The sequence below is a fragment of the Cellulomonas pakistanensis genome (assembly GCF_016862755.1).
GTDB lineage: Bacteria > Actinomycetota > Actinomycetes > Actinomycetales > Cellulomonadaceae > Cellulomonas > Cellulomonas pakistanensis.
The window spans coordinates 1-195,206 of record NZ_BONO01000004.1 but is presented as its reverse complement, the minus strand read 5'-3'; the positions used below and the strand labels follow the sequence as shown (position 1 = coordinate 195,206).

Annotated in this window: 181 protein-coding genes and 5 tRNA genes; 59 read left to right on the top strand and 127 right to left on the bottom strand. The window is 76.0% G+C overall.

From position 1 onward, the window contains the following. The 19 genes from Cpa01nite_RS04535 to Cpa01nite_RS04445 all read right to left on the bottom strand — a co-directional run. Positions 1–1,104, bottom strand: a 1,104-nt coding sequence (locus tag Cpa01nite_RS04535; RefSeq protein WP_203667547.1) for a methyl-accepting chemotaxis protein, incomplete at its 3' end; no start/stop codon positions are given. A gap of 203 nt (positions 1,105–1,307) precedes the next feature. Next, positions 1,308–3,032 (bottom strand): methyl-accepting chemotaxis protein, encoded by a 1,725-nt coding sequence (locus Cpa01nite_RS04530; RefSeq protein ID WP_203667546.1) that lies wholly within the window; start codon positions 3,030–3,032, stop codon positions 1,308–1,310. Positions 3,033–3,199: 167 nt separating this feature from the next. After that, the gene (locus tag Cpa01nite_RS04525) at positions 3,200–4,804 is read right to left on the bottom strand and encodes a methyl-accepting chemotaxis protein (protein ID WP_203667545.1); all 1,605 of its coding nucleotides are present in this window, start codon (positions 4,802–4,804) and stop codon (positions 3,200–3,202) included. 201 nt (positions 4,805–5,005) lie between these two features. Beyond that, entirely contained in the window at positions 5,006–5,422 is a 417-nt protein-coding gene (locus Cpa01nite_RS04520; protein WP_203667544.1) for a chemotaxis protein CheW, read from the bottom strand. Continuing rightward, a complete protein-coding gene (locus tag Cpa01nite_RS04515) occupies positions 5,419–7,779 on the bottom strand; it encodes a chemotaxis protein CheA (protein WP_275406200.1) in 2,361 nt (786 codons plus the stop codon). Before Cpa01nite_RS04515 ends, Cpa01nite_RS04520 begins: the two co-directional genes overlap by 4 nt. Before the next feature lie 407 nt (positions 7,780–8,186). Further along, a complete protein-coding gene (csrA, locus tag Cpa01nite_RS04510) occupies positions 8,187–8,486 on the bottom strand; it encodes a carbon storage regulator CsrA (protein ID WP_203667542.1) in 300 nt (99 codons plus the stop codon). A 211-nt stretch (positions 8,487–8,697) separates the two neighbouring features. Beyond that, the gene (locus Cpa01nite_RS04505; RefSeq protein WP_203667541.1) at positions 8,698–10,017 is read right to left on the bottom strand and encodes a hypothetical protein; all 1,320 of its coding nucleotides are present in this window, start codon (positions 10,015–10,017) and stop codon (positions 8,698–8,700) included. After that, entirely contained in the window at positions 9,995–12,058 is a 2,064-nt protein-coding gene (gene flhA / locus Cpa01nite_RS04500) for a flagellar biosynthesis protein FlhA (protein ID WP_203667540.1), read from the bottom strand. Before flhA ends, Cpa01nite_RS04505 begins: the two co-directional genes overlap by 23 nt. 73 nt (positions 12,059–12,131) lie before the next feature. Then, positions 12,132–13,289, bottom strand: a complete 1,158-nt coding sequence (locus Cpa01nite_RS04495) for an EscU/YscU/HrcU family type III secretion system export apparatus switch protein (protein ID WP_203667539.1) — start codon at positions 13,287–13,289, stop codon at positions 12,132–12,134. Then, a complete protein-coding gene (locus Cpa01nite_RS04490; RefSeq protein WP_239068520.1) occupies positions 13,289–14,044 on the bottom strand; it encodes a flagellar biosynthetic protein FliR in 756 nt (251 codons plus the stop codon). Before Cpa01nite_RS04490 ends, Cpa01nite_RS04495 begins: the two co-directional genes overlap by 1 nt. Positions 14,045–14,048: 4 nt before the next feature. After that, positions 14,049–14,321 (bottom strand): flagellar biosynthesis protein FliQ, encoded by a 273-nt coding sequence (gene fliQ, locus Cpa01nite_RS04485; protein ID WP_203667538.1) that lies wholly within the window; start codon positions 14,319–14,321, stop codon positions 14,049–14,051. Continuing rightward, positions 14,321–15,163 carry a flagellar type III secretion system pore protein FliP gene (gene fliP / locus Cpa01nite_RS04480; protein ID WP_203667574.1) on the bottom strand — a complete coding sequence of 281 codons (843 nt, stop codon included), beginning with the start codon at positions 15,161–15,163 and terminating at the stop codon, positions 14,321–14,323. The genes fliQ and fliP overlap by 1 nt, the downstream gene beginning before the upstream one ends. A gap of 110 nt (positions 15,164–15,273) precedes the next feature. After that, positions 15,274–15,876: a flagellar biosynthetic protein FliO gene (gene fliO / locus Cpa01nite_RS04475; protein WP_203667537.1), complete on the bottom strand. Its 603-nt coding sequence runs from the start codon at positions 15,874–15,876 to the stop codon at positions 15,274–15,276. After that, a complete protein-coding gene (fliN, locus tag Cpa01nite_RS04470) occupies positions 15,876–16,580 on the bottom strand; it encodes a flagellar motor switch protein FliN (protein ID WP_203667536.1) in 705 nt (234 codons plus the stop codon). Before fliN ends, fliO begins: the two co-directional genes overlap by 1 nt. Beyond that, a complete protein-coding gene (locus Cpa01nite_RS04465; RefSeq protein ID WP_239068519.1) occupies positions 16,580–17,515 on the bottom strand; it encodes a FliM/FliN family flagellar motor switch protein in 936 nt (311 codons plus the stop codon). Before Cpa01nite_RS04465 ends, fliN begins: the two co-directional genes overlap by 1 nt. A 200-nt stretch (positions 17,516–17,715) precedes the next feature. Continuing rightward, positions 17,716–18,240: a flagellar basal body-associated FliL family protein gene (locus tag Cpa01nite_RS04460; protein WP_203667534.1), complete on the bottom strand. Its 525-nt coding sequence runs from the start codon at positions 18,238–18,240 to the stop codon at positions 17,716–17,718. Between the two features lie 5 nt (positions 18,241–18,245). Then, positions 18,246–19,160, bottom strand: coding sequence for an OmpA/MotB family protein (locus Cpa01nite_RS04455; RefSeq protein WP_203667533.1), 915 nt, complete (start codon positions 19,158–19,160; stop codon positions 18,246–18,248). Next, positions 19,157–19,924, bottom strand: a complete 768-nt coding sequence (locus Cpa01nite_RS04450; protein ID WP_203667532.1) for a motility protein A — start codon at positions 19,922–19,924, stop codon at positions 19,157–19,159. The genes Cpa01nite_RS04455 and Cpa01nite_RS04450 overlap by 4 nt, the downstream gene beginning before the upstream one ends. 1 nt (position 19,925) lies before the next feature. Continuing rightward, positions 19,926–20,237 carry a flagellar FlbD family protein gene (locus Cpa01nite_RS04445; protein WP_203667531.1) on the bottom strand — a complete coding sequence of 104 codons (312 nt, stop codon included), beginning with the start codon at positions 20,235–20,237 and terminating at the stop codon, positions 19,926–19,928. 181 nt (positions 20,238–20,418) lie between these two features. Between Cpa01nite_RS04445 and Cpa01nite_RS04440 the strand changes: the two genes are divergently transcribed. Together Cpa01nite_RS04440 and Cpa01nite_RS04435 are read left to right on the top strand one after the other, a co-directional pair. Beyond that, a complete protein-coding gene (locus tag Cpa01nite_RS04440) occupies positions 20,419–20,673 on the top strand; it encodes a type II toxin-antitoxin system prevent-host-death family antitoxin (RefSeq protein WP_203667530.1) in 255 nt (84 codons plus the stop codon). Beyond that, the gene (locus tag Cpa01nite_RS04435) at positions 20,670–21,083 is read left to right on the top strand and encodes a type II toxin-antitoxin system VapC family toxin (RefSeq protein ID WP_203667529.1); all 414 of its coding nucleotides are present in this window, start codon (positions 20,670–20,672) and stop codon (positions 21,081–21,083) included. The genes Cpa01nite_RS04440 and Cpa01nite_RS04435 overlap by 4 nt, the downstream gene beginning before the upstream one ends. A gap of 49 nt (positions 21,084–21,132) precedes the next feature. Here the strand turns inward: Cpa01nite_RS04435 and Cpa01nite_RS04430 are convergent, their stop codons facing one another. From Cpa01nite_RS04430 to Cpa01nite_RS04350, 17 genes are all read right to left on the bottom strand, one after another. Beyond that, the gene (locus Cpa01nite_RS04430; protein WP_203667528.1) at positions 21,133–22,326 is read right to left on the bottom strand and encodes a flagellar hook protein FlgE; all 1,194 of its coding nucleotides are present in this window, start codon (positions 22,324–22,326) and stop codon (positions 21,133–21,135) included. 36 nt (positions 22,327–22,362) lie between these two features. After that, entirely contained in the window at positions 22,363–22,842 is a 480-nt protein-coding gene (locus Cpa01nite_RS04425; protein ID WP_239068518.1) for a flagellar hook assembly protein FlgD, read from the bottom strand. A gap of 16 nt (positions 22,843–22,858) precedes the next feature. Continuing rightward, entirely contained in the window at positions 22,859–24,313 is a 1,455-nt protein-coding gene (locus Cpa01nite_RS04420) for a flagellar hook-length control protein FliK (RefSeq protein WP_203667527.1), read from the bottom strand. Beyond that, the gene (locus Cpa01nite_RS04415) at positions 24,310–25,149 is read right to left on the bottom strand and encodes a C40 family peptidase (RefSeq protein WP_239068517.1); all 840 of its coding nucleotides are present in this window, start codon (positions 25,147–25,149) and stop codon (positions 24,310–24,312) included. Before Cpa01nite_RS04415 ends, Cpa01nite_RS04420 begins: the two co-directional genes overlap by 4 nt. Beyond that, a complete protein-coding gene (locus Cpa01nite_RS04410) occupies positions 25,146–25,598 on the bottom strand; it encodes a flagellar export protein FliJ (RefSeq protein WP_203667526.1) in 453 nt (150 codons plus the stop codon). Before Cpa01nite_RS04410 ends, Cpa01nite_RS04415 begins: the two co-directional genes overlap by 4 nt. Further along, positions 25,595–27,010 (bottom strand): FliI/YscN family ATPase, encoded by a 1,416-nt coding sequence (locus Cpa01nite_RS04405; protein ID WP_203667525.1) that lies wholly within the window; start codon positions 27,008–27,010, stop codon positions 25,595–25,597. Before Cpa01nite_RS04405 ends, Cpa01nite_RS04410 begins: the two co-directional genes overlap by 4 nt. Beyond that, on the bottom strand, positions 27,007–27,666 hold the full coding sequence (locus Cpa01nite_RS04400) for a FliH/SctL family protein (RefSeq protein WP_203667524.1): 660 nt from the start codon (positions 27,664–27,666) through the stop codon (positions 27,007–27,009). Before Cpa01nite_RS04400 ends, Cpa01nite_RS04405 begins: the two co-directional genes overlap by 4 nt. Further along, the gene (gene fliG, locus Cpa01nite_RS04395; protein WP_203667523.1) at positions 27,656–28,663 is read right to left on the bottom strand and encodes a flagellar motor switch protein FliG; all 1,008 of its coding nucleotides are present in this window, start codon (positions 28,661–28,663) and stop codon (positions 27,656–27,658) included. The genes Cpa01nite_RS04400 and fliG overlap by 11 nt, the downstream gene beginning before the upstream one ends. Further along, positions 28,663–30,261 carry a flagellar basal-body MS-ring/collar protein FliF gene (gene fliF, locus Cpa01nite_RS04390; protein WP_203667522.1) on the bottom strand — a complete coding sequence of 533 codons (1,599 nt, stop codon included), beginning with the start codon at positions 30,259–30,261 and terminating at the stop codon, positions 28,663–28,665. Before fliF ends, fliG begins: the two co-directional genes overlap by 1 nt. After that, positions 30,261–30,602, bottom strand: a complete 342-nt coding sequence (gene fliE, locus Cpa01nite_RS04385; protein ID WP_203667521.1) for a flagellar hook-basal body complex protein FliE — start codon at positions 30,600–30,602, stop codon at positions 30,261–30,263. The genes fliF and fliE overlap by 1 nt, the downstream gene beginning before the upstream one ends. Beyond that, on the bottom strand, positions 30,599–31,003 hold the full coding sequence (locus Cpa01nite_RS04380; RefSeq protein WP_203667520.1) for a flagellar basal body rod protein FlgC: 405 nt from the start codon (positions 31,001–31,003) through the stop codon (positions 30,599–30,601). Before Cpa01nite_RS04380 ends, fliE begins: the two co-directional genes overlap by 4 nt. After that, positions 31,003–31,344, bottom strand: coding sequence for a flagellar basal body rod protein FlgB (locus Cpa01nite_RS04375; protein WP_203667571.1), 342 nt, complete (start codon positions 31,342–31,344; stop codon positions 31,003–31,005). The genes Cpa01nite_RS04380 and Cpa01nite_RS04375 overlap by 1 nt, the downstream gene beginning before the upstream one ends. 258 nt (positions 31,345–31,602) lie before the next feature. Then, the gene (locus Cpa01nite_RS04370) at positions 31,603–32,046 is read right to left on the bottom strand and encodes a hypothetical protein (protein WP_203667519.1); all 444 of its coding nucleotides are present in this window, start codon (positions 32,044–32,046) and stop codon (positions 31,603–31,605) included. Next, the gene (locus Cpa01nite_RS04365) at positions 32,036–32,482 is read right to left on the bottom strand and encodes a flagellar export chaperone FliS (protein WP_203667518.1); all 447 of its coding nucleotides are present in this window, start codon (positions 32,480–32,482) and stop codon (positions 32,036–32,038) included. The genes Cpa01nite_RS04370 and Cpa01nite_RS04365 overlap by 11 nt, the downstream gene beginning before the upstream one ends. Before the next feature lie 29 nt (positions 32,483–32,511). Continuing rightward, complete coding sequence (fliD, locus tag Cpa01nite_RS04360; RefSeq protein WP_203667517.1) at positions 32,512–33,867, bottom strand: flagellar filament capping protein FliD; 1,356 nt, start codon at positions 33,865–33,867, stop codon at positions 32,512–32,514. A gap of 140 nt (positions 33,868–34,007) precedes the next feature. Beyond that, the gene (locus Cpa01nite_RS04355) at positions 34,008–35,198 is read right to left on the bottom strand and encodes a flagellin N-terminal helical domain-containing protein (protein ID WP_203667516.1); all 1,191 of its coding nucleotides are present in this window, start codon (positions 35,196–35,198) and stop codon (positions 34,008–34,010) included. Between the two features lie 222 nt (positions 35,199–35,420). Beyond that, the gene (locus tag Cpa01nite_RS04350) at positions 35,421–36,293 is read right to left on the bottom strand and encodes a sigma-70 family RNA polymerase sigma factor (RefSeq protein ID WP_239068516.1); all 873 of its coding nucleotides are present in this window, start codon (positions 36,291–36,293) and stop codon (positions 35,421–35,423) included. Positions 36,294–36,670: 377 nt separating this feature from the next. Between Cpa01nite_RS04350 and flgN the strand changes: the two genes are divergently transcribed. From flgN to Cpa01nite_RS04320, 6 genes are all read left to right on the top strand, one after another. Continuing rightward, entirely contained in the window at positions 36,671–37,156 is a 486-nt protein-coding gene (gene flgN, locus Cpa01nite_RS04345) for a flagellar export chaperone FlgN (protein ID WP_203667515.1), read from the top strand. Positions 37,157–37,178: 22 nt separating this feature from the next. Continuing rightward, the gene (gene flgK / locus Cpa01nite_RS04340; protein ID WP_203667514.1) at positions 37,179–38,603 is read left to right on the top strand and encodes a flagellar hook-associated protein FlgK; all 1,425 of its coding nucleotides are present in this window, start codon (positions 37,179–37,181) and stop codon (positions 38,601–38,603) included. Further along, positions 38,600–39,502 carry a flagellar hook-associated protein FlgL gene (gene flgL, locus Cpa01nite_RS04335; RefSeq protein WP_203667513.1) on the top strand — a complete coding sequence of 301 codons (903 nt, stop codon included), beginning with the start codon at positions 38,600–38,602 and terminating at the stop codon, positions 39,500–39,502. The genes flgK and flgL overlap by 4 nt, the downstream gene beginning before the upstream one ends. Further along, entirely contained in the window at positions 39,499–39,924 is a 426-nt protein-coding gene (locus Cpa01nite_RS04330) for a flagellar assembly protein FliW (protein WP_203667512.1), read from the top strand. Before flgL ends, Cpa01nite_RS04330 begins: the two co-directional genes overlap by 4 nt. Before the next feature lie 62 nt (positions 39,925–39,986). Next, complete coding sequence (locus Cpa01nite_RS04325; RefSeq protein ID WP_203667511.1) at positions 39,987–41,237, top strand: EAL and HDOD domain-containing protein; 1,251 nt, start codon at positions 39,987–39,989, stop codon at positions 41,235–41,237. A 243-nt stretch (positions 41,238–41,480) separates the two neighbouring features. After that, on the top strand, positions 41,481–41,723 hold the full coding sequence (locus tag Cpa01nite_RS04320; RefSeq protein ID WP_203667510.1) for a DUF2530 domain-containing protein: 243 nt from the start codon (positions 41,481–41,483) through the stop codon (positions 41,721–41,723). A 67-nt stretch (positions 41,724–41,790) separates the two neighbouring features. Here Cpa01nite_RS04320 and Cpa01nite_RS04315 read toward each other — a convergent pair whose 3' ends face one another. From Cpa01nite_RS04315 to Cpa01nite_RS04290, 6 genes are all read right to left on the bottom strand, one after another. Beyond that, positions 41,791–43,023 (bottom strand): MFS transporter, encoded by a 1,233-nt coding sequence (locus Cpa01nite_RS04315; RefSeq protein WP_203667509.1) that lies wholly within the window; start codon positions 43,021–43,023, stop codon positions 41,791–41,793. Then, positions 43,020–46,343 (bottom strand): sacsin N-terminal ATP-binding-like domain-containing protein, encoded by a 3,324-nt coding sequence (locus tag Cpa01nite_RS04310; RefSeq protein ID WP_203667508.1) that lies wholly within the window; start codon positions 46,341–46,343, stop codon positions 43,020–43,022. The genes Cpa01nite_RS04315 and Cpa01nite_RS04310 overlap by 4 nt, the downstream gene beginning before the upstream one ends. After that, positions 46,340–47,344, bottom strand: coding sequence for a DUF3027 domain-containing protein (locus Cpa01nite_RS04305; RefSeq protein ID WP_203667507.1), 1,005 nt, complete (start codon positions 47,342–47,344; stop codon positions 46,340–46,342). Before Cpa01nite_RS04305 ends, Cpa01nite_RS04310 begins: the two co-directional genes overlap by 4 nt. 2 nt (positions 47,345–47,346) lie before the next feature. Then, complete coding sequence (locus tag Cpa01nite_RS04300) at positions 47,347–47,730, bottom strand: cold-shock protein (RefSeq protein ID WP_203667506.1); 384 nt, start codon at positions 47,728–47,730, stop codon at positions 47,347–47,349. Positions 47,731–47,843: 113 nt separating this feature from the next. Further along, positions 47,844–49,121: an EAL and HDOD domain-containing protein gene (locus Cpa01nite_RS04295; RefSeq protein ID WP_203667505.1), complete on the bottom strand. Its 1,278-nt coding sequence runs from the start codon at positions 49,119–49,121 to the stop codon at positions 47,844–47,846. A gap of 132 nt (positions 49,122–49,253) precedes the next feature. Further along, the gene (locus tag Cpa01nite_RS04290) at positions 49,254–50,468 is read right to left on the bottom strand and encodes a M20 metallopeptidase family protein (RefSeq protein WP_203667504.1); all 1,215 of its coding nucleotides are present in this window, start codon (positions 50,466–50,468) and stop codon (positions 49,254–49,256) included. Positions 50,469–50,629: 161 nt separating this feature from the next. On the opposite strand from Cpa01nite_RS04290, the gene Cpa01nite_RS04285 reads away from it, so the two are divergent. The 4 genes from Cpa01nite_RS04285 (at position 50,630) to Cpa01nite_RS04270 (ending at position 57,836) form a co-directional block, all read left to right on the top strand. After that, positions 50,630–53,107 carry a helicase-associated domain-containing protein gene (locus Cpa01nite_RS04285; protein WP_203667503.1) on the top strand — a complete coding sequence of 826 codons (2,478 nt, stop codon included), beginning with the start codon at positions 50,630–50,632 and terminating at the stop codon, positions 53,105–53,107. Continuing rightward, entirely contained in the window at positions 53,104–54,798 is a 1,695-nt protein-coding gene (locus tag Cpa01nite_RS04280) for a DNA repair helicase XPB (RefSeq protein ID WP_203667502.1), read from the top strand. The genes Cpa01nite_RS04285 and Cpa01nite_RS04280 overlap by 4 nt, the downstream gene beginning before the upstream one ends. A 152-nt stretch (positions 54,799–54,950) precedes the next feature. After that, positions 54,951–57,029 carry a TPM domain-containing protein gene (locus Cpa01nite_RS18820; protein WP_275406199.1) on the top strand — a complete coding sequence of 693 codons (2,079 nt, stop codon included), beginning with the start codon at positions 54,951–54,953 and terminating at the stop codon, positions 57,027–57,029. 42 nt (positions 57,030–57,071) lie between these two features. After that, positions 57,072–57,836 (top strand): PspA/IM30 family protein, encoded by a 765-nt coding sequence (locus tag Cpa01nite_RS04270; RefSeq protein WP_203667501.1) that lies wholly within the window; start codon positions 57,072–57,074, stop codon positions 57,834–57,836. Between the two features lie 63 nt (positions 57,837–57,899). Here the strand turns inward: Cpa01nite_RS04270 and Cpa01nite_RS04265 are convergent, their stop codons facing one another. Beyond that, positions 57,900–58,628, bottom strand: a complete 729-nt coding sequence (locus Cpa01nite_RS04265) for a type 1 glutamine amidotransferase (RefSeq protein WP_239068515.1) — start codon at positions 58,626–58,628, stop codon at positions 57,900–57,902. Between the two features lie 121 nt (positions 58,629–58,749). Here Cpa01nite_RS04265 and Cpa01nite_RS04260 point away from each other — a divergent pair, with 121 nt between their 5' ends. The 4 genes from Cpa01nite_RS04260 (at position 58,750) to Cpa01nite_RS04245 (ending at position 62,321) form a co-directional block, all read left to right on the top strand. After that, entirely contained in the window at positions 58,750–59,481 is a 732-nt protein-coding gene (locus tag Cpa01nite_RS04260; protein ID WP_203667499.1) for a response regulator transcription factor, read from the top strand. Further along, entirely contained in the window at positions 59,478–61,142 is a 1,665-nt protein-coding gene (locus tag Cpa01nite_RS04255) for a sensor histidine kinase (protein WP_239068514.1), read from the top strand. The genes Cpa01nite_RS04260 and Cpa01nite_RS04255 overlap by 4 nt, the downstream gene beginning before the upstream one ends. Before the next feature lie 85 nt (positions 61,143–61,227). Continuing rightward, positions 61,228–62,046, top strand: a complete 819-nt coding sequence (locus Cpa01nite_RS04250) for an HD domain-containing protein (protein ID WP_239068513.1) — start codon at positions 61,228–61,230, stop codon at positions 62,044–62,046. Beyond that, on the top strand, positions 62,043–62,321 hold the full coding sequence (locus tag Cpa01nite_RS04245; RefSeq protein ID WP_203667498.1) for a DUF4031 domain-containing protein: 279 nt from the start codon (positions 62,043–62,045) through the stop codon (positions 62,319–62,321). The genes Cpa01nite_RS04250 and Cpa01nite_RS04245 overlap by 4 nt, the downstream gene beginning before the upstream one ends. 542 nt (positions 62,322–62,863) lie before the next feature. On the opposite strand, the gene groL is transcribed toward Cpa01nite_RS04245, so the two are convergent. Next, entirely contained in the window at positions 62,864–64,492 is a 1,629-nt protein-coding gene (gene groL / locus Cpa01nite_RS04240; protein ID WP_203667497.1) for a chaperonin GroEL, read from the bottom strand. 275 nt (positions 64,493–64,767) lie between these two features. Between groL and Cpa01nite_RS04235 the strand changes: the two genes are divergently transcribed. Continuing rightward, entirely contained in the window at positions 64,768–66,057 is a 1,290-nt protein-coding gene (locus Cpa01nite_RS04235; RefSeq protein ID WP_203667496.1) for a glycoside hydrolase family 15 protein, read from the top strand. A 90-nt stretch (positions 66,058–66,147) separates the two neighbouring features. On the opposite strand, the gene Cpa01nite_RS04230 is transcribed toward Cpa01nite_RS04235, so the two are convergent. The 3 genes from Cpa01nite_RS04230 to Cpa01nite_RS04220 form a co-directional block, all read right to left on the bottom strand. Next, on the bottom strand, positions 66,148–66,351 hold the full coding sequence (locus Cpa01nite_RS04230; protein WP_203667495.1) for a cold-shock protein: 204 nt from the start codon (positions 66,349–66,351) through the stop codon (positions 66,148–66,150). A 120-nt stretch (positions 66,352–66,471) separates the two neighbouring features. After that, on the bottom strand, positions 66,472–67,092 hold the full coding sequence (locus tag Cpa01nite_RS04225) for a LytR C-terminal domain-containing protein (RefSeq protein ID WP_203667494.1): 621 nt from the start codon (positions 67,090–67,092) through the stop codon (positions 66,472–66,474). A gap of 72 nt (positions 67,093–67,164) precedes the next feature. Then, positions 67,165–67,449, bottom strand: a complete 285-nt coding sequence (locus Cpa01nite_RS04220) for a DUF3263 domain-containing protein (RefSeq protein ID WP_203667567.1) — start codon at positions 67,447–67,449, stop codon at positions 67,165–67,167. A gap of 202 nt (positions 67,450–67,651) precedes the next feature. Between Cpa01nite_RS04220 and Cpa01nite_RS04215 the strand changes: the two genes are divergently transcribed. Together Cpa01nite_RS04215 and Cpa01nite_RS04210 are read left to right on the top strand one after the other, a co-directional pair. Beyond that, positions 67,652–68,329, top strand: coding sequence for a uracil-DNA glycosylase (locus Cpa01nite_RS04215; RefSeq protein ID WP_203667493.1), 678 nt, complete (start codon positions 67,652–67,654; stop codon positions 68,327–68,329). A gap of 139 nt (positions 68,330–68,468) precedes the next feature. After that, positions 68,469–69,251 carry an SGNH/GDSL hydrolase family protein gene (locus tag Cpa01nite_RS04210; RefSeq protein ID WP_203667566.1) on the top strand — a complete coding sequence of 261 codons (783 nt, stop codon included), beginning with the start codon at positions 68,469–68,471 and terminating at the stop codon, positions 69,249–69,251. Between the two features lie 3 nt (positions 69,252–69,254). On the opposite strand, the gene Cpa01nite_RS04205 is transcribed toward Cpa01nite_RS04210, so the two are convergent. From Cpa01nite_RS04205 to Cpa01nite_RS04185, 5 genes are all read right to left on the bottom strand, one after another. Then, complete coding sequence (locus tag Cpa01nite_RS04205; RefSeq protein ID WP_203667492.1) at positions 69,255–69,683, bottom strand: hypothetical protein; 429 nt, start codon at positions 69,681–69,683, stop codon at positions 69,255–69,257. A gap of 192 nt (positions 69,684–69,875) precedes the next feature. Next, positions 69,876–70,961, bottom strand: a complete 1,086-nt coding sequence (locus tag Cpa01nite_RS04200; RefSeq protein WP_203667491.1) for a hypothetical protein — start codon at positions 70,959–70,961, stop codon at positions 69,876–69,878. After that, positions 70,958–71,617, bottom strand: a complete 660-nt coding sequence (locus tag Cpa01nite_RS04195) for a S24/S26 family peptidase (RefSeq protein ID WP_203667490.1) — start codon at positions 71,615–71,617, stop codon at positions 70,958–70,960. The genes Cpa01nite_RS04200 and Cpa01nite_RS04195 overlap by 4 nt, the downstream gene beginning before the upstream one ends. Before the next feature lie 127 nt (positions 71,618–71,744). Beyond that, entirely contained in the window at positions 71,745–72,218 is a 474-nt protein-coding gene (locus Cpa01nite_RS04190) for a hypothetical protein (protein WP_203667489.1), read from the bottom strand. A gap of 250 nt (positions 72,219–72,468) precedes the next feature. After that, entirely contained in the window at positions 72,469–73,632 is a 1,164-nt protein-coding gene (locus tag Cpa01nite_RS04185; RefSeq protein WP_203667488.1) for a sensor histidine kinase, read from the bottom strand. A gap of 79 nt (positions 73,633–73,711) precedes the next feature. Between Cpa01nite_RS04185 and Cpa01nite_RS04180 the strand changes: the two genes are divergently transcribed. After that, positions 73,712–74,383, top strand: a complete 672-nt coding sequence (locus tag Cpa01nite_RS04180) for a response regulator transcription factor (RefSeq protein WP_203667487.1) — start codon at positions 73,712–73,714, stop codon at positions 74,381–74,383. A gap of 67 nt (positions 74,384–74,450) precedes the next feature. Continuing rightward, complete coding sequence (locus Cpa01nite_RS04175; RefSeq protein ID WP_203667486.1) at positions 74,451–74,822, top strand: nuclear transport factor 2 family protein; 372 nt, start codon at positions 74,451–74,453, stop codon at positions 74,820–74,822. A gap of 165 nt (positions 74,823–74,987) precedes the next feature. Here the strand turns inward: Cpa01nite_RS04175 and Cpa01nite_RS04170 are convergent, their stop codons facing one another. From Cpa01nite_RS04170 to Cpa01nite_RS04135, 8 genes are all read right to left on the bottom strand, one after another. Further along, positions 74,988–75,155 carry a hypothetical protein gene (locus tag Cpa01nite_RS04170; RefSeq protein ID WP_203667485.1) on the bottom strand — a complete coding sequence of 56 codons (168 nt, stop codon included), beginning with the start codon at positions 75,153–75,155 and terminating at the stop codon, positions 74,988–74,990. Positions 75,156–75,310: 155 nt separating this feature from the next. Beyond that, positions 75,311–75,847: an RBBP9/YdeN family alpha/beta hydrolase gene (locus Cpa01nite_RS04165; RefSeq protein WP_203667484.1), complete on the bottom strand. Its 537-nt coding sequence runs from the start codon at positions 75,845–75,847 to the stop codon at positions 75,311–75,313. A 5-nt stretch (positions 75,848–75,852) separates the two neighbouring features. Beyond that, a complete protein-coding gene (locus Cpa01nite_RS04160) occupies positions 75,853–76,830 on the bottom strand; it encodes an acetylxylan esterase (RefSeq protein WP_203667565.1) in 978 nt (325 codons plus the stop codon). Continuing rightward, the gene (locus tag Cpa01nite_RS04155) at positions 76,827–78,413 is read right to left on the bottom strand and encodes a glycoside hydrolase family 43 protein (protein WP_203667483.1); all 1,587 of its coding nucleotides are present in this window, start codon (positions 78,411–78,413) and stop codon (positions 76,827–76,829) included. The genes Cpa01nite_RS04160 and Cpa01nite_RS04155 overlap by 4 nt, the downstream gene beginning before the upstream one ends. Next, positions 78,410–80,809 carry a beta-xylosidase/alpha-l-arabinosidase gene (locus tag Cpa01nite_RS04150; RefSeq protein ID WP_203667564.1) on the bottom strand — a complete coding sequence of 800 codons (2,400 nt, stop codon included), beginning with the start codon at positions 80,807–80,809 and terminating at the stop codon, positions 78,410–78,412. Before Cpa01nite_RS04150 ends, Cpa01nite_RS04155 begins: the two co-directional genes overlap by 4 nt. A 168-nt stretch (positions 80,810–80,977) precedes the next feature. Further along, on the bottom strand, positions 80,978–81,868 hold the full coding sequence (locus Cpa01nite_RS04145; RefSeq protein WP_203667482.1) for a carbohydrate ABC transporter permease: 891 nt from the start codon (positions 81,866–81,868) through the stop codon (positions 80,978–80,980). After that, positions 81,868–82,887, bottom strand: a complete 1,020-nt coding sequence (locus tag Cpa01nite_RS04140; protein ID WP_203667481.1) for a carbohydrate ABC transporter permease — start codon at positions 82,885–82,887, stop codon at positions 81,868–81,870. Before Cpa01nite_RS04140 ends, Cpa01nite_RS04145 begins: the two co-directional genes overlap by 1 nt. A gap of 7 nt (positions 82,888–82,894) precedes the next feature. Then, on the bottom strand, positions 82,895–84,190 hold the full coding sequence (locus Cpa01nite_RS04135; protein ID WP_203667480.1) for an extracellular solute-binding protein: 1,296 nt from the start codon (positions 84,188–84,190) through the stop codon (positions 82,895–82,897). Positions 84,191–84,413: 223 nt separating this feature from the next. Here Cpa01nite_RS04135 and Cpa01nite_RS04130 point away from each other — a divergent pair, with 223 nt between their 5' ends. Then, the gene (locus Cpa01nite_RS04130; protein WP_203667479.1) at positions 84,414–85,424 is read left to right on the top strand and encodes a LacI family DNA-binding transcriptional regulator; all 1,011 of its coding nucleotides are present in this window, start codon (positions 84,414–84,416) and stop codon (positions 85,422–85,424) included. Between the two features lie 185 nt (positions 85,425–85,609). Next, positions 85,610–86,281, top strand: coding sequence for a DUF3800 domain-containing protein (locus tag Cpa01nite_RS04125; RefSeq protein WP_203667478.1), 672 nt, complete (start codon positions 85,610–85,612; stop codon positions 86,279–86,281). 198 nt (positions 86,282–86,479) lie between these two features. On the opposite strand, the gene Cpa01nite_RS04120 is transcribed toward Cpa01nite_RS04125, so the two are convergent. The 8 genes from Cpa01nite_RS04120 to Cpa01nite_RS04085 form a co-directional block, all read right to left on the bottom strand. After that, a complete protein-coding gene (locus Cpa01nite_RS04120) occupies positions 86,480–87,094 on the bottom strand; it encodes a small multidrug efflux protein (protein ID WP_203667477.1) in 615 nt (204 codons plus the stop codon). 109 nt (positions 87,095–87,203) lie between these two features. Next, positions 87,204–87,905: a GOLPH3/VPS74 family protein gene (locus Cpa01nite_RS04115; protein WP_203667476.1), complete on the bottom strand. Its 702-nt coding sequence runs from the start codon at positions 87,903–87,905 to the stop codon at positions 87,204–87,206. After that, positions 87,902–88,663, bottom strand: a complete 762-nt coding sequence (locus tag Cpa01nite_RS04110; protein WP_203667475.1) for a MerR family transcriptional regulator — start codon at positions 88,661–88,663, stop codon at positions 87,902–87,904. Before Cpa01nite_RS04110 ends, Cpa01nite_RS04115 begins: the two co-directional genes overlap by 4 nt. 61 nt (positions 88,664–88,724) lie before the next feature. Continuing rightward, positions 88,725–88,798: transfer RNA gene (locus Cpa01nite_RS04105), tRNA-Thr, on the bottom strand. 65 nt (positions 88,799–88,863) lie between these two features. Then, a complete protein-coding gene (locus tag Cpa01nite_RS04100) occupies positions 88,864–90,147 on the bottom strand; it encodes an MFS transporter (RefSeq protein WP_203667474.1) in 1,284 nt (427 codons plus the stop codon). Between the two features lie 51 nt (positions 90,148–90,198). Then, on the bottom strand, positions 90,199–91,053 hold the full coding sequence (locus Cpa01nite_RS04095; protein ID WP_203667473.1) for a DsbA family protein: 855 nt from the start codon (positions 91,051–91,053) through the stop codon (positions 90,199–90,201). A 36-nt stretch (positions 91,054–91,089) separates the two neighbouring features. Continuing rightward, on the bottom strand, positions 91,090–91,638 hold the full coding sequence (locus Cpa01nite_RS04090) for a hypothetical protein (protein WP_203667472.1): 549 nt from the start codon (positions 91,636–91,638) through the stop codon (positions 91,090–91,092). Between the two features lie 109 nt (positions 91,639–91,747). Further along, entirely contained in the window at positions 91,748–93,763 is a 2,016-nt protein-coding gene (locus Cpa01nite_RS04085) for a serine/threonine-protein kinase (protein ID WP_203667471.1), read from the bottom strand. A gap of 179 nt (positions 93,764–93,942) precedes the next feature. On the opposite strand from Cpa01nite_RS04085, the gene Cpa01nite_RS04080 reads away from it, so the two are divergent. From Cpa01nite_RS04080 to Cpa01nite_RS04060, 5 genes are all read left to right on the top strand, one after another. Then, positions 93,943–95,382: an alpha,alpha-trehalose-phosphate synthase (UDP-forming) gene (locus Cpa01nite_RS04080; RefSeq protein WP_203667470.1), complete on the top strand. Its 1,440-nt coding sequence runs from the start codon at positions 93,943–93,945 to the stop codon at positions 95,380–95,382. Positions 95,383–95,384: 2 nt separating this feature from the next. Further along, positions 95,385–96,278 (top strand): trehalose-phosphatase, encoded by an 894-nt coding sequence (gene otsB, locus Cpa01nite_RS04075; protein WP_203667469.1) that lies wholly within the window; start codon positions 95,385–95,387, stop codon positions 96,276–96,278. 9 nt (positions 96,279–96,287) lie between these two features. After that, a complete protein-coding gene (locus Cpa01nite_RS04070) occupies positions 96,288–97,862 on the top strand; it encodes an outer membrane protein assembly factor BamB family protein (protein ID WP_203667468.1) in 1,575 nt (524 codons plus the stop codon). A gap of 158 nt (positions 97,863–98,020) precedes the next feature. Continuing rightward, positions 98,021–99,145 (top strand): ABC transporter ATP-binding protein, encoded by a 1,125-nt coding sequence (locus Cpa01nite_RS04065; RefSeq protein ID WP_203667467.1) that lies wholly within the window; start codon positions 98,021–98,023, stop codon positions 99,143–99,145. An 82-nt stretch (positions 99,146–99,227) separates the two neighbouring features. Beyond that, a complete protein-coding gene (locus Cpa01nite_RS04060; protein WP_203667466.1) occupies positions 99,228–100,496 on the top strand; it encodes a DUF4032 domain-containing protein in 1,269 nt (422 codons plus the stop codon). Between the two features lie 24 nt (positions 100,497–100,520). On the opposite strand, the gene Cpa01nite_RS04055 is transcribed toward Cpa01nite_RS04060, so the two are convergent. The 4 genes from Cpa01nite_RS04055 to Cpa01nite_RS04040 are packed head-to-tail and all read right to left on the bottom strand — an operon-like array spanning position 100,521 to position 104,441. Further along, positions 100,521–101,003, bottom strand: coding sequence for a pyridoxamine 5'-phosphate oxidase family protein (locus tag Cpa01nite_RS04055; RefSeq protein WP_203667465.1), 483 nt, complete (start codon positions 101,001–101,003; stop codon positions 100,521–100,523). A gap of 53 nt (positions 101,004–101,056) precedes the next feature. Next, positions 101,057–102,055, bottom strand: coding sequence for a 23S rRNA (guanosine(2251)-2'-O)-methyltransferase RlmB (rlmB, locus tag Cpa01nite_RS04050; RefSeq protein WP_203667464.1), 999 nt, complete (start codon positions 102,053–102,055; stop codon positions 101,057–101,059). Beyond that, positions 102,055–103,494, bottom strand: coding sequence for a cysteine--tRNA ligase (cysS, locus tag Cpa01nite_RS04045; RefSeq protein ID WP_203667463.1), 1,440 nt, complete (start codon positions 103,492–103,494; stop codon positions 102,055–102,057). The genes rlmB and cysS overlap by 1 nt, the downstream gene beginning before the upstream one ends. An 11-nt stretch (positions 103,495–103,505) precedes the next feature. Continuing rightward, positions 103,506–104,441 (bottom strand): LysR family transcriptional regulator, encoded by a 936-nt coding sequence (locus Cpa01nite_RS04040; protein WP_203667462.1) that lies wholly within the window; start codon positions 104,439–104,441, stop codon positions 103,506–103,508. Positions 104,442–104,514: 73 nt separating this feature from the next. On the opposite strand from Cpa01nite_RS04040, the gene Cpa01nite_RS04035 reads away from it, so the two are divergent. Further along, the gene (locus tag Cpa01nite_RS04035; RefSeq protein WP_203667461.1) at positions 104,515–105,465 is read left to right on the top strand and encodes an EamA family transporter; all 951 of its coding nucleotides are present in this window, start codon (positions 104,515–104,517) and stop codon (positions 105,463–105,465) included. A 148-nt stretch (positions 105,466–105,613) separates the two neighbouring features. Here the strand turns inward: Cpa01nite_RS04035 and ispF are convergent, their stop codons facing one another. The 3 genes from ispF to Cpa01nite_RS04020 are packed head-to-tail and all read right to left on the bottom strand — an operon-like array spanning position 105,614 to position 107,430. Next, positions 105,614–106,123 (bottom strand): 2-C-methyl-D-erythritol 2,4-cyclodiphosphate synthase, encoded by a 510-nt coding sequence (ispF, locus tag Cpa01nite_RS04030; protein WP_373307319.1) that lies wholly within the window; start codon positions 106,121–106,123, stop codon positions 105,614–105,616. 56 nt (positions 106,124–106,179) lie between these two features. Next, positions 106,180–106,911: a 2-C-methyl-D-erythritol 4-phosphate cytidylyltransferase gene (gene ispD, locus Cpa01nite_RS04025; RefSeq protein ID WP_203667460.1), complete on the bottom strand. Its 732-nt coding sequence runs from the start codon at positions 106,909–106,911 to the stop codon at positions 106,180–106,182. A gap of 36 nt (positions 106,912–106,947) precedes the next feature. Beyond that, complete coding sequence (locus Cpa01nite_RS04020) at positions 106,948–107,430, bottom strand: CarD family transcriptional regulator (RefSeq protein WP_147795473.1); 483 nt, start codon at positions 107,428–107,430, stop codon at positions 106,948–106,950. A 370-nt stretch (positions 107,431–107,800) separates the two neighbouring features. Between Cpa01nite_RS04020 and Cpa01nite_RS04015 the strand changes: the two genes are divergently transcribed. Then, a complete protein-coding gene (locus Cpa01nite_RS04015) occupies positions 107,801–108,463 on the top strand; it encodes a hypothetical protein (protein WP_203667459.1) in 663 nt (220 codons plus the stop codon). A 169-nt stretch (positions 108,464–108,632) separates the two neighbouring features. Here the strand turns inward: Cpa01nite_RS04015 and pstB are convergent, their stop codons facing one another. From pstB to Cpa01nite_RS03985, 6 genes are all read right to left on the bottom strand, one after another. After that, positions 108,633–109,412: a phosphate ABC transporter ATP-binding protein PstB gene (gene pstB, locus Cpa01nite_RS04010; protein ID WP_158375122.1), complete on the bottom strand. Its 780-nt coding sequence runs from the start codon at positions 109,410–109,412 to the stop codon at positions 108,633–108,635. 46 nt (positions 109,413–109,458) lie between these two features. Beyond that, entirely contained in the window at positions 109,459–110,415 is a 957-nt protein-coding gene (gene pstA, locus Cpa01nite_RS04005; RefSeq protein WP_203667458.1) for a phosphate ABC transporter permease PstA, read from the bottom strand. A 1-nt stretch (position 110,416) separates the two neighbouring features. Then, positions 110,417–111,427: a phosphate ABC transporter permease subunit PstC gene (gene pstC, locus Cpa01nite_RS04000; RefSeq protein WP_203667457.1), complete on the bottom strand. Its 1,011-nt coding sequence runs from the start codon at positions 111,425–111,427 to the stop codon at positions 110,417–110,419. Between the two features lie 136 nt (positions 111,428–111,563). Continuing rightward, positions 111,564–112,679: a phosphate ABC transporter substrate-binding protein PstS gene (gene pstS / locus Cpa01nite_RS03995; RefSeq protein ID WP_203667456.1), complete on the bottom strand. Its 1,116-nt coding sequence runs from the start codon at positions 112,677–112,679 to the stop codon at positions 111,564–111,566. A gap of 188 nt (positions 112,680–112,867) precedes the next feature. Then, complete coding sequence (locus tag Cpa01nite_RS03990; protein WP_203667455.1) at positions 112,868–113,587, bottom strand: response regulator; 720 nt, start codon at positions 113,585–113,587, stop codon at positions 112,868–112,870. A gap of 4 nt (positions 113,588–113,591) precedes the next feature. Further along, on the bottom strand, positions 113,592–114,836 hold the full coding sequence (locus Cpa01nite_RS03985; RefSeq protein WP_203667454.1) for a sensor histidine kinase: 1,245 nt from the start codon (positions 114,834–114,836) through the stop codon (positions 113,592–113,594). 199 nt (positions 114,837–115,035) lie between these two features. On the opposite strand from Cpa01nite_RS03985, the gene phoU reads away from it, so the two are divergent. Beyond that, positions 115,036–115,695: a phosphate signaling complex protein PhoU gene (gene phoU / locus Cpa01nite_RS03980; protein WP_203667453.1), complete on the top strand. Its 660-nt coding sequence runs from the start codon at positions 115,036–115,038 to the stop codon at positions 115,693–115,695. Between the two features lie 399 nt (positions 115,696–116,094). Here the strand turns inward: phoU and Cpa01nite_RS03975 are convergent, their stop codons facing one another. After that, positions 116,095–116,835, bottom strand: coding sequence for a phosphoglyceromutase (locus tag Cpa01nite_RS03975; protein ID WP_203667452.1), 741 nt, complete (start codon positions 116,833–116,835; stop codon positions 116,095–116,097). Positions 116,836–116,924: 89 nt separating this feature from the next. Here Cpa01nite_RS03975 and Cpa01nite_RS03970 point away from each other — a divergent pair, with 89 nt between their 5' ends. Next, a complete protein-coding gene (locus Cpa01nite_RS03970; protein ID WP_203667451.1) occupies positions 116,925–117,368 on the top strand; it encodes a nitroreductase family deazaflavin-dependent oxidoreductase in 444 nt (147 codons plus the stop codon). 99 nt (positions 117,369–117,467) lie between these two features. Here Cpa01nite_RS03970 and mshA read toward each other — a convergent pair whose 3' ends face one another. The 4 genes from mshA to Cpa01nite_RS03950 form a co-directional block, all read right to left on the bottom strand. Beyond that, positions 117,468–118,703 carry a D-inositol-3-phosphate glycosyltransferase gene (gene mshA / locus Cpa01nite_RS03965; RefSeq protein ID WP_239068526.1) on the bottom strand — a complete coding sequence of 412 codons (1,236 nt, stop codon included), beginning with the start codon at positions 118,701–118,703 and terminating at the stop codon, positions 117,468–117,470. 151 nt (positions 118,704–118,854) lie between these two features. Beyond that, complete coding sequence (locus Cpa01nite_RS03960; protein WP_275406197.1) at positions 118,855–120,294, bottom strand: sugar porter family MFS transporter; 1,440 nt, start codon at positions 120,292–120,294, stop codon at positions 118,855–118,857. After that, positions 120,291–121,346 carry a lactonase family protein gene (locus Cpa01nite_RS03955; RefSeq protein ID WP_239068511.1) on the bottom strand — a complete coding sequence of 352 codons (1,056 nt, stop codon included), beginning with the start codon at positions 121,344–121,346 and terminating at the stop codon, positions 120,291–120,293. Before Cpa01nite_RS03955 ends, Cpa01nite_RS03960 begins: the two co-directional genes overlap by 4 nt. 92 nt (positions 121,347–121,438) lie before the next feature. Beyond that, complete coding sequence (locus Cpa01nite_RS03950; RefSeq protein WP_239068510.1) at positions 121,439–122,752, bottom strand: ROK family protein; 1,314 nt, start codon at positions 122,750–122,752, stop codon at positions 121,439–121,441. A 78-nt stretch (positions 122,753–122,830) separates the two neighbouring features. On the opposite strand from Cpa01nite_RS03950, the gene xylA reads away from it, so the two are divergent. Together xylA and xylB are read left to right on the top strand one after the other, a co-directional pair. Then, complete coding sequence (xylA, locus tag Cpa01nite_RS03945) at positions 122,831–124,018, top strand: xylose isomerase (RefSeq protein ID WP_203667449.1); 1,188 nt, start codon at positions 122,831–122,833, stop codon at positions 124,016–124,018. A gap of 126 nt (positions 124,019–124,144) precedes the next feature. Further along, entirely contained in the window at positions 124,145–125,575 is a 1,431-nt protein-coding gene (gene xylB / locus Cpa01nite_RS03940) for a xylulokinase (protein WP_203667448.1), read from the top strand. Between the two features lie 151 nt (positions 125,576–125,726). Here the strand turns inward: xylB and Cpa01nite_RS03935 are convergent, their stop codons facing one another. The 19 genes from Cpa01nite_RS03935 to dacB all read right to left on the bottom strand — a co-directional run bounded on the left by Cpa01nite_RS03935 (position 125,727) and on the right by dacB (position 145,591). Beyond that, the gene (locus Cpa01nite_RS03935) at positions 125,727–126,077 is read right to left on the bottom strand and encodes a histone-like nucleoid-structuring protein Lsr2 (protein ID WP_203667447.1); all 351 of its coding nucleotides are present in this window, start codon (positions 126,075–126,077) and stop codon (positions 125,727–125,729) included. Between the two features lie 122 nt (positions 126,078–126,199). Continuing rightward, complete coding sequence (locus Cpa01nite_RS03930) at positions 126,200–126,376, bottom strand: hypothetical protein (RefSeq protein ID WP_203667446.1); 177 nt, start codon at positions 126,374–126,376, stop codon at positions 126,200–126,202. A 76-nt stretch (positions 126,377–126,452) separates the two neighbouring features. After that, positions 126,453–127,991 (bottom strand): lysine--tRNA ligase, encoded by a 1,539-nt coding sequence (gene lysS / locus Cpa01nite_RS03925; RefSeq protein ID WP_203667445.1) that lies wholly within the window; start codon positions 127,989–127,991, stop codon positions 126,453–126,455. Between the two features lie 69 nt (positions 127,992–128,060). Continuing rightward, positions 128,061–128,966 carry a carboxylating nicotinate-nucleotide diphosphorylase gene (gene nadC, locus Cpa01nite_RS03920; protein ID WP_203667444.1) on the bottom strand — a complete coding sequence of 302 codons (906 nt, stop codon included), beginning with the start codon at positions 128,964–128,966 and terminating at the stop codon, positions 128,061–128,063. Positions 128,967–129,122: 156 nt separating this feature from the next. Then, positions 129,123–130,823 (bottom strand): L-aspartate oxidase, encoded by a 1,701-nt coding sequence (locus Cpa01nite_RS03915; RefSeq protein ID WP_203667443.1) that lies wholly within the window; start codon positions 130,821–130,823, stop codon positions 129,123–129,125. Then, positions 130,820–131,389 (bottom strand): aspartate 1-decarboxylase, encoded by a 570-nt coding sequence (gene panD, locus Cpa01nite_RS03910; RefSeq protein ID WP_239068509.1) that lies wholly within the window; start codon positions 131,387–131,389, stop codon positions 130,820–130,822. The genes Cpa01nite_RS03915 and panD overlap by 4 nt, the downstream gene beginning before the upstream one ends. 2 nt (positions 131,390–131,391) lie before the next feature. Further along, positions 131,392–132,282: a pantoate--beta-alanine ligase gene (gene panC / locus Cpa01nite_RS03905; RefSeq protein WP_203667442.1), complete on the bottom strand. Its 891-nt coding sequence runs from the start codon at positions 132,280–132,282 to the stop codon at positions 131,392–131,394. Next, the gene (locus Cpa01nite_RS03900) at positions 132,279–133,379 is read right to left on the bottom strand and encodes a Rossmann-like and DUF2520 domain-containing protein (protein WP_203667441.1); all 1,101 of its coding nucleotides are present in this window, start codon (positions 133,377–133,379) and stop codon (positions 132,279–132,281) included. The genes panC and Cpa01nite_RS03900 overlap by 4 nt, the downstream gene beginning before the upstream one ends. After that, a complete protein-coding gene (locus tag Cpa01nite_RS18815; protein WP_275406196.1) occupies positions 133,376–135,076 on the bottom strand; it encodes a PH domain-containing protein in 1,701 nt (566 codons plus the stop codon). The genes Cpa01nite_RS03900 and Cpa01nite_RS18815 overlap by 4 nt, the downstream gene beginning before the upstream one ends. Beyond that, a complete protein-coding gene (locus Cpa01nite_RS03890) occupies positions 135,073–135,564 on the bottom strand; it encodes a PH domain-containing protein (RefSeq protein ID WP_239068523.1) in 492 nt (163 codons plus the stop codon). Before Cpa01nite_RS03890 ends, Cpa01nite_RS18815 begins: the two co-directional genes overlap by 4 nt. Before the next feature lie 219 nt (positions 135,565–135,783). Then, positions 135,784–136,281 carry a DUF3180 domain-containing protein gene (locus tag Cpa01nite_RS03885; protein ID WP_203667439.1) on the bottom strand — a complete coding sequence of 166 codons (498 nt, stop codon included), beginning with the start codon at positions 136,279–136,281 and terminating at the stop codon, positions 135,784–135,786. After that, positions 136,281–137,711 (bottom strand): 2-amino-4-hydroxy-6-hydroxymethyldihydropteridine diphosphokinase, encoded by a 1,431-nt coding sequence (gene folK, locus Cpa01nite_RS03880; RefSeq protein ID WP_239068508.1) that lies wholly within the window; start codon positions 137,709–137,711, stop codon positions 136,281–136,283. The genes Cpa01nite_RS03885 and folK overlap by 1 nt, the downstream gene beginning before the upstream one ends. Continuing rightward, positions 137,708–138,592 carry a dihydropteroate synthase gene (gene folP, locus Cpa01nite_RS03875; protein ID WP_373307317.1) on the bottom strand — a complete coding sequence of 295 codons (885 nt, stop codon included), beginning with the start codon at positions 138,590–138,592 and terminating at the stop codon, positions 137,708–137,710. Before folP ends, folK begins: the two co-directional genes overlap by 4 nt. 43 nt (positions 138,593–138,635) lie before the next feature. Further along, complete coding sequence (folE, locus tag Cpa01nite_RS03870; protein ID WP_239068507.1) at positions 138,636–139,238, bottom strand: GTP cyclohydrolase I FolE; 603 nt, start codon at positions 139,236–139,238, stop codon at positions 138,636–138,638. Positions 139,239–139,240: 2 nt separating this feature from the next. Continuing rightward, complete coding sequence (gene ftsH, locus Cpa01nite_RS03865) at positions 139,241–141,268, bottom strand: ATP-dependent zinc metalloprotease FtsH (RefSeq protein ID WP_203667438.1); 2,028 nt, start codon at positions 141,266–141,268, stop codon at positions 139,241–139,243. A 130-nt stretch (positions 141,269–141,398) separates the two neighbouring features. Further along, positions 141,399–141,938, bottom strand: coding sequence for a hypoxanthine phosphoribosyltransferase (gene hpt / locus Cpa01nite_RS03860; RefSeq protein ID WP_203667554.1), 540 nt, complete (start codon positions 141,936–141,938; stop codon positions 141,399–141,401). 11 nt (positions 141,939–141,949) lie between these two features. Continuing rightward, entirely contained in the window at positions 141,950–143,068 is a 1,119-nt protein-coding gene (gene tilS, locus Cpa01nite_RS03855) for a tRNA lysidine(34) synthetase TilS (protein WP_203667437.1), read from the bottom strand. A 1-nt stretch (position 143,069) separates the two neighbouring features. Continuing rightward, positions 143,070–144,080: an Rv3626c family coenzyme F420 biosynthesis-associated protein gene (locus Cpa01nite_RS03850; protein WP_239068505.1), complete on the bottom strand. Its 1,011-nt coding sequence runs from the start codon at positions 144,078–144,080 to the stop codon at positions 143,070–143,072. Positions 144,081–144,175: 95 nt separating this feature from the next. Further along, on the bottom strand, positions 144,176–145,591 hold the full coding sequence (gene dacB / locus Cpa01nite_RS03845) for a D-alanyl-D-alanine carboxypeptidase/D-alanyl-D-alanine endopeptidase (protein WP_203667435.1): 1,416 nt from the start codon (positions 145,589–145,591) through the stop codon (positions 144,176–144,178). Positions 145,592–145,751: 160 nt separating this feature from the next. Here dacB and Cpa01nite_RS03840 point away from each other — a divergent pair, with 160 nt between their 5' ends. Further along, positions 145,752–146,249: an inorganic diphosphatase gene (locus Cpa01nite_RS03840; RefSeq protein WP_146835884.1), complete on the top strand. Its 498-nt coding sequence runs from the start codon at positions 145,752–145,754 to the stop codon at positions 146,247–146,249. A gap of 109 nt (positions 146,250–146,358) precedes the next feature. Here Cpa01nite_RS03840 and Cpa01nite_RS03835 read toward each other — a convergent pair whose 3' ends face one another. Beyond that, complete coding sequence (locus Cpa01nite_RS03835) at positions 146,359–147,738, bottom strand: C40 family peptidase (RefSeq protein ID WP_203667434.1); 1,380 nt, start codon at positions 147,736–147,738, stop codon at positions 146,359–146,361. 528 nt (positions 147,739–148,266) lie between these two features. Between Cpa01nite_RS03835 and Cpa01nite_RS03830 the strand changes: the two genes are divergently transcribed. From Cpa01nite_RS03830 to Cpa01nite_RS03810, 5 genes are all read left to right on the top strand, one after another. After that, the gene (locus tag Cpa01nite_RS03830; protein WP_203667433.1) at positions 148,267–149,586 is read left to right on the top strand and encodes a bifunctional o-acetylhomoserine/o-acetylserine sulfhydrylase; all 1,320 of its coding nucleotides are present in this window, start codon (positions 148,267–148,269) and stop codon (positions 149,584–149,586) included. Positions 149,587–149,724: 138 nt separating this feature from the next. Continuing rightward, on the top strand, positions 149,725–150,855 hold the full coding sequence (gene metX / locus Cpa01nite_RS03825; protein WP_239068522.1) for a homoserine O-acetyltransferase MetX: 1,131 nt from the start codon (positions 149,725–149,727) through the stop codon (positions 150,853–150,855). A 36-nt stretch (positions 150,856–150,891) separates the two neighbouring features. Next, a complete protein-coding gene (locus Cpa01nite_RS03820) occupies positions 150,892–151,713 on the top strand; it encodes a maleylpyruvate isomerase N-terminal domain-containing protein (protein WP_203667431.1) in 822 nt (273 codons plus the stop codon). A gap of 117 nt (positions 151,714–151,830) precedes the next feature. Then, entirely contained in the window at positions 151,831–152,793 is a 963-nt protein-coding gene (locus Cpa01nite_RS03815) for a zinc-binding dehydrogenase (protein ID WP_203667430.1), read from the top strand. Positions 152,794–152,826: 33 nt separating this feature from the next. Beyond that, a complete protein-coding gene (locus Cpa01nite_RS03810) occupies positions 152,827–153,795 on the top strand; it encodes an alpha/beta hydrolase (protein WP_203667429.1) in 969 nt (322 codons plus the stop codon). Between the two features lie 29 nt (positions 153,796–153,824). Here the strand turns inward: Cpa01nite_RS03810 and Cpa01nite_RS03805 are convergent, their stop codons facing one another. Beyond that, complete coding sequence (locus Cpa01nite_RS03805; protein ID WP_203667428.1) at positions 153,825–154,913, bottom strand: restriction system modified-DNA reader domain-containing protein; 1,089 nt, start codon at positions 154,911–154,913, stop codon at positions 153,825–153,827. A gap of 193 nt (positions 154,914–155,106) precedes the next feature. Beyond that, entirely contained in the window at positions 155,107–155,400 is a 294-nt protein-coding gene (locus Cpa01nite_RS03800) for an MTH1187 family thiamine-binding protein (RefSeq protein ID WP_203667427.1), read from the bottom strand. 197 nt (positions 155,401–155,597) lie between these two features. Between Cpa01nite_RS03800 and Cpa01nite_RS03795 the strand changes: the two genes are divergently transcribed. Continuing rightward, positions 155,598–156,014 (top strand): DUF4383 domain-containing protein, encoded by a 417-nt coding sequence (locus Cpa01nite_RS03795; protein WP_203667553.1) that lies wholly within the window; start codon positions 155,598–155,600, stop codon positions 156,012–156,014. Continuing rightward, a complete protein-coding gene (locus Cpa01nite_RS03790) occupies positions 156,011–156,679 on the top strand; it encodes a hypothetical protein (RefSeq protein ID WP_203667426.1) in 669 nt (222 codons plus the stop codon). The genes Cpa01nite_RS03795 and Cpa01nite_RS03790 overlap by 4 nt, the downstream gene beginning before the upstream one ends. Positions 156,680–157,005: 326 nt before the next feature. On the opposite strand, the gene rplA is transcribed toward Cpa01nite_RS03790, so the two are convergent. The 5 genes from rplA to Cpa01nite_RS03765 all read right to left on the bottom strand — a co-directional run bounded on the left by rplA (position 157,006) and on the right by Cpa01nite_RS03765 (position 159,745). Next, complete coding sequence (rplA, locus tag Cpa01nite_RS03785; protein ID WP_203667425.1) at positions 157,006–157,725, bottom strand: 50S ribosomal protein L1; 720 nt, start codon at positions 157,723–157,725, stop codon at positions 157,006–157,008. Between the two features lie 109 nt (positions 157,726–157,834). After that, positions 157,835–158,266, bottom strand: coding sequence for a 50S ribosomal protein L11 (gene rplK, locus Cpa01nite_RS03780; protein ID WP_147795436.1), 432 nt, complete (start codon positions 158,264–158,266; stop codon positions 157,835–157,837). A gap of 94 nt (positions 158,267–158,360) precedes the next feature. Beyond that, positions 158,361–159,203 carry a transcription termination/antitermination protein NusG gene (gene nusG / locus Cpa01nite_RS03775; protein WP_239068504.1) on the bottom strand — a complete coding sequence of 281 codons (843 nt, stop codon included), beginning with the start codon at positions 159,201–159,203 and terminating at the stop codon, positions 158,361–158,363. Between the two features lie 71 nt (positions 159,204–159,274). After that, entirely contained in the window at positions 159,275–159,559 is a 285-nt protein-coding gene (secE, locus tag Cpa01nite_RS03770; RefSeq protein WP_203667424.1) for a preprotein translocase subunit SecE, read from the bottom strand. A gap of 113 nt (positions 159,560–159,672) precedes the next feature. Then, a tRNA-Trp gene (locus tag Cpa01nite_RS03765) sits at positions 159,673–159,745 on the bottom strand. 191 nt (positions 159,746–159,936) lie between these two features. On the opposite strand from Cpa01nite_RS03765, the gene Cpa01nite_RS03760 reads away from it, so the two are divergent. From Cpa01nite_RS03760 to Cpa01nite_RS03735, 6 genes are all read left to right on the top strand, one after another. Next, the gene (locus tag Cpa01nite_RS03760) at positions 159,937–161,181 is read left to right on the top strand and encodes a pyridoxal phosphate-dependent aminotransferase (RefSeq protein ID WP_203667423.1); all 1,245 of its coding nucleotides are present in this window, start codon (positions 159,937–159,939) and stop codon (positions 161,179–161,181) included. 106 nt (positions 161,182–161,287) lie between these two features. After that, positions 161,288–162,199 carry an ABC transporter ATP-binding protein gene (locus Cpa01nite_RS03755; protein WP_203667422.1) on the top strand — a complete coding sequence of 304 codons (912 nt, stop codon included), beginning with the start codon at positions 161,288–161,290 and terminating at the stop codon, positions 162,197–162,199. Continuing rightward, a complete protein-coding gene (locus Cpa01nite_RS03750; RefSeq protein ID WP_203667421.1) occupies positions 162,196–163,056 on the top strand; it encodes an ABC transporter permease in 861 nt (286 codons plus the stop codon). The genes Cpa01nite_RS03755 and Cpa01nite_RS03750 overlap by 4 nt, the downstream gene beginning before the upstream one ends. 19 nt (positions 163,057–163,075) lie before the next feature. Continuing rightward, positions 163,076–164,377 (top strand): sensor histidine kinase, encoded by a 1,302-nt coding sequence (locus tag Cpa01nite_RS03745; RefSeq protein ID WP_203667420.1) that lies wholly within the window; start codon positions 163,076–163,078, stop codon positions 164,375–164,377. Positions 164,378–164,457: 80 nt separating this feature from the next. Continuing rightward, on the top strand, positions 164,458–165,024 hold the full coding sequence (locus tag Cpa01nite_RS03740; RefSeq protein ID WP_275406201.1) for a response regulator: 567 nt from the start codon (positions 164,458–164,460) through the stop codon (positions 165,022–165,024). 81 nt (positions 165,025–165,105) lie between these two features. After that, a complete protein-coding gene (locus Cpa01nite_RS03735; RefSeq protein WP_203667419.1) occupies positions 165,106–166,146 on the top strand; it encodes an adenosine deaminase in 1,041 nt (346 codons plus the stop codon). 27 nt (positions 166,147–166,173) lie between these two features. Here Cpa01nite_RS03735 and Cpa01nite_RS03730 read toward each other — a convergent pair whose 3' ends face one another. From Cpa01nite_RS03730 to Cpa01nite_RS03720, 3 genes are all read right to left on the bottom strand, one after another. Continuing rightward, the gene (locus Cpa01nite_RS03730) at positions 166,174–167,268 is read right to left on the bottom strand and encodes a UDP-N-acetylmuramate dehydrogenase (RefSeq protein WP_203667418.1); all 1,095 of its coding nucleotides are present in this window, start codon (positions 167,266–167,268) and stop codon (positions 166,174–166,176) included. Beyond that, complete coding sequence (locus tag Cpa01nite_RS03725) at positions 167,265–168,503, bottom strand: MFS transporter (protein ID WP_203667417.1); 1,239 nt, start codon at positions 168,501–168,503, stop codon at positions 167,265–167,267. Before Cpa01nite_RS03725 ends, Cpa01nite_RS03730 begins: the two co-directional genes overlap by 4 nt. A gap of 62 nt (positions 168,504–168,565) precedes the next feature. Next, positions 168,566–170,065 carry an MFS transporter gene (locus Cpa01nite_RS03720; protein ID WP_239068503.1) on the bottom strand — a complete coding sequence of 500 codons (1,500 nt, stop codon included), beginning with the start codon at positions 170,063–170,065 and terminating at the stop codon, positions 168,566–168,568. A 313-nt stretch (positions 170,066–170,378) separates the two neighbouring features. Here Cpa01nite_RS03720 and Cpa01nite_RS03715 point away from each other — a divergent pair, with 313 nt between their 5' ends. After that, positions 170,379–171,419 carry a LacI family DNA-binding transcriptional regulator gene (locus tag Cpa01nite_RS03715; protein ID WP_239068502.1) on the top strand — a complete coding sequence of 347 codons (1,041 nt, stop codon included), beginning with the start codon at positions 170,379–170,381 and terminating at the stop codon, positions 171,417–171,419. A gap of 103 nt (positions 171,420–171,522) precedes the next feature. Here the strand turns inward: Cpa01nite_RS03715 and Cpa01nite_RS03710 are convergent, their stop codons facing one another. The 6 genes from Cpa01nite_RS03710 to Cpa01nite_RS03685 form a co-directional block, all read right to left on the bottom strand. Next, a complete protein-coding gene (locus Cpa01nite_RS03710) occupies positions 171,523–171,945 on the bottom strand; it encodes a MaoC family dehydratase (protein ID WP_203667415.1) in 423 nt (140 codons plus the stop codon). Continuing rightward, complete coding sequence (locus Cpa01nite_RS03705) at positions 171,945–172,394, bottom strand: FAS1-like dehydratase domain-containing protein (protein ID WP_203667414.1); 450 nt, start codon at positions 172,392–172,394, stop codon at positions 171,945–171,947. The genes Cpa01nite_RS03710 and Cpa01nite_RS03705 overlap by 1 nt, the downstream gene beginning before the upstream one ends. A gap of 19 nt (positions 172,395–172,413) precedes the next feature. After that, on the bottom strand, positions 172,414–172,584 hold the full coding sequence (gene rpmG / locus Cpa01nite_RS03700; RefSeq protein ID WP_203667413.1) for a 50S ribosomal protein L33: 171 nt from the start codon (positions 172,582–172,584) through the stop codon (positions 172,414–172,416). A 78-nt stretch (positions 172,585–172,662) separates the two neighbouring features. Beyond that, positions 172,663–172,739, bottom strand: a tRNA-Met gene (locus Cpa01nite_RS03695). A 50-nt stretch (positions 172,740–172,789) separates the two neighbouring features. Further along, a tRNA-Thr gene (locus Cpa01nite_RS03690) sits at positions 172,790–172,861 on the bottom strand. Positions 172,862–173,029: 168 nt separating this feature from the next. Further along, positions 173,030–173,111 (bottom strand) — tRNA-Tyr (locus Cpa01nite_RS03685). Between the two features lie 125 nt (positions 173,112–173,236). Between Cpa01nite_RS03685 and Cpa01nite_RS03680 the strand changes: the two genes are divergently transcribed. From Cpa01nite_RS03680 to Cpa01nite_RS03660, 5 genes are all read left to right on the top strand, one after another. Further along, entirely contained in the window at positions 173,237–173,737 is a 501-nt protein-coding gene (locus Cpa01nite_RS03680) for a YajQ family cyclic di-GMP-binding protein (RefSeq protein ID WP_203667412.1), read from the top strand. Positions 173,738–173,905: 168 nt separating this feature from the next. Next, entirely contained in the window at positions 173,906–174,376 is a 471-nt protein-coding gene (locus Cpa01nite_RS03675) for a WXG100 family type VII secretion target (protein WP_203667411.1), read from the top strand. Beyond that, on the top strand, positions 174,373–175,185 hold the full coding sequence (locus Cpa01nite_RS03670) for a hypothetical protein (protein ID WP_203667410.1): 813 nt from the start codon (positions 174,373–174,375) through the stop codon (positions 175,183–175,185). Before Cpa01nite_RS03675 ends, Cpa01nite_RS03670 begins: the two co-directional genes overlap by 4 nt. Beyond that, the gene (locus Cpa01nite_RS03665) at positions 175,182–176,690 is read left to right on the top strand and encodes an alpha/beta hydrolase family protein (protein WP_203667409.1); all 1,509 of its coding nucleotides are present in this window, start codon (positions 175,182–175,184) and stop codon (positions 176,688–176,690) included. The genes Cpa01nite_RS03670 and Cpa01nite_RS03665 overlap by 4 nt, the downstream gene beginning before the upstream one ends. Continuing rightward, on the top strand, positions 176,669–177,169 hold the full coding sequence (locus tag Cpa01nite_RS03660; RefSeq protein ID WP_203667408.1) for a hypothetical protein: 501 nt from the start codon (positions 176,669–176,671) through the stop codon (positions 177,167–177,169). The genes Cpa01nite_RS03665 and Cpa01nite_RS03660 overlap by 22 nt, the downstream gene beginning before the upstream one ends. Before the next feature lie 188 nt (positions 177,170–177,357). Here the strand turns inward: Cpa01nite_RS03660 and htpX are convergent, their stop codons facing one another. Further along, positions 177,358–178,230, bottom strand: a complete 873-nt coding sequence (htpX, locus tag Cpa01nite_RS03655; RefSeq protein ID WP_203667407.1) for a zinc metalloprotease HtpX — start codon at positions 178,228–178,230, stop codon at positions 177,358–177,360. 117 nt (positions 178,231–178,347) lie between these two features. On the opposite strand from htpX, the gene Cpa01nite_RS03650 reads away from it, so the two are divergent. From Cpa01nite_RS03650 to Cpa01nite_RS03640, 3 genes are read left to right on the top strand one after another with little or no spacing between them, the layout of a single operon-like run. After that, positions 178,348–179,205 (top strand): ABC transporter substrate-binding protein, encoded by an 858-nt coding sequence (locus Cpa01nite_RS03650; protein WP_203667406.1) that lies wholly within the window; start codon positions 178,348–178,350, stop codon positions 179,203–179,205. After that, a complete protein-coding gene (locus Cpa01nite_RS03645; protein ID WP_239068501.1) occupies positions 179,205–180,119 on the top strand; it encodes an amino acid ABC transporter permease in 915 nt (304 codons plus the stop codon). The genes Cpa01nite_RS03650 and Cpa01nite_RS03645 overlap by 1 nt, the downstream gene beginning before the upstream one ends. Beyond that, on the top strand, positions 180,116–180,895 hold the full coding sequence (locus Cpa01nite_RS03640) for an amino acid ABC transporter ATP-binding protein (RefSeq protein ID WP_275406194.1): 780 nt from the start codon (positions 180,116–180,118) through the stop codon (positions 180,893–180,895). Before Cpa01nite_RS03645 ends, Cpa01nite_RS03640 begins: the two co-directional genes overlap by 4 nt. 106 nt (positions 180,896–181,001) lie before the next feature. Here the strand turns inward: Cpa01nite_RS03640 and Cpa01nite_RS03635 are convergent, their stop codons facing one another. Then, positions 181,002–182,399: an FAD-dependent oxidoreductase gene (locus tag Cpa01nite_RS03635; protein ID WP_203667405.1), complete on the bottom strand. Its 1,398-nt coding sequence runs from the start codon at positions 182,397–182,399 to the stop codon at positions 181,002–181,004. Positions 182,400–182,536: 137 nt separating this feature from the next. On the opposite strand from Cpa01nite_RS03635, the gene rarD reads away from it, so the two are divergent. Together rarD and Cpa01nite_RS03625 are read left to right on the top strand one after the other, a co-directional pair. Next, positions 182,537–183,517, top strand: a complete 981-nt coding sequence (gene rarD, locus Cpa01nite_RS03630; protein ID WP_203667404.1) for an EamA family transporter RarD — start codon at positions 182,537–182,539, stop codon at positions 183,515–183,517. 85 nt (positions 183,518–183,602) lie between these two features. Beyond that, positions 183,603–190,640: an invasin domain 3-containing protein gene (locus Cpa01nite_RS03625; protein ID WP_203667403.1), complete on the top strand. Its 7,038-nt coding sequence runs from the start codon at positions 183,603–183,605 to the stop codon at positions 190,638–190,640. A 141-nt stretch (positions 190,641–190,781) separates the two neighbouring features. Here the strand turns inward: Cpa01nite_RS03625 and Cpa01nite_RS03620 are convergent, their stop codons facing one another. The 3 genes from Cpa01nite_RS03620 to eccD are packed head-to-tail and all read right to left on the bottom strand — an operon-like array spanning position 190,782 to position 194,860. Then, a complete protein-coding gene (locus Cpa01nite_RS03620; RefSeq protein WP_203667402.1) occupies positions 190,782–192,077 on the bottom strand; it encodes a S8 family serine peptidase in 1,296 nt (431 codons plus the stop codon). Further along, positions 192,074–193,507 (bottom strand): type VII secretion protein EccB, encoded by a 1,434-nt coding sequence (eccB, locus tag Cpa01nite_RS03615; RefSeq protein ID WP_203667401.1) that lies wholly within the window; start codon positions 193,505–193,507, stop codon positions 192,074–192,076. The genes Cpa01nite_RS03620 and eccB overlap by 4 nt, the downstream gene beginning before the upstream one ends. Before the next feature lie 3 nt (positions 193,508–193,510). Then, positions 193,511–194,860, bottom strand: a complete 1,350-nt coding sequence (eccD, locus tag Cpa01nite_RS03610) for a type VII secretion integral membrane protein EccD (RefSeq protein WP_203667400.1) — start codon at positions 194,858–194,860, stop codon at positions 193,511–193,513. Positions 194,861–195,206: the final 346 nt, after the last annotated feature.

Genomic DNA, 195,206 nt, shown 5'->3' with positions numbered 1-195,206 from the left:
CGACGACTCGCCCAGGCGCGTGACCTGGTCGTTGGTCGCCTGCGCGACGTCCGTCGCCTGGCCCGCGACCTTCGCCGCCTGCGAGGCGTTCTGCGCGATCTCCCGGATCGAGGCGCCCATCTGCTCGGCACCGGCCGCGACGGTCTGCACGTTGCGGGACACCTGCTCGGCCGCCGCCGCGACGACGCCGGCCTGCGCCGAGGTCTCGTCCGAGCCGGAGACGACCTGGTGCGAGGCGACGGACAGCTCCTCGGCGGCCGCGGCCACCGTCTGGGCCGTCTCGACCACGCCGGAGACCAGGCCGCGCAGGCTGGCCTGGGTGCGCTCGAGGTCGACCGCGAGCCGGCCGATCTCGTCGCCCCCGGTCACGCCGGACGGCACCGTCAGGTCGCCGTCGCCGGCCGCCGACAGCGCGTGCGAGACGCCGCCGATCCGCCGGACGATGCCACGCGCGACCACCCAGGCCAGGGCGGTCGCCGCGACGGCCCCGACCAGCGCGACCAGGATCGTGACCCACACCGAGCGGGCGCCCAGGGCGTCCGTCTGCTCCGCGAGCGCGGCCGCCTGCTCCCCCTGCGAGGCGGTCTCGACCTGCATCGCGTCCATGACCCCGGTGGTCAGCGGGCGCACGGTGTCGTTGAAGTAGGAGCCGAACTCGTCGAGGTCACCGGCGTCCGCCATCGGGAACAGCGTGCCCTCGGCCGCGGCGTAGTACTCGTCCAGCGCGGCGACCATCGTGTCGACGTCGTCCTGGCTGACCGCGTTGGCGCGGTACTCCTCGATCTGCGCGGCCAGGTCGCCCTGGCGCTCGGTGAGCTCGGTCGCCAGCTCCGCGCGGGTGTCGGCGTCGGCGATGCCGTACTGGATGACGCGGGCGCGGTCGCCCTGGAACGAGCGCTGGATCTCGGTGAGCTGCTGGAGCGGCGTCACGTTGCCGGTGTACATCTCGGCGGCGTCCGCGCGCAGCGTGCGCAGGGAGCCGATCGCCACGGCGGTGACCACGGCGGTCATCGCCACCATCACCAGCACCGCGGTGAGGATCTTCACCAGGACCGGGCGGTCGGCCCAGAGCCGCCGCGGGGCGCGGTCGTGCTGCACGCTCATCTCGTCGTTCCTTCGTCGCAGGGGGACCTTCGTCCTCCTCATCGGCCGAAGTCCGGGCGGCGCGAGCGGTTCCGCCGCTCGGCGAGCGGGTGGAATCGCTGTCCGGGCGGCGCCGGCCCGGGCACCGGGCCGGTCGCCGGGGCTCCACGAGACACGCCGGGGGTGCCCTCAGTGAGGGCACCCCCGGCGTGTCTCGTGCCCCGTCAGTAGCGGAAGCCGGCCGCCCGGGCGCGCAGGTCCTCGGACATCCGGACCAGCTCGGCGATCGAGGCGCCCATCTGGTTGAGCGTCCCCGACGACTCGGCCGCGGCGGACGCCACGCCCGTGATGTTGGTGGCGATCTCGGTCGAGCCGGTCGCCGCCTCCTGCACGGAGCGGGACATCTCGTTCGTCGTGGCGGTCTGCTCCTCCACCGCGCTCGCGATGGTCAGCTGGTAGTCGTTGATGCTCGCGATGATCGAGGCGATCTCGCCGATCGCCGCCACCGCGCCGGTGGTGTCGCCCTGGATCGCCTCGACCCGGCGGGCGATGTCCTCCGTGGCCTTGGCGGTCTCCTGGGCGAGCTCCTTGACCTCGCCCGCGACGACCGCGAACCCCTTGCCGGCCTCGCCGGCGCGGGCCGCCTCGATCGTGGCGTTCAGCGCCAGCAGGTTCGTCTGCTCGGCGATGCTCGTGATGACCTTGACGACGTTCCCGATCTCCTGCGACGACACCCCGAGGCGCGCCACCTGGTCGTTGGTCGACGCGGCGACGTCGGTCGCCTGGCCGGCGATCTTCGCGGCCTGGGTCGAGTTCTGCGCGATCTCGCGGATGGAGGCGCCCATCTGCTCGGCCCCCGCGGCGACGGTCTGCACGTTGCGGGACACCTGCTCGGCCGCCGCCGCGACGACGCCGGCCTGCGCCGAGGTCTCGTCCGACCCGGCGACGACCTGGTGCGACGCCGCAGACAGCTCCTCGGCGGCCGCGGCCACCGTCTGCGCGGTCTCGACCACGCCGGACACCGTCGCGCGCAGGTTCTCCTGGGCGCGGGCCAGGGAGCGGGCCATCTGGCCGAGCTCGTCCGTGCTGTCGACGTGCGCGACGACCGTGAGGTCGCCGTCGGCCATCGCCTCGACCGCGCGCTGCACCTCGGTGACCTGGCGGCGGATGATCTGCGCGATCAGCAGGCCGAGCGCGCCGACCAGCAGGACGCCGGCGGTCAGCACGATCACCAGGACGCGCGTGCCCTGCGCGGCCTCGGCCGCCGCGGCGTCCGCCGTCTGGCGGAGGAAGTCGTCCGCGCTCTGCTCGGCCGTCTCGAGGCCGCCGATCATGACCTCGATGGCCGCCTGCGCCTCGCCCTCGGTGACCCGCTCGAACTCCTCCGCGTCGCCGGAGAAGGCCGCGGGCACGAGCTGCGCGTCGCGGATCCCCTGCCACTGGGCCCAGCCGGTCTGGAAGTCGGCCCAGCCCGGCACCTCGATGCCGCCCAGGCCGGTCTCGAACGCGTCGGCCGCGGCCTGCAGGTCGGCGTCGGTCGCGGCGATCGCGTCCAGGTGCTCCTGGCGGTCCGCCTCCGTCTCGGTGACGCCGGCCGCGGCGAGCGCGATGAGCATGCGGGCCTTGATCTCCTCCTGGTGCACGATCGCGAGCGGCGCGATCACGTCGGAGGACACGCTCTGCACGGTGCCGGTGCTCGTCGCGAGCTCGGACATCCGGACGGCGGCGAACGTGCCGGTGCCGGCGACCACCGCGACCACGACGGCCAGCAGCAGCAGGATCTTGGTGCGCACGCCCCGGTTCGCGAAGGCGGCGAGCAGGCCGTGGGTGCCGGGCCGAGCGGGCCCGGCGAGCGTGCGGGCCGGCGCGGACCCGACCGGGCCGCGCGGCGTGGGCACGCGGTCGAGGGCCGTCGGCGACGGCGTCCTCGACGTCGTGGTGACGCTCATGGTGGGTCCTCTTCCTCGGTGCTGTCCCCTGCTGCGCGACCGATCGACCGGCGTGGGCCGCCCGTGAGGCGTCCGCGGGTGAACCCCGGGGTGAAGCCGAGGTGAACGCGGACCGGCCGCGGCACCCCTCGGAGGGGCGCCGCGGCCGGTGCACGCGGGTGCGGTGCTCAGTACGTGAAGCGGGCGACCCGTCCGCGCAGGTCCTCGGACAGGCGGGCGAGCTCGCCGATGGAGTCGCCCATCTGGTTGAGGGTCTGGGACGACTGGGTCGCCGCCGACGCCACGCCGGTGATGTTGGTGGCGATCTCGCCGGACCCGGTCGCCGCCTCGGACACGGACCGGGACATCTCCGTGGTCGTGGCGGTCTGCTCCTCCACGGCGCTGGCGATGGTGAGCTGGTAGTCGTTGATCGACGCGATGATGTGCGAGATCTCCCCGATCGCGCCGACCGCGCCGGTGGTGTCCGCCTGGATCGCCTCGACGCGGCGGACGATGTCCTCCGTCGCCTTGGCCGTCTCCTGGGCCAGCTCCTTGACCTCGCCCGCGACGACCGCGAAGCCCTTGCCGGCCTCGCCGGCCCGGGCGGCCTCGATCGTCGCGTTCAGCGCGAGCAGGTTGGTCTGCTCGGCGATGCTCGTGATCGCCTTGACCACGTTCCCGATCTCCTGGGACGAGGCGCCGAGGCGGGCGACCTGCTCGTTCGTCGCCGCCGCGGCGTCCGTGGCCTGGCCCGCGACCTTGGCCGCCTGGGACGCGTTCTGCGCGATCTCGCGGATGCTGGCGCCCATCTGCTCGGCGCCAGCGGCCACGGTCTGCACGTTGCGGGACACCTGCTCGGCCGCCGCGGCCACCACGCCGGCCTGCGCCGACGTCTCGTCCGACCCGGCGACCACCTGGTGCGACGCGGCCGACAGCTCCTCGGCCGCCGCCGCGACCGTCTGCGCGGTCTGGGCGACGCCCGACACGACGCCGCGCAGGCTGCCCTGGGCCGTGGCGAGCGAGCGCGCCATGTCGCCGAGCTCGTCGGCGCTGCGCACGTCGGCCCGGACGGTCAGGTCGCCCTCCGCCATGGCCTCGAGCGCGTGCCGGACCTGCCCGGCCCCCTGCGCCAGGCGGCGCGAGACGACGAACCCGACGGCGAGCACCGCCGCCAGGCCCGCCACCAGCAGCACGACGACGGTGACGATCGTGCGGGTCACCGTCGCGGACGCCGCCGCGGTGCTGGCGTCGGCGACCTCGGCCACCGACTGGTTCTCCAGCGCGATCGCGTCGGCCGCGACGGTGGTCTGCGGCAGGATCTGGTCGCGGTAGAACGCCGCCGCCTCGGACACCTCGCCGGCGTCGGCCATCGGGAACAGCTCGTCCTGGGCCAGCGCCACCATCTGGTTCCAGCCCGAGTCGAAGTCGGCCCACGCCTGGTCGTTCACCGCGAGGTCGTCGTAGGCGGCCTGCTGCTCCTGGATCTTGGCGACGTACTCGTCGAGCTGCTCGCGCAGGTCGGCGCGCACCTCCTCGGACGCCGCGGGGTACTCGACCATCCGCGCGCGGCCGGCCTGCAGCGCGCGCTGCAGGTCGCTCACCTGGCCGAGCTGGGCGACGTAGCCGCTCTGCTCGGCGACGCCCTCGCGCAGCTGCACGAGGCTCGTCGACGCGGCCACCACGACCGCGACGGCGACGAGGCCGGAGGCGGCGAGCAGGCCGAGCACCTTGCCGGCGATGGACAGCCGGGGCCCGCGCGCGGCGCGGGTCGGGGTGGTCGTGGGCTGGGACATGGACGCTCCACTGCGTGCAGGGCGCCGGGGCTCCGCGCGGCTGCGCGCGGGCCGGGACGACGCCGGGTCGCCCTCCCCATCGGCAGCGCGCTGACCTGCGTGACCGTCCGCGGGGGTGAAGCGCTGCCCGCACGACGCCGCGAGCCCGCGCCGGCCCCTCGTCGGGGCGGGCGCGGGCTCGTCGGGTCGCGCGGGCGCGGGTCAGGCCGCGGTGGCCTGGTCCACGTCGAGGACCAGCAGCAGCCGGCCGTCCAGCTTGTGCGCGCCGAGGATCAGCGGGCGCAGCGCGGCGTCGAGCGTCTCGGGCGGGGCCTCGAACGTCTCGGGGCCGACCTCCATGACGTCGCCGATCTCGTCGACCAGCAGGCTGACGGGCTCCCCCGCCACCTGCACGACGACCATCATCGGCTCCGCGTCCTCGCCCAGCGGCTCGAGGCCGAGGCGGGGGCGCAGGTCGACCGTGAGGACGACCTGGCCGCGCAGGTTCACCAGGCCGGCGACCGCGGGCGGGGCCAGCGGCACGCGGGTGCGGACGTGCGAGCGCAGCGCCTCCTGCACCCGGGTGACGTCGACCCCGTACAGGCTGCCGCCGAGGCTGAACGTGACGTACTGGCTCATCGGGTGGCTCCCACCAGCTCGGACCCGCCGACCTGCGTCGGGAGGTCGTCGTACGTGGAGCGGTGCTCGGGCCGCTCGTCGTAGAACGCCGCGTCGGCGGCGAGGATCGCGCGGCGCACGTCGAGCAGCTCCGTGACCTTGTCGCCGAGCACCGTGGAGCCGACCAGGCCGGCGTCCTCGATGTCGGAGTGCCGGGCCGAGTCGTCGTCGACGATGTCCACGATCTCCTTGACCACGAGGCCGACGCTGCGGCCGGCGCGGCTGTAGACCACCAGCAGCAGCTCGGACGTCTCCTCGGACCCGTAGGCGCCGAGCACCCGGTCGAGCCGGGCCAGCGGCAGGATCGTCCCGCGGTACTGGACGACCTCGCGGCCACCGACGTACTCGACCTGGTCGGCCTGCACGTGCTCCAGGCGGGCCACCGACGCGAGCGGCATGGCGACCTGGCGGCCGCCGCCGATCCCGACGACGAGGACCTGCTGGCTGTCGCGGACCGCGGCCGCCGTGGCGCTCTCGTGCGCGTCCCGGGCGGCGACGTCGAGCTCGCCGGCCAGGGCGCGGCGGGCGATCGCCTGCACGTCGAGGATCAGCGCGACGTGGCCGTCGCCGAGCACGGTCGCGCCGGAGTACGCGCCGATCGCCTTCAGGCGCGCGGACAGCGGCTTGACCACGATCTCCTCGGTGTTCAGCACCCGGTCGACCAGCAGGCCGAACCGCTGCTGGTCCGACTGGACCACGGCGATGACCGCGTTCTCCGGGCGCTCGCCGCCGACCTCGAGGACCGACGACAGCGACACCAGGGGCAGCAGCTCGCCGCGCAGGCGGTACACCGCGGCCTCGTGGATGTGCTCGATGCCGGACTCCGAGCGCTGCGAGTCGAGCGCCACCAGCTCCAGCAGGTTGACCTGCGGGATGGCGTACAGGTCGCCCGAGCACTCCACCGTCAGCGCCGGCATGATCGCCAGCGTCAGCGGGATGCGCAGGCGCCACGTCGTGCCGCGGCCCACCGTCGAGTCGACCTCGACCGCGCCGCCGATCGCCTCGATCTTCGTGCGGACGACGTCCATGCCGACGCCGCGGCCCGACACGTTCGACACGACCTCGGCGGTCGAGAAGCCCGGCAGGAAGAGCAGCTGCAGCAGGTCGGCCTGGCCCATCGACGCGACCTGGTCGGCCGTGCGCAGGCCCTTCTGGACCGCCTTGGCGCCGATCTTCTCCGGGTCGATGCCCCGGCCGTCGTCGGCGACCTCCACGACCACCTGGCCGGACGCGTGGTACGCGCGCAGCCCGAGGACGCCCTTCGGCGCCTTGCCGGCGGCGACGCGGTCCTCGGACGCCTCGATGCCGTGGTCGACCGCGTTGCGCACCAGGTGCGTCAGCGGGTCCTTCACGGCCTCGAGCAGGCTGCGGTCGAGCTCGGTGTCGCCACCAGACAGCTCGAGCTGCACCTCGCGGTGGCACGCGGCCGCGACGTCGCGGACCATGCGCGGCATCTTCGACCACAGGTGCTCGATGGGCTGCATGCGGGTCTTCATGACCCCCTCCTGCAGCTCGCCGGCGATGAGGTTGAGGCGCTGCGCGGAGCGGGCGAGGTCGACGTCGTCGGTCCCGCCCGCGAGCCGGCTGATCTGGTTGCGGGCCAGGACCAGCTCGCCGACCTGGCGCATGAGGGCGTCGAGCAGGTCGACGTCCACGCGGATCGACGCGTCGGCGGCGCCGCCGCGCAGGGTGCCGAGCTCCTCGGCAGGGGCGGGCGCCGGGGCCGGGCTCGGGGCCGCGGGGGCCGGGCTGGGGGCCGGGGCCGCCGGGGCCGCGGCGGCGGGCAGCGCCTCGACCGCCGGGGCCGGCGCGGGCGCCGGGACGACCGCCGCGGGCGCGGGCTCCGGCGTCGCGGCAGCGACCGGGGCCTCCGCGGCCGGGGCCTCGGCGACCGGCGCGGCCGCAGGAGCAGCGGGCTCCTCGGCCGGCTCGGCGCCGGGCTCGATGGCCTGGATCGCCTCGATCGCCGCGATGACCGCGTCGATCTCGACGCCGCCCTCGCCGCCCTCGACCTCGATCGCGCGCAGGATCTCGCGGATCGTGTCCACCAGGCGCAGCAGCACGTCGGTGGTCGCCTGGTCCATCGACCGGCGGCCGTCGCGCAGCTCCACGAGCAGGTTCTCCCCCGCGTGGGCCACGCGCTCCAGGCGCGAGAACGCGAGGAACCCGCTGGTCCCCTTGATCGTGTGGATCGTCCGGAACACGCTCGCGATCAGCGAGCGCGAGCCCGGTTCGCTCTCCAGGGCCACCAGGTCCTGGTCGAGCTGGTCGAGGTTCTCGTGGCTCTCCACGAGGAACTCGCGGACGATCTCGTCCATGTCCTCCACTGCTGCCTCCTACCGGGTGCGGACCCGTCCGACGTGAGGATCGGCGGGCGCGCGGGCGGCGTGAGGCTTTCGGGGGCGGGCGCGGGCCCGGACGCCGGGTGAACACGCGGCGCGTCACCCGTCCGGGTGGCGTGCGGCGGCAAGCGGTTCCCCCGGCGTGCGCGTCGGAGGTGCGCGTGCAGTCCCCGCCGACTCGCCGACGCCGCCGACGCCGCCGACGCCGACGCCGCCGACGCCGCCGACGCCGACGCCGAGGTTGCAGAAGATGTGGGCTTCGACCGGGTCGAACCCCGCAGGTACTGCAAGCTCGGCGCGGAGGCGCGGAGGCGCGGTCGCGCGGAGGCGCGGCGGCGCGGAGGCGCGGCGGCGCGGACGCGCGGCGGCGCGGACGCGGGGCGTCAGCGGCCGGGGCGGTCCTCGGGGTCGACGTCCGGGGCCGGGTCCGCAGCCGGCGCGGCGGCGCCGGCCTGGCCGGAGACGAGGCCGCGCAGCGACTCGACCGCCTCGTCGCTCGCGGCGTCGGTGGCGGCGACGTTGGCCGCGGTGACCGCCTCCAGGACCTCCGCGCGGTGCACGGCCACGGAGCGCGGGGCGTCGATGCCGAGCCGGACGCCGTCGCTGCGGACCTCGATGACGGTCACGACGATGTCGTCCCCGATCACGAGGCGCTCGCCCACCCGTCTGCTCAGCACCAGCATGGCGCCGACCCTACCTGCCGCGCGCAACCGTCCGGGCACCCGCCCGCCGCCGCGCCGGTGGCTCACCCGCCCGCCGGTCGATCCGGCCGACTCCCACCACCTCGAGTGGAAGATCCGGCCCGACACGCTTCGGCGTGTCCGGCAGGATCGTCCACTCGACCGCGGTGGGCCCCCACGGGTGCCGGCCGCGGACGGCCGCACAGCCCGCGGGTCAGCCCCAGACGGTGCCCTCGGGGAGGTGCTCGCCCAGCGCCGCAGCCCACGCGACGCGGGAGGCCGGCACGCCGTCGATCCACGCGACCGGCACGCCGAGCCCGAGCACGGTGCCCGGCTCGCTGGTGTCGAACAGCCCGCCCACGGCGAGCGCGTCCAGCGGCCGGCGGGCGCCGACGCCGGCGATCCACCGCGCGCAGTCGCGGGTCTTGCTCCGGGCGTCGACGACGCCCCACGCCTGGTCGGGGCCGATGGCGGCGAGCAGCTCGGCGGCGGCGTCCTCGCGGGCGCGCCCCGGCCGGACGCCCAGCGCGACGACCGTCACGCCGTCGGCGGCGGGCAGCTCGGCGCGCCACCGGGACGCGGCCGCCGGCGTCGTCAGCCGACGCACCGACGCGCCCGCCCCGCCGCCGCCGCCCGCACCCGCCCCGGGGCCGGCCGGGACCGCGGCGTCGCCCGCGTGCACCACGGGACCCGCGTCCGAGCGCAGCGCGAGCAGGTCGGCGACCCGCGCGGCGTCCTCGGGCGGCCCGGCGATCACCAGCACGGTCCCGGGGTCGCGCGGCACCGGCGGCGCGGCCGGCACCGCGGCGAGCAGCCGGGACAGCTCGACCGGCCCGTCGCCGACCGCGGCCAGCAGGGCCGGCGGCACGCCGAGGTCCGCGAGCGCCGTCCGCGGCACGCCGCGCGACCCGCCCGCGCCCGGGCCCGGCACCCGCTCCACGGCCGGCGCCGGTGCCTGCGCCGGGACGGCGGCCGGCGCGGCCACGACCGCCGGCGCCAGCGGCTCGAACGCCCGCCCGCTCTCCGGGCCCGCGCCGGCGCCCGTGCCCTCCGCGGCCGGCGCCGGCACCTCGAGGTGGTGCTCCGGCGCCACGGCCCCGGTCATCGCCCGCATCTGCTCGAGCACGGACGCGAACGCCTCCTCGCCCGTCGAGACCCGCGGCGGCGCCTCGGGCACCGACCCGGCCGCGGCGGGCGCGAGCACGTCGGTGCCGGCGGGCCCGAACGACCCGTCCGGCCCGTCCGCGGCGTCGGCGGCCGCGAGCAGCGCGTCGATCCCGCCCGTTCCGCCGCCCGCCGGCCCCACGCCCGCCACGGTCAGCCCCCGGCGGCGCAGCAGGCTGGGCGTGGGCGCGGGCGCCGCGTCGGGCACGTCGATGGTCAGCTCGTACCGCTCGCGGGCGAAGAACCCGGCGAGCCCGCCGGTGCGCACCCGCTCGGCGCGCACGATCCGGGCCGTCGGACCGAACTCGGCGCGCACGTGCACCATGAGCTCGGCCAGGTCGGCCCCCTCAAGCAGCAATCGCGTGGGCACCGCTCACCACCCCGACGGTCTCGATGCGGACCCCGCCGCCGGTGACCTCGCCGTAGGACAGCACCGGCAGCCGGTCGAGCGCGAGGATGACGACCTTGCGCAGCGCGGGCCGCAGCGCCGGGGCGCACACCAGCACCACCGACCGGCCGGTGGCCTCGGCGTCGGCCACGGCGACGCGCAGCCGCTCCAGCATGGCCTCGAGGCGCGTCGGGTCGGTGACGATCTGGGTGCCCTGCTCGGACGGGCGCAGCGCCTCGACGAGCGACTGCTCGAACACCGGGTCCAGCGTGAGCACCCGGAGCACGCCGTCGGCGACGTACTGCTGCGACAGCGCCGGCCCGAGCGCGCCGCGCGCGGCCTCGACCAGGCCCTCGGGGTCGGTGCTGACCTTGGCGCGCAGCGTGAGCGCCTCGTAGATGCGCGAGAGGTCGCGGATCGGCACCTCCTCGGCGAGCAGGCCCTGGAGCACCCGCTGCACCTCGCCGTACGACAGCAGCCCGGGCACGAGCTCCTCGACCACGGACGGGTTGACCTGCTTGACGCCCTCGGTGAGCACCCGGACGTCCTCGCGGCCGAGCAGCCGCGGCGCGTTCTTCGTGATGATCGAGCCCAGGTGCGTGATGAGCACGGACACCCGGTCGACGACGGTGGCGCCGGCCATCTCGGCGGCGTGCCGCAGCTCGGCGGCGACCCACTTGCCCGGCAGGCCGAACACCGGCTCGACGACGGACTGGCCGGGCAGCGCCGCGAGGTCGTCGCCGAGCGCGAGGATGCGCCCGGGCGGGACCTCGCCGCGGCCGACCTCGACGCCGGCGATCCGCACGACGTAGGTGGAGCGGGGCAGGTCGACGGAGTCGCGGGTGCGCACCGGCGGGACGACGATGCCGAGCTCCATCGCGATCTTGCGGCGCAGGCCGCGGACGCGGTGCAGCAGGTCCTGGTCCGGGCCGTTGCCGACCATGTCGACCAGGTCCGGCGCCAGCAGGATCTCGAGGGTGTGCACGCGCATCTGCTCGATGAGCGCCTCGGGGGTGTCGTTGCTGGTGGGCGCGGCGGTGGCCGTCGAGGCGGCGGCGAGCTCGGCCGCGGCGGCCTCCTTCGCGGTGGCGGCCTTGACCCGCTGCGCGACGATCAGCAGCGCGGCGCCGACCAGCACGAACGGCAGCTTCGGCATGCCGGGGAGCAGGGCCAGCGCGAGCGCCCCGCAGCCGGCGATGAGCAGCGCGGTCCGGGACTGCGACAGCTGCTTGGAGGCCGCGGTGCCCATGTCGCCCTCGGCCGTGGCCCGGGTGACGACGATGCCGGTGGACACCGAGAGCAGCAGCGCGGGGATCTGGGTGACCAGGCCGTCGCCGATGGTGAGGAGGCTGAACTTCTCCAGCGACTCGGTCAGCGACAGGCCCATCTGGGCCATGCCGATGACGAACCCGCCGATGAGGTTGATCAGCGTGATGACGATGCCGGCGATCGCGTCGCCCTTCACGAACTTCGAGCCACCGTCCATCGCGCCGTAGAAGTCGGCCTCGGCGGTGACCTCGGCGCGCCGCCTGCGGGCGGTGTCCTCGTCGATCAGGCCGGAGTTGAGGTCGGCGTCGATCGCCATCTGCTTGCCGGGCATCGCGTCGAGCGTGAACCGCGCGCCGACCTCGGCCACGCGGCCCGCGCCGTTGGTGATCACCACGAACTGGATGACCACCAGGATCAGGAAGATCACCAGGCCGATGACCAGCGAGCCGCCGACCACGAAGTGCCCGAACGCGTCGATCACGGCCCCCGCGTAGCCGTCCCGCAGCACCAGCCGGGTCGACGCGACGTTCAGGCCGAGCCGGAACAGCGTGAACACGAGGATCAGCGACGGGAACACGCTGAAGTCCAGCGGCTTCTGGACGTACATGCTGGTGAGCAGGATGACGAGCGAGGCGGTGATGTTCACCGCGATCAGCACGTCGAGCAGCGCCGCGGGCAGCGGCACCACCAGCAGCAGCACGATGCCCACCACGCCCACCGGGACGGCGAGCTGGGCGATCGACCGGTTCTTCATCGCAGGTCCTCGGGAGTCGTGGGGCGGGCGGGCGTGCGCGGCGCCGTCCTCGTCATCGGCAGGGATGTGGCGGTCATGCGACCTTCTCCTCGCGAGCCCGCCGGCGGGCGGCGGCGGCGGTGGTCGGGACGTCGTCGGGGGCGACGGAGCCGCCGGGCATGGTGTGCTTCCCCATCGCCGCGCCGCGCCGCTTGAGCTGCATGACGAAGGCCAGCACCCGGGCGACGGCGGTGAACAGGTAGGCGGGGATCTCCTGGTCGACGGCGCACGCGGCGTGCAGCGCGCGGGCCAGGGGGACGTCCTCGACCATCGGGACGCGGTGCTCGGTGGCCTGCTCGCGGATCTTGGCGGCGACCGCACCGGCGCCCTTGGCGACCAGGCGGGGGGCGCCGGAGCCGGCCACGTACCTCAGGGCGACGGCGACGTGCGTCGGGTTGACGATCACGACGTCGGCGTCCGCGACGGCGGCCATCATCCGGTTGCGGCTCATCGCCATCTGCTTGGACCGGATCTGGCCCTTGACCAGCGGGTCGCCCTCCGTGCGCTTGTTCTCCTCCTTGATCTCCTGCTTCGACATGCGCGTCTGCTTGCGGTTGCGCCGCATGACGACGAGCAGGTCGATCAGGGCGAGGAGGACGCCGGCCCCGATGCCCCAGACGATCAGCTGCCGCACGCCCGCGCCGGCGACGGCCAGCATGTGCTCGAGCGGGATGCGGCCGGTGCCCATGAGCTGCGGCACGAGCGCCTGCACGGCGAGGTAGAGGACGAGGCCGACGACGGCGGTCTTGAGCAGCGTCTTCGCGCCCTCCCACCAGGCCTGCGCGCCGAACAGCCGCTTGATCCCGGAGACCGGGTTGAACTGCTGCACGTTCGGCTTGAACTTCTTCATGTGCACGCCGCCCTGGGCGACGGCCACCGCGACGATGACGAACGCGACGACGGCGAGCATCGGGCCGAGCGTGCCGACCACCGACCACAGCCCGTCGCCCAGCAGGTCGGTGACCGTGCCGGCGTCGGGCGCCGCGATGGCCTCCCGCACGGCCGCGAGCTGGTCGCGCGCGGCGTCCGAGGCGCGGCTCGCGGTCGTCGGCAGCATGACGGCCGCGGCGGCCAGGCCGACCCACGCGGACAGGTCCTGGGACCGGGAGAGCTTCCCGTCCTTGTGGACCTGCTTCATCCGCTGGGGTGTGGCCTTCTCGGTCTTCTCCCCGGCGTCCCCTCCCCCGGCCATCAGGCGACCCCGAGGACGGCCTCGACGGCCCGGCGCGCCAGGTCGTCGACGACGCCCGGCAGCGCGAGGTACGCGAAGCCGGCGAACGTCACGGTCATCAAGATCTTGAGCGGGAAGCCCATCGCGAACGCGTTCAGCGCGGGCGACACCCGGGTCAGCAGGCCGAGGCCCACGTCGGTGAGGAACAGCACGACCAGCAGCGGGCCGCCGATCTGCAGCGCCGCGAGGAACATCTCGGTCAGGCCGGTCGTGGCCGCCTGCGCCATCGCCGCGAGGTCCAGGCCGGTGCCGGGCGGCACCGCGTCGAACGACCGGGCGAGCCCGCCGAGCAGCAGCTGGTAGGCGCCCGACACGAACAGCAGGACCAGGCAGGTCATGTTGTACAGCCGGGAGAACTGCGCCCCCGACGTCATGTTCTGCGGGTCGAACGCCTGCGCGAGCTGGAACCCGCCGAACAGGTCGATCAGGTTGCCCGCGGACTGCACCGCGGCGAACACCAGCGACACCAGGAAGCCCAGTGCCGCGCCGACGAGCGCCTCCAGCACGAGGTCCCCGACGAACTCCCCCGTGGACGCGGTGGCGACGGGGTCGAGCCGGGGCAGCACGGCGAGCGCCAGCCCGATCGACAGCATCGCCTTCACGGCGCCCGGGATGCCGCGGTGCGCGAACGGCGGCGCGACCACCAGGAACGCGCCGAACCGGACGCCCGCGAGCATCAGGGTCTGCACCGAGGCGAGGGAGAGGGTCAGGTCCACGTCGTCAGCCCCCGAGCAGCGCGGGGATGCGCTCGAACAGCTGGTGGGTGAAGGTCACGAGCTCGGAGATCATCCAGTGGCCGCAGACCAGCAGCGCCACGGCGGCGGCGATGGCCTTCGGCACGAAGGACAGCGTCACCTCCTGGATCTGGGTGACCGACTGCACGAGCGACACCGAGAACCCGACGACCAGCGCGGTGACGAGCACCGGCGCCGACAGCTTCGCGGCGACGATCAGGGCGTCCAGCCCGATGTCGAGGACGGCGGAGGTGTCCATCAGCCGCCACCCCCCGACGCGGCGCCGACCAGCGCGGTGACGATGAGGCCCCAGCCGTCGACCAGCACGAACAGCAGCAGCTTGAACGGCAGGGAGACCATGACCGGCGGGAGCATCATCATGCCCATGCTCATCAGGACCGAGGACACGACCAGGTCGATGACGAGGAACGGGATGAAGATGACGAACCCGATGATGAACGCCGACCGCAGCTCCGAGAGCATGAACGCGGGGATGAGCGTGAGCATCGGGACCGACGCCGGGTCCTCCGGGTTCGGCTGGTCCGCCGCCCGGGTGATGAGCGCCAGGTCGGACTCGCGGGTGTGCCCGAGCATGTACTCGCGCAGCGGGGCGGAGCCGGCGTCGAGGGCGGTCTGGAAGTCCATGCCGCCGTCGAGGTAGGGCTGCACCGCGACCGTGTTGACGTCGGACAGCACCGGGGCCATGACGAACAGGCTGAGGAACAGGGCGAGGCCCGCGATCACCTGGTTCGGCGGCACGGTCGTCAGGCCGAGCGCGTTCCGGGTGAGGGACAGCACCACGAAGATCTTGGTGAAGCCGGTCATCATCAGCAGCAGCGACGGCGCGACCGACAGCAGCGTGATGCCGACGAGCACGACGAGCGAGCTGCTGGGCGTGCCGTTGACGCCGTTGATGGCGACGGACACCTCGCCGCCCGCGGGGTCCGTCGGGCCGGCGGGCGCCTCGGGGCCGGCGGGCGGGACGGGCGCCGCGTGCGCGACGCCCGAGCCGAGCAGCAGCAGCACGGTGGCGACCGCGAGCACGGCGAGCACGAACAGCGGCCAGGAGCGGCGGTCCTCCGCCGCCTCGGCCGAGGCGATCGCGGCGCGCGTGGCGGGCGACAGGACCAGCGCGACCTCGGCGGTCTCGGCGGGCTCCGTCGCGGCGCCGGCCGTGGAGCGGGTCGCCGGGCGCGCGGCCAGGGCGGCGGTCACCGGCGCACCGTCCGCTCGCGGAGGGCCGCGACGGCCTGCTTCCAGGTGGACGGCGCCAGGACGGAGCCGTGCAGCGCGGTGACCCGCGCGCCGGCGTCGACCTGGGCGACCTCCGGCCCGGCGAGGCCGGCCGGCGCGGCGGGCGCGGGCGCGGCGGACGCGGCGTCGGCCGACGCCGCGGCCAGCGCCGCCTCGAACCCGGGCGCGGTGACGGCCACGACGGCCGGCTCCGTCGCCACGGCGCGCGTGCGGCGCGGCGTCGGCAGCACGGCGGCGGCCAGCGCGCCGAGCGTCATGGGCACGGCCGGGACGTCGGTCTCGTCGCCCTCGGCGTCGTCCGCCGCGGGCGCGGCGTCGAGCTCGGTCAGCATGGTGACGTTCTGCTCCCCGTAGCCGAGCAGCAGCCGGCGGTCGCCGACCGCCACCACGGCGACGCCGGCGTGGCGGCCGAGCGCCTGGCGCCCGACCACCTCGACGGCCGGGCCCGCGGGCCGGCGGCGGCCCTTGCCCCACCCGGCGCGGCGCGCGAGGACCCAGATCAGGCCGATCACGCACGCGAGCGCCAGGAGGACGCGCAGACCCAGGACGGCGGAGTCCATCAGACGGTGCCGTCCTCACGCGCGATCTCGGTGATGCGGATGCCGAACTCCTCGTCGATCACGACGACCTCGCCGCGGGCGATGAGCCGGCCGTTGACCATGACGTCGGCGGGGCTGCCGGCGGCGCGGTCGAGCTCCAGGACGGCGCCCGGGGTCAGCTCGAGGACCTGGCGGACCGGCAGCTTGGTGCGGCCGAGCTCGGCGGTCAGCGTCATCTCGACGTCGTAGAGCACGTTGAGGCTGGCGCGCTGGGTCGGGACGCCCGGGGCCTTCGCGGAGGGCTCGGTGCGCAGGCGCAGGCCGAACCAGGCCTGGACGCCGGCGTCGGTGGCGAGCGCGACGAGCTGCGCGTCGGCCGGCAGCGCGGTGGCGACCGTCTCCGTGCGGGCGGCCTCGAGCACGCCGGCGCCGAGCTCGGCGACCGCGGCCTCGAGGGCCGGGCGCAGGGCGGCGGCCAGGTCGAGCGGGCTGCCGTCGGGAGCGCCCGCGGCGAGCGCCTCGCGCACGGCCTCGTCGGCGACCAGCACCACGTCGGCGCTGTTCGGGCCGACGAACGACGCGACGACCGCGAGGGCGTCGGCGTCCGGGCGGGCACCGGCGGGTGCCGGGGCGGGCACGAGCGGCGCGGCGGCCGGCAGCAGGCGCGCGGCGGCTGCGGCGGCGGCGAGGGCGACCGCGGCGTCCGTGGTCTCGGGGGTGTTCATCAGTGCTTCTCCTCGACGGTGACGACCATGCAGGCGAGGCGGGAACCGTTGTTCCCCGCGGCGGCTCGCGCGAGCACGACGCCGTCCACCACCACGTCGAGCGGCTGGGACGACGGGTGGGACAGGGGGACGACGTCGCCGACGGCCAGGCCGACGACGTCGCGGGGGCGGACGACGACCGGCGCGAACCGGACGGCGACCTCGACGGGGACGTCCTCGACGGCGGCCTCCAGGTCGAGGACGGCGAGCTCGTGGGCCCGCTGGTCCTCGGAGGACCGGCCGCCCGCGCCGTCGGCCTGCCGGACGGCGGCCAGCAGCAGCTCGGCGGGGAACATGACGGTGGCGACGTCCTCGCGCTCGCCGACCCGCATGAGGAACGTGGCGACCAGCACCGCGTCGGAGGCCGGCACGGCCTGCACGAACTGCGGGTTGTACTGGACGGAGCGCAGCGTGACGTCGAGCGGCGTCAGCGACGAGAACGCGTAGCCGAGGTCGCCCAGCGCGGCGCCCATGACGCCGCGCAGCAGGGTGAGCTCGATCTCGGTCAGCTCGCGGTCCTCGCGGGTGTCGCCCGTGCCGGGGCCGCCGAGCATGTAGTCGATCCAGACCATCGTGGCGCTGACCGGGACCTGCACGACGGCGGTCTGCCGGGTCTGCTCGATGGTGCACAGCATCATCGCGGTGGTGCCGGGCAGGCCGCGCACGTACTCGTCGTACGTCTGCAGGCTCAGGCCGTCGAGCGTCACCTGGGCCATCGCGCGCAGGCGGGCCGTCAGCTGGTTGCCCCACTGCCGGGCGAACGTCTCGAACGCCATCTCGAGGACGCGGGCGTGCTCGCGCGCCATCGTCATGGGGCGGCGGAAGTCGTAGGGCTCGGGCACGTGCGTGCGCCGCCGGGAGCGCGCCGGGGCCTGACCCGTGGTGTGGACCGTCACGCCCACCCTCATCGGCGCGCGAACGGGTGATGTGAGGGGTCGTCCCCGGACTTTCTCCGCCCTCGGCCCGTCGTGGGCCGGCGTGCTGCGGAGCGATGTGGCGCCCTCCGTGGCGCCGTGGTTCACCGGATCGGGTGACCGCCCTGGTCAGAGCGGTCACCCGGCCGGCCGGACGGGGCGCGCGTCGCCGCGCGCCGCCGTCACTGGGTGACGTAGTTCGTCAGGAAGACGTCGTAGACCTCCCCGTGGTACAGCTCGTCCAGCTGGTGCTTGAACTCCGCCTTGAGCTCCTCGCGCTTCGCGGGGTCGCTCACCTCGGACACGCTGCGCCCGGAGAACAGGGCGATCGCCGCGTCCACGGCCTTGCCGGTCTCCGGGTCGCCGTGACCACCCCCGGCGGCCGCGGCGGTGAACTGCAGCTCGAACCCGAGCCGCAGGTAGTGCCCGTCGGCCAGGTTGAGGCTCACCGGCTCGACCGCGATGACCGCGCCCGGCTCGGGCTCGGGCTCCGCCGCGGGCTCGCCGCCGCCGCGACCCAGCAGCAGGTACGCCGCCGCGCCGGCGGCCACCAGGACCACCGCCCCGATGATCAGGAGCAGCTTCTTCCTGCCGCCCGCCTTCTTCTCCGGCTCCGGCTCGGGGGCCGGAGCCTCCTTGCCGCCGCCGATCTTCTGGCCGCCGCCGATCTTCTGACCGCCGCCGATCACGCGCTGCTCGATGGGCATCGCCCCTACCCTCCCGTCGTGCTTCCGGCTGCCACCGCGGGCAGCAGGGCGCGCACCGTCTCCGGTGCCGCGCTCAGGATGACCATGTCGACCCGCCGGTTGGCGGTCATCGCCTCGTCGCCCGTCCCCTGGACCAGGGGCCGGGTGTCGCCGTAGCCCACCGACTGGATGCGGGCTCCCGGCATGCCGTCGCGCTCCACCAGGTACCGCAGCACCTGCGTGGCGCGGTCGGCGGAGAGCTCCCAGTTCGTCGCGTACCGCCCCGAGATCGGGATGGTGTTCGCGTGGCCCTCGACGGAGATCTGCTCCTGGAGCCCCACCAGGGTGGGCGCCGCCAGGTCGAGGACCCGCCCCGCGGTCGGGGTCAGCGTCGCGGACCCCTGCGCGAAGAAGACGTCGTCGGCGACGAGCCCGAGCACCAGCCCGCGCTCGTCGACCCGGAACCGGACCTGCTCCTGCAGGCCCTCCGCGGTGAGCGCCGACAGGATGTGCTGCCGCACCTCCTCGAGGTGCGCCGCCTCGGCGCGCGCAGCCGCGAGCACGCTCGCGTCCACCTGGGTCGGGTCGGCGGAGGCGTCCGGGGACGGTTGCGACGCCTGCTCGCCGAGCCCGGCGTCGGCGTCCACGATCCCGGAGGTGCCCAGGTCGGCCTGGTCCTCCGCGATCGCCATCCCGTCCATCACCCCGCCCGTGCCCTCGAGCACCGACTGGTTGACCGCGCCGTCGCCGAACCCGGCGGCCAGCGAGGCCCGCAGGGCGATGTACTTCTCCTGGTCGACCTGGCTGATCGCGAACAGCACGATGAACAGCGCCATGAGCACGGTGATCATGTCGGAGTAGGACACGAGCCAGCGCTCGTGGTTGACGTGCTCCTCCTCGTGGCCCCCGCGGCGGCTGCGACCGCGGCCGCCGGAGCTCATGCCGCTTCCTTCGCCGCCGGCTCGTCGGGCAGCAGGCTGCGCAGCCGCTCGCCGACGAGGCGCGGGTTGGCGCCGGCCTGGACGGCCAGCAGGCCCTCCAGCGTCACCTCCATCTGCGCGCACTCCAGGTCGGAGAACCGCTTGATGCGGGCGCCGATCGGCAGCCAGACGACGTTGGCGGAGAGGATGCCCCACAGCGTCGCGACGAACGCGGCCGCGATGGAGTGGCCGAGCGAGGCCGGGTCGGAGAGGTTCTCCAGGACGTGCACCAGGGAGATGACCGTGCCGATGATGCCGACGGTCGGCGCGTAGCCGCCCATGTCGGCGAAGTACTTCGACCAGACCTTCTCCTTGGTCCGCTTGGTCGCGATCTTGTCCTCGAGGATCATCCGGAGGTCGTCGGGGTCCGTGCCGTCGATCGCGGCCTGCAGGCCGCCGCGCAGGAACGGGTCGTCGATGTCCTTGGCGGCGTCCTCGAGCGCGAGCAGCCCCTCGCGCCGGGCGCGGTCGGCCAGGTCGACCAGGGTGTCCACGGTCGTGGTCGGGTCCGGCACCTTCTTCAGGAAGGCCCGCGGCACCGCCTTGTAGGACTCGATGACGTCCTTCATGGTGTGCCCGGCGATGCCGACGCCGATGGTGCCGATCCACACGAGGATGAGCGGCGGGAGGAGGAAGATGGACATCGGGTCCGCCCCCTCCATGATGAGGGCGGTGAAGATCGCGCCGAAGGCGACGACCAGCCCGATGAAACCGGCGGGATCCATGTCAGCGGCTCCTCGGTCGCAGGGGGACGGGGTCGGCGAGCGGCGCGTCCTCGTCGGCCGGCTGGTCGGCGCCGGAGGCGTCCCGGACCAGCTCGACCGCGGGGACCGGTGCCGCCTGGATCTCCTGGGCACGGGCCAGGAGGTGCGCGCGGTGCTCGTTGACCCGCGCGATGACCTCGGCCATCGACTCCCGGACGATGTACTTCGTCCCGTCGATGAGGGTCAGGATGGTGTCGGGCGCGCTGTCGACACGCTGGAGCAGGTCGGGGTTGACCCCGAACTGGGCCCCGTTCAGGCGCGTCACGATGATCACAGCGGTTGTCCCGTCCCTGGTGGTGCACGTGCGGCTCGCGCCGCCGCGGCCCGTCCGTGTGCCGCTCACCCCTGTCCATCGGACACGGGGCCCGGGCACTGAGGGGTTTCGCGGGCTCCGGCCTCCCCGGCGGGGCGACTGGGTCGTAAGATGTAGGTACGTACCTACACCAGGAGATGCGATGGCCGAGACGGCGATGACGTCCCGCGAGTTCAACCACGACGTCTCGGCGGCGAAGCGGGCGGCGGCGCACGGGCCGGTGGTGATCACCGACCGCGGCCGGCCGTCGCACGTCCTGCTGACCGTCGAGGACTGGCGCGCCCTCACGGGTGCCCGCACGGGGCTCGCCCAGGCGCTGCGGATGCGGCCCGACGCGGAGGACGTCGAGTTCCACCCGCCCCGGGCCCCGCTCGCCGAGCGCGAGGTCGACCTGTGACCTTCCTGCTCGACACGAACGTGATCTCCGAGCTCCGCATGCCGGCCGCCGACCACCACGTGGTCGCGTGGGTCGACGCGAGGCCGGCCTCGGAGCTGTTCGTCTCGGCCATGACGCTGTACGAGCTGGAGCGGGGCATCCTCGCGCGCGAGCGCAAGGACCCCGCCCAGGGCGCCCTGCTCCGCGCGTGGTTCACCGGGCAGGTGCTGCCGCAGTTCGACGGGCGCGTCCTGCCCGTCGACGGCGATGTCGCCCGCCGGGCCGCCGCGCTGTCCGTCCCCGACGCCCGCCCCTTCTCGGACGGGCTGATCGCGGCCACCGCGCTCGTGCACGCCAAGGCGGTGGTCACCCGGGACGTGCAGGACTTCGCCGGCACCGGCGTGGCGGTCGTCGACCCCTGGCGCGCCTGAGGTCCGCGTCCCCCGCCGGCACGCGGCCGGGCGGAGGACGCGGCGCCGGTCAGCGCTTGAGGTTGACGAGCTCCTGCAGCACCTCGTCCGAGGTGGTGATGACGCGGGAGTTCGCCTGGAAGCCGCGCTGCGCGATGATCAGCTGCGTGAACTCCGTGGACAGGTCCACGTTGCTCATCTCGAGCGAGCCGGACGACATGGTGCCGCGGCCGCCGGTGCCGGCGGCGCCGATCTGCGGGTCGCCCGAGTTCACCGTGGTGGTGAACAGCGAGCCGCCCGCCTTCGACAGGCCTGCGGGGTTCGTGAACGACGCCATGGCGATCCGGCCGAGGTCCTGCTTGAGGCCGTTGCTGAACGCGCCGTTGATGGTGCCGTCCGAGCCGAGCGTGAACGACTCGAGGATGCCGGCGGCGTAGCCGTCCTGCTTGCCCGCGGCGATGGTGTCCACGCCCGCCATGCCGGTGACGCCGGTCAGGTCGACGGTGACGGCGCCGAGCGCGAAGGTCGTCTCGGCGAACGTCGGCTGGCCGGCCGCGTCGAACGTGAGCGCGACCGAGCCGGTGGCCGGGTACGTCGCGGTGCCGTCGGTGGCGGTCATCGTCCAGCCGGTGGCCTCCTTGGTGAACTCCAGCGCGACCTCGCGGGCGTTGCCGAGCGCGTCGTACGCCTTCACCGCGACCGTCTTGGTCTTGCCGACCGCGGCGTCCGCCTGCAGGTTGCCCGCGAACGGGGTGGTGGTGGTGGCCCTGGCCGGCATCACGGTGCCGACGCCGACCTTGATGTCGCCCACCGGGCGGGAGGTGTCGATGACGCCGGAGGGGTCCGCGGCCCAGCCCTGGACCATCGCGCCGTCGCCCGGCAGCACCATCTGGCCGGTCGAGTCGAAGTCGAACGACCCGGCGCGCGTGTAGTACTGCTGCGTGCCCTGGCGGACGACGAAGAAGCCGTCGCCGGAGATCATCATGTCGGTGCTGCGGCCGGTGAGCTGCGCCGCGCCCTGCGTGAAGTTGGTCGTGATGCCGGCGACCTGCACGCCGAGGCCGACCTGGGCGGGGTTCTGGCCGCCGACGCCGTCCTGCGGGGCCGAGGCCGCGTTGAGCATCTGGCTCAGGGTGTCCTGGAACTGGATCTGGGACGCCTTGAAGCCGGTGGTGTTGACGTTGGCGATGTTGTTGCCGGTGACGTCGAGCATCGTCTGGTGGCTGCGCAGACCGCTGATGCCGGAGAAGAGGGAGCGGAGCATGGTGGTTCCCTTCGGGTGGGGTGGGGCGGACCGCGGTCAGGCGGTGGGCGTGGGGGTGGTCGTGCCGGGCGCGTCGTCGTCGTCGGCCGGCGGGGTGGTCCCCGCGGGGCTGACGCTCGAGACGGAGTCGAGCGGGATCGAGGTCTTCCCGACCGTCAGGGTCGGGACGCTCGCGGAGTAGTCGACGCCGGACACGAGGCCCGTCTGGGACTCCCCGTCGGCGTCGGTCCAGGTGACCTGCTGGCCGACGAGGTCGGCGGCGGCCATGCGCATCTGCAGCGCGAACTGCTCGCGCGACGAGGCCTGGATCTCCGAGAGGGACTCCATCATCCCGAGCTGCGTGGTCTGGGCCATCATCTGGCTCGTGTCCATCGGGCTGCTCGGGTCCTGGTTGGACAGCTGGGCGATGAGCAGCTGGAGGAACGCGTCCTTGTCCAGCTCCTTCTTGGGCGCCTCGACGCCCGCCGACGCGTCGGTGCGCGTCGCGCCGATGGACGACACGGGGATGGCGGTCACGGGGGGTTCCCTCCGGTCAGACGAGCAGGTCGAGGCCGCCGGCGTGGGCCGACGGGCGCGGTGCGGTGGTGGTCGGGGCGGTCGCGGCGGCGGCCGCGCCGGGGCGGGTGCCGTCCGGGCGGGCGGGGGCCTCGCGGCGGTCGGTGCCGGCGGCCTGGCCGTCCGCTCCGTCGCCGTCCGCACCCAGGCGGACGTCCGAGGACAGCCCGGTCGCGGCGAGGTCGCGGCGCAGGTCCGGCAGCGACTGGCGGAGCGCGTCGCGGGCGGCGTCGGTCGCGCCGACCAGCTCGACCCGGACGGCCTCCGGCGAGATGTGCGCGACGACCTTCACCGGGCCGAAGTGCTCCGGGTCCACCCGCAGCGTCAGGACGTGCTGGCCGGTGCCCGCCGCGCGCAGGGCGGGCAGCTGCTCGCCGATCTTCGAGGCGAGCTGGTCGGCCAGGGGCGTCGCGGCCGGCGCGGCCGCGGCGCGGTGCTGGACCGTGCCGACCTGGAGCGCGGGCTGCGCGGCCGGGGCGGCCGTCGGCGCGGGGGCGGGCGCGGCGTCGTCGGCCGCGGCCGTCGCGGCGTGCTCGGCGACGGCGGCCGGGGCGGGGGCCTCGGCCGGCGCCGTGGTCGCCGCCGAGGTCGTCGCCGGCACCGCGGCCTCGGCGGGACGGGCCGCCGCGGCCGCCGCGTCGGCGGTCGCGGGCGCGGACGTCCCCGCGGACGCCGGGGCTGCGGACGGGGCGGGCGCGGGGGTCGGCTCGGCCGCCGCGGGGGTGGCGGGCGCGGCGGGCGCGGCGGTGACCGGGCTCGCGGCCGCGGCGGGCTCCGCGGCAGCGGGCGCGGCGGCGGTCGCGGCGGCGGTCGCGGGGGCGGTGCTGCCCCCGGTCGCCGGCGCCGCGCCGAGGGCGGCCACGGCAGGGGTCGGCCCGGCGGCGTCCGCCGTGGCCGGGGCGCCCGCGGCGCCTGCGGCCTGCGCGGCGAGCGCGGCGGTGACCTCCGGCGGGAGCGCGGTGGCCACGACCGGCGCGGCGGGCGCGACGACCGGCTGCGCGTCCGCCGCCGGGTCGGCCGCGGCGTCGGAGGCCGGGGCGCCGTCGGTGGCGGCGTCCGCGGGGACGTCGGCCCCCGGGGCCGTCGCGTCGCCCGCGCCCTCGGGGCGGTCGGCGGCGGGACGGCCGGCCGCAGGGCGGTCCGCACGGTCGGTGCCGTGCGCGTGGCCCGGGCGGTCGGCCGGGCGGCCGGCCCGGTCGGACGCCGACGGGCGGTCGGCCGGGCGGTCCGCGCCCGCGGGGCGGTCGGACACGGGGCGGTCGGCCGCAGGGCGGTCCGCGGCGGGCCGGACGGCGGGCTCGCGGTCCTGCGGGGCGGCGGCGAGCGCGCCGAGGAGCACGGCGTCGAAGCCGGACCCCCCGCGCGCGGCGGTGCCCGCGGCCGGGGCGGCGGACCGCGCGGCGCCGGCGGCGGGAAGCGTGCTGATGGTCACGAGGCGGCCCCCCAGAGGGACGTGAGCAGGGACGAGGTGGTGGAGGTCGAGCCCGCGCCGAGCCGCTGGAGCGCGGACGTGAGCGAGCCGCCGGTCAGGGCCGCGGGCGACGAGCCGGTCGCGCCCGCCGACCCGGTGAGCAGCGCCAGCGCGTTCTGGCCGGCGGACGTGCTCGCGAGCGCCGAGGACAGAGCGTCCGAGGACAGGGCGGTCGCGGTCGGCGTCGCGGCCTGCTGCGGCAGCACCCGCCGGATCGTGGTCGGCTCCGCGTACACGTCGCGGATCGTCACGGACTTCCCGGGCTTCGGGGCGTCGATCATCTGCCCGTCGCCGACGTAGATGCCGATGTGCTTGCCGCCGCTCAGCACGACGAGGTCACCGGGCAGCGCCTCCGCGAGCGAGGGCACCTCCTGGCCTATCGTCGCCTGGTCGCGGGCGACCCGCGGCACCCCGGAGGTGATGCCGAGGTCGGCGAGCGAGCGCAGCACCAGGCCCGAGCAGTCCAGGCCGCCCTCGGCGAGCGACTCGCCGCCCCACACGTAGGGCGTGCCGAGGTACTTCTTCGCCGACTCGACCAGGTCCTGGCCGGTGACGGTCGTGGACAGCGCACCGGCCGGCACGGTGGCCGGGTCCGCGGCGGGCGCGGCGCCGGTGACCTGCGCGAGCGCGGCCGCGAAGCCGGTGCCCGGGGCGGCGGTGGCCGAGGTCGTGGCCGCCACGGAGCCGGTGGTGGCGGACGTCGCGGGCGTCGCCGACGTCGTCGCCACGGCCACCGGCTCGACGTACGCGCGGATCTCGGCGATGCGCGCCTGCACGGCGGCCACTCCCCCGGTCACCGGTCCCCCTCCCCGGACGCGTCGGCGCCCACGGTCGCGACCGCGCGGCGGCCGGCGACCTCGTCGAGCACGACCTGCTCGGCCCGCTGCTCCTCGGCGCGGACGGCGGCGTCGTGCTTCTCCTGCAGCTTCTCGAGGGTGCGGGTGCGGCTGCGGGCCTCGGCCCAGGCCGCGTCGGCCACGTCGACCTCGTCCTGCGCCACCAGGACCTGCGCGCGCCGGTCGACGAGCATCGCGGACAGCGCGAGCCGGCTGGCGACGACGGCCTGCACCGCGCGGGCGTCGGCGCCGGGCGGGAAGGCGGCGGAGCCGAGCGCGGCCTCGGTCGCGGCGGCGCGGGCCGCGGCGGCGTCGCGGCCGCGCACGCTGACGGCGCGCTGGGCGGCGGCCTGCTCCTCGGCGAGCGCCCGCAGGCGCAGCAGCCCGGCCAGGCGGAAGGCGCGGCTCACGGCAGGTCCCCCATCGCGGCGACGAGCGCGGCGAGCCGCGCCCAGGAGTCGGCCGACGGCGCGCGCTCGTCCATGCCCTGGCGGAGGAAGGCGTCGATCGCGGCGCCGTGCGCGACCGCGGCGTCGACCAGCGGGTTCGAGCCCGCGACGTACGCGCCGACGTCCAGCAGGTCCTGCGCCTGGCGGCGCGCGGCCATCACGCGGCGCAGCCGGGTGGCGAGCGCCTTGTGCTCCGGGCCGGTCACGCGGGACGCGACGCGGGAGATGGACGCGAGCGCATCGACGGACGGGAAGTGGCCGGCCACGGCCAGCGACCGCTCCAGCACGACGTGCCCGTCGAGGATCGAGCGGGCGGCGTCGGCGATCGGCTCGTTGTGGTCGTCGCCGTCCACCAGCACGGTGTACAGGCCGGTGACGGACCCGGTCGCGCCGGTGCCGGCGCGCTCCAGGAGCTGGGCGAGCAGCGCGAAGGTGCTCGGCGGGTACCCGCGGGTGGCCGGCGGCTCGCCGACGGACAGGCCGATCTCGCGCTGCGCCATCGCGACGCGGGTGAGCGAGTCCATCATCAGCACGACGTCGTCGCCGCGGTCGCGGAACCACTCGGCGATCCGGGTGGCCACGAACGCGGAGCGCAGCCGGACCAGCGGCGGCTCGTCGGAGGTCGCCACGACGACGACCGACCGGGCCAGGCCCTCGGGGCCGAGGTCGTCCTCGAGGAACTCGCGCACCTCGCGGCCGCGCTCGCCGACCAGGGCGATGACGGACACCTGGGCGTCCGTGCCGCGGGCGATCATCGACAGCAGGGAGGACTTGCCGACGCCGGACCCGGCGAACAGGCCGAGGCGCTGGCCGCGGCCGGCGGTCACCAGGGTGTCGAGCACGCGCACGCCGAGGTCGAGCGGCTGCGCGACGCGGGCGCGGGCCAGCGGGTGCGGGGCGTGCCCGGTCACCTCGGCCGCGCCGACGCCGACCAGCGGCCCCTTGCCGTCGATCGGGCGGCCGAGGCCGTCGAGCACCCGGCCGAGCAGGCCCGGGCCGACCGGCGCGGTCAGCGCGGTGCCGCGGGGGCGCACGGGCATCCCGGCGCGCAGCCCGTGGGTGGGGCCCAGCGGCATCGCCTGCGCCGAGCCGCGGCCGGTGGCGACGACCTCGGCGGGCACCTCGGTGCCGTCGCCCGGGTCGATCGACACGAGCTCGCCCACGGCGGCGCCGGTGCCCGCGACCTCGACCGTCAGGCCGACGACGCCGCGGACGGTGCCGACGCGCTCGGGCCGGGCGGCGGCGAGCGCGGCGCCCCAGACCGGGGTGCGCAGCAGCGCCGCGGCGGGCTCGGCGAGCGGCGGCGCGGGGGTGCTCGCGGTCGCGGCGGTGCGCGGCGTGGGCAGCACGGCGGCGGTGGGCGTGGTGGTCATCGGGCGTCGGCCTCCAGGGCCGCGCGGGCGCGGTCGAGCGCGGCGCCGAGGCGCGCGTCGAGGAACCCGTCCGGGTGCTCGCCCACGGCGTCGCCGGGGGCCAGGGCCGGGTCGGCGACGAGCTCGACGCCGGTCAGGTCGGGCAGGCCGGCGAGCACGTCGCCGCGCGCGACCGTGGCGTCGCCCGCGAGCGCCGCGCGCACGACCGCGAGGTCGCGCTCGGGCAGCCGGACGGTGTGCACCTCGCGCGCCGGGTCCAGCGCGCGGATGCGGGCGAGCGCCGCGGCCGCGGCCGTCGGGGCGTCGGCGACCGCGGTGCCGAGGACGGCGGCGGCCAGGTCCAGCGCGGCGGCGTGCAGCGCGTGCTCGGCGCTCGCGAGGACCGGCGCCGAGCGGTCGGCGGCGGCCCGCGCGGCGCGCGCCAGCACGGCCAGGGCGTCGGCGTGCTCCGCGGCACGGCGGGCGTCCGCCTCGGCGCGCTCGCGCTGGACGCGGCCGGCCTCGGCCTCGGCGGCGCGGGCGGCCTCGCGGGCACCGGCGGCGTAACCCGCCGCGTACCCGGCGGCGTACCCCTCGGCGCGCGTGGGCTCGGCCGTGGCGGTCCCGCCGCGCGAGCCGCCGAAGGCCTGCGTGAAGGAGCGGGGCTCAGGAGACATACTCGTCCTCGCCCTCGCGCCGGATCACGATCTGGCCCGACTCCTCGAGGCGGCGGATCGCCTGGACGATGCCCGCGCGGGCCTCCTCCACCTGCGACAGGCGGACCGGGCCGAGCAGCTCGATCTCCTCCTCGAGGTTCTCGCGGGCGCGCTCGGACAGGTTGCGCAGGATCTTGTCCCGCACCTCGGGCGCGGCGCCCTTGAGGGCGACCGACAGCTCGTTGGTCTCGACCTGGCGCAGCACGAGCTGCATGGCGCGGTCCTCGAGCAGGACGGTGTCGCCGAACACGAACATCCGGCTGCGCACCTCGTCGGCCAGCGCCTCGTCGCGGCTCTGCAGCCCCTCGAGGATGAGCTTCTCGGTGGTCGGGTCCGCGCGGTTGATGATCTCGACCAGCGGCTGCACGCCGCCGACGGCCGACAGCTCGCTCGGCGTCAGCACGGTGGAGGCCTTGCGCTGCATCGACTCGGCGATGACCGCGACCACGTCCGGCGAGGCCCGCTCCATCAGCGCGATGCGGTGCGCGACCTCGGACTGCTGGTCCGCGGGCAGGCCGGCGAGGATCGCCGACGCGTGCTCCGGGCGCAGGTGGGCCAGCACCAGGGCGACCGCCTGCGGGTGCTCGCCGTTCAGCAGCGACAGCACCTGGCGGGCGTCGGCGTGCTGCAGGAACTCGAACGGCTGGCCGGCCATCGAGGTCTGCAGGCGCTCGATCATGCCCGCGGCCTCGTCGCGGCCCAGGGCGCCCTCGAGCAGCTGGGTGGCGTAGCCGAGGCCGCCGTTGACGCTCGGGCCGATGGCCGACGCGGCGTAGAACTCCTCGACGACCTCGTCCGCGACCGTCGCGTCCACGCGCTCCAGGCGCATGATCTCGGCGGTCAGCTCCTCGATCTCCGCGGTCTCGAGCTTGGCCATGACCTTGGCGGCGCGCTCCCGGCCGAGCTGCAGCAGCAGCATGGCGGCCTTCTGGGTGCCGGTCAGCGTGGCGGTCGACATCAGCGCCGCCCGGCGGGGGTCAGCCAGCCGCGCAGGAGGTCGGCGACCTCCTCGGGCTGCTCGTCGGCGAGCGCGGCGATCTCGGCGCGCTTGACGGCGAGGGACTCGGCGACCGGGTCGACCTCGGCCGGGCCCGGGAGGGCCGGCGGGATCTCGGGCAGGTCCTCGAGCTCGGCGGCCGGGTCGGGGCCGTCCATCAGCGGCAGCTCGCCGATGTCGAGCGCCTCGCGCTTGCTGCGCCGCGAGCGGCGGGCCAGCACGATCGCGACCACGACCACCACCAGCAGCAGGGCGCCGGCGATCACGGCCTGCCGGAGCAGGTCCGCGCGGCGGTCGGCCTCGGCCTGGGCGTCGGCGGCGGCCAGCGCCTCCGCGGCGGCGTCCGCGCCGGTGGTGTCGAAGGCCATCGCCTGCACGGCGATCGTGTCGCCGCGCGCCGCGTCGATGCCCGCGGCCGCGGTGAGCGTCGCGGTGAGCTGGTTGAGGTCGATGCCCGCGGCGGCGGTCTGGTCGACGAGCACGGCGAGCGACTGCCGCTCGACGGTGCCCGCGGCGACCGTGGTCACCTCGGTGACCTTGTTGACCGCGTTGCTGACGTCCTCGGTCGTGTTCGTGTACGTCCCGGTGCCGGCGGCGTCGCCGTTCGGGACCGCGATGTTGTCCGGCCCGAGCACGCCGGTGGCGTTGCCGCCGCCGGTGCCCTCGTACTCCTCGGTGGTGGTCGACGAGACGAGCGGCGGGGTGCCCTCGGACGCCGTGAACTCCTCGGAGGTGCGCTGCGTCTGGTCCTGGTTGAGCGACGCGGTGACCGTGACGGCGGAGTTGCCCGCGCCCACGACCTGGTCCAGCAGCGCCTGCACGGCGCCGGTGACCCGCTGCTCGTAGGTGGAGGTGGCCTCGTCGCCGGTGCCGCCGGTCAGGCCGGTGCCGACCTCGGACAGCACCTTGCCGGTGGAGTCGACGACCGCGACGTCGGTCGCCTTCATGCCCTCGATGCCCGCGGACACCAGGTGCACGATCGCCTCGACCTGGTCGTTGCTCAGCTCGGTGCCGGTCTTCGTCCGCACGAACACCGAGGCGGTCGGGTCCTGCTGCTGCGAGACGAACACCGACTCCTCCGGCAGCGCGAGCTTGACCGTCGCCGCCTCGACGCCGGACATGGCGCCGACCGTCTTGGCCAGCTCGCCCTCCAGGGCGCGGGTGTACGTGGTCTGCTGCTGGAACTCGCTGGACGTCATCGACATCCCGTCGAGCAGCGAGTAGCCGTCGCCCTCCGCGTTCGCCGGCAGGCCGGCCGCCGCGAGCGAGAGGCGCATGTCGTAGAGCCGGTCCTGCGGGACCAGCACGGTGCTGCCGCCGTCGGTCAGCTCGTACGTCACGCCCTCGGCCGACAGCTGGTCGACCACGGCCGACGCGTCGGTCGCGGACAGGCCGCTGAACAGCGGGGCGAGCGTGGGCTTCGCGGCCCACGAGTACAGGGCGAACCCGCCGAGCAGGATCGCGGCGACCGCGATGACCGCGAAGGTCTTCTGCGGGAGCGAGAACTGCTTGACCGCGCCGCTCATGCGGCCGAACAGGGTCTTCACCTGGGCGGGCATCAGGCCTGCATCCTCATGATCTCGGTGAACGCGTCGACGGCCTTGTTGCGCACGGCGGCGGTGAGCTCGAGGGCGAGCTTCGCCTCGGACGACGCGACGGTGTAGTCGTGCACGTCGTCGAGGTCGCCGGTGACGGCCCGGACCGCGAGCGCCTGGCTGGTGGACTGGAGCTGCTGGACGTGGTCGACCGCGCCGAGCGCGGCGGCGAACCCGCCGTCGGCACCGGTCGTGGTGGTCGCGCCCGCGCCGGTCGCGCCGGCCAGGCCGGCGACGTCGGACAGCTCGGACAGGTAGGAGGTGCCGGTCACGCCGGTCACCCCGCCGACGGGCTGGATGCTCACGAGGTCCGTCCGATCTGCAGCGCCGCCTCGTAGGACGACTTCGCGCGGTCCACGACCGCCGCGTTCGCCTGGTAGCCGCGCTGCGCCATGATCAGCTGCGTCATCTGGGAGGCCATGTCGACCTCGGGGTACCGCACGTAGCCGTCCTCGTCCGCGAGCGGGTTGGTGGGCTCGTGCACGAGCCGGCCCTCGGCCGGGCCGAGCGCGATGCCGGACACCTGGGCGCCGCCGCCGTCCGCGGTGGGGATCTCGGAGGCCACGACGTACTTGGCCTGGTAGGCGGCCTCGGTGGTCGAGGTCGCGTTGTTCATGTTCGCGAGGTTGTCGCTGACCGCGTCGATCCACTTGCGGTAGACGGTCATGCCGGTGCTGGCGATGCCGATCGCCCCGAACGTGGTCATCAGGAGGTCCTCATCGCCGCGCGGACGCCGGAGAACGTGCCGTCGACCGCCTGGGTCGCCAGCTGGTACCGGAGGTTGGTGTCGACGTTGAGCAACGTCTCGGAGTCGAGGTTGACGTTGTTCCCGTCGGTGCGGGTGGGCTCGAGCGACCGGGAGGTCGTGGCCGTCGCGGCGCCGGTGCCGCCGTCGACCGCGCGCGCGAGCGCGTCCTCGAACCGGACCTTCTTGGCGTGGTAGCCCGGGGTCTGGATGTTCGCCACGTTCTCGGCGATGGCGCGCTGGCGCGCGGCCAGGCCGTCGAGCGCGCTGTTCAGCGCGACGTAGCTGACGGAGTCGAACATGCCCATGCAGGGTCACCCTCACCTGAGGTTGGTCCTGGTCGGCCTAGTCCGTGGCCTGCTGCGCGAGCGATCCGTGCTCACGCGTCCCATCGGCGGGGCCCGGGCGGTGCTGAGGCGTGCGCGCGGAAAATGTCGCAGGTCACCCGCGCGGCGGGCGCGATTCGAACGGGTTGTCCGAATTTGCCGCGGAATGTCCGCGGGCATTTCCTGGGTGCTGGCACCCAGGGGCGTCCTCGACGGCGAGGAGCGCGGCGGGGGTCAGCCCTCGACGTCGAGGTAGACCGGGGCGGCGGCGGCGCGGGTGCGCAGGCCGTCGGCCGTGCGCAGCGCGCGGCGGTGGTCGTCGAGCTGCTCGGCGGTGCGGCGCACCAGGTCGCGCTGGCGGTCGACGAGCGCGGCGGCGCGGGGCGCGAGCGCGAGCGGCAGGGAGCCGAGCCCGCGCGGCGTGCGCCAGGGTGCGGTGACCGCGGCGTCGGCGGCGTGCGCCGCGGCGCCCGCGTCGGCCCAGCCGGCCGCGGCCAGCAGGTGCTCCGCGCGGTCCGCGGCCGCCTCCATGTCGGCGAGCGCGCGCGCCCAGGCGGCCTCGCGGTCGCCGCTCGCGCCGCGCTCGCCCGCGTGCGCGTCGCGGTGCGGGCGCGCGTCGGCGTCCAGCGCGGTGCCCGCGTGCGCGCCCTCGACGGGCGCGAGCGCGTCAGCCGACACCGAGCACCCCGCCGGAGCCGGCGTCGGCGGTGTCGAAGGTCGGGGCGGTGCGCTGCGTCGGCACGTCCTTGGCCACGACGAGCGCGGCCTCGCGCCACGCCTCGGCGAGCGGCGCCACGAGCGCCCGGCACGCGACGACCCGCTCGGCGTCGCCGGCGGTGCTCGCGCCGATGAGCTCGGAGAGCAGGAACGTGTAGACCGACAGCAGGCGGTCGCCCCCGTCCCACTCCCCCACGTTCAGGTTCGCGATGAACTCCGCGACGATCTCCTGCGCGTGCGCGAGCTGCTGGGTGGCCTCGGCGCGCGCGCCGGAGCGCAGCGCCGCCTCCGCCCGGTCCAGGTCGAGCAGCAGGCGGTCGTACAGCATGGTGAGGAGCTTCGCCGGGCCCGCGGTGGCGACCGCGTCGGCGAGGTACCGGGTCCGGACGTCGTACACGACGGTCCTCCCTTGCGTGGGTGGGTGGCTCAGCTGGCGTTGTTCGCGTTCAGCTGCGCGAGCTGCTGGGACAGGAAGTTGGAGGTCGACTGCATCTGCGACATCGACACCTCCATCGCGGTGTAGATGCGCGTGAGGGACGCGCGGCGGGTGGCCAGGCGGTCGTCCCAGTCGGCGATCCGGTCGGCCAGGTCCGTGACCTCGCTCTGGTACGAGGTGATCTGGGCGGTCAGCGTGCCCTTGGTGCTGTCGGACGCCGCGGTGGCGGCCGTCTCGAGCGCGGCGGAAACGGCCTGCACCATCTTCTGCGCGGCGGCGGGGTCCTCCGTGTAGGCGGTGGTGAACGCCGCCTCGTCGAACGTGAAGGTCCCGTCGCGCCCGACGACGATGCCGACCGACGCGGGCGACTTCCCGTCGACCTCGATCGTCCCCGCGGCGAGGACGCTCTGCTGCAGCACCCGCACGGCGGTGTTGCCCGACAGCAGGCCGGCCTTGAGGATCGAGCCGCCGTCGGCGGCGGTGCCGGAGGTCGCCTTGGTGCGGTCGGCGATGTCGCCGAGCACGGCGTTGAGGTTGGTCACCAGGTTCGACGCGAGCTTGCTCATCGAGGCCGCGTTGCGGGCCACCGTGACGGTGACCTCCTCGGTGCCGGCCTTGCTGACCGTGAGGTCCACGCCGGTGAGCAGGCCCTTGAAGCTGTTGCTCGCGGAGGTGACCTCGGTCTGGCCCGGCGTCCCCGGCCACAGCGTGACCTTGGCGTCGGCCGCGGCGCGCAGCTCCTGGCCGGTCAGCGACGTGCCCTCGTTGGCGTTGGTCGCGGCGACCGTGAAGCCGTTGTCGGCGCCGGTGGCGGTGCCGGTGAGCTGCAGCTTGTAGACGGGGGCGTCGGCGGTGCCGACGTTCACGGCCGAGGCGGTGACGCCCGTGCCCTCGGCGTTGAACGCCGCGACGACGTCGCCGATGTGCGGGCTCGAGGCGACGATCGTCTTCGCCTCGCCGCCCACGGTGAGGGTGAAGCCCGGCTTGCCCGAGGTGTAGGAGCTCGGCAGCGTGTAGAGCGTCGACTGGGACGCGGCCAGCTTGTCGACGGTCAGCGTGAGGGAGGACGGCGAGGCGTCCTTCGACGTCACGGCGGTGACCGCGGTGGACGAGGCGGTGGCGGTCGTGGCCTGCCAGGACTCCGCCTTGAGGGCGGTCGTGGCGGCGGTGCCGAGCGAGGCGACCTTGGTGTTGAGCGACTGCAGGGCGGTGACGACGGACTGCAGCCCGGTGCGCTTGGACGCCAGCAGCTTCTGCTGGTTCCCCTCGACCGCGAGCAGCTGGTCGATGATCTCGCTGGTCTTCATGCCGCTGATCAGGCCGTCGATCCCGATGCTGCTCACCATGCTGGTCCGGTCCTCCCCGGGTCGTCGTGCGTCCAGGCCGGCGGGGCCGGCACGCGACAGGCGGTGGGTGGACGGTCGTCCACCCACCGCCTGTCAGGGTCGTGCGGTGCCCCCCGGCGTCACCACCGGGGGGCGACAGCTCACTGGAGGAGCTGCAGGACGCTCTGCGGCAGGTTCTTGGCCTGGGCGAGCATCGCGGTACCGGCCTGCGACAGGATCGAGGCGCGGGTGTAGCTGACCATCTCGGACGCCATGTCGGTGTCGCGGATGCGGCTCTCGGACGCGGTCAGGTTCTCCACCGCGACGTTGAGGTTGTTGATGGTGTGGTCGAAGCGGTTCTGGACCGCACCGAGGCCCGAACGGACCGAGGAGACCGAGGTGATGGCCGCGTCGATCAGGTCGATCGCCTCGTCCGCACCGGTGGCCTGCTTGAAGCCGATCTCCGTGGCGGCGACCTCGGCGGCCGTGCCCGTGGTGGCGGCACCGGTCAGGGTGATGCCGGTCGCCGTGGCGGCGGCCGTCGCGGCACCCGCACCGAACTTGGCGGTCAGCGCCGCGTTCAGGGCGGCCTCGGCACCGGCCGTGGTGGTCACGCCGGAGTAGTCGACCGACTTGAGGTCGAGCGACTTCGAGCCGATGGTGACGGTGCCGTTGAGCTCCTGGAACGCGGCGACGTTGTCACCCGTGAAGTCCGTGGCCGCGGCCAGGGTCTTCACACCCGCGGTGCCGGACTCGGCAGCCGTGGTGGTCGCCACCGTGGTGGCGTTGGTGGCGATGGCCGTGACGTCGACGTTCGCGACGCCCAGGCCGACGGCGCCGAGGCCCTGGCCGTTGCCGGTCTCGATCTTGACGTTGATCTTGTCCTGCGCCGAGGTGTTGGCGCCGACCTGGAACGAACCGTCGTAGTTGCCGTCCAGCAGCTTCTTGCCGTTGAACTGCGTGGTGTCCGCGATGCGGGTGAGCTCGGTCTTGAGCTCGGACAGCTCGTCCTGGATGTTGGACTTCGCGGTGTCGGACAGACCGCCCTCGTTGGACGCCTGGACGGACAGGGTCCGCATGCGCTGCAGGATGGAGTGCGTCTCGGTGAGCGCACCCTCAGCGGTCTGGACGACGGAGATGCCGTCCTGGGCGTTGCGCACGGCCTGGGTGGTGCCGCCGATCTGGGCGCGGAGGCCCTCGGAGATCGCCAGACCGGCCGCGTCGTCCGCCGCACGGTTGATGCGCAGGCCGCTCGACAGCTTCTCGAGGGACTTGCCCAGGTCGTTCTGCGTGGCGGAGAGGTTGCGGTACGCGTTCAGCGCCGCGATGTTGGTGTTGACGGAGAGCGCCATGGTTCTCTTCTTCCTTGATCGGGGTACTCGTGGCCCATCCGTGGGCTCACCCTTGAACTTCGACCGGCCGCGGCCGCGGCTGAGGGGTTCGGGCCGGTTCACCCGAAGGGGTCAACGCGGCCCGCTGACCTGCGGGTCCGTCGCCGCAGACGCCACGAGGCGCCGGCCGCGTGCTGCGGCCGGCGCCTCGGGGCGCGGTGTGAACGTGCTCTGCGGTGCGGCTCAGACCGCGGCGGGGGTGACCCGGTCGGCGCCGAACGGCGTCGGGACGGCGCGGGCCTCGTCGGCGCGGTGGCCGGCGGCGGTCATCGCGGCGCGCGAGGCGACCGCGGCGAAGTAGGTGCGGCGGCGGCGCTCGGCGACGCCGTCGGGCCGCTCGGCGACCGGGACCAGCTGCGGGTCGAGGCTCGCGTTGAGGCCGTCCTTCATGAGGGCGAGGCCCTCGGTGCGCAGCTGGCTGATCCGGGACTGGGTCACGCCCAGCTCGTCCGCCAGCTCGGCGACGGACCGGTCCTGCAGGAACAGGCCCTCGATCACGGTGCGCAGGCGGTCGGGCAGCGTCTCGACCGCGGCGCGCAGGTAGCGCAGGCGCTCGCCGATCAGCACGTTGTCCTCCGGGCCGGGCGCCTCGTCGCGGACCAGGTCGGCGACCGGGTGCACGGTGGCGTCCATCGACAGCACGCGGCGCTCCGCGTCCTGGCGGGCCTGGTCGACCGCGGCGACGTCGGTGCCGAGCGCGGACGCCACCTCCTCGCGGGTGGGCGTGCGGCCGAGCGTCGCGGTGAGGCGGTCGCTCGCGGCCGACATCTCGCGGGCGCGGTGCCGGGCGCCGCGGGACGCCCAGTCCATCGAGCGGAGCTCGTCGATCAGGGCGCCGCGGATGCGCAGCGCGGCGTAGCGCGGGAAGGGGACGCCCGTCTCCGGGTCGTACGCGCGGGCGGCGAGCACCAGCGCGAGGTGGCCGGCGGACACGAGGTCGTCGCGGCTGACGGTGGCGGGGACCCGCGAGAGGACCTCGCTCACGTGGTAGCCCACGAGGGGCATGTGCGCGACGACGAGGTCGTCGGCGGCGGGAGTGGCTGCAGAGCTGTTCACGTTCCGGTTCTCGGCGGGGGTGAAACCCGCCTTGAGCCTTTGTTCTGAAGTTCCTGAGGACCCGATCTATGCGACTTCCGCGGCCATTTCGGACGTTCCGGAAAGACAAATCGGACATCCGCTGACATAGTTCCGGGCGAAGTTGAGGAGTTGTGACGCACGTCACAGCACGGACATCGCTGTCCCGTCAGGCAGGCCCACTGACCAGTCAGTTCAACCGAGGGTGAACACCGGGCGGCGCCGGGCGACGACGAGGTGTCCGGTTTCTGCTCAGGACCCCCCGCCCGGGCCCGATAGGGAAGGCACCAGCCCGGTCGGCCACCCGCCGCGGGCGGGAACCGACCGCACCACCGCCGCTTCGAAGGGGGACAGACCCGATGGCCCTGAGCCAGCTGTCCGACGTCCTGTGGACCGAGCGCCGACTGCTCGAGCTGCTGCTGTTCAAGCTCGAGGAGGAGCAGCTCGTGCTCACCAGCGGGCGCACGCGGTGGCTGGCGCACGCCACGCGGGAGGTCGAGACCGTGCTGGACCAGATCCGGGACGCCGAGCTCGGCCGCTCCGTCGAGGCGGACGCCGTCGCCCTCGAGCTCGGGCTGGAGCCCGGCGCCACGCTGCGCACGCTCGCCGAGCACGCGCCCGCCCCCTGGGACGACCTGCTGCACGCGCACCGCGACGCCTTCGTGCAGCTGACCACCGAGATCGCCCAGCTCGCCGACGGCAACCGCGAGCTGCTCGCCATGTCGCACCGGGCCACGCAGGAGACGCTCATGTCCCTGCAGGAGTCCGTCCAGACCTACGACCCGCAGGGTCACACCACCGCCGAGGCCGACCGCAGCGCACAGCTGCTCGACCGGTCGTTCTGACGAACCGCGAGGAAGAGGACCCGTGAGCACGTTCTCCGGACTGGGCACCGCCCTCAGCTCCCTGATCGCCCAGCGCCAGGCGCTCGAGGTGTCGGGGCAGAACATCGCCAACGCCAACACCGTGGGCTACACCCGGCAGCGCGCCGCCATGGCCTCCCTGCCGGCCGCCACCGTGCCGTCGATGTTCTCCACCACGGACGGCGTCGGCATCGGCACCGCCGTCACCGGCATCGAGCGGCTCGGCGACGTCTTCCTGGACGCCCGGCTGCGCAACGAGACCTCCGGCGCGTCGCGGCTGGCGGCGATCGCCACCGAGTACGACACCCTCGAGGCGACCATCGGCGAGCCGTCGAAGACGGGCTTCTCCGTCGACCTCAAGAACTTCTGGACCTCGTGGTCCGACGTCGCCAACAGCCCCGACTCCGCGTCGAACCGCGCGGTGCTGCTCGAGCGCGGCAAGGCCGTCGCCGACCGCGTCGCCACGCTGTACCAGGACGTCGCCACCCAGTGGGACCAGGCGCGGACCACGACGGCGGCGCTCGTCACCCAGGTCAACACGACGGCGACCAACGTGGCCGACCTCAACACGCGCATCCTCGCGATCACGAACGCGGGCGGCTCCGCCAACGAGCTGATGGACCAGCGCGACCAGCTCGTCACGTCGCTGTCCTCGCTCGTCGGCGCGACCACCCGCACCAACGACGACGGCAGCGTCGACGTCATGGTCGCGGGCAACGCGCTCGTCTCCGGCAGCTCCGCCAACGCGCTCGCGATCGGCGCGGGCAGCGCGGCGTCCTTCGGGGACGCGGTGTCGGGCGGCCAGGGCGTCAGCATCGTGTGGGCCCGCAGCGGCAACGCCGCCGGGCTGGAGGGCGGGCGCGTCGCCGGCCTGCTCACCGCGCTCGGCCCGGCCGAGGACGGCGGCGTGCTGGCGAGCGCCGGCGCCTCGCTCAACGCCATGGCGACGACGATCGCCGGCCAGGTGAACGCGATCCACCGCACCGCCGCCACCGCGGACGGCACGACCGGCGCCGACTTCTTCGCGATCGACGCCACCCGGCCCGCGGCGCTCGGCCTGTCCGTCGCGGTCACCGACCCGTCGGGCGTCGCGGTCGCGGCGCCGGGCCAGGGCAGCCTGGACGGCAGCGTCGGGGAGCAGGTCGCCGCGCTCGCCAAGGCCACCGACGGCCCGGACTCCCGGTGGTCCGCGTTCGTCGTCGACCTCGGCGTGAAGTCCGCGTCGGCCGCCTCGCGCGCCACCGTCGCCGAGGCCGCCCGGTCGACCGCGGAGGCCGCGCAGCTCGCGCAGACCTCCGTCGACACCGACGAGGAGACGGTCAACATGCTGGCCTTCCAGCGCGCCTACGAGGGCGCTGCCCGCGTCCTGACGGCCGTGGACGAGATGCTCGACACGCTGATCAACCGGACGGGGGTGGTGGGCCGATGACCGCGATCGGACGCGTCACGCAGCTGACGGTGCGGAACTCGACGCTGGGCAACCTGCAGGCCAACCTGCACAAGATGTCGCAGCTGCAGACGCAGATGTCCTCGGGCGTGAAGATCAACCGCGCCTCCGACGACCCGTCCGGCACCGCCGACGTCCTCAAGATCCAGGGCGACCAGAAGCTCCTCGCGCAGTACGACCGCAACGCGGCCGACGGCGAGGCCTGGCTGGTCACCGTCGACAGCGCGCTCACGACCTCGCTGGCGAACCTGCGCAAGGTCCGCGACCTCACCGTCCAGGGCGGCAACGGCGCCCTCGGCAGCACCTCGCGCGAGGCGCTCGCGCAGGAGATCTCCGGCCTCAAGGACGCCCTGCTCGCCCAGGCGAACACGTCCTACCTCGGCCGCCCGGTGTTCGCGGGCACCGTCGCGGCGCCGGCCTTCGGCGCGGGCGACGACCCCGCCGGCGCCTACGACTACAAGGGCGTCGACGGCGCCACGGTCACCCGGACCGTCGCCAGCGGCACCACGGTCCGCGTGGACTCCGACGGCGCCGCGGTGTTCGGCACCGGCGACGAGTCGGTGTTCGCCCTGCTCGACGGCATCGTCGCCACCCTGCGGGCCGGCGGCGACCCGTCCGACCAGCTCGACGCCGTCGACGACCGGCTGGACGCCATGACGACCGAGCTGTCGTCGGTCGGCGCGCGGCAGAACCAGGTCGACTCCGCGCAGTCCCTCATCGCGGAGAACACCATCACCGCCAAGACCCGCCTGGGCGCCATCCAGGACGTCGACCTCGCGCAGATCATCCTCGACCTCCAGTCGCAGGAGGTCGCGTACCAGGGCGCCCTGGGCGCCGCCGCCAAGGTCCTGCAGCCGACTCTCCTGGAGTTCCTCCGATGACCGCCGAGCTGGCCGACGCCCCGCGTCGCACCCACCTGCCCGAGCACCTGCACCTGCGCGCGCCCATGCCGGGCCTCGCGGGCTACGACGACTTCACGCTCACCCCGCTCGACGACGCCGGCGTGCTCTACGCGCTGCGCGCCGAGCCGGTGGGCGCCCGCCCCGTGCGGCTGTTCGTCGTCGACCCCGACGCGTTCTTCCCGGACTACGCGCCGGCGATCGACGGCGACGTGCTCGCCTCGATCGGCGCGGACCGCGACCGGGCCGTGCGCCTGGTCGTCGTCCGGCCCGCCGACGGCGGGGAGCCGCCGACCGCGAACCTGCTCGCCCCCCTGGTCGTCGACCCGGCGAGCGGCGCGGCCGTGCAGACCGTCCTCACCGAGGACTGGCCGCTGCGGGCGCCGCTCGCGCCGGCCGCCTGACGGCCGCACCCGCCGCTCCGCCCGCCCGCCCGCTCGCAGCCCGACCCGATCAGGAGATCGTCATGACCTCGACCCTCGGCATGTCCTCCGGGTCCCCCCGCGCCGCGAGCGGTAGCCCCATCCCCATCGGCGGCGGCGAGACCACGGTCCTGCGCCAGCCCGTCGTGCACCACGACCGGTCCGTCTACGGCTACGCCGTGCGCGTGCTGGTCAGCGGCCCGACCGGCGCGTCGCTGCCGGACGAGTCGACCGAGCAGGCCGTCGAGGCCGCCTACCGCCGGCTCGACCTCGCGGGGCTCGCGGGCGACAAGCCCGTGCTGCTGCGCGCGACGTCCGGGCTGCTCGCCGGCACCGCGGCCGTCTGGTACGACGCCGACCGGCTGATGCTCGAGGTCACCCCGGCGGTCGCCCGCCGGGCCGACGTCGACGAGCTGCTCGCCGCCGCCCTCGAGCGCGGCAGCCGGCTCGCCCTCGCGGACTACGACGGCTCCGCCGCCCAGGACCGCCTGCTCGACCGCGTCTCCGTCGTGAAGGTCGACCTGCAGCGCGGGCCGGACCACTGCGCCGAGCTCGTCTCCCGTGCGCACGCCGCCGGCGCGACCGTGGTCGCCGAGCACGTCGACACCACGGAGCGGCTCGAGGTCGCCCAGTCCGTCGGCGCCGACCTGCTCCAGGGCCCGATGTTCCACCGCGACCCGCCGGTCACCCGGCGGTCGTTCTCCGCCGGCGAGCTGCAGTGCCTCGAGCTGCTGCGCCTGCTGTCCGCGGAGCAGGTCGACCAGCAGGCCGTGGTGCGGACCGTCGCGTCCGACCCCGAGCTGTCCATGCGCGTGCTGCACCTCGTGAACTCCTCGGCGTTCGGGCTGCGGCGCGAGATCGACTCGGTGCTGCAGGCCGTCGTCCTCGTCGGGCCGCGCCAGCTGCACGCGCTCGCGATCGCCTCGCTGATCGACGCCAAGCCGGCGTCGGTCGGCACGCTGTGGTCGATCCTCACCCGCGCGATGACCTGCCACACCCTCGCCGGGGACGACGCCGGCTACACGGTCGGGCTGCTGTCGGCCGTCGCCGCCCAGATGGGCATCGACCTCACCGAGCTCGTGTCGCGCACCGGCGTCTCCGACGCCCTGTCCGGGGCGCTGCTCCGGCGCGAGGGCCGCCTCGGCCAGGTGCTCGCCGCCGTGCTCGCGCACGAGGAGAACGACACCGCGGGCGTGACCGCGGCGGGCCTGGAGCCCTGGGACGTCGCGCACGCGTACCTGGCGGCGGTCCCGAGCGCCCTGGCGACGGCGACGGCGCTGGCCTTCGGCGAGTAGCCCCTCCCCGCCCCGCGCTCCCGCACTCCCGCACTCCCCGCCCCCGCGCTCCCGCACTCCCTCCCCGGCAGAGCCGCCGAGCTTGCAGTTCCTGCGGGGTTCGACCCGGTCGAACCCCGCAGGAAGTGCAAGCTCGGCGAGCGCGCGGCGAGCGCGGCGGGCGCACGGCGAGCGCGCGGCGGGCGCGCGGCGGGCGCGCGGCGGGCGCGTCCCGGGCGGGGCGGCAGCAACTAGGGTGGACCCGTGCCGTCGTTCATCCACCTCGCCCTGCGGCCGGAGAGCCGCAAGCCCGCCCCGGAGCCGGTGCCGGTGAGCATGCGGCCGGTGTTCCTGGTCGGGATCGGCGCGTGGTCGATCGCGTTCGTCGTCGCGCTCGTGCTCTGGCTGACCGACGCCGCCGCGCCGCACGGCGTCTGGACCTGCGTCGTGGGAGCCGCGCTCGGCGTGGTCGGTCTCGCCTGGACGCGGCGGCGCCCCGGCCGCTGAGCCACCCCGGCCGCCGACGACCCGGTCGCGCCGGCCGCTGCGTGCCCGCGCCGGCCGGGCGACCGACCTACACCGGGTCCGACCCCGCCGCCTCGGCGGCCGCCCGCGCCGCCGCGGCCCGCGCCCGGGTCCGTCCGGTGGCGTGCTCGGACCACCGCGGCACGGTCGCCGCCAGCGCCCCGGCCGCGAGCAGCCCCGCCGCGCCCATGGTGACGATGCCGGCGGCCAGGCTGCCCGCCGCCGCGACCGCGGAGACCGCCAGCGGGCCGGCCGCCGCGCCGGAGTCCTGGAACACCCGCCACACGCCGAGGAACTGCGCCCGGTGCTCCGGCGGGGCCACGTCGGCGCCGAGCGTCATGAGGATCCCCGACCCGATCCCGTTGCCGAACCCCATGACCATCGCGACGACCGCGAGGCCGGTGAGCGTCGAGGTCAGCGGCAGCACGGCGATCGCCCCGCCGAGCACCAGCATCGACGGCACGGCCACCCACAGCCGGCCGCGCCGGTCCATCACCCGGCCGGCCGGGTAGAACAGCAGCATGTCGACGGCGCCCGAGACGCCGAACACCAGGCTGGTCGTCGCCGGCGCGAACCCGAGGTGCTCGGACCACAGCGGCAGCACGACGCCCCGTGTCGCCCGCACGGCCCCGACCAGCACGACCGCGACGCCCAGCGTCGCGAGCAGCCGCCGGTGCCGGCGGACGAGCGCCGCGGTGGACACCCGCGGGCGGTCGCGCGCGGCCGGGCGGCGGTCGTCCACGTCGCCCGCCAGGCCGACGACGAGGGCCGCGGCGACGGTCGTCCCGACGGCGAGCCAGAACACGGCGCGCAGGTCGGCGACGTGCAGCACGGCGGCGCCGAGGAACGGCCCGAGGAACACGCCGATCCGCGACACCCCGCCGAGCGTCGACAGGGCCCGGGCGCGGTTGACGACCGGCACCACCTCCGTGAGGTACGCCTGCCGCGCGAGGTGGAACACCGCCGAGGCGGCGCCGGTCAGCAGGACGCCGACCGCCAGCACGGCCAGGCCCGGCGCGACCGCGGCGATCGCGAGGGCCACGCACGCCACGGCCGCCGCGACGAGCATCGCGCGCCGGTCGCCGACCCGGGCGGCGAGCGCCCCGGCGGGCACGTCGCCCAGGATCTGCCCGACGCCGAGCAGCGCCACGACGAGCGCGGCCTGGTCGAGCCCGGCGCCCATCCCGGCGGCGACCAGGGCGACCACCGGGACGACCGCACCGAGCCCCGTCTCGAACAGCAGGGCGGGCAGGTAGGCCGAGGTGAGCAGGCTGCGGGTCATCGGCCGTCCATCATGCCCCCGCCGTCGGCGACCTGCTCCACGGCGAGCTCGGCGGCCCGCCCCGGTTCGACGAGCACCAGCTCGACCGCGTGCCGCAGCCGCCACGAGCCCGCCGCCTGCGCGAGCCCGCGCGCGAGGCCGGCCAGGTGGGTGGCGTGCACGATCGCGTCGGCGCCGGTGCCGTCCACCCACCAGTCGACCGGCACCCCGTCGACCCGGAGGGACTCGTGCTCGATCCAGGTGTCCGGCGCGCCCGCCAGCAGCGTCCCGACCGCCTCGGGCGTCGACGACAGCACCCCCGGGTCCGCGCCCTCGCGCTCGTCGACCAGACCGTCCGCGAGGTCCCCCGCGAGCGGCACGCCGAGCGCGTCGGCCAGGTCCTCGGCGTCGACCGGACCGGCCACGGGCACCAGCGCGGCGACGTCGGCGCGCTGCCACCACATGGGCGCGGGCGCGACCGCCGCGTCCTCGGCGCGCACCAGCGCGACCCGGTCCGGGCCGACCAGCGCGGGCAGCACGTCGAGCCCGGGCAGCGCGTCGGGGTCCGCGGCCGCGAGGCGGGCCCAGGCCGCCCACACGGCGGCGGCGAGCGCGAGGTCGACGCGCCCGCCGACCGGCCCCGCGGCCCGCAGCACCCGGTTCCACTCGCCGGCCGGGACGTCCGCGAGCGCCGCGACGCCGCCGAGCGCCGACTGCGCCGCCGGGTCGAGACCCGCGACCTCGGCCGGGGCGGGCGGCAGCAGCCGGGCGACGGCGGGCTCGGCGCCGACGGCCGCGAAGGGTGCCTCCAGCGGCAGGCCGGACCGGTGCCGGAGCCACCACGCCGTGTACCCCGGGGCCGCGCGGCCGCCCGGGCCGCCCACCGTCCCGAGCAGGGCGTCCCGCAGCGGGCCGGGCTCCGCGAGGCGGGCCAGCACCGCGGGCCACGCGCCCGGGGCGACGGCGTCCAGGTCGGCGACGGCGAGCACCTCGGGCAGGGGCTCCTCCCCCGCGACCGGCGCGACGGCGGCGAGCCAGGCGTCCCAGCCGTCGAGGGCGTCGGCCACGAGGTCGGCGTCGTCCTCCCCGAGCCCGTCGAGCCCGGCGAGCCCGTCGACCTCGACGTCCGTCAGCCGCAGCGCCACCAGGTCCGCCCGGACGCCGACCGCGGCCAGGGTCGCCGCGCCCCAGCGCTCGACCGCGTCCGCGGCGACCGGGGCCAGCACCCGCGGGTCGAGCAGCCGCTCCGCGGGCGAGCCGGGCAGCACGAGGCCCTGCGCGGGCGTCGGCTCGCCGTCGGCCGCCCGCAGCGTGAGCAGCCCCAGCACGGCGCGCTCGACGGGCACGGGCTCGCCGTCCCGCCCGGCCGCACCGTCGGCCACGGCGGCGCGCACGAGGGCCAGGACCGCGTCGCTCACCTGCTCCGCGGTGTCGAGGTCGTCCTCGTCCGCCTGGTCGGCGACGGCCTGCCGGACGCCGGGGTGCGCCAGCAGCGCCGCCGGGTCGGCCGGCGTCGCGCCCAGCCGTTCCAGCAGGTCGTGCGCGGCGGCGGGGTGCACCAGCCGCACGCCCCACCGGCCCAGCACGGCCAGCGCGCGGGCCACCGCGCCGGTCGCGTCCTGCGCCCCGGCGGCCGGCAGCAGCAGGCCGCGGGCGCCCCGGACCACCCGGCCGTCCGCGAGCGGCACGGGCAGGGCGGCGAGCGCCTCGCGCACCAGCGGGTCGCCGGCGGCGGGCGCCAGCGCGGCGTACAGCGCGCGCCACCGGTCCGGGGGCAGGCCCGCGGCGGCCGGCAGCTCCGCGACGACCTCGGCGGCCTCGCGCACCTCGACGCCGAGCGCCCGCGCCGCGCCGAGGCCGCCCTCGGGCAGCACGACGAGGCCGGCGAACCACGGGGCGAGCGCCCGGGTCAGGTCCGCGGCGGACGGGCCGGCGAGCGCGACGGCGCGCTGCGGCTCGACGAGGGCGTCGCCGGCCCCGGCCCCGTCGGCGCGGGACGCGGGGTCGTCGGCCGTCGCGTCGCGGTCCTCGACGCCGGCGGCTCGGGGCGCGCGGTGGTCGGCCGGCGCGTCGGGGTCCCCGGGGCCGGCCGGGGCGGGCGTCGGGCCGGCGGCGAGGCCACGGGCCGCGGGCTCGAGCAGCGGCGTGCGGGACAGCGCCTCGACCAGCCGGCCGCGCAGCGCCGCGTCCAGGTCCCCCGCGGGCAGCCCGAGCGGCACCAGGCGGAGCGGGTCGTCCCCGTCGGCCGCGCAGGCGGCGGCGAGCCGCGCGTACACCTCGGCCGCGACGTCGAGGAGGGCGTCCGTCGCGGGGCCGCGGGCGACGTGCCGGCGGGTCGGGTCGAGCGGCACGGTGGCGACGAGCAGCGCCGGCAGGTCGAGCGGGTCGTCGGTGGGCGTGGGTGCGTGCAGCACGGGCTCCCACGCCGGACCGCCGACCGCGCGCGGCAGGGCCCAGGTGACCCGCCACCGGCGGCGGGACCGCTCCTCGACGGGCCGGTCCGCGACCAGCGCCGGGTCGAGCTCGCCCTCGACGGTGACCCGCAGCCAGCGCCGGTCGACGTCGGCCACCCGTCGGCGGTGCCCGGCCAGGTCGTCCTCGACCACGACCTCGGTCAGCCCGGGCAGCGCGAGCAGCAGCGGGTCACCGACCGCGGCCAGCATCGCGCGCACGGCGTCCACCGCGGCCTCGTCGCGCAGCGCGAGCACGACCGCGGTGTCGTAGCCCTCCGGCGGCCGGCCGTCGCCCTCCCGGGGCAGCCGCAGCGCGGGCAGCGACCCCTCGCGGCGGGCCACCTCCTCGGCGAGCCGCGGGGCGTCCAGCGCGGCGAGCGCGAGGTCGCCGCGCGTGCCGGACAGGGAGAACCGCACGGCCCCCGAGGTGGACAGCACCCGGACCTCGTCGGCGACCGCGCGCACCGCCGCGAACCCGACCCCGAACCGGCCGACGAGGCCCGGGCCCGCGGCGGTCCCGCCGGAACCCGGCCAGTCCCGGGAGGCCGACGCGCGCATCGCGGCCATCGACGCCACGCCGGCCGCGTCCAGCGGCGCCCCGGTGTTCGCGGCGACCAGCACGGCGGGCACGTCGCGCGCGCCGTCCCCGCCGCGGGCGTCCGCCGCGTCGGCGGGCGCCAGCCGGAGCAGCAGCCGCCCGGGCGTGCCCGCGCGCACCGCGGCGTCGGCGGCGTTCTGCGCGAGCTCGACGACCACGCGGTCGCGGTAGTACCCGCGGGCGTGGTCCTCCTCGGTGTTCGCGTCCTCGCGCAGGCGCGCCGGGTCGGCGCGCCACGTCCCCAGCACCCGCTCGCGCAGCGCGCGCGTGCCGAAGACGTCGGCGGTCACGACTCGGTCGCGTCCTCCGCCGGGGCCGCGTCCTGTGCCGGGGCCTCGCCCGCCGCGGACACCTCGACCTCGACCGTCACGGACTCGACCGTCACCGTCTCCACGGCGACCGGGGCCTCGGCGGTCCCGCCCGCGGCGACCTCCGCGCCCGCACCGGCCACCGCGACCTCGGCCGCCTCGGCGGGCTCCCCGAGCGGCTCGGCGGCGAGCGCCTCCCCGGCGGCGGCCGCACGGCCCCCGCCCGGCCCCGCGACGACCTCGGCCGTCGGGACGAGCACGAGGTCCCGCGCGACCGGCACGTCGGGCCACTCGGACGGCCGCGGCTCGACGTCGGTCTCGGAGTGCGCGCCGCAGCCGTGCTCGAGCGCGACGACCTTGCCGTCGTCGGGCGACCACTCGTTGACGCACACGCCGAACACGGTGCCGAGCGGCCCCTGCAGCGGCACGAGGAACCCGCAGCTCAGGCAGGGCTGGGCGGACGCGACGGCGCCGGCGGACGCGGGCCCCTGCGGGGAGCGGTACCAGCGCTCGGCCGCCTCGGCGATGCCGACGGGCGACAGCACCCGGTTGCGGGCCAGGGCCAGCTCGCCGATCGCGACCTCGTCGACCTCGGGGTCGCCGGTCGGGGTGAACCCGGGCTCGAGCCGCGGGTCGTCCGCGCGGAACGGCAGCACGTCGCCGGGGCCGATGTCGCCCGGGCGCAGACGCTCGTCCCACGGCACCCACGCGGGCGCGAGGACGGCGTCGTCGCCGGGCAGCAGCACGGCCTCGCAGACCGTCGCCCTGCGCGCGCGCGGCACGCGGGACAGCGTGACCGTCCACACCCAACCGCGGTAGCCCTTGGCGGTGCACGCGAACCGGTGGGAGACGAGGCGGTCGCCGTCGACGGTGTACCCGAGGTGCTCGCCGACGTCCTGCGGGTGCTCGGCGAGCTCGAGCGCGGCCTCGCGGGCGAGGTCGACGGCGCCGCCGAGCACGGCGTCCTGGGTCGCGGTCGCCATGCTCAGGCCTCGAGGTCGTCGGCGACGGCGCGCAGCAGGGTCGCGACCTGCTCGGCGCGGGACTTCTCCGGGCGGCGGCCGCGGCGCAGGTCGTTGCCGACCCGGTCGAGCACCTTGATGAGGTCCTCGACGATGACGGCCATGTCGTCGGCGGGCTTGCGCTGCACCGTGGCGACGGAGGGCACCGGGTCGAGCAGCTTGACCGCGAGCGCCTGCGGGCCGCGGCGGCCGTCGGCCACGCCGAAGTCCACCCGGGTGCCGGGCTTGGGCGTGCCGATCCCCGCGGGCAGCGCGGACGCGTGCAGGAACACCTCGGTGCCGTCGTCGGCGGCGATGAAGCCGAAGCCGCGATCGGTGTCGAACCACTTGACCTTGCCGGTGGGCACTGCGATCCCCTGTGCTCGTCGGAACTCGCGCGGCGTCTCGCCGCACGTCACCAGGCTACCGGTCGCGTCGCGCACGCAGCGTCCGCTCCGCCGTGGGCGGACCGCCGGCCGGCTCAGCCGAACGCGACCTCGCCCGCCCCGCCCGGCAGGGCCTGCAGGCGCGGCGTCGGCTGGTACACCGTGGCGAGCAGCGCCCGCGCCTCGCGCAGCGCGGTCAGGTAGACGAGCGAGACGTGCAGCGCGGAGTACGGCGACCGGATCGCCGGCACCTGCTCCTCGGCGATCGCGTCCAGGTAGGCGTCCAGCACGTCGCAGGCGGCGACGACCCGGGCGCTCGGCTGCGAGCGGTGCAGCTCGGGGTCGAGCTCGGCCACCGGGACGTCGAGCAGCTCGGAGACGATCCGCACGAGCGCCTCGGTGGACGCCTCCAGCGGGTCCTGCGGGGCGAGGATCTCGGCGGCGCGGGTGCGGGCCAGCGCCATCAGCGGGATCTCGTCGTCGTGGTGCCCCGCCGTGGCGAGGACCTCGAGGATCAGCATCGCGCGGAACCGCTCGCGGCCGAGCAGCACGAGCGCCTGGTGCAGGTTCCGCACGGTGCGGCCGGCGCCCGACACGGAGTTGACGACCCGGAACACCTTGAGCGCGATCGCGGGGTCGGCGGCGGTGAGCCGGGCGAGGCGCCGGTAGGACACCTGCGCGTCGCCGAGCTGGACGAGGAGCCGCCCGGCGACCATCGCGTGGTGCGCCAGCGCGGGCCGGGTCAGCACCGTGGGCCGGCGGAAGTGGTAGCCCTGGAACAGGTCGAAGCCCGCCTCCTGGGCGGCGAGGAAGTCGGTCTCGTCCTCGACGTGCTCGGCGACCAGCGCGGCGTGCGGGGCGACGGCGCGCAGCTCGTCCGCGAACGCGGCCAGCCGGTCGCCGACGTCGGACATGTCGACCTTGACGTAGTCGCACAGCGGCAGCAGGTCCCAGCGCTGGTCGTCGGGGACGAAGTCGTCCAGCGCGATGCCGAACCCGAGCCGGCGCAGCCGCTCGACGCCGGCCACGACCTCCTCGTCGGCCGGGACGTTCTCGAGCACCTCGAGCACGACGCGGTGCGGGTCGAGCGCCAGCGGCAGCTCGTCGACGATGAACGACCGCGGGACGTTGACGAACAGGTCGCCGTTGCCGGCGAGGTCCTCGACGCCGAACTCGGTGAGCGTGGCGACGATGACCGTCGCGGTCGCGCGGTTGTCGTCGATCCCGGGGCGCACGCCCGACTCGACCGCGTCGGCGCTCGCGCGGAACAGCAGCTCGTGCCCGATGGGCCGGCTCAGCACGTCGTAGATGCCCTGCCGCGCGACGCACACCTCGCGCGTCGCCTGGGGCAGGTGCCCCGCCGTGATCGACATGCGTGTCCTCCGCTCGAGCGCGCACGGCGCCCGGCCGACGGGCGCGTCGAGACCTGTCATCGGCACCCACGGCCGCGACCTGAGCCCTCGGGGCGGGTGGAGCCGCAGATCAGGCGCGGGTCGGCCCCGCCGTCACCCCTCCGCCAGCCGGTCGAGCGCGAGCGCGGCGAGCACCGCGGGCCCGACCGCGAGCGCCCCGTCCTCGAACCGGGCGTGCGCCGAGTGGTTGTACGGCGCGGTGCGCGGGTCGGCGTCCGCGAGCGTGGCGCCGACGCCCAGGTACGTGCCCGGCACCTGCTGGAGCACGTACGAGAAGTCCTCGGAGCCGGCGAGCGGCTGCGCCGCGGTGACGTACGCGCGGTCCCCGAACGTGCCGGCCACCAGGCGCGCCAGCCGCTCGACCTCCTCGGGCCGGTTGGACGTGACCGGGTACCCCCGCTGGTAGTCGACGGTGGCGGACAGCCCGTGCGCGGCGGCGACCCCCTCGCACACCCGGGTCAGCCGCTCGGGCACGACGCCGTGCACCGCCTCGGAGAAGGTGCGGACGGTCGCCTCGAGGCGCGCGTCGGCGGGGATGACGTTGTCGGTGGTGCCGGCCTCGATCCGCCCGACGGTGACCACGACCGGGTCGAACACGTCGAACTGCCGGGTCACCATCGCCTGCAGCGCGAGCACGATCTCGGCGGCGACCGGCACCGGGTCCTGCGCGAGGTGCGGCATCGAGCCGTGGCCGCCGCGGCCGTGCACCGTGACGTGCACGGTGTCCGCGGCGGCGAGCAGGGTGCCGGGCCGGCTGGTGACGGCGCCGGTCGGCAGGATCGCGGACAGCACGTGCAGACCGTACGCGGCCACGACCCGCTCGCCCGCGGCGTCCAGCACGCCCTCCTCGATCATCAGGCGCGCGCCGTGGTCGCCCTCCTCCCCCGGCTGGAACATCAGGACGACGGAGCCCGCGAGCTCGTCCCGCCGGGCGGCCAGCAGCCGGGCGGCGGCCACCAGGCCCGCGACGTGCAGGTCGTGGCCGCACGCGTGCATCGCGCCGGGCACCTCGCTGGCGAACGGCTCGCCGGACTCCTCGGCCACCGGCAGCGCGTCCATGTCGGCGCGCAGCAGCACCGCGGGCCCGGGCCGGGCGCCGCGCAGCACGGCGGTCACCGACGACAGCGCGGTGCCGGTCGTGACCTCCAGGCCGAGCGGCTCGAGCGCCTCCAGGACCAGCGCCTGCGTGCGCGGCAGGTGCAGGCCCACCTCGGGGGTGCGGTGCAGGGCGTGCCGCAGCGCGGCGGTCTCCGGCAGCAGGGCTCGCGCGTCGGCGCGCAGCCCGTCGAGCACGGGGTCGAGCGGCATGGCGGACCTCCCGGGCGGTGCGTCCTCGCAGGACGACCGTACCCCCGGCGCCGCGCCGGCGCGGGGCGACCCTCGCGCGCGGCCCCGCGCCCCGGCCCGCGCCCGGTCCGGGCCCGGCCGCGCCGCCCCGCGGCGACCCCGCGGAACGTATCGTGGTGCGGATGGCCACGTTCAGCGAGCACCTGCGCGGCAGGTCGGACGAGGAGCTGGTGCGCCTGCTGCTGCGGCGCCCCGACCTGGCGCACCCCTCGCCCGCCACGCTCGCCTCCCTCGCCGCCCGCGCCACCAGCCGCCCGAGCCTGGACCGCGCGCTCGCCGGCGTGGACGCCGCGGTGCTGCAGGCGGTCGAGGCGGTGGTCGCGCTGCTCGCCGGGTCCACCGACCCCGCCGGCGGCGTGCGCGCCCGCGACGTGGTCGCCGCCGTGGGCGCGTCCCGCGCGGACGCCCCGGCGGTGCGCGCGGCGCTGGCCACCGCGACCGACCTCGCGCTGCTGCACCCCGTCGGCGGGCGCGCGTCGGACCCGGTGCTGCGCCCGGCGCCCGGCGTCGCGGAGCTGCTGGGCCCGGCGACCGCGGGGCTCGCCGCCCCCGCGCCGCACGACCCCGACCCCGCCGCCGTACCGGGCCTGCTCGCCGCCGCCCCGGCGGCCGGCCGAGCGGTGCTGGACGCGCTGACCTGGGGCCCGCCCGTCGGCGTGCGCCCGGCGGCCGGCGCCGCGGCCGAGGCGGTCACCGAGCTGCTCCGCGCCGGCCTGCTCGCCCGGGCCGACGAGCGGCACGTCGTGCTGCCCCGGACCGTCGCGCTCGCCCTGCGCGACGGTCGCACCCACCGCGCCCCTGCGTCGCCCCCCGCGCCGGAGGACCTGCCCCGCCGGGACGCCGCGCTGGTCGAGGCGGAGCACGCCGCGGCGGCCGAGCGCGTCGTGCGGCTGGTCGCCGGCCTCATCCGGCTGTGGGGCCGGACGCCGCCGCCGGTGCTGCGGGCGGGTGGGCTCGGCGTCCGCGACCTGCGCCGCACCGCGGTCGCCCTGGAGGTCACCGAGGCCGAGGCGGCGTTCGTCGTCGAGCTCGCGGGCGTCGGCGCCCTGGTCCGCGACGACGGCGAGGAGTCCCCGCACCACGTCCCGACGACCGTGGCGGACGAGTGGCTCGCGCTCGACCTCCCCGGCCGCTGGGCCCGGCTCGCGACCTGGTGGGCCGCGACCCCGCGCACGCCCTCGCTGGTCGGCACGCGCGACGAGCGCGGCTCCGTGCGCCCGGCGCTGGGCCCCGACCTCGGCCGGCCGTGGTCGCCGCGGCTGCGCCAGGCCGTGCTCGGGCTGCTCGCCGAGGCCGGTCCCGGCGCCGCGCCGGACGCCCCCGCGGTGCGGGAGGGCCTGGCGTGGCGGACCCCGCGGTCCGTGCCGCCGCTCGACGCGGTCGCCGCGGTGCTGCGCGAGGCGGGCTGGCTGGGCGTGCTCGGCGCGGGCGCGCTGGCGACGGCCGGCCGCGCGCTGCTCGGGGACGCCGACCCGCGGCCCGCGCTGGCCGAGGGGCTCGCCGCGGCGCTGCCCCCGGCCGTCGACGACCTGCTGCTCCAGGCCGACCTCACCGGGATCGTGCCGGGGCGGCCGAGCCAGGACCTGGAGGCGCTGGTCGACCGCGCCGCCCGGGTGGAGTCCCGCGGCGGCGCCGTCACCGTCCGGTTCACGCCGGAGTCGGTGCGGGACGCGCTGGACGCCGGGTCGACCGCCGACGACCTGCTCGCCGAGCTCGCGTCGCACGCCCGCGGCGGCGTGCCGCAGCCGCTGGAGTACCTGGTCCGCGACGCCGCCCGCCGGCACGGGCGGCTCCGCGCCGGCGCCGCGTCGTCCTACGTCCGGACCGAGGACCCCGCGCTGCTCGCCGGGCTGGCCGAGGACCCGCGGCACGCCGACCTCGGGCTGGTCCGGCTGGCGCCGACCGTGCTCGCCGCGCAGGCGCCGCTGCACGAGCTGCTCGCCGCGCTGCGCGCGCACGGGCTGGCCCCGGTGGCCGAGACGCCCGACGGCCAGGTGCTGCACGCCGCTCCGACGCTGCGGCGCGTGGCGGCGGCCCGTCCGCGGTTCGCCGCGGACGACGCGGGGCGCGGGGCGGTGCCGCCGGCCGAGCGCGCGGCGGCCCTGGTGGGCGTGCTGCGCCGCGCCGAGGAGGCCCGGGCCGCGGGCGGGTCGACGGGCGGGGCGGGCGCGGTCGTGCGCGCCGCGGCGGCGGAGGCGGCCGCGCCCCGGGCCGACGGCGCCCCCACGCTGCGCGACCGCGCGTCCGGCGTCGCCGCCGCCACGGCCGCCGCGCGCGCGGCCGGACCCCGCACCGGCCCGCGCCCCTCGCGGGGAACAGCCGACCCCGCGGAGGCGTTGGGGATGCTGCGCGAGGCGGCCGCGGGCCACACCGAGGTGTGGCTGGACGTGGTCGGCTCGCGCGGCGCCCTGGAGCGGCGGCGAGTCCTGCCGGTCCGGGTCGACGGCGGACGGGTGCGCGTGGTGGACACCGCCCGGGACGCCGAGATCGTGGTCGCGGCCCACCGCGTCGCCGCGGTCACCCCGGTCGACGCGGCGGGCACCCAGCCGCCCGACGACGACGCAGCAGCAGCCGACCCCCGGGAGACGGACACCGCATGACCGACGGACCCCTGATCGTCCAGAGCGACAAGACCCTCCTGCTCGAGGTCGACCACGACCAGGCCGAGGCCTGCCGCCGCGCGATCGCCCCGTTCGCGGAGCTCGAGCGTGCGCCCGAGCACGTGCACACCTACCGGCTGACCCCGCTGGGCCTGTGGAACGCCCGCGCCGCCGGCCACGACGCCGAGCAGGTCGTCGACACCCTGCTCGAGTACTCGCGCTACCCGGTGCCGCACGCCCTGCTGGTCGACGTCGCGGAGACGATGTCCCGGTACGGGCGGCTGCAGCTCGTCGCGCACCCGGTGCACGGGCTGGTGCTGCACGCCCTCGACGCCGCGGTGCTGGCCGAGGTGCTGCGCTCCAAGCGCACCGCCGGGCTGGTCGGCGAGCGGATCGACGACACCGACGTCGTGGTGCACGCCTCCGAGCGCGGCACGCTGAAGCAGGCGCTGCTGAAGCTCGGCTGGCCGGCGGAGGACCTCGCCGGCTACGTCGACGGCGAGGCGCACCCCATCGACCTGGACACCTCCGGCGAGTCGGACCTCGGCACCGACGGCGCCCCGCGCCCGTGGCAGCTGCGGCCGTACCAGGCCGAGGCCGCGGACGGGTTCTGGCACGGCGGCTCCGGCGTCGTGGTGCTGCCCTGCGGCGCCGGCAAGACCCTGGTCGGCGCGGCCGCCATGGCCCGGTCGAAGACCACGACGCTCATCCTCGTCACCAACACCGTGTCCGCGCGGCAGTGGCGCGACGAGCTGATCCGCCGCACCTCGCTGACCCCGGACGAGATCGGCGAGTACTCGGGCTCCCGCAAGGAGATCCGGCCGGTGACGATCGCGACCTACCAGGTGCTCACGCTCAAGCGGAAGGGCGTCTACCCGCACCTGGAGCTGCTCGACGCCCGCGACTGGGGCCTCATCGTCTACGACGAGGTGCACCTGCTCCCGGCGCCGATCTTCCGGATGACCGCCGACCTGCAGGCGCGCCGCCGCCTCGGCCTCACCGCCACCCTGGTGCGCGAGGACGGCCGCGAGGACGAGGTGTTCAGCCTGATCGGCCCGAAGCGGTACGACGCCCCGTGGAAGGACATCGAGGCGCAGGGCTACATCGCGCCCGCCGACTGCGTCGAGGTGCGGCTGACCCTGCCCGAGCGGGACCGGATGCTGTACGCGACGGCCGAGCCCGAGGACAAGTACCGCCTCGCGGCCAGCGCCCCGGGCAAGACCGAGGTCGTGAAGCGGCTGGTGGCGCAGCACCGCGGCGAGCCGCTGCTGGTGATCGGCCAGTACATCGACCAGCTCGAGGAGCTGGCCGCCGACATCGACGCGCCCGTCATCACCGGGTCGACGAGCGTGACCGAGCGACAGCGGCTGTTCGACGCGTTCCGCGCCGGGGAGATCTCGACGCTCGTGGTGTCCAAGGTCGCGAACTTCTCGATCGACCTGCCCGAGGCGTCCGTCGCCATCCAGGTGTCGGGGTCGTTCGGCTCCCGCCAGGAGGAGGCCCAGCGCCTCGGCCGGCTGCTGCGCCCCAAGGGCGACGGCCGCACGGCGCACTTCTACGCCGTGGTCGCGCGGGACACCGTCGACCAGGACTTCGCGGCGCACCGGCAGCGGTTCCTGGCCGAGCAGGGCTACGCCTACCGGATCGTCGACGCCGAGGACCTGGAGCAGGCGACGGAGGAGCCGGCCTGAGCCGCACACCCCGACCGCGCGGCGGATCCACCCGCACGGACACACCCGGCGCGCTCGTCCGGGTGGATCCACCCGACCTGACGGCCCGCCCGGGAACCCCCGGGCGGGCCGTCTCGTTGCGAGGGGTGCACGCCCTGAGAAAGGATCGTCGGGTGCCGTCGTCGTCCCGTGGCTGGTCAGCCGCCGCCCCGCTGGTCTCCGTGCTGCTCGCCGCCCCGCTGCTGGTCGGGGCCGCCCCGGCCGGCGCCGCGGCGCCCGCCGCGCCGCCGCTGCCGGCCGCCGACCCGCTGGCCCTGACCGGGGAGATCACCGACCAGGTCGGCGCGCTGTCCGGACACGAGAGCACCGTGCAGGCGGCCCTGGACGAGCTGTCCGCGGAGACGCAGTACCAGCTGTACGTGGTGTACGTCGACGAGTTCAGCGGCGACCGGATCGCCTGGGTCGACGAGACCGCGAGCCTCACCGGCCTCGGCTCGAACGACCTCGTGCTCGCCGTCGCCACCGAGCAGCGCTCCTACGTGCTGGCGCCCGAGAGCGTCCCCGGCCTGTCCGGGGGCGACCTGGACCGGATCGCTGCCGACGTCGAGGACCGCCTGAGCCAGGAGGACTGGGCGGGTGCCGCGGTCACCGCGGCGGACGAGGTGCGCGAGGCCGCCACCGGCGGCGGGGGCGGCTCCGCGCTCGGCTGGCTGTTCGTCGGCGGCCTCGTCGTCATCGCCGCGATCAGCGCGGTCGCGTGGGCGTCGTCCCGCCGCCGGCAGAGCCGGCAGGCCGTCGGCGCCGGCGTCCCGGGGCGCTTCCCGGGCGGCCCGCAGGCCCCCGCCGGCCCGGCCGACGAGCTCGCCGCGCTGCCCACCGCCGAGCTCGACCGCCGGTCCGCGTCCGCGCTGGTCGGCATCGACGACGCCCTGCGCGCCTCCGAGCAGGAGCTCGGGTTCGCCCAGGCGCAGTTCGGCCCCGACGCCACCCGCGAGTTCGAGCAGGTGCTCACCCGCGCGAAGGCGGACGTGACCGAGGCGTTCCGGCTGCGGCAGACCCTGGACGACGACGTGCCGGACACCGAGCCGCAGGTCCGCGAGACCGCGACCCGGATCCTGCACGTGGTCGGTCGGGCGTCCTCCGCGCTCGACGCCCAGAAGGACGCGTTCGACCGGCTGCGCGACGTCGAGTCCCGCGCCGGGGAGGCCCTCGACGCGCACGAGCGCACCGCGGCCGACCTGCGGGCCCGGGTCGAGGGGGCCCGCGCCACGCTCGGCACGCTCGCCGCGCGGTACCCCGCGGACGCGCTCGCCTCGGTGCAGGGCAACCCGGACCAGGCGCTGGCGCTGCTCGACGAGGTCGGCACCGCGCTCGCGCAGGGCCGGTCGGCCGTCGCCGGCGGGGACCGCGGGGTCGCCGTCCGGTACGCCCGGGCCGCCGAGGAGGCGCTGGGCCAGGTCCGGACGCTGCTCGACGGCGTGGACCGCGCCGGCACGGAGCTCGCCACCATCGGCGCCCGGCTGGACGCGGCGATCGCGTCGATCTCGTCCGACGTCGACGACGCGCAGCGGCTCGCCCCGCGGCACCCCGAGGTGGCGGCGCGCGCCGAGGCCGCCCGCGCCGCGATCACGACCGGCCGGGCCGCGCGGGCCGGCGACGGCGACCCGCTCGCCGCGCTGCGCGCGCTGACCGACGCCGAGGCCGCGATCGACCGCGCGCTCGCCCCGATGCGCGAGGCCCAGGACCGCGCGGGCCGCGCCCGGCAGCTGCTCGACCAGACGCTCGGCCGGGTGGACTCCGCGCTGCGCGGCACCACCGACTACATCGAGACCCGGCGCGGTGCCGTCGGCCCGGAGGCGCGCACGCGGCTCGCCGAGGCCGGCCGGATGTTCCGCGCCGCGGTCGACCAGCGGGACACCGACCCGGAGACCGCGCTGGGCCAGGCGCAGCAGGCCGACCGGCTGGTCCGCGAGGCGCAGCAGCTCGCGCAGCGTGACGTCGACTGGTACGACCAGCAGCGCCGGGGCGGGCCCGGCGGACGACCCGGCGGTGGCGGGTTCGGCGACATCGGGGGGATGGTGCTCGGCGGCATCCTCATCGACTCGATCCTGCGCGGCGGAGGCGGCGGCTGGGGCGGCGGCGGGGCGCACGGCGGCAGCTGGGGCGGCGGCGGCTTCGGCGGCGGCGGGCGCGGCGGCGGGTTCGGCGGCGGTGGCGGCTTCGGCGGCGGCGGCCGCGGGGGCGGGTTCTAGGACATGTTCGGCAGACGCAGGAAACGAGAGAGGCACGAGGCGATGACCGAGAAGCAGAGCATCTTCGGGCGGATCACCCAGCTCGCGCGGGCGAACATCAACGCGCTGATCGACCAGGCCGAGGACCCGCAGAAGATGCTGGACCAGCTGGTCCGCGACTACACGAACTCGATCGCGGAGGCCGAGAAGGCCATCGCGCAGACGATCGGCAACCTGCGCCTCGCCGAGCAGGACTACAACGAGGACGTCGCCGCGGCCCGCGAGTGGGGCGCCAAGGCCCTCGCCGCCTCGTCCCGCGCCGACCAGTACCGCCAGGCCGGGGACGCGGCGAACGCCGACAAGTTCGACAACCTGGCCAAGGTCGCGCTCGGCAAGCAGATCGCCTCGGAGGGCGAGGTCCGCGACGCCGAGCCGCTCATCGCCTCCCAGCGCGAGACGGTCGAGAAGCTCAAGGCCGGCCTGGCGCAGATGAAGGACAAGCTCGGCCAGCTCAAGCAGCGCCGCGACACCCTCGTCGCCCGGCAGAAGTCGGCGCAGGCGCAGCAGACGGTGCAGACCGCGATCTCGTCGATCAACGTGCTGGACCCGACCAGCGAGCTCGCCCGCTTCGAGGAGAAGGTGCGCCGCGAGGAGGCCCTCGCGATGGGCCAGGCGGAGATCGCCGCGTCCTCCCTCGACTCGCAGTTCGCCGAGCTCGAGGCCGACGGCGCGCAGATCGAGATCGAGGCCCGGCTCGCCGCGCTCAAGGGCGGCGGCCAGCCGCAGCAGCTCGGCAGCACCCCGGTCACGCCGCAGATCGAGGCCTGAGGCCCCGGACGCAGCACGGCCCGGCACCCCGCGCGGGGTGCCGGGCCGTCGTGCGTCCCGGGGTCAGACCGTCTCGCGCTCCGCGGCCCGCACGGCCACCAGGCCGGCGAACGTCCGGGCGATCCGGGCGCCGTCCGCGCGCACCCGCTCGTCCGCGGCGGTCACGGCCTCGGCGATCGCGGCGCGCTCCTCGGGGGCGTCGCCGGCGTCGACGGACCAGGCGTCCATCAGCGCGGGCGAGGCCTCGGGGTGGAACTGCAGCCCCCAGGCCGCGTCGCCGATCCGGAACGCCTGGTACGGGTACGTGCGGGACGCCGCGAGCCAGGTCGCGTTCCGCGGCAGGTCCACGACCGCGTCCGCGTGCATGGTCGGCATCGGGGTGCTGCGCGTCGCGTCGCGCTCGGCGTCGGCGGCCAGGTCGCCGACGAGCGGGTCGGCGGCGGCCTCGGGGCGCCAGCGGACGTCGACGATCCCGGCCTCGCGCCCGGGAGGGGCGGCGACGTCGACCCGGCCGCCGGTCGCGACGGCCAGCAGCTGGGCGCCCAGGCAGATGCCGAGCGTCGGCACGCCGGCGCGCGCGGCCCCGGCCAGCAGGGCGCGCGTGGCGGGGATGCCCGGCTCGTGCTCGTCGTGGGCGGACATGTTCCCGCCCAGGACGACGAGGCCGTCCAGGTCCGCGGCGTCGCCCGGGTCCTCGCCCGCGTACGCGCGGACCAGGCGGACGTCCACCCCGTCGAGGTGGTCGGCGAACCGGTCGAGGGGCACCGCGGCGTCGAGCTGGACGACGGTCACGACGGGCGTCAGGGAACCGGTGGGAGAATCGGCTGCACTCACGGGGCCGTACCGTACCGCGATCCGCGCGCGGACAGGTCGCTCCCAGGAAGCACCCAGCCTCCGGGCGCACACTGGGGCGGTGACCGCAGCAGACCGCACCCCCGAGGCGACGCTCCTCGTCGTGGACGACGAGCCGAACATCCGCGAGCTCCTGGCGACGTCCCTGCGGTTCGCCGGGTTCGAGGTGCACGCGGCCGCCGACGGCGGCGCCGCGCTCCGCCTCGCCAGGCAGGTCCAGCCCGACCTGCTGGTGCTCGACGTCATGCTGCCCGACATGGACGGGTTCACCGTCACCCGCCGGCTGCGGGACAAGGGCCAGCACGTGCCGGTCCTGTTCCTCACCGCGCGCGACGACACCGCGGACAAGATCACCGGCCTCACCGTGGGCGGCGACGACTACGTCACCAAGCCGTTCAGCCTGGAGGAGGTCGTCGCGCGCATCCGCGCCGTGCTGCGCCGCACCCGCGCCGAGGTCGAGTCCACCAGCGTGCTGTCCTACGAGGACCTCGAGCTCGACGAGGACAGCCACGAGGTCCGGCGGGCCGGGCAGGTCGTCGACCTGTCCCCCACCGAGTTCAAGCTGCTGCGCTACCTGCTGCTCAACCCCGGCCGCGTGCTGTCGAAGGCGCAGATCCTCGACCACGTCTGGCAGTACGACTGGGGCGGCGACGCCAACATCGTCGAGTCCTACATCTCGTACCTGCGCCGCAAGGTCGACCAGGTCGAGCGCCCCGACGGCACGAAGGTCGACCCCCTGATCCAGACCAAGCGCGGCGTGGGCTACATGCTGCGCCGCCCGAGCGGGTCGTGACCACGACGTCGCCGGCGCGGGAGGCGCCGGAGGGGGCGGCGGCGGACGGAGGGCGCGACGGCGGGGCGCGCGGGGCGGTCGACGGCGTGGTGCGCCGGGTCCGGGACGTGTGGGCGCGGACGCCGCTGCTCGCGCGGCTGGTGGGGATCACGACGGTGCTGCTGGCGATGGGGCTCGGCATCGCCGGCACGGCGACGACCACGCTGCTGTCCCGCTTCCTGGTGGAGCAGTTCGACGAGCGCCTGGTCGCCGCGAACGAGACGTACAAGGAGCACGTCGGGGAGGTCTACGGCGCGACCGGCAGCCTCGACGCGCTCAAGGGCACCTACGCCTGGGGCGCCTTCGACTACGCCCTGCGCGCCGAGATCGACGGCGACGCGGTCGAGATGACACCCGGGCCGAGCACCACCTCGAAGTACGGCGAGCCGCGGCTGCCCGACCTGGACACCGCGACGCTGACGCGCGCCAGGACCGTGACCATGACGAGCGACGTGCGCGGCTCCGCCTGGCGCGGCATCGTCACCCCGATCGTGAGCAAGGGCTCCACCGGCGAGCGGACCGTGATCGGCTACCTGCTGTACGCCGAGCCGCTCGGCGACGTCCAGGGCACGGTGCGGCAGGCCGCGATCCTGCTGTGGACCTCGGCCGCCGCCATCGTCGTCATCGGCGCGGTCGTCGGCACCTGGGCGGTGCGGCGGTCGCTGCGCGGCCTGCGCGAGATCGAGGGCACCGCCGCGCAGATCGCCGCCGGCGACCTGTCCCAGCGTGTGCCGGCCGCCCCGGAGACCACCGAGGTCGGCCGGCTCGGCGCCGCGCTGAACTCGATGCTCGCCCAGATCGAGACGGCCTTCGACGCGCGCACCCGCTCCGAGGAGCGGATGCGCCGGTTCGTCGCCGACGCCTCGCACGAGCTGCGCACCCCGCTGGCCGCGATCCGCGGCTACGGCGAGCTGTACCGGATGGGCGCGCTCACCGAGAAGGACCAGGTCGACGACACCATGCGGCGCATCGAGCAGTCGGCGACCCGGATGGGCGGGCTGGTCGAGGACCTGCTGGCGCTCGCCCGGCTCGACGCCGACCGGCCCGGCCGCGCGGAGCCCGTCGACCTCGCCGTGCTGGCGACCGACGCGGCGCACGACCTGCGGGCGATCGACCCGACGCGCGAGGTGCGGGTCGGGCCGCTGGCCGACGCCCCCGCGGGCGCACCGGGCGCCGTCGGCGACCTGCCCGCCACGGTGGTGCGCGGCGACGAGGCCCGGCTGCGCCAGGTCGTCGCCAACCTGGTCGGCAACGTCGCCCGGCACACCCCGGCGGGCACGCCCGCCGAGATCGGCGTCGGGCGGGTCGGCGACCGCGTCGTCATCGAGGTCCGGGACCACGGCCCCGGCATCGCCCCCGAGCACGCCGCGCGGGTGTTCGAGCGGTTCTACCGGGTCGACCCCAGCCGTACCCGCGAGGGCGACGGCACCGGCGGCGGCGCCGGGCTCGGCATGGCGATCGTGGCCGCGATCGTGGCGGCGCACCACGGCGACGTCGCCATCTCGCAGACCCCGGGCGGCGGCGCGACGGTCCGCGTGGCCCTGCCGTCGGGCGCCCCGGCGGACACGCCCGAGGGCGACGGCGCCTGCCCGGACGACGCCCGGGATCACCCGACCGGCTGACCCCGCACGCGTGGCGGAACCCCGTCCGGATGGGTCTACGATGGCGCGTCCGAGCAGGGTCGTCTGTCGCAGTGAGGCTGTTCCCATGGGCGTCTACGACGCGCCACAGTGGCTGTTGTCCGCGTTCGTCCGCAGCGCGAAGGGGGCGGGGGCCACCGCCCCCGACGAGCGCGTCCGGGAGGTCGGCGCCGACCTCGTGGAGCGGTGGACCGGCCCCGGCCGGACGTACCACAACCTCCGGCACCTGACCGACGTGCTGGCCCGGGTCGACGAGCTCGCCGAGGAGACCCACGAGCCCGACCTGGTCCGGCTGGCCGCCTGGTACCACGGCGCCGTGTTCGACGGCCGGCAGGTCGCCGCGTACGCCAACCGCGGCGGCGAGGACGAGGTGGCCTCCGCCCGGCTGGCCCGCGAGCAGCTCACCGACCTCGGCGTCCCGACCCCGCGGGTCGAGCGCGTGCACGAGATGGTGATCGCGCTGGTCCGGCACGTCGCCGACCCGAGCGACTTCGACTGCGCCGTGCTGTGCGACGCCGACCTGGCGATGCTGGCCGCCGAGCCGCAGCGCTACAAGGCCTACCTGCACGACGTGCGCGAGGAGTACGCCGACATCCCGGTGCAGGACTACCTGCGCGCCCGGGAGCGGATCGTGCGCAAGCTGCTCAAGCGCCCCAGCCTGTTCGTCAGCCCGCTGGGCGCGGCGTGGGAGGAGCCCGCGCGGCAGAACCTCGGCGCCGAGCTGCACAAGCTGGAGAAGGTGCTGGCCGAGCTCGAGGCCCAGGACTCCGGGGCCGACGTCCCGGCGACCCCGCCGACCGAGCCCCCGGGCCCGGCCGACGCGCCCGGGACCGTCCGGCCCGCGCGCCCCGCGGACGCGCGGCACCCCGTCCGGCACGGGGCGTGACGGTCCTCGTCGACCCGCCGCTCTGGCCCCGGCACGGCCGGACCTGGTCGCACCTGGTGAGCGACACCTCGCTCGACGAGCTGCACGCGTTCGCCGAGCGCGCCGGCCTGCCGCGCCCCGCCTTCGACCTGGACCACTACGACGTGCCGGACGAGAAGCACGCGGAGCTCGTCGCGCTGGGCGCGGTCCCGGTCTCGGCGGGCGAGCTCATCCGCCGCCTGCGCGCGAGCGGCCTGCGCGTCCCGGCCCACGCCCGCCCCCGCCACGCGCACTGACCCCGCGCCGCGCCGCGCTGCGCTGCGCCGAGATGGCAGCTCTCGGCTGTGGCGCGGCAGCCCCGCGCAGCCGCTCCACGCCGCCCTGTGCCGCCCCTCGCCCGCGCCGCCAACCCACGCACACCTCTCCCCGGCGCACTCCTCCCCGGCGCGCGCCCCGCGCCGCACGGCTCGCCCGCGCGCCCCGCGCCGTCGTCACGCGCTGCGCCGCGCCGCGCCGCCGAGTCCCCCTTCTCACCCCTGAGCCGCCCCGCCCACACAGGCAGGAACCCGGAGACCCGCCGAACTTGCACTGGTTGCGGGGTTGGGGACGCTCGAACCCCGCAATTACTGCAAGTTCGGCGCGGGCTCGGGGCGGGGCGCGAGGTGTGGGCGCTGTGCGAGGCGCAGCGCGGGTGGGCGCAGTGCGAAGCGGCGCGTGCGCGGACGCGGGGCGCGGGCATGCGTGCAGGGCGCCCGGGACGCAGGACGGGCCGGCCACCCGAAGGTGACCGGCCCGTCCTGGAGCGGTGCGGGCGCTCACGCGCCCGCCGCGGCGGGACTCAGAAGTCCATGCCGCCCATGCCGCCGTCGCCACCGGGCACGGCCGGAGCGGCCTTCTCCGGCTTGTCGGCGACGACCGCCTCGGTGGTGAGGAACAGCGCCGCGATGGACGACGCGTTCTGCAGCGCGGAGCGCGTGACCTTGACCGGGTCGTTGACGCCCGCGGCCAGCAGGTCCTCGTACTCGCCGGTCGCGGCGTTCAGGCCCTGGCCGGCGGGGAGGTTGCGCACCTTCTCCGCCACGACGCCGCCCTCGAGGCCCGCGTTCACGGCGATCTGCTTGAGCGGGGCGTCGATCGCGACCTTCACGATGTTCGCACCGGTCGCCTCGTCGCCGACGAGCTCGAGCTTCTCGAACGCCACGGCACCGGCCTGGATGAGCGCCACGCCACCACCGGCGACGATGCCCTCCTCGACGGCAGCCTTCGCGTTGCGCACGGCGTCCTCGATGCGGTGCTTGCGCTCCTTGAGCTCGACCTCGGTCGCCGCGCCGGCCTTGATGACGGCCACGCCGCCGGCCAGCTTGGCGAGGCGCTCCTGGAGCTTCTCGCGGTCGTAGTCCGAGTCGGAGTTCTCGATCTCGGCGCGGATCTGGTTGACGCGGCCCTGGATCTGGGCGGCGTCGCCGGAGCCCTCGACGATGGTGGTCTCGTCCTTGGTGACGACGATCTTGCGCGCCTGGCCGAGGACCTCGAGGCCCACGGTGTCGAGCTTCAGGCCGACGGTCTCGGAGACGACCTGGCCACCGGTGAGGATCGCCATGTCCTGCAGCATCGCCTTGCGGCGGTCGCCGAAGCCCGGGGCCTTGACGGAGACCGACTTGAAGGTGCCGCGGATCTTGTTGACGACGAGCGTGGCCAGGGCCTCGCCCTCGACGTCCTCGGCGACGATGAACAGCGGCTTGCCGGACTGGATGACCTTCTCCAGCAGCGGCAGCAGGTCCTTGACGTTCGAGATCTTCGACTCGACGAGCAGCACGTAGGCGTCCTCGAGGACGGCCTCCTGGCGCTCCGGGTCGGTCACGAAGTACGCCGACAGGAAGCCCTTGTCGAAGCGCATGCCCTCCGTGAGCTCGAGCTCCAGGCCGAGGGCGTTGGACTCCTCGACCGTGATCACGCCCTCCTTGCCGACCTTGTCCAGCGCCTCGGCGATGAGCTCGCCGATCGCGGTGTCGCCGGCGGAGATGGACGCGGTGGCGGCGATCTCCTCCTTGGTCTCGATCTCCTTCGCCTGGTCCAGCAGGGCGGCGGTGACGGCCTCGACGGCCTGCTCGATGCCGCGCTTCAGGGCGATGGGGTTCGCGCCGGCCGCGACGTTGCGCAGGCCCTCGCGCACGAGCGCCTGGGCGAGCACGGTGGCGGTGGTGGTGCCGTCGCCCGCGACGTCGTCCGTCTTCTTGGCGACCTCCTTGACGAGCTCCGCGCCGATCTTCTCGAACGGGTCCTCGAGCTCGATCTCCTTGGCGATGGAGACACCGTCGTTGGTGATCGTGGGGGCGCCCCACTTCTTGTCCAGGACGACGTTGCGGCCCTTGGGGCCGAGGGTGACCTTGACGGTGTCGGCGAGGGTGTTGAGACCCCGCTCGATGCCGCGACGGGCCTCCTCGTTGAAGGCAATGATCTTGGCCATGGGGCTATCGATCCTTCACTCTGGCTCGTGGTTCGGCCGGTCGGTGCCCGCGACGGACGGCCGCGCCGCGCCGACGGTCATGTCCCGTCGTGCGGCGGACCTCACCGGGTCGGCCTGGGTTGTCATTCTGTCACTCTCGACCCGAGAGTGCTAAGCACATGGTTAGCACTCGACCCCCGCGAGTGCAAGGCGCTCCGCCCTCGGCGGACGGGCCGCCGTGGCCGCCGGGCGGACGCCTCCCGTGGTCGCACGGCCGCGCCGGATAGCCTGCCGGGATGCCACGCCGCCCCGTCGTCGCCGCCGCCGTGCTGGTCGCGCTGGCGGCGGGCCTGATCGCCTGGGGCGCCACCGGCCCGCGCACGCGCACGATCGAGCTGTACAGCGAGGGCGTCGTCGCCACGCCGGCGGGCCCGGAGCTCGTCCCGGCGGGCGGGGAGCCGCTGCTGCACACCGGCACCCGGGTGGTCGACGACCCGGCGACCACCGCCGACGACGACCTCGCCGCCGAGCAGCGCGCGTGGCTGGCCGCCGGGACCGTGCCGGGCGCCGACGGCCCGTACGCCGACCTGGTGACCGACGCCCTCCTCGACCTGCGCACGCTCGTGCAGGACGACGGCGCGGCCGTCGCCGCGTGGACGCCGTACTGGCGGTACGTCTGGCCGCGGGACGCGTCGTTCGTCGCGGTCGCGCTCGCCCGCACGGGTCACGGGGCCGACGCCCGCGAGGTGCTCGGGTTCCTCACCCGCGTCCAGGGCGAGGACGGGTCGTTCGAGGCGCGGTACCTGCCGGACGGCTCGGGCGCCGTGCCGGACGACCGGGCCCCGCAGACCGACGGCACCGGGTGGTCGCTCTGGGCGGCGGGCGAGGTGCTGGCCGCGACGCCGGAGGCGGACCGCGCCGCCGTGGCGGCCGAGCTCGCGCCCCTGGTCCGGCGGGGCGCGGCGCACGCGGTCGCGCTCGTGGCCGGCGACGGGCTGCCGCCGGCCTCGCCGGACTACTGGGAGGTCGCGGAGGACGAGCTCACGCTCGGCACGGTGGCGCCGCTGCTGGCCGGCCTGGAGGCCGCCGGCCCCGTGCTCGACCTGCTCGGCGACGACGCGGCGGCGCGGGACGCCCGGGACGCGGCGGCGCGCACCCGCGCGGCGGTGGAGCGCGCGTTCGGCGACGACACCGCGTACGGCCGGTACGCCGGCGGCAGCCTCCCGGACGCCGCGAGCGCGTTCGCGCTGCCGCCGTTCCAGCCGACCGCGCTCGACGGCGCGCTCGAGGGCTGGACGGCGTCCGCGGCGGCGATGGCGCGGCCCGCCGGCGGCCTGGCGCCGGGCGCGGGCTGGCGGCAGGACGGCATCTCCTGGACGCCGCAGACGTCCCTGTACGCGCTGACCGCGGCCGTCAACGGCGACGACGCGCAGGCGCGCGAGCGCCTCGACTGGCTGGACGCGCACCGCACGTCGATGGGCGCGCTGCCGGAGAAGGTGCTCGCGGACGGCTCCCCCGCCGCGGTCGCCCCGCTGGCGTGGACCGCCGCGTGCGTCGTCCTCGCGGTGGCGGCCCTCGACGGCTAGGCCGCCGAACCCTCCCTGGCGGCGGGCTCCGCGACGTCGCCGCGGGGCGGGGCGCCGTGCCCCGCCCCGCGGCGACGTGTCAGCGGGCGCTCAGAGCGGCTGGACCTGCTCGGCCTGCGGGCCCTTGGTGCCCTGGCCGACCTCGAACTCGACCGACTGGCCCTCCTCGAGGCTGCGGTAGCCGTTGGTCTGGATCGCGCTGAAGTGGACGAACAGGTCCTGGCCGCCGTCGGCCGGGGTGATGAACCCGTAGCCCTTCTCGGCGTTGAACCACTTGACGGTTCCCTGCGGCATGCGGTGCTCCTGAGGAAGGCGTGATCGGTGCGACGCAGGGGCCGTGGCCTCTCCCGGTTCTGGAGAGCGGTCACCGCGACGCGGCCGACACTAGCCCCGCCCCCCGACGTGCGGAAGGGGTCAGCCCGCGAAGTCCGCCAGCAGGAGGACGACCACGCCCTCCGGGGCGGTCCCGGCGTCCTCGACCACGTTGGCGATGCCGAGCGTGTCCGCGACCTGCTGCGCCGTGGGCGCGAGGTCGGCGCTCGCGTAGAACACGGTGCTCTGCACGAGCCCGCCGGCGTTGCCGTTGCCCGCCGTCACCGCCGTGAACCCGGCGCCCTCGAGGTCCGCCGCGGCGCTCGCCGCGAGGCCGGACCGGTTCGACGCGTTGAGCACCCGCACGTCGGCCGTGAGGTCCGCGGTCGGCGCCGGGACCTCCTCGACCGGCGCCTCCTCCGCGGGGGCCTCCTCGGCGGGGGCCTCCTCGGCGGGCGCCTCCTCCGCGGGCGCGGAGGTCGCCGGCTCGCTCGCCCCGGCGGCGGGCTCGGACGCGTCGCCGAAGCCGGGGATCCGGCCCTCCCAGGACGAGGCCCACACCACCAGGCCGACGGTGACGGCCGGGACGAGCACGACCACGGCGACGAACGGCCACCAGCGGCTCCACCACGTGCGGGGTGCGCGGTGCACGCCGATCGGCGCGTCGTGCGCCGGCTCGACGTCGAACTCGTCCTCCGGGAACCGGTCGCTGGCCTTGGTCACGGCGGACAGGCTAACGGCTCGGCCTGTCCACCCCGGCACGCGCGGCGCGTCGCGTGGGGGTGCCGCGCCTGCTCAGCCGTCCGCGCCGAGCCGGCGGGCGCTGCGGGCGCGCTGCCGGGTCGAGCGCATCCGGCGCAGCCGCTTGACCAGCATCGGGTCGTGGGCGAGCGCCGCGGGCGAGTCGATGAGGGCGTTGAGCACCTGGTAGTAGCGGGTGGCCGACATGTCGAACAGCTCGCGGATCGCCTGCTCCTTGGCGCCGGCGTACTTCCACCACTGCCGCTCGAAGGCCAGCACCTCGCGGTCGCGCTCGGAGAGCTCCGTGGGGGCGTCGGCGCCGCCGTCGACCGCCACCAGAGCCGGTCGTGCGTCCGTGCGCTCCGCCGTCGCGTCCACCCGTGCCGCCCTCCCGTGCTGCCGTCGGCCCGCCGCGTGCCGGCCGGCGTCCGGGCGCCATCGTACGGCGGGAATCACACGGCTGTCATTCCTCAACCCGGGCGCCGCCCGGGTCCCGCCCGCGCCCGCCGGGGCTCCCCGCCGTCGGCTAGCCTCGGGCCGCGTGATCCCCGCACCCCTGTCCGAGCTGGTGGCGCCCGACTGGGCGGAGGCGCTGGCGCCGGTCGAGCCGCTGGTGCACGCGGCCGGCGCGTTCCTGCGCGAGGAGGTCGCCGCCGGCCGGGAGTACCTGCCCGCCGGCCCGGACGTGCTGCGCGCGTTCACCCGGCCGCTGGCCGACGTGCGGGTCCTGGTGGTCGGCCAGGACCCCTACCCGACGCCCGGCCACCCGATGGGCCTGTCGTTCTCCGTGCAGCCGGACGTGCGCCCCGTGCCGCGGTCCCTGGCCAACATCTTCACCGAGCTCGAGGCCGACCTCGGCCTGCCCCGGCCGAGCACCGGCGACCTGTCGCCGTGGGCGGACCGCGGCGTCATGCTGCTCAACCGCGTGCTCACGGTCCGGCCCGGCGAGCCCGCGTCGCACCGGGGCCGGGGGTGGGAGGCCGTCACCGCGCGTGCGATCGAGGCGCTGGTGGAGCGGGGCGGCCCGCTGGTCGCGGTGCTGTGGGGCCGCGACGCGCAGTCGCTCGCCCCCGCGCTGGGCGGCGTGCCGGTGGTCGCCAGCGCGCACCCGAGCCCGCTGTCCGCGCGCCGCGGGTTCTTCGGCTCGCGCCCGTTCTCCCGCGTGAACGCGCTGCTCGCCGAGCAGGGCGGCGCGCCCGTCGACTGGTCGCTGCCCTGACCGCGCGGGTTCGCGCTGGAGCTGCGGGCGGCGACGGGGCCACACTGCTCGGGTGACGACGCACGAGGGGGCCGGGGCGACGACCCCGACGCAGGGCCGGGGCACCACCGACGACGAGCAGGCCGCGGGCGCCACGGGGGTGCCGCGCTGGCGCCGGTACGTCGCCGTCGGCGACTCGTTCACCGAGGGGCTGTGGGACAGCCCGCACGGCGAGGACGGGCCCGTGCGCGGCTGGGCCGACGTCCTGGCCGGGCTGCTCTCCGGGCGCCGGCGCGCCGCCGGGGCCGAGCCCCTGCGGTACGCGAACCTCGCGGTGCGGGGGCGCCTGCTGCGGCCGATCGTCACCGACCAGCTGCCGCGCGCCCTGGAGCTGGAGCCCGACCTGGTCAGCCTGGTCGGCGGCGGCAACGACATCCTGCGCCCGACCGCCGACCCGGACCGGCTGGCGAACGGGCTCGAGCAGGCGGTGGCGCGCGTCCGGGCCACCGGCGCCGACGTGCTGCTCGCCACCGGCTTCGACTCCGCGGGCTCGCCCGTCGTGTCCACTACGCGGCCCCGGGTGGGCGTTTACAACGCGCACGTCTGGTCGATCGCGCGCCGGCACGGCGCGCACGTGCTCGACCTGTGGGGCATGCGGCACCTGCGGGACATCCGGATGTGGGCGCCGGACCGGATCCACCTGACGTCCGAGGCGCACGCCCGGGTGGCGCAGGGAGCCCTCGTCGCGCTCGGCCTCGAGCCCGACGACCCGGCGTGGGACTCCCCGCTGGCGCCCGTGCCGCGCCCGCCGCGCGCGGAGCAGGCGCGGCAGGACGCGCGCTGGCTGCGGCTGTACGCCTACCCGTGGGCGACTCGGCGGCTGCGGGGCACGTCGTCCGGCGACGCCCGGGAGCCGAAGCTGCCGACCCTGACCGAGGTCTGAGGCTCAGCCCGCGGGGGCCGCGGCGGGCTCCGCCGCGTCGGTGACCAGGGCGAGCGACACCCCGGCGAGGTCCGCGACCGGCACGGGGTCGCCCGGCACGGGGACGACCGTCGTCGGGGCGGTCACCGGGGTGCGCGCCTCGGCGAGCGCCGCGTCGTCCGCCCCGTGCAGCGTCACGGCGACCTCCCGGCCCACGCACGCCTCGGGCACGTCCGACAGGGACGCCGCGGTCACGCCGTAGCCCCCGAGCCCGGCGACGTAGCCGACGTCGTAGTCCACGGCGATCCGGTCGACCACGCAGGACCCGGCGGGCACCGGGGCGTCGCCGTCCCAGGTGAGGGCGCGGGCCATCGACACCGCCAGTCCCGCGCAGCCCAGCCACGCCAGGGTGACCCCTGCCGCGCGACGCGCGCGGGCGTGCTCGTGCGCCATCGGCGCCCCCTCCGTGGAGACCCTGCCCGGTCGATCCGTCGACCTGGCGCCCCCATCGTCGGGTGCGGGCGCGTCCTGAGCACCCCGGGGACGCACCACCCGGACGGAGGACGCCCGGTCGGGGCGCGCGGGCCCGGGCGTGGGAAAGGGCGCGGGTCCGGGCGTGGGAAGGGACGCGGGACGGGGGCGCCGTCAGGTGCGGACGCAGAGCTGGAACGTGCGCGGGGCGTCGTCCCGCACGCCCCACGTGTCCCAGGCGGTGGGCGTGACCCGGTACGTCGTCCCGCCCTGCGCGGCGAGCGCGTAGTTGCCCTGCGCCGTGAGGGTCCCCAGGTCGGCCCGCAGCCCGCGCGCCGCGAACCAGGCGACCAGCGGGGCGACGTCCACGTCCGCGCGCCAGCCGGCGTAGAACTGCGGGCTGCCCGTGACGCGGACCGTGGTGGTCAGGCAGGCCCACGCCCCGCTGCCCGTGACGCCGCCGGAGGCCTGCGCGTAGGTGAGCGCGGGGTCGTACGCCGGGGCGGGCAGGCCGTAGTGGCAGACGACGACGGTGGCGGTCCGGGACGCGAACACCTCGAACCCGGGCCGCGCCCCGACCGACACGACGCCGTCGACCGGCCGGTCCTGCCGGACGTCCGCCCACCAGGGGCTCACCACGAACCCGGCCCCCGACGTCAGGCCGTTGAACGGCCGCTGGCCGAGGTGCAGGTCGACCCGCCAGGCGGACCCGCTCGCCGCCGAGACGTCCACGGTGACGCACATCTGCGTGCCGGAGCTCGACAGCCACGTCCAGGTGAGGTCGCCGAACGTGGTGCCCGGGCCGGGCGTCACAGGGCCGGTGGGGACGCCGGCCGGTGCGGCCCAGGTCGCCGGCAGCGCCCAGGTGCCCACGGTGACGGCGACGCCGGCCACGCGCGCGGCGGCGTACGCGGGGACGGTGACGGTCGTGCTGTCCGCGGCGGCCAGCGTGACGGTCGTGTCGCCGGGGGCGAGCGCGGTGCCGTCGCCGGCGTAGAGGCGCAGCGTCGCGACCTGCCCGCGGCAGGCGGCGGGGACGCCGGACAGCACCACCTGGGTGGCCGTGCCCGCGCCGGACGCGGCGCCCGCCGCGGCGCCGAGGCCGGTGGCCGCGCACGGGCCGGCGGCCGCCGTGGTGACGGAGGCGCCGGTGACGGGGAGCCGGGCGGCGCTCGCCGGCTGCAGCGCGAGGGCCAGGACGGCGGCCACCGCGAGGAGCAGCGCGAGCGCGGCCACCGGGCGGCGCGCGGCGGGGGTCACGGGGCGCCGACCGGCGCGGGGGCGCGCTCGGCACCGGAAGGCGCGGCGTCGGCGAGCGCGGCGTCGGCGAGCGCGGCGTCGGCGGGCGCGGAGTCGGCGTCCACGGGGGCCCCGTCCGCGTCCGCGCCGTCGGCGTCCGCCCTGTCGGGGTCGCGCGGGGCCGGCCAGATCAGCACGCCCGCCGCGAGCACGAGCAGCGACGCCCACGCCCACGGGTCGAGCAGGATCGACGCGACCCTGCCGAGCCCCGGCACGTGCAGGCGCGCGATGCCCAGCACGTCGTCCTGGTGCGGCCGCCACGGGTCGAGGAAGTCGTTGTTGTCGCCCTGGAGCACCCAGCCGTCGGCGGCGTCCCCGCCGACCACGCGGTGGATGACCCGCCCGCGGTCGAGGCCCGGCGGGGTGTAGACGACGACGTCGCCCGCGACGGGGGTGCCGCACCGGGACACGACGAGGTCGCCCGTGCGGTACGTCGGCTCCATCGACCGACCGGACACGATGGTCAGGGTCGTGCAGCCGCCGAGCGTGCTGGGCCAGCCGAACCAGACGAGCACGCCGACGACCGCGGCCGTGCCGAGCCAGCCGACGGCGCCGCGGACGCGGTCCCGCCGGGTCGGCGGGGCGACCGGGGCCCCCGCGACGCCGCCACGGCGCACGCGGCCCACGAGCGCCCGGAGCCGGGCACCCCGCCTGCGTGCGGGCGCGCCGGGGCGCCGGCGCAGGGCAGGCGTGCTGCCCGCGCCGGCCGCCTCGGCGTGCCGGCCGCGGATGGTGCGCCCCGCGTCAGGACGCGATGACGACGGCGACGCCCTTGACGTCGGCCGCCTTCACGGTGCTGGGGACGGCGAGGGTGACGGTGCCACCGCCCTGCGCCACGGTGCCGGTGAGCTGGCCCAGCGACGTGCCGGCGCTCGCGTCGGCCGGGTCGGTGTTGAGCAGGTCGACCTTGACGGTCTGGCCGGCGCAGCCCGCGGCGACGCCGTTCAGCTTGACCTCGGTGACGGTGTAGCCCTTGGCGGAGGCGGCGAACGCGTTGGTGAACGCGACCGCGACGCCGTCCGAGTCGCAGGACGCGACCACGGTGGTGCCCGCGCCGAGTGCGCCGGCGGTCAGGTTGAGCTGTGCCGCGGACGCGAGGCCGAGACCGGCGATGCCGAGGCCGGCGACGGTCAGGGCGACGACCTTGCGGCGCACGGTGCGGCGGGGGGCGGCGGCCTCGTGCGCGACGGCGGGCGCGGGGGTGGTGACGACGGACATGGCACTCCTCGGGAGCGGCTCGGCAGGGGCGGGCGCGGCCCGCTGAGCCGGGAGGTGGGGGCGCTCGTCCGCGACGTCGGAGCAGGGGATCCCGGCGGTGCGGCTCGCGCACACTAGGGCCGCGCCGGGGTGCCCCGGAACGCGCTCTCTGGGTGGCAGCACCCGTGTGACTGCACGTCAACACCGACCTTGCAACATTTAACGGGACGATTCGGACAAAGCGGGTGGGTGAAAAAGTCGAGCCCGCAGGTCAGAGCGCCGCGCCCCGCAGCGATTCCACCGGAAGGTGCGCGACCACCTGGGTGCCGTCGCCGGGCACGGAGGTGACGCGCAGGTCGCCGCCTGCCAGCCGCAGCCGGTCCGCCAGCCGCGCGGTGCCGGACGGGGTGCCGGCGTCGTCGCCGAACCCGTCCCCGTCGTCGGAGACCCGCACCTCGACCGCGTCGTCCACCACCGAGACCCGCACGTCGACCACCTCGGCGCGGCCGTGCCGGAGCGCGTTGCTGATCGCCTCCTCGACGACGCGGACCGCGAGCAGCCGCTCGCTGCGGGTCAGCCGCGGGTCCGCCGGGTCGTCCAGGGCCCGCACCTCGTCGGTGACACCGAGCCGGGTGTTGACGGTGCGGGGGATGCGGCCGAGGAGCGCGCGGATCGCGGGCACCATGCCGATCTCGATCTGCTCGGGGTAGAGCATCCGGCTGGTGGTCCGGACGTCGGCCTCGCGCACGGTCTCGATCTGCTCGCGGACCTCGCGCAGCAGCACCAGGTCCTCGGGCGTGACCGCCCGAGGGGCCTCCGCGCCCTCGACGTCCCGGATCAGGCCGTCGAGCCGGGCCACGACCAGCACCAGGCGCTGCTGCATGCTGCCGTGCAGGCCCTCCGCGACCTCGCGCCGGACCCGCACCTCCTCGTGCTGCAGCGCCGCCAGCGCGAGCTCGATCTGCAGCCGGCCCTGCGCGGCCTCGGCGACCTCGGTGCGCAGCCGCCGCTGCGACAGCATCGCGGCCAGCCCCATGCTCGCGGCGATCCACGCGATCGTGGCGCCGCTGGCGAGCTCCGCGACGATCACGGACCGCGGCGGGTCGACGTACACGTCGAGCAGCAGCTGGAACGCGAACCGGACGCCGGACGCCGTCACGCCGGCGCTCAGCACGCCGACGACCATGGCCAGCGGGCCGCGCTGCGGCAGCGACACCCCGGTCGCCGCGAGGATGAGCAGCATCGAGGCGACGGCGGTCAGGTTGGCCAGGATCCGGTCGGTCACCGGGACGTCGCCGCCCTGGTTGCCGTACACCCACGCCGTCTGCACGGCCGCGCCGATCGCGAACGCGGTCATGACCGTGCCCGCCGCGAGCAGCAGGGCGCGGCGGTCGCCGCGGACGGCGGCAGCGTCCCGCGTCAGTCCGGTGGGCATGGGCCCCATCCTCTCGCACCCCCGCGGCACCGCGCGCCGCTCCCGCCCGGTGGCCCGCGGGGGCGCCATACTGTCCGCGATGTCCGGATCCGCAGCCCGCACCACCCGCGTCGTGGTCGTCGAGGACCAGCCCCTGTTCCGCTCGATGCTCGAGCTCACCCTCGGCGCGGCGGAGGACGTGCGCGTCGTCGCCTCGGTCGGCACCGTCAAGGACGGCGCCGCCGCGCTCCGCCCGGGCGCCGCGGACGTCGCCGTGCTCGACATCGACCTGCCGGACGGCAACGGCATCGCCCTCGGCGTGACCCTGCGCCGGCACCAGCCCGACCTCGGGATCCTGCTGCTGTCCGCGCACGACGCGATGGACCTGCTGCTCGACCTGCCGCCCGACGTGGCCGCCGGGTGGTCCTACCTGTCGAAGACCTCCTCGACCGACGCGTCCACCCTGGTGGCCGCGGTGCGCGCCGCCGCCGAGGGGCGCACGACGCTCGACCCGGCCCTCCTCGACCGGGTCGCCCCGCGGGCGGGCTCCGCCGTCGCCCGGCTGACCGACCGGCAGTACGCGGTGCTGCGGCTGCTCGCCCAGGGCCTCTCGAACGCCGGCATCGGCGAGGCGCTGCAGATCACCGAGAAGTCCGTGCAGAACCACATCAACGGCATCTACGGCACGCTCGGCATCGACGCCGACCCGTCGCGCAACCCGCGGGTGACCGCCGCGCTGCGGCTGCTGGAGGAGACCGGCCCGGTCGCCTGACCCCCTCGACGCGGGGCGGCGCCCCGGAGCACGATGGTCGCGCTGCACCGACCACGAGGGGGGACGCATGGAGCGCGCGGACGTCATGGGCTGGGTCGCCGCCTACGAGCGGGCGTGGCGGGACGACGACGCCGGGTCGCTCGGCACGCTGTTCACGGACGACGTGCGGTACCTGCGCTCCCCCTACGAGCCGCCGCTCGAGGGGCTCGCCGCGGTGCAGGAGTTCTGGCCGGACCCGACGCCGTTCACGATGGACGCCGAGGTGGTCGCGGTCGAGGGCGTGGCCGCCGTCGTCCGGGCCGAGGTGCGGTACGGCGGCGACGAGCCGCAGGAGTACCGCGACCTGTGGGTGCTGCGGTTCGCCGCGGACGGCCGGGTCGAGCACTTCGAGGAGTGGGCGTACTGGCCCGGGAAGACCTTCTCGGCGAGCGCCGGCTGACCCCCCTGTCGGCTTCGTGGCATCCGAACGGGTGAGCCGGTTGGCCCGCGCCCCGGGACCTGGTTAGAGTGGGCAACGCCCTCGGTCGCCTGCCCCCTGCGCGGCCGAGGGCTTCTTCGTGCCCGGCCGTGCCCGGGGCCGCGGGCGAGCCCGCGCGCCGGGGCCTCAGCGCTCGCGCCACTCCACGGCGCCGCAGAGCGTGCAGCGGGCGACGACCATCCCGAACCGCACCGGGCTCGTGTCGAGCTGCCAGCCCGGGCGGGTGCACGACGGCGCGTGCTCGGCCGGGTCGAGCGGGTGCAGCGGGCGGCGCAGGGCGGTGCTCGCGGTCATGGTGGTCCTCCAGTCGGTGTTGCCCGCCATGTTCGACCGCGATCACGCGGATGTGAGGGGTGCCGGCGGCGTGTCTGGGTGCTGCCACCCGGGTTTCGGCGAACCGCCGCCCGCCGGACACCGGGCGGCCACCGGGTCGACGTGCGCCGGCCAGGTCAGCGCACGAGCCGCTCCAGCAGCGGGAACTCCGGGTACGGCTGGTCCCAGTCCCCGAAGTGGCCGTCGTCCCGCACGACGAGGGTCCCGCCGAGCCGGTCGAGCAGCTCCCGCCCCTGGGTCGCGTCGCAGCCGTACGGGTCGACGACCGAGTTCACGAGAACCAGGTCGCCGGCGTGCGCGCGGATCCGGTCCCAGTCGTAGGAGTCCTGCAGCACCGGCTCGTCGGCGTCGTTCGGCCGCCGCCAGTAGCCCGCGACCAGCACGGCCTGCGCCACCGGCGCGTCCAGGTGCTCGAGCAGGGCGAGCAGCAGGGCGGCGCCGCCCGAGTGCCCGACCAGGACCGTGTCCGCGTCGAACGTGTGCGCCGCGAGCACGCGCGGCAGGAACGTCGCGACCGGCTCCACGTTCAGCTCCGGGTACGCCGGTCGCTCGACCGCGTAGCCACGGGCCTCGAGCCGCGCGGCGAGCCAGGGGTACCAGACCGCGTCGGGGTGGCCGCCGGTGCCGTGGAACACGATCGCGCGCGCGGGCATGGCGCTCAGTGTGGCGCGGCGCCGAGCTCGCGCGCCACGAACGCGACGGCCTCGCGGTCCTGCTCCGGGCCGCCCGACTCGTGGCCGTTGTACCGCCAGACCCGCAGCTCCTTCGGGCCGCCCCACGCGCGGTGCGCGGCCACGACGGTCGACGGCGGCACGACGACGTCCATCAGCGCGACCGAGAACCGTGCGGGCGCCCGGCCGCGCCGCGCCAGCCCGACCCCGTCGACGTAGGACAGCGTCCGCAGCACGCGCTCCTCCGCGCCGCGGTGCACGGCCAGGTACTCGACCACCTCGGCGTACGGCTTGCTGTCGGTGATCCCGACCGCCCGCGCGACGTCGCACAGGAACGGGACGTCCGCCACGACCGCCGCCACGTCCGCGAGCGCGCCGGCGGCGATCGCCATCGCGGCGCCCTGGCTCCCGCCCACCACGGCCACGCGGTCCGGGTCGACGCCGGGCAGCGCCCGGGCGGCGTCCACGGCGCGCACCGCGTCGGTGAGCAGCCGGCGGTAGTAGTACGTCCCGGGGTCCTCGATCCCGCGCGTCATGACGCCGGGGGCCTGCGGGCCGGTGCCCCACGGGTCCGGGGTGTCGCCGCGGCTCCAGCCCGAGCCCTGCCCGCGGGTGTCCATCTGCAGGTGCGCGAACCCCGCGGACGCCCACAGCAGGTTCTCGGTCGGGGCGCCGCGCCCGCCGCCGTAGCCGACGTACTGCACGACGACCGGGAGCGGGCCCTCCACCCCCGCCGGGCGGCGGTACCAGGCGCGCACCGGGTCGCCGCCGAACCCCGGGAACGTCACGTCCCAGACGTCGAGCGTGGTCAGCGGGGTCGGCTCGGGCACGAGCGCGGGCGGCGCGTCGTGCGCGCGGCTCTCCGCCAGCGTGCGCGCCCAGAAGGCGTCGAGGTCGGCGGGCTCCGCGAGGGCGCTCGCGTGCTCCCAGAGGGCGGGCTCGGGCAGGTCCTGGAACACGCTCAGCCCCGGGGGTCGTAGGTGACGGCGCGGACGCGCGCGACGGTCGCGGTCGGCCGCCCGGCGCTGGTCGCGTGCACCCCGGCCCACAGCCCGAGGAACCCGCCCGTCGCGACGGAGTCGAGGGTGCGGGCGTCGGCGGTCGCGACCAGCGCGGGCGCCCCGCCCCCGGCCGCGGCGAGCAGGTGCAGGTCCGGGCCGCGGGCCTCCAGCGCCAGCGTGAGCTCCGCGTCGGCGGGACCGAGGAGCGCCACCTCCCCCAGCACCCGCTCCGACGCGCCGCCGCGCACCTGCAGCACCCGGGCCGTCCGGGCACCGCCGGCCGCCGAGGTCACGGCCAGCCGCACGTGGTCCCGCTCGGACTGGCGCACGGCGAGGCCGACCTCCTCGCCCTCGGCGAGGTCGGCGGCGACCCGGACCACCAGGTCCGCGTGGGGGTGCGCCAGCCGCAGGCCCAGGAAGGCCGGCGCGTCCAGGTCCGCGAGCGTCGCCGGGCGCAGCGGCAGGTCCCAGCCGTCCCCGGCGGGCGTCGCGACGTCCGTCGGCAGCGCACGCACCCCGGTCCACCGCAGGTCCCCGGGGAGCACCGGCCCGGACTGCCGCCCCGACACGACCCGGTCGCCCGGCCAGCCCGGCACGTCCGGCGCGTCGACCACGGGCGGGATCCGGCCGACGCCGGGCGCGAGCACCGGCCAGCCGTCCTCCCACGCCACCGGCACCAGGAACGTCTCCCGGCCGAGCGGGTAGTGGTAGCCGCCGGACGTCCGCATCGCGAGCAGCACGGCCCACCACGAGCCGTCGGGCGCCTCGACCAGGTCGGCGTGCCCCGCGGCCACGACGTCGACGCCGCGCCCGAGGTGCCGGTGGGTGAGCACGGGGTTCGCCGGGTCGCCCACGTACGGGCCCTCGATCGCGTCGGCGCGCGCGACGCACACCGCGTGGTGCACCTCGGTCCCGCCCTCCGCGGCCACCAGCAGGTAGCGGCCGTCGAGGCGGTACAGGTGCGGGCCCTCGGCCCAGACGGCGCCGCGGACCGCGCCGGTCCAGATGACGTGCTCGGGCCCGACGAGCTGCCGCGCCACGGGGTCGAGCTCGCGCAGCCAGACCTCGGTCTGGCCGGGCCACTCCGGCTCCCGGGCCGGCCGGGTCGCGAGCACCCAGGCCCGGCCGTCGTCGTCGAAGAACAGCGACGGGTCGATGCCGTCGCCGCCGATCCACGCCGGCTCCGACCACGGCCCGGCCGGGTCGGTGGCGGTCACGAGGAAGTGGCCCAGCCCGGGCCGCCGGTCGTCGGCCGCTCTGCCGTCGGCGCGCTGGTCGACGACCGTGCAGACCACCCAGAACAGCCCGTCGTGGTGCCGGATCGTCGGCGCGTACAGGCCGCTCGACGACGGCAGCCCGGACAGGTCCGGCGCGCCGTGCACCACGTGCCCGACCGGCTCCCAGTGCGCGAGGTCGCGGCTGCGGAGGACCGGCAGGCCGGGCAGGTACTCGAAGGTCGACGTGACGAGGTAGAAGTCGTCGCCCACCCGGCAGACCGACGGGTCGGGGTGGCAGCCGGGGAGGACGGGGTTGGCGACCGCGGTCACCGCGCGGAGACCTCCACGTCGACCACCCGCGGGTCGGCGGCGGTCACCTCGTGCACCCCGCCGGTCACCGTGAGCACCCGGCGCTCGGTGGCCGTGCCGGGCACCTCGCGCTCGGCCCGGGCGCGCGTCATCCGGATCGCGCCGTTGGTGCCGGTGACCTCGGCGGAGCGGGCCGCCGCCTCGGCGTGCGACGCCACCCACACCTGCACGTCGCCGGGCTCGACGACCCGGACGAGCCGGCGGTCGGCGAACGCGAGCCGCGACGTCGGCACCCGGAACGTCACCCGGCGCGACTCCCCCGGCGCCAGGTCGACCCGGGCGTAGCCGAGCAGCTGCGCGACCGGGCGCGTGACGGTCGCGACGACGTCGTGGCCGTACAGCTGCACCGTCTCGGTGCCCGCCACCGCGCCGACGTTCGTCACGGTCACCGCGGCCTCGAACGTGCCCGCCGAGTCGACGGACGCGTCCACCGCGAGGTCGCCGTACGCGAACTCGGTGTACGCCAGGCCGAACCCGAACGGCCGGACCGGGGTCGGGTCGGTCGACGTGACGTCGGACGGCCCCCCGAGCACCGGGTGCAGGTACCGGTAGGGCTGGGTGCCCGCGGACCGCGGCAGCGACACCGGCAGCCGGCCCGAGGGGTGGACGGCGCCGGTCAGCACGTCGGCGATCGCGTCGCCGCCGCCCTCGCCCGGGAAGAACGCCTGCAGCACCGCCGCCGGGGCGCCCACGCCGTCGAGCGCCCAGCCGATCGCGTACGGGCGGCCGGTGAGCAGGACCAGCACCACCGGGGTCCCGGTGGCCACGACCGCCTCGACCAGCTGCCGCTGGACGCCCGGCAGCTCCAGCGAGTCGGCGTCGTTGCCCTCGCCGACCGTGCCGCGGCCGAACAGGCCCGCCTGGTCGCCGACCACGACCACCGCGACGTCCGCGGAAGCGGCCGCCTCGACCGCCGCCGCGAACCCGGAGGTGTCCTCGCCCTCGACCGCGCAGCCCTCGGCGTGCACGACCTCGACGGCGTCGCCGTCGCCCGCGAGCGCCGCCGCCAGCGCCTCGCGGACGCTGCGGATCTCGAAGCCCAGGGGCAGCCCCGGGTGGTGCGCGAGCACGTGGTTGGCGAAGGAGTAGCAGCCCATGAGCGCCTCGGGGCGGTCGGCGTTGGGGCCGACGACGGCGACGCGGCGGGCGCGACCGGGCGCCTCGGCCGGCGCCAGCGGCAGCACGCCGTCGTTCGCGAGCAGCACCACGGACTCCTGGGCCAGCCGCCGCGCCAGCGCCCGCTGCTGCGGGGAGTCGAGGTCGACCGTCGCCGGCGGGTCGTCCGCGAACGCGTCCGGGTCCAGCAGGCCCAGCTCCTCCTTCTGCGCGAGCACGCGCAGCACCGCGCGGTCGACGAGGCGCTCGTCCGCGAGGCCCGCGCGGATCCGCTCCGCGAGCGGCTCCAGGTAGGCGTCGCCGGTCGGCAGCTCGACGTCGATGCCGGCCTCGAGCGCCTGCGCCGCGGCCTCGCCGCGGTCCGCCGCGACCCGGTGCATGACCTCGAGGAACGCGACGGCGAAGTAGTCGGCGACCACGACGCCGTCGAAGCCCCACCGCTCGCGCAGCAGGTCCGTGAGGTACTCCGCGCTCCCCGCCATCGGGACGCCGTCGACGTCGACGTACGCGTTCATCACCGACCGGGCGCCGCCGTCGCGGACGGCCATCTCGAACGGCGGCAGGTACACGTCGAGCAGCTCGCGCGGTCCGGCGCTCACCGGGGCGTGGTTCCGGCCGGCGGCCGAGGCCGAGTAGCCGGCGAAGTGCTTGAGGGTGGCGTGCACCCCCGCCTCCTGCAGCCCCTGGACGTACGCCGTGCCGATCGTGCCGACCAGGTACGGGTCCTCGCCGATGCACTCGTCGACGCGGCCCCACCGCGGGTCGCCGACGACGTCGAGCACGGGCGCGAGCCCCTGGTGGATGCCGAGCTCGCGCATCGACCCGCCCATCGCCCGGGCGGCCTCGCGCACCAGCTCCGGGTCGAAGGACGCGCCCCACGCCAGCGGCGTCGGGTAGGTCGCGGCCTGCCAGGCGGCCAGCCCGGTCAGGCACTCCTCGTGCACCAGCGCGGGGATGCCGAGCCGGGTCTCCCGCTGCAGCCGGCGCTGCTCGGCCCAGAGCCAGGCGGCCCGCTCGACCGGGTCGACCGGGCGGGTGCCGTAGACGCGCGTGTAGTGGCCGAGTCCGTGCCGCGTGACCTCGGGCAGCGCGCCGGAGTCCTTCTGGCCCGCGGCCATCTCGGACTGCATCGGGGCGACGGTGCCGTTCTGGTCGAGCCAGTAGCCGACCAGCTGTGCCAGCTTCTCCTCGAGCGTCATGCGGGCGTGCAGGTCCCGGACCCGGTCGGACACCAGGGGCATCGCGGGCACGGGCACGGGGGTGGTCGCCGCGGGGCGGCCGGTTGCGGTGGCGGCCGCCGGGGCGGCGGTGCCGGTGAGGTCGGACACGCGGGGTGCTCCTGTTCGAAGGCGTGCGAGGTGGCGGGCACGGCGCGCCGCGGCGGCGAGGGGCCGCCGCGGCCGCCGGCCTCAGCCCTTGACGGCGCCGGTGAGACCGCCGACGATCCTCCGCTCGAAGAGCGAGAAGAAGATCAGCGCGGGGATCATGGACAGCGACGTGAACGCCAGCACCCGGGCGGTGTCGACGGAGTACTGCGAGGCGAACGCCTGGACGCCGAGCGGCAGCGTGTACCGGCCCTCGTCGTTGAGGATGAACAGCGGCAGCATGTAGCTGTTCCAGCTGGCCACGAACGCGAGGATGCCGACGGTGACGACGCCCGGCACCGACAGCGGGACCACCATCCGGAAGAAGAACCCGAGCCGGCTGGCGCCGTCGATCGAGGCGGCCTCCTCCAGCTCCTTCGGGATCGCCCGCAGGAACGGGACCAGGATGATGATGGTCGTCGGCAGGGCGAACGCGATCTGCGGCAGGATGATGCCGGCCAGGCTGTTCATCAGCCCGAGCTGCCGGATCATGAGGTACAGCGGGGTGATCGCCACGGTCATCGGGAACATGAGCCCCGCCGCGAACAGCGAGTACATCGCGCCGCGGCCCCGGAACTCGTACCGGGCGAGGACGAAGCTCGCCATGACGCCGAGGATGACGACGCCGATCGTCGTCGCGACGCCGCAGATCGCCGAGTTGAGGAACTGCTGCCAGAACAGCGAGCTGGTCAGGACGTCGACGTAGTTGCCGAACTCCCAGGTCGTCGGGAAGCCGGACGGGTCGACCGTGATCTGCGAGTTGGTCCGCAGGCCGCCGAGCACGATGTACGCGACGGGCCCGATGCAGACGCCGACCAGCAGCCAGGCGACGACGTAGACCAGCGGGTTGACGCGCTCGAGCGAGCGGCCGCGCCGGCGGCGGGGCTCGGGGCGCGAGGCGGGCAGCGGCGGCGCCTGGAGCGCGGTGGCGGCCATCACTTCTTCCTCTCGGTGAGCGCGCCCTCGGTGTCCCGGCGGAGCACGTAGCGCTGGTAGGTCAGCGCGATGACCAGCGAGATGAGGAACAGCACGACCGCGACGGCGTTGCCGAAGCCGTAGTTCCCGGCCAGGCGGCCGTTGGACACCATGTAGGTCGCCATGGTCGACGTCCCCGCGGTGGCCGACACGTACTGGCCCCAGATGATGTAGACGAGGTCGAACAGCTGCAGCGAGCCGATGATCGACAGGAACGCCCAGATGCGGATGGTCGGGCCGAGCAGCGGCAGGGTGATCGCGCGCTGCGCCTGCCAGTAGGACGCGCCGTCGATGGCGGCGGCCTCGTGCAGCTCCTCGGGGATCGACTGCAGCCCGGCGAGGAACAGGATCACCGCGAAGCCGATGTACTTCCACGTGATGATCAGCATGAGCGACCAGATCGCGACGTCCGGGTCGGCCAGCCAGTCGACGGCCCAGCCCTCGAGCCCGATCTTGCCGAGCAGGTCGTTCACCGCGCCGGTGGTCTGGAGCATGAGGCTCCAGCCGGTGCCGACGATCACCTCGGAGATGACGTACGGCACGAAGATCAGCACGCGGATCAGGGAGCGCCCGCGGATCTTCCGGTTGAGCAGCAGCGCGAGCACGACCGCGGCGGGTCCCTGCAGCAGCAGGGACATCACCACGATGAACGCGTTGTGCCGGAGCGCGTCGTGGAACGTCGGGTCCTGCAGGATCGTGACGTAGTTCTGCAGCCCCACGAAGTCCGTCGGCGGGCCGAAGCCCTTCCACTTGAAGAACCCGTAGTAGGCCGCCATCACGACGGGGAAGATGACGAAGGCCAGGAAGACCAGGATGGCCGGGCCCGACAGCAGCCCGATCTCGAGCCGCTGCCGCCAGCTCCCCCGCCGCCGGCGCGGCCGGGGTGCCGGGGACGGCGCCGTCACGGCACCGTCCCCGGCCGCCGAGCGACCCTCGGGCGACGAGATGACCAGCGGGCCCGTGCCCTGCGAGTCGCTCATGGTCGTGCTACTCCTTGGCCGCCGCGGCGTTGACGGCCTCGACGATGGCGTCGGGGCTGCCGCTGCCCGCGAGCATCTCGACCACGCTGGTGTTCAGGGCGTTGCCGACGTTCTGGCCGAACAGCGTGTCGAGCCAGACCGTCACGTAGCCGGCGTCGTTGTAGGAGGCCAGGACCTCCTGCAGGGCGGGGTCGGTCACGACCGACTGCGCGTCCTTGCTGGCGGGCAGGGTCACGAACGCCTCGGCGTAGCCCTCCTGGTTCTCCTGCTCCGCGATGAAGTTGAGGAAGTCCGCGCACGCGGCCGGCGCGTCGACGAAGCAGGTGAATCCGTCGACGCCGCCCATCATCGCGGTCGGGTCGCCGTCACCGCCGTCGACCGCCGGGAAGGGGAACCAGCCGAGGTCGGCCAGCGGCTGCTGGTCCGGCGTCAGCGAGGCGATCACGCCGGGGTTCCAGGCGCCCATGAGCTCCATGCCGGCCTGGTGGTTGGCGATCATGCCCGCGGACGAGCCGGCGCCCTGCTGCGCGGTGGTGGTGAGGTAGCCCTCGTTGAACGGCTCGGTGCCCGCGAACTCCTGCAGGTCCTCGCCCGCCTTGGTCCAGCACTCGTCGTCGAACGACATGTCCTTGGCGGCCTGCGTCATCGTGTCCTGCGAGCACTCGCGCAGCGCGAAGAAGTAGTACCAGTGCGCGGCCGGCCAGGCGTCCTTGGCGCCGAGCGCGATGGGCTGGACGCCCGCCGCCTTGAGCTTGTCCACCGCGTCGCCGAGCTCGTCGATCGTCGTCGGCGTCTCGGTGATGCCGGCCTGCTCGAACAGGTCCTTGCTGTAGTAGATGCCGCCGGGGAGCACGGCCGTCGGCACGCCGTAGACCGCGCCGTCGACGGTGAACGCCGACAGGGACGCCTCGCCGAGCGCGTCGCGGGTCTCCTGGGTCAGCGCGTCGCTGAGGTCCATCGCCTGGCCCGCCTCGACCACGTCGGCGAGCTTGCCGCCGCCGCGCGCCATGAAGATGTCCGGCGCGTCGCCCGAGTTCAGGGCGGTCTGCAGCTTCCCGTCCATGTCCTCGTTCTGGATGGACTGGATCGAGATGGTGACGCCCGGGTTGGCCTCCTCGAAGGCCGCGACGGTGTCCTCCCAGTACGCCTTGCCGTCACCGGTGGTCGAGTTGTGCCAGAACGTCATCGAGACGTCCCCGCCCTCCTCGCCGCCGGAGCCCGAGTCACCGCCGCCGCAGGCGGCGAGGGTCATGGCTGCCACGATCGCCGCGGCCGAGACCGCCAGCGTCTTGCGTGCCTTCATGATCTGCCCTCTTCGTTGAGTTGACCGTGGTCCTCCCCCGCCGGGGCCGGACCGGTGTGCTGCGCGGTGGCTGGCCGCCGCGCGCCGTGCTCGTCGTCGGCCCCCGCGACTGCGAGGGGGCCGGGTCTGGCGCCTCATCGCTGAGGCGCAGAGCGACTTTCGCAGTCCGGTCGGCGACGTGTCAACCGTTGTCGATAACGTTTTAGTGACTATGGTGTGGGCCATGGCTCGCCGGGTGACGATCACGGACGTCGCCCGCGAGGCGGGCGTCTCCGTGGCCACCGTGTCGAAGGTCGTCAACCAGCGGGACGGCATCGCGGCGGGCACCGCGACCCGCGTGCAGGCCGTCGTGGACCGGATGGGCTACGAGTCGAGCATCGTGGCGCGCGGCCTGCGCTCGCACCGCACCGGCGTGGTCGGCGTGCTGGTCGCGGAGTTCGAGCCGTTCAGCGCCGAGATCCTCAAGGGCGCCGGCGCGGCCCTGCGCGGCACGGACCACGCGCTGCTCGCGTACACCGGCGGCGGCTCGGGCCGGCCGGGCTGGGAGCACCGGTACCTCGCCCGGCTCAGCGGCACCCTGATCGACGGCGCCGTGCTGGTCACGCCGACCGTCCTGCACGCGGGCGCGTCGGTCCCGGTGGTTGCGGTCGACCCGCACGCCGGTCCCGGCGGGCTGCCGACGGTCGACTCCGACAACCTGCACGGCGCCGAGCTCGCCACCCGGCACCTGCTCGACCTCGGCCACCGGCGGATCGGGTTCCTCGGCGGCCGCCGGGACCTCGAGTCGTCCCGGCTCCGCGAGGCCGGCTACCGGCGCGCGCTCGCCGCGGCGGGCGTCCCGGTCGACCCCGCGCTGATGCACGTGGCCGAGTACCGGCGGGACGCGGCGGACGCGCCCACGGCGGCGATGCTCGCGCTGCCGGACCCGCCGACCGCGCTGTTCGCGGCCAACGACCTGTCCGCGATGGGCATCCTCGACGCCGCCGCGCGCCTCGGGGTGCGGGTGCCGGAGGACCTGTCGGTGGTCGGGTTCGACGACGTGCCCGAGGCCGCGGCCACGACGCCGCCGCTGACGACCGTGCGGCAGGAGATCCAGGGGATCGGGCGGGCCGCGGTGGCGATGCTGCTGGGGCTGCTCGCCGGCGACGGCGCGGGCGCGGGGCCGGGGCACGTGCGGCTGCCGACGCACCTGGTCCGGCGCGGCACGACGGCCCCGCCGCGCGGGCGCGCCTGACGCGCCGGCGCGCTTGGCGCGCTCGCGGGCCTGGCGCGCTCGCCGAGTGGGCACGGGACACGTCGAGTGGGCATCCACGGGATGCCCACTCGACGTGTCTGTTGCACAGTCGGCGCGGGTGGCTGGGCGGTGCCGCCCGCTGAGTACCTGTGAGTGCGATCCGCTCGCCGATAGCGTCCACACGCATGACGGATCAGGCGCCGGCGCCCGGACGCACGCTGTACGTCTTCCTGGACGAGTCCGGCAACCTGGACTTCTCCGGCCGCGGTACCGATCACTTCGTCGTGTCGGCCGTCTACACGACAGAGCCGTGCCGATCAGCGGCGGTGATGCAGGCGCTGAAGTACGACCTGCTCGGTTGCGGGAGCACCGACCTGGACTTCCACGCCACGAACAACACCCGTGGCACCCGGTTGCGGGTATCCGGCGCGATCACCACGCTCAGTGGCACGATCGCCGTGCACACGCTCTGGATCGACAAGCACCTCGCGCACCCGTCGCAGCATGACGACGTCACGATGATGAGCTTCTTCGGCACCGCGATGGGACGGTGGATCGGCAAGGCCGTCAGCGGCGATCACACCCAGGTGGTGATGGTGTTCGACTCGGTCCTCACGGGCAAGAAGCAAGGGGCGTTCAAGGCCGCCGTGAAGCCGGCGCTGAAGCAGCTCGGCATCCCGTTCCGCGTCGCGTTCCACCCGGTGAAGTCGGACCTGAACGGCCAGATCGCGGACTACTTCTCCTGGGCGTGGCTCCGCTACGTCGAGTCCGGCGACCCGAGCGGCGTGGATGCGTTGGCGGGGATCCGGTGGACGCGCTTCAACCTGTACCAGCGCGGGACGAGGCGCTGGTGGTGAAAGAAGGGTGACCACCCCGCCTACCGTGCGGAGAACCCAGGGGTTCTTGTCAGCGGGGTGGAACGTTTGGCCCAGCGTATCGATCCGGAGCAGCGGCCGTCCACGGCACTTCGCCGAGTGGGCACGGGACACGTCGAGTGGACATCCCCGGGTTGCCCACTCGACGTGTCGGGTACCCACTCGGTGCGAAGTGACCGGTCAGGCCGGGCCGACCACCTGGAGGGCCGCCCAGGCGCTGACGGTCGCGAGCGTCGTCCAGAGCACGATCGCCACCGCCTGCCACAGCAGCACCCAGCCCTTGCGCACGCCGGACGCGACCAGCGTGGCGGCCGTGATCTGGGTGGGCAGCGCGAGCGGGCCGAGGATGCTGGCCCCCGGCACGCCGAACCGCACGAGGTAGCGGCGCAGGCGCTGCTTGCCCTTCGACTCCGGCCGCGCCGGCGCCTCGGCCACGGCGGTCGCGGCCCCGCCCGCCGTGCCCGCGCCCGCCGCGCCCGCCGCCGTCCCGCCGGCCGTCCCCCCGGCGGCCGCCCCCTGCGCGGTCGTCGAGGGCGCGGCCCGGCGGGCCGTCACCCGCTGGCGGACGCCGGAGCCGAGCAGCACGACCCCGAGCACGGACAGGAAGTTGCCCGCGGCGGCGGCCAGCGCCGCCAACACCGGGTTCAGGCCGCCGAGGACGCCGAGCATCGCGCCGACCTCGCCCTCGACGAACGGGACGGCGCCGGCCAGCGCGACGACCAGCGGCTGGACGAGCTCGGGGACCTGGGCGAGCAGGTCCTGCAGGCTCTGGACGACTCTCTCGATCGCGTTCACGGTGCGGCTCCCTCGATGGTGGGGTGGTGCACGGGCGCGCTCGCCCCGGGCGCCGGCTCGACGGCCGGCGCCCTGCGGCGCGGTGGTGGGTGGTGCGGGGTCGGGACGGTCAGCGGTCCGGGGCGACGGCGGCCGCGGTCACGGCCGTGGTCACGAGCACGGCGACGACGGAGCGGCGCACCGCCTCCGCGGCCTCGGCCGCACCCCAGTCGGCGTCCTGCAGGGCCCGGCCGCGGTCGTGCACGGCGCCGGACCACGGGATCTCGCGGTGCAGGGCGGGCAGCGACCCGCTCGCGGACAGCAGGCCCGCGAGCGCGGCGGTCCGGGCGTCGGGCTCGGCGCCGTCGACCAGCGCGGCGCGCACGCCGGCCACGAGCTCGGCGCGGCGGGGCGTCCCGCCGTCCGCGAGCGCGGTCACCGGCAGCAGGCCGAGCACCGTGCGGCGCTCGGTCCGCAGGTGCCCCCGCTCGACCAGCCGGTCGACGGTCGCGGGGCGCAGGACGGGCCCGGTCTCGACGATCAGCTGCTGCACGTCGACCGGCTTCCGGGCCGCGCGCTCCCACGCGGGGCGCAGCAGCTCGTCGGCCGGCGGCTCGTCACCGACCGCGGTGACGGGACGCCCGCGCCACGAGGACGCCGCGGCGACCCGCACCCGGTCCTGGACGGCGAGGTCGACGAGCACGGCGCCGGCGAGCACGTGGAACAGCGGCACCCCCTCGCCGTGGAACACGCCGTGCCGGCGGTCGAACAGCAGCAGGAGCAGGTCCTCGGCGAGCGTGGGAGCGGCGGGGTCGTGCGCGGTGCCGGTCATCGGTCCTCCTCGTCGTCCGCGGCGGCCTGCGCCCGGATCTCCTCCGCGCGGGTCAGCGCCCGCAGCTGGGCGGGGTTGTAGAGGTGCGCCATCGCGGGCACGACCGCGCGGCGGGCGAACGCCGCCCCGCGCGTGCCGAACGCGCCGACGTCACGCACCGAGGCGTACTTCTCGCGGGCCTCGGCGATGACCCGCGCGAGCCGCACCGCGAGCGCCTCGACGGTCGCGTCGTCGGCGTCGGCGGGCAGCGCGTCGAACTCGTCGTCGCCGTCCGAGCGGGTCTGCATCATGTCCCGCAGCTCGGCCATCGCGCGGTCGTCGAGCACGCGGGAGTAGATCAGCAGCATCGCCCGGTCCGCCTCCGACAGCTGCCCGGCGACCGCCGCGAACCCGTCGGGCACGTCGACCGGCGCCCGGGCGCTGAGGACGACGGCCAGCTCGGCGCGCACCCGCTGCAGCCGCTCGATCGTCGCCGCCAGCTCGGCGTCCAGCACGCGGATGGCGTCGTCCGGGTCGGCGTCCGCGCCGCAGAGCGCGGCGATCTGGGCCAGCGGCAGGCCGAGATCGCTCAGCCGCTTGATCTGCAGCAGCTTCACCAGGTGCGGCACGCCGTACTGCTTGTAGCCGTTGCCGGCGCGCTCGGGCTCCGCGAGCAGGCCGACCTGGTGGTAGTACCGCACGGCCTTCACGGTGGTGCCGGCGAGCTCGGCGAGCTGGCGGGTGCTCCACGCCCCGCCCCGCGCCTCGGATCCGTCCATGGGACCAGTGGAAACCGTGCCCCCGGGGCAGGGTCAAGGGGCACGGTTCGCGTGCCGTCGGAGCCCCCTGTCGGATTCGAACCGACGACCTGCTGTTTACAAGACAGCTGCTCTGGCCAGCTGAGCTAAGGAGGCGGGCGCGCACCGCAGCGCGCGCGGCGACCAGCCTACCGGCCGCCCCGGGGCCCGTGACCGGCGGCTCACGGCTGGGGGTCCAGCGCGTCGTACCGCCAGAACCCGCGCTGCGCCCGGACGAGCAGCCAGAGGATCACGACGCAGGCGAGCCCGCCGACGACGGCCGCGCCGCCCTCGCCGAGCGCGCCCGACGCCCAGCCGAGCAGCAGCTCGCCGAGCCGCGGCCCGCCGGCCACCACGACGACGAACACGCCCTGCAGCCGCCCGCGCATGTCGTCCGGCGTCGCGGTCTGCAGGATCGTCTGCCGGAACACCGCGCTGACCGCGTCGGCGGCACCCGCCGCGGCGAGCGTGACGACGGCCAGCGCCAGCGCCGCCCACAGCACGTGGTCGGGCTCCGAGCGGCCGGCCGCGACCAGGACCGCGCCGAACGCCGCGACCGCGAGGCCCCAGACGGTGATGGCGACGACGATGATCCGCCCCTGCCAGCGGACCCGGGCCAGCCCGCCGGAGAACAGCCCGGCGAGCATCGCGCCCGCCGCGACCGCGGCGGTCAGCACGCCGGCCGTCGTCTCGCCGCCGCCCAGGTAGACCAGGCCGACCGCAGGGAACAGCACGCGGGGCGACGAGGTGATCATCGCGACCAGGTCGACCAGGAAGGTCATCCGGACGTTCGGCCGGGTGCCGAGGTAGCGCAGGCCGTCGAGCACGGACGCCAGCCCGGCGCGGGCGCGGCGGTGCTCCGACGGCTCCGGCAGGATCGGCGGCAGCCGCAGCAGCGCCGTGAACGCGAACGTGAACAGCACCGCGTCGAGCGTGTACACGATCCCGTAGTCGAGCAGCGCGACCAGGCCGGCGCCGAGCAGCGGCCCGAGGGTGAGCGCGACGTTCCAGCCGACCGTCTGCAGCGCGTTCGCCGCGGGCATCAGCCGGGGCTCGAGCAGGCGCGGGATGATCGCCGACCGCGCGGGGCTGTTCACGGCGCCCGCGCCGGACTGCAGCGCCACCAGCGCGTACAGCACCCCGACGTGGGTGTTCTCCGACCAGCCCTGGATCGCGAGGCCGACGGTGGCGACCCAGCTGACCGCCGACGCGACCAGGGCGACCTTCCGGCGGTCGGCGTGGTCGACGATCGCGCCGCCGTACAGGCCGAACACGACCAGCGGCACCAGCGCGCACAGCCCGACGACGCCGACCGCGAAGGTCGACCGGGTCAGCTCGTAGACCTGCAGCCCGACCGCGACGACCGTCAGCTGCGCGCCGAGGTTGGCGACCGACAGGCCCCACCACAGCCGGCGGAACTCCGGGCTGACGCGCAGCGGGGTGAGGTCCACGAGCAGGGAGGGCACCGCGGGAGTCTACGTGGCGACTACACGCACCTCCCGCGGCGCCCCGACCGGTCAGCCGATCGCCTGCAGCAGCGCCTCGGGGTCGGTCCAGTTCTCGGTCCACAGCTCGCCGTCGATCGTGATCGTCGGGGTGCCGAAGCTGCCGCTCTGCGCGTTGAACAGGGCCTCGTTCGCGGTGACCTCGTTGGTCGCCGACGTCACCCACTGGCCGAACTGGTCGAGCGCCGTGCCGTCCGCGATGTCGTCCGCGACCGCGCCGGCCACGCCCGCGTCGCGCGCGATCTGCGCGATCTCCTCGTTCGTCAGGCCGTTCGTGCCCTCGTCGGGCTGGCCCGCGAACAGCTGCTGGTTGAACGCGGCGAACTGCTCGGGCGCGTCCTGGGCGACCAGCGCGGCCGCCGCCGCGGCGCGGGTCGAGTAGCCCGTGCCGTTGGAGAACCGGTTCAGGATCGACACCGGGTGGTAGACCACGGTGGCCTCGCCCTCGGACGCCAGCGAGATCAGGTTGTCGCCGTTCGACTCCTCGAAGGCGCCGCACGCGGGGCACATGTAGTCGAGGTAGACGTCGACGCGCGTGACGGCGTCGTCGACCGCGCCCACGCCCTCGGCGCTCACCGGGATCCCGCCGTCCTCGAGCGCCACGCTCGGGACGACCGCGACCTCGCTCAGCGGGGTGTCGGGGTACTCGGGCAGGGCCTCGGCGTCGTCGGGCTGCTGGGCGATGATCACGACGATCACCGCGATCAGCGCGACGACCGCCGCGCCCAGGATGCTGATGCCGAGGATCTTGTTCCGCCGGTCGCGCTTCGCCTGCTGCTCCCGCAGGACGCGCGCCTGCTCGCGCGCGGCGTCGCGGCGCTCGTTCTTGCTGGGCCGGCCCTTGCCGGGGCTCGGGGTGCTGCTCATGGTCCTGCTCTCCTTCGATCGGTCCGCTGCGGCTGCTCAGGCGAGCGCGGGCGGACCCCGGTGCGGGTGCAGGACGCGGGCCAGGACGGCCGCGCGCGGGTGGTCGGCGCGCCACGCGGGCGCCGGACGGGGGGTCGGCGCCGGGCGGGCGGCCGACGGGCGGGGCAGGGCGCGCACCACGGCGCCGAGCACGGACCGCGCGGTCCTGGCGCAGGTGAGCAGCAGGGCGGTGAGGCCGAGGCCGAGGGCGCCGAGCGCCGCGTGCAGCGCGACGACCGGCACCACGAGCCCGAGCGCCAGGACCGCGCCCTGCGTGGCCGCCGGCGTCAGCGCGACACCGGTCGGGCAGTCGGCCGCGTCCTGCAGCAGCGACAGCCGGACGCCCACGAGGGCGAGGGGGCCGTCGATCGTCACGCACGCGTGCACGACGGTCCGCAGGGCGCCGAGCCACAGCGCGCCGCCGACCGCGAGCAGCGAGGCCGCCGCGGTGAGCAGCGGCAGCAGGCCCGCGCGACGGCCGGCGCCGCGCTCGCCGACCCCGGGCACGCCGGCCCCGGGCACGCGCGCGTCGCCGGTCCCGGTCATGCCGACGAGCCTACGGGGTCGGCCTGTGCGCCGAGGGGTCACGACCCGGGCGCTTCGCCCGCCCGGAGTCCCCGGTCCGTGACCGCTCGACGACCCCCCACCGGCGGGCTCACTCCCCGACGGGCAGCGACGGGGCCGCGAACGGCGCCCAGTCGACCAGCGTCCCCGTGACCGCGAGCGCCGCCAGCACCCCGGCGCCGAGCAGCGCGAGCACGACGACCACGGTCGCCCCGCCGGAGCCGGGCGCGACGCCGGCCAGGAGGCGGCGCGCGCCCTCCCGGGTGGTCCGCGCGGCCGGTCCCCACCACAGCGCGGCGATCCCGGCGGCCGCCGCGACCGCCAGCAGCACGGCCACCGACTCCGGCGCGGGCGCGTCGCCGTCCGCGCGCAGCGGCCCGGCCTCGAGAGCGCCGCTGCCGACCAGCCACCAGCCGACGCCGAGCAGGATGACGACCACGCTCGCCGCCACCAGCAGGGAGGGCAGCAGCGTGACCAGAGCACGCAGCAGGTGCCACGGGCTCGACGCCACGGCGCGCAGCCCGTCCGAGCGGCGGGCGCCGACCCGCTCGCGCCGCCGCCCCAGCGCCTGGGCCACCGAGCCGACGGTGCGGGCCAGCAGGACGACCGGGACGAGGACGAGCAGCGTCGCGCCGGGGCGCAGCGCCGCGGCGGTCAGCACGAGCAGCAGCAGGGCGAGCAGCGACCCGGTGCGGCGCGGCGGCGGCGCGACCGGCGGCAGGACGTCCGCGGCGTCGGGGGGCTCCGGGTGCGCGCCCGGGTACGCGGGCGCGCCGCCGTACCCGTCGGTGCCGTATCGGTCCCCGCCGTACCCGTCGCCGCCGTACCCGGCGTCCGCCCCCGGGGCCGCGGCGTACGGCCGGGTGTCCCACGCCGCGGTCGGCGACTCCCCGGTGGCCCACCGGTCGTCCTCCCCCGTCGCGTCCCACGACGGCGCGGCGGCCCGCGGCGGCACGGACCCGGGCGGCACCGACGGCGGGGGCGCGACGGCCGGCGCGCCGAACGCCCGCGTGCTCCCGTCCCGCGCGGCCCCGTCGACGTCGTCGTCCCAGGTGCCCGGCGCGGGCAGCACGGCCGTGCCGTCCTCGGCGCCGGCCCCGATCACGGCCGTGGCCCCCGTCGCGGCCGCCGCGCCCGCGGGGAGCGGCCCGGTCCCGGCGGCGGCCGGCGTCCCGGGGGCCAGCGCGACGGTCGCCGCGGTGGCGCCCAGCGCCACGGTCCCGCCCGCGCCCGTGCCCGCCCGGGCCGGGCCGCCGCGCCCGCCGGCCGCGAGCGCCGCGTCCGGGTCGTACGCCTCCCCGCGCCGCTCGGCCTCGGCGAGCGCCGCCACCACCTCGTCGGGCTGCGCGCGGTCGGCCGGGTCGGCGGCCAGGGCGTCCCACAGCGCGCCCGCGGTCACCGGCCCGAGCCCCGCCAGGTCGGCGTCGCCGCTCCGGGTGCGGACCAGCACGGCCTCCAGCGGGCGGGTGCCGAACGGCGCGCGGCCGGTCGCCGCGTACGCGAGCAGCGCGGCCCAGCCCCACCAGTCCGTGGCGGGCGTCGGCTCCGCGCCGTCGACCAGCTCCGGGGCGAGGTAGCCGGGGGTGCCGACGACGAAGCCGGTCGACGTCACCCGGGTCTCGTCGACGGACTGGGCGATGCCGAAGTCGATGAGCACGGGCCCGTCGGGCGTGACGAGCACGTTGCTCGGCTTGAGGTCGCGGTGCACGACGCCGGCCGCGTGCACGGCGCCCAGCGCGTCGCGCAGCCCGTCGGCCAGCCGGTGCAGCGCCGCGGCGTCCAGGGGCCCGCGCTGCCGGACGTGCTCGGCCAGGTCCGCGCCCGGCACGAGCTCGGTGACGAGGAACGCCTCGGTGGAGTCGGCCTCCGCGTCGAGGACCGCCGCGACGCCCGGGTGCCGGAGCCGCTGCAGCGCGAGCACCTCGCGGCGCAGCCGCTCCCGGGACGACGGGTCGGCGCCGACGTGCGGGTGCAGCAGCTTGAGCGCGACGGGGGTGCCGCCGCCGTCGACGGCCCGGTACACCGTGCCCATGCCGCCGGAGCCGAGCGGCGCCAGGATGGTGTACCCGCCGATCTCGGCGCCCGGCGACAGCCCGATGCGCTCCATGCGGGCACGGTAGCCGCCCGCCCGGCGGGGGTCGTGCTGCCGCGCGGCGGGTCCGGTGAAGGACCCGCGCGGACCACCCGGGCGGCCACCCCGACGGCACCCGCACCCGCCGCCCGCTTCCCGGGCGGGGCGCGTCGGGTCACGTTAGGGTCGAGGCGACACCAAGGAGATGGACTTCAGTGGATTCTGCTGGTTATGACCTGGTCGTCGTCGCGAACCGCCTCCCGGTCGACGTGACCGTGGGCGAGGACGGCGCACCGAGCTGGACCCGATCCCCCGGCGGTCTGGTGACCGCCCTGGAGCCTGTCGTGCAGAGCTCCGACGGCGCGTGGGTGGGCTGGGGCGGCTCGGCCGACCTCGAGCTCGAGCCGTTCGACGCCGACGACATGCGGCTGGTGCCGGTCAAGCTGTCCGAGGACGACCTGCGCTTCTACTACGAGGGCTTCTCGAACGACACGCTCTGGCCGCTGTACCACGACGTGATCCAGCCCCCGACGTTCCACCGGCAGTGGTGGGACGCCTACCAGCGCGTGAACCGCCGGTTCGCCGACGCGGCGGCGGCGCAGGCCGCGCCGGGCGCGACGGTGTGGGTGCACGACTACCAGCTGCAGCTGGTCCCGAAGTTCCTGCGCGAGCTGCGCCCCGACGTGCGGATCGGCTACTTCCACCACATCCCGTTCCCCCCGCTGGAGATCTTCGCCCAGCTGCCGTGGCGGCTGCAGGTCGTCGAGGGCCTGCTGGGCGCGGACCTCATCGGGTTCCAGCGCGGCGGCGACGCGGCCAACTTCGTGCGGATCGTGCGCCGGCTGACCGACGTCACCACCCGCGGCCAGGTCATCACGCTGACCGACGCCGACGGCCGGGTCGACCGGCACGTGCGCGCCGCGGCGTTCCCGATCTCGATCGACTCCAAGGCGTTCGACCGGCTCGCCCGCACGCCGGAGGTGCAGCAGCGGGCCAAGGAGATCCGCGCAGAGCTCGGCGACCCGGAGGTGCTGCTGCTCGGCGTCGACCGCCTGGACTACACCAAGGGGATCCGCCACCGGATCAAGGCGTTCGAGGAGCTGCTCGAGGACGGCCGGATGACCGTGCCCGAGTCGACCCTCGTGCAGGTCGCCTCGCCGAGCCGGGAGAACGTCGGCGCCTACCAGCAGCTCCGCGAGGAGGTGGAGGCGCAGGTCGGCCGGATCAACGGCGAGCACGGCGAGCTCGGGCACGCGGCCGTGCACTACATGCACCACTCCTACCCGATGGAGGAGATGGCGGCCCTGTACCTCGCGGCCGACGTCATGCTGGTCACCGCGCTGCGCGACGGCATGAACCTCGTGGCCAAGGAGTACATCGCGGCCCGGTCCGACGACCGCGGCGCCCTGGTGCTCAGCGAGTTCACCGGCGCGGCGGACGAGCTGGGCGGCGCCGCGATCCTCGTGAACCCGCACGACATCGCCGGCCTGAAGAACGCGATCCAGCACGCCGCGAACATCGACCCGCGCGAGGCCCGCAAGCGGATGCGCCGCCTGCGCCGCCGGGTGCTGGAGAACGACGTCGCGCACTGGTCCGAGTCGTTCCTGTCCGTGCTGACCGCCGTCCCGGTGCGCGAGCGCAAGCCCGAGGAGTAGCCGTGGCCCCCGACGAGACCCCGCCCGCACCGGCCGCCGTCGAGCCGGCCGGCACCGACGACCTGCGCGCCGCCCTGCGCGGCCTGGTCGCCGACCCCGCCCGCCGCCCGGTGCTGGTGGCGCTCGACTTCGACGGCACGCTCGCCCCGCTGCAGGACGACCCCGAGGCGTCGCGCGTGCTGCCCGAGGCGGTCGAGGCGCTCCGCGGGCTCGCCGCCCGCCCCGACCTCGTCCGGCTCGCGCTGGTGTCCGGCCGGCCGGCCGCCGACCTGCACCGGCTCGCCGACGTCCCGCCGGGCACGGTGCTGATCGGCAGCCACGGCGCCGAGCGCGCGCGGGTCGCCGAGCACGGCCTGGACCGGGACGTGCTCACGCTGACCGACGACCAGGCGGACCGGCTCGCCCGGCTGGGCGGCGAGATGCAGCAGGTGGCGCGCGGCCGGGACGGCGTGTGGGTCGAGACGAAGCCCGCGGCGGTGGTCGTGCACACCCGGATGGCCGACGCGGCGACCGGGGAGGCGGCGGAGCAGGAGGCCCTCGGGGTCGGCGCGCACCTCGGCTCGGTGACGCTGCACGGCAAGAAGGTCGTCGAGGTGTCGGTGCTGGAGGCGGACAAGGGCGCGGCGCTGGTGGCGTTGCGGACCGAGCTGGGCGCCGGCGCGGTGGTGTGCGCGGGCGACGACGTCACGGACGAGGACGCCTTCCGCGCGCTCGGCGCCGGCGACCTGACCGTGAAGGTCGGCGAGGGCACCACGGCGGCGGGGTACCGCGTGCCCGACCCCGAGGCGCTCGCCGGGCTGCTCGCCGGGCTCGCGGCGGACGTGGCTGCGGCGGCGCCCCCGCCGCACGCGGCCGGGGAAGCCGATCCCGCGCGCGAGGACGCCCCCCGGGCGTAGGTTCCGGACGTGGGGCGCCGACGGGAGCCGATGCAGGACGTCGAGCTGGTCGACGTCGCCACCGACCTGCCCCTCGCGCCCGACGCGGACGACCCCGAGGCCGAGGCCGCGCACGCCCGCCGGGTGGCCCGGCGCCGCCGGCTGCTGCGGCGCTGGTGGCCGGCGCCCGTGCTCGCCGCGCTGGCCGCCGGGGCGACGCACCTCGTGCTGGACGCCCGGGAGGCGGACCGGGTCGCCGCCCGGCAGGAGGTGGCCGGGGTGCTCCGGTCGGTGGAGCCCGGCCTGCCCGCCGCCCACCGGTACAGCCAGGAGACGGCGTCGGTCGTGCTGTCCGGCATCGCCGTCGGCGAGCTGCGGGTCGGCGTCGCGTCGCCGCCGTGGGACGCCTCCCGCGAGCTCGTGGCGCTCGACCGCGCGGGCACCCAGGCGTGGTCGACCTCGCTGGAGGACGCCGCACGCACCGAGCCGGACGTCGGCATGGAGTACCCGACGTGCGTCCCCGACGCCGAGCCGGTCGGGGTCGTCCGCTGCCTGGTGCTGGACCGGTCGCCGGCGGACGCCTCCGACGACTCCGGCACCTGGGACCCCGTGCCGCCCAGCGCCGCGCGGCTGGTCTCCGTCGACGCGCGGTCCGGCGACGTCCTGGCGGACCGGCACGTCGCGCCGATGTCCGGCTGGGGCGCGGCCGGGGGCGTCCAGGTGCTCGCCTCGCTCGCCGACGGCACGCTGCGCGTCACCGCCTGGGACACCGCGGTCGACCGGCGCGGGCCCGACGACGGCGGCGCCGCGCCGCTGTGGCGCACCGACGTGCCGCTCGCGGACCCGGCGGCGGCCGAGCGGCTGTACTACCCGCCCGGCGTCGCGGTGACCCCGGGCCGGGTGCTCGTGCAGGGCGAGCTCGGCTCGTGGGCGTTCGCCGCGGAGGACGGGCGGCTCCAGGCCTCCGGCCAGCAGTACCTCTCGGTGTCCCGCACGGGTCACCTGCTGTCCGCCGGGGACGACGGCGCCCGGCTGCTCGACGACGCCGGGGAACCGCTCACCGACCTGCCGGGCCGCCCGCTGTGGCTGTCGGTCGACGACGGCTCGGTCCCGGGCGTCGAGCTGGTCGCCGCGAGCGGCCCGGACGGCCGCGTGCTGGTCGGCGTCGAGGCCGAGACGGGCGCCGAGCTGTGGTCGGCGGCGCACCCGCGGTGGACCGACCCGGCGGCGGTGCTCCTCGAGGGCGTCCTGTACGGCGCGGACACCGACGCGCTGTGGGCGGTGGACGTCGCGACGGGCCGCGAGCTGTGGCGCACGGCGGTCGAGGTGGCCGGCGACGGCACGTCCGTGATGACCGACGGCCGGTACCTGCTCGCCCTCGCCCGGCCCGAGGCGCTGGCCGAGATCGGCCTGGGGGTCGGCGCCGCGCCCGCGCCCGACGGCGACGAGGAGGCGCTCACGGCGCCGCGCGCGCTCGCCGCGTTCGCCCTGGACGACGGCGCGCCCGCCTGGGCGACCCGGCTGCCCGCCGACGTGCAGGGCGTGTGGCCGTACGAGGGCGACCTGCTGGGCTACGGCGACACGGACGTCGTCGTCCTGAACTGACGCCGTCCGCCCGCCCGCAGGTCAGCCGGGTGTGGTTGGATGTCCGTGGACCGAGGGGGGTCACCCGACTCCCCTCGACCCGTGTCAGCGAAGACACTCTGACACTCTTCACGACGGATCGTCCGGCACGTACCTGCCGGTGAAGGGATCGATGGATCATGGCTACGGTCACGTTCGACAAGGCCACCCGGGTGTACCCGGGCACGGAGCGTCCCGCGGTGGACGCCCTCGACCTACACATCGAGGACGGCGAGTTCCTCGTCCTCGTCGGCCCCTCGGGCTGCGGCAAGTCGACCTCCCTCCGCATGCTGGCGGGCCTGGAGGACGTCAACGCGGGTCGCATCCTCATCGGCGACCGCGACGTCACCGACGTCCAGCCGAAGGACCGGGACATCGCGATGGTGTTCCAGAACTACGCGCTGTACCCGCACATGACGGTCGCCGACAACATGGGCTTCGCGCTCAAGATCGCCGGCACCCCGAAGGCGGAGATCCGCACCCGCGTCGAGGAGGCCGCCAAGATCCTCGACCTGACCCAGTACCTCGACCGCAAGCCGAAGGCCCTCTCGGGTGGCCAGCGGCAGCGCGTCGCCATGGGTCGCGCCATCGTCCGCCAGCCGCGCGTCTTCCTCATGGACGAGCCGCTGTCGAATCTGGACGCCAAGCTCCGCGTGCAGACCCGCACCCAGATCGCGTCGCTCCAGCGCCGCCTGGGCGTCACCACGGTCTACGTCACGCACGACCAGACCGAGGCGCTGACCATGGGCGACCGCATCGCGGTGCTCAAGGACGGCCTGCTGCAGCAGGTCGGCACCCCGCGCGACATGTACGACACCCCGGCCAACGTGTTCGTCGCCGGCTTCATCGGCTCCCCGGCCATGAACATCGGCACGTTCCCGATCACCGAGGGCGTCGCGAAGGTCGGCTCGGCCGGCATCGCCGTGCCGCGCGACGTGCTCGGCACGCTGGCCGCGGACGACAACAACTCCATCACCATCGGGTTCCGCCCGGAGGCGCTGGACGTCGTCCCGCAGGGCACCCCCGACTCGATCCCGGTGTCGGTCAACATCGTCGAGGAGCTCGGCTCCGACGCGTTCGTGTACGGCTCGCTCGTGGGCGAGGCCGGCGCGGCGGACGTCCACTCGGGCGCCGGCGACGCGCAGGTCATCGTGCGCGTCGACCCGCGGCAGGTCCCCGCCAAGGGCGAGACCATCCACGTCCGCATCCGCACCGGCGAGCAGCACCTGTTCCACGCCGGCTCGGGCGAGCGCATCGCGCACTGACGCACGACATCTCCACGCCGCAGGGGCGGGGCCGGCACGCACCGGCCCCGCCCCTGCGTCGTCCGGATGGGAGAATCGACGCATGACCCCTCGCACGCGCCTGCAGATCACCGCGGCCGCGCCGGACCCCGCCCTGCTCGACCTGCCCTGGGACGTGCCGCTCGCGGACTGGCCGGCGGAGCGGCTCGCCGCCCTCCCCCGCGGCATCTCCCGGCACACCGTGCGGTTCGCGCGGCTGTCCGGCCGGGTCGTCGCCATCAAGGAGATCGGCGAGACCGTCGCGTACCGCGAGTACGAGCTGCTGCGCCAGCTGAGCCGCCTGGACGTGCCGAGCGTCGAGCCGGTCGGGGTCATCACCGGCCGCACCGCGCCCGACGGCGAGCCGCTCGAGGCGGTGCTCATCACCCAGCACCTGCGGTTCTCGCTGCCGTACCGCGCGCTGTTCAGCCAGGCGCTGCGCCCCGACACCGCGACCCGGCTCATCGACGCCCTCGCCGTGCTGCTGGTCCGCCTGCACCTGGTCGGCTTCTACTGGGGCGACGTGTCGCTGTCGAACACGCTCTTCCGCCGGGACGCCGAGACGTTCGCCGCGTACCTGGTGGACGCCGAGACCGGCGACCTGCACGACGAGCTCACGCCCGGCCAGCGCGGCTACGACCTCGAGGTCGCGCGGGTCAACATCATCGGCGAGCTCATGGACCTGCAGGCCGGCGAGTTCCTCGACGAGGACGTCGACGCCGTCGCGATCGGCGACGCGCTCGCCGAGCGGTACGAGGAGCTGTGGTCGGCGCTCACCAGCTCGGAGTCGTTCGGCCTGAACGAGCGGTGGCGGGTGCAGGCCCGCATCGAGCGGCTGAACGACCTCGGCTTCGACGTCGGCGAGCTGGACATCACCACCGACATCGACGGCACCACGGTCCGCATCCAGCCGAAGGTCGTGGACGCCGGGCACCACTCGCGCCGGCTCATGCGGCTCACCGGCCTGGACGTGCAGGAGAACCAGGCGCGCCGGCTGCTCAACGACCTCGACCAGTTCGTCGCGGCGATGGACCGGCAGAACGACGACGAGACGTTCGTCGCGCACGACTGGCTCACCGAGGTGTTCGAGCCGGCCGTGCGCGCCGTGCCCCGCGACCTGCGCCCGAAGCTCGAGCCCGCGCAGCTGTACCACGAGCTGCTCGACCACCGGTGGTTCCTGTCGGAGGCGCAGAAGCGCGACGTGCCGATGCGGGAGGCGGTGAAGTCCTACACGAAGGACATCCTGCCGACCCGCCCGGACGAGGAGTCGGTGCTCGGCGTCTCGGCCGCGGACCTGCGCGAGGACGCGGACGTCGTCCCGAACCGGGACTGACGCCCGCGCCCGGCGCCCGGGACCTCAGAGGTCGACGCGCTCGTTCTCGCCCTCGAGGCGCTCGCCCGTCGCCTTCGACTTCACGAAGCTCAGCAGGGTCGCGACCCGGCTGCCGGGCGTGTCCCAGTACTCCGCCGACTCCGCGCGCACGCGCAGCAGCACCGCCTGCGGGGAGTCGGGGCCGTCGGGCAGCCACGCCTCGACGCCCTTGCTCCACAGCTCGCGCTTCTTCGCGACGTCCTCGACCTGCTCGCCCACGCCCGCGACGGACACCCAGCTCGCGCCGGAGCCGACCGCGACGTTGACCCGCGGGTCCGCGGCGACGTGCGCGAGCTTCCGGGAGCCGCGCTCGGCGAAGAACCAGAGGTCGCCGTCGAACTCGACCTCCTGCAGCGCCATCGGGCGCGCGATCAGGGTGCCGTCGGGCGCGACGGTCGTGAGGACGCCGAGGCGCTCGTCCTTCAGCAGCTCGGCGACGGTGCGGACGGAGTCGGTGTCGTGGCTCATGCGTCCACTCTCCGCCCGCCTCGGGGCCGGCGCACCCCGGGGCGGGCGGCGCGTCAGGACGCGCGGGTGCGGGCGACCTCGTACAGGGCGATGCCCGCGGCGACGCCGGCGTTGAGGCTCTCGACCTCGCCGGCGATCGGGATGGACGCGATCGCGTCGCAGTGCTCGCGCACCAGGCGGGACAGGCCCTTGCCCTCCGAGCCGACCACCAGCACCAGCGGGTCGGCGGAGTACGGCAGGTCCGCGACGGCGACGTCGCCGCCGCCGTCCAGGCCCACGATGAAGCAGCCCGCCTCGTGCAGCCGCTCGAGGGCGCGCACCAGGTTGGTGGCGCGGGCGACCGGCACGCGCGCCGCGGCGCCCGCGGACACCTTCCACGCCGACGCGGTGACGCCGGCGGACCGGCGCTCGGGCACGAGCACGCCGTGCGCACCGAACGCGCCCGCCGACCGCAGCACGGCGCCGAGGTTGCGCGGGTCGGTCACGCCGTCGAGCGCGACGATCAGCGGCGCCCGGTCGCTGGCCGCGGCGACGTCCAGCAGGTCCTCGACGTCGCCGTAGTCGTACGGCGGCACCTGGATCGCGACGCCCTGGTGCACGGAGCCGTCGGTGAGCCGGTCGAGCTCGGGCTTGGTGACCTCGAGCAGCGGGTAGCCCTCCTCGGTCGCCGTGCGCAGGATCTCGCGGGTGCGGTCGTCGGCCTCGAGCCGCGCCGCGATGTACACCGCGGACACGGGGATGCCGGCGCGCAGCGCCTCGACGACGGAGTTCCGCCCGGAGACCACCTCGGTCGCGCCCGCGCCGCGCGCCCGGCCCGCGGCGGCGCCGCCCCGGCCCGCCGGGCGGTTGCCCGAGCCGCGGGTGCCCGCGACGGCGCGGCGCTCGGCCGCGGCCTTCTTCTTGCCGGCCGGGTGGTACGTCCGGTCCTCGGCCTTCGGGGTCGGGCCCTTGCCCTCGAGCCCGCGGCGGCGCTGGCCGCCCGAGCCGACGGTGGCGCCCTTCTTGGAGCCTGCCTTGCGCGTCGCGCCGCGGCGCTGGGAGTTGCCGGCCATCAGTCCTCGTCCTCGGTCGTCTGGCGCGCGGCGAGGGACCAGCGCGCGCCGGTGGCGTTGTCCTCGACGGCCACGCCCGCGGCCGTCAGGCGGTCGCGGATCGCGTCCGCGGTGGCCCAGTCGCGGGCCGCACGTGCGGCCGCGCGGGCGTCGAGCTCCGCACGCACCAGGGCGTCGAGCGCCTCGGCGTGCCGGTCGTCGGCCGCCGCGGCGCCCCACTGCGCGCCGGCCGGGTCCAGGCCGAGCACGTCGAGCATCGCGCGCACGGCCACGAGGCCCGCGCGCACGGCGGCGTCGTCCCCGGCGGCCAGGGCGGTGTTGCCGGCGCGCAGGTGCTCGTGCACGACGGCGAGCGCCGCCGGCACGTTGAGATCGTCGTCCAGCGCGGCGCCGAACGCGGCGGGGAGCTCGGCCGCCGCGAGCTCCGGCGCGTCGACCGCGCCGACGCGCTCGGTGGCGCGCTGCACGAACCCGGCGAGCCGGTCCCAGGTCGCCTCCGACTCGGCGAGCGTGTCGGCGGTCCACTCGAGCATCGACCGGTACTGCACCGCGGTGAGCGCGTAGCGGACGACGGCCGGGCGCACGGTCTCCAGCAGCGTGCTGACCAGCAGCCCGTTGCCCAGCGACTTGCTCATCTTCGCGCCGGACTGGGTGACCCAGCCGTTGTGCAGCCAGTACCGGGCGAACCCGTAGCCCGCCGCGCGCGACTGGGCCTGCTCGTTCTCGTGGTGCGGGAACCGCAGGTCCAGGCCGCCGCCGTGGATGTCGAAGGTGTCGCCCAGGTAGCGCTGCGCCATGGCGGAGCACTCCAGGTGCCAGCCCGGGCGGCCGCGGCCGAACGGGGTGTCCCAGGACGCCGTCCCCGGCTCGCCGGGCTTGGCGGCCTTCCACAGCGCGAAGTCGTGCGGGTCGCGCTTGTCGTCCGGGCCGCCGTCCGGCGCCGGGGCCATGTCGTCGAGCCGCTGGCTGGTGAGCGAGCCGTAGTCGGCGTAGGACCGGACGTCGAAGTAGACGTCGCCCTCGCCGGCCACGTACGCGTGCCCGGTGTCGACCAGGCGCTGCATCAGCTCGACCATCGCCGGCACGTGGCCGGTGGCCCGGGGCTCGTACGTCGGGGGCAGCACACCGAGGGCGTCGTACGCCGCGGTGAAGGCGCGCTCGTTCTGCATCGCCCACGCCCACCACGCGACGCCCGCCTCGGACGACCGCGCCAGGATCTTGTCGTCGATGTCGGTGACGTTCCGGACCAGCGTGACGTCGTGCCCGGTGCGGCGGAGCCAGCGGACCAGGACGTCGAACGCCACTGCGGAGCGGACGTGGCCCACGTGCGGCGGCGCCTGGACGGTCGCGCCGCACAGGTAGATGCCGACCGCGCCCGGGGTGACGGGGACGAAGTCGCGCACCTCGCGGGTGGCGGTGTCGAACAGGCGCAGGCTCACGAGGGTCAAGGCTACCGGTCGGGGCGCTCCGGGCCGGTGGCGACGGGGGGCGGCTCGTCCGCGAACCGGGCGGCCTCGGCGCGCAGGGCGTCCAGCACCCGCCGCACGACCCGCCGCGCCGCGCGCTCCGGGCGCACCAGCGCGTCGACCCGGCGGCCCGCGCGCACACCCGCCAGCGGCACCAGCACCGCGCCCCGGCGCCCCGCGGTGTGCCGCGGCAGCAGGCTGACCCCGTGGCCCGCCGCGACGAGCGCCTCGACGACGCCGAAGTCGTTGAACCGCTGGACCACCCGCAGCGGCCGGCCCGCCGCGGACCCGACCGCGTCCAGCACGCCCGCGACGGGGAACCCGGCCTGCACGGCGATCCACGGCTCGTCGGCGAGGTCGGCGGGGATCACGGTGGCGCGGCCCGCGAGCGCGTGACCGGGCGGCAGCGCGACGTCGAGGGGCTCGCGCAGCAGCGGCACGACCTCGACGCCGCCCGGCCAGTCGGCGCCCGCGTCGGGGCGGTGCGCCACCACGAGGTCGAAGTCGGCGGTCAGGGCCGGGAACTCGTCCTGCGCGACGTCCTCGTCGCCGAGCTCCACCCGGACGCCGTCCATGCCGGCCACCCGGGCCAGCAGGCCGGGCAGCAGCAGCTCGGCGGCGGACTGGAACGCGGCGACCCGGACCAGGCCGTGCGGCGCGGACCGGAACGCGTCGACGGCCGCCTCGGCCCGCTCCAGGGCGACCGCCACGTCGGCCGCCGCGTCGGCGAGGGCGTGCCCGGGGCCCGTGAGCCGGACGCCGCGGCCGGCCCGCTCGACGACCGCCACCCCGGCGTCCCGGGCCAGGGCGCGCAGCTGCTGCGACACGGCGGACGGCGTCAGGTGCAGCGCGGCCGCGGCGGCGGTGACCCCACCCCGGTCCCGGACGGCGCGCAGGGTGGCGAGGTGCCGGGTGTCCATGCAGCGACGCTACAGGGTGCGTATGCGAGGTTTCGATGGTGCTGCACGATCCGGCGGGGCGAGGATCGGTCCCATGCCGCCCCGGGACCGCCTCCTCGCCCTCGCCGTCGCCGTGATCTGGGGGCTGAACTTCCCGGCCATCCACCTGTCGCTCGAGCAGTTCCCGCCGTTCTTCCTGGTGGCCCTGCGGTTCGCCCTGCTCGCGGCGCCGACGCTGCTGCTCGTGCCGCGGCCGGTCGCGCCCGTGCGGTGGCTGATCGGGTACGGCGTCGGGTTCGGCGTGCTGCAGTTCGCGTTCCTCTACCTCGCGATGGACACCGGCATGCCGACCGGGCTCGCCTCGCTCGTGCTGCAGGCGTCCGCGCCGTTCACCGTGCTGCTCGGCGCGGCGTGGCTGCGGGAGCGGATCACCGCGCGGCAGGCCGTGGGCGTCGCGGTCGCGATCTGCGGCCTCGGCGGGATCGCGGCGCTGCGGGCCGGGGCCGGCGCGTCCGCCGGGCTGCTGCCCGTGGTGCTCACGCTGTGCGGCGGGCTCGGCTGGGCGTTCGGCAACGTCTCCAGCCGGCAGGCGCACCCCGACAGCCCGCTGCGGTTCATGCTGTGGATGTCGGTCGTGCCGCCGCTGCCGATGCTCGCGCTGTCGCTGGTCGTCGACGGGCCCGCGGCGATCGGCCGGTCGCTCACGACCCTCGGGACGCCGACCGCCGCCTGGGCGCTGGCCGGGCTCACGTTCACCGTGCTGGTGGCGACGGTCGTCGGCTCGGGGATCTGGACGGCGCTGCTCGCGCGGCACCCGTCGGGGGTGGTGGCGCCGTTCTCGATGCTGGTGCCGGTCGTCGGCATCGGGGCGTCGTGGGCGTTCCTCGGCGAGCGCCCGGACGGCGCGGAGCTGGCACTGGGCGCCCTGGTGGTGGCGGGCGTCCTGGTCGCGACCCGCGCCCCGCGCCGCCCTGCGCGGGCGACGCCCGCCGCGCCCGCCGCGCCCGCCGCTGCGCTCCCCGCGCGCGCCCCGACGCCGAGATGACACCTCTCGGCTGTCCCGTGCGCCTCGCGCACAGCCGAGAGTCGCCATCTCGGCGAGGGCCGCCGAGTCTGCACGGTCGGACTGTGGCGGGACTCCCGCGCACAGGCGAGGAACGGAGACTCGGCGAGGGCGCGCGCTCGCGGGAGGGTCAGGGGCGGGGGGCGATCAGGGCCGTCGCGATCGCGGCGATGCCCTCGCCGCGGCCCGTGAGGCCCAGGCCGTCCGTCGTGGTCGCCGAGACGCTCACCGGGGCGCCGGCCGCCGCGGACAGCGCCGCCTCCGCCTCCGCGCGGCGCGGGGCGAGGCGCGGGCGGTTGCCGACCACCTGGACCGCGACGTTGCCGATCTCGAACCCGGCCGCGCGCACCAGCCGCGCGGCCTCGGCCAGCAGCGTCGTCCCCGCGGCGCCCGCCCACTCGGGGCGGGACGTGCCGAACACCGAGCCGAGGTCACCCACGCCGGCGGCGGACAGCAGGGCGTCGGCCGCGGCGTGCGCGGCGACGTCGGCGTCGGAGTGGCCGGCCAGCGGCGCCTCGCCCGGCCAGGAGAGCCCCGCGAGGTGCAGCACCGCGCCGGGCGCGGGCTCGGGGTCGTTCGCGTGCACGTCCACGCCGACGCCCGTCCGGGGCAGGCCCGGCAGCACCGGCGGCTCCGGCACGCCCGGCAGCGCCGACGACCCCGGTGCGCCCGGCGCCCCAGACGCCCCCGGCCCCGTCACGCCCGCACCGCGGCGTCGTGCGCGAGCAGCTCGGCCACCGCCAGGTCCCGCGTCGTCGTGATCTTCATGGCGGACTCCTCCCCCGGCACGACCCACACCTGCTCCCCCAGCGCCTCGACGAGCGCGGCGTCGTCGGTCGCGGCCGTCGCCTCGGACGCCGCCCGGTCGGCCCCGGCGGCGTGCGCGGCGTCGAGCAGGGCCCGGTCGAAGCCCTGCGGCGTCTGCACGGCCCGCATCGTGGCGCGCGGGACGGTCGCCACGACCGGCGCGGCGTCGCCGACGGGCTCTCCGACCTGCTTGATGGTGTCGGCGACGGGCAGCCCCGGCACGACGGCCCGGTGCCCGGCGCGCACGGCGGCCTCGACGGACCGGATCAGCGCGGGCGAGGCGAGGGCGCGCGCGGCGTCGTGCACGAGCACGACGTCGACGTCGGGCGGCAGCGCCGCGAGCCCGGCGGCCACGGACGCCTGCCGCGACGTCGAGCCCTCGACCACGGTCACGGGCACGCCGACGCCCGGCCGCACGGGGCCGCCGAGCAGCGCGCGGAAGCCCCCGGCGCGGCCGGGCGGCACGGTGACGACCACGGACAGCACGACGCCCGACGCGGCGAGGCGTCGGGCGGCGTGCACGACCAGCGGGACCCCGGCGAGCTCGACGAGCGCCTTGGGCCCGGGCAGGCCGAGGCGCGTGCCGCTGCCGGCGGCGGTCAGGATCGCCGCGGTCGGCATGCGGGCGCGCTCGGCGTCGAGGGGGTCAGCGCGTCGTCAGGACGCGAGCACCTCGTCGAGGATGGCCTCGGCCTTCTCCTCCTCGGTGTGCTCGGCCAGCGCGAGCTCCGAGACGAGGATCTGCCGGGCCTTGGCGAGCATGCGCTTCTCGCCCGCGGACAGGCCGCGGTCGGCGTCCCGGCGGGAGAGGTCGCGCACGACCTCGGCCACCTTGATGACGTCGCCCGAGGCGAGCTTCTCGAGGTTGGCCTTGTAGCGGCGCGACCAGTTGGTCGGCTCCTCGGTGTACGGGGCGCGCAGCACGTCGAACACGCGCTCCAGGCCCTCGGCCCCGACGACGTCCCGCACACCCACGAGGTCGACGTTCTCCGCCGGCACCTCGATGGTCAGGTCACCCTGGGCAACCTTCAGCTTGAGGTAGATCTTGTCCTCGCCGCGGATGGTCCTGGTCTTGATCTCCTCGATCAGCGCTGCACCGTGGTGCGGGTAGACAACCGTCTCCCCAACAGTGAAAGTCATCTGCAGGTGTCCCCTTTCGCGGAGTCCCAGTCTACCACGCGGCAACGGGCGGATTTCGTGGAGATCAGCCGCGTTTGCGCAGGTCAGAGCGTTGCAGGTCGCGTCAGAGATTCGACACGCCGCGCGTGGGGGTGCTCGGGCGGCCCGCGCTGGCTAGTCTCCGACGAGGGCCCCGTGCGGCCCCGTCCCCGTCCGCGCGAGGCCCTGACCTGCGAGGACGCCCTGCCCGGGACCGAGGGCCCACGCAACGGCCGGGCGACCGTGCACGCCACCCCCGCGCCCACGTAGGCTCGGCCTCGCACGCCCGCGCGCGTGCGCCGACCCCCCGCGCACCGCAGCGCGCTCGCCCCACCGCACCGAGGAGCTCCCAGTGGCCCGCAGCCGCACGTCCGCCCGCCCCGTCGTCGTCGGGGCCGCCCTGGCCCTCGCGGCGGCCCTGTCCGGCTGCTCCGTGACGAACCAGATCACCACCGAGCTCGCGTACTCGGCGTCCGACGGCGTGCGCGCGACGCTCGGCGACCTGACCGCGGAGAACCTGATGCTCGTGGCCGAGGCGGCGGACGCCCCGGGCGCGCTGCAGGGCGCGCTGACCAACCGTGGCGACGAGCCGCTGACCGTGTCCCTGGCGCTGGCGGGCGAGAGCGAGCGCGTGCGCCTCGACGCGGGCGAGACGGTGCTGCTGGGCGGCTCGGAGGGCGAGGAGATCGTGTTCGACGCCCCCGGCGCCCCGGGCGCGACCGTCGACATGACGCTGAGCACCGGCGCCGCCGGCGAGCAGACGGTCCCGGTCCCGGTGCTGGACGGCACCCTGCCCGAGTACCGCGACCTGGTCCCCGAGGAGGTCGTGGTCGTCGAGGAGCCGCTGCCGATCGCGACGGCCTCCGCCGAGGACACCACGGAGCCCGGCACGGAGCCCGGCACGGGCGCCACTGCCGAGCCGGGCACCGAGCCCGGCGCCGACGCCACCACCGGCACCGACTCCGGCTCGACCGGCACCGAGGACAGCGAGCAGGCCGGGGGCACCGAGGGCTGAGCGCCCCGGGCGGCCCCCGGGTCGCCCGCACCGCCCCGCACGCACGGCACAGGCCACGCACGGCACAGGCCCCGCCCGGAGAAACCCGGACGGGGCCTGCGTCGTTCGGCCCCGGACGGCGCGCGCGGCTCCCCTCCCGACCCGCGCGCGCCGCCGTGCCCCCCGCGGCTCAGCCGAAGCGGCCGGAGATGTAGTCCTCCGTCGCCTGCTCCTTGGGCGACGAGAACATCGTGGCGGTGTCGTCGATCTCGATGAGCTTGCCGGGCTGGCCGGTGCCGGCGATGTTGAAGAACGCCGTCCGCTCCGAGACGCGCGCCGCCTGCTGCATGTTGTGCGTGACGATGACGATCGTGTACTCGCTCTTGAGCTCGGCGATCAGGTCCTCGATGGCGAGGGTCGAGATCGGGTCGAGCGCGGAGCACGGCTCGTCCATGAGCAGCACCTGGGGCTTCACCGCGATGGCGCGCGCGATGCACAGACGCTGCTGCTGGCCGCCGGACAGGCCGGAGCCCGGGCGGTCGAGGCGGTCCTTGACCTCGTTCCACAGGTTGGCGCCGCGCAGCGAGGCCTCGACGAGGTCGTTCGCGTCGCCCTTCGAGATCCGGCGGTTGTTCAGCCGGACGCCGGCGAGCACGTTCTCGGCGATCGACATCGTCGGGAACGGGTTCGGGCGCTGGAACACCATGCCGACCTGGCGGCGCACGGCCACCGGGTCGATCTCGGCGCCGTACAGGTCGACGCCCTCGACCGCGACGGTGCCCTCGACGCGCGCGCCCGGGATCACCTCGTGCATGCGGTTGAGCGTGCGGAGGAACGTCGACTTCCCGCAGCCGGACGGGCCGATGAACGCGGTCACCGAGCGGGGCTCGATGGTCATGTTCACGTCCTCGACGGCCTTGAAGGCGCCGTAGTAGATGTTCAGGTCCTTGACGTCGATGCGCTGAGCCATCTCGGTCGTCTCCTTGGTCTGGTGAGGGGGAGGTGGGGGCGGCGGGTCAGCGGATCTTCGGGGCGAAGAACCGGGTGACGAGGCGCCCGATGAGGTTCAGCACCATCACGATGAGGAAGAGCGTGAGAGCAGCCGCCCAGGCGCGCTGCAGGTTGATGTCCGCGATGCAGCTGGCGTCGCCCTCGGTGCACGGGACCAGGCCCTGAGCGTACTGCCGGTACACGTAGACCGGCAGCGTCATCATGCGGCCCTCGAACAGGTTGAAGTTGATCGAGTCGACGACGCCGACGGTGAGCAGCAGCGGGGCCGTCTCGCCGATGACGCGGGCGATGGCCAGCATGACGCCGGTGGTGAGGCCGGCGACCGAGGTGCGCAGCACGACCTTGACGATGGTCAGCCAGCGCGGCACGCCGAGCGCGAGGGACGCCTCGCGCAGCTCGTTCGGGACGAGCCGCAGCATCTCCTCGCTGGACCGGATGACGACCGGGATCATCAGCACGGACAGCGCGACGGAGCCGATGGCCCCGAACTTGGCGCCCGGCCCGAGGAGCAGCGCGAACAGCGCGTAGGCGAACAGGCCGGCGACGATCGACGGGATGCCCGTCATGACGTCGACGAGGAAGGTCACGAGCTTCGCGAGCGGCTTGCCTGCGCCGTACTCGACCAGGTAGATCGCGGCCATGATGCCGATCGGCACCGAGATGAGGGCCGCGAACAGCGTGATCTCGAGCGTGCCGACGATCGCGTGGTAGATGCCGCCCGCGTCCATGCCGCCGAACACGCCGCGCATGGAGTTGAGCAGGAAGTACGAGTCGAGCCGGCCGATGCCGCGGGAGACGACGGTCCAGGACAGCGAGAGCAGCGGGATCATCGCGAGCACGAACGCCGCGATGATCAGGCCCCGCATGATGCGGTCGGTGCGGCGCCGGCGGTGGTCCGTGGCCTGCAGAGCCTCGCGGAGCGAGGAGCCCGCGGGCGTCGGGGTGGTGGGGGTGGTCGTCATGTCAGTTCGCCCCCGAGAAGTCCTTGCGCCGCGCGACGATCGCGCGAGCGGCCATGTTCACGGCCAGGGTGATGATGAACAGCGCGAGGCCGGTCGCGATCAGCGTCGCGACGCCGGTCTGGTTCGCCTCCGGGAACTGCGCGGCGATGTTCGCGGCGATCGTCTGCTGCTGCCCCGCCTCGAGGAGGCGGAACGAGTACAGGAAGCCGGGCGACAGGATCATCAGGACGGCCATCGTCTCGCCGAGCGCGCGGCCGAGGCCGAGCATGGCGGCCGACACGATGCCGGACCGGGCGAACGGCAGCACGGCCATCCGCACGACCTCCCACTGCGTCGCGCCGAGGGCCAGGGCGGCCTCCTCGTGCAGGCGCGGGGTCTGCAGGAACACCTCGCGGCAGATGGCGGTGATGATCGGCAGGATCATCACGGCGAGCACGACGGCCACGGTCATCATCACGCGGCCGGTCGGCGAGACCACGCCGCCGAAGAACGGGATCCAGCCCAGGTACTGGTTGAGGAACTCCCACACCGGCTGCACGATCGGGCTCAGCACCAGGCCGCCCCACAGGCCGTACACGACCGACGGGATGGCGGCGAGCAGGTCGACCACGTAGCCCAGCGCGTTCGCGAGCTTCCGCGGCGCGTAGTGCGAGGTGAACAGGGCGATGCCGATCGCGATCGGCGTCGCGATGAGCAGCGACACCGCGGCCGCGAGCAGCGTGCCGAAGATCAGCGGGCCGACGAAGCCGAGCAGGCTCGTGTCGTCGGGGAACCAGCTGACGGCGTCCGACAGGTCCGCGGAGTCCGCCGTCAGCGCCGGCCAGGCGCGCTGGATCAGGAACACGGCGACGGCGGCGAGGATCAGGAGGATCAGGACGCCGGCGCCGGTCGCGACCCAGCGGAAGACGCGGCTGCCGCCGCGGTCGCCGTGGCCGGACCGCAGCCTGCGGGCCGTCGCGCCGGGCTTCACCGGCTCGGTGGGCCCCGCGGTGCGGGGCTGGGTGCTGGTCACACGGTCTCCTGTGGGAGGGGGAGGGGAGAGGGCGTGTCTCGCGCCGACGGCCGGCCCACCGCGAGGTGGACCGGCCGGGGTCCGGGGTGGAGGGGCCGTCGCCGGGTCGCGACGGCGGCCCCTCCCCCCGGGTGGATCAGGAGGCCAGCTCGATCGCGTCGATCGAGGCCTGGACGTCCGTGCGGAGCGTGTCGGAGATCGGCGCGGAGCCCGCGGCCGACTCGGAGGCCGACTGGCCCTCGGCGGAGGCGACGTAGGTCGCGAACGCCTTGACCAGGTCCACGTCCTCCTGGGTGTCGTAGGACTGGCAGACGACCAGGTACGAGGCCAGGATCAGCGGGTAGGCGCCCGGCTCGGTCAGGGTGCGGTCGATCTCGACGACGATGTCACCCTCCTCGCGGGTCTCGTCGCGCGGCGAGGCGTCGAGCGCGGCCGCGGCGGCCTCCTCGGTCGGGGCGACGAACTCGTCGCCGACGCCGATGGAGACCTTGCCGAGCGAGCCGGCCTTCGAGGCGTCGGCGTAGCCGATGGTCCCCTGGCCGCCCTGGACGGTCTGGATCAGGCCGGAGGTGCCCTGACCGGACTCGCCGCCCTCGATCGGCCAGTCGCCCGAGGCCTCGTCGGCCCAGGCGCCGTTGGCGGCCGCCGACAGGTACTCGGTGAAGTTCTCGGTGGTGCCCGACTCGTCGGAGCGGTGCACCGGCGTGATCGCCAGGTCCGGCAGCGTCGCCTCCGGGTTCGCCTCGGCGATGGCCGGGTCGTTCCAGTTGGAGATCGTGCCGTTGAAGATGTTCGCGATCGTCTCGGCCGAGAGGTTCAGCTCGGTGACGCCCTCGAGGTTGAACACGACGGCGATCGGGGAGATGTAGACCGGCAGGTCCACCGCGTTGGCGCCGAAGCAGCGCTCCTGGGCCGAGGCGAGCTCGTCCTCCTTGAGCGCGGAGTCGGTGCCCGCGAACAGGACCGAGCCGTCGAGGAACGCCGTGCGGCCGCCACCGGAGCCGACCGGGTCGTACGAGACCGTGACGTCGGGGTTCGCGCTCTGGAACCCGGCGCGCCAGGCCTCCATCGCGGACTCCTGCGACGAGGCGCCGGCGCCGGCGAGCTCGCCCGAGAGGTCGCTCGCGGCGGGCGCGTCGCCACCGGAGGTCTCGGGGGCGCCGGTCGGGTTGTCCGAACCACATGCCGTGAGGGAGAGGGCGACGACGCCGGCGAGGGCGAGGGCACCCGTACGACCGCGGTTGAGCTTCACAGTGTTGTCCGTCCTGTCGTGACGCGGCGCGCACCCGACTGTGCGCGACCTGACGCCGACGCTAGGGAGCGCAGGTGACCAGGCTCCCGTACCCGGGTGAACGGACGGTGAACGAGCGGACAATCCTGGCAGGGGTCGGCGTGGCGCGCGTCACCCGGGCGCCGGGCCGCGGCGCGGCACCCCGCGGCTCAGGACGGCTCGTCGTCGAGCAGCTTGTAGCCGAGGCCGCGCACGGTGACCAGCAGCGTCGGGTTGCCCGGGTCCGGCTCGATCTTGGCGCGCACGCGCTTCACGTGGACGTCGAGCGTCTTGGTGTCGCCGACGTAGTCCGTGCCCCACACCCGGTCGATCAGCTGGCCGCGGGTCAGCACGCGCCCGGCGTTGCGCAGCAGCAGCTCGAGCAGCTCGAACTCCTTGAGCGGGAACGCCACCGGCTGGTCGTCGACCGTGACGGTGTGCCGCTCGACGTCCATCCGGACCGGGCCGGCGGCGAGCACGCCGTCGTCCTCGGGCTCCTCCTCCGCGCCGGCGCCGGCGGCGGCCGGGGCCTGCCGGCGGCGCAGCACCGCGCGGACGCGGGCGAGCAGCTCGCGGGACGAGTACGGCTTGGTGACGTAGTCGTCCGCGCCGAGCTCCAGCCCGACGACCTTGTCGATCTCGCCGTCCTTGGCCGTGAGCATGATGACCGGGACGTCGCTGCGCTGCCGGATCCGCCGGCACACCTCGGTGCCGGACAGGCCGGGCAGCATGAGGTCGAGCAGCACGAGGTCGGCGCCCTCGGCCTCGAACGCCTCGACGGCCTCGATCCCGGTGGCGGCGGTGGTGACCTGGAAGCCCTCGCGCCCGAGCAGGTAGGCCAGCGGGTCGCGGTAGGACTCCTCGTCCTCGACGAGCAGGATGCGGGTCACGGGGTCAGGCCTCCGGTGCGGTGTCGGGGGTGGTGCCGGCGCCCGGGGCGTCCGGCTCGGGGCGGTCGGGGACGACCAGGGGCTGGGGCCGGTCGTCCGGCGCGGCCGTGGGCACGGGGCCCGCCGCGACCGGGAGCCGCAGGGTGAACGTGGAGCCGCGGCCGGGCTGCGACCAGACCTGCACGTCGCCGCCGTGGTCCGCCGCGACGTGCTTGACGATCGACAGGCCGAGGCCGGTGCCGCCCGTCTCGCGGCTGCGCGCGGGGTCGACCCGGTAGAACCGCTCGAACACCCGGTCCTGCTCCTCGGCCGGGATGCCGACGCCCTGGTCGACGACCGCGATCTCGACGAGGCCCTCGCAGGTGCGCACGCCGACGCCGACGGTGGTGCCGGCCGGGGAGTAGCGCACGGCGTTGTCCAGGAGGTTGCGCACCGCCTGCACCAGCATCGTGGGGTCGCCGAACACGCGCGTGCCCGTCTCCCCGCCGACCTGGAAGCCCATCTGCTTGGCGGCGGCGCCGGTCCGCGCGCGGTCGACCGACTCCGCGACCACGGCGTCGACGTCGACCACGGCGATGTCCTTCAGCGCGCCGGCGACCTGCAGCCGGGACAGCTCCAGGATCTCGTGCACCAGCTCGGACAGCCGCTGGGACTCGCTGATCATCCGGCCCGCGAACCGGCGCACCGCCTCGGGGTCGTCCGCCGCGTCCTGCACCGTCTCGGCCAGCAGCGACAGCGCGCCGACCGGGGTCTTGAGCTCGTGCGACACGTTCACCACGAAGTCGCGCCGGATCGCCTCGAGCCGCCGGGCCTGGGTGCGGTCCTCGGCGAGCACCAGCAGCAGGCCCGGCGCGACCTGGGCGACGCGCACCTGGAGCATCACGGTGCCGGGGCCGAGCGGGCCGCGGGGCAGCTCGAGCTCCTCGTCCCGGATCAGGCCCGTGCGGCGGACGTCCGCGATCAGCTCGCGCACCGCGGCGTGCACGACCATGCCGTCCCGGACGACCCCCAGCGCGAACGCCGGCGGGCTGGCCCGCACCACGCGGTCGTCGTCGTCCAGCACGACCGCCGCCGACCGCAGCACCGCCAGGGTGCGCACGACGCCCTCGTCGACCTCGGACTCGCGGCGCTCGGCGGGCGCGCCCCGCTGCGCCCGCTCGCTGAACCGGAACGCCAGCGTGGCGCCGATCCCGACGAGCAGACCGAGCGCGCCCACGAGCAGCAGCCCGAGACCGTTGAGACCCTCCACGGCGCCAGCGTACGGTCGTGGTGGGCGTGCGACGTGCCGTCGCCCCCGTGCGGTCAGGACGACGGCCGCAGTGTTCATCTCCGTTCACCTGGCGGCGACCGGGCGTTCACCTGGCCGTTCACCCGGAGGTGCCATCGTGGGCGGCCGGGACCAGACTGTGCACGCACGCGCGCGAGAGGCGCGCGGACGAGAGGACACCATGCGCGAGATCTTCGAGGCCGAGCTCAAGCAGATCGGCGACGACCTGGTGGCGATGAGCCGCCGGGTCGAGCACGCGATCGGGGCCGCCGGCGAGGCGCTGCTCCGCCAGGACCTGGCCCTCGCGGAGTCCGTCATCGCGGACGACCTGGCGATCGACGCCCTCGAGCGCGACCTGGACGAGCGCTGCGTCCTGCTGCTCGCCCAGCAGCAGCCCGTCGCCACCGACCTGCGCGTCGTCGTGTCGGCGCTGCGGATGAGCGCCACCCTGGAGCGCATGGGCGACCTCGCCCGGCACGTCGCCCAGGTGGCCCGCGCCCGCTACCCGCACCCCGCGATCGACCCGGCGCTCACCGGCGTGTTCACCGAGATGAACGACGCCGCCCGCCGCGTCGCCCAGCGCACCACCCAGGTGCTCACCTCGCACGACCTCACCGAGGCCGAGGGCATCGAGCGCGACGACGACCTGCTGGACTCGCTGCACGAGGAGACGTTCCGGGTCCTGCTCGGCGGCACCTGGACCGGCACCCCGCAGCAGACCGTCGACGTCACGCTGCTCGGCCGGTACTACGAGCGGTTCGGCGACCACGCCGTGTCCGTCGCGCGCCGCATCGTCTTCCTGGTGACCGGCGACTTCGCGAGCGAGACCCGCACCCGCTGAGACCGCGCGGCGCCCGGCGCCGCCGCCTGCGCACGAGGCCCGCTCCCCCGCCGCACGGGGGGCGGGCCTCGTCGCTTCCGGGCGGGCGGCGCGTCCCGGCGAGCGGCGCGTCGCGTGACGCCGCTCGCCGCTCGCCGTAGCGACCTCTCCGCCGCCTCCGCACCCTGTCGCCCACCTCGTCGCCCACCTCGTCGCCGAACTTGCAGTCGTTGCGGGGTTCGCGGCGCAGGAACCCCGCAACTGCTGCAAGCTCGGCGGGCGCTCCGGGCGTACGTGCGGGGGGACAGCGGGGCTGGGGAGCGCGGGTAGCGGGGCGCGCGGCGCGGCGCCGGGACGGCCGAGGGGCCCGGGCCGACGTGTGTCGGCCCGGGCCCCTCGGCGCGTGCGGGGTGCTGCCGGTCAGCGGCCCTGGTTCGCGACCGCGGCGATCGCCTCGGCGGCGGCCTCCGGGTCGAGGTAGGTGCCGCCCGGGTTGGTCGGCTTCAGGGTCGTCTCGTCCAGGTGGTAGACGAGCGGGATGCCGGTCGGGACGTTGATGCCCGCGATCGTGGCGTCGTCGACGTCGTCGAGGTACTTGATGATCGCGCGGATCGAGTTGCCGTGGGCGGCGACCAGCGTCGTCCTCCCGGCCTGCAGGTCGGGCACGATCTCGGCGTCCCAGTACGGCAGGGCGCGGTCGAGCACCTGCTTGAGCGCCTCGGCGCGCGGGATCGGCTCGCCGGCGTACCGCGGGTCGCTGTCCTGCGAGAACTCCGAGCCGAGCTCGATGTCCGGCGGCGGGACGTCGTAGGAGCGGCGCCAGAGCATGAACTGCTCCTCGCCGTACTCCTGCAGCGTCTGCTTCTTGTCCTTGCCCTGCAGCGCGCCGTAGTGGCGCTCGTTCAGGCGCCAGGAGCGCTTGACCGGGATCCACAGGCGGTCGGCCGCGTCGAGCGCGTAGTTCGCCGTCGTGATGGCGCGGCGCAGCAGCGACGTGTGCACGACGTCCGGCAGCACGCCGGCGTCGGTCAGCAGCGTGCCGCCGCGCTTGGCCTCCGCGACGCCCTTCTCGGAGAGCGCGACGTCGACCCAGCCGGTGAACAGGTTCTTCGCGTTCCATTCGCTCTCGCCGTGGCGGAGCAGAACGAGGGTGTAGGTCATGGGTCCCATCCTGCCGCACCGGGCGCGCGGGCGTCGGGGGACGTTCGGCCCGCGGAACACCGCGGCCCCCCGGCGGCGTTGTCGTCGGTATGCCGATCACCGGGGAGTACCAGCCCAGCACCGACCAGCGCTCGCGGGAGCAGGTCGAGCTCTACGAGCGCTCCGGCGGGACGGAGGGCACCACGCTGCGCGGGATGCCCGTCGTCGTCGTGACGATGCTGGGCGCGAAGTCGGGCAAGGTGCGCAAGATCCCGGTGATGCGGGTCGAGCACGACGGCGTGTACGCGGTGGTCGCCTCCCTCGGCGGCGCCCCGCAGCACCCCGTCTGGTACCACAACCTGCTGGCCCACCCCGTGGTGGAGCTGCAGGACGGGCCGGCGAAGGCCGACTACGCCGTGCGCGAGGTCGAGGGCGCGGAGCGCGAGCTGTGGTGGGCGCGGGCGGTCGACGCGTACCCCGACTACGCGGACTACCAGACCCGCACGTCGCGGGTGATCCCCGTCCTGGTCCTGGAGCCGCTCGCCGCCGGCTGATCCCCTCCGGTGGAGCGTGCTGCCCGACACGCCGGCGCGTGTCGGGCAGGACGCTCCACCGCTGTCCGGTCGTGGGCGCGGGGCGGGAGCGGGCCCGGCTCAGACGGCGACGCGGGCCCGGCGCTCGGCGGCCAGCGCGTAGACCTTGAGCACCTGCTCGGCGGTCGCGTCCCAGCCGTACTGCTCCGCGACCCGCCGGGCACCCGCCCGCCAGGTCGTCCGCGACGCCGGGTCCGCGAGCGCCGTCGCGAGCGCGTCCGCCCACACCGCGGGGTCGTGCCCGCGGACCTGCCGCCCGGACACCCCGTCCTGCACCACGGACCGCAGCCCGCCCACGGCCGACGCCACCACGGGCGTCCCCGCGGCCTGGGCCTCGACGGCCACCAGGCCGAACGACTCGCTGCGCGACGGCACCGCGACCAGGTCGGCGGCGGCGAACCAGCGCGCGAGCTCCGCGCGGGCGACCGGCGGGTGGAACCGCACGTCGTCCGCCACCCCGCTGGTGGCGGCGAGCGCCTGCAGCTCCGTCAGCGCGGTCGCACGGCCGCTGGGCCCGCCGAGCACCACGAGCAGCGGCACCGGCCGCCCGCTCGCCCGGAGCACGCCCATGGCCCGGACGAGGACGTCGGGCGCCTTGAGCGGCTGCACCCGGCCGGCGAACAGCACGACGTCCCGGTCGACCGGCAGCCCGAGCTCCCGGCGCAGCGCGGCCCGGTCGGCGCGCGGGCGGAACACGCCCAGGTCGACGCCCGGGGCGACGACGTGCACCCGCTCGGGGTCGGCGTCGTACATGCCGACCAGGTCCTGGCCCTCCTCGGCGGTGCTCGCGACCAGCGCGTCGGCAGCGGCCACGACCTGCTCCTCGCCGATCACCCGGGTCGCCGGCTCGGGGCTGTCCCCCGGCGCCAGCGCGGCGTTCTTGACCCGGGCCATCGTGTGCATGGTGTGCACCAGCGGCACGTCCCAGCGCTCCGCGGCGAGCCAGCCGACCTGCCCGGACAGCCAGTAGTGGCTGTGCAGCACGTCGAACCAGCCGGCGGGCCGGGCGGCGCCGACCCGGAGGACCCCCGCGGTCACGGCGCACAGCTGCGCGGGCAGGTCGTTCTTGTCCAGCCCCTCGAACGGCCCGGCCGGCACGTGGTGCACGAGCACCCGGTCGTCGTGCTCGTCGAGGTGCACCGACTCGGGCAGGGCGGACGAGGTGGCGCGGGTGAAGATCTCCACCTCGGCGCCGCGGCGGGCCAGCGCCCGGGCCAGCTCCGCGATGTAGACGTTCATGCCGCCGGCGTCGCCCGTGCCCGGCTGGTCCAGGGGCGAGGTGTGCACGGACAGCATGGCGATGCGCTGCGGCTCGTGCGGCACGACGGGACTCCGGGGGGGACGGACGGGAGGACGGACTCCTCCCATTGTCGGGCATGACGGGGGTCCCGCACTGCGTGACGCCGACCACCTGGGTGGGGTTCGTCGGCAGCGGGGCGCCCGCGGCTCAGGCCCGCGCCGCCCGGAAGTCCTCCTCGAGCTGCTCCAGGGAGGAGTCCCGGGTCTCGGGCAGCACGAACCGCACGAACAGCCACGACAGCACGTTCACGGCCGCGAACAGCAGGAACGTCCCGTTGACGCCGATGCCCGCGACCACGGACGGGAAGAACCCGGAGATCACCGCGTTCGCCGCCCAGTTCCAGAACACGCACAGCCCGATGGCGAACCCACGGACCCGCAGCGGGAACAGCTCGGCCAGGATCACCCAGCAGACCAGCCCGACGGACGACTGGTTGAACCCCACGAACAGCACCAGGAACACCGTGACGGCGACCGACCGCCCCGTCCCCTCGGGGATCGCGGCCGAGCACAGGGCGATCAGCAGGTGCGACGCGATGATGCCGGTGAGCCCGACCAGCAGCAGGCCGCGGCGGGTGACGCGGTTGATCAGGCGCAGGCCGATCAGCATGCCGAGCACCGAGAACACGCCGTTGAGCACGTTCGCCACCAGGGCGACGTCGCCGCTGAACCCGGACTGCCGCAGCAGCTGCGTGCCGTAGTACATGACGGCGTTGATGCCGCCGAGCTGGTTGACGACGGCCACGCCGACGCCGATGAGCACGAGGCGGCGGACCCACGGCAGCCGGAGCTCGGCCCAGCCGCCGCGGCCGCGGACCTCGTCGGCGCGCTCGCGGGCGACCAGGTCCCGGACCTCGCGCAGCTCGGCGGCCGCGCGCCCCGGGTCGCGGACCTGGCGGAGCACCGCGAGCGCCTCGTCGTCCCGCCCGCGGGACAGCAGCCAGCGCGGCGACTCGGGCATCCGCAGCATGCCGGCGAACAGCGCGACGGCCGGGACGGCCTGCACCGCGAGCATGGAGCGCCACACGGCCGGGTGGTCCGACCACACCGTCCCGATCACCGCGTTGATCACGAACGCCGCCAGCTGGCCGACGACGATCGCGATCTCGTTCCGCCCGGTGATCGCGCCGCGGCGCTCGGTGGGGGCGAGCTCGGCCAGGTACACGGGCACCGTGACGGACGCGCCGCCGACCGCGAGGCCGAGCACGAACCGGGTCGCGGCCATGACCTCGAACGAGGGCGCGGCGACGCTGCCGAGCGCGCCGGCGAAGAAGACCACCGCGAGCGCGACGAGCGCCCGGCGGCGCCCGGCCCGGTCCGCGAGCCGGCCGCACAGCAGCGCGCCGATCGCCGCACCGACCAGCAGGCTGCTCGTGACCACGCCCTCGGTCGCCGGCGTGAGCCCGAGGTCCGCGACCATCGGGTCCAGCGCGCCGTTGATGACGCCGGTGTCGTAGCCGAACAGCAGGCCGCCGAACGTCGCGACGACGGTGATGACGTCGAGCCGGCGCAGGTGCGGCCCGGGCAGCAGGGGCGGCAGCGCGCGCGCCGCCGGGGCGGGGCCCGCGGCAGCCGGTCCGGCCGTCACGCCGGGACGACGCACGCCGGGGCCGGCAGCGCCACGGTCGACACGACCGCCCCGTCGCGGAGCACGGTGACCGAGTCGCTCAGCTGGTCGGCGACGACCGTCCAGCCCTCGACCACCGCGAAGTGCCGCGGCCACGCGCCCGGCAGGGCCACCTGACCCGCGGGGGCGAGCGTGCCGTCCGGCGCGGGCGCGAACGTCGCGAGCACGTCCGTGCCGCGGGTGGCCACGACGACCCGGTCGCCGACCCGGTCGATGTGGGACGGCAGCTCGCGCCGCCCGGTCTCGGCGCCGTCCTCGGCGGCGGGCACGTGCTGCACGACCCGGCCGGACGCGGTGGCGGCGTCCCAGGCCAGCACGGCGACGGTCACGTCGAGCTCGCACGCGACGTAGGCGATCCGGCCGTCGGCGGAGAACACGAGGTGCCGCGGCCCGGCGCCCGGGCGCAGCGTGGCGGCGATCCCGTCCTCGGTCAGCAGCCCGGTCGCGGGGTCGCGGCGGTACCGGCGGATCTCGTCCGTGCCGAGGTCGCAGATCAGCAGGTGCCCGCCGTCGGGCGTCAGGGCGGCGAAGTGCGCGTGCGGGCCCTCCTGCCGGTCGGCGCGCGGGCCGCCGCCCGAGTGGCCGAGCACCTGCACGGGCTCGGTGGCGGCCAGGCCGTCCGGGCCGAGCGGGAGCACGGCGACGTCGCCGGACGAGTAGTTCGCGACGTAGGCGACGCGGCCCTCGGGGTCGAGCAGCACGTGGCACGGGTCGGCGCCGCCGCTGCTCGCGGTCCCGGCGGGGGTCAGCGTGGGGCGGCCGTCCGCGGACCCGACCCGGAACGCCGCGACCGTGCCGTCGGCGTCCTCGCCCACCGCGACCAGCAGTCCGGCGCGGCGGTCGAGCGCGAGGAACGACGGCGCCGGGGTCGCGGCGACCAGCTCGGGGTCGGTCAGGCGGCCGGTGTCGGCGTCCAGCCGGACGCGCCAGATCCCCTCGCCGAGCCCGGCGGGGGTCCCCGCGCCGGCCGAGGGGTAGGTGCCGATCCACAGGTCGCGCAGGTGCTCCGTCACGGCGAGGACTGTAGGCGACACCACCGCCTCCCGCCGAGCTCGGCAGCCGGGTGCCGACCTCGGACGCGGGGCGCCGACCTCGGCCGCGGGGGTCAGGCCGCCGGGAGCCAGGCGGCCGGGTCGTCGGCCACCGCGCGCAGGACGACCAGCGCCGCCCCCGTCATCGCCGCGTGCGCGCCGCCGGCGGCCACGCCCACCCGCGCGTCCTCCCACGCCGCCGCCAGCACCCGGGTCCGGAGCTGTGCGACCACGGCGTCCGTCAGCCACGGCGCGAGCGGCGCGTAGATCCCGCCGAGCACGACCCGCTCGACGTCGACGAGGTTGACGAAGTTCGCCAGCGCCAGCCCGAGCGCCTCGCCGGCGGACCGCAGCGCCCGGGCGCTCCGCTCGTCCCCGGCGCCGGCGGCGTCGAGCAGGGCGGACACCGGCTCCTCGACGTCGAGCCCGGCGGCGCGCAGCAGCGCGTCCTTGCCCGCGTACTGCTCGAGGCAGCCGCGTGCGCCGCACGTGCACACGGGGCCCTCGCGGTCGACGACGGTGTGGCCGAGCTCGCCGCTCCAGCCGTGCCGGCCGGCGAACACCTCGCCGTCGAGCACGATGGCCGCGCCGATGCCGACCTCGCCGGACACGTACAGGAACGACGGCCCGGCCGCCCCGGCGCGGGCCTCGGCGCGCGCGGCGAGGTTGGCCTCGTTGGCGAGCCGCACGCGCAGCCCGTCGACCTCCGGGTGGCGCGCGAGCAGCGCGACGACGTCGACGTCCCGCCAGCCGAGGTTCGGCGCGAGCCGCAGCGGGCCGGTGCCGCGGTCGACCAGCCCGGGCAGCGCGAGGCAGAGGCCGGCCAGCCGCGCGGCGCCGGGCAGCGCCGCGCGCACCTCCCCCACCAGCCCGGCGAGCACCGCCAGCACCCGCGCCGGGTCGCTGTGCCGGAAGTCGCCGCGGGTCTCGCGGTGCGCGAGCACCTCGCCCGCCAGGTCGAGCGCGCGCACCCCGACGTAGTCGACGTTGACCTCGGCGCCCAGGCCGACGACGGTGCCGGACGCGGGCACCAGCGGCACCGCGGGGCGGCCGGCGCGGGCGGTGGCCGCGGGCGGGAGCTCCGCCACCAGCCGGGCGCCGATGAGCAGGTCGACCAGGGCGGAGACGGCCCCGCGGGTCAGGCCGGTGGCGGTGGCGACGTCGGCGCGGGAGGGCGGCGCGCCGGCCGGGTCGCCCTCCCCCGGCGCCGGCCCCGCGGCGTCGAGGACGTGCCGCAGGACGAGGGCCAGGTTGTGCTCGCGCAGCGACCCCTGACGGGCGGGCGACCTCCGGGCGACGGCGCGCGCGGCGGCCGGCGGCGCGGCGCGGGGCACGGCCGGCGGCGCGGCGGCGGGCTCGGCCGCACGGGCCGTCGAGGGGTCGGTCACGCGGTTGACCCTAGCCGGTGCCGCGTATAAGTTCACTCACAAGACAAACCCCGCAGGGTTCTCGATGAGGAGCAGACGATGGTGCGCACGCCCACCCGCGACGACAAGTTCTCCTTCGGTCTCTGGACCGTCGGCTGGAACGCCCAGGACCAGTTCGGCAGCGCGAGCCGCCCGTGGCTCGACCCGGTGGAGTCGGTGCACAAGCTCGCCGAGCTCGGTGCCGCGCACGTGACCTTCCACGACGACGACGTCGTGCCGTTCGGCTCCGACGACGCCGAGCGCGAGCGCATCCTCGGCCGGTTCAAGCAGGCGCTGGCCGACACCGGCATCACGGTCGAGATGGTCACGACCAACACGTTCAGCCACCCGATCTTCAAGGACGGCGCGTTCACGTCGAACGACCGCCGCGTGCGCCGCTACGGCCTGCGCAAGGTCATCCGGAACGTCGACCTGGCCGCCGAGCTCGGCGCCGACACGTTCGTGATGTGGGGCGGGCGCGAGGGCGCGGAGTACGACTCCGCGAAGGACCTCAACGCCGCGCACGACCGGTACGCCGAGGGCATCGACACCGTCGCCGCGTACATCAAGGAGAAGGGCTACGGCCTCCGGATCGCGATCGAGCCGAAGCCGAACGAGCCCCGCGGCGACATCCTGCTCCCGACGATCGGCCACGCCCTCGCGCTCATCGCGAAGCTCGAGCACGGCGACATCGTCGGCCTGAACCCCGAGACCGGCCACGAGCAGATGGCCGGCCTCAACTACACGCAGGGCATCGCCGAGGCGCTGTGGGCCGGCAAGCTGTTCCACATCGACCTGAACGGCCAGCGGTCCATCAAGTACGACCAGGACCTCGTGTTCGGCCACGGCGACCTGTTCTCCGCGTTCGCGACCGTCGACCTCATCGAGAACGGCTTCCCGTCCGGCGGCCCGCGCTACGACGGCCCGCGGCACTTCGACTACAAGCCGTCCCGCACCGAGGACTTCGACGGCGTGTGGGAGTCGGCGAAGGCCAACATGGCGACCTACCTGCTGCTCAAGGAGCGCGCGCAGGCGTTCCGCGCCGACCCGGAGGTCCAGGAGGCCCTCGAGGCGTCCGGCGTGCTGGAGCTGTCGCAGCCGACGCTCGGCGAGGGCGAGACGCTGGCCGACCTGCTGGCCGACCGCTCCGCGTTCGAGGACTTCGACGTCGAGGGCGTCGCCGCCCGCGGCTTCGGGTTCGTGCGCCTGAACCAGCTCGCGCTGGAGCACGCGCTCGGCGCCCGCTGACCGCACCGCACCGCTCCACCGCCGAGGTCGAGGGTTTCCGGAGAGGTCGAGGGTTTCCGCCCCCGGTCCCCCGTGGAACCCTCGACCTCGGCGCTTTCTCCCCTTCCAGCAGAGCGAGGTCGCAACATGGCGCTGGTCGCCGGGGTGGACTCCTCCACCCAGTCCTGCAAGGTCGTCGTGCGCGACGCGGAGACCGGGGCCCTCGTGCGCTCCGGGCGCGCGTCGCACCCCGACGGCACCGAGATCCACCCGCGGCACTGGTGGGACGCGCTGACCACGGCCGTCCGCGACGCCGGCGGGCTGGACGACGTCGACGCGGTCGCGGTCGGCGGGCAGCAGCACGGCATGGTCGCGCTCGACGCGGACGGCGAGGTCGTCCGCGACGCGCTGCTGTGGAACGACACCCGGTCCGCGCCGTCGGCGCTCGCGCTCGTCGACGAGCTCGGCGGGCCGCAGGCCTGGGCCGACGCGATCGGCTCGGTGCCGGTCGCCTCGCTCACCGTGACGAAGCTGCGCTGGCTGCGCGATCACGAGCCGGACGCCGCCGCGCGAGTCGCGGCCGTGGCCCTCCCCCACGACTGGCTGACCTGGCGCCTCGCCGGCCACGGCCCGGGCACCGGCGGCCTCGACGCGCTGGTGACCGACCGGTCCGACGCGTCGGGCACCGGGTACTGGTCGCCGTTCACCGAGGACTACCGGCGCGACCTGCTCGAGCTCGCGCTCGGCCACGACGCCGTGCTGCCGCGGGTCGTGGCGCCGCACGCCGCGGCGGGGGCCGTCGGGTCGAGCGGGCTCGCCCGGACCGGAGCCGCCCTGGGCGCAGGGGCCGGCGACAACGCGGCGGCCGCGCTCGCGCTCGGCATGGTCGCGGGGGACGTGGCCATCTCGATCGGCACCTCCGGCGTCGTGTCGGCGGTGTCCGCGTCGCCGACCGCCGACGGCTCCGGACTGGTGACGGGCTTCGCCGACGCGGGCGGCGCGTACCTCCCGCTCGCGTGCACGCTGAACGCGTCCCGGGTGCTCGACGCCGCGGCGCGGATGCTCGGCGTGGACCACCGCGGGCTGTCCGAGCTCGCGCTGTCGGCTCCCGCCGGCGCGGACGGTCTCGTGCTCGTCCCCTACCTCGAGGGCGAGCGGACGCCGAACAAGCCGGACGCCACCGGCGCCCTGCACGGCATGCGGCTGGCCAACACCACGCCCGCGCACCTGGCCCGCGCCGCGGTGGAGGGCATGCTGTGCGCGCTCGCCGACGGCCTGGACGCGCTGCGGGCGCAGGGCGTGCCGGTCGAGCGGGTGTCCCTCATCGGCGGCGGCGCCCAGTCGGAGGCGGTCCGGCGGATCGCCCCGGCGGTCCTGGGCCTGCCCGTGACGGTGCCGACGCCCGGCGAGTACGTCGCGGACGGCGCCGCCCGCCAGGCGGCGTGGGTGCTGAGCGGCTCGGAGCAGCCCCCGGCGTGGACCGCCGCGGGCGAGGCGGAGGTCTTCGAGGCCGACCCGGCCCCGGTGATCCGCTCGCAGTACGCCGCGGTGCGCGACCTCACGGCCACGCGCGCCTGACGCGCGGCGACCGTCACGCCCCGCCGAGGTCGTCACAACGGGCCGAGGTCGTCACTCGTTCCTGACGACCTCGCGCGGATGTGACGACCTCGCGGCCGGCAGACGGACGGCCCGGCACCCACGTGGGTGCCGGGCCGTTCCGCGCGTCGTGTCAGTTCTGCGCGGCCTCGTAGGCCTCGCGGATCTCGGCGGAGATGCGGCCGCGCTCGGAGACGTCGTAGCCGTTCTCCTTCGCCCAGGTGCGCACGGCGCCGGCGTCCGACGCGCGGCGCGGGCGGCTGCCGCCCCCGCTGCTGCTGCCGCCGCTGCGGCCGGACGAGGAGCGGCCGCCGACCTTGCGGGCGTGGCCGACCCAGGTGCCGAGGGCGTCGCGGAGCTCCGCGGCGTGCTCGGTCGTGAGGTCGATCTCGTAGGAGACACCGTCGAGGGCGAACGTCACCGTCTCGTCGGCGGTGCCGCCGTCAATGTCGTCGACCAGCAGGACCTGAACCTTCTGTGCCATTTCGCCCTCCCGAGCCTTGGCCGCCGTCGCAACGCCCCCGAGTGGCGAGCGGCATGAATACGTGCGGTCGGGAAAAGCATGGCAGCCCAAAGGCGCCGCGTCAAAGGACGCGTGTCAATGCATCAGATTTCGGGCGTCTTCTGCGGCTCATTCGCGCGGGCCGCGTCCTCGCGATCCATCCGCGCCAATGCCGCGCGTTCCGTGCGGTCCGCGTTCATGAGCGAGCGGATGGCGATCCAGAAGATCACCCCGACACCGACGGACGGGATCAGCGCGGCGAGCGCGGGGCCGATGTTCATGCCGCCCAGAATACGCCCGCGGACGGCGACGCCCGGCGGCCCGCGAGGGGGCGGCCGGGCGTCGGGGCGTCCGCGATCAGGCCTGCGGCTTCACCAGCGGGAAGAGGATCGTCTCCCGGATGCCGAGTCCGGTCAGCGCCATCAGCAGGCGGTCGACGCCCATGCCCATGCCGCCGGTCGGGGGCAGCGCGTACTCGACGGCGGCGAGGAAGTCCTCGTCCAGCTGCATCGCCTCGTCGTCGCCCGCCGCGGCCAGGATCGCCTGCGCCTCGAACCGCTGGCGCTGGATCACCGGGTCGACCAGCTCGGAGTACGCGGTCGCGAGCTCGAAACCGCGCACGTACAGGTCCCACTTCTCGACCTGGCCCCTGATGGTCCGGTGGTCGCGGGTGAGCGGGCTGGTCTCGACCGGGAAGTCGCGCACGAACGTCGGCGCGTGCAGGTGGTCGCCGACCTGGTGCTCCCAGACGACCTCGACGAGCTTGCCGTGGCTGACCCGCTTCGGGTCGAGCTGCACGTCGAGCCGGTCGGCGATCTTCTGCAGGTGCTCGACCGACGTCTCCGGCGTGATCTCCTCGCCGAGCGACTCGGACAGCGAGCCGTACATCGTCAGCTGCGCCCAGTCGCCGCCGAGCTCGTACTGCTCGCCGTCGGGCAGCGTGATCGTCGTCGTGCCGAGCACGTCCTGCGCGGCGGTCTGCACGAGGTCCTGCGTCAGCGCCGCCATCGTGTCGTAGTCGCCGTAGGCCTCGTACGCCTCCAGCATCGCGAACTCCGGCGAGTGCGTGGAGTCGGCGCCCTCGTTCCGGAAGTTCCGGTTGATCTCGAACACGCGCTCCAGGCCGCCGACCGCGGCGCGCTTGAGGAACAGCTCCGGCGCGATCCGCAGGTACAGGTCGATGTCGAACGCGTTCATGTGGGTGACGAACGGCCGGGCCGCGGCGCCGCCGGGCTGCGTCTGCAGCATCGGGGTCTCGACCTCGAGGTAGCCGCGCCGGTGGAAGTTCTCCCGCAGCGAGCGCACCACGCCGGCGCGCAGCCGGACGGCGTCCCGGGCGGCCGGGCGCACGATGAGGTCGACGTAGCGCTGGCGGACCCGGAGCTCCTCGGACAGCTCCGGGGCGTCCTCGTCGCCCTTCGCGTACAGGTTGGGCAGCGGACGCAGCGACTTGGCGGCGAGCGTCCAGGCGTCGGCCATCACGGACAGCTCGCCGCGGCGGGACGCCACGACCGTGCCGTGCACGAACAGGTGGTCGCCCAGGTCGACGTCGGCCTTGAACGCCGCCAGCCGGTCCTCGCCGACGTTGGCCAGGCTCAGCATCGCCTGGAGCCGGTTGCCCTCGCCGTCCTGCAGCGTGGCGAAGCACAGCTTGCCGGTGTTGCGCAGGAACACGACGCGGCCGGCGACGCCGACGACGTCCTCGGTCTCCTGGCCCGGCTCGAGGTCGGGGTGCGCGGCGCGGACCTCGGCGATGGTGTGGGTGCGCGGGACGCCGACCGGGTACGGCTCGACGCCCTCGGCCAGCATCCGGTCCCGCTTCTCGCGCCGGACCCGGAGCTGCTCGGGGAGGTCGTCGGCGGCGGGGACGGCGGGCGTCTGCTGGGGCTCGGTCACGCCCGGAATCCTACCGAGCGGGCGGGGCCGCGGTCGTCACGGGTGCGGGGCCGGGCGCGGCCGCGGGGCTCATGCGCCCTCGACCAGGTCCAGCGCGAGGTCGAGGATCGGCGACGAGTGCGTCAGGGCGCCCACGGACAGGTAGTCGACGCCGGTCGCGGCGACCTCGGCGGCCCGGTCCAGCGTGAGGTTGCCGGTGGCCTCCAGCTCGACGCGCCCGGTCGCGGCCTCCCCCGCGCGCACCGCCTCGACCGTGGCGGCGAGCACCGGCGTCGGCATGTTGTCCAGCAGCAGGAACCGGGCGCCGACGCCGACCGCCTCGAGCGCCTGCTCGGTGGTGTCGGCCTCGACCTGGATCGTCACGTCCGGGAACCGCGCGCGCACGGCCTCGACCGCCGCCGCGACCCCGCCGGCCGCCACGACGTGGTTGTCCTTCACCATCGCGACGTCGTGCAGGCCCATGCGCTTGTTGGTGCCGCCGCCGCACCGCACCGCGTACTTCTCCAGCTCGCGCAGGCCCGGGGTCGTCTTGCGGGTGTCGAGCACCCGCGCGCCGGTGCCGGCCAGGGCGTCGGCCCAGCGGCGGGTGTGCGTGGCGACGCCGGACGCCCGGGACGCGAGGTTGAGCGCGGTGCGCTCCGCGACGAGCAGCGCCTGCACGGGGCCGGTCAGCACGGCGAGCACGTCGCCCCGGGCCACCGCGGTGCCGTCGGGGACGCGCTGGTCGACGGCCGCCGGGGCCAGGCCGAGGCGGTCGGTGACCTGGCGCAGCACCTCGGCCACGACCGGCAGGCCCGCGACGACGCCGGCCTCGCGGGCGACGAGGTGCGCGACGCCGGTGACGTCGGGAGCGACGGTGGCCTGCGTGGTGACGTCCCGGCCGGGTGCGGGGCCGAGGTCCTCGTCGAGGGCGACCGCCACGGTGCGGGCGAGCCAGGCGGGGTCGAGGGCGTCGAGCGCGTCGTGCGTGGTCACGCCCGCAGCCTAGGGCCGCCCGCCGCCGCGGCCGTGCCCGCGGGCAGCAACCGGGCCCCGCGCGGAGCAACCGGGCCCGACGCGGACGAGTGGAAGATCCGGCCGGACACGCCCCGGCGTGTCCGGCCGGATCTTCCACTCGAGCCCGGGAGCGGGTCAGTCCTGGGGGACCCGGCGCTGCACCAGCTCGCCGTCCGGGGTCCGGGTCGCCTCGACCCGCACCAGCCAGCGGGCGTCGTCCCGGTCCGGGTGGTCGCTGCGCAGGTGGCCGCCGCGGGTCTCCCGGCGGGTGGCCGCCGTCGCGGTCAGCACGGTCGCGACCTGGTGCACGTTGGTCGTCTCCCACTCCGCGACCTGCGGGTCGGCGACGGGCCGCTCGCCGCCCTCGACGGCGCGGTGCGCGTCCGTGCGGATCCCCGCGAGCGCCCGCTCGGCCGCCGCCAGGCCGGCCGCGGACCGCAGCACGCCCGGCCCGTCGGTCGCGATCCGCTGCACCCGCGAGCGAGCGGCGCCGGCGACCAGGGCCTCGGGGCCGGGCCGCTCGACGGGCTCGGCGGGGCGCAGGGCGCCGGTCTCGACCCGGTGCGCGATGTCGTGCGCGGCGCGGTGCGCGAACACCAGGCCCTCGAGCAGCGAGTTCGACGCGAGCCGGTTCGCCCCGTGCACGCCGGTGCACGCCACCTCGCCGACCGCGTACAGGCCGGGCAGGGTCGACCGGCCGACCAGGTCGGTGACGACGCCGCCCGAGTGGTAGTGCTGGGCGGGGGCGACCGGCACGAGGTCGGTGGCGAGGTCGAGGCCGTGCTCGGCGAGCCGCGCGCCGATGGTGGGGAACCGCCGGCGGATCCGGTCGGCGCCGAGGTGCCGGGCGTCGAGCAGCACGTGGTCGGCGCCGGTGCGCGCCATCTGGCGGACGATCGCCTTGGCCACGACGTCCCGGGGCGCGAGCTCGGCCAGCGGGTGCACGCCGGTGAGGAACCGGTGCCCGTCGACGTCGACCAGGTGCGCCCCCTCGCCGCGGACCGCCTCGGAGATCAGCGCGAGCTGCCCCTTCACCCCGGCGCCGAGCCACAGCACCGTCGGGTGGAACTGCACGAACTCGACGTCGCCCACCGCCGCGCCCGCGCGCAGGGCCGCGGCCAGGCCGTCGCCGGTCGCCTGCACGGGGTTGGTCGAGGACCGGAACACCTGGCCGATGCCGCCGGTCGCGAGCACCACGGCCGGCGCGAGGACCGCCCCGACGCCGTCGCGGCTGCCCTCGCCGATCACGTGCAGCGTCACGCCGCACACCGGCCCCGGGCGACCGTCCCGGCCGGGGGCCGCGGTCAGCACGTCGAGGACCAGCGCGTGCTCGATCACCTCGATGCCCGGGTCGGCCCGGACCGCGGCGAGCTGGGCGACCAGCGCGCGGGAGATCTCGGCGCCCGTGGCGTCGCCGCCCGCGTGCGCGACGCGGTCGGCGTGGTGGCCGCCCTCGCGGGTCAGGCTGAGGGTGCCGTCGGGCTCGGTGTCGAACACCGCGCCGCGCGCGACGAGCTCGCGGACCCGCGCGGGGCCCTCGGTGACCAGCACCTCGACCGCCCGCGGGTCGCACAGCCCCACGCCCGCGACGAGCGTGTCCCGCAGGTGCGCCTCCGGCGAGTCCGCCGGGTCGAGCGCCGCGGCGATCCCGCCCTGGGCCCACACCGTCGACCCCGACACCAGGCGGTCCTTGGTCACGAGCAGCACCCGCGGCACGCGCGTGCGCAGCTCCAGCGCCGCCGTCAGCCCGGCGATGCCGGACCCGACCACGACGGCGTCGGCGCGGGCGGTCCAGCCCGGGGCGGGCGCGGCGAGCCGACCGGCCAGCGCGGTCACCGACCGGCGCCCGCGTCCCGCCCGGCGTCGCTCGCCCCCGCCCCCAGGTCGTCGCGCACCGGGTGCTCGCGCCCGTCGGGGGTCCCGTCGACCCCCGCGGCGCCGTCGCGCTCCACCAGCGCGCGCCCCTGGTCGAACGGCACGCCGCTCGAATGCAGCCCCGACGCGGCCGTCCACGACTCGGGCACGGTGCCCGGGTCGTGCCCGGTGTCCATGATCCGGTTGTCGGCGTCCACCAGGACGACGTGCGGCTCGTACGTGCGCGCCTCGGCGTCGGAGAGCATCCCGTAGGCGATGAGGATCACCACGTCGCCCGGGTGCACCAGGTGCGCGGCGGCGCCGTTGATGCAGATCTGCCCGGACCCCGCCTCGCCCGCGATGACGTAGGTGGTGAGCCGGGCGCCGTTGGTCACGTCGACCACGTCGACCTGCTGGCCGGGCAGCAGGTCCGCGGCGGCGAGCAGGTGCGCGTCGACCGTGATGGACCCGACGTAGTGCAGGTCGGCCTGCGTCACGGTCGCGCGGTGGATCTTGCCGATCATCATCGGCCGCAGCAGCGAGGTCATGGTCACGCCCACCTCACGTCGGAGTTGTCGATCAGCCGGGTCGCGCCGACCGTGGCCGCGAGCGCCAGCACGGCGGTGCGGCCGGACAGGGCACCCGCGTCGCCGGCGACGTCCTCGAACGTCACCGGGTCCACCAGCGCCACGTAGTCGGTGCCGACCGCGGCGCCGTCCAGCACGTCCCGGGCGGCGGCGCGCACGGCGTCCGCGTCGTGCCCCGCCCCGGCGGCGGCCCGGCCCGCGGCCAGCGCGCGGCTCAGCGCCAGCGCCTGCTCCCGCTCGGCGGCGGACAGGTACGCGTTCCGCGAGGACAGCGCGAGCCCGTCGGCGTCCCGGACCGTGGGCACGCCCACGACCTCGACCGGCACGTCCAGGTCCCGCACCATGCGGCGCACGGCGGCGAGCTGCTGCACGTCCTTGCGCCCGAAGAGCGCGACGTCCGGGGCGACCAGGTGCATCAGCTTGAGCACCACGGTCAGCACGCCGTCCAGGTGACCGGGGCGGGTCGCGCCCTCGTACACCGTGCCGACGGGGCCGGCCGAGACGCGCACGCCCGGGTCGCCGTCCGGGTAGACGACGTCCGGGGTCGGCGCGAGCACGACGTCGCCCTCCCCCAGGAGGTCCGGCCCGGTGAGCAGGGCGAGGTCGCCGTCGAGGTCGCGCGGGTAGCGGTCCAGGTCCTCGGCGGGGCCGAACTGCAGCGGGTTGACGAAGATCGTCACCACCACCTGCTCGCCCCGGGCGCGCGCCTCGCGCACCAGGGACAGGTGCCCGGCGTGCAGCGCGCCCATCGTCATCACCACGGCGCGTCCGCCGGCCGGCCGCGCCGCCAGCGCGTCGGCGAGCTCGGGGCGCGTGCGCGCCAGCGCGGGGGCACCCGTGCGTGCCTGGGTCATGCCTGGTCCTCCTGGTCGGCGCCGGGCGGGTCGATCCCGCCCGCGCCCTCGTCGTCGTGCGCGCCGTGCACCGTACTCCCGTCCGGGCCCGGTGCGTGAGCCGGGCCCGGCCCCACGCCGGCGCCCGGGGCCGCCCCGCCGGGGTCGTCGCCGGCCTCCCCCGCCGGGTCGCCCGTCGCCAGCACGTCCAGCAGCGCGCGCCCCTGCTCCGCGCGGAGCAGCCCCGCCGCGAGCGCCCGCCCGGTCGCCGCCCGGGACAGCGCGCGGTACGAGGCCGCGACGTCCGTGGCGCCCGTCCGCACGCCGAGCCCGGTCAGCACGTCCAGGTGGTCGCGGACCGTGCCCGCGTCGCCGCGCCGCACCGGCCCGGTCAGGGTGGTCACGGCGCCGTTGGTCACGTCGCCCCCGGCGTCCCGGCCGCCACCCGCCGACTCGGCGCGCAGCGCGCCGTCCAGCGCGGCGGTCAGCAGCGGCCGCAGCACCGCGCCCGGGTCGGCGACGCCCGCCGCCGCGAGCGCCTGGCCGGCCTGCGCGACCAGCACGACCAGGTGGTTCGCCCCGTGCGCCAGGGCCGCGTGGTAGAGCGGCCGGGCCGCCTCGTCGACCACGACGGGCTCCCCGCCCATCTCGACGACGAGCGCCTGGCCGATGGGCAGCACGGGCGTCGGCGCCGTGACCGCGAACGAGCAGCCGACCAGCCGGGACAGGTCGAGCGACGTGCCCGTGAACGTCATGGCCGGGTGCAGCGCGATCGGGATGACGCCCTGCGCGCGCGCCGGGTCGAGCACCGCCGCCCCGTAGCGGCCGGCCGTGTGCACCACGATCTGCCCCGCCTGCCAGGCGCCGGTCGACGCGAGCCCCGCCACCAGGTCGGGCAGCGCGTCGTCCGGCACCGCGAGCACCACCAGCTCCGCGCGCCGCACGACCTCGGGCACGTCCAGCACCGGCACGCCGGGCAGCAGCGCGTCCGCCCGGTCCCGGGACGCCTCGGACACGGCGCTCACGCCGACCACCGGGTGCCCGGCCGCGCGCAGCGCGCTGCCCAGCACCGCGCCGACCCGGCCCGCGCCGACGACGCCGATCCCGAGGCGCGTCATGCCCGGCGCATCCACTGCTCGGGCCCCGCACCGGCGCGGGCCGTCCGGGCGCGCGCCGCCTGCTCGTCGAGGAGCCCGGCCGCGACGCGCGCGTCGAGGTGGTCCACCCGCGGTGCGACCGGCCCGGGGGTGGAGTGCAGCTGGAACGAGGCGAGGCCGAGCCGGCGCTGCAGCGGACCCTGCGCGAGCTGGAGCGACTGGGTGCGCTCGTGCGGCACGACCACGAGCTGGCGGACCAGCACGCCCGAGCGCAGCACCAGCGCGCGGTCGGTGACCGTCACGCCGTGCCGGCGCCAGCCGACCGGGTCCAGCCACCGGGACCGGCGCGGGGCGACCGCCCAGCCGCCGTCGGCCTCGCGACCCGTGAGCCCGGCGTCGACGAGCGCGCGCGGGTCCGCCGTGCCGAGGTCGGGCAGCACGAGCCACAGCGCGAGCAGCGCCTCGTCGCGGGTGCCGACCGGCAGCAGGACGTTCTCCGTCTGGGCCTGGTCGCCGGTGCTGCCGTAGCCCGCGACGTTCACCTCGACCCGCCACCAGTCCTGCTTCCGCCAGAGCAGGCCCTGGGTGACCCTGACGGCCTGGACCCGGCCCGGCGGGACGGTCTGCGCGCGCGACTCCGTCAGCCCGTGCCGCAGCCGGATGCCGTCCGGGGAGATCGCCGCCCGGAAGTTCGCGCCGCGGTTGAACCGGGTCCACGAGTAGGACACGACGCCGAGCAGCGCGGGCAGCAGGGCGAACGCCGACCCCACGCGGCCGGTGCTCACGATCAGCGCGCCGACGCCGCCGAGCATGACGACGAGCCAGATGGTCGCCGAGGACAGCAGCGTCGACAGCAGCAGCCGGCCGACCGGCACCTCGTACACCGGGCGCTCGGGCGCGACCGGCGCAGCGGCCCAGTCCTCGTCCGGCTCGACGGGGAGGCTCAGCGCGGCGTCCGGGTCCGGGGTCGCCGGGTGGCCGGTGGCCGGGACGGCGTCGGGGGCGGTGGTGGCGAGCGGCGGGGCGGCGGGCCCGGCCTGCGGCGCGGCGGGACCCGCGGGGGTCGACCCGGCGACGGCCGGGCGCGGGCGGCCGCCGCGGTGCAGGCCCGCGGCGCGCGCGAGCAGCTCGGCGCGCAGCTGTTCCGCCTCGGCCTCCCGCAGGAAGGCGAGCGACACCCCCGACCCGGCGCCGCCGGCGACCTCCAGGCGCAGCTCCGACAGCCCGATGATGCGCGCGAGCAGCGGCTGCACGACGTCGACGGCCTGCAGCCGGTCGAGCCGGGCCTGGCGCTGCTGCCGGAACACGACCCCGGACCGCAGGTGCACGGCGTCGTCGGTCACCGCGAACCGGGTCATCCGCCAGGCGATCGCCGAGTAGCCGAACCCGATCAGCGTGATCAGCACGATCGCCCCGACGATCACCAGCCACGCGCGCCCGCCCAGCAGCTCGGCGAGCTGCCGCACGTCGTCCGCGGCGTTCCAGGCGAGAACGGCGAGCACCGCGACCAGGACCTTCCAGCCCTTCACCGCGGGGGTGACGGGGTGCATGCGGCGCCAGGCAAGATCGTCGGCGGGCGGCTCGGGGGCGAGCGCGGGCGCGGCGGCGTCCGCGGGGGTCGCGGCGGCGCCGGCGGGGGTCGCGACGGCGTCCGCCGGGGTCGCGGCGGCGCCGACCGGCGGCACCGCCCCGGCCGGCAGCGGGCGGTCCGCGGTCACAGCCCCGCCAGCCGGGCCTCGCCCCGGGACGCGAGCTGGTCGCGCAGCCGCGCCGCCTCGGCGGTGGGCAGGCCGTCGATCGACGCGTCGGTGCCGGGCGAGGCGGTGTGCAGCTGGACGGACGCGATGCCGAGCTTACGGGCGAGCGGCCCGGCGGTGACGTCGACGTACTGCATCCGGCCGTACGGCACGACGACCATCGACCGGAACACGATGCCGCGACGCAGCAGCAGGTCGTCGGCGCGCTCGGCGTAGCCCATGGCGCGCACCTGGCGCGGGACCAGCCAGAGCACCCACGCCGCCAGCGCCGCGACCAGGGCGGCGGACGCCCAGACCCACGCGTTGCCGGTGAGCGCGGCGACGACGACGAGCACCACCAGCGGCACGCCGAGCCACGCCAGCGCGACGACCAGCCGGGCGGTGGCCAGGCGCGGGGACACCGGCGTCCAGCCGACGCCGGCGGGCTCGAAGGGCTCGCTCTCGCGCACCGGCGCGGTGCCGGGCTCGCCGGGCGGACCGTCGACCGCGGCGGCCGGCGCAGCGTGCGGCGCGCGCGCCGGCGCGGCGACCGGCTGCGGGGCGTCGGCGGACGGCGCGACGGGCGGGACGGCGGCGTCCGGCTGCGGGTGACCGGCACCCTCGGGTGAGCTCATGCCCACCATCCTTCCATCGCCGGGCCCGCGCGCGCCCGGAGCCCGGCCCGGTCGTCAACCGGCCGCGGCGTCCGGCGACGCGTCCCGCGGGGACCCCGGCGCGCCCTCCGGGTCCTCGGGCGGCGGGACCCGGCACATCCACTCGGTGACCAGGCCCGCGACGGCCAGCACCAGCGCGCCGAGCACGGCGAGCCCGGCGGCCAGCGCGCGGTCCCGCTGCGCCTCGATCCCGAGGTCGCCCAGCACCGCGACCACCTGGGCCGCGTACCAGCCGCCGAGCAGCGCGCCGGTGTAGCAGGACGCCTTGGCCAGCACGGCGGTGCGGGCGGCCCGCAGCGGGTCGAGGGTCGGGTGCTTCCCGCGCAGGTACTGCCGCACGGACCAGCCCATGGCCAGCACCACGGCGGCGATCAGCACGAGCACCGCCACCATGAGCCACGGCACCTGCGGGAGGTCGAGGCCGCGGCTGCCGAGCACGCGGACGACCAGGTAGCCGAGCGCGGTCGCGGCCACGGCCACCAGGACGAGCGTGCGGGCGCGGGTGCGCTGCATCAGGGGTCCAGCCGGCCCGGCGACCCGCCGAGCGGGTCGGTCAGCGGGTCGGCGACGCCGCCCAGCGGCTCACCGCCCCGTCCGTCGCGCCCGTCGTGCGCCCCGTGCCCGTCCCGCGCCGCCGCGCCCGCCTCGCCCGGGTCGGGCTGCGCGGCCGGCACCGGCGCGGTCAGCCAGTCCAGCGCGAGCCAGCGCACGCCGTCGCGGTCGGGCGCGGTCGCCGCCAGCTGGGCGACGGGCCCGCCGCCCAGCCCGTGCAGGACCGCCTCGGGCTGCACCTGCGCCCAGGGCTGGAGCACGAACGCGCGCTCGTGGGCGCGCGGGTGGGGCAGCTCGAGGTCGTCGGTCACGGCCGAGACGTCGCCGTACACGATGATGTCGACGTCGAGGGTGCGCGGGCCCCAGCGCACCAGGCGCTCGCGCCCGTGCCGGCGCTCGACCTCGGAGGTGGCGCGCAGCAGGTCGCGCGGCGACAGCGTGGTCCGGGCGACGAGCACGGCGTTGAGGAAGTCCGGCTGCTCCGGCCCGCCGACGGGCGCGGTGCGCGCGAGCGCGGACACGTCGACCACCTCGAGACCGGGCACGGCGGCCAGGTCGGCGACGGCGTCCCGCAGCGTGTCCTGCGCGGCGCCGAGGTTGGACCCGATGGCGAGGACCACCTCGACCGGCGCCTCCGGCGCGACGTCCAGCGCGTCCTGCACCAGCTCGGCCTCCACCACGTCGTCCTCCGGGCCCCGGCCGGCGCCCGCCACGGGTCCGGGCGGAGCGGGCGGCACCTCGAGGTCGGCGGGCACGGCCTCGGCGGCGGCCGGCAGCACGGCGGTCGCATCGGGCGGCACCGGCGCGGAGCCCTCCGGGCCGGCGGCGGGGGTGGGCAGCACCGGCAGCGCGGGCGCGGCTGCGGTCTCGCCCGGCCCGGCCCCCGGCGGCGCGAGCTCCGGGATCGCGAACCCGCCCGACGGCGCGGGCGCGTCCGGCTCCGGACGCCAGCGCGGCGCGTCGTCCGGCACGGGCTCGGCGGCGGGCAGCCAGGTGCGGTCGCGCCGCACCTCCACCACGACGTCGCCGAACGGCACCGTGATCGGCGCCTGCGGCTTGTGCACGGCGACGTCGACGCACTGCACCTGCGGGTGCGCGAGCACGGTGGCGGCGATCCGCTCCGCGACGGTCTCGACCAGGTCGGCGGGCTCGCCGGCGAGCACCGTCACCACCTGCTCGGCGAGCACGCCGTAGTTGAGGGTGTGCCGCAGGTCGTCGGTCGCGGCCGCGCGCCGGGTGTCCAGGTGCGCCACGACGTCGGCCACGAAGGTCTGGCCCTCGCGCCGCTCGTGCTCGAACACGCCGTGGTACCCGGTGGCGGTCACGCCGACCAGCCGGATCCGGTCCAGCCGGTGGCCGTCGCGGCCCGCCACGTCCGCCTCGTCGCTCATCGGATGTCCTCCCCGGACGGCGCAGCCGCCCTCCACCGGGCCGCGACGCGCACCGCGTCGGCCGTTCCTCGTGCCTCGTGCACCCGCACGCACCACGCGCCCGCCGCCGCCGCGAGCGCGGACACCGCCGCGGTCGCCGCGTCGCGCTGCTCCGGCGGGGCCGGGGCCCCGTCGTCGTCGGCCAGCAGGTGGCCGAGGAACCGCTTGCGGGACGCCCCGACCAGGACCGGGAACCCGTCGGCGACGAGCTCCGGCAGCCGGGCGAGCAGGGGCCAGTTGGCGGAGCCGGGCTTGGCGAACCCGAGGCCCGGGTCCAGCACGACCTGGTGGTCCGCGACCCCGGCCGCGCGCAGCTCGGCGACCCGCTCCGCGAGCTCGCGGCGCACGTCGGCCACCACGTCGTCGTACTGCGCGAGCGAGTCCATGACGTCGGCGTGCCCGCGCCAGTGCATCGCCACGTAGACGACGCCGGTGCGCGCGACCACCCCGCGGATCTCCGGGTCGGCGAGCCCGCCGGACACGTCGTTCACCACCACGGCGCCCGCCGCGACCGCGGCCTCGGCCACCTCGGCGCGGGTGGTGTCGACGCTGACGGCGGCGCCGCGGGACGCCAGCTCGCGGACGACGGGCAGCACCCGGTCCAGCTCCTCGGCCACCGGGACGCGCGCGGCGCCCGGCCGGGTGGACTCGCCCCCGACGTCGAGCAGGTCCGCGCCGTCGGCGAGCAGGGCCAGCCCGTGGGCGACGGCGGCGTCCGGGGCGAACCACCGGCCGCCGTCCGAGAACGAGTCGGGCGTCACGTTGACCACGCCCATGACCAGCGCCCGGCCGGCCCGACCGGCGGCGGCCAGCGCGGGCGGGAGCGGCGAGGGGGGACGCACGACAGTCAGCCTAGGCGGTCGGCGGCGGCCTGCGGGAACACCCTCAGCGGCCGGTGACGAGGCTCATCGCCTCGGCCCGGGTCGCGGCGTCGCGCATCTGGCCGCGCACGGCGGAGGTCACGGTCCGCGAGCCCGGCTTGCGGACGCCGCGCATGGACATGCACAGGTGCTCGCACTCGACCACCACCAGGACCCCGCGCGGCTGGAGCACCTCGACCAGCGCGTCGGCGATCTCGCCGGTCATCCGCTCCTGCACCTGCGGCCGGCGGGCGTAGACGTCGACCAGCCGGGCCAGCTTGCTCAGGCCGGTCACCTTGCCGGACTCCCCGGGGATGTACCCGATGTGCGCCACGCCGTGGAACGGCACGAGGTGGTGCTCGCAGGTCGAGTACACCTCGATGTCCTTGACCAGGACCATCTCCTCGTGCCCGATGTCGAACGTCGCGCTCAGCACGTCGTGCGGGTCCTGGCGGAGGCCGGCGAAGATCTCCTGGTACGCCCGGGCCACGCGGGCCGGCGTGTCCCGCAGCCCCTCGCGGTCCGGGTCCTCGCCGACGGCCAGCAGCAGCTCGCGGACCGCCGCCTCGGCGCGCGCGGCGTCGTACGGCGGCACCTCGCGGCGCCGGCCGCGGCCGTCGGCGGCCACGCTCAGGCGTCCGGGGTCTGGCTCGGCGGCACCTCGACCGCGACGGCGGCAGGGTGCTCGTCCTTGGCCGCGGCGGCCTCGTCCTGCGGGATCACCGAGCCGTTCTGCTCGGCCTTCTCCTTCGGGGTGAGCACCGGCGGGCGGTCGGAGACGGAGCGCTGCTCGCTGGACAGCCACACCTCGCGCGGCGGGCGCTTGGTGATCGGCTCGAAGATGACCGCCAGCTCCTGCTGGTTCAGGGTCTCCTTCTCCATCAGCTCGAGCACCAGGTGGTCCAGCACGTCGCGGTACTCGACGAGGATCTCCCACGCCTCGGTGTGCGCGGCGTCCATGAGCTTGCGCACCTCGACGTCGACCGTGCCGGCGACCGTCTCGGAGTAGTCGCGGCCGTGGCCCATGTCGCGGCCCATGAACGGCTCGCTGCCGTCCGACCCGAGCTTCACGGCGCCGACTCGCTCGCTCATGCCGTACTGCGTGACCATCTTGCGGGCCGTGGCGCTGGCCTTCTCGATGTCGTTGCTGGCGCCGGTGGTGGGGTCGTGGAACACGAGCTCCTCGGCCACCCGGCCGCCCATCGCGTACGCGAGCTGGTCGAGCAGCTCGTTGCGCGTCGTCGAGTACTTGTCCTCGGTCGGCATGACCATCGTGTACCCGAGCGCGCGCCCGCGGGGCAGGATCGTCACCTTGGTCACCGGGTCGGTGTACCGCAGCGCCGCCGCCACCAGGGCGTGGCCGCCCTCGTGGTACGCGGTGATCTTCTGCTCCTTGACCTTCATGACGCGGGTGCGCTTCTGCGGGCCGGCGATCACGCGGTCGATCGCCTCGTCCAGCGCGCGGTTGTCGATGATCTGCGCGTTCGACCGCGCGGTGAGCAGCGCGGCCTCGTTGAGCACGTTCGCGAGGTCGGCGCCGGTGAAGCCCGGCGTCCGGCGCGCGACGGCCTCGAGGTCGACGTCCGTGGCCATCGGCTTGCCCTGCGCGTGCACCTGGAGGATCCGCTCGCGGCCCTTGAGGTCCGGCGCCTCGACCGACACCTGGCGGTCGAACCGGCCCGGGCGCAGCAGCGCGGGGTCGAGGATGTCGGGGCGGTTGGTCGCCGCGATGAGGATGACGTTCGTCTTGACGTCGAAGCCGTCCATCTCGACGAGCATCTGGTTGAGCGTCTGCTCGCGCTCGTCGTGGCCGCCGCCCATGCCGGCGCCGCGGTGCCGGCCGACGGCGTCGATCTCGTCGATGAAGATGATCGCCGGCGAGTTCTCCTTGGCCTGGTTGAACAGGTCCCGGACGCGGCTCGCGCCGACGCCGACGAACATCTCGACGAAGTCGGAGCCGGAGATCGAGTAGAACGGCACGCCCGCCTCGCCCGCGACCGCGCGCGCCAGCAGGGTCTTGCCGGTCCCGGGCGGGCCGTACAGCAGCACGCCCTTGGGGATCTTCGCGCCGACGGCCTGGAACTTGCCGGGCTCGGAGAGGAACTCCTTGATCTCCTGCAGCTCCTCGAGCGCCTCGTCCACGCCCGCCACGTCGGCGAACGTCACCTGCGGCGACTCCTTGGACACGAGCTTGGCCTTCGACTTGCCGAAGGACATCACCCGCGAGCCGCCGCCCTGCATGGACGACATGAGGAACCAGAACAGACCCAGGATGATGATGAACGGCAGGATCAGCGTGAGCAGGCTGCCCCACCACGACTGCTGCGGGACGTCCGAGGTGTAGCCGCCCTCGGGGTCGGCCGCCGCGATCGCCTCCACCACGGTCGGCCCCTGCGGCACGACGTAGTAGAACTGCACGTTCGTGCCGAGGTTCTCGTCGTCCTTGACGAAGTCCTCGGTCAGCGTGAGGTCGACCCGCTGCGAGCCCTCGGTCACCAGGGCCTGCTCGACCTTGCCGTCCTGGAGCAGCTCGAGGCCGTCGGAGGTGTCGATCCGCTGCACGCCGGAGGACATGAAGGCGCTGGCCGCGATCCACAGGATCACGACGGCGACGACGATCCACAGCACGGGTCCGCGGGTGAGGCGCTTGAGTGTCATGGGCAGACGGGGGCAGGCCCCCTCGTCCCTCCGGTCGCAGGGGTGGAGACCCCGAAGTTACACGCCGAACCTGGGCCGGGCGGCCCGTGTTCGCCCAGGGCGGGACGCGCTCCTCCGGGGCCGGACGGGCTCAGGAGGAGTAGACGTGCGGCGCCAGCGTCCCGACGAACGGCAGGTTCCGGTACTTCTCCGCGTAGTCGAGGCCGTAGCCGACGACGAACTCGTTCGGGATGTCGAACCCGACGTACCGCACGTCGACCTCGACCTTGGCGGCCTCGGGCTTGCGCAGCATGGTGGCGATCTCGACCGAGGCCGGGCCGCGGCTGCGCAGGTTGGCCAGCAGCCAGGACAGCGTGAGGCCGGAGTCGATGATGTCCTCGACGATCAGCACGTGCTTGCCGGTCAGGTCGGCGTCCAGGTCCTTGAGGATCCGCACCACGCCCGACGACTTGGTGCCGGAGCCGTAGGACGACACCGCCATCCAGTCCATGGCGAGCGGGGTGCTGATCCGGCGGGCCAGGTCGGCCATCACCATGACCGCGCCCTTGAGCACGCCGACGACCAGGATCTCCCGGCCGGCGTAGTCCGCGTCGATCTGCGCGGCGATCTCGTCCAGGCGGGCGCCGAGCTGCTCCTCGGTCAGGAGCACGCGCTCCAGGTCCGCGCCCATGTCGTCCACGTTCACCGCTGCGGGTCTCCCTCGTCGTCCGGCCCCTGGCCCGCGGGTGCCGCCGGGCCCGCGCGAGCGGCGTCGTCCGGGTCCCGGCCGACGGGCGTCGCGCCCAGCGCAAGCCTGCCACACGCGCGGGCCGCCGCCACGCGCCCCGGGAGGTGCACGGGGCCCTGCCCGCGCCAGTCCGTGACGAGCGCGGCCAGCGCCGCGACGTGCGCGCGCGTGACCGAGCCCGGCGGCGACCCCGCGCGCACCGCCGCGGCGCGCAGGGCGCGGTTCCGGAGGGCCGCGGGGGCGGCGGCGAGGACGGCGGCGTCGAGCAGGACAGCGGGAGCCCCGTCGTCGGCGGCCGCCGCCCCGGCCCGCGCGAGCAGCTCCGCCGCCAGCGCGTCGAGCGCGTCCGCGTCCTCCCGCAGCAGCTCCGCGGACCGCGCGAGCGCCGCCGCCACGCCGGGCCCGAGCTCCTGCTCCAGCACCGGCAGCACCCGCGCGCGCACCCGGGACCGGGCGGGCGCGCCGGCGTCGCCGTCCGCGGGCGAGTTGGTCGGGTCGTGCCAGGGGTCGAGCCCCAGCGCGGCGCACGCGGCGAGCGTGTCCGCCCGCGCCAGCCCGAGCAGCGGCCGGCGCAGCAGCCCGCGCGCGGCGGGCATGCCGGCCAGCGACCGCGCCCCCGAGCCGCGGGCGAGCCCGAGCAGCACGCCCTCCGCCTGGTCGTCGCGGGTGTGCCCGAGCAGCACCGCCGCCGCACCCAGCCGCGTCGCGGCGTCGTCGAGCGCGGCGTACCGGGCGTCCCGCGCCGCCGCCTCGGGCCCGCCGGGCCCCGTCGCGTCGACCGCCGGCACCTCGACCGGGTCGAGCCCGAGCGCGCGGCAGGCCGCCGCCGCCCGCGCCGCGACCTCGCCGGACCCCGGCTGCAGCCGGTGGTCGACCACCACGGCGCCGACGCGCCACGACGGCTCGCCGCGGCGCGCGCGCGACCCGGCCACGAACGCCGCGCCGGCCGCGAGCGCCAGCGAGTCCGGCCCGCCGGAGCAGGCGACGAGCACGAGCGCGCCCGCGGGCACGTCGCCCAGCGCGCCCGACACGGCGCCGCGGACCGCCGCGACGGCCGGGTGCGGGCCGGCCACGTCAGCCGTGCACCCGGCGCACCCACGCGGCCGGGTCGGCGATCTCCGCGGCGGACGGCAGCGTCCCGGCCGACCCCCACACGGCGTTCAGCCCGTCGGTGCCGACGCGCCGGCGCACCGCGCGCACGAACGCCGCGCCGTCCCGGTACTGCGCGAGCTTGACGTCCAGGCCGAGCACCGCGCGCAGCGCCCGGCGCATGCCGCCCGTGCCCGGGGCGCCGGAGCGGCGGGCCTCGAACCGGCGGCGGATCCGGCGCACCGACGGCACGACGGAGCGGCCGACCGCGTCCATCGTCACGTCGGCGTGCCCCTCGAGCAGCGCCATCACGGCGCCGACCTCGTCGAGCACGACGCGCTGCCGCGGGTCGAGCAGGTCGAGCAGCGACCGCGGGCCGCCGGCGCCGGGCCCCGACCGCTCCCGGGGATCACGGGACCCGCCGCGCCGGCCGGTCGCCTCCTCCGCGAGCAGCACCCGCAGCCGGTCGGTCAGGTGCGCCACGAGCCAGGGCGCGGACGCGAACTGCTGCGCGTGCGTCTGCTCGTGCAGCGTCACCCAGAGCCGGAAGTCGGCGGGGTCGACGCCGAGCGACCGCTCGACCGCGAGGACGTTCGGGGCGACCAGCAGCAGCGTGCCGCGCGGGCCCCACGGGTCGTACTGCCCCAGCACCGACCCGGACAGCAGCCCGAGCACGGCCGCCACCTGCCCGGCGCCCGCGGTGCCCCGCAGGCCGCGGTCGGCGGGCACGCCCACCCGGCCGGTCAGCCCCTCGAGCGCGCGGACGTTCGCCCGCGCCCAGGAGGCGCGGTCGACGACCCGGACGTCGTCAGCCGGGGCGCCCGGGTCGGCCGGCAGCATGCGGGTGATCCGCGCGACGTGCCCCGCCGCGGCGGGCGCCGCGGCACGCAGCTCGGCGACCACGTCGGCCCGCTCCGCGCGCGAGGCGGCCGGCCCGGACCGCACCGCTCGCGCGGCGAGCCGGGCGGCCAGGTCCCAGTCCACGGCCGGCTGCACCCGCCCACCGTAGCCAGCCGCGGTCACGCCGCGCCGCCCGGACGCCCACGGGGGCTGCAGCGGCGCCCGGCGTCACCCGCGCCGGCGCGCCCGCGTCACCCGCGGCAGCCGCAGCCGGCGAGCTGCGTGACGAACCCGTCGAGCGCCTGCCGCGGCTGGTACTGCCCCACCGCGCCGGTCTGGTCCGCCATCAGCACGAACAGCAGCAGCCGCCCGTCGGCGTCCAGCACCGACCCGGCGAGCGAGGTGACGCTCGCCAGGCTGCCGGTCTTCGCGCGCACCAGGCCGGTGGCGTCGCCGGAGCGGAACCGGTCGGCGAGCGTCCCGGTCAGCCCGCCGACCGGCATCCCGTTGCTCACCTCCCGCAGCTCGGGGTGCGCGGGGTCGACGACGAGCTCCAGCAGGCCGAGCAGCAGCCGCGGCGGCAGCGCCGACCCCTCCGCCAGGCCGGACGCGTCCGCGAGCGCCGCGCCGTCGGTGTCGACGCCCAGCGCCTGCACCGTGCGGAGCACCGCCTGGGTCGCGCCCTCGAAGCTGGCCGGCAGGTCGAGGTCGAGCGCGACCATGCGGGCGACCACCTCGGTGATCGTGTTGTCCGAGGTGTCGAGGAAGTACTGCGCGACCTCCGGCACGGGCGCCGAGGACACGACGCCCAGCACGTCGCCGGTCGCGGGCGACGACACCCGGGTCGGCGCGCCGGTCACGGTGATCCCCACCTCGCCGAGCCGCGCTGCGAACTCGGTGGCCGCGTGCATCGCGGGGTCGGCGTGCCGCGGCGGGTACTCCCCCGCGGAGATCTTCGCGATGTCGACGGCCAGCGGCGCGACCGGCGCGACGTAGCCGCTGGCCAGGTCCGCGGCGTCCCAGCCGGGTGCGGTCGCCGGCCCGGTGAACAGGCTGTCGTCCAGCCCCAGCGTGACGGTGTCCCTGCCGGCCAGCGTCAGCTGCACCGCCACGAGCGCGGCGAGGTCCGCGAGGCCCGCGCGGCCGTTCACCGCGTCCGGGTCGCCCGCGCCGGCGGCCAGCATCATGTCGCCGCCGCCCACCAGCACGACCTGGTCGCCCGCGCCCTGCCGCACCGTGGTGTCGAACGTGCGCGCGGCGCCGAGCCGGGTGAGGGCCGCCACGCCGGTGACGAGCTTGGCGGTGGACGCGGGCGTGCGCGCCGCGTCGGGCGCGCGCTCCGCCAGGACGTCCCCGGTCAGGGCGTCGGCGACCAGCACCCCGACGGAGGGGCCCAGCCGCGGGTCCGCGCCCAGCGCGTCGACCAGCGCCTGCACCTGCGCGCCGTCCGGCGCCGGGGCCGCCGCGTCCAGGTCGGCCAGCACCGCGGCGCCCGTCCCGACCGTACCGGCGCCGGGCGCGTCCGGGAACGGCTCCGCCGGCGCGGGCTCGGGCGCGAGGGTCACCACCCCGGGCACGACGTCGTACGCGTCCGCCGTGGCGTAGCCGCCCGCGGCCAGCACCAGCACGAGCGCCGCCGCGCCCACCGTCCTGCCCGCGCGCGCCACCGGACCACCTGTTCCCGTCGTCTTCACCTGCGCGGGCCGCCGCCGCGCCGTCCGTGCGTCACACTAGGGGCTTGCAGGCGACGCGCCACCACCTGGCACGCCGCGGTGATCAGCTGCGCGCCGTGCCGTCCGGCCGGCCGGCGGAGACGAAGGAGCGGGTGTGGAGTTCGACGTCACGATCGAGATCCCCAAGGGCCAGCGCAACAAGTACGAGGTCGACCATGCGACCGGCCGGATCCGGCTGGACCGCATGCTGTTCACGTCGACCCGGTACCCGGACGACTACGGGTTCATCGACGGCACCCTGGGCGAGGACGGCGACCCGCTGGACGCGCTGGTGCTGCTCGAGGAGCCCACGTTCCCGGGCTGCCTGATCCGCTGCCGCGCGCTCGGCATGTTCCGCATGCGCGACGAGGCCGGCGGCGACGACAAGGTGCTCTGCGTCCCGACGGGCGACCAGCGCGCCGCCTGGCGCCAGGACATCGACGACGTCTCGGACTTCCACCGCCTGGAGATCCAGCACTTCTTCGAGGTCTACAAGGACCTCGAGCCCGGCAAGTCCGTCGAGGGCGCCCACTGGGTCGGCCGAGCCGAGGCCGAGGCCGAGATCGAGCGCTCCCGGCAGCGGGCGATCGACGCGGGCTACGACCAGCACTGACCCGCGCGGCGCCCCTCGGGGCGCGCGACAGCACGAGAGCCCCGGCGCGCAGCACGCGCGCCGGGGCTCTCGTCGTCCTGGCCGGCCCGGGTGGGGCCGGGCCGGGCCGTCAGCCCACGCGGCCGGCGTAGGCCATGGAGTTGAAGTACCGCATCGGGGAGATCTTCACCGGGGTCCCGGGCTTCGGGGCCTCGAGGATCTGGCCGCCCCCGATGTAGATCGCCACGTGGTAGACGCTGCTCGCGTCGTTCGGGTTGTTGCCCCAGAACACCAGGTCACCCGGCTGCAGCTGGCTGTAGGCGATCTTGGTGACCTGCCGGTACTGGTCGCGCGAGGTCCGGTTCAGGCTGACGCCCGCGGCCTTCCACGCGCCCTGGGTCAGGCCCGAGCAGTCGTAGCCGTGGGGGCCCGTGCCGCCCCAGACGTACGGCAGCCCGATCTTGGTGCGCGCCCAGGCGATCGCGGTCTCCGCCTTGCTCGCCGACACCGGCGGCGGGGTGGCGGCCGGCGGCGTGACGACGGGCGTGGTCGGCTTCGGCGTGGTCGGCGCCGGGTTGCTCGGGGTCGACGGGGTGCTGGGCGTCGACGGGGTGCTCGGGGTCGACGGCGTCGAGGGCGTGCTCGGCGCCGCCGGGGTGCTCGGCGTCGAGGGCGTGCTGGGCGCGGCCGAGCCGCCGCCCGCCGCCGGGGCGCTCGGCGCGGGCGTCGCCTCGCGCTCGGCCTGGGCGGCCGCCTCGGCGCGCGCCTGGCGCTCGGCGTCGACCTGGTCCTGGCGGGCCTGCTCGACCTCGGCGCTGGTGTTGCGCGCGACCGCGAGCTGCTGGATGAGGCCGGCCCGCTCCGTCTGCGCGGAGGCGACGGCGGCGTCCGCGTCGCTCTGCGCCTGCTCGGCCGCGTCCAGCGCGGCCTGCGAGTCGGCGGCCGCCGTCTCCTGCGCCTCGGCGGCCGCGTCGGCCTTGCCCTTGAGCGTGGTGGCGACCTGCTCGGCGGCGAGGTAGCCCTGCACCGCCTGGTCGGCCCGCGAGCTGACCCGGGACAGCGCCTCGCTGCGCTCGACGACGTCCTCGAACCCGTCGGCGGACAGCAGCGCCTGCACGGTGTCCATGGAGCCGCCGGAGCGGGCCGCCTGCCGGGCGATGGCCACGAGCGTCGACCGGGCGTCCTCGAGCTGCTCCTGCGCCTGGTCGTACTGCGCGGACGCCTCGCGCGCCTCCTGCTGCGCGCTCGCGAGGTCGGCCTGAGCCTGGGCGACGTCCTCGCCGGCCTGCTGGACCGCGACCTGCGCGGCGTCCGCCTCGGTCGCGAGCTCGGCGAGCCGCACCTCGATGCCCGCGACCGCGCCGGACGCGGACGTCACGGCGCGCCGCGCGTCCCGCACGTCCTGGTCGGTGACGTCGGGGTCGGCCAGCGCCGCACCGCCCGCCGGCACCAGCAGCACCGCCGCCGTGATCACCGCGGCCGCACCGCGCACCGCGCGCGTCCGTCCCATCCGCACCACGTCCACACCTCTCGTCGCCTGGCCACCCGGCCCGTGCGCACCGTCCGCGCACCCGGGCGGCCTGTCCGCGCCCCGCTGAGGGACGCTACCCGCCGGATTCACAGAAGTGAACACGAGTCACACCGTTCACAGGAGTCACATCGGCGTCGTTCGGGACGAACCGGACAGCCGGCGGGACAAATCACCCGCCCGGGCGAGCGACCCGGTCCGACCGGGCGGTGCGCCCGCGCCGGCGTGGACGCGTCGTCCCAGATGGTGGGACGCGTGTTCCACGCCCCGACCGGCGCTCCGTACTGTGGACCGCATGTCCCGCCGAATGTGTCGCTGACCCGCGCACGCTCGGCTGTGCCCGCAGGCCGCCCACCGGCCCCGCGGCACCGGCTCCCCGGCCACCGCGACGCCCCGTCGCCCCCGGGCAGCCGCCCACCGGCACCGGCCGCCCGGGACTCCTCCTGGCACGACGCGCGTGCGCACCGCCTCCACCCGCCCGCACCGCCCCACGCACCGCCAGGAGAGCTCATGACCTCGTCGCAGTGGTCCTTCGAGACCCGCCAGATCCACGCCGGCCAGACGCCGGACAGCGCCACCGGCGCCCGCGCGCTGCCGATCTACCAGACCACGTCCTACGTGTTCCCCGACGCCGGCGCCGCCGCCGACCGGTTCGCGCTCAAGGACCTCGGCCCGATCTACACCCGGATCGGCAACCCCACGGTCCAGGCGGTCGAGGACCGGATCGCCTCGCTCGAGGGCGGCGTCGGCGCGCTGCTGCTCGCCTCCGGCCAGGCCGCCGAGACCTACGCGATCCTCAACATCGCCGAGGCCGGCAGCCACGTCGTCGCCAGCCCGAGCCTGTACGGCGGCACGTACAACCTGCTGCACCACACGCTGCCCCGGTTCGGGATCGAGACGACGTTCGTCACGGACCCGCACGACCCGCAGGCGTGGCGCGACGCCGTCCGGCCGAACACGAAGGCGTTCTTCGCCGAGACCGTGCCCAACCCGAAGCAGGACGTCCTCGACATCGAGACCGTCGCGGGCGTCGCCCACGAGTCCGGCGTCCCCCTGATCGTCGACAACACGGTGCCGACCCCCTACCTGATCCGGCCGCTGGAGTGGGGAGCGGACGTCGTCGTGCACTCCGCGACCAAGTACCTGGGCGGGCACGGCGCGGCGATCGGCGGCGTCATCGTCGACGGCGGCACGTTCGACTACGGTGCCGACCCCCAGCGGTACCCGTCGTTCAACACGCCCGACCCGTCCTACGACGGCCTCGTGTTCGCGCGGGACCTCGGGAAGGACGGGGCGTTCGGCGTCAACCTGTCCTACGTGCTGCGCGCGCGGGTGCAGCTGCTCCGCGACCTCGGCGCCGCGATCAGCCCGTTCAACGCGTTCCTCATCGCCCAGGGCCTCGAGACCCTGTCGCTGCGCGTCGAGCGGCACGTCGCGAACGCCCAGAAGGTCGCCGAGTGGCTCGAGGCGCGCGACGACGTGCTGTCCGTGACCTACGCCGGCCTGCCGTCACACCCGCAGCACGAGCTCGGCAAGAAGTACGGCCCGAAGGGCACCGGCGCGGTGCTCGCGTTCGAGGTCGAGGGCGGGGCCGCCGCCGGCCAGGCGTTCGTGTCCGCGCTCGAGCTGCACTCCAACGTCGCGAACATCGGGGACGTGCGCTCGCTGGTCATCCACCCGGCGTCCACGACCCACAGCCAGCTGACGCCCGAGGAGCAGGCGCTGTCCGGCGTCACGCCGGGGCTGGTCCGGCTCTCCGTCGGCCTGGAGGGGATCGAGGACATCCTCGCCGACCTCGACGCCGGCTTCCGCGCCGCCAAGGGGGCCTGAGGCGACCCCGTGCCCACCACCCGATCCACCCCGACGGGCGCCGCGACCCCCGCGGCGCCCGTCGGCGCACCCACGTCAGGACGGCCCGTGCCCGACCGCACCACCCGCACCGCCACGCCCGACCGCTCCGGCCGGCCGCTGCCCAGCGCCCTGCCGCGCGCCTCCTCCGCCTGGCGCGAGGGCGACCCCGTCGGCCGCCGCCGGTTCGTCGACCTCGGCGCCCTGGACCTGGAGGCGGGCGGGCGGCTGCCCGACGTCCGCCTGGCCTACGAGACCTGGGGCACGCCCGCGCCGGACGGCTCCAACGCGGTGCTCGTGCTGCACGCGCTCACGGGGGACTCGCACGTCACCGGCGACGCCGGCCCGGGGCACCCGACGCCCGGCTGGTGGTCGACGCTCGTCGGCCCCGGCGCGCCGATCGACACCGACCGCTGGTACGTCGTCGCGCCGAACGTGCTCGGCGGCTGCCAGGGCAGCACGGGCCCGTCGAGCCCCGCCCCGGACGGGCGCCCGTGGGGCGGCCGGTTCCCGCAGGTCACCGTGCGCGACCAGGTCGCCGCGGAGCTGCGGCTCGCCGAGGCGCTCGGCATCGGGTCCTGGGCGCTGGTCGTCGGCGCGTCGATGGGCGGGCAGCGCGCGCTCGAGTGGGCGGTGACCGCGCCGCACCGGGTGCGCCGGCTCGCCGCGATCGCGACCACCGCGCAGACCTCGGGCGACCAGATCGCCTCGTTCCACACCCAGCTCACCGCCCTGGCCGCCGACCCGCGGTTCCGCGGCGGCGACTACTACGACGCGCCGGACGGCGAGGGCCCGCACGTCGGCCTCGGCCTCGCCCGGCAGATCGCGCACCAGACCTACCGCAGCGCCGCCGAGCTCGACGCGCGGTTCGGCCGGGTCCCGCAGGGCGGCGAGGAGCCGCTGGAGGGCGGCCGGTTCGCCGTGCAGTCCTACCTCGACCACCACGGGGACAAGCTCGCGCGGCGGTTCGACGCCAACACCTACGCCGTGCTCACCCGGTCGATGATCACGCACGACCTCGGCCGGGACCGCGGCGGCGTCGAGGCGGCGCTCGCGACGATCACGGCGGACACGCTGGTCGTGGCGGTCGACTCGGACCGGCTGTTCCTGCCGGAGCAGTCCGCCCGCATCGCGGCGGGCGTGCCGGGCGCCCGGCCGCTGCGCACGCTGCGCACGCCGTACGGGCACGACGGGTTCCTCATCGAGCACGAGCAGCTCGGCCCGATGGTGCGGGACCACCTGGCGGGCTGAGGTCGGGCGCGCGGCGGCGTCTGGCACGCTGGCCCCATGCAGACGGGGATCGGGGACGTCACGGCGCGCACCGCGGTGCTGCGCCGGCAGTGGGACGCGCTGCGCGCGTGGGTCGGCGACGTGCTGGACGCGGACACCGCCCGCGCGGCCAGCGTGCTGGACGGGTGGAGCGTGGCCGAGCTGGTCGCGCACCTCGGGCGGGCGATGGACGCGCTCGCCGTGTGCGAGCCCGCACCCGCCGGCACCGTGCCGCTCAGCCTCGCCGAGTACCTCGGGTCGTACGCCGGCCGGGCCGCCGACATCGACCGCGTCACGAGGGAGCTCGCCGCCGAGATCGCCGACGACCCGCTGCGGCACGTCGACGCCCTCGTCCAGCGCGCGCTGCGCCGCGCCGACGAGCTCGGCCCCGAGGACCGGGTGGTCCAGGCCCGCCGCGGCCCGGTCCTGCTGTCGACGATGCTGGCGTCCCGGATCACCGAGCTCGTGGTGCACGCCGACGACCTGCAGCGGTCCCTCGCGCGCGCCCGCGGCGCCGCCCCGGGGTCCCGCGCCGAGCTCGGCACCGGCATCGGCCCGCTGCCGGGCGTCCCGGGCGGGCTCGGCCCCGCAGGACTCGGCGACGGCGTCACCTCGGCGGGGCCGCTCGACGGCGACGCGCTCGACCTCGTGGCGCACGAGCTGCTCCGCATCGTGCGGGCCCGCGGCGGGTGGGACCTCGACGTCGTGCAGCCGCTGACCTGGGTGCGGCTCGCCGCCGGGCGCGTGCCGTACGACGTGGACGTGCTGGCCGCCGCGCTCGCGCCGCGGTTCACCTCGGACGCGGTCCCGGACCTCGGGCGGATGCTGCCGGTCCTCTGACGTCGCCCCGCCGAGACGGCGACGCTCGGCTGTGCGGGGACGCACCACGACAGCCGAGCGATGCCGTCTCGACGGGATCCCGGTGCGTGGTCCGCGGCGGGGGCTAGGGTCGGGAGGGTGCTCGCCGCGATGGTCACCCGGTTCTCGCCCGACGACCCCCTCGCGGGGCTGACCGTCGGGCACCACGTCGACCCGGCGCCCCGCGAGCACTGGACGACCGTCGACGTGCGCGCGGCGGCCCTCAACCAGCACGACCTGTGGTCGCTGCGCGGCGTGGGCCTGAAGCCCGACCAGCTGCCGATGGTGCTCGGCACCGACGGCGCCGGCGTCACCCCCGACGGGCGCGAGGTCGTCCTGCACGCGGTGGTCGGCGGGGCGTCCGGGCACGGCGTGGGCCCCGACGAGCCCCGCTCCCTGCTGTCCGAGCGGTACCCCGGCACGATCGCCGAGCGGGTCGCCGTCCCCACGTGGAACCTCGTCGCCAAGCCGTCGGAGCTGTCGTTCGTCGAGGCGGCCTGCGTGCCGACCGCGTGGCTGACGGCCTACCGGATGCTGTTCGTCACCGGGCGCGCGCAGCCGGGGCAGCGCGTCCTGGTGCAGGGCGCGGGCGGCGGCGTCGCCACCGCCGCGATCCGGCTCGCCGCCGCGGCGGGGCTCGAGGTGTGGGTCACCAGCCGGGACGAGACCCGGCGCGCCCGGGCGCTGGAGCTCGGCGCCGCGGGCGCGGTCGCGTCCGGCGAGCGGCTGCCGGTGCGCGTCGACCTGGTGGTCGAGACGGTCGGCGCGGCGACCTGGTCGCACTCCGTCCGCTCCGTGCGGCCCGGCGGCACGATCGTGGTGGCCGGCGCGACCACCGGCGACCCCGCGGCGATGGAGATCCAGCGGGTGTTCTTCCTGGAGATCGCGGTGCTCGGCGCGACCATGGGCACCAGGCAGGACCTCGAGCAGCTGCTCGCGTTCCTCGCGCGCACCGGCGTGCGCCCGGTCGTCGACTCGACGGTCCCGCTGGCCCGGGTCGGCGAGGGCCTGGCACGCTTGGCGCGCGGCGAGCAGTTCGGCAAGGTCGTCGCCGAGGTCTGACGGGGTCGACGGGCGATCCGACGGGGAGGCGCGATGGCGGGCCGGTGGCGCACCGACGTCCTCGGCGAGGACTACCGCGTCCGGACGATCGAGCTCGCGCCCGACGACGAGGGCGAGGTCGTCGCCAGCCTGGTCCGGTACGCGCCGCCGACCGCGGAGCAGCTCCGCCCGTCGCGCGCCGTGCTGTACCTGCACGGCTGGTCGGACTACTTCTTCCAGACCGGCCTCGCGGAGTTCTGGCACGCGCAGGGCGCCGCGTTCTACGCCCTCGACCTGCGCAAGTACGGGCGCAGCCTCCGCCCGCACCAGACGCCCGGCTACGTCGACGACCTGCGCACCTACGACGAGGAGATCGAGGCGGCGCTCGACCAGGTGCACCGCGACCTCGGGCGGTTCGCGCGCGTGATGGTCATGGGCCACTCCACGGGCGGGCTGATCAGCGTGCTGTGGGCGAACCGGCACCCCGGGCGCGTGCACGGCCTGGTGCTGAACTCCCCGTGGCTGGAGCTGCAGGGGGCCGCGGTGGTCCGGCACGTCAGCGCGCCCGCGATCGCCCGGCTCGCCCGGCTGCAGCCGAAGGCGCCGCTGCCCAACATCGACCCGGGGTACTACGGCCGCACCCTCCGCGCCGCGGACGGCGGGGAGTGGACGTACGAGGACGCGTGGCGGCCGGTCCCCGCGTTCCCGGTGCGGGCGGGCTGGCTCGCCGCGATCCTCGCCGGGCACGCGGAGGTCGCCCTCGGGCTGCACGTCCCCGTGCCGGTGCTCATGCTCGCCTCCGACCGGACGGTGATCAGCCCGCGGTGGAGCGAGGACATGCGGGCCGCCGACGTGGTGCTGGACGTCGAGCTGCTCGCCCGGCGGGCGGTGCAGCTCGGACCGGTGGTGTCGGTCGTGCGGATCCGGGGCGGGCTGCACGACCTCACGCTGTCGCCGGCACCGGTCCGCGCGCGGCTGTACGCCGAGATCAGCCGGTGGACGGCGGCGTACGGCTGGTCGTGACGCGCGGGACCGCCGCGGCGGGCGGCCGGTCAGGCGCCGACGGCCTCGCCGAGCGTCGGGCCGTCCTCGCCGAACCGCCACACGCGCCAGCCGTCGGCCGGGCGCTCCAGGTCGGCCGCGGCGGTGGCGGCGTCGCTGGGGTCGGCGTGCACGCTGCCGTCCTCGAGCTCGATCAGCCCGTCGGCACGCAGCGTCGCCACCAGCCGCTGGTTCCGGCGCACCCGGTGCCAGACGAGCTCCAGGTCGCCGCGCTCGGCGGAGGCCAGGGCCTCGAGCTCGGGCAGCGCGGCGACGGCGTCGCCGTCCCGGGGCGCGGGCACGTCGTCGACGACCGGCGGCAGCAGGGTGGTCTCGTCGGCGCGCGGCGCGGGGCGCTGCTCGGGCGCGGGCGCGGCGTGCCGGTGGTGCTCCGGGGCGCCGGCGGCCGGCGCCGCGGCGGCGGGGACCACCGGGGTCGGGTCGGTCGGCGCGGTGCCGCGGGCCGGGGTCGACGTGGCGGTGCGGCCCGTGGTGACCGGGACGGCGCCGGTGCGGGGCCCGGGCTCGACCGCCCTCCGGGGGCCCGGCGTCGCGCGCAGCGGGGACACGTCGACGTAGCGGCGCCCGCCGGGGCCCTGGGTGACGCCGAGCCGCAGCACCTCGACGCCGCCGCCGGCGGTCACGTGGTCGACCGCCTCCAGCACGTCCTCGGCGACGTCCGCGCACACGACCACGAGGCGCGCCCCGGGCCGGGCGGGGGCCTGCGCCTGCAGGATGGGGGCGCGGTCGCGGAACACCGCGAGGTCCGCCTCGAACGCCTCGGGGCCGCCGCGGTACGCCCGGGCGAGCTCGGCGCGGCTCAGCCGCGACGCCGCACCGGCGTGCCGGAGGGCGCGGACCAGGCCGGACCCGTCGAGCTGCTGCACGACCTCGACGACCACGGGCCGGGCGGTCGCGTCCAGCGCCAGCAGGTGCGGGCCGCCGGGGGCGCCCTCGCGGACCGGGAGCACGTGCTCGCCCAGCAGGTCGGAGACGTGGTCGGCGACCAGCGCCGCCGAGTCGGCGTCGAAGCTGTCGGCCCGGGGCCGCATCGGCTGGACGAGGGTCCCGTGGCCGCCGTCGAGCTCGAAAGTCGCCATCAGTCCGCCGCTTCCCTTCCCGCGGCCCTGCTCCGGACCGCCCCACCGCGCCGCGCGCGTCGCCGCCCGGCACCGCCGGGCGTTCCACCCCGCGGAAGTCTTCCACCACCGTAACCGGGCCCGGCCCGGGATCCACCCATCTGCACGAGATGTCCACGCGCGCGTGGGACCGCCGCCGGCGACCCCTCGGGCGTCACGCGGACAGGTGCTCCTCCAGACGCTCGACCTTGCCGGTCAGCTCACCGGTGTGCCCGGGACGGATGTCCGCCTTGAGCACCAGGCTCACGCGGCCCGCGTGCCGGCCGACGGCCTCGGACGCGCGCCGCACCACGTCCATGCACTCGTCCCACTCGCCCTCGATCGTCGTGAACATCGCGTCCGTGCGGTGCGGCAGGCCGGACTCCCGGACCACGCGCACCGCGTCGGCGACGGCCTCGGTCACGGACTCACCCGCGCCGAGCGGGGACACGGAGAACGCCACGAGCATGCGACCCACCCTGGTGCACCGCCCCCGGTGGCGTCCAGCCCCAGGACGGGTGCGGCGCGTGCCGCTCGGGTGGCGCGCCCGCTCGCGCGCACCGGCACCAGGTCGGACCCATCCGTCCCGGCCGCGGCTCCGAACCCGGGTCATGCGCACCCACCGTGCGCACCGTGAACGGGGACGCACCCCGGGAGGAGACCATCATGGGCCAGTCCGCCAACCGCCTCGTCGGCGGCGTCTTCGGCGCCGTCTACCTGCTCGTCGGGATCGCCGGCTTCTTCGTCAGCTCCGGCGCCGACTTCGCCGGCACCGAGGGCGGGACGCTGATCATCTTCGAGGTCAACCCCCTGCACAACATCGTGCACCTGGCGATCGGCGCGGCTCTGCTCGGCGCCGCCCTGTCGTCCGTGAAGGCCGCGCGCACCGTGAACACCACGGTCGGCGCCGTGTACCTGCTGGTCGGCCTGCTCGGCCTGTTCCTGGTCGGCTCGTCCGCCAACATCCTCGCCCTGAACGGCGCGGACAACGTGCTGCACTTCGCCAGCGCGGTGCTGCTGCTCGGCGTCGGCCTCGGTGCCGACCGCGCCGCCACCGCCCCGGCCGCGGCGCGCCGCGCGTGACCGCGTCGCTCGCCGGCCGCGCGCACGGGCCTGCGCGAGGGCTGCCCGGCCGTCGTGCGCACGGCCTGCCGCGGCCGACGGGCGGCGGCGCCCCGGCGCTCCTGGCCCCGGCAGTGGTGCGGGAGCGCGCCGCCGCGGACGCGGACGCCGAGGGCGCGCTCCAGGCGCTCGCCCGGCAGTGGGCGGCGCTCGGCGCGCTGGGGCTCGGGCTGGTCGCCTCCGGCGTCGGCGCGGGTCACCTGGCGCACCACCTCGCGGTGGGAGTGGCCCTCGCGGCGCTGGGCCTGACGGCCCTCGCCTGGGGCGTGCTGGCCCTGCGCGGGCCGGCCCCGGTGCCGCGGGCCGCCGTCGGCGTCGCCCTCGCGGCCGGCCCCGCGGTGCTGCTCAGCGCGCCGCTGACCGCCAGCGCCACGACGGCCGCCGAGGCCGCCGCCCTGGTCCTCGCGCTGGCCGTCGGCATCCTGCTCGCCCTCGGGCAGCGGGCCGCCGCCGGGCCGCGGCGCCGGGCCCCGGGCGGCGCCGGGCAGGCCGGCACGCTCGCGCTCGGCGCGCTGCTGGTGGCCCTGGTGACCGTGCCGGGGCTGGCCGCGACCGAGGCGGGCGCGCACGCGGTCCCGCACGGCTCGCACGGCCTCCCCGCCGAGACGGGGCACGCGGGCCACTGACCCGCACGCCCGGGGTCCAGGCCCGGGTTGCACGGCCGGGCGCAGGCCCGGCACGCACGGCCGGGCGCAGGCCCGGCACGCACGGCCCGGCCCCGAGGCCGGGCCCTACGACCGCCGCGCGGCGTCGGCCGGGACGGCTCCCCCGGCGTCGCGCGGCCTTCGCCGAGACCCACTGATCCGCTCGAGCCCACCCGTCGTGTGCGGGGGTCTCGGCCGATTCAGTGGGTCTCGGCGCGCGCCCACCCCGCACTCGCCGGCCGCACGAACGCCGGAGGCCCGGCACCCCCTCAGGGGTGCCGGGCCTCCGCGTACTCCGGTGAGGTGGCTCAGGCCGCCTCGTCCTCCGAGGTGAGGTTCCGGGTCTTGTTCTGGTCGACCAGGATGCCGGGGCCGTTCGTGGTCGAGACGGTCGCCTTGGTGATGTAGCGGCCCTTCGACGCGGACGGCTTGAGACGCAGGATCTCCTCCAGCGCGGCGGCGTAGTTCTCCACCAGCTGGGTGTCGGAGAACGACGTCTTGCCGATGATGAAGTGCAGGTTCGCGTGCTTGTCGACGCGGAACTCGATCTTGCCGCCCTTGATGTCGGCGACGGCCTTCGCGACGTCCATGGTCACGGTGCCGGTCTTCGGGTTCGGCATGAGGCCGCGCGGACCGAGCACCTTGCCGAGGCGGCCGACCTTGCCCATGAGGTCCGGGGTCGCGACCGCGGAGTCGAAGTCGGTGTAGCCCGCCGCGACCTTCTCGATCAGCTCGTCGCCGCCGACCTCGTCCGCACCGGCGGCGCGGGCCTGCTCGGCGCGCTCGCCCGTCGCGAACACGATGACGCGGGCGGTCTTGCCGGTGCCGTGGGGCAGGTTGACCGTGCCGCGGACCATCTGGTCCGCCTTGCGCGGGTCGACGCCGAGGCGCATCGCGATCTCGACGGTCGCGTCGTACTTCGTGGTCGACGTGGCCTGCGCGAGGCGGATCGCCTGCAGCGGGTTGTAGGTGGTGCCGGCCTCGATCTTCTCGGCCGCGGCGCGGTACGCCTTGCTGTGCTTCGCCATCTGCTCTCTCTCCTTCAGCAGTCGTGGTCGTCGGGCCGCACAGGGCCCTGCCACTGGGGCGCCCGCCCCGGAGGTCCCGGGGCGGGCGGTCACTCAGTCGATCGGGGGATCAGCCCTCGACCTTGATGCCCATCGAGCGCGCGGTGCCGGCGATGATCTTCTCGGCGGCGGCGAGGTCGTTGGCGTTCAGGTCCTCGAGCTTGGTCGAGGCGATCTCGCGGACCTGGTCCGCGGTCAGCGTCGCGACCTTGACCGTGTGCGGCGTGGGCGAGCCCTTCGCGACACCGGCGGCCTTCTTGATGAGCTCGGCGGCCGGCGGGGTCTTCGTGATGAAGGTGAAGGACCGGTCCTCGTAGACCGTGATCTCCACCGGGATCACGTTGCCGCGCTGCGACTCGGTGGCCGCGTTGTAGGCCTTGCAGAACTCCATGATGTTGACACCGTGCTGACCCAGCGCCGGACCGATCGGCGGGGCGGGGGTCGCCGCACCGGCGTTGATCTGGAGCTTGATGAGGCCGGTGACCTTCTTCTTCGGGGGCATGAGCCACCCTTTCTTCTCTCGTGGGCCGACGCCGTGGGCGATGACCCGGTTGCAGTGCTGCGTCCGCACGCGCCCCGCGGTGCGGGGCGGCGGGTCAGATCTTGGCGACCTGGCTGAACGACAGCTCGACCGGGGTCTCCCGGCCGAAGATGGAGACGAGGACCTTGAGCTTCTGGTTCTCGGGGCTGATCTCGGAGATCGTGGCCGGCAGCGTGTCGAACGGGCCGTCGGTGACGGTGACCGACTCGCCGACGGTGAAGTCGACCTCGATCGGGGTGGCGGCCTTCTGCTGCGGGGCGGCGGCCGGGGCCTTCGCCTCGATCGTCGGCGCCAGCATGGAGAACACCTCGTCGAGGGTCAGCGGGACCGGCTGGTGGGTGTGGCCCACGAAGCCCGTCACGCCCGGGGTGTGCCGGACGGCGCCCCACGACTCGTCGGTGAGGTCCATGCGCACGAGGACGTAGCCGGGGATCCGGACGCGGCGCACGACCTTGCGCTGCGCGTTCTTGATCTCGACGACCTCCTCCATGGGGACCTCCACCTGGAAGATGAAGTCCTCCATGTTGAGGCTCTGGATGCGGTTCTCGAGGTTCGTCTTCACGCGGTTCTCGTAGCCCGCGTAGGAGTGGATGACGTACCAGTCGCCGAACTGCGACCGCAGCTGCGCCTTGAACGCGGCGACCGGGTCCTCGTCGACGTCGACCTCGTCGTCCGCGGCGACCTCGTCGGTCTCCTCGTCCGCGGCGGCCTCGTCCGCGACCTCGTCGGTCGCGGCGGCGTCGTCGGCCTCGGCCGGCTCGACCTCGTCGGACTCCTCGTCCGTCACGTCCGTGGGCTCGCCGGCGGCCGGGGCCTCGACCGCCTCGATCGACGCCAGGGCGTCGTCGAGCTCGGACTGGGCGGCACCCTGGCCGTGCTCCTGCGATTCCTGCGACACGTGCGAACCTGCTTTCTGCTGCGGAAGGTGGTGCTGAGTGACGTGCACCCCTCGAGGGGCGCCGCGGAGGCTCAGCCCCCGAAGATCCAGAACGTGGCCCGGCCGACGCCGAAGTCCACGAGGGTCACGAACGCCATCACGACGACCACGAAGACCAGCACGACGCCGGTGTAGGTGACCAGCTCGGACCGGGTGGGGCGGACGACCTTCTTGAGTTCCGCCACGACCTGGCGGACGAACAGGGCGATGCGGGCGAACAGGCCGCGCTTCTTCTCCGGGCGGGCGGACTTCTTGCCGCCGGTCCGCTCCGCGGGCTCGCCCGCGTCGGACGCCGCCACGGGTGCCGAGTCGCTCACCTGATCGATTCCCCTACGTCTCGCGACCCCGGCCGTCGCCGGGCGCCTCATGTCGGCCGGCGGCCGCGCCCGGGGGGATCCCCGGGGCGCCGCGCGGTCCGTGACCACACGCGCAGGGCAGGCGAGACTCGAACTCGCAACCGCCGGTTTTGGAGACCGGTGCGCTACCAATTGCGCCACTACCCTACGGCGGCGTCGTCCTGGTGAGGCACCCTCGCGGGCGCGGCTCATCATGGCGGACGTCAACCACCGGGGAACCACTGTACGCGACGCGCGGGCCGGGGTCGAACCACCCCCCGCCCGCCCGCCCGTCCGCCGTCGCGCGACGCCCCCGGCCCGCGGACACGGACTGCGCCACGACGCCCCCGTCTGCGAGGATGGCGGGCGTGAGCGCGCCCGACCTCCAGCCCGCCCCGTCCGCGTCGACCCGCCGCGTGTCCGCGCGCGTCGGGGGCATCGCCGAGTCCGCCACGCTGGCGGTCGACGCGAAGGCCAAGGCCCTCAAGGCCGCCGGGCGTCCGGTGATCGGCTTCGGCGCCGGCGAGCCCGACTTCCCGACGCCGGACTACATCGTCGAGGCGGCCGTCGCCGCCGCGCGCGAGCCCGCGAACCACCGCTACTCCCCCGCCGGCGGCCTGCCCGCGCTCAAGGAGGCGATCGCGGCCAAGACGCTGCGCGACTCCGGCTACGAGATCTCCCCGGCGGACGTGCTCGTCACCAACGGCGGCAAGCAGGCGGTGTACCAGGCGTTCGCCACGCTGCTCGACCCGGGCGACGAGGTGCTGCTGCCCGGGCCGTACTGGACGACCTACCCCGAGGCGATCCGGCTGGCCGGCGGCGTGCCGGTCGAGGTGATCGCGGGCGTCGACCAGGGCTACAAGGTGACGGTCGAGCAGCTCGAGGCCGCCCGCACCCCGCGCACCAAGGTGCTGCTGTTCTGCTCGCCGTCCAACCCGACCGGCGCGGTGTACACGCCCGAGGAGACCGCCGAGGTCGGCCGCTGGGCGCTCGAGCACGGCGTCTGGGTCGTCACGGACGAGATCTACGAGCACCTCACCTACGACGGCGCGGTCGCCACGCCGATGCTGTCCGCGGTCCCGGAGCTCGCCTCGACCACGGTCGTGCTGAACGGCGTCGCCAAGACCTACGCGATGACCGGCTGGCGGGTCGGGTGGCTCGTCGGCCCGTCCGACGTCGTGAAGGCCGCGACCAACCTGCAGTCGCACCTGACGTCGAACGTCGCCAACGTGTCCCAGCACGCGGCGATCGCGGCGCTGACCGGCGACCTGTCCGCCGTCGCCGCGCTGCGCGAGGCGTTCGACCGCCGCCGCCGGACGATGGTCTCGATGCTGGCGGAGATCGACGGCGTGGTCATCCCCACCCCGGAGGGCGCGTTCTACGCGTACCCGGCGGTGCAGGGCCTGCTGGGCCGCACGTTCCGCGGCGTCACGCCCACCACCTCCGCCGAGCTGGCCGCGCTGCTGCTCGACCAGGCGGAGGTCGCCGTCGTCCCGGGCGAGGCGTTCGGCCCGAGCGGCTACCTGCGGCTGTCCTACGCGCTGGGCGACGCCGACCTGGCCGAGGGCGTCGGGCGGATCCAGGCCCTGCTCGCCGAGGGCTGACGCCCGCTCGCCGCCCCGGCCGAACGGCGCGTCCACCGATCGGTGGACCCCCGGTCCCGTCCCCCGGTCGTCCCGCCGGGAGCACCCCCGCCGCGACGCTGGGGTCATGGACGACAACGACCTCGCGGTCCGGGTGACCGGGCTGCAGAAGCGGTACGGCGAGAAGCGCGCCGTCGACGGGCTGGACCTCGCGGTCGCCCGCGGCGAGATCGTCGCCGTGCTCGGGCCGAACGGCGCGGGCAAGACGACCACGGTCGAGATCCTCGAGGGCTACCGCCGCCGGGACGCGGGCGACGTGCGGGTGCTCGGCGAGGACCCGCAGACCGCCGGGCGGGCGTGGCGGTCCCGGATCGGCATCGTGCTGCAGACCAGCAACGACCTCGCGGAGGCGACGGTGTCCGAGCTGGTGCACCACTTCGCCCGGTACTACCCCGCGCCGCGCGACCCCGACGAGGTGATCGACGCCGTCGGCCTGCGCGAGAAGGCCCGCACCCGGACCCGCCAGCTGTCCGGCGGGCAGCGCCGCCGGCTCGACGTCGCGCTCGGCATCGTCGGCCGCCCGGAGCTGCTGTTCCTGGACGAGCCGACCACCGGGTTCGACCCCGAGGCGCGGCACGCGTTCTGGGACCTGATCGCCGGGCTCCGGGACGGCGGCACCACGATCGTGCTCACCACGCACTACCTGGACGAGGCCGAGCACCTGGCCGACCGGGTGGCCGTGGTGCGCTCCGGCCGCGTCGTCGCCGTCGACACCCCGGCCGACCTCGGGGGCCGCTCGGCCCGCCGCGCCGTCGTCCGGTGGACCGAGGGCGGCACGCACCGGCAGGAGCAGACCGACTCCCCGACGGCGCTGGTCACGGCCCTCGCGACCCGGATCGGGGGGCCGTCCGGCGAGGTCCCGGGCCTGCAGGTGCTCCGGCCGACGCTCGAGGACGTCTACCTCGGGCTCATCGCCGACGACGGAACCGTCGCCGGCACCCCCGCTCCCGCTCTCGTGACCACGGAGGCCGTGCGATGACCGCCACGACCGCATCCACGACCCGCGCCACCCGCCCCGGCAGCGCCCCGCGCCTGCCCGGCACGCTGCGCCTCGGGCTCGAGCGCGCCCGCTACGAGGTCCGCGGGTTCTTCCGCGAGCGGGACGCGATCGTCTTCATCTTCGCGTACCCGATCATCATGCTCGCGATCTTCGCGACGGTGTTCGGCCAGGACGGCGCGGAGGTCGCGGACGGCGTGCCGTTCGCCCAGTACTTCCTGCCCGGCATGGTCGCGACCGGCGTGCTGCTGTCCTCGTTCCAGTCGCTGGCGATCTCGATCCCGGTCGAGCGGGACGAGGGCGGGCTGAAGCGGCTCGGCGGCACCCCGCTGCCGGCGGCGGCGTACTTCCTCGGCAAGGTCGGCCAGGTGCTGGTCGTGTCGGTGGTGCAGGTCGCGCTGCTCCTGGTCGTCGCCGCGACGCTGTTCGACGTCGCGATGCCGGGCACCGCCGCGCTGTGGGGCACGTTCGCGTGGGTCTTCGTGCTCGGCGTGGCCACCGGCGCGGTCTGCGGGGTCGGGTTCTCGTCCCTGCCGCGCTCGGGCCGGTCCGCGAGCGCCGTGGTCACCCCGGTCGTCCTGGTGCTGCAGTTCATCTCCGGCGTGTTCTTCACGTTCTACGACCTGCCGACGTGGATGCAGCAGGTGGCGTCGGTGTTCCCGCTCAAGTGGATGGCGCAGGGCATGCGCTCGGTGTTCCTGCCCGAGGAGGCGGCCGCGCTGGAGCCGTCCGGCTCCTGGCAGCACGGCGCGACCGCCGCGGTGCTGCTCGCCTGGCTGGTGGTCGGCCTGGTGGTCGGCGTCCGGACGTTCCGGTGGCGGCGGCGTGACGACGGCTGACCTGCGCCACACTGGGCCCGTGACCGACGGCGCGCGTGCGGGGGACGGGGCGACGGCCCCGGCCCCCGCGGTCGCGCCCCCGCAGTCCGAGCGGACCCTGTTCTGGCGCCGCTCGCTGGCCGGCTGGGACGCCGCGTTCTACGCGCTGCTGGCGATCAGCGCGATCTCGATCCTCACGGTCGCCGACAGCTACCCGCCGGACGCGCCCACCTGGGCCGCGCTCGGCGGGCTCGTCGTGCTGCTGGCCGCCTACCTGCTGGTCGGCCGCCGCGGCGCCCAGGCCGGCGACCTGCGGCTCACCCGCGCGTACCTCGTGGTGCTCGTGGTCGTGGTCGCGCTGTGCAGCGGGGTCAGCACGATCGGCTCGATCCTGCTGTTCGTCGGCTTCTCGCAGGTGTGGTTCTTCGCGGCCTCGCTGCGGGAGGGCGTGGTCGCGTCGGTGGTGCTCGCGACCGCGTCCTGCGCGACCATCGCGGCCGCGGCGTTCGCCGCCGGCGAGGACCCGTCCGCCCGGGACCTCGTCGTCCTGGTCGCGCAGATGGCCGTCGGGCTCATCTTCTCCCTGGCGCTCGGCGTGTGGATCACCCGGGTCGCCGAGCGGTCCGAGGAGCGCGCCGAGCTGCTGGAGCGGCTCGAGGCCGCGCAGGCGCAGCTCGCGGTGAGCAACCACGCCGCCGGCGTCCTGGCGGAGCGCGAGCGGGTGGCGCAGGAGATCCACGACACCCTCGCCCAGGGGTTCACCAGCGTCGTCATGCTCGCGCAGACCGCCCAGGCCCAGCTCGACGCGGGCCGCCCGGAGCTGGCGCGGGACCGGCTGGCGCAGGTCGAGCAGGTCGCCCGGGACAACCTGGCCGAGGCGCGCGCGCTGGTCGCCGCCTTCGGCCCGGCGGCCCTCGCGGACGCCACGCTCGCGGAGGCCCTCGAGCGGCTGGCGGAGCGGTTCCAGGCCGAGACCGGCGTGCGGGTCGAGGTCGCCCTCGGCGACGCCGGCGCACCGGACCGGGACACCGAGGTGGTGCTGCTCCGCGCCGCGCAGGAGGCCCTCGCCAACGTCCGCAAGCACGCGGGCGCCCGCCGGGTCCTGCTGCGGCTGGTGCGGGACGACGGGACGCTCGCGCTCGAGGTGCTCGACGACGGGCAGGGCCTCGCGCCCGGCACCGCCGAGGGCGTCGGGCTGCGCGGCATGCGGGAGCGCGTGACCGCCGGCGGCGGCACGCTCGACGTGGCCGGGGAGCCCGGCCGCGGGACGCGGGTGCGGCTGGCGATGCCGCTCCGCGACGACGCACGGCCGGGCGCCGACCCGGGGACGGGGGCGGCGTGACCGCGCAGGAGGACGCCGCGACGGTGGTGCGGGTGCTGGTGGCCGACGACCACCCGGTGGTGCGCTCGGGGCTCGTCGGGATGCTGACCGTCGAGCCCGACGTCGAGGTGGTCGGCGAGGTGGCCGACGGCGCCGCGGCGGTCGAGGCGGCCCGCGCGCTGCGGCCGGACCTCGTGCTCATGGACCTGCGGATGCCGGTGCTGGACGGCGCCGCCGCGACCGCGCGGATCGTCGCCGAGCTCCCCGGGGTGCGGGTGCTCGTGCTCACGACCTACGAGACCGACGCCGACATCCTGCGCGCCGTCGAGGCCGGCGCGACCGGGTACCTGCTCAAGGACACCCCCCGCGACCAGCTCGTGGCGGGCGTCCGCGGCGCCGCGCGGGGCGAGTCGGCGCTGTCGCCGTCGGTGGCGTCGCGGCTGGTGCAGCAGGTGCGCGGCGAGGGCGAGCGGCTGACGCCCCGCGAGGTCGAGGTGCTGGCCGGCGTCGCCCGCGGCCTGTCGAACGCCGCGATCGGGCGGGAGCTGTTCATCACCGAGGCCACCGTGAAGACGCACCTGCTCCGCGCGTTCGCGAAGCTGGGGGTCGACGACCGCACCCGGGCCGTCACGGTCGCGATGCAGCGGGGCCTGCTCCCGGCGCCGTGACCGGCCGGCGCCGTGGTGCGCGCGGGCGTGACCGGCGCGTCCGCGGTCGTCCGGCGCGGCCCGATCGGGCAGACTCGCCGGGTGCGCGACCTGGCTCTGCTCCCGAAGGCCCACCTGCACCTGCACTTCACCGGCTCGATGCGGGTCGGGACCCTGGCCGACCTGGCCGCCGAGCGCGGGGTCCGGCTCCCGGCGACGCTGCTCGACGGCGAGGGCCTGCGGGTCCCGGCGGACGAGCGCGGCTGGTTCCGGTTCCAGCGCCTGTACGACGCCGCCCGCGCCTGCGTCCGCGGCGAGGCGGACCTGCGCCGGATCGTGCGCGAGGCCGCCGAGGACGACGCGGCGGAGGGCTCCGGGCGCCTCGAGATCCAGGTCGACCCGACGTCGTACGCCCCGCCGGTCGGCGGCATCACGCCCGCGCTCGAGATCGTGCTGGACGAGGCGCGGTCCGCGAGCGCGGCCCTGGGGATCGAGGTCGGGGTCGTCGTGGCGGCGTCCCGGATGCGGCACCCTCTCGACGCCCGGATCCTCGCCCGGCTGGCCGCGCGGTACGCCGGCGACGGGCCCGGCGAGGTGCTCGGCTTCGGCCTGAGCAACGACGAGCGCCGCGGGGACACCGCGGAGTTCGCCCCGGCGTTCGCGATCGCCCGCCGCGCCGGCCTGGCGTCCGTGCCGCACGGCGGCGAGCTGCTCGGCCCGCCGCACGTCGAGGACGTGCTCGAGGCGCTCGTGCCGGACCGGCTGGGCCACGGCGTCCGGTCCGCGGAGGACGGCGCGCTGCTGCGCCGGATCGTCGACCGCGGCATCGCCCTGGAGGTGTGCCCGGCGTCGAACGTCTCGCTCGGGGTCTACCGGCACGACGCGGACGTGCCGCTGCGCCGGCTGGTGGACGCGGGCGCGACGGTGGCGCTCGGCGCGGACGACCCGCTGCTGTTCGGCTCGCGCCTGGTCGAGCAGTACACCGCGGCGCGCGAGGTGCACGGGTTCACGGACGCCGAGCTGGCCGACCTGGCGCGCGCGTCGATCCGCGCCAGCCGGGCGTCCGACGGCACGAAGGCGCGCCTGCTGTCCGGGGTGGACGCGTGGCTCGCGACGGAGACGGTTGCGCAACCCGCGCGTTGAGCAACCGCCGCGGCGACGGCGGCCGCGTCAGAGATCGGTGCCGACCAGGACCGGCTCGGGCTCCAGCACGATGCCGAACTGCTGCGCCACGCCGTCCCGCACGGTCCGCGCGAGCGCCAGCAGGTCCCCGGCGTTCGCCCCGCCGCGGTTCGTCAGCGCGAGCGTGTGCTTGGTCGACAGCGCGGCCGGGCCCGGCAGGCCGTAGCCCTTCGCGAACCCCGCCTGCTCGATCAGCCACGCGGCGCTCGACTTCACCAGCCCGTCGCCGGCGGGGAACCGCGGCGCGCCCTCGGGCAGCGCGGCGGCGTCCGCCTCCGCCAGCACCGGGTTCGTGAAGAACGAGCCCGCCGACCGGGTGTCCGGGTCCGCGGCGTCGAGCACCATGCCCTTGCGCCCGCGCAGCGCGAGGACCGCGGCGCGCACGTCGGGCAGCGGCGCCCGCTCCCCCACCTCGACGCCGAGGGCGCGCGCGAGCTCGCCGTACGCGATCGGCTCGGACAGGTCGGCGACCCGCAGCTGGAACGTCACGTCGAGCACCACGTACCGCGGCGTGGGGAACCAGGGGGCGCCGGGGTCGGCCTCGTCCGGCAGCGACCGCATCGACCGCTTGAGCAGCGAGGTCCGGTAGCCGAACTGCAGGTCGGCCACCGGCAGCGTGCGCACCCGGCTCCGCTGCCGGTCCCACACGCGCACGGTCGCGATGGTCTGCGACACCTCCTGGCCGTACGCGCCGACGTTCTGCACGGGCGTCGCGCCGGTCGACCCGGGGATGCCGGACAGCGCCTCGATCCCCTTGAGCCGGTGCGCGGCGGCGTGCGCGACGACGTCGTCCCACACCGCGCCGGCCACCGCGGTCAGCGTCACGCCCGCGCACGCCGAGTGGTCCGGGGTGGTGATGTCCCGCCGCGCGTCCCGCACGACCAGGCCGTCGAACCCGGCGTCGGACACCAGCAGGTTCGACCCGCCGCCGAGCACGAGCACCGGGACCCCCTCGTCGTCCGCGGTCCGCACCGCGTCGATCAGGTCGGCCTCGGTGGTCGCGTCCACGAGCCGGTCGACGGGCCCGCCGACCCCGAGGGTGGTGAGCTCGCTGAAGGTCGCGGACTGGACGTCGGTGGTCACGGGACGAGCGTAGGCCGCTCGGCAGGGTCCTGCCGCGCCGGTGCCGCGGCGTTCACGACGAGCAGACCGATGACGATCGGCACCGCGATCGCGAGCAGCGCGTGCCGGTAGCCGACCTCGTGCGCGAGCAGGCCGAGCAGCGGCGGGCCGGCGAGGAACGCGCTGTAGCCGATCGTCGACACCACCGAGACGCGGGCCGCGGCGCGCAGCGGGTCGTCGCTCGCCGCGCTCATCCCGACCGGGAACCCGAGCGCCGCGCCCATGCCCCACAGCACCGCGCCGACGAGCGCCAGCCACAGCAGGTCGTCGGGCACCAGGCCGAAGATCAGCAGCCCGACCAGCGCCAGGCCCGCGCACAGCCGCAGGACCGCGACGCGGCCGAACCGGTCGAGCAGCGCCGTCCCGAGGAACCGCATGACCGTCATCGCGGTGACGAAGACGCCGAACGAGATCGCGCCGACCGCGTCGGACTGGTCGAACCCGTCGACGACCGCGAGGCTCAGCCAGTCGTTGCCGGCGCCCTCGGTCAGCGCGGCGGCCAGCACGACCAGGCCGATGAGCAGCGTGCGCGGCTCGAGCCACGCGGCGAACACGGAGCGCGGCGCGTGGTGCGCGCCCCCGTCGTCCGACGCGGGCGCGTGCTGCCCGGCGGGCAGGAACGACCGCACCGCGACGAGCACCGCGACCGAGGACAGCCCGACCGCGACCGGCACGTGCACCTGCACCGGGACGTGCGCGGCCGCGACGAGCGCGGCGACGCCCGCCGCCACGACGGTGCCGAGCGAGAAGCCCGCGTGGTACCGCGGCATGACCGTCTTCCCGAGCTTCTGCTCGACGATCGCGCCCTCGAGGTTCATCGCGGCGTCCCAGACCCCGGTTCCGACGCCGAACACGACGAGCCCGGCCGCAGTCACGACCACCTCGCCCATCGCCGCACCGACCGTCGCGACCGCCAGGCCGGCCGCGTTCAGCATGGCGAAGCCCGCGACCGCCTTCACGGCGCCAATCCGGGTCACGACGAGCCCGGAGAGCGGCAGCGCCACCAGCGAGCCGCACGACCCGACCAGCAGCAGCAGGCCCATCTGCGCCTCGGACAGCCCGAGCGCGTCCCGGACCGCCGGGAGCCGTGCCGCCCAGCTCGAGAAGTTGAACCCGGACAGGGCGAACACCGCGAACACGGCGATCGAGGCGGTGCGGACGGCGGCCGGGGCGGCCGGGGCGGGGTGCTGCGTCATCGCGGGCTCCACGGGGTCGTACGGGTCGGCGGTGGGTGGGCGGCGCGGAGGGGCTCCGGTCGTCAGACCGGGCGCGCGGGCTCCGGCACGTGCTCGCCGGCGGCCTGCCGTCGGACGCTACCGGAGGGCACCCACGCGGCGTCCTCCCCGGCGACGTCCAGCGCGGGCACCGCGACGGGCTCGGCGGTGGCGACCACGGGCGCGCCCGGGTCGTCGACGGGGGCGGCGTGCGGTCCGGCCGCGGCGCCGTCGGGCCGGCGCACCGTCCGGGCGAGCAGCACGGACGCCACCATCGCCGCGGTGATGAGCAGCAGGGCGTGCCGCGTGCCCATCAGCTCGGCCGCGAGGCCCAGCAGCGGCGGTGCCGCCAGCGAGGCCGTCGAGGAGAACGCCGAGATGACGGCCACCCGGCTCGCCGCGCGCAGCGGGTCGTCGGACGCGGCCGCGATGCCGAGCGGGACGGTGAGCGCGGCGCCGCAGCCCCACGCCACGATGCCGACCGCCGCGAGCGGCAGCGTCGGGGCGAAGCCGAACAGCAGCAGGCCGCCGAACGACACCAGCCCCGAGGTGCGCAGCACGGCGACGCGGCCGTACCGGTCGATCAGCTTGGTGCCGAGCAGCCGGACCAGGGTCATCGCGCCGACGAACACGCCGAACATCGCGGCGCCCACGGCCTCGACCTGGTCGAAGCCGTCGACCACGGCGATCGCCAGCCAGTCGTTGGCGGCGCCCTCGGACAGCGCCGCCGACATGATGACGACGCCGATCAGCAGCGTGCGGGGCTCGCGCCAGGCGCTCAGCGCGGAGCCGGGCCGGGCCACGCGGCGGACGCGGGCGGCACGCAGCCGGCCCGCGAGGCCGGCCTCGCGCGGGGTCGCGCCCTCGGCGCGGGCGGCCCGGGCGGCGACGGCGGCCGCGCGGTCCGGCGGCAGCGACTCGATCACGGCGCCGGGCACCGAGAGCAGGCGCCACACCGTGCCGACGACGGCGGTCGCCACGAACTGCCCGAGCAGCGGGACGTCCGCCGCGGCGCACAGCGCGCCGATGCCGGAGCCGAGCACGGAGCCGATCGAGAACGCGGCGTGGAACTGCGGCAGCACCGTGCGGCCCATCCGCCGCTCCACGGCCGCGGTCTCGACGTTGAGCGGCACGTTGCCGATCGCGAAGCCGACGCCGGACAGGAAGATGCCGACGGTCAGGACGGGGACCGACCCGATGGTGGGACCGAGACCGATCAGCACGTACGCCGCGGCGAACGCCACCGTCGACACGTACAGCACGGCGCGGCCGCCGTACCGGTTGACCAGCACCCCGGCGACCGACACGGTCGCGAGCGAGCCGATCGAGCCGGCGATGAGCAGCCCGCCGAGCTCGGCGGTGCCCAGGTCGAGCGCGTCGCGGACCGCGGGCAGCCGCGCGAGCCAGCCGGAGAGCATCAGGCCGCTCAGCGCGAACAGCCCCATGAGGAGCCGGCGCGCCCGCTGCACCGCCGGGTCCACGGGGCGGTGCGGGGTCGACGACGACGCCCGGCCGGTGCGACCGGGGCGGCGGCCGCCGGTCACGGGGGCCTCCGGCCGGGGTCGGCGGTTGGCAGGGCGGAGGGGGGCGCGGCCGGTACGGGCCCGCGGCTGGCTCACGGCAGCTCCAGGTCGGTGCAAGGGGGCGGTCAAGCGGAGGTCCCCGGCACGCCGTCGTCCGGTTCGAATCGATTCGATCGATCCGCCGGACGAAGCGGTCGAATCGATTCGGGGGATGCCACAAGTCTGCGGGTACGCTGGCGGCGGCGTCAACGGCTTTCGGGGACGGTGACGCCTCTCACCCCCGAGCCCCGGATCCGGAGGCCCGCCGGTGTCCCAGCGACCGACCCTGGCCGACGTGGCCTCCGCCGCCGGGGTCTCGGTCTCGACCGCGTCGCTGGCCTTCTCGGGCGCCGGCCCCATCGCCGAGGCGACGAAGCAGCGGGTGCTGGACGCCGCCGCCGGCCTCGACTACGCCGGGCCGAACCCGCTCGGGCGGCAGCTGCGCAGCGGGCGGTCGGGCATCGTCGGCGTGGTGGTCGGGGACGCCCTGCGCCGGTCCTTCCGCGAGCCGGTGTCCGTGCAGCTGCTCGACGGCCTGGTCGACACCATCAGCCCGCTGGGGCTGGGCGTGCTGCTGATCCCGGGGTCGCTCGAGCCCGGCGCCCCGGCCGTGGACCCGCTGGTCGAGTCCGCCGCGATGGACGTCGCCGTGCTCATCTGGGGCGGGACGCTGGACGACCCGACCCTGCAGGCGCTCCAGCGGCGCGGGATCCCGCTGGTCGTCGTCGAGGGGCAGGACCTGCCGGGGATCGTCACGGTCGGCATCGAGGACCGCGACGGGGTCGCGGACATCGCCCGACACCTGACCGACCTGGGCCACGAGCGGATCGCCACCGTGACGCTGCCGTTCGGGCCGGACCGGCGCAGCGGGCTCGCCGACACCGAGCGGCTCGGGCAGATCACCTGGTCGATCGCGCAGCGCCGGCTGGACGGGCTGCGCGACGCGGGCGTCACCCCGACGGCCGTCTACGAGACCCCGGCGTCGCTGGTCGAGCAGGGCAAGACGGCCGCGCACGCGCTGCTGTCCGGCCCGCCGGAGACCCGCCCGACCGCCGTCGTCGGGCAGTCCGACCTGCTGGCGTCCGGCGTGGTGCTCGGCGCACGCGAGCTCGGGCTGCGGGTGCCCCAGGACGTGTCGGTCGCCGGGTTCGACGGGCTCGACCTGCCGTGGCTGGCGCCGGACGTGCTCACGACGGTCGCGCAGCCGATCGCCGAGAAGGGCGCGGCGGTCGGCCGGGCGATCGAGGCGCTGCTCGCGGGCGGGACGCCGGCGGACGAGGTGCTGCCGGTCGAGCTGCGCCTCGGGACGACGACGGGCCCGGCGCCGCGCGCGTGACCGGAGCCCGCGCGGCCGGCGCTCAGCGACGAGCGTCCGGGAACCGGACGACGAATCACCACGAACGACGTGGGTTCGTGGACACCCGACGGGCGCGAGCGGGTCAGCCCAGGCGGACGAGCGCCTGGCACTTGGCCAGGACGCGCGCGCCCGCGGCGGTGACCGTGAGGTCGACCCGCGCGGTGCGGCTGTCGGCGTCGAGCGCGCCGATCACGGCGACGACCTCGACGGTCGCCGCGCCCGGGTCCGGCACCGGCACCGGCCGGGCGAACCGCGTCTGGTAGTCGACGACCGCGCCGGGGTCGCCCACCCAGTCGGCGACGACGCCGACGGCGGCGCCCATCGTCCACATGCCGTGGGCGATGACGCCGGGCAGGCCGACCTCGGTCGCGAACCGCTCGTTCCAGTGGATCGGGTTGAAGTCGCCGGACGCGCCGGCGTACCGCACCAGGCGCGCGCGGTCGACGGCGACCTCGCGGCGGCCGACCTCCTGGCCGACGGCCAGGTCCTCGAGCACGGGGGCCATCAGGAGTCCTCCCCGCGGACCGCGAGCGTGGACGTCACCGCGGCGACGGGCTCGCCGCCCTCCGCGCTGATCACGGCGCGGGTCGTCACCATCGACAGACCGGCGCGCTCGGTGACCGCGTCCACGTGCAGCACGGTGACCAGGCGGTCACCGGCGTGGATCGGGCGGTGGTGGATGAACCGCTCGTCGGCGTGCACGACGCGGCTGAAGTCGATGCCCGCCTGCGGGTCCTCGATCAGCTGCGCCTCGGCGCGCTGCGCCACGACGACGGCGAACGTCGGCGGCGCGATCACGTCGGGGTACCCGAGTGCTCGCGCCGCGTCGACGTCGGTGTGGGCCGGGTGCGTCGCCCCGACCGCCTCCGCGAACGCGCGGAGGTGCTCGCGGCCGACCTCGAACGCCTCGTTCGGCGGGTACTCGCGTCCCGCGTACTCGGGGTTGACGGCCACGATCAGCGTCGCTGGGAGGTCAGCGGGTCTCGCGGTGCAGCGTGTGCTTGCCGTCGCGCGGGCAGAACTTCTTCATCTCGAGCCGGTCGGGGTCGTTCCGACGGTTCTTCTTCGTGATGTAGTTCCGCTCCTTGCACTCCGTGCAGGCGAGCGTGATCTTCGGACGGACGTCCGCGCTCTTGCTGGCCATGGCTCTTGCCACCTCTCGCGCCCGAGGCGCTTGATCTTCGTCGTCGGGCGCCGGCGGACGCCCCACTGGATTCGGTGCTGGTAGCGGGGGCGGGGTTCGAACCCGCGACCTCACGATTATGAGTCGTGCGCTCTCACCAACTGAGCTACCCCGCCTCGGGTGCGCGCGCCGGCCAGGAGCGACCCTGGCCTGCGACACACCACAGAGCCCCGAACGGGATTCGAACCCGTGACCTCTTCCTTACCAAGGAAGTGCTCTACCACTGAGCTATCGGGGCAGCGCGGACCAGGTTACACGGTGCTCCTGGCCGGTGCGAAATCGGCTCCCGCCCCCGCGTGATCACGCAGGTCGCAGACGCTTCCGTGCCGGCGCGGAGCAGGTCGAGCCCGGTCCGTGCGTGACGACGGGGCGCCCTCCGTGAGGAGGACGCCCCGTCGTCCGTGCGTGGCGGGTGAGGGATTCGAACCCCCGTAGGCGATGCCAGCTGATTTACAGTCAGCCCCCTTTGGCCACTCGGGTAACCCGCCAGGGTGCGCGCCACGGTGACTGCGTCTCCGGGGTGCGGATGGAAGGATAGCAAGGGTTCGGGCCGGTTCCGAAACCGGCCCGTCGCCGGCACAGCAGCACCCCGCACCACAGGTCAGGAGGAGTCATGGCGAGCGAGTCGTCGTTCGACGTCGTCAGCAAGGTGGACCGCCAGGAGGTCGACAACGCGCTGAACCAGGCCGTCAAGGAGATCGCGCAGCGGTACGACTTCAAGGGCGTCGGTGCCTCCATCGCCTGGAGCGGCGAGAAGATCCTCATGGTCGCGAACTCCGAGGAGCGCGTCCGCGCCGTCCTCGACGTGTTCCAGACCAAGCTGATCAAGCGGAACATCTCGCTCAAGTCGCTGGACACCGGCGACGGCGACCCCAAGCCGTCCGGCAAGGAGTACCGCCTCGAGGCGTCGATCAAGGAGGGCCTGTCCTCCGAGATCGCCAAGAAGGTGACCAAGCTCATCCGCGACGAGGGCCCCAAGGGCGTCAAGACGCAGATCCAGGGCGACGAGGTGCGCGTCTCCGCGAAGGCCCGCGACGACCTGCAGGCCGTCATCGCGCTGCTCAAGGGCGCCGACGACATCGACGCGGCGCTGCAGTTCATCAACTACCGCTGACGCGCGGCGCCGGCAGAGCCGGGAGCGCCGAGGTTGCAGGAGGCGTGGGGTTCCGGACACCGGAACCCCACGCCTTCTGCCCTCTCGGCGGGCGGGAGGCCTCGCGTCGTCCACAGGTGCACGGACGGGGTGTCGCCGGGTCGCTGACGTCTGGTTCCATCGAGCACCATGACGGCAGGCGGAGATCCGGAGGCGATCCGGCAGCACGCGCGACGGCTGCGCGCGACCGCCGAGGAGGTGGCTCGCACGGGCGACCGCGTGCGCGCGGGCTCGGGCGTCGAGTGGGTCGGCGTCGCCGCCGACCGGTACCGCGAGCGCCTCGCCGAGCACGCGCAGCGGGTGGCGGCTGCGCGGGACGAGCTGCTCGGCACGGCCGCCGCGCTCGAGCGGCTCGCCGACGAGCTCGAGGCCCGGCAGGCGGCGATCCGGCGGGCGATGCAGTTCGTCGAGGACCGCCTCGACGACGCCCGCCGCACCGTCGGGCGGCTGGGCGACCTGGCCGACGACGTGCTGAGCGGAGCGGAGCGGGCCGCCCGGGACGCCGCCCGCGGGGTGCTCGGCACCGTCGCCGGCGGTCTGCCCACCCCCGGCTCCCCCGACTGGTCCAGCGTCGCCGACCGCATCGGGAGGATCGGGTGACCGCCACGCTCGCGCCGGTGGACGGCGCGCTCCGGGCCCGGCTCGGCGAGCAGGAGTGGGCCGCGGCGAGCGCGGGCGTGCCAGGGCTGCCCGGGTGGGCCGGGGTGCTCCCCGTCGACCGCGACGGGTCCGCCGTCGCACCCCCGGCCGACGACGCCGAGGCGCCCGGCGGCGTCGACCCCGTGCTCCGTGCGGCGGTCGAGGGCGGTGCCGCCGCGCTGGTCGCCGTCGAGGTGGCCGCCGCCGCGGGCGAGCGGGCGCTGCTCGCCGTGCTGTGGTCCGACGCGGACGCCGGTTCCGGCCTCGCCCGCGGCGTCGACGTCGTCCCCGGCGGCGGTCTGGCGGGCACCGCCCCGCGCCCGGGCGTGGAGGTCAGCGCCTTCCCCACCTCGCGGCTCGTCGACGAGGTGCTGCGGCACGTCCCCGCGGCGCCGGTCCGCGTGGTCGCCGACCCGGCGACCGTCCCCGAGGAGCTGCCCATCGCGCTCGCCCAGGCGATCCGCACCGGCGACACGACCACCGTCGACGCCCTGTGCGCCGAGCTCGGCACCGACGGGCCGCCCGCGGTGGTCGAGGCGGCCGTGCGCGGCACCGACGGCAGCCTGGTCGTGTCCGTGGCGAGCCGCGGCCGCGCGGACGTCTCGACGCTCAGCCTGCTCCGGACGGACGCCGGCTGGGTCGAGCTCACCCGCACCGCCGACGGCCACGTCGTGCACACCCCGCGCAGCCGCGAGGACGTGCGGGCCGCACTGCTCTACGACCTGACCGGCCGGTTCACGACCGCGACGACGACGGAGGGCGACGCGTGAGCATCAGCGTGAGCGGCGGCGCCGGCGGGATGGGCGCGCGCCTGCAGGACCTGCGCTCCGAGGCCGGGCTGCTCGACGCCGCGGGCGACGACGTCCGGCGGTGGAGCGGGTCCGTCGCGGCCGTCGCCGTGCACCCGGACGTCACGGTCGCGACGCTGCTCTGCCCCGGGGAGGTCGCGGCCGTCGCCGGCTCCGTCGCGGCGGCGACGATCGGGGTGAACGGGCTGCTCGTGGTGAGCACCCAGCTCGAGGGCACCGCCGTGGTGCTGCGCGCGTCGGCGACGACGTACGAGTTCGTCGACGCCACGCAGCAGCGCGTGCTGGAGGCGCTGCAGAACGCCGCCGGGTTCACGCTCGGGGCGGCGCTGCCGTTCCTGGCGGCGGGCGGCACGGTCGTCGCCCTCGGTCTCGGCATGTCCGCGGTGTCGAACCCGGTGAACTGGCCGGCGCTCGTCCTGCTCGCGCGCGACGTCGACCTCCGGCAGGCGCCCGGCGCGGTCATGGGCGGGCTCTACGACAACCCGTGGCTGCTGGAGCGCCTGACCGGCATGGCGCCGGGCATGGTGCAGGGGACGACCTGGTCGCTGGGGACTCTGCTCGGGGGACCGCTCGGCGGGGTGACCGTGCCGTACGTGCTGTCCGGCGGGCAGTGGCCGACCGGGTCGTACGAGGACGCGGTCGGAGGGCTGGTGAACGCCGGCGGTTTCTTCGGCATGTTCCAGGACACCGGGGAGATCGGCGTCCGGCGGGTCGAGGGCGACTTCAGCGGCCATGCGCCGCGCTCGGTCGCGCAGATCTTCGAGGAGCAGAACAGCATCGGACAGGTGGAGAACTGGGGCCAGGTCCAGATCACCCAGGTGACCCAGCCTGACGGGACCTCGTCGTGGATCGTGCAGATTCCAGGTACCCAGCCGTGGGATCCCATCCGGGCCGACAACCCGGTCGACGTCACGACGAACCTCCGCCTCATGGCGGGCGAGTCGACCCACATGAACCACCAGGTCCAGGAAGCGATGCGCGCCGCCGGCGTCGGTGCAGGGGACCGGGTGATGCTCACGGGTCACAGCCAGGGCGGGATGACGGCCGCGTCGCTCGCCTCGGACCCGCTGTTCCGCGACCGGTACGACGTGCGGGCCGTCGTCACCGGTGGCTCTCCCATCGCCCGCTTCGACATCCCCGCGTCCGTGTCGGTGCTCTCGTTGGAGCACGAGCAGGACGCCGTGCCGATGCTCGACGGACGCGAGAACCCGGACCGGTCCAGCTGGGTCACCGTCGGACGAGACCTGTCGCAGATGACCAGGCCGACCGACCCGGAGAACCCGGATGCCGCACAACCGGTCGTCCCCCGTGACGTGGGTGCGGCGCACGGAACCGGCCTCTACGCGGAGACGGGTGCCCTCGTCGACTCATCGACGGACGGCTCGGTCCGGGCGTGGCTCGACCAGCAGCAGTCCTTCTTCCAGCACGGCGGCACGACGACGCGGTGGGACGTGACGACACCGTGAAGCGCGTCGGGATGACGGCGACGTTGGCTTCTGCGGTAGCGATCGCGCTGGTCGGGTGCGGGACAGCTTCTTCCCGGAACGCGTCCGTCCCGGACGACGTCCTCTTCGCACAGGTGACGGCGCTGCCCGGTGTCAGGGACGCCGACCTCAAGTGGGAGCTGAACTTCGGCAACACGCCCGCGTACATGGGCACCGTTGTCGCCGAGGCCGACGCCGACCCGCTGTGCGTGCTCGACGAGACGCTCGCCGTCCTCTACCAAGGCCGCCGGGACACCTCGCTCCGCGCCGTCGAGGTGGTGCAGGGCAGCACCTCGGTGCGTGCCGAGGACCTCGTCGGCGAGACGCCCCTGGGTGAGCGGTACGGCCCGCGACCGGCACGCCCGCAGCCCTCGGCGAGCCCGCGGCCGTGCACGCCGCCCTCGCTCGACCAGCCGACGGGTGGGGCCACGGCTGCGTCCACCCCGGGCCGCACACCGTGACGGTGCCGCGACCCGCACGGCGCTGCGGCCGACGCCGTCGCCGGGCTCCGCGCACGGTCCTGCGGCACAGCCGAGATAGGACCCTCCCGCCGAGGTAGGACCATCTCAGGCCCTATCTCGGCGCGAAGGCCCTATCTCGTCGCGGCACCGCGCGGGATCGGACCGGACACCCGCCCGGTCGCGCAGGCTCAGTACCGCTCGACGCCGCCGTAGCCCGCCATGCGCTCCAGGCGCTGGATCCGGTCCCCCATCGGCGGGTGCGTCGCGAACATCCGGCCGATGCCGGCGCCCTTGAACGGGTTCGCGATCATCAGGTGCGACACGTCGACCAGGTCGCGCTCCTGCGGCAGCGGCCGCGCGGCGGTGCCCCGCTCGAGCTTGCGCAGCGCCGAGGCCAGGGCGAGCGGGTCGCCGGTGAGCGCCGCGCCGTCCTCGTCGGCGTCGTACTCGCGGGTCCGGCTGATGGCGAGCTGGATGAGCGTCGCGGCGACGGGCGCGAGGAACACCATGAGCAGCGCGGCGATCGGGTTGCCGCCGCGCTCGCGGTCGCCGCCGCCGAAGAACAGGGCGAACTGCGCGACCGACGTGATGACGCCGGCCACCGCCGCCGCGATCGACGACGTGAGGATGTCGCGGTTGTAGACGTGCATGAGCTCGTGGCCGAGCACGCCGCGCAGCTCGCGCTCGTCGAGGATCTGCAGGATGCCCTCGGTGCAGCAGACCGCCGCGTTGCGCGGGTTGCGCCCGGTGGCGAACGCGTTCGGCGCCGCGGTCGGCGACACGTACAGACGGGGCATCGGCTGGCGCGCGGCGGTCGAGAGCTCGCGGACGATCCGGTACATCGCGGGCTGCTCGATCTCCGACACCGGCCGCGCGTGCATGGCGCGGATCGCGATCTTGTCGGAGTTCCAGTAGGAGTACGCGGTCATCGCGAGGCCCGCGAGGGCGAACAGGAAGATGAACCGTCCGTTCGCCACGAAGGCGCCGATGCCGAGCAGCACGGCCCAGAGCACGCCGAACAGCAGCGCCGTCTTGAGGCCGTTGTAGTGCCGGTGACCCATGTGCGTCCTTCCTCGCCGCGGCCGACAACTCGTCCCGCGCTCCAGACAACGCCGCAGGCCGCCGCGCAGTTCCCCTACCCTGACCCCGCACACCCCGACGTCCCCCGAGGAGACACCGTGCGTACCGTCCGCATCCTTGCCCTGGCCGCTGCGAGCGCCCTGGCGCTCGCGGCGTGTGCGCCCGTCGACGACGAGCCGGCTGCCGGCGCGTCCGAGTCCGCCGCCACCGACGGCGCGCTCGACACCCTGACCGACGGCATGCTGACGATCGGCACGTCCGACCCCGGCTACGAGCCGTGGGTCGTCGACAACGACCCGACCAACGGCGAGGGCTTCGAGTCCGCCGTGGCCTACGCGGTCGCCCAGCAGCTCGGCTACGCCGAGGACCAGGTCGAGTGGGTGCCGGTCACGTTCGACCAGATCATCGCCCCGGGCGCGAAGTCGTTCGACTTCGCGATCAACCAGGTGTCGATCAGCCCCGAGCGCGCGGAGAACCTCGACTTCTCGTCGTCGTACTACGACACCGCGCAGGCGGTCGTGACCGTCGAGGGCACCGCGGCCGCCGACGCCTCCTCGCTCGCCGACCTGAAGGACCTCAAGCTCGGCGCCATGGTGGGCACCACCAGCCTGACGACCGCCGAGGCCGCGATCGACCCGAGCACCGACATCCAGGTGTTCAACGACAACGACCAGGTGAAGCAGGCGCTGCAGGCGGGCCTGGTCGACGCGGTCGTCGTCGACCTGCCGACGGCGCTCTACATCACTGCGGCCGAGCTCGACGGCGGCATCCTGATCGGCCAGCTGCCCGCCGACGACGAGGCGGACGCCGACCAGTTCGGCCTCGTGCTCGACAAGGACTCCGCGCTGACCGAGCCGGTCACCGAGGCGGTCGACGCGCTCCGCGAGGACGGCACGCTCGCCGACCTCGAGTCGCAGTGGCTCACCGACGCGGCCGGCGCGCCGGTCCTGCAGTAGTGCCCGCGGTCCCCGTGGACCCCGCCGTGACGCCGGACGGCGCCCGCCCCGCGTGGGTGCCGTCCGAGCGGCAGCGCGAGCGCGACGCGTATCGGCGCGGCCAGACCCGCCGCTCGACGCTGATCGCGCTGGTCAGCACGGTCGTGGTGGCCGCGGTCGCGGTGCTCGGGCTGGTGAGCTCGCCCGGCTGGCCGCGCGTCCGGCAGTCGTTCCTCGACCCCGAGGTCGCCTGGGCGTCGCTGCCCAAGGTGCTCGAGGGGCTGTGGCTCAACGTCCGCGTGATGGCCGTCTGCGCCGTGCTGATCGTGGTCGTGGCGCTCCTGCTGGCCCTGGCGCGCACGCTGCGCGGCCCGGCGTTCTTCCCGCTGCGCGCGCTCGCCACCGGGTACGTCGACGTGTTCCGCGGGCTGCCGCTGATCCTCGTGCTGCTGCTCGTCGGGTTCGGCCTGCCCGGGCTGCGGCTGCAGGGCATCCCGACGTCGGCGGTCGTGCTCGGCGGGCTGGCGCTCGTGCTGACCTACTCGGCGTACGTGGCCGAGGTGTTCCGCGCGGGCATCGAGTCGGTGCACCCGTCGCAGATCGCCTCGGCGCGGTCGCTCGGCCTCACGCGCGGCCAGACCATGCGGCACGTCGTGCTCCCCCAGGCGATCCGCCGGGTGATCCCGCCGCTGCTCAACGACCTGGTGTCGCTGTCGAAGGACTCGGGCCTGATCTCGATCCTCGGCGCCGTGGACGCCGTGCGCGCGGCGCAGATCCAGACCGCCGCCTACGCCAACTTCACGCCGTACGTCGTCGCGGGGGTCCTGTTCGTGCTGCTGACCATCCCGCTCACCCGGTTCACCGACGCGCTCGCGCGGCGCGGCGGCTGGCTCGGCTCGCAGAGCGGGCTGGCCGGGGCGGGGGCCCTCCGGTGACCGGCCCCGCCGCGAGCGCCACCCCCGACGTCGTCCCCGCGGGGTCGCCGCTGCTGCGGGTCGACCGGGTCCGCAAGGCGTTCGGCGACCACGTCGTGCTCGACGACCTGTCCCTGGACGTCGCCGAGCACAGGGTCGTCGTGCTGATCGGCGCGTCGGGTTCCGGGAAGTCGACCCTGCTGCGCTGCGTCAACCTGCTCGAGGAGGTCGACGACGGCGTCATCGAGGTCGCCGGCCAGGAGGTCACCGACCCGCGCGTCGACGCCAACGCCGTGCGCGCCCGGATCGGCATGGTGTTCCAGGCCTACAACCTGTTCCCGCACCTGCGCGTGCTGGACAACGTGACACTGGCACCGCGCCTCGTGCACAAGGTCGGGAAGAAGGAGGCGCGCGAGCGGGCCGCGGCGATGCTGGAGCGGGTCGGCCTCGGCGCCAAGGCGCAGGCGTTCCCCGACGAGCTGTCCGGCGGCCAGCAGCAGCGCGTGGCGATCGCCCGGGCGCTGGTCACGCAGCCGGCGCTCATGCTGCTCGACGAGGTCACGAGCGCACTCGACCCCGAGCTGGTCGGCGAGGTGCTGGACCTGCTCGGCGAGCTCAAGGACGAGGGCACGACGATGGTCGTCGCGACGCACGAGATGGCGTTCGCGCGGCACGTGGCCGACGAGGTGTGCTTCCTGCACCACGGCCGGATCCTGGAGCGCGGGCCGGCGGAGCAGGTGCTCGTCGACCCGCGGGAGCCCCGGACGCAGGAGTTCCTCCGCCGCTTCACGGGCTGACCCGGCGCTCCGGCTCCGGGACGGGGGGCGAGTGGAAGATCCGGCCCGACACACCTCGGCGTGTCGGGCCGGATCTTCCACTCGACGGATCGGTGACCGGGCCGGGTCAGGCCTCGCCGGCCGCCTCGGCCAGCGCGATCCGCACCATGTCCTCGCGCGGCACGACCTTCACCCGCTCGCGCCCGTGCGGCTCGCCGAGCGCCCGCTCGTACGCGTCGAGCAGCTCCCAGCCGGCCCAGTGGATCGGGCGGGCGCCGCGCGCGGTCAGGAAGTCGACGACGGCCTGCGGGTCCGGCTCGGCGGCCGACAGGAACGGGTTGCCGGCCTCGGCGACGTCGCCGGCGTCCTCGACGAGGTGCCGGATCGTCTCGCTCGCGTCGGACTTGGTGTGCCCGATGAGGCCGACCGGGCCCCGCTTGATCCAGCCGGTGGTGTAGACGCCCGGCACCGGTTCGCCGTCGACGTCCACGACCCGCCCCTCGCGGTTGGCGATGACACCCTTGGCCTCGTCGAACGGCACGTCCACCAGCGGCGACCCGAAGTAGCCGACCGCACGGTAGACGGCCTGCACGGGCCAGTCGTGCATCTGCCCGGTGCCCGCGACGCTGCCGTCGCCGGCCAGCGCGGTGCGCTCGGTGCGCAGCCCGACGACCTTGCCGTCCTCGCCCAGCACCTCGACCGGCTTGTGCAGGAAGTGCAGGTGGATCCGGCGGCTCGCCGTCAGCTCCTCCGGGTCCTTCAGCGTCCAGTCGGTGAGGGTCTTGACGACCTGCTTGGTCTGGTTCGACGAGTGGATGGCGGCCATCGAGCCCTCGTCGAAGTCGAAGTCCTCCGGGTACACGACGACGTCGACGTCCGGCACGTGGCCGAGCTCGCGCAGCTCCAGCGGGGAGAACTTGGCCTGCGCCGGCCCGCGGCGCGCGAACACGTGCACGTCCGTGACCGGGCTGGCCTTGAGGCCGTCGTAGACGTTCTGCGGCACCTCCGTCGGCAGCAGGTCGTCGGCGTGCTTGGCGAGGACGCGGGCGACGTCGAGCGCCACGTTGCCGGCCCCGAGCACCGCGACGTGCTGCGCGGTGAGCGGCCAGGTGCGCGGGACGTCCGGGTGGCCGTCGTACCAGGACACGAAGTCGGCCGCGCCGTACGAGCCGTCCAGGTCGATCCCCGGGATCGGCAGGTCGGCGTCCTTGATCGCGCCCGTCGCGAAGATGACCGCGTCGTAGTGCCGGCGCATGTCCTCGAGCTTGAGGTCGACGCCGTAGTCGACGTTGCAGATCAGCCGGATGTCACCGCGCTCGAGCACCTTGTGCAGCGCCACGATGATCTGCTTGATCCGCGGGTGGTCGGGCGCGACCCCGTACCGGACCAGCCCGAACGGCGCGGGCAGGCGCTCGATCAGGTCGATGGACACGTCCAGGCCCGAGCGGCTGAGGATGTCCGACGCGTAGATGCCGGCGGGGCCGGCACCGACGACGGCGACGCGGACGGGGCGGTTCGAGGTCACGCAGGTGCCTTCCTTCGGGGTCGCCGACCAGTGTAGGACGCCCTAACCTCTGCCGATCCGGCGCGACATCCTGCCGATCCCCGCGCGAGGTCCGACCGGTGCCGGTGCGCGTCGGCGGGCGGCGCTAGCGTCGGTCCGTGAGCACCCCGTCCGCCACCCCGTCGCCGGCCACCGCCACCGACACCCGTGCCCCCGCCGCCACCGGCGCCCTCGACCCGCGCGGACTCGCCGCCGGCACGGGCGCCTACCTGCTGTGGGGCGTGCTGCCGCTGTACTTCGAGCTGCTCAAGCCGTCCGGCGCGGTCGAGGTCGTGGCGCACCGGGTGCTGTGGTCGCTGATCTTCTGCGCGGCCGTGCTGTCGGCGACGCGCACCTGGCGCGCGTTCCGCGGGGTGCTGCGGTCCCGCCGCACGATGGCGCTGGTCGCGGCGGCGTCCGTGCTGCTCGCGGTGAACTGGCTGACGTTCGTGTTCGCCGCCCTCGGCGGGCACGTGGTCGACGCGGCGCTCGGCTACTTCATCAACCCGCTCGTCACCGTGCTGCTCGCGGTGCTCGTGCTGCGCGAGCGGCTCCGCCGGACGCAGTGGGTCGCGCTCGGGTTCGGCGTGGCGGCGGTCGTGGTCATCACCGTCGGCCTCGGGCGGCTGCCGTGGGTGGCCCTGACGCTGGCCGGGTCGTTCGGCGTGTACGGGCTGCTGAAGAACCGGGTCGGGCGGAGCGTCGCCGCGGCGCCCGGGCTCGCCGCCGAGACCTTGGTCCTGGCGCCGATGTCCGCGGGCTACCTGATCTGGCTCGGCGTCACGGGCGGCTCGACCTTCACCGCGACCGGCACCTGGCACGCGCTGGCCCTGGCGGGGACGGGCATCGCGACCGCGCTGCCGCTGCTCCTGTTCGGCGAGGCCGCGCGCCGGCTGCCGCTCAGCGTCGTGGGCAGCCTGCAGTACCTCGCGCCGGTCCTGCAGCTGCTGATCGGGGTGGCCGTCCTCGGCGAGACGATGCCGCCCGCGCGGTGGTGGGGTTTCGGCCTGGTGTGGGTCGCGCTAGTGCTGCTGACCATCGACGGGGTGCGGGCGCAGCGGGCGCAGCGGCTCCGGCCGGCGGTCGCGGACCGGACCTAGGTCCCGCCGATCCCCCGGGCTAGGGGGACCACTCAAGGACCTTGGGCCCCCACCGACGCGGTCGATACTCATGAGTATCGGGCGCATGAACCCCATTCCTCTGCACGCGCGCCCCCGTGCGCCTCGAACACCCGCCGCAGCGGTGCGGGCACCGCGCCGCCTGATCGCGTGGCTGCTCGCCGCGCTCCTCGCCGGCGTCGGCGCGGTCGTCGCGTCGACGCCCGCCGTCGCGGATCCCAACGCGCTCCTGGGCAGCAGTCCCACGACGGGCGGGCAGACCCTCAGCCTGCCCGACGTCCAGCGGACGGTGTTCGCGCAGGTGTCGGCGGGATCCCACCACGGTCTCGCGCTGACCCCGGACGGCGTCGCCTACGGCTGGGGCTGGAACACCGCGGGCCAGGTCGGGGACGGCACCACGACCAACGCCACCGTCCCGGTACCCGTGCGCTTCAACGGCGAGGAGCTGCGCTTCACCCAGATCTCAGCGGGCGGGCGGCACTCGCTCGCCATCTCGACCGAGGGCGAGGTGTGGGGTTGGGGCTGGGTCGGGGACGGCGCACTGGGGATCATGGACAACCCCTCCCAGGCCGCGACCCTCACCCCGCGCCGGGTCCAGCTGCCCACAGGACTCACCTTCGTCGCCGTCGCCGCCGGCACGAGCCACTCGCTCGCGCTCACCGACAGGGGCGAGCTGTACGCCTGGGGTGCGAACAGCTCCGGCCAGCTCGGCGACGGGTCGACGACGGACCGCCCGCTGCCCGTGCGGGTCCCGACGTCACTCCGGTTCCAGAGCGTGGGGGCCGGCGACCGGTACACGGTGGGCCTGACGACCGCGGGAGCAGCGTACAGCTGGGGACTCAACAACTACGTCCAGCTCGGCGTGGGGCAGAGCTCGGGGAGCACGCAGTACCTCACCTCGCCCACCGCGGTCGTCGGTGGCCTGACGTTCGCGCAGATCGACGTCGGCACCCGGTTCGTCGTCGCGCGGACGCCCGCCGGCCTGGGCTACGCCTGGGGTTCCGGCAACAACGGCCAGCTCGGCGACGGCAGCTACAACATCACCGGGAAGAACGCGCCGGTCGCCGTCCAGGGTGACCTGCGCTTCACCGACGTCGCGGCAGGCCTCCTCCACACGCTGGGGGTCGCTACCGACGGCTCGACGCGGTCCTGGGGCGGGAACACCCGGGGTGAGGGCGGCACCGGCGTCACGAACACCCGCAACCTCGCGCCGACCCGCGTCGCCGGCTCCACCGCGTTCGTCGAGGTCGAGGCCGGGGAGAACTGGTCGGTCGCGCTCACCGCCGACGGCCTGCCCTACACGTGGGGGTTCAACCTCTACGGCGAGGTCGGCGACGGCACCACGTCCCCGCGGACGAGCCCGTTCGCGCTGCCGGTCGGGAACGTGCCGGTGTACGTCCCGGAGGTGCTGGTCGGCGACGTGCCCGCGACGGACGTGCGCTGGGAGGGGGGAACGCTCACGTTCGTCACCCCGCCGGTGTCCCGCGGTGGCACCTACGCCGTGACGGTCGACGGCACCCGGCACGGGTACTACCGGTACGGCAGCCTCGCCGAGATCACCGCCGCGCCGCCGACCGCCACGACGGCGGTCGTCGGCACCCCGTGGACGCTGGCCGCCGAGGGTCGTGGGGACGAGGCGCCGGCCATCACGTGGCAGCAGGCCACGACCAGCGCCACGGGCTCGTGCAACTCCGACTGGCTCACCCTGCCCGGGGGCTCGTCCAGCCTCTCGGTCTCCGAGACGACGACCCCGACCACCGTCTCGGCGCCCGGGAGCACGCGCAGCGAGCTCACGTCCGTCGGGCACGTCGGCAGCGAGCTCTGCTACCGGGCCGTCGTCACGAACGGCATCACCGACGAGCTGGCCGCCACCGGTGTCACCGCGGTGCCCACGACCACCCCGACCGTCGTGCACTCGGTCGCCGCCGCGATCAGCGCCGACGCGACGCAGGTCGTGGCGGACGGTTCCCAGGACGCGGTGCTGACCGTCCGCCTGACGGGCAAGGCCCTCGCGCCCGTGGCGGGCGCGACGGTGCGGGTCTTCGCGGAGGGCGTCGGCGACCTCGCCGCGGAGGTCATGCACGACCACGGCGACGGCACGTACACGCAGCGGGTGTCGTCGTTCGCCCTGGGCACCGGGACGTTCCGGTTCTCGGTGAACGACGTCGACGCCCCCGGGCGCGCGCACGTGCAGTTCGTCGCGGGAGCGGCCGACGCGAGCACCTCGTCGCTCGACGTGGACCGGACGCAGGTCGACGCGGACGGGGTCGACGAGGCGGCGGTCACCGTCGCCGTCCGGGACGCCAGCGGGCACCCCGTGCTCGGGGCGGACGTCGAGGTCGCGGTGTCGGGCGTGGGTCGCACGCTCGGGGCCGTCGCGGACCTGGGGGACGGCACCTACCGGGCCACGGTCGTCTCCGAGCAGCACGGCACCGCCACCGTCCGCGCCACCGTCGGCGGCGACGCCGTCCCCGGCACGCGCGAGGTCGACTTCCGCCGGCTCCCGGTCGACCTCGAGGCCGGATCGTTCACGACCGACCGGGCCCGCGTGGTCGCGGACGGCCTGGACACGGCGACGCTGACGGTGACCGCGATCAACGACGCCGGCCTGCCGATGCTCGACGCCGACGTGGTGATCGAGCGCGACGGGGTCGGGGTCCTGGACCCCGCCGGGGTGCAGAACCACGGCGACGGCACCTACACGCAGCAGGTCCGCTCCACGACCGCCGGGAACGGCACGTTCTACTACACCGTGGACGGCCAGGAGGGCGTGAGCTCCGTCCGGGTCGGGTTCGACCCAGGCGAGGTCGCCGCATCGACCGGGACGCTGACGGCCGACCGGACCACCGTCCTCGCCGACGGGACCGACACGGCCACCCTCACCGTCGAGGTGGCGGACGTCCTCGGCAACCCGGTCGCGGGGGCCGACGTCGAGATCACCGTCTCGGGGCCGGGTTCGCTCCTCGGGTCCGTGAGCAACCACGGCGACGGCACTTACACCCAGCAGGTGTCGTCCGCCGACCTCGGGACGGGCACGTTCGGGTTCCGGGTCGACGGCGAGTCCGGCGCCGACACCGTCGAGATCGAGTTCGTGCCGGGGCCGGTGGACCCGGCGGCGTCGACGGTCACCGTCGACCCCGACCGGATCGTCGCCGACGGGACCGAGTCCGCCACCGCCACCATCACGCTGCTGAGCAGCTCGGGTCACCCGGTGGCGGGTGCCGACGTCCGGCTCCAGCGCATCACGGTGGGCGACCTGCAGGGCGAGGTCGTCGACCACGGCGACGGCACCTACACGCAGGAGATCACCTCGACCGTCGCGGGTGCCGGGCTGTTCCTGGTGGAGGCCGACGGCGTGCGGCTGCAGCAGGGCGCGCAGCTGACGTTCGTCGCGCCGGGCGTCGACCCCGGCCCGGTCGAGGGCGTCGTCGTGGCGATCAGCACGGACCGGGCGGCGGTCGTGGCCGACGGCACGGACGCCGCCACGCTGACCGTCCGGGTCGTGGACCTCGCGGACGACCCCGTCGAGGGGGCGGACGTCGCGATCGAGGCCGACGGCGTCGGCGACCTCGACGGGGCGGGCGTCGTCGACCGGGGTGACGGCCTGTACACCCAGGCGGTCACCTCGACGGTCGCCGGCGTCGGCACGTTCCGGGCCGTCGTGGACGGCGAGGCGAGCACCGGCACCGCCCAGATCACGTTCACGGAGCCGGTGATCGAGCCCGAGCCGGAGCCCTGGAGCTGGTCGCTCGCGGTCGACCGGCCCGAGGTCGTCGCCGACGGCACCGACACCGCCGTGCTGACCGTGACGATCGCGGACGGGGCCGGCGACCCGGTCGCCGGCGCCGACGTGGCGATCTCGGCGGACGGCGTGGGCGACCTCGCGCCCGAGGGCGTCACCGACCACGGCGACGGCACCTACACCCAGGCGGCCTCCTCGACCGCGGTGGGCGTGGGCACCTTCACCGCCACCGTCGACGGCGAGACCGTCGGCAGCGTCCAGGTCACGTTCACCGAGCCGGAGCCCGGGCCCGACCCGGGACCCGAGCCCGGCACCCGGTCCATCGCCGCCGACCGCACCGAGGTCGTCGCCGACGGCAGCGACACCGCGGTCCTGACCGTCTCCCTCGCCGACGGTGAAGGAGACCCGGTCACCGGCGCCGCCGTGGCGATCACGGCGGAGGGCGTGGGCGACCTCGCCCCCGACGGCGTCACCGACCACGGCGACGGGACCTACACCCAGGCGGTCACCTCGACCGTCGCGGGGGTGGGCACCTTCACCGCCACCGTCAACGGCGAGACCATCGGCACCGCCCAGATCACCTTCACCGAGCCCGAGCCCGGGCCCGACCCGGGACCCGAGCCCGGCACCCGGTCCATCGCCGCCGACCGCACCGTGGTCGTCGCCGACGGCACCGACACCGCAGTCCTGACGGTGGCCCTGGCGGACGGGGCCGGCGACCCGGTCACCGGCGCCGACGTGACCGTGACCGTCGAGGGCGTGGGCGACCTCGCACCCGGGGGCGTCGCCGACCACGGCGACGGGACCTACACCCAGGCGGTCACCTCGACCGTCGCGGGCGTCGGCACCTTCACCGCCACCGTCGACGGCGAGACCATCGGCACCGCCCGCATCACCTTCACCGAGCCCGGTGCGGAACCCGAGCCCGATCCGGGCAGCTGGTCGATCGCGGTCGACCGCACCGAGGTCGTCGCCGACGGCACCGACACCGCGGTCCTGAGCCTCGCGCTCGCATCCGGCTCCGGCGACCCGGTCGTCGGGGCGGACGTGGCGGTCACGGTGGACGGCGTGGGCGATCTCGCTCCCGGCGGCGTCACCGACCACGGCGACGGCACCTACACCCAGGCGGTCACCTCGACCGTCGCGGGCGTGGGGACGTTCACCTTCCTCGTCGACGGGGAGGCGATCGGCAGCACGCAGGTCTCCTTCACCGCTCCCGAGCCCGGACCCGGCCCCGAGCCCGGCAGCAGGACCATTGCGGCCGACCGGAGCCAGGTCGCCGCCGACGGCTCCGACACCGCCGTCCTGACCATCACGATCGCGAACGGCGCCGGTGACCCGGTCGTCGGCGCCGACGTGGCCGTCCTCACGGACGGGGTCGGTGACCTGGCACCCGAGGGCGTCACCGACCACGGCGACGGCACCTACACCCAGGCGGTCACCTCGACCGCGGTGGGCGTCGGCACGTTCTCGGCCGTGGTGGACGGCGAGGTCATCGGCACCGTCCGGGTGACGTTCACCGAGCCCGGCAGCGAGCCGGGACCGGAGCCCGGGCCGGGCAGCTGGTCGATCACCGTCGACCGCCTCCGGGTGCCGGCCGACGGCGCTCAGCGGGCGCTGCTCACCGCGACGCTGCGGGACGCGGCCGGCGACCCGGTCGTCGGCGCCGACGTGGCGGTGCTCGTGGACGGGGTCGGTGATCTGGACACCGCGGGGGTCCTGGACCGCGGTGACGGCCGGTACGTCCAGGCGGTCACCTCGACCGTCGCGGGGGTGGGGACGTTCACCTTCACCGTCGACGGCGAGGCGATCGGCAGCGTCACGGTCACCTTCACCGCGCCCGACCCGGGTCCGGACCCGGGCCCCGAGCCCGGGACGCGGTCGGTCTCCGCCGACCGCACCGAGGTCGTCGCCGACGGCACCGACACCGCGGTGCTGACCGTCTCGCTGGCGGACCCGGCCGGCGACCCGGTCACGGGGGCCGACGTCGCGGTGACCGTCGACGGGGTCGGCGACCTCGACCCGGCCGGCGTGGTCGACCACGGCGACGGGACCTACACCCAGGCGGTCACCTCGACCGTCGCGGGCGTCGGCACCTTCACCGCCACCGCCGACGGCGACCCGGTCGGGAGCGTCACGGTGACGTTCACCGAGGTCGGGACGGAGCCCGGTCCGGAGCCCGAGCCGGAGCCGGCGCCTGTGACCGGCACGATCGCCGTCGACCGCACCGAGGTCGTCGCCGACGGCACCGACACCGCCGTCCTGACCGTGACCCTCGCCGACGGCGCGGGCGACCCGGTCACGGGCGCGGACGTCGCGGTCGCCGTGCTGGGCGTCGGTGACCTCGACGCCGCCGGCGTGGTCGACCACGGCGACGGCACGTACACCCAGGCGGTCACCTCGGCCGTGGCGGGCATCGGCACGTTCACCTTCACGGTGGACGGGCGGGCGGTGCTGGGCGCCGCGCAGGTCGTGTTCACCGAGCCCGGCGCCCCTGGACCGGACCCGGGTGCGGGGAGCTCCACGATCACGGCCGACCGGACCGAGGTCGTCGCCGACGGCACGGACGCCGCCGTGCTGACGGTCACCGTGGCGGACGGCGCAGGTGACCCGGTCACCGGGGCGGACGTGGCGGTCCTGGTGGACGGCGCGGGCGACCTGGCGCCGGAGGGCGTGGTGGACCACGGCGACGGCACCTACACCCGGGCGGTCACCTCGACCGTCGCGGGGGTGGGCACCTTCACCGCCACCGTCGACGGCGACGCGGTCGTCGGCGTGGCCCAGGTGCGGTTCACCGAGCCCGCTCCCCCGGACCCCGGGCCCGAGCCGGGTCCGGGCACGAGGACGATCACGGTGGACCGCAGCGCGGTGGTCGCGAACGGCACCGACGTGGCGACGCTGTCGATCACCCTGGTCGACGGCGCCGGCGACCCGGTCACGGGCGCCGACGTCACGGTCGCCGCGCAGGGCGTCGGCGACCTCGACCCGGCCGGCGTCGTCGACCACGGCGACGGCACCTACACCCAGGCGGTCACCTCGACCGTCGCGGGCGTCGGGACGTTCGTGTTCACCGTCGACGGTGCGGAGGCCGGCAGCATCCAGGTCACGTTCCACGCGCCCGGCAGCGGTCCCGGCACCTCCCCGGACCCCGGCCCGGGCGGTGGCGGCGGCGCCGGGGACCAGACCGGCGGGACCGGGACCGGCACGGGCACCGGCACCGGCACGGGCACCGGCCCGGGGTGGCTCGCGACGACGGGCTGGTCCGTCGCCGGCACCGCCCTGGTCGCGCTGCTCCTGCTCGCCGCGGGCGCGGTCGTGACCCGGCGGAGCCGCGTCACCGGGACGGACGTGAGCGAGAGCTGACGCACGACCCGCACCAGCACGGGGCCCTCCCGCAGACGATCTGCGGGAGGGCCCCGTGCTGTGCGTCCCCCGCGCGGCCCAGCGGGGGCGGGTGCCACCGGCCCCGGCACGGCCGGCCCCGGCACGGCCGGCCCCGGTGCGTCAGCCCCGGCGGCGGCGTCCGGCGACGCGGGCGCCCAGCGCGGCGAGCAGCACCGCGGCGGTCCCGCCGATCCCCCACCACACGGCACCCGCGCGCGCCCCGGCCAGGGGGTCCTCGCGCGGCGACACGTCGAGAGTCCGCACGTCGGCGGCCTGCGCGTCGGCGCGGTCGTGGACCGGGCTGACGGGGCCGGGCGCCGTGCCGTCGTCCACGAAGCCCAGGGCCGCGTCCGGCCGCACGACGCCCCAGCCGACCTGGTCGTCGCGCTCGGCGGGCTGCGTGCGGGCCGCGGTGGCCTCGAGCCGGTACGCCCACTGCGCGGGCGTCTCCTCGGGGTACCGCTCGGCGAGCAGCGCGACGGCGGCGCTGACGTAGGCCGTGGCGAAGCTCGTCGACGTGCCCTCGCCCGACAGCATGCAGTCGCCCGCCGCGTGGAAGGTCGTGAGCACGTTGGTGCCGGGCGCCGCGACGTCGACGTGCGGGCCGTGGATGGCGTCGGCGGACGGCCGGTCGTCGACGTCGACCGCGGTCACCGCGAGCACGCCGTCGTAGGCGGCCGGGTAGCGCGGGCCGTCGGCCTCGTCGCTGCTGGTGTTCCGGTTGCCGGCGCTCGCCACGACCAGCGCGCCCGCGGCGGTCGCCCGCTGGACCGCCTGCTCCAGCGCGGGGGTGTCGTTCGGGGTGCTCATCGAGACGTTGACGACCCGGGCGCCCGCGGCCACGGCCGCGTCGATGCCCGCGGCCATCCGGCCCGCGTCGGGCGCCACGCCCTGCTCGCGGGCCTGGTCGTCGTCCGCGTAGTACACGCGCACCGGGAGGATCGTCGCGTCCGGGGCGAGGCCGACGACGCCGGAGTCCACCTCGGCCGTGCGGGGCAGCGCCCGCGCGGCGATCTGCCCCGCGACCGCGGTGCCGTGCCCGGCGGTGTCCGTGCGCCCGGCGGGGTCGCCGGCGACGCCCACCAGGTCGACCCCCGGCACGACCGCCTCGGCGAGGTGCAGGTTCCCGGGGTCGACGCCGGAGTCGACGACCGCCACGAGGACGCCCGCGCCCGTCGCGCTCTGCCACGCCCGCTCGGCCGCGAGCCGGGCGAGGGCCGGCGGCGGGTCGGCGACGTACTGCGCCTTCTCCTGCGTGCACTGCGTCGTCGCGGCCGCGGGCAGCCGGCCCGGGGCGGGCCCGGCCAGGGCGGGTCCGACGCCCGCGGGCAGCACCAGGGCGGCGGCCAGCCCCGCGAGCAGGACGCGGCGCCGGCGCGGCGTCCGGCGCGGCTGCGCGGTGCGCACGGCCGTCACGCGTCCCCGGCGGCCGCGCCCTCGGACGCGGTCCCGGCCTCGGACGCGCCTCCGGCGTCGGTCGCGACCCCGGCGGCGGCGGTCCCGCCGGACACCTCGGTCGCGGCCGCCTCCACGGTCAGGTCGGGGCCGGTCGGCAGCAGGTCGGCCCACGCCGGCGGCACGCGCGTCACGTCGTCGGCCGCGTAGCCGAGGCGGGCCAGGACCTCGTCGCCCGCGTCCGGGACCGGGTAGGCGCGCCCGGAGCCGTCGACCAGCCGCACGGTCGCCGCGGCGCCGTCGGCCGTCTGCGCGCGGACCAGCGCCCCGGAGCCGGGAGCGACGCGCACACCCGCCTCGACCTCGGCGGCGTCGCGGAGCACGAGGTCGACGCGCTCGTCGGTCGTGGCGCTGCCGGTCGACAGCACCACGCACGCCGTCGAGCCGGCGGCCGGGAGCGTCGGGACGGTCTCGGGCAGGTCCGCGGGGGCGACGGGCGTCGTCGAGGTGCGGACCGCGGCGATCTCGGCGGCGGTGACCTGCAGCGGCTCGGCCGCGAGCTCGCCGGCGCCGAGCAGGTAGAGCGGGTACGCCAGCTCGGACAGCGGGGCGAGCTCGCCGCGCGCGTCCACGACGTAGCGGCGCTGGCCGTCGCCGACCCCGGTCACCTCGACCAGCGTGCCGACCCGGGTGTCGACCGGCAGCCCGCCCTCGGGCAGCGCGGGGGCGTCCGCGCCGGCGACCGTGAGCGGCGCCAGGTCGGAGCCGGCCGGGACGAGGTTGAGCCAGTCGGCGCCCGCGGTGATCGGCGTGGCCGTGTCCAGCCCGAGCGCGCGCAGCACGGCGGCCTCGTCGGCGGCCGGGATGCGGTGCCGGGTGCCGTCGGCGACCAGGTAGAGCGTCCCCGCCGCCTCCACGAGCGCGCCCGCGCCCGGGTCGGCGACCGGCGCGGGGGCATCGGGGTCGATCGTCAGCGCGGTGCCGCCGTCCGGGGCCACGCACGCCTGCCAGCCCGTCGCGGTCAGCCGGCTCGCGAGCGGGAGCTCGTCCGGGGCGCCCGGGATGCCGATCGTCGCGCCGCGCGGGGCGTCCGTGATGTCGTCCTCGCTGACGTCGACCACGTGGAACGACCCGGACTCGAGCACCAGGCGCGCGCTCGTCACGTTGAGCACCGGGTGCAGCGTGCCCTGGATGCCGACGTACCGGCTGCCGTCGCCCTCGACGATGACCAGCGACTGGTCGTCCCAGCCGTTCGGCAGCGTGGGGCTGAGCAGCCCGAACCCGAGGCTGCCGAGCACCAGCAGCACGGAGAGCGAGACGCCGGCGACGACGCCGCGCAGCGGCTTGGTGGGCTCGAGCTCCCGGCCGCCGGGCGCGCCGCTGGTGAAGGCGGTGAGCAGGCGCCGCCGGCTGAAGGTCTGCGCCTCGACGAGATCGCGCTTGGACGCCACGGGTCAGACCAGGCCCGCCGCGGTGACGCCGAGGGGCAGCAGCAGCGCCAGGCAGGCGATCTCGAGGAAGTCCCCGAGCCGCGCCAGGCCCACCCGGCGGCGCGGGGCGACCAGGCCGAGCCCGACGACGACGGCGGCCGCGGCACCCGCGACGCCGACGAGCGCCGGGCGCCAGCCCGGGTGCTGCGCGGCGGCCACGACCGCCACGACGACCAGCAGGAGCACCGACAGGCCGACCGTGAGCAGCACGTCGAGCCGCGAGTAGGTCTGCCGGGTCGCGAGCAGCAGGCCCGCGGCGGCGAGGACCAGCAGCAGGGTGCCGGGGACGCCGGTCGCGACCACCGCGGGGGCGGCGACCAGCGCGAGCACGCCGATCGCGACCCGCAGCGCGACCTGGATGCGGTGGCCGGCCGCGAGCTGCGCCCGCACCCGCGCGGACTGCACGGCGGGCGGGTCGGCGAGGATCTCGGCGTCGTTGCGCGGGGACACCACGCGCAGCGGCGTGCTGGACAGCGCGAGCCACGGCACGCCGATGCTCGCGGTGGCGACGACGGCGACGACGACCGCGAGCACCTCGCCCGGGCGCGCGTCGGTCAGCGCGATCGCGGTGCCGGCGACGGCGAGCGCGAGGCCCCCGGCCAGCGGCGCGGCGCTCAGCTCGCGGCGGTCGACCAGGGCCGGCATGCCGAGCAGGCCGGCCACCAGGGCGCCGGTGCCTGCGAGCGCGGCGGGCCAGCCCCAGGACGGCGCGCCGGACCCGGCGGTGAGCCCGGCGACCGCGGCGAGCACCGGCGCGGTCAGCACCAGCACCCGGCCCGCGGCGGGCTCGGTGCCCACCCGGCCGACGACGGCGCCCGCGACCAGCGCCAGCGCGGCGGCCAGCGCGGCGACGACCGGCGGGACGAGCGAGTCCTGGTCGGCGCCCAGCAGCAGGGCTGCGCCCGCCAGCAGCAGCGCGCCCGCGGCCCACGCGGCGCTCAGCGCGGAGTCGCGCGGCGTCCACGGGGCGTACTGGTTCTCCACCGCGTCGGCCACGGCCTCCACGACGTCGTCGTAGATCCGCTCGGCGTCGCGGCGGGCGCCCGACTCGAGCGTCAGCACGGCGCCGTCCTCCACGCCCTCGGCCAGCAGGCTGCGCGCGGAGTCGATCGGCGTTCCGTCGGCGCGCACGAGGCGGTAGCCGCCGTGCGCGGTGCTCGCGTCGAGCAGGCCGAGCGCGCGGGCCAGCCCGGGCACGACCTCGGCCATCGGCACGGCGCCCGGGATGCCGAGGTCGAGGCGGCGCTCCCCTGCGGTCACCGACACCCGCACGAGCGTCCCCACGGACGTCGTGGCGGCGGGTGCGTCTGTCATCGGGTCCCCTGTACTCCCTGGGCAGGTCGGCGGTCAGCATAGCGACGCACGACCGTCCCGCCCGCGGGGCGCACGGGCGGGCGCGGCCGTCCGGGTGGACTCCGGGCACGGGCACCCGCTCGGCCGTCCCCCGCGCGGAGGGCCGCGGGCCAGGCATTTCGGACTCGGCGTGACAGATCCCCGCTCGCCACTGGGCCGAACGGGTGATCCGTGACACCAGTCAGCGTGGTCGTCCACAGGGCGGGTGATCTGGGCTGACCTGACAGGAAGCCGTGGGTTAGCCTGCCGAACGGTTCCGGGTCACGTGAGCTCGGGCACAGGCGGCGCCGCAGGGGTGCACGTCACG

Excerpts from the sequence above, each read along its gene's own strand:
- Cpa01nite_RS04530 (WP_203667546.1), bottom strand. The coding sequence starts at position 3,032 with ATGAGCGTCACCACGACGTCGAGGACGCCGTCGCCGACGGCCCTCGAC.
- Cpa01nite_RS04525 (WP_203667545.1), bottom strand. The coding sequence starts at position 4,804 with ATGTCCCAGCCCACGACCACCCCGACCCGCGCCGCGCGCGGGCCCCGG.
- Cpa01nite_RS04520 (WP_203667544.1), bottom strand. The coding sequence starts at position 5,422 with ATGAGCCAGTACGTCACGTTCAGCCTCGGCGGCAGCCTGTACGGGGTC.
- Cpa01nite_RS04515 (WP_275406200.1), bottom strand. The coding sequence starts at position 7,779 with ATGGACGAGATCGTCCGCGAGTTCCTCGTGGAGAGCCACGAGAACCTC.
- csrA (WP_203667542.1), bottom strand. The coding sequence starts at position 8,486 with ATGCTGGTGCTGAGCAGACGGGTGGGCGAGCGCCTCGTGATCGGGGAC.
- flhA (WP_203667540.1), bottom strand. The coding sequence starts at position 12,058 with ATGAAGAACCGGTCGATCGCCCAGCTCGCCGTCCCGGTGGGCGTGGTG.
- Cpa01nite_RS04495 (WP_203667539.1), bottom strand. The coding sequence starts at position 13,289 with ATGGCCGGGGGAGGGGACGCCGGGGAGAAGACCGAGAAGGCCACACCC.
- fliQ (WP_203667538.1), bottom strand. The coding sequence starts at position 14,321 with ATGGACACCTCCGCCGTCCTCGACATCGGGCTGGACGCCCTGATCGTC.
- fliO (WP_203667537.1), bottom strand. The coding sequence starts at position 15,876 with ATGGACTCCGCCGTCCTGGGTCTGCGCGTCCTCCTGGCGCTCGCGTGC.
- fliN (WP_203667536.1), bottom strand. The coding sequence starts at position 16,580 with ATGAACACCCCCGAGACCACGGACGCCGCGGTCGCCCTCGCCGCCGCC.
- Cpa01nite_RS04460 (WP_203667534.1), bottom strand. The coding sequence starts at position 18,240 with ATGCCCATCGAGCAGCGCGTGATCGGCGGCGGTCAGAAGATCGGCGGC.
- Cpa01nite_RS04455 (WP_203667533.1), bottom strand. The coding sequence starts at position 19,160 with ATGAGCTCCGGCGGCCGCGGTCGCAGCCGCCGCGGGGGCCACGAGGAG.
- Cpa01nite_RS04450 (WP_203667532.1), bottom strand. The coding sequence starts at position 19,924 with ATGGATCCCGCCGGTTTCATCGGGCTGGTCGTCGCCTTCGGCGCGATC.
- Cpa01nite_RS04440 (WP_203667530.1), top strand. The coding sequence starts at position 20,419 with ATGGCCGAGACGGCGATGACGTCCCGCGAGTTCAACCACGACGTCTCG.
- Cpa01nite_RS04430 (WP_203667528.1), bottom strand. The coding sequence starts at position 22,326 with ATGCTCCGCTCCCTCTTCTCCGGCATCAGCGGTCTGCGCAGCCACCAG.
- Cpa01nite_RS04405 (WP_203667525.1), bottom strand. The coding sequence starts at position 27,010 with ATGACCACCACGCCCACCGCCGCCGTGCTGCCCACGCCGCGCACCGCC.
- Cpa01nite_RS04400 (WP_203667524.1), bottom strand. The coding sequence starts at position 27,666 with ATGTCTCCTGAGCCCCGCTCCTTCACGCAGGCCTTCGGCGGCTCGCGC.
- fliG (WP_203667523.1), bottom strand. The coding sequence starts at position 28,663 with ATGTCGACCGCCACGCTGACCGGCACCCAGAAGGCCGCCATGCTGCTG.
- fliF (WP_203667522.1), bottom strand. The coding sequence starts at position 30,261 with ATGCCCGCCCAGGTGAAGACCCTGTTCGGCCGCATGAGCGGCGCGGTC.
- Cpa01nite_RS04380 (WP_203667520.1), bottom strand. The coding sequence starts at position 31,003 with ATGACCACGTTCGGGGCGATCGGCATCGCCAGCACCGGCATGACCGTC.
- Cpa01nite_RS04375 (WP_203667571.1), bottom strand. The coding sequence starts at position 31,344 with ATGTTCGACTCCGTCAGCTACGTCGCGCTGAACAGCGCGCTCGACGGC.
- fliD (WP_203667517.1), bottom strand. The coding sequence starts at position 33,867 with ATGGTGAGCAGCATCGGGATCGACGGCCTGATCAGCGGCATGAAGACC.
- Cpa01nite_RS04355 (WP_203667516.1), bottom strand. The coding sequence starts at position 35,198 with ATGGCGCTCTCCGTCAACACCAACATCGCGGCGCTGAACGCGTACCGC.
- flgN (WP_203667515.1), top strand. The coding sequence starts at position 36,671 with ATGGCCCTGAGCCAGCTGTCCGACGTCCTGTGGACCGAGCGCCGACTG.
- flgL (WP_203667513.1), top strand. The coding sequence starts at position 38,600 with ATGACCGCGATCGGACGCGTCACGCAGCTGACGGTGCGGAACTCGACG.
- Cpa01nite_RS04330 (WP_203667512.1), top strand. The coding sequence starts at position 39,499 with ATGACCGCCGAGCTGGCCGACGCCCCGCGTCGCACCCACCTGCCCGAG.
- Cpa01nite_RS04325 (WP_203667511.1), top strand. The coding sequence starts at position 39,987 with ATGACCTCGACCCTCGGCATGTCCTCCGGGTCCCCCCGCGCCGCGAGC.
- Cpa01nite_RS04315 (WP_203667509.1), bottom strand. The coding sequence starts at position 43,023 with ATGACCCGCAGCCTGCTCACCTCGGCCTACCTGCCCGCCCTGCTGTTC.
- Cpa01nite_RS04305 (WP_203667507.1), bottom strand. The coding sequence starts at position 47,344 with ATGGCGACCGCGACCCAGGACGCCGTGCTCGGCGGCGCCGTCGACCTC.
- Cpa01nite_RS04295 (WP_203667505.1), bottom strand. The coding sequence starts at position 49,121 with ATGTCGATCACGGCGGGGCACCTGCCCCAGGCGACGCGCGAGGTGTGC.
- Cpa01nite_RS04290 (WP_203667504.1), bottom strand. The coding sequence starts at position 50,468 with ATGCCGCTCGACCCCGTGCTCGACGGGCTGCGCGCCGACGCGCGAGCC.
- Cpa01nite_RS04285 (WP_203667503.1), top strand. The coding sequence starts at position 50,630 with ATGGCCACGTTCAGCGAGCACCTGCGCGGCAGGTCGGACGAGGAGCTG.
- Cpa01nite_RS04280 (WP_203667502.1), top strand. The coding sequence starts at position 53,104 with ATGACCGACGGACCCCTGATCGTCCAGAGCGACAAGACCCTCCTGCTC.
- Cpa01nite_RS04270 (WP_203667501.1), top strand. The coding sequence starts at position 57,072 with ATGACCGAGAAGCAGAGCATCTTCGGGCGGATCACCCAGCTCGCGCGG.
- Cpa01nite_RS04250 (WP_239068513.1), top strand. The coding sequence starts at position 61,228 with ATGGGCGTCTACGACGCGCCACAGTGGCTGTTGTCCGCGTTCGTCCGC.
- groL (WP_203667497.1), bottom strand. The coding sequence starts at position 64,492 with ATGGCCAAGATCATTGCCTTCAACGAGGAGGCCCGTCGCGGCATCGAG.
- Cpa01nite_RS04235 (WP_203667496.1), top strand. The coding sequence starts at position 64,768 with ATGCCACGCCGCCCCGTCGTCGCCGCCGCCGTGCTGGTCGCGCTGGCG.
- Cpa01nite_RS04230 (WP_203667495.1), bottom strand. The coding sequence starts at position 66,351 with ATGCCGCAGGGAACCGTCAAGTGGTTCAACGCCGAGAAGGGCTACGGG.
- Cpa01nite_RS04205 (WP_203667492.1), bottom strand. The coding sequence starts at position 69,683 with ATGGCGCACGAGCACGCCCGCGCGCGTCGCGCGGCAGGGGTCACCCTG.
- Cpa01nite_RS04190 (WP_203667489.1), bottom strand. The coding sequence starts at position 72,218 with ATGTCCGTCGTCACCACCCCCGCGCCCGCCGTCGCGCACGAGGCCGCC.
- Cpa01nite_RS04185 (WP_203667488.1), bottom strand. The coding sequence starts at position 73,632 with ATGCCCACCGGACTGACGCGGGACGCTGCCGCCGTCCGCGGCGACCGC.
- Cpa01nite_RS04180 (WP_203667487.1), top strand. The coding sequence starts at position 73,712 with ATGTCCGGATCCGCAGCCCGCACCACCCGCGTCGTGGTCGTCGAGGAC.
- Cpa01nite_RS04175 (WP_203667486.1), top strand. The coding sequence starts at position 74,451 with ATGGAGCGCGCGGACGTCATGGGCTGGGTCGCCGCCTACGAGCGGGCG.
- Cpa01nite_RS04170 (WP_203667485.1), bottom strand. The coding sequence starts at position 75,155 with ATGACCGCGAGCACCGCCCTGCGCCGCCCGCTGCACCCGCTCGACCCG.
- Cpa01nite_RS04165 (WP_203667484.1), bottom strand. The coding sequence starts at position 75,847 with ATGCCCGCGCGCGCGATCGTGTTCCACGGCACCGGCGGCCACCCCGAC.
- Cpa01nite_RS04150 (WP_203667564.1), bottom strand. The coding sequence starts at position 80,809 with ATGCCCCTGGTGTCCGACCGGGTCCGGGACCTGCACGCCCGCATGACG.
- Cpa01nite_RS04145 (WP_203667482.1), bottom strand. The coding sequence starts at position 81,868 with ATGGCCGCCACCGCGCTCCAGGCGCCGCCGCTGCCCGCCTCGCGCCCC.
- Cpa01nite_RS04140 (WP_203667481.1), bottom strand. The coding sequence starts at position 82,887 with ATGAGCGACTCGCAGGGCACGGGCCCGCTGGTCATCTCGTCGCCCGAG.
- Cpa01nite_RS04135 (WP_203667480.1), bottom strand. The coding sequence starts at position 84,190 with ATGAAGGCACGCAAGACGCTGGCGGTCTCGGCCGCGGCGATCGTGGCA.
- Cpa01nite_RS04130 (WP_203667479.1), top strand. The coding sequence starts at position 84,414 with ATGGCTCGCCGGGTGACGATCACGGACGTCGCCCGCGAGGCGGGCGTC.
- Cpa01nite_RS04125 (WP_203667478.1), top strand. The coding sequence starts at position 85,610 with ATGACGGATCAGGCGCCGGCGCCCGGACGCACGCTGTACGTCTTCCTG.
- Cpa01nite_RS04115 (WP_203667476.1), bottom strand. The coding sequence starts at position 87,905 with ATGACCGGCACCGCGCACGACCCCGCCGCTCCCACGCTCGCCGAGGAC.
- Cpa01nite_RS04110 (WP_203667475.1), bottom strand. The coding sequence starts at position 88,663 with ATGGACGGATCCGAGGCGCGGGGCGGGGCGTGGAGCACCCGCCAGCTC.
- Cpa01nite_RS04095 (WP_203667473.1), bottom strand. The coding sequence starts at position 91,053 with ATGAGCAGCACCCCGAGCCCCGGCAAGGGCCGGCCCAGCAAGAACGAG.
- Cpa01nite_RS04090 (WP_203667472.1), bottom strand. The coding sequence starts at position 91,638 with ATGACCGGGACCGGCGACGCGCGCGTGCCCGGGGCCGGCGTGCCCGGG.
- Cpa01nite_RS04085 (WP_203667471.1), bottom strand. The coding sequence starts at position 93,763 with ATGGAGCGCATCGGGCTGTCGCCGGGCGCCGAGATCGGCGGGTACACC.
- Cpa01nite_RS04065 (WP_203667467.1), top strand. The coding sequence starts at position 98,021 with ATGGCTACGGTCACGTTCGACAAGGCCACCCGGGTGTACCCGGGCACG.
- Cpa01nite_RS04060 (WP_203667466.1), top strand. The coding sequence starts at position 99,228 with ATGACCCCTCGCACGCGCCTGCAGATCACCGCGGCCGCGCCGGACCCC.
- Cpa01nite_RS04055 (WP_203667465.1), bottom strand. The coding sequence starts at position 101,003 with ATGAGCCACGACACCGACTCCGTCCGCACCGTCGCCGAGCTGCTGAAG.
- rlmB (WP_203667464.1), bottom strand. The coding sequence starts at position 102,055 with ATGGCCGGCAACTCCCAGCGCCGCGGCGCGACGCGCAAGGCAGGCTCC.
- Cpa01nite_RS04040 (WP_203667462.1), bottom strand. The coding sequence starts at position 104,441 with ATGGACACCCGGCACCTCGCCACCCTGCGCGCCGTCCGGGACCGGGGT.
- Cpa01nite_RS04035 (WP_203667461.1), top strand. The coding sequence starts at position 104,515 with ATGCCGCCCCGGGACCGCCTCCTCGCCCTCGCCGTCGCCGTGATCTGG.
- ispD (WP_203667460.1), bottom strand. The coding sequence starts at position 106,911 with ATGCCGACCGCGGCGATCCTGACCGCCGCCGGCAGCGGCACGCGCCTC.
- Cpa01nite_RS04020 (WP_147795473.1), bottom strand. The coding sequence starts at position 107,430 with ATGACTTTCACTGTTGGGGAGACGGTTGTCTACCCGCACCACGGTGCA.
- pstB (WP_158375122.1), bottom strand. The coding sequence starts at position 109,412 with ATGGCTCAGCGCATCGACGTCAAGGACCTGAACATCTACTACGGCGCC.
- pstA (WP_203667458.1), bottom strand. The coding sequence starts at position 110,415 with ATGACGACCACCCCCACCACCCCGACGCCCGCGGGCTCCTCGCTCCGC.
- phoU (WP_203667453.1), top strand. The coding sequence starts at position 115,036 with ATGCGCGAGATCTTCGAGGCCGAGCTCAAGCAGATCGGCGACGACCTG.
- Cpa01nite_RS03975 (WP_203667452.1), bottom strand. The coding sequence starts at position 116,835 with ATGACCTACACCCTCGTTCTGCTCCGCCACGGCGAGAGCGAATGGAAC.
- Cpa01nite_RS03970 (WP_203667451.1), top strand. The coding sequence starts at position 116,925 with ATGCCGATCACCGGGGAGTACCAGCCCAGCACCGACCAGCGCTCGCGG.
- mshA (WP_239068526.1), bottom strand. The coding sequence starts at position 118,703 with ATGCTGTCCGTGCACACCTCGCCCCTGGACCAGCCGGGCACGGGCGAC.
- xylA (WP_203667449.1), top strand. The coding sequence starts at position 122,831 with ATGGTGCGCACGCCCACCCGCGACGACAAGTTCTCCTTCGGTCTCTGG.
- xylB (WP_203667448.1), top strand. The coding sequence starts at position 124,145 with ATGGCGCTGGTCGCCGGGGTGGACTCCTCCACCCAGTCCTGCAAGGTC.
- Cpa01nite_RS03935 (WP_203667447.1), bottom strand. The coding sequence starts at position 126,077 with ATGGCACAGAAGGTTCAGGTCCTGCTGGTCGACGACATTGACGGCGGC.
- Cpa01nite_RS03930 (WP_203667446.1), bottom strand. The coding sequence starts at position 126,376 with ATGAACATCGGCCCCGCGCTCGCCGCGCTGATCCCGTCCGTCGGTGTC.
- panD (WP_239068509.1), bottom strand. The coding sequence starts at position 131,389 with ATGACCTCGCTGCTGCGGCCGATGATGATCGGCAAGATCCACCGCGCG.
- panC (WP_203667442.1), bottom strand. The coding sequence starts at position 132,282 with ATGACCCAGGCACGCACGGGTGCCCCCGCGCTGGCGCGCACGCGCCCC.
- Cpa01nite_RS03900 (WP_203667441.1), bottom strand. The coding sequence starts at position 133,379 with ATGACGCGCCTCGGGATCGGCGTCGTCGGCGCGGGCCGGGTCGGCGCG.
- Cpa01nite_RS03885 (WP_203667439.1), bottom strand. The coding sequence starts at position 136,281 with ATGCAGCGCACCCGCGCCCGCACGCTCGTCCTGGTGGCCGTGGCCGCG.
- folK (WP_239068508.1), bottom strand. The coding sequence starts at position 137,711 with ATGAGCGACGAGGCGGACGTGGCGGGCCGCGACGGCCACCGGCTGGAC.
- ftsH (WP_203667438.1), bottom strand. The coding sequence starts at position 141,268 with ATGACACTCAAGCGCCTCACCCGCGGACCCGTGCTGTGGATCGTCGTC.
- hpt (WP_203667554.1), bottom strand. The coding sequence starts at position 141,938 with ATGGGCGCGGACCTGGAGCGCGTGCTCCTGACCGAGGAGCAGCTCGGC.
- Cpa01nite_RS03835 (WP_203667434.1), bottom strand. The coding sequence starts at position 147,738 with ATGGGACGGACGCGCGCGGTGCGCGGTGCGGCCGCGGTGATCACGGCG.
- Cpa01nite_RS03830 (WP_203667433.1), top strand. The coding sequence starts at position 148,267 with ATGACCTCGTCGCAGTGGTCCTTCGAGACCCGCCAGATCCACGCCGGC.
- Cpa01nite_RS03820 (WP_203667431.1), top strand. The coding sequence starts at position 150,892 with ATGCAGACGGGGATCGGGGACGTCACGGCGCGCACCGCGGTGCTGCGC.
- Cpa01nite_RS03810 (WP_203667429.1), top strand. The coding sequence starts at position 152,827 with ATGGCGGGCCGGTGGCGCACCGACGTCCTCGGCGAGGACTACCGCGTC.
- Cpa01nite_RS03805 (WP_203667428.1), bottom strand. The coding sequence starts at position 154,913 with ATGGCGACTTTCGAGCTCGACGGCGGCCACGGGACCCTCGTCCAGCCG.
- Cpa01nite_RS03800 (WP_203667427.1), bottom strand. The coding sequence starts at position 155,400 with ATGCTCGTGGCGTTCTCCGTGTCCCCGCTCGGCGCGGGTGAGTCCGTG.
- Cpa01nite_RS03795 (WP_203667553.1), top strand. The coding sequence starts at position 155,598 with ATGGGCCAGTCCGCCAACCGCCTCGTCGGCGGCGTCTTCGGCGCCGTC.
- rplA (WP_203667425.1), bottom strand. The coding sequence starts at position 157,725 with ATGGCGAAGCACAGCAAGGCGTACCGCGCCGCGGCCGAGAAGATCGAG.
- rplK (WP_147795436.1), bottom strand. The coding sequence starts at position 158,266 with ATGCCCCCGAAGAAGAAGGTCACCGGCCTCATCAAGCTCCAGATCAAC.
- Cpa01nite_RS03760 (WP_203667423.1), top strand. The coding sequence starts at position 159,937 with ATGGCGGGCGTGAGCGCGCCCGACCTCCAGCCCGCCCCGTCCGCGTCG.
- Cpa01nite_RS03755 (WP_203667422.1), top strand. The coding sequence starts at position 161,288 with ATGGACGACAACGACCTCGCGGTCCGGGTGACCGGGCTGCAGAAGCGG.
- Cpa01nite_RS03750 (WP_203667421.1), top strand. The coding sequence starts at position 162,196 with ATGACCGCCACGACCGCATCCACGACCCGCGCCACCCGCCCCGGCAGC.
- Cpa01nite_RS03740 (WP_275406201.1), top strand. The coding sequence starts at position 164,458 with ATGCTGACCGTCGAGCCCGACGTCGAGGTGGTCGGCGAGGTGGCCGAC.
- Cpa01nite_RS03725 (WP_203667417.1), bottom strand. The coding sequence starts at position 168,503 with ATGACGCAGCACCCCGCCCCGGCCGCCCCGGCCGCCGTCCGCACCGCC.
- Cpa01nite_RS03710 (WP_203667415.1), bottom strand. The coding sequence starts at position 171,945 with ATGGCCCCCGTGCTCGAGGACCTGGCCGTCGGCCAGGAGGTCGGCCGC.
- rpmG (WP_203667413.1), bottom strand. The coding sequence starts at position 172,584 with ATGGCCAGCAAGAGCGCGGACGTCCGTCCGAAGATCACGCTCGCCTGC.
- Cpa01nite_RS03680 (WP_203667412.1), top strand. The coding sequence starts at position 173,237 with ATGGCGAGCGAGTCGTCGTTCGACGTCGTCAGCAAGGTGGACCGCCAG.
- Cpa01nite_RS03675 (WP_203667411.1), top strand. The coding sequence starts at position 173,906 with ATGACGGCAGGCGGAGATCCGGAGGCGATCCGGCAGCACGCGCGACGG.
- htpX (WP_203667407.1), bottom strand. The coding sequence starts at position 178,230 with ATGGGTCACCGGCACTACAACGGCCTCAAGACGGCGCTGCTGTTCGGC.
- Cpa01nite_RS03625 (WP_203667403.1), top strand. The coding sequence starts at position 183,603 with ATGAACCCCATTCCTCTGCACGCGCGCCCCCGTGCGCCTCGAACACCC.
- eccD (WP_203667400.1), bottom strand. The coding sequence starts at position 194,860 with ATGACAGACGCACCCGCCGCCACGACGTCCGTGGGGACGCTCGTGCGG.